The 230,686-nt window shown below is 66.9% G+C and carries 190 protein-coding genes, 1 tRNA gene and 1 pseudogene (1 of these 192 cut by a window edge); 85 read left to right on the forward strand and 107 right to left on the reverse strand.

Features of this window, described 5'->3' with window-relative positions; genetic code table 11:
- Positions 1–172 precede the first annotated feature (172 nt).
- Together RTY46_RS01540 and RTY46_RS01545 are read right to left on the reverse strand one after the other, a co-directional pair.
- Entirely contained in the window at positions 173–1,078 is a 906-nt protein-coding gene (locus RTY46_RS01540; protein ID WP_312706345.1) for an AEC family transporter, read from the reverse strand.
- A 50-nt stretch (positions 1,079–1,128) separates the two neighbouring features.
- Complete coding sequence (locus RTY46_RS01545) at positions 1,129–1,764, reverse strand: tetratricopeptide repeat protein (protein WP_312706346.1); 636 nt, start codon at positions 1,762–1,764, stop codon at positions 1,129–1,131.
- A 165-nt stretch (positions 1,765–1,929) separates the two neighbouring features.
- On the opposite strand from RTY46_RS01545, the gene RTY46_RS01550 reads away from it, so the two are divergent.
- From RTY46_RS01550 to RTY46_RS01560, 3 genes are all read left to right on the forward strand, one after another.
- Positions 1,930–5,616, forward strand: coding sequence for an indolepyruvate ferredoxin oxidoreductase family protein (locus RTY46_RS01550; protein WP_312706347.1), 3,687 nt, complete (start codon positions 1,930–1,932; stop codon positions 5,614–5,616).
- Positions 5,617–5,777: 161 nt separating this feature from the next.
- Entirely contained in the window at positions 5,778–6,035 is a 258-nt protein-coding gene (locus RTY46_RS01555) for a helix-turn-helix transcriptional regulator (RefSeq protein ID WP_312706348.1), read from the forward strand.
- A 3-nt stretch (positions 6,036–6,038) separates the two neighbouring features.
- Positions 6,039–7,361 (forward strand): type II toxin-antitoxin system HipA family toxin, encoded by a 1,323-nt coding sequence (locus tag RTY46_RS01560; RefSeq protein WP_312706349.1) that lies wholly within the window; start codon positions 6,039–6,041, stop codon positions 7,359–7,361.
- Here the strand turns inward: RTY46_RS01560 and RTY46_RS01565 are convergent, their stop codons facing one another.
- Positions 7,362–7,976: a DUF938 domain-containing protein gene (locus tag RTY46_RS01565; protein ID WP_312706350.1), complete on the reverse strand. Its 615-nt coding sequence runs from the start codon at positions 7,974–7,976 to the stop codon at positions 7,362–7,364.
- Positions 7,977–8,667: 691 nt separating this feature from the next.
- On the opposite strand from RTY46_RS01565, the gene RTY46_RS01570 reads away from it, so the two are divergent.
- The 9 genes from RTY46_RS01570 to RTY46_RS01610 are packed head-to-tail and all read left to right on the forward strand — an operon-like array spanning position 8,668 to position 21,011.
- The gene (locus RTY46_RS01570) at positions 8,668–10,299 is read left to right on the forward strand and encodes a TldD/PmbA family protein (RefSeq protein ID WP_312706351.1); all 1,632 of its coding nucleotides are present in this window, start codon (positions 8,668–8,670) and stop codon (positions 10,297–10,299) included.
- 31 nt (positions 10,300–10,330) lie between these two features.
- Positions 10,331–11,965: a TldD/PmbA family protein gene (locus RTY46_RS01575; RefSeq protein WP_312706352.1), complete on the forward strand. Its 1,635-nt coding sequence runs from the start codon at positions 10,331–10,333 to the stop codon at positions 11,963–11,965.
- A gap of 21 nt (positions 11,966–11,986) precedes the next feature.
- Positions 11,987–13,321: a TldD/PmbA family protein gene (locus RTY46_RS01580; protein ID WP_312706353.1), complete on the forward strand. Its 1,335-nt coding sequence runs from the start codon at positions 11,987–11,989 to the stop codon at positions 13,319–13,321.
- Positions 13,321–14,028 carry a DUF4159 domain-containing protein gene (locus RTY46_RS01585; RefSeq protein ID WP_312706354.1) on the forward strand — a complete coding sequence of 236 codons (708 nt, stop codon included), beginning with the start codon at positions 13,321–13,323 and terminating at the stop codon, positions 14,026–14,028. Before RTY46_RS01580 ends, RTY46_RS01585 begins: the two co-directional genes overlap by 1 nt.
- A 13-nt stretch (positions 14,029–14,041) precedes the next feature.
- Entirely contained in the window at positions 14,042–15,025 is a 984-nt protein-coding gene (locus RTY46_RS01590) for a MoxR family ATPase (RefSeq protein WP_312706355.1), read from the forward strand.
- 7 nt (positions 15,026–15,032) lie between these two features.
- Positions 15,033–15,929 (forward strand): DUF58 domain-containing protein, encoded by an 897-nt coding sequence (locus tag RTY46_RS01595; protein WP_312706356.1) that lies wholly within the window; start codon positions 15,033–15,035, stop codon positions 15,927–15,929.
- Positions 15,926–17,044 (forward strand): BatA domain-containing protein, encoded by a 1,119-nt coding sequence (locus RTY46_RS01600; protein WP_312706357.1) that lies wholly within the window; start codon positions 15,926–15,928, stop codon positions 17,042–17,044. The genes RTY46_RS01595 and RTY46_RS01600 overlap by 4 nt, the downstream gene beginning before the upstream one ends.
- Positions 17,041–19,206 (forward strand): hypothetical protein, encoded by a 2,166-nt coding sequence (locus RTY46_RS01605; RefSeq protein ID WP_312706358.1) that lies wholly within the window; start codon positions 17,041–17,043, stop codon positions 19,204–19,206. Before RTY46_RS01600 ends, RTY46_RS01605 begins: the two co-directional genes overlap by 4 nt.
- Positions 19,203–21,011, forward strand: coding sequence for a hypothetical protein (locus RTY46_RS01610; protein ID WP_312706359.1), 1,809 nt, complete (start codon positions 19,203–19,205; stop codon positions 21,009–21,011). The genes RTY46_RS01605 and RTY46_RS01610 overlap by 4 nt, the downstream gene beginning before the upstream one ends.
- Positions 21,012–21,152: 141 nt before the next feature.
- On the opposite strand, the gene RTY46_RS01615 is transcribed toward RTY46_RS01610, so the two are convergent.
- Positions 21,153–21,869, reverse strand: coding sequence for a hypothetical protein (locus RTY46_RS01615; RefSeq protein WP_312706360.1), 717 nt, complete (start codon positions 21,867–21,869; stop codon positions 21,153–21,155).
- 100 nt (positions 21,870–21,969) lie between these two features.
- Here RTY46_RS01615 and RTY46_RS01620 point away from each other — a divergent pair, with 100 nt between their 5' ends.
- The gene (locus RTY46_RS01620) at positions 21,970–23,874 is read left to right on the forward strand and encodes a hypothetical protein (RefSeq protein ID WP_312706361.1); all 1,905 of its coding nucleotides are present in this window, start codon (positions 21,970–21,972) and stop codon (positions 23,872–23,874) included.
- 15 nt (positions 23,875–23,889) lie between these two features.
- Here RTY46_RS01620 and RTY46_RS01625 read toward each other — a convergent pair whose 3' ends face one another.
- Positions 23,890–24,393 carry a hypothetical protein gene (locus RTY46_RS01625; protein ID WP_312706362.1) on the reverse strand — a complete coding sequence of 168 codons (504 nt, stop codon included), beginning with the start codon at positions 24,391–24,393 and terminating at the stop codon, positions 23,890–23,892.
- Positions 24,394–24,630: 237 nt separating this feature from the next.
- Here RTY46_RS01625 and RTY46_RS01630 point away from each other — a divergent pair, with 237 nt between their 5' ends.
- The 4 genes from RTY46_RS01630 (at position 24,631) to RTY46_RS01645 (ending at position 29,702) form a co-directional block, all read left to right on the forward strand.
- Positions 24,631–25,692, forward strand: coding sequence for a hypothetical protein (locus RTY46_RS01630; protein ID WP_312706363.1), 1,062 nt, complete (start codon positions 24,631–24,633; stop codon positions 25,690–25,692).
- A 93-nt stretch (positions 25,693–25,785) separates the two neighbouring features.
- The gene (locus RTY46_RS01635; RefSeq protein ID WP_312706364.1) at positions 25,786–28,275 is read left to right on the forward strand and encodes a DEAD/DEAH box helicase; all 2,490 of its coding nucleotides are present in this window, start codon (positions 25,786–25,788) and stop codon (positions 28,273–28,275) included.
- Positions 28,272–29,294, forward strand: coding sequence for a ribonuclease H-like domain-containing protein (locus RTY46_RS01640; protein ID WP_312706365.1), 1,023 nt, complete (start codon positions 28,272–28,274; stop codon positions 29,292–29,294). Before RTY46_RS01635 ends, RTY46_RS01640 begins: the two co-directional genes overlap by 4 nt.
- 84 nt (positions 29,295–29,378) lie before the next feature.
- On the forward strand, positions 29,379–29,702 hold the full coding sequence (locus RTY46_RS01645; protein ID WP_312706366.1) for an I78 family peptidase inhibitor: 324 nt from the start codon (positions 29,379–29,381) through the stop codon (positions 29,700–29,702).
- A gap of 70 nt (positions 29,703–29,772) precedes the next feature.
- On the opposite strand, the gene RTY46_RS01650 is transcribed toward RTY46_RS01645, so the two are convergent.
- The 3 genes from RTY46_RS01650 to RTY46_RS01660 form a co-directional block, all read right to left on the reverse strand.
- Positions 29,773–31,674, reverse strand: coding sequence for a M56 family metallopeptidase (locus RTY46_RS01650; RefSeq protein ID WP_312706367.1), 1,902 nt, complete (start codon positions 31,672–31,674; stop codon positions 29,773–29,775).
- 3 nt (positions 31,675–31,677) lie between these two features.
- On the reverse strand, positions 31,678–32,064 hold the full coding sequence (locus tag RTY46_RS01655) for a BlaI/MecI/CopY family transcriptional regulator (RefSeq protein ID WP_108751749.1): 387 nt from the start codon (positions 32,062–32,064) through the stop codon (positions 31,678–31,680).
- Positions 32,065–32,226: 162 nt separating this feature from the next.
- The gene (locus RTY46_RS01660) at positions 32,227–33,333 is read right to left on the reverse strand and encodes an SDR family oxidoreductase (protein ID WP_312706368.1); all 1,107 of its coding nucleotides are present in this window, start codon (positions 33,331–33,333) and stop codon (positions 32,227–32,229) included.
- 197 nt (positions 33,334–33,530) lie between these two features.
- Here RTY46_RS01660 and RTY46_RS01665 point away from each other — a divergent pair, with 197 nt between their 5' ends.
- Positions 33,531–33,875: a hypothetical protein gene (locus RTY46_RS01665; RefSeq protein WP_312706369.1), complete on the forward strand. Its 345-nt coding sequence runs from the start codon at positions 33,531–33,533 to the stop codon at positions 33,873–33,875.
- A 35-nt stretch (positions 33,876–33,910) separates the two neighbouring features.
- Here the strand turns inward: RTY46_RS01665 and RTY46_RS01670 are convergent, their stop codons facing one another.
- From RTY46_RS01670 to RTY46_RS01695, 6 genes are all read right to left on the reverse strand, one after another.
- Complete coding sequence (locus RTY46_RS01670; protein WP_312706370.1) at positions 33,911–34,690, reverse strand: hypothetical protein; 780 nt, start codon at positions 34,688–34,690, stop codon at positions 33,911–33,913.
- Between the two features lie 3 nt (positions 34,691–34,693).
- Complete coding sequence (locus tag RTY46_RS01675) at positions 34,694–35,467, reverse strand: hypothetical protein (protein ID WP_312706371.1); 774 nt, start codon at positions 35,465–35,467, stop codon at positions 34,694–34,696.
- Positions 35,468–35,515: 48 nt separating this feature from the next.
- Positions 35,516–36,337: a hypothetical protein gene (locus RTY46_RS01680; protein ID WP_312706372.1), complete on the reverse strand. Its 822-nt coding sequence runs from the start codon at positions 36,335–36,337 to the stop codon at positions 35,516–35,518.
- A 3-nt stretch (positions 36,338–36,340) separates the two neighbouring features.
- Positions 36,341–36,823 carry a hypothetical protein gene (locus tag RTY46_RS01685; RefSeq protein WP_312706373.1) on the reverse strand — a complete coding sequence of 161 codons (483 nt, stop codon included), beginning with the start codon at positions 36,821–36,823 and terminating at the stop codon, positions 36,341–36,343.
- A 321-nt stretch (positions 36,824–37,144) separates the two neighbouring features.
- Entirely contained in the window at positions 37,145–38,572 is a 1,428-nt protein-coding gene (locus RTY46_RS01690; RefSeq protein ID WP_312706374.1) for an XVIPCD domain-containing protein, read from the reverse strand.
- 123 nt (positions 38,573–38,695) lie between these two features.
- Positions 38,696–39,760 (reverse strand): DNA topoisomerase IB, encoded by a 1,065-nt coding sequence (locus RTY46_RS01695; protein ID WP_312706375.1) that lies wholly within the window; start codon positions 39,758–39,760, stop codon positions 38,696–38,698.
- 118 nt (positions 39,761–39,878) lie between these two features.
- Between RTY46_RS01695 and RTY46_RS01700 the strand changes: the two genes are divergently transcribed.
- From RTY46_RS01700 to RTY46_RS01710, 3 genes are all read left to right on the forward strand, one after another.
- Positions 39,879–40,268 (forward strand): I78 family peptidase inhibitor, encoded by a 390-nt coding sequence (locus RTY46_RS01700; protein WP_312706376.1) that lies wholly within the window; start codon positions 39,879–39,881, stop codon positions 40,266–40,268.
- A gap of 172 nt (positions 40,269–40,440) precedes the next feature.
- Positions 40,441–44,895 (forward strand): glutamate synthase large subunit, encoded by a 4,455-nt coding sequence (gene gltB / locus RTY46_RS01705; RefSeq protein ID WP_312706377.1) that lies wholly within the window; start codon positions 40,441–40,443, stop codon positions 44,893–44,895.
- A gap of 28 nt (positions 44,896–44,923) precedes the next feature.
- A complete protein-coding gene (locus RTY46_RS01710) occupies positions 44,924–46,369 on the forward strand; it encodes an FAD-dependent oxidoreductase (protein ID WP_312706378.1) in 1,446 nt (481 codons plus the stop codon).
- On the opposite strand, the gene RTY46_RS01715 is transcribed toward RTY46_RS01710, so the two are convergent.
- The gene (locus RTY46_RS01715) at positions 46,355–48,814 is read right to left on the reverse strand and encodes a response regulator (protein WP_312706379.1); all 2,460 of its coding nucleotides are present in this window, start codon (positions 48,812–48,814) and stop codon (positions 46,355–46,357) included. The two genes, RTY46_RS01710 and RTY46_RS01715, sit on opposite strands and share 15 nt — an antisense overlap.
- A 169-nt stretch (positions 48,815–48,983) precedes the next feature.
- Between RTY46_RS01715 and RTY46_RS01720 the strand changes: the two genes are divergently transcribed.
- Positions 48,984–49,850 (forward strand): methylglyoxal synthase, encoded by an 867-nt coding sequence (locus RTY46_RS01720; RefSeq protein ID WP_312706380.1) that lies wholly within the window; start codon positions 48,984–48,986, stop codon positions 49,848–49,850.
- Positions 49,851–50,245: 395 nt separating this feature from the next.
- On the opposite strand, the gene RTY46_RS01725 is transcribed toward RTY46_RS01720, so the two are convergent.
- The 4 genes from RTY46_RS01725 to ttcA form a co-directional block, all read right to left on the reverse strand.
- Entirely contained in the window at positions 50,246–50,542 is a 297-nt protein-coding gene (locus RTY46_RS01725) for a hypothetical protein (RefSeq protein WP_312706381.1), read from the reverse strand.
- A 134-nt stretch (positions 50,543–50,676) separates the two neighbouring features.
- Positions 50,677–51,456 (reverse strand): SprT family zinc-dependent metalloprotease, encoded by a 780-nt coding sequence (locus tag RTY46_RS01730; RefSeq protein WP_312706382.1) that lies wholly within the window; start codon positions 51,454–51,456, stop codon positions 50,677–50,679.
- Positions 51,457–51,515: 59 nt separating this feature from the next.
- Positions 51,516–52,421 carry a recombination-associated protein RdgC gene (locus RTY46_RS01735; protein WP_312706383.1) on the reverse strand — a complete coding sequence of 302 codons (906 nt, stop codon included), beginning with the start codon at positions 52,419–52,421 and terminating at the stop codon, positions 51,516–51,518.
- Positions 52,422–52,459: 38 nt separating this feature from the next.
- The gene (gene ttcA / locus RTY46_RS01740) at positions 52,460–53,347 is read right to left on the reverse strand and encodes a tRNA 2-thiocytidine(32) synthetase TtcA (RefSeq protein WP_312706384.1); all 888 of its coding nucleotides are present in this window, start codon (positions 53,345–53,347) and stop codon (positions 52,460–52,462) included.
- 91 nt (positions 53,348–53,438) lie between these two features.
- Between ttcA and RTY46_RS01745 the strand changes: the two genes are divergently transcribed.
- Entirely contained in the window at positions 53,439–53,642 is a 204-nt protein-coding gene (locus RTY46_RS01745; RefSeq protein WP_079224582.1) for a YdcH family protein, read from the forward strand.
- A gap of 82 nt (positions 53,643–53,724) precedes the next feature.
- On the opposite strand, the gene plsB is transcribed toward RTY46_RS01745, so the two are convergent.
- The 5 genes from plsB to RTY46_RS01770 all read right to left on the reverse strand — a co-directional run bounded on the left by plsB (position 53,725) and on the right by RTY46_RS01770 (position 60,325).
- Entirely contained in the window at positions 53,725–56,361 is a 2,637-nt protein-coding gene (gene plsB, locus RTY46_RS01750; RefSeq protein WP_312706385.1) for a glycerol-3-phosphate 1-O-acyltransferase PlsB, read from the reverse strand.
- A complete protein-coding gene (locus RTY46_RS01755; protein WP_312706386.1) occupies positions 56,361–57,320 on the reverse strand; it encodes a hypothetical protein in 960 nt (319 codons plus the stop codon). Before RTY46_RS01755 ends, plsB begins: the two co-directional genes overlap by 1 nt.
- Positions 57,321–57,636: 316 nt before the next feature.
- Positions 57,637–58,545 (reverse strand): serine protease, encoded by a 909-nt coding sequence (locus RTY46_RS01760; RefSeq protein ID WP_312706387.1) that lies wholly within the window; start codon positions 58,543–58,545, stop codon positions 57,637–57,639.
- A 134-nt stretch (positions 58,546–58,679) separates the two neighbouring features.
- On the reverse strand, positions 58,680–59,405 hold the full coding sequence (pyrF, locus tag RTY46_RS01765; RefSeq protein ID WP_312706388.1) for an orotidine-5'-phosphate decarboxylase: 726 nt from the start codon (positions 59,403–59,405) through the stop codon (positions 58,680–58,682).
- A complete protein-coding gene (locus RTY46_RS01770; protein WP_312706389.1) occupies positions 59,402–60,325 on the reverse strand; it encodes a 5'-nucleotidase, lipoprotein e(P4) family in 924 nt (307 codons plus the stop codon). The genes pyrF and RTY46_RS01770 overlap by 4 nt, the downstream gene beginning before the upstream one ends.
- Positions 60,326–60,455: 130 nt before the next feature.
- Between RTY46_RS01770 and RTY46_RS01775 the strand changes: the two genes are divergently transcribed.
- A complete protein-coding gene (locus RTY46_RS01775) occupies positions 60,456–61,112 on the forward strand; it encodes a DUF480 domain-containing protein (protein WP_312706390.1) in 657 nt (218 codons plus the stop codon).
- A gap of 76 nt (positions 61,113–61,188) precedes the next feature.
- Here RTY46_RS01775 and RTY46_RS01780 read toward each other — a convergent pair whose 3' ends face one another.
- The 3 genes from RTY46_RS01780 to RTY46_RS01790 form a co-directional block, all read right to left on the reverse strand.
- Entirely contained in the window at positions 61,189–62,196 is a 1,008-nt protein-coding gene (locus tag RTY46_RS01780) for a DUF4272 domain-containing protein (protein WP_312706391.1), read from the reverse strand.
- Positions 62,197–62,242: 46 nt separating this feature from the next.
- On the reverse strand, positions 62,243–62,779 hold the full coding sequence (locus tag RTY46_RS01785; RefSeq protein WP_312706392.1) for a GNAT family N-acetyltransferase: 537 nt from the start codon (positions 62,777–62,779) through the stop codon (positions 62,243–62,245).
- Between the two features lie 141 nt (positions 62,780–62,920).
- The gene (locus RTY46_RS01790) at positions 62,921–64,897 is read right to left on the reverse strand and encodes a UvrD-helicase domain-containing protein (protein ID WP_312706393.1); all 1,977 of its coding nucleotides are present in this window, start codon (positions 64,895–64,897) and stop codon (positions 62,921–62,923) included.
- 101 nt (positions 64,898–64,998) lie between these two features.
- Here RTY46_RS01790 and RTY46_RS01795 point away from each other — a divergent pair, with 101 nt between their 5' ends.
- Together RTY46_RS01795 and RTY46_RS01800 are read left to right on the forward strand one after the other, a co-directional pair.
- Entirely contained in the window at positions 64,999–65,619 is a 621-nt protein-coding gene (locus RTY46_RS01795) for a thymidine kinase (RefSeq protein WP_312706394.1), read from the forward strand.
- Positions 65,620–65,745: 126 nt separating this feature from the next.
- Positions 65,746–66,483, forward strand: a complete 738-nt coding sequence (locus RTY46_RS01800) for a sel1 repeat family protein (protein ID WP_312706395.1) — start codon at positions 65,746–65,748, stop codon at positions 66,481–66,483.
- A gap of 41 nt (positions 66,484–66,524) precedes the next feature.
- Here the strand turns inward: RTY46_RS01800 and RTY46_RS01805 are convergent, their stop codons facing one another.
- The 7 genes from RTY46_RS01805 to RTY46_RS01835 form a co-directional block, all read right to left on the reverse strand.
- Positions 66,525–68,129, reverse strand: a complete 1,605-nt coding sequence (locus RTY46_RS01805; protein ID WP_312706396.1) for a glucan biosynthesis protein D — start codon at positions 68,127–68,129, stop codon at positions 66,525–66,527.
- A 48-nt stretch (positions 68,130–68,177) separates the two neighbouring features.
- Positions 68,178–70,643 (reverse strand): serine/threonine-protein kinase, encoded by a 2,466-nt coding sequence (locus RTY46_RS01810; protein ID WP_312706397.1) that lies wholly within the window; start codon positions 70,641–70,643, stop codon positions 68,178–68,180.
- A gap of 22 nt (positions 70,644–70,665) precedes the next feature.
- Entirely contained in the window at positions 70,666–71,232 is a 567-nt protein-coding gene (locus RTY46_RS01815; protein WP_312706398.1) for an ECF-type sigma factor, read from the reverse strand.
- A gap of 68 nt (positions 71,233–71,300) precedes the next feature.
- Positions 71,301–72,113 (reverse strand): bifunctional DNA-formamidopyrimidine glycosylase/DNA-(apurinic or apyrimidinic site) lyase, encoded by an 813-nt coding sequence (gene mutM / locus RTY46_RS01820; protein WP_312706399.1) that lies wholly within the window; start codon positions 72,111–72,113, stop codon positions 71,301–71,303.
- Positions 72,114–72,178: 65 nt separating this feature from the next.
- A complete protein-coding gene (locus RTY46_RS01825) occupies positions 72,179–72,829 on the reverse strand; it encodes a hypothetical protein (RefSeq protein ID WP_312706400.1) in 651 nt (216 codons plus the stop codon).
- Positions 72,830–72,872: 43 nt separating this feature from the next.
- Entirely contained in the window at positions 72,873–73,205 is a 333-nt protein-coding gene (locus tag RTY46_RS01830; protein WP_312706401.1) for an EF-hand domain-containing protein, read from the reverse strand.
- Positions 73,202–74,404, reverse strand: a complete 1,203-nt coding sequence (locus tag RTY46_RS01835; RefSeq protein WP_312706402.1) for a fatty acid desaturase — start codon at positions 74,402–74,404, stop codon at positions 73,202–73,204. Before RTY46_RS01835 ends, RTY46_RS01830 begins: the two co-directional genes overlap by 4 nt.
- A 215-nt stretch (positions 74,405–74,619) precedes the next feature.
- Here RTY46_RS01835 and RTY46_RS01840 point away from each other — a divergent pair, with 215 nt between their 5' ends.
- Positions 74,620–75,378, forward strand: a complete 759-nt coding sequence (locus RTY46_RS01840) for an ATP-binding cassette domain-containing protein (RefSeq protein ID WP_312706565.1) — start codon at positions 74,620–74,622, stop codon at positions 75,376–75,378.
- 42 nt (positions 75,379–75,420) lie between these two features.
- Here RTY46_RS01840 and RTY46_RS01845 read toward each other — a convergent pair whose 3' ends face one another.
- Together RTY46_RS01845 and RTY46_RS01850 are read right to left on the reverse strand one after the other, a co-directional pair.
- The gene (locus tag RTY46_RS01845) at positions 75,421–76,623 is read right to left on the reverse strand and encodes a DUF4785 domain-containing protein (RefSeq protein ID WP_312706403.1); all 1,203 of its coding nucleotides are present in this window, start codon (positions 76,621–76,623) and stop codon (positions 75,421–75,423) included.
- 11 nt (positions 76,624–76,634) lie between these two features.
- Positions 76,635–77,513: a hypothetical protein gene (locus RTY46_RS01850; protein ID WP_312706404.1), complete on the reverse strand. Its 879-nt coding sequence runs from the start codon at positions 77,511–77,513 to the stop codon at positions 76,635–76,637.
- A 260-nt stretch (positions 77,514–77,773) separates the two neighbouring features.
- On the opposite strand from RTY46_RS01850, the gene RTY46_RS01855 reads away from it, so the two are divergent.
- A complete protein-coding gene (locus tag RTY46_RS01855) occupies positions 77,774–78,562 on the forward strand; it encodes a phosphatase PAP2 family protein (protein WP_345785122.1) in 789 nt (262 codons plus the stop codon).
- A gap of 124 nt (positions 78,563–78,686) precedes the next feature.
- Here RTY46_RS01855 and RTY46_RS01860 read toward each other — a convergent pair whose 3' ends face one another.
- Positions 78,687–80,954, reverse strand: a complete 2,268-nt coding sequence (locus RTY46_RS01860; RefSeq protein ID WP_312706406.1) for a TonB-dependent receptor — start codon at positions 80,952–80,954, stop codon at positions 78,687–78,689.
- A gap of 159 nt (positions 80,955–81,113) precedes the next feature.
- Between RTY46_RS01860 and RTY46_RS01865 the strand changes: the two genes are divergently transcribed.
- Entirely contained in the window at positions 81,114–82,166 is a 1,053-nt protein-coding gene (locus RTY46_RS01865; RefSeq protein ID WP_312706407.1) for a TIGR00266 family protein, read from the forward strand.
- A 145-nt stretch (positions 82,167–82,311) separates the two neighbouring features.
- On the forward strand, positions 82,312–83,304 hold the full coding sequence (locus tag RTY46_RS01870) for a patatin-like phospholipase family protein (protein ID WP_312706566.1): 993 nt from the start codon (positions 82,312–82,314) through the stop codon (positions 83,302–83,304).
- A 44-nt stretch (positions 83,305–83,348) separates the two neighbouring features.
- On the opposite strand, the gene RTY46_RS01875 is transcribed toward RTY46_RS01870, so the two are convergent.
- The 6 genes from RTY46_RS01875 to RTY46_RS01900 form a co-directional block, all read right to left on the reverse strand.
- On the reverse strand, positions 83,349–84,338 hold the full coding sequence (locus RTY46_RS01875) for a hypothetical protein (RefSeq protein ID WP_312706408.1): 990 nt from the start codon (positions 84,336–84,338) through the stop codon (positions 83,349–83,351).
- 4 nt (positions 84,339–84,342) lie between these two features.
- On the reverse strand, positions 84,343–84,705 hold the full coding sequence (locus RTY46_RS01880) for a hypothetical protein (protein WP_312706409.1): 363 nt from the start codon (positions 84,703–84,705) through the stop codon (positions 84,343–84,345).
- Between the two features lie 132 nt (positions 84,706–84,837).
- Positions 84,838–85,200, reverse strand: coding sequence for a hypothetical protein (locus RTY46_RS01885; RefSeq protein WP_312706410.1), 363 nt, complete (start codon positions 85,198–85,200; stop codon positions 84,838–84,840).
- Between the two features lie 114 nt (positions 85,201–85,314).
- Positions 85,315–86,175, reverse strand: coding sequence for a hypothetical protein (locus RTY46_RS01890; RefSeq protein WP_312706411.1), 861 nt, complete (start codon positions 86,173–86,175; stop codon positions 85,315–85,317).
- A 127-nt stretch (positions 86,176–86,302) separates the two neighbouring features.
- Complete coding sequence (locus tag RTY46_RS01895) at positions 86,303–88,312, reverse strand: hypothetical protein (protein ID WP_312706412.1); 2,010 nt, start codon at positions 88,310–88,312, stop codon at positions 86,303–86,305.
- 86 nt (positions 88,313–88,398) lie between these two features.
- Positions 88,399–88,881 carry an Lrp/AsnC family transcriptional regulator gene (locus RTY46_RS01900; protein ID WP_312706413.1) on the reverse strand — a complete coding sequence of 161 codons (483 nt, stop codon included), beginning with the start codon at positions 88,879–88,881 and terminating at the stop codon, positions 88,399–88,401.
- A gap of 125 nt (positions 88,882–89,006) precedes the next feature.
- Between RTY46_RS01900 and phhA the strand changes: the two genes are divergently transcribed.
- The gene (gene phhA / locus RTY46_RS01905; protein ID WP_312706414.1) at positions 89,007–89,900 is read left to right on the forward strand and encodes a phenylalanine 4-monooxygenase; all 894 of its coding nucleotides are present in this window, start codon (positions 89,007–89,009) and stop codon (positions 89,898–89,900) included.
- A 68-nt stretch (positions 89,901–89,968) separates the two neighbouring features.
- Here phhA and RTY46_RS01910 read toward each other — a convergent pair whose 3' ends face one another.
- Positions 89,969–91,171 carry a Fic/DOC family N-terminal domain-containing protein gene (locus RTY46_RS01910; RefSeq protein ID WP_312706415.1) on the reverse strand — a complete coding sequence of 401 codons (1,203 nt, stop codon included), beginning with the start codon at positions 91,169–91,171 and terminating at the stop codon, positions 89,969–89,971.
- Positions 91,172–91,306: 135 nt separating this feature from the next.
- On the opposite strand from RTY46_RS01910, the gene RTY46_RS01915 reads away from it, so the two are divergent.
- Positions 91,307–91,966 carry a DUF4375 domain-containing protein gene (locus RTY46_RS01915; protein WP_312706416.1) on the forward strand — a complete coding sequence of 220 codons (660 nt, stop codon included), beginning with the start codon at positions 91,307–91,309 and terminating at the stop codon, positions 91,964–91,966.
- A gap of 55 nt (positions 91,967–92,021) precedes the next feature.
- Here the strand turns inward: RTY46_RS01915 and RTY46_RS01920 are convergent, their stop codons facing one another.
- From RTY46_RS01920 to RTY46_RS01965, 10 genes are all read right to left on the reverse strand, one after another.
- Positions 92,022–93,122: a GDSL-type esterase/lipase family protein gene (locus RTY46_RS01920; protein ID WP_312706567.1), complete on the reverse strand. Its 1,101-nt coding sequence runs from the start codon at positions 93,120–93,122 to the stop codon at positions 92,022–92,024.
- 92 nt (positions 93,123–93,214) lie between these two features.
- On the reverse strand, positions 93,215–93,970 hold the full coding sequence (gene kduD, locus RTY46_RS01925; RefSeq protein ID WP_312706417.1) for a 2-dehydro-3-deoxy-D-gluconate 5-dehydrogenase KduD: 756 nt from the start codon (positions 93,968–93,970) through the stop codon (positions 93,215–93,217).
- 81 nt (positions 93,971–94,051) lie between these two features.
- Complete coding sequence (kduI, locus tag RTY46_RS01930) at positions 94,052–94,900, reverse strand: 5-dehydro-4-deoxy-D-glucuronate isomerase (RefSeq protein ID WP_312706418.1); 849 nt, start codon at positions 94,898–94,900, stop codon at positions 94,052–94,054.
- Positions 94,901–95,065: 165 nt separating this feature from the next.
- A complete protein-coding gene (locus RTY46_RS01935) occupies positions 95,066–96,124 on the reverse strand; it encodes a LacI family DNA-binding transcriptional regulator (RefSeq protein WP_108751712.1) in 1,059 nt (352 codons plus the stop codon).
- Between the two features lie 38 nt (positions 96,125–96,162).
- Positions 96,163–97,749 (reverse strand): family 43 glycosylhydrolase, encoded by a 1,587-nt coding sequence (locus RTY46_RS01940; RefSeq protein WP_312706419.1) that lies wholly within the window; start codon positions 97,747–97,749, stop codon positions 96,163–96,165.
- Positions 97,750–97,777: 28 nt separating this feature from the next.
- Positions 97,778–98,926, reverse strand: coding sequence for a pectate lyase (gene pelA / locus RTY46_RS01945; RefSeq protein ID WP_312706420.1), 1,149 nt, complete (start codon positions 98,924–98,926; stop codon positions 97,778–97,780).
- Positions 98,923–100,206: a TRAP transporter large permease gene (locus RTY46_RS01950; RefSeq protein WP_312706421.1), complete on the reverse strand. Its 1,284-nt coding sequence runs from the start codon at positions 100,204–100,206 to the stop codon at positions 98,923–98,925. The genes pelA and RTY46_RS01950 overlap by 4 nt, the downstream gene beginning before the upstream one ends.
- Before the next feature lie 3 nt (positions 100,207–100,209).
- On the reverse strand, positions 100,210–100,746 hold the full coding sequence (locus RTY46_RS01955) for a TRAP transporter small permease (protein WP_312706422.1): 537 nt from the start codon (positions 100,744–100,746) through the stop codon (positions 100,210–100,212).
- A 10-nt stretch (positions 100,747–100,756) separates the two neighbouring features.
- Complete coding sequence (locus RTY46_RS01960; protein ID WP_312706423.1) at positions 100,757–101,758, reverse strand: TRAP transporter substrate-binding protein; 1,002 nt, start codon at positions 101,756–101,758, stop codon at positions 100,757–100,759.
- 40 nt (positions 101,759–101,798) lie between these two features.
- Positions 101,799–102,626, reverse strand: coding sequence for a 2-keto-4-pentenoate hydratase (locus tag RTY46_RS01965; RefSeq protein WP_312706424.1), 828 nt, complete (start codon positions 102,624–102,626; stop codon positions 101,799–101,801).
- Between the two features lie 156 nt (positions 102,627–102,782).
- Between RTY46_RS01965 and RTY46_RS01970 the strand changes: the two genes are divergently transcribed.
- The 4 genes from RTY46_RS01970 (at position 102,783) to RTY46_RS01985 (ending at position 107,005) form a co-directional block, all read left to right on the forward strand.
- Positions 102,783–103,817, forward strand: coding sequence for an alpha/beta hydrolase (locus RTY46_RS01970; protein ID WP_312706425.1), 1,035 nt, complete (start codon positions 102,783–102,785; stop codon positions 103,815–103,817).
- Positions 103,814–105,439, forward strand: coding sequence for a carboxylesterase family protein (locus RTY46_RS01975; RefSeq protein WP_312706426.1), 1,626 nt, complete (start codon positions 103,814–103,816; stop codon positions 105,437–105,439). Before RTY46_RS01970 ends, RTY46_RS01975 begins: the two co-directional genes overlap by 4 nt.
- A 1-nt stretch (position 105,440) precedes the next feature.
- Positions 105,441–106,298, forward strand: coding sequence for a rhamnogalacturonan acetylesterase (locus tag RTY46_RS01980; RefSeq protein ID WP_312706427.1), 858 nt, complete (start codon positions 105,441–105,443; stop codon positions 106,296–106,298).
- Between the two features lie 119 nt (positions 106,299–106,417).
- Positions 106,418–107,005, forward strand: a complete 588-nt coding sequence (locus RTY46_RS01985; protein WP_312706428.1) for a cysteine dioxygenase family protein — start codon at positions 106,418–106,420, stop codon at positions 107,003–107,005.
- Between the two features lie 51 nt (positions 107,006–107,056).
- Here the strand turns inward: RTY46_RS01985 and RTY46_RS01990 are convergent, their stop codons facing one another.
- From RTY46_RS01990 to RTY46_RS02000, 3 genes are all read right to left on the reverse strand, one after another.
- Positions 107,057–110,875, reverse strand: coding sequence for a LamG-like jellyroll fold domain-containing protein (locus RTY46_RS01990; RefSeq protein WP_312706429.1), 3,819 nt, complete (start codon positions 110,873–110,875; stop codon positions 107,057–107,059).
- Positions 110,876–110,933: 58 nt separating this feature from the next.
- Positions 110,934–114,116: a TonB-dependent receptor gene (locus RTY46_RS01995; protein ID WP_312706430.1), complete on the reverse strand. Its 3,183-nt coding sequence runs from the start codon at positions 114,114–114,116 to the stop codon at positions 110,934–110,936.
- Between the two features lie 223 nt (positions 114,117–114,339).
- Entirely contained in the window at positions 114,340–117,120 is a 2,781-nt protein-coding gene (locus RTY46_RS02000) for a TonB-dependent receptor (protein WP_312706431.1), read from the reverse strand.
- 285 nt (positions 117,121–117,405) lie between these two features.
- On the opposite strand from RTY46_RS02000, the gene RTY46_RS02005 reads away from it, so the two are divergent.
- Together RTY46_RS02005 and eda are read left to right on the forward strand one after the other, a co-directional pair.
- Positions 117,406–118,425: a sugar kinase gene (locus RTY46_RS02005; RefSeq protein WP_312706432.1), complete on the forward strand. Its 1,020-nt coding sequence runs from the start codon at positions 117,406–117,408 to the stop codon at positions 118,423–118,425.
- Positions 118,412–119,050: a bifunctional 4-hydroxy-2-oxoglutarate aldolase/2-dehydro-3-deoxy-phosphogluconate aldolase gene (gene eda / locus RTY46_RS02010; RefSeq protein WP_108751699.1), complete on the forward strand. Its 639-nt coding sequence runs from the start codon at positions 118,412–118,414 to the stop codon at positions 119,048–119,050. The genes RTY46_RS02005 and eda overlap by 14 nt, the downstream gene beginning before the upstream one ends.
- Before the next feature lie 145 nt (positions 119,051–119,195).
- Here the strand turns inward: eda and RTY46_RS02015 are convergent, their stop codons facing one another.
- Positions 119,196–121,028: a sigma-54-dependent Fis family transcriptional regulator gene (locus RTY46_RS02015; protein WP_312706433.1), complete on the reverse strand. Its 1,833-nt coding sequence runs from the start codon at positions 121,026–121,028 to the stop codon at positions 119,196–119,198.
- Between the two features lie 225 nt (positions 121,029–121,253).
- Here RTY46_RS02015 and adh point away from each other — a divergent pair, with 225 nt between their 5' ends.
- The 5 genes from adh to RTY46_RS02040 all read left to right on the forward strand — a co-directional run bounded on the left by adh (position 121,254) and on the right by RTY46_RS02040 (position 127,722).
- On the forward strand, positions 121,254–122,783 hold the full coding sequence (gene adh, locus RTY46_RS02020; RefSeq protein ID WP_312706434.1) for an aldehyde dehydrogenase: 1,530 nt from the start codon (positions 121,254–121,256) through the stop codon (positions 122,781–122,783).
- A gap of 74 nt (positions 122,784–122,857) precedes the next feature.
- Entirely contained in the window at positions 122,858–123,886 is a 1,029-nt protein-coding gene (gene adhP, locus RTY46_RS02025; RefSeq protein ID WP_312706435.1) for an alcohol dehydrogenase AdhP, read from the forward strand.
- A gap of 115 nt (positions 123,887–124,001) precedes the next feature.
- Positions 124,002–124,379, forward strand: coding sequence for a DUF779 domain-containing protein (locus RTY46_RS02030; protein ID WP_312706436.1), 378 nt, complete (start codon positions 124,002–124,004; stop codon positions 124,377–124,379).
- Positions 124,380–124,403: 24 nt separating this feature from the next.
- Positions 124,404–124,799: a hypothetical protein gene (locus RTY46_RS02035; RefSeq protein WP_312706437.1), complete on the forward strand. Its 396-nt coding sequence runs from the start codon at positions 124,404–124,406 to the stop codon at positions 124,797–124,799.
- A 169-nt stretch (positions 124,800–124,968) separates the two neighbouring features.
- Complete coding sequence (locus tag RTY46_RS02040; RefSeq protein WP_312706438.1) at positions 124,969–127,722, forward strand: TonB-dependent receptor; 2,754 nt, start codon at positions 124,969–124,971, stop codon at positions 127,720–127,722.
- Positions 127,723–127,764: 42 nt separating this feature from the next.
- Here the strand turns inward: RTY46_RS02040 and ligD are convergent, their stop codons facing one another.
- The 3 genes from ligD to RTY46_RS02055 all read right to left on the reverse strand — a co-directional run bounded on the left by ligD (position 127,765) and on the right by RTY46_RS02055 (position 131,650).
- The gene (ligD, locus tag RTY46_RS02045) at positions 127,765–130,227 is read right to left on the reverse strand and encodes a DNA ligase D (protein ID WP_312706439.1); all 2,463 of its coding nucleotides are present in this window, start codon (positions 130,225–130,227) and stop codon (positions 127,765–127,767) included.
- Between the two features lie 3 nt (positions 130,228–130,230).
- Positions 130,231–131,160 (reverse strand): Ku protein, encoded by a 930-nt coding sequence (locus RTY46_RS02050; protein WP_312706440.1) that lies wholly within the window; start codon positions 131,158–131,160, stop codon positions 130,231–130,233.
- Between the two features lie 91 nt (positions 131,161–131,251).
- On the reverse strand, positions 131,252–131,650 hold the full coding sequence (locus RTY46_RS02055; RefSeq protein WP_312706441.1) for a hypothetical protein: 399 nt from the start codon (positions 131,648–131,650) through the stop codon (positions 131,252–131,254).
- 149 nt (positions 131,651–131,799) lie between these two features.
- Here RTY46_RS02055 and RTY46_RS02060 point away from each other — a divergent pair, with 149 nt between their 5' ends.
- The gene (locus RTY46_RS02060) at positions 131,800–132,189 is read left to right on the forward strand and encodes a hypothetical protein (protein ID WP_312706442.1); all 390 of its coding nucleotides are present in this window, start codon (positions 131,800–131,802) and stop codon (positions 132,187–132,189) included.
- 62 nt (positions 132,190–132,251) lie between these two features.
- On the opposite strand, the gene RTY46_RS02065 is transcribed toward RTY46_RS02060, so the two are convergent.
- Complete coding sequence (locus tag RTY46_RS02065) at positions 132,252–134,366, reverse strand: TonB-dependent receptor (protein WP_312706443.1); 2,115 nt, start codon at positions 134,364–134,366, stop codon at positions 132,252–132,254.
- 167 nt (positions 134,367–134,533) lie between these two features.
- Between RTY46_RS02065 and RTY46_RS02070 the strand changes: the two genes are divergently transcribed.
- From RTY46_RS02070 to RTY46_RS02080, 3 genes are all read left to right on the forward strand, one after another.
- Positions 134,534–135,736, forward strand: coding sequence for an amino acid aminotransferase (locus RTY46_RS02070; RefSeq protein WP_108751687.1), 1,203 nt, complete (start codon positions 134,534–134,536; stop codon positions 135,734–135,736).
- 345 nt (positions 135,737–136,081) lie between these two features.
- Complete coding sequence (locus tag RTY46_RS02075) at positions 136,082–137,098, forward strand: class 1 fructose-bisphosphatase (RefSeq protein WP_312706444.1); 1,017 nt, start codon at positions 136,082–136,084, stop codon at positions 137,096–137,098.
- A gap of 108 nt (positions 137,099–137,206) precedes the next feature.
- Positions 137,207–137,914, forward strand: coding sequence for a 2OG-Fe(II) oxygenase (locus tag RTY46_RS02080; protein WP_312706445.1), 708 nt, complete (start codon positions 137,207–137,209; stop codon positions 137,912–137,914).
- A 65-nt stretch (positions 137,915–137,979) separates the two neighbouring features.
- On the opposite strand, the gene RTY46_RS02085 is transcribed toward RTY46_RS02080, so the two are convergent.
- Together RTY46_RS02085 and RTY46_RS02090 are read right to left on the reverse strand one after the other, a co-directional pair.
- On the reverse strand, positions 137,980–138,114 hold the full coding sequence (locus tag RTY46_RS02085) for a hypothetical protein (RefSeq protein ID WP_312706446.1): 135 nt from the start codon (positions 138,112–138,114) through the stop codon (positions 137,980–137,982).
- Positions 138,115–138,171: 57 nt separating this feature from the next.
- Entirely contained in the window at positions 138,172–138,621 is a 450-nt protein-coding gene (locus RTY46_RS02090; protein WP_312706447.1) for a hypothetical protein, read from the reverse strand.
- Positions 138,622–138,636: 15 nt separating this feature from the next.
- Here RTY46_RS02090 and RTY46_RS02095 point away from each other — a divergent pair.
- A pseudogene (locus tag RTY46_RS02095) lies at positions 138,637–138,735 on the forward strand (2OG-Fe(II) oxygenase); the annotation flags it as partial.
- 65 nt (positions 138,736–138,800) lie between these two features.
- Here the strand turns inward: RTY46_RS02095 and RTY46_RS02100 are convergent.
- From RTY46_RS02100 to dnaA, 19 genes are all read right to left on the reverse strand, one after another.
- Positions 138,801–138,983 (reverse strand): hypothetical protein, encoded by a 183-nt coding sequence (locus RTY46_RS02100; protein WP_312706448.1) that lies wholly within the window; start codon positions 138,981–138,983, stop codon positions 138,801–138,803.
- A 156-nt stretch (positions 138,984–139,139) separates the two neighbouring features.
- Positions 139,140–139,733, reverse strand: coding sequence for a hypothetical protein (locus tag RTY46_RS02105; protein WP_312706449.1), 594 nt, complete (start codon positions 139,731–139,733; stop codon positions 139,140–139,142).
- Positions 139,730–141,880, reverse strand: coding sequence for an RHS repeat-associated core domain-containing protein (locus tag RTY46_RS02110; protein ID WP_312706450.1), 2,151 nt, complete (start codon positions 141,878–141,880; stop codon positions 139,730–139,732). The genes RTY46_RS02105 and RTY46_RS02110 overlap by 4 nt, the downstream gene beginning before the upstream one ends.
- Positions 141,881–141,895: 15 nt before the next feature.
- Positions 141,896–145,099 carry a DUF6531 domain-containing protein gene (locus RTY46_RS02115; RefSeq protein WP_312706451.1) on the reverse strand — a complete coding sequence of 1,068 codons (3,204 nt, stop codon included), beginning with the start codon at positions 145,097–145,099 and terminating at the stop codon, positions 141,896–141,898.
- 144 nt (positions 145,100–145,243) lie between these two features.
- On the reverse strand, positions 145,244–146,356 hold the full coding sequence (locus RTY46_RS02120) for a PA0069 family radical SAM protein (RefSeq protein WP_312706452.1): 1,113 nt from the start codon (positions 146,354–146,356) through the stop codon (positions 145,244–145,246).
- 209 nt (positions 146,357–146,565) lie between these two features.
- Complete coding sequence (locus tag RTY46_RS02125) at positions 146,566–147,309, reverse strand: pyridoxine 5'-phosphate synthase (protein ID WP_312706453.1); 744 nt, start codon at positions 147,307–147,309, stop codon at positions 146,566–146,568.
- 9 nt (positions 147,310–147,318) lie between these two features.
- Positions 147,319–147,585 carry a hypothetical protein gene (locus tag RTY46_RS02130; protein WP_312706454.1) on the reverse strand — a complete coding sequence of 89 codons (267 nt, stop codon included), beginning with the start codon at positions 147,583–147,585 and terminating at the stop codon, positions 147,319–147,321.
- A 40-nt stretch (positions 147,586–147,625) separates the two neighbouring features.
- Complete coding sequence (cls, locus tag RTY46_RS02135) at positions 147,626–149,086, reverse strand: cardiolipin synthase (RefSeq protein WP_312706455.1); 1,461 nt, start codon at positions 149,084–149,086, stop codon at positions 147,626–147,628.
- Positions 149,087–149,233: 147 nt separating this feature from the next.
- A complete protein-coding gene (locus RTY46_RS02140; protein ID WP_312706456.1) occupies positions 149,234–149,647 on the reverse strand; it encodes a biopolymer transporter ExbD in 414 nt (137 codons plus the stop codon).
- A 3-nt stretch (positions 149,648–149,650) separates the two neighbouring features.
- Positions 149,651–150,076, reverse strand: coding sequence for a biopolymer transporter ExbD (locus RTY46_RS02145; protein ID WP_312706457.1), 426 nt, complete (start codon positions 150,074–150,076; stop codon positions 149,651–149,653).
- 57 nt (positions 150,077–150,133) lie between these two features.
- Positions 150,134–150,895, reverse strand: coding sequence for a TonB-system energizer ExbB (exbB, locus tag RTY46_RS02150; RefSeq protein ID WP_108747910.1), 762 nt, complete (start codon positions 150,893–150,895; stop codon positions 150,134–150,136).
- A 92-nt stretch (positions 150,896–150,987) separates the two neighbouring features.
- Entirely contained in the window at positions 150,988–151,545 is a 558-nt protein-coding gene (locus RTY46_RS02155; protein WP_312706568.1) for a TonB family protein, read from the reverse strand.
- 255 nt (positions 151,546–151,800) lie between these two features.
- Entirely contained in the window at positions 151,801–152,988 is a 1,188-nt protein-coding gene (locus RTY46_RS02160; RefSeq protein WP_312706458.1) for a tetratricopeptide repeat protein, read from the reverse strand.
- 131 nt (positions 152,989–153,119) lie between these two features.
- Positions 153,120–153,926 carry a M48 family metallopeptidase gene (locus RTY46_RS02165; RefSeq protein WP_312706459.1) on the reverse strand — a complete coding sequence of 269 codons (807 nt, stop codon included), beginning with the start codon at positions 153,924–153,926 and terminating at the stop codon, positions 153,120–153,122.
- A 69-nt stretch (positions 153,927–153,995) separates the two neighbouring features.
- Complete coding sequence (locus RTY46_RS02170; RefSeq protein WP_312706460.1) at positions 153,996–154,841, reverse strand: CPBP family intramembrane glutamic endopeptidase; 846 nt, start codon at positions 154,839–154,841, stop codon at positions 153,996–153,998.
- A gap of 67 nt (positions 154,842–154,908) precedes the next feature.
- Positions 154,909–157,368 carry a DNA topoisomerase (ATP-hydrolyzing) subunit B gene (gene gyrB / locus RTY46_RS02175; protein WP_312706461.1) on the reverse strand — a complete coding sequence of 820 codons (2,460 nt, stop codon included), beginning with the start codon at positions 157,366–157,368 and terminating at the stop codon, positions 154,909–154,911.
- A 112-nt stretch (positions 157,369–157,480) separates the two neighbouring features.
- A complete protein-coding gene (gene recF, locus RTY46_RS02180; RefSeq protein WP_312706462.1) occupies positions 157,481–158,575 on the reverse strand; it encodes a DNA replication/repair protein RecF in 1,095 nt (364 codons plus the stop codon).
- A gap of 800 nt (positions 158,576–159,375) precedes the next feature.
- Positions 159,376–160,476, reverse strand: coding sequence for a DNA polymerase III subunit beta (gene dnaN / locus RTY46_RS02185; RefSeq protein WP_005411731.1), 1,101 nt, complete (start codon positions 160,474–160,476; stop codon positions 159,376–159,378).
- Between the two features lie 276 nt (positions 160,477–160,752).
- Positions 160,753–162,084, reverse strand: a complete 1,332-nt coding sequence (gene dnaA / locus RTY46_RS02190; RefSeq protein ID WP_312706463.1) for a chromosomal replication initiator protein DnaA — start codon at positions 162,082–162,084, stop codon at positions 160,753–160,755.
- A 254-nt stretch (positions 162,085–162,338) separates the two neighbouring features.
- Between dnaA and rpmH the strand changes: the two genes are divergently transcribed.
- The 6 genes from rpmH to RTY46_RS02220 all read left to right on the forward strand — a co-directional run bounded on the left by rpmH (position 162,339) and on the right by RTY46_RS02220 (position 170,091).
- Positions 162,339–162,479 carry a 50S ribosomal protein L34 gene (gene rpmH / locus RTY46_RS02195; RefSeq protein ID WP_005411729.1) on the forward strand — a complete coding sequence of 47 codons (141 nt, stop codon included), beginning with the start codon at positions 162,339–162,341 and terminating at the stop codon, positions 162,477–162,479.
- A 5-nt stretch (positions 162,480–162,484) separates the two neighbouring features.
- A complete protein-coding gene (gene rnpA, locus RTY46_RS02200) occupies positions 162,485–162,979 on the forward strand; it encodes a ribonuclease P protein component (protein WP_312706464.1) in 495 nt (164 codons plus the stop codon).
- Positions 162,979–164,694, forward strand: a complete 1,716-nt coding sequence (gene yidC / locus RTY46_RS02205) for a membrane protein insertase YidC (RefSeq protein WP_312706465.1) — start codon at positions 162,979–162,981, stop codon at positions 164,692–164,694. The genes rnpA and yidC overlap by 1 nt, the downstream gene beginning before the upstream one ends.
- Before the next feature lie 103 nt (positions 164,695–164,797).
- Complete coding sequence (locus tag RTY46_RS02210) at positions 164,798–167,470, forward strand: polysaccharide deacetylase family protein (RefSeq protein ID WP_312706466.1); 2,673 nt, start codon at positions 164,798–164,800, stop codon at positions 167,468–167,470.
- A gap of 3 nt (positions 167,471–167,473) precedes the next feature.
- Positions 167,474–168,823, forward strand: coding sequence for a tRNA uridine-5-carboxymethylaminomethyl(34) synthesis GTPase MnmE (mnmE, locus tag RTY46_RS02215; RefSeq protein ID WP_312706467.1), 1,350 nt, complete (start codon positions 167,474–167,476; stop codon positions 168,821–168,823).
- 155 nt (positions 168,824–168,978) lie between these two features.
- Positions 168,979–170,091, forward strand: coding sequence for a glycerophosphodiester phosphodiesterase (locus RTY46_RS02220; RefSeq protein ID WP_312706468.1), 1,113 nt, complete (start codon positions 168,979–168,981; stop codon positions 170,089–170,091).
- A 50-nt stretch (positions 170,092–170,141) separates the two neighbouring features.
- Here the strand turns inward: RTY46_RS02220 and RTY46_RS02225 are convergent, their stop codons facing one another.
- Positions 170,142–170,912: a rhomboid family intramembrane serine protease gene (locus RTY46_RS02225; protein ID WP_312706469.1), complete on the reverse strand. Its 771-nt coding sequence runs from the start codon at positions 170,910–170,912 to the stop codon at positions 170,142–170,144.
- 107 nt (positions 170,913–171,019) lie between these two features.
- Positions 171,020–171,982: a TerC family protein gene (locus RTY46_RS02230; protein ID WP_312706470.1), complete on the reverse strand. Its 963-nt coding sequence runs from the start codon at positions 171,980–171,982 to the stop codon at positions 171,020–171,022.
- A gap of 304 nt (positions 171,983–172,286) precedes the next feature.
- Here RTY46_RS02230 and RTY46_RS02235 point away from each other — a divergent pair, with 304 nt between their 5' ends.
- Positions 172,287–173,456 carry a class I SAM-dependent rRNA methyltransferase gene (locus tag RTY46_RS02235; RefSeq protein ID WP_312706471.1) on the forward strand — a complete coding sequence of 390 codons (1,170 nt, stop codon included), beginning with the start codon at positions 172,287–172,289 and terminating at the stop codon, positions 173,454–173,456.
- Between the two features lie 44 nt (positions 173,457–173,500).
- On the opposite strand, the gene RTY46_RS02240 is transcribed toward RTY46_RS02235, so the two are convergent.
- Together RTY46_RS02240 and RTY46_RS02245 are read right to left on the reverse strand one after the other, a co-directional pair.
- Positions 173,501–174,403 carry a hypothetical protein gene (locus RTY46_RS02240; RefSeq protein WP_312706472.1) on the reverse strand — a complete coding sequence of 301 codons (903 nt, stop codon included), beginning with the start codon at positions 174,401–174,403 and terminating at the stop codon, positions 173,501–173,503.
- Positions 174,400–175,215: a protein klaA gene (locus RTY46_RS02245; protein WP_312706473.1), complete on the reverse strand. Its 816-nt coding sequence runs from the start codon at positions 175,213–175,215 to the stop codon at positions 174,400–174,402. Before RTY46_RS02245 ends, RTY46_RS02240 begins: the two co-directional genes overlap by 4 nt.
- Before the next feature lie 154 nt (positions 175,216–175,369).
- Here RTY46_RS02245 and RTY46_RS02250 point away from each other — a divergent pair, with 154 nt between their 5' ends.
- Positions 175,370–176,602 (forward strand): dipeptidase, encoded by a 1,233-nt coding sequence (locus RTY46_RS02250; protein WP_312706474.1) that lies wholly within the window; start codon positions 175,370–175,372, stop codon positions 176,600–176,602.
- Positions 176,603–176,693: 91 nt separating this feature from the next.
- On the opposite strand, the gene RTY46_RS02255 is transcribed toward RTY46_RS02250, so the two are convergent.
- Positions 176,694–178,121, reverse strand: coding sequence for an amino acid permease (locus tag RTY46_RS02255; protein WP_312706475.1), 1,428 nt, complete (start codon positions 178,119–178,121; stop codon positions 176,694–176,696).
- A gap of 220 nt (positions 178,122–178,341) precedes the next feature.
- Positions 178,342–179,244 (reverse strand): LysR family transcriptional regulator, encoded by a 903-nt coding sequence (locus RTY46_RS02260; RefSeq protein WP_312706476.1) that lies wholly within the window; start codon positions 179,242–179,244, stop codon positions 178,342–178,344.
- Positions 179,245–179,355: 111 nt separating this feature from the next.
- Between RTY46_RS02260 and RTY46_RS02265 the strand changes: the two genes are divergently transcribed.
- The 3 genes from RTY46_RS02265 (at position 179,356) to RTY46_RS02275 (ending at position 182,180) form a co-directional block, all read left to right on the forward strand.
- On the forward strand, positions 179,356–180,423 hold the full coding sequence (locus RTY46_RS02265) for an aldo/keto reductase (RefSeq protein ID WP_312706477.1): 1,068 nt from the start codon (positions 179,356–179,358) through the stop codon (positions 180,421–180,423).
- A 37-nt stretch (positions 180,424–180,460) separates the two neighbouring features.
- Positions 180,461–181,456, forward strand: a complete 996-nt coding sequence (locus RTY46_RS02270) for an aldo/keto reductase (protein ID WP_312706569.1) — start codon at positions 180,461–180,463, stop codon at positions 181,454–181,456.
- Positions 181,457–181,523: 67 nt separating this feature from the next.
- Positions 181,524–182,180 carry a suppressor of fused domain protein gene (locus RTY46_RS02275; protein WP_312706478.1) on the forward strand — a complete coding sequence of 219 codons (657 nt, stop codon included), beginning with the start codon at positions 181,524–181,526 and terminating at the stop codon, positions 182,178–182,180.
- A gap of 93 nt (positions 182,181–182,273) precedes the next feature.
- Here RTY46_RS02275 and RTY46_RS02280 read toward each other — a convergent pair whose 3' ends face one another.
- Genes RTY46_RS02280 through RTY46_RS02290 form a run of 3 tightly spaced genes read right to left on the reverse strand, consistent with a single transcriptional unit; the run spans position 182,274 to position 184,338 of the window.
- Positions 182,274–182,723 (reverse strand): hypothetical protein, encoded by a 450-nt coding sequence (locus RTY46_RS02280; protein WP_312706479.1) that lies wholly within the window; start codon positions 182,721–182,723, stop codon positions 182,274–182,276.
- The gene (gene leuE, locus RTY46_RS02285) at positions 182,720–183,349 is read right to left on the reverse strand and encodes a leucine efflux protein LeuE (protein ID WP_312706570.1); all 630 of its coding nucleotides are present in this window, start codon (positions 183,347–183,349) and stop codon (positions 182,720–182,722) included. Before leuE ends, RTY46_RS02280 begins: the two co-directional genes overlap by 4 nt.
- 8 nt (positions 183,350–183,357) lie before the next feature.
- Positions 183,358–184,338 carry a LysR family transcriptional regulator gene (locus RTY46_RS02290; RefSeq protein ID WP_312706480.1) on the reverse strand — a complete coding sequence of 327 codons (981 nt, stop codon included), beginning with the start codon at positions 184,336–184,338 and terminating at the stop codon, positions 183,358–183,360.
- 92 nt (positions 184,339–184,430) lie between these two features.
- Between RTY46_RS02290 and RTY46_RS02295 the strand changes: the two genes are divergently transcribed.
- The 10 genes from RTY46_RS02295 (at position 184,431) to RTY46_RS02340 (ending at position 198,927) form a co-directional block, all read left to right on the forward strand.
- A complete protein-coding gene (locus RTY46_RS02295; protein ID WP_312706481.1) occupies positions 184,431–185,438 on the forward strand; it encodes a zinc-binding alcohol dehydrogenase family protein in 1,008 nt (335 codons plus the stop codon).
- 581 nt (positions 185,439–186,019) lie between these two features.
- The gene (locus RTY46_RS02300) at positions 186,020–186,457 is read left to right on the forward strand and encodes a DUF2946 family protein (RefSeq protein ID WP_312706482.1); all 438 of its coding nucleotides are present in this window, start codon (positions 186,020–186,022) and stop codon (positions 186,455–186,457) included.
- A gap of 72 nt (positions 186,458–186,529) precedes the next feature.
- Entirely contained in the window at positions 186,530–188,596 is a 2,067-nt protein-coding gene (locus RTY46_RS02305; protein ID WP_312706483.1) for a TonB-dependent copper receptor, read from the forward strand.
- A 301-nt stretch (positions 188,597–188,897) separates the two neighbouring features.
- Positions 188,898–190,004, forward strand: coding sequence for an efflux RND transporter periplasmic adaptor subunit (locus RTY46_RS02310; RefSeq protein WP_312706484.1), 1,107 nt, complete (start codon positions 188,898–188,900; stop codon positions 190,002–190,004).
- Complete coding sequence (locus RTY46_RS02315; RefSeq protein WP_312706485.1) at positions 190,001–193,126, forward strand: efflux RND transporter permease subunit; 3,126 nt, start codon at positions 190,001–190,003, stop codon at positions 193,124–193,126. The genes RTY46_RS02310 and RTY46_RS02315 overlap by 4 nt, the downstream gene beginning before the upstream one ends.
- A complete protein-coding gene (locus tag RTY46_RS02320) occupies positions 193,119–193,715 on the forward strand; it encodes a GNAT family protein (RefSeq protein ID WP_312706486.1) in 597 nt (198 codons plus the stop codon). Before RTY46_RS02315 ends, RTY46_RS02320 begins: the two co-directional genes overlap by 8 nt.
- Before the next feature lie 234 nt (positions 193,716–193,949).
- A complete protein-coding gene (locus tag RTY46_RS02325; RefSeq protein WP_312706487.1) occupies positions 193,950–195,458 on the forward strand; it encodes an alanine/glycine:cation symporter family protein in 1,509 nt (502 codons plus the stop codon).
- Positions 195,459–196,301 carry a TrmH family RNA methyltransferase gene (locus RTY46_RS02330; RefSeq protein ID WP_312706488.1) on the forward strand — a complete coding sequence of 281 codons (843 nt, stop codon included), beginning with the start codon at positions 195,459–195,461 and terminating at the stop codon, positions 196,299–196,301. It begins immediately after the preceding gene.
- 177 nt (positions 196,302–196,478) lie between these two features.
- Positions 196,479–197,465: a hypothetical protein gene (locus RTY46_RS02335; RefSeq protein WP_312706489.1), complete on the forward strand. Its 987-nt coding sequence runs from the start codon at positions 196,479–196,481 to the stop codon at positions 197,463–197,465.
- A 10-nt stretch (positions 197,466–197,475) separates the two neighbouring features.
- A complete protein-coding gene (locus RTY46_RS02340; protein ID WP_312706490.1) occupies positions 197,476–198,927 on the forward strand; it encodes an alanine/glycine:cation symporter family protein in 1,452 nt (483 codons plus the stop codon).
- 115 nt (positions 198,928–199,042) lie between these two features.
- Here RTY46_RS02340 and RTY46_RS02345 read toward each other — a convergent pair whose 3' ends face one another.
- From RTY46_RS02345 to RTY46_RS02360, 4 genes are all read right to left on the reverse strand, one after another.
- Positions 199,043–200,464, reverse strand: a complete 1,422-nt coding sequence (locus RTY46_RS02345) for a M28 family peptidase (RefSeq protein WP_312706491.1) — start codon at positions 200,462–200,464, stop codon at positions 199,043–199,045.
- 252 nt (positions 200,465–200,716) lie between these two features.
- Positions 200,717–201,121: a large-conductance mechanosensitive channel protein MscL gene (gene mscL / locus RTY46_RS02350; protein ID WP_312706492.1), complete on the reverse strand. Its 405-nt coding sequence runs from the start codon at positions 201,119–201,121 to the stop codon at positions 200,717–200,719.
- Between the two features lie 54 nt (positions 201,122–201,175).
- Positions 201,176–201,892 (reverse strand): fumarylacetoacetate hydrolase family protein, encoded by a 717-nt coding sequence (locus RTY46_RS02355; RefSeq protein WP_312706493.1) that lies wholly within the window; start codon positions 201,890–201,892, stop codon positions 201,176–201,178.
- Between the two features lie 78 nt (positions 201,893–201,970).
- Positions 201,971–202,255, reverse strand: a complete 285-nt coding sequence (locus RTY46_RS02360) for a hypothetical protein (RefSeq protein WP_312706494.1) — start codon at positions 202,253–202,255, stop codon at positions 201,971–201,973.
- Positions 202,256–202,432: 177 nt separating this feature from the next.
- Here RTY46_RS02360 and RTY46_RS02365 point away from each other — a divergent pair, with 177 nt between their 5' ends.
- The gene (locus tag RTY46_RS02365) at positions 202,433–202,771 is read left to right on the forward strand and encodes a Rieske (2Fe-2S) protein (RefSeq protein ID WP_312706495.1); all 339 of its coding nucleotides are present in this window, start codon (positions 202,433–202,435) and stop codon (positions 202,769–202,771) included.
- 329 nt (positions 202,772–203,100) lie between these two features.
- On the opposite strand, the gene RTY46_RS02370 is transcribed toward RTY46_RS02365, so the two are convergent.
- The 4 genes from RTY46_RS02370 to thiS form a co-directional block, all read right to left on the reverse strand.
- A complete protein-coding gene (locus RTY46_RS02370; protein ID WP_312706496.1) occupies positions 203,101–204,948 on the reverse strand; it encodes an SLC13 family permease in 1,848 nt (615 codons plus the stop codon).
- A gap of 27 nt (positions 204,949–204,975) precedes the next feature.
- A complete protein-coding gene (trmB, locus tag RTY46_RS02375) occupies positions 204,976–205,710 on the reverse strand; it encodes a tRNA (guanosine(46)-N7)-methyltransferase TrmB (RefSeq protein WP_200732119.1) in 735 nt (244 codons plus the stop codon).
- Positions 205,710–206,504: a thiazole synthase gene (locus RTY46_RS02380; protein ID WP_312706497.1), complete on the reverse strand. Its 795-nt coding sequence runs from the start codon at positions 206,502–206,504 to the stop codon at positions 205,710–205,712. Before RTY46_RS02380 ends, trmB begins: the two co-directional genes overlap by 1 nt.
- Before the next feature lie 147 nt (positions 206,505–206,651).
- On the reverse strand, positions 206,652–206,852 hold the full coding sequence (thiS, locus tag RTY46_RS02385; RefSeq protein ID WP_312706498.1) for a sulfur carrier protein ThiS: 201 nt from the start codon (positions 206,850–206,852) through the stop codon (positions 206,652–206,654).
- Between the two features lie 205 nt (positions 206,853–207,057).
- On the opposite strand from thiS, the gene RTY46_RS02390 reads away from it, so the two are divergent.
- The 7 genes from RTY46_RS02390 (at position 207,058) to RTY46_RS02420 (ending at position 213,448) form a co-directional block, all read left to right on the forward strand.
- A complete protein-coding gene (locus tag RTY46_RS02390) occupies positions 207,058–208,890 on the forward strand; it encodes an autotransporter domain-containing protein (protein ID WP_312706499.1) in 1,833 nt (610 codons plus the stop codon).
- 157 nt (positions 208,891–209,047) lie between these two features.
- A tRNA-Gly gene (locus tag RTY46_RS02395) sits at positions 209,048–209,121 on the forward strand.
- Between the two features lie 142 nt (positions 209,122–209,263).
- A complete protein-coding gene (rimK, locus tag RTY46_RS02400) occupies positions 209,264–210,142 on the forward strand; it encodes a 30S ribosomal protein S6--L-glutamate ligase (RefSeq protein WP_108757016.1) in 879 nt (292 codons plus the stop codon).
- A gap of 256 nt (positions 210,143–210,398) precedes the next feature.
- Positions 210,399–210,875: a hypothetical protein gene (locus tag RTY46_RS02405; RefSeq protein WP_312706500.1), complete on the forward strand. Its 477-nt coding sequence runs from the start codon at positions 210,399–210,401 to the stop codon at positions 210,873–210,875.
- Between the two features lie 86 nt (positions 210,876–210,961).
- Complete coding sequence (locus tag RTY46_RS02410; RefSeq protein ID WP_312706501.1) at positions 210,962–211,429, forward strand: hypothetical protein; 468 nt, start codon at positions 210,962–210,964, stop codon at positions 211,427–211,429.
- Positions 211,430–211,437: 8 nt separating this feature from the next.
- The gene (locus RTY46_RS02415) at positions 211,438–212,115 is read left to right on the forward strand and encodes a response regulator transcription factor (RefSeq protein WP_005410804.1); all 678 of its coding nucleotides are present in this window, start codon (positions 211,438–211,440) and stop codon (positions 212,113–212,115) included.
- Positions 212,078–213,448 (forward strand): HAMP domain-containing sensor histidine kinase, encoded by a 1,371-nt coding sequence (locus RTY46_RS02420; RefSeq protein ID WP_312706502.1) that lies wholly within the window; start codon positions 212,078–212,080, stop codon positions 213,446–213,448. The genes RTY46_RS02415 and RTY46_RS02420 overlap by 38 nt, the downstream gene beginning before the upstream one ends.
- A 75-nt stretch (positions 213,449–213,523) precedes the next feature.
- Here the strand turns inward: RTY46_RS02420 and coaE are convergent, their stop codons facing one another.
- From coaE to RTY46_RS02435, 3 genes are read right to left on the reverse strand one after another with little or no spacing between them, the layout of a single operon-like run.
- Positions 213,524–214,135, reverse strand: a complete 612-nt coding sequence (gene coaE, locus RTY46_RS02425; protein WP_312706503.1) for a dephospho-CoA kinase — start codon at positions 214,133–214,135, stop codon at positions 213,524–213,526.
- A gap of 10 nt (positions 214,136–214,145) precedes the next feature.
- Positions 214,146–215,009: an A24 family peptidase gene (locus RTY46_RS02430; RefSeq protein ID WP_312706504.1), complete on the reverse strand. Its 864-nt coding sequence runs from the start codon at positions 215,007–215,009 to the stop codon at positions 214,146–214,148.
- 8 nt (positions 215,010–215,017) lie between these two features.
- A complete protein-coding gene (locus RTY46_RS02435) occupies positions 215,018–216,277 on the reverse strand; it encodes a type II secretion system F family protein (protein WP_312706505.1) in 1,260 nt (419 codons plus the stop codon).
- A gap of 353 nt (positions 216,278–216,630) precedes the next feature.
- On the opposite strand from RTY46_RS02435, the gene RTY46_RS02440 reads away from it, so the two are divergent.
- Positions 216,631–217,035, forward strand: a complete 405-nt coding sequence (locus RTY46_RS02440) for a prepilin-type N-terminal cleavage/methylation domain-containing protein (protein WP_312706506.1) — start codon at positions 216,631–216,633, stop codon at positions 217,033–217,035.
- 130 nt (positions 217,036–217,165) lie between these two features.
- Complete coding sequence (gene pilB / locus RTY46_RS02445; protein ID WP_312706507.1) at positions 217,166–218,893, forward strand: type IV-A pilus assembly ATPase PilB; 1,728 nt, start codon at positions 217,166–217,168, stop codon at positions 218,891–218,893.
- A 111-nt stretch (positions 218,894–219,004) separates the two neighbouring features.
- Here pilB and RTY46_RS02450 read toward each other — a convergent pair whose 3' ends face one another.
- Together RTY46_RS02450 and RTY46_RS02455 are read right to left on the reverse strand one after the other, a co-directional pair.
- A complete protein-coding gene (locus RTY46_RS02450; RefSeq protein WP_312706508.1) occupies positions 219,005–220,387 on the reverse strand; it encodes a sigma-54 dependent transcriptional regulator in 1,383 nt (460 codons plus the stop codon).
- A 53-nt stretch (positions 220,388–220,440) separates the two neighbouring features.
- Positions 220,441–222,054: an ATP-binding protein gene (locus RTY46_RS02455; protein WP_312706509.1), complete on the reverse strand. Its 1,614-nt coding sequence runs from the start codon at positions 222,052–222,054 to the stop codon at positions 220,441–220,443.
- Between the two features lie 437 nt (positions 222,055–222,491).
- Between RTY46_RS02455 and sucC the strand changes: the two genes are divergently transcribed.
- The 3 genes from sucC (at position 222,492) to RTY46_RS02470 (ending at position 226,381) form a co-directional block, all read left to right on the forward strand.
- The gene (gene sucC / locus RTY46_RS02460; protein WP_004154430.1) at positions 222,492–223,661 is read left to right on the forward strand and encodes an ADP-forming succinate--CoA ligase subunit beta; all 1,170 of its coding nucleotides are present in this window, start codon (positions 222,492–222,494) and stop codon (positions 223,659–223,661) included.
- A gap of 21 nt (positions 223,662–223,682) precedes the next feature.
- Positions 223,683–224,558 carry a succinate--CoA ligase subunit alpha gene (sucD, locus tag RTY46_RS02465; RefSeq protein ID WP_005410793.1) on the forward strand — a complete coding sequence of 292 codons (876 nt, stop codon included), beginning with the start codon at positions 223,683–223,685 and terminating at the stop codon, positions 224,556–224,558.
- 188 nt (positions 224,559–224,746) lie between these two features.
- Complete coding sequence (locus RTY46_RS02470; protein ID WP_312706510.1) at positions 224,747–226,381, forward strand: NAD+ synthase; 1,635 nt, start codon at positions 224,747–224,749, stop codon at positions 226,379–226,381.
- Positions 226,382–226,540: 159 nt separating this feature from the next.
- Here the strand turns inward: RTY46_RS02470 and RTY46_RS02475 are convergent, their stop codons facing one another.
- Positions 226,541–227,425, reverse strand: coding sequence for an outer membrane protein assembly factor BamD (locus RTY46_RS02475; protein WP_312706511.1), 885 nt, complete (start codon positions 227,423–227,425; stop codon positions 226,541–226,543).
- Between the two features lie 113 nt (positions 227,426–227,538).
- On the opposite strand from RTY46_RS02475, the gene rluD reads away from it, so the two are divergent.
- Genes rluD through RTY46_RS02490 form a run of 3 tightly spaced genes read left to right on the forward strand, consistent with a single transcriptional unit; the run spans position 227,539 to position 229,804 of the window.
- A complete protein-coding gene (rluD, locus tag RTY46_RS02480) occupies positions 227,539–228,528 on the forward strand; it encodes a 23S rRNA pseudouridine(1911/1915/1917) synthase RluD (RefSeq protein ID WP_312706512.1) in 990 nt (329 codons plus the stop codon).
- The gene (gene pgeF / locus RTY46_RS02485) at positions 228,528–229,295 is read left to right on the forward strand and encodes a peptidoglycan editing factor PgeF (RefSeq protein WP_312706513.1); all 768 of its coding nucleotides are present in this window, start codon (positions 228,528–228,530) and stop codon (positions 229,293–229,295) included. Before rluD ends, pgeF begins: the two co-directional genes overlap by 1 nt.
- 59 nt (positions 229,296–229,354) lie before the next feature.
- Entirely contained in the window at positions 229,355–229,804 is a 450-nt protein-coding gene (locus RTY46_RS02490; protein ID WP_312706571.1) for a thiol-disulfide oxidoreductase DCC family protein, read from the forward strand.
- A gap of 53 nt (positions 229,805–229,857) precedes the next feature.
- On the opposite strand, the gene otsA is transcribed toward RTY46_RS02490, so the two are convergent.
- Positions 229,858–230,686, reverse strand: the 3' portion of a protein-coding gene (gene otsA / locus RTY46_RS02495) for an alpha,alpha-trehalose-phosphate synthase (UDP-forming) (RefSeq protein WP_312706514.1). The gene runs 536 nt beyond the window's last position; the window shows 829 of its 1,365 coding nt (coding positions 537–1,365); its start codon lies off the right edge, out of view; its stop codon occupies positions 229,858–229,860.

Genomic DNA, 230,686 nt, shown 5'->3' on the forward strand with positions numbered 1-230,686 from the left:
TGATCCCCCACCTGTCCAACTTCAGGGGGTCACTTCATGGAAGGGTTTACGGCGTGTCCCGCCTACCCACACCGCCCCGCCATCCGACGGAATGCCGGCTGTTGACGTTGCTTCAGTCGAGCATGGCTCGACTCTACAGCAGGTGCAGGGCTGCAAGCCCTGCCGCACAACCTCACCCCAGTACCCACATCCAGGCCGGCAGCGTGAACAGCGACAGCACGATGCCGTACCCCACCAGCGCGGCCGCCAGGCGCGGTGCCAGCCGGTGCGAGATCGCCAGCGCCGCCGCAGTGATCATCGTCGGCATCGCCGATTCCAGTACATTGGCCTGCAGCATCAGACCCTGCATGCCCAGCAGCCAGGACAGCGGCAGGGCCAGCGCCGGCAGCACCAGCAGCTTCAGCAGCAGCCCCACGGCCAGCGGCTTCAGCTCCTCGCGGCGCAGGCGCAGCTGGATCGACAGGCCCACCGCCAGCATCACCAGCGGCAGCATGGCGTCGGCCAACTGCTTCAGTGCGGTGCCGATCCAGGCCGGCGGCTGCGCCGGCATCAGCAACACCGCAAACAGCAAGGCCCACAACGGCGGGAAGCGCGCGATCCGCGCCAGGACCTGGCGCGCCGCAGGCGGGCGGTCGCCGCTGTAGCGGGCCAGCACCAGCAGACCGAATGTCGACAGCAGCAGGAACGTGCCGAACTGGTCGTACACCACCGCATAGGGCAGCGCCGCGTCACCCAGCAGGGCGCGCACCATCGGATAGCCGATGAAACTGGAATTGGCCAGCGCCACGCAGATCAGCAGCACGGCGTGCACATCGCGGGCGAAGCCGAACACCCGCGTGGCCAGGCTCACCAACGCCCAGGTGGCCAGCATCAACAACCAGGGCGTGGCCATCAGCCCCAGCAGGCTGCTGTCCAACTGCAGGCGCGGCACGTAGGTCAGCACCGCGGCGGGCAGGCAGACGTACAGCACCACCTTGTTCAGCGTTTCCGGTGCGCTTTCCGGCAAGGCGCGCAGGCGTGCGAACAGCATGCCCAAGCCCAGCATGGCCAGGATCAGCACGAATGCATCAACGGCCATCAGCGTGCTGCGCCAGAACGCAGGCTGGCAGGGTCAGCCATACCGGCCGATCAGGGCCAGGCCGGCGGCGCGGCGGCCCACGCCTGCTGCACTTCGGCCAGGCTGCTGCGCTCGTCGTCATGCCAGTTCGGCAGCAGTTCGGCAAAGCGGGTGCTGTCGCTCCACTGGGTCGGCTCGGTGCGTACTGCCGCGGCATACCACTTCACCGCTTCCTGCTGCTGGCCGGCACGCCACAGCGCCAGGGCGAAGGTCGGCGGCACCCAGCTTGGGTTGGTGCGCAGGTTGCTGGTGGCCGCCATCCACTGTTCCAGCGCGCCCAGCGGCTGCCCCTGGCGCATCAGGTCCCAACCGTAGTTCCAGCGCACCCCGCGACCGGCAACGCTCTGGGTGGTGGTTTCGGCCAAAGCCTCGCGGTAGAGCTGGTCGCCCAGCTCGGTGCGGCCCAGGCCGATGGCCACCGAAGCGAGCTGCACGCTGGCCTCCAGCGCCTTGCGACCGCGCTCGCGCTGCTTCATCAGCTGCGGCACCAGATCTTCACCGCCCCCCTGCACCACCACCATTGGCGCGGCGGCGGCGTCACTGTCGAAATAGAACTCCTGCGGTGCCGGCAGTGCCGGCGCGGCCCACGCGTTGGCCGCACCCAGGGCCAGCATCGCGCTGGCCAGGACCCTTATTGAAACGGACATCAAACTTCCCCCTGGTTGAAACAACAACCCCCCACCCCCCGATCCTAACCGCAGCGCGGCCACCGATGCGAGTGCCGGGCCACCACGCCCCCACTGTTACAATCCGCGCCTTTCCCGCCCTGCCCCGCGCAGGGCCGGTGCCAGCCGATCCTCACCGGGCCAGCCATGACCAGTACCGCGCAACTCACCTCACCGTCTTCCGCCGACCTGATCGACCGTGATTACACGCTCGACCACAAGTACACCCGCAACGAGGGGCGGATCTACCTGAGTGGCGTGCAGGCGCTGGTACGGCTGCCGCTGATGCAGCGCCTGCGCGATGCTGCCCAAGGCATCGACAGCGCCGGCTTCGTCAGTGGCTACCGCGGCAGCCCGCTGGGCGGCTTCGATCTGGAACTATGGCGCGCGCGCAAGCACCTGGAAGCGGCCAAGGTGAAGTTCACCCCCGGCCTGAACGAGGACCTGGGCGCCACCATGGTGTGGGGCACGCAGCAGACCAATCTGTTCCCCGGCGCCAACGTGCAGGGCGTGTTCGGCATGTGGTACGGCAAGGGCCCGGGCGTGGACCGCTGCGGCGACGTGTTCAAGCACGCCAACGCAGCCGGTACCTCGCGCCATGGCGGCGTGCTGGCCTTGGCCGCCGATGACCATGCCTGCCGCAGCTCGACCCTGCCGCATGGCAGCGAAGACGAATTCGTCAGCGCGATGATGCCGGTGCTGAACCCGGCCGGCGTGCAGGACATCCTGGACATGGGCCTGCTGGGCTGGGCCATGAGCCGCTATACCGGCCGCTGGGTCGGCTTCAAGACCATCGCAGAGACGGTGGAATCGTCGGCGTCGGTCGAGGTCGACCCGCTGGCGCGACGCATCGTGCTGCCGGAAGATTTCGACATGCCCAGCGGCGGCCTCAACATCCGCTGGCCAGACCCGCCGCTGGACCAGGAAATGCGCCTGCACCGCTATGCGGTGAAGGCCGCGCAGGCCTTCGCCCGTGCTAATGGCATCGACAAGGTGGTGATGGATGCGCCGCGCGCGCGGCTGGGCATCGTCACTACCGGCAAAAGCTACCTGGACGTGCTGCAGGCGCTGGAATACCTGGGCCTGGACGAAGCCGCGTGCGCCGACATCGGCATCCGCGTGTACAAGGTCGGCATGACCTGGCCGCTGGAGCCGCAGGGCATCGCCCGCTTCGCGCAGGGCCTGGAAGACATCATCGTGGTGGAGGAGAAGCGTGCCTTCATCGAGCGCCAGATGAAGGAGCAGTTCTTCAACTGGCCGGCCAGCTGGGGCCAGCGCCCGTCCATCGTCGGCAAGTACGACGAGAGCGGCGAATGGATCCTGCCGTCCACCGGCGAACTGACCCCGGCCACCATCGCCGGCGTGATCGGCCGCCGCATCCAGAAGTTCTTCAACAACGAATCGATCGAACAGCGCCTGCAGTGGATGCAGGAGAAGGAAGCCGAGCTTGCGTTGCCGCGCGCCAGCTTCCCGCGCGTGCCGCACTACTGCTCGGGCTGCCCGCACAACACCTCCACCCAGGTGCCGGACGGTTCGCGTGCGCTGGCCGGTATCGGTTGCCATTACATGGTGACCTGGATGGACCGCAGCACCGACACCTTCACCCACATGGGCGGCGAAGGCGTGACTTGGGCCGGGCAGGCGCCGTTCACCGATACACCGCACGTGTTCCAGAACCTGGGCGACGGCACCTACTTCCACAGTGGCTCGCTGGCGATCCGCCAGGCGGTGGCTGCCGGGGTGAACATCACCTACAAGATCCTCTACAACGATGCGGTGGCGATGACCGGCGGCCAGCCGGTGGACGGCCCGTTGAGCGTGCCCGACATCGCCAGGCAGATGCGCGCCGAAGGCATCCACACCATCGTGGTGCTGTCGGACAACATCGGCAAGTGGACCGGCCAGCGCGAACATTTCCCCAGCGACGTGGAGTTCCACGACCGCAGCGAGCTGGATGCCGTGCAGAAGCGCCTGCGCGAAGTGAAGGGTGTTTCGATCCTGATCTACGAACAGACCTGCGCCACTGAAAAGCGCCGCCGCCGCAAGCGCGGCAAGCTGGAGGACCCGCAGAAGCGCGTGCTGATCAATTCGCTGGTCTGCGAAGGCTGCGGCGACTGCGGCAAGAAGAGCTTCTGCGTGTCGGTGCTGCCGAAGGACACCGAGTTCGGGCGCAAGCGCGAGATCGACCAGTCCAACTGCAACAAGGACTATTCGTGCGTGAACGGCTTCTGCCCCAGCTTCGTCACCGTGCACGGTGGCCAGCCGCGCAAGGGCAGCAAGCGCGATGCCTCCACGCTGCTGGACAACCTGCCGGCGCCGACGGTGCTCGGCACGCTGGAAAAGCCCTGGAACATCCTGATCACCGGCGTGGGCGGCACCGGCGTGGTGACCATCGGCGCGCTGCTGGGCATGGCCGGCCACCTTGAAGGCAAGGGCGCAAGCGTGCTCGACCAGACCGGCCTGGCGCAGAAGGGCGGCGCAGTAACCACGCATATCCGCATCGCGCAGCGCCCCGATGACATCCATGCCGTGCGCATTGCCGCGGGCGAGGCCGACCTGGTGCTGGGCTGCGACATGGTGGTGGTGAATGACTACTGGGCACTGTCGAAGGTGCGCGCCGGTCGTTCGCAGGTGGTGCTGAACACTTACGAGGCGATGCCTGGCACCTTCACCACGCGCCCGGACATGCAGTTCCCGGCGGCCGACATCATCGCCGGCGTGCGCGTGGCGCTGGGCGGCCAGGAGCCGCTGCTGCTCGACGCCACCCAGCTGGCTACCGCGCTGCTGGGCGATGCCATCGCCGCCAACCTGTTCATCCTCGGCTACGCGTGGCAGCACGGCCTGGTGCCGCTGTCGTTCGACTCGCTGATGCGTGCGATTGAACTGAACGGCGCGGCCGTGGCGATGAACCAGCAGGCCTTCGCCTGGGGCCGCCTGGCCGTGGTCGACCCGCAGGCCGTGCAGCAGGCCGCTGGCCTGGTGCGCAACCGCCACACCGATACCGAATCCACCCCGGGCCCGCTGCACGCGCTGCCGCCGGGCGAGTGGGAAGGCAACGAATGGGGCGCCACCGCCGCACCGCGCAACACCACCGACGAACGCGAACTGCGCGGCCTGCCCTCGCATGGTGGCGAGGTGGCCTTCCTGCCGCTGGACGACGCGCGGCTGTCGCGTTCGCTGGATGAAATGATCGAGCGCCGCGCTACGTTCCTGGTCGAGTACCAGGACGCCGCCTACGCCAACCGCTACCGCAGCCTGGTCGAGCGCGTGCGCGCGGCCGAAGCCGAGCGCATCGGTGGTTCCACCGCGCTGACCGAGACCGTGGCCCGCTACCTGTTCAAGCTGATGGCGTACAAGGACGAGTACGAAGTGGCCCGCCTGTACACCAGCGGCGATTTCCAGCGGCGCCTGCAGCAGCAGTTCGACGGCGACTACCAACTGCGCTTCCACCTGGCGCCGCCGCTGTTCGCGAAGAAGGATGAGCAGGGCCGCCTGCTGAAGAAGGAGTACGGCCCGTGGATGTTCAAGGCCTTCGGCCTGCTGGCCAGGCTGAAGTTCCTGCGTGGCGGCCGCTTCGATGTGTTCGGCCGCACCGAAGAGCGCCGCATGGAACGCCAGCTGATTGCAGATTACGAGGCGACGGTGCAGATGCTGCTGGACGGGCTGGAAGACGACCGCCTGTCACTGGCGGTGGAGATTGCCAGCGTGCCCGAGCACATCCGCGGCTTCGGCCACGTCAAGGAAGCCCATTTCGCACAGGCCAAGGCGCGGGAAGCGGCGCTGCTGGCGCAGTGGCGCAACCCGAAGGCGCTGCATATCGTGCAGGTGGCCTGACGCGGCAGTTCGTATAGTAAAGACAACCTATAGGTTGCATAACGAGATTGCAATCGATAGGTTGCCTCCCCGGCGAGAAAGCGATAGGTTGCTTATCGTAAAGCAACCTATCCTTTGCGTACGCGTTGGCGTACGGTCATCTTTCCTGAGGGACTGCCGGTATGGACAGGCCGCTGCACACAGTGAGGACAGCCCAACAACTTGCGCCCCTGATGCGTGCTTTCCGGCGTCAAGCCGGCCTGAGCCAGGCTCAATTGGCGGAGCAACTTGGGATCAGCCGCCAGGCAGTGGGCGCGCTGGAACGCGACCCTGCATCGGCAAGCTTTGAACGCCTGATGCGGGTCTGGGCGGTGCTGGGTCTGGAGGTCAGCCTCCAGCAACGAAGTCCCCTGGAGAACACGTCGTCATTGGAGTGGTGAGCCATGGGTACGCTGCAGGTCTGGATGAATGGTGTAGAGGTCGCACTATGGGATGACGTCCGGAACGGGTCATCCCGGTTGTCGTATGTCAGCCAGTGGATCAGCTCGCCCCAGTCCCGACCGTTGTCGCTCTCTCTACCTCTGCTCCCGGATGGCGAGAGCCACCGGGGCAACGTCGTCAACGACTACTTCGATAACCTTCTTCCCGATAATGTCGCCATACGCAACCGGATCCGCGACCGGTTCGCCACGCGCGGCAGCGATACGTTCGATCTTCTTGAAGCCATTGGGCGGGATTGTGTTGGCGCAGTGCAGCTGTTGCCGCCTGCGCATCCACCCGAAGACATCCAGCAGATCACGGGTGAGGTGTTGGACGAAGCAGGTGTCGCTACGATCCTGCGTCAGGTGACGACAGGGAACCTGCCTGGCGCACCCAGCCGTGATGACGCGTTCCGCATTTCCATCGCCGGTGCGCAGGAAAAGACCGGTCTTCTGCTGCATGCTGGCCAATGGTGCATTCCTACCGGCAGCACACCGTCCACGCACATCTTCAAGCTGCCGCTTGGCTTCGTTGGCAACATGCGCGCAGACATGCATCAGTCCGTGGAGAATGAATGGCTGTGCATGCATCTGCTTTCCGCCTTTGATATCCCGGTGGCCGAGACGCAGATGGGTCGCTTCGACGACCAGCGTGCCCTCATTGTCGAGCGGTTTGACCGTCGTCTGTCTGCCGACCGCCGGTGGTGGCTGCGACTGCCACAGGAAGACATGTGCCAGGTCTTTGGTCTGCCCGCTGGCAGAAAGTATGAATCCGATGGCGGCCCCGGCATCGTTCCGATCATGGATCTGCTTCGACAGTCCGAGCACCCCGAGGATCGCGCGATCTTCTTCAAGACGCAGATTCTTTTCTGGATGCTGGCCGCAACCGACGGCCATGCCAAGAATTTCAGTGTCCACCTGGAAGCCGGTGGACGCTTCCGCCTGACGCCCGTCTACGACGTACTGTCGGTATATCCCATCCTCGGCAGGGGACCCAATCAACTCGATCCACGAAACGCACAGCTCGCCATGGCCGTACATGGCAGGAACCGCCACCGGAAACTGCACCTTGTGCGACGCCGGCACTGGAACGAAACCGCGCGCGCCTGCGGTGTTGCCGATGGTGCAGAGCCGTGGATAGAAGCTCTGATTGCAGCCGTCGAACCCGCCATCGAGCGCGTCACCCATCAGCTACCAAGTGATTTCCCAGCGAACGTTTCCGAACCCATTTTCAACGGACTGCGTGCTGCAGCATCTCGACTTTCCAGCATGGCACCCGACGCCTGACTACCCCAACCGCCACAGCAGCAGGCGGTTGTTGGCCGGCATCGCCACCTCGCGCACGCGGGTGAACCCGTTGTCCTCGGCCAGCGTCTGCACGGCTTCCGCGTCGCGGATGCCGCTGTGCGGGTCACGTGCCTTCAGCCAGGCATCGAACTGCGCGTTGCTGTCGCTGGTGTAGCGGCCGCCGTAGTTGAACGGGCCGTAGACCGCCAGCAGCGCACCGTGGCGCAACAGCTGCGGCACTGCGGCGAACAGCGCCTGCACGTGCTCCCAGCCCATGATGTGCAGGGTATTGGCAGTGAATGCCGCATCGAACGTGCTGCCCTCGGGCAGCGTCAGGCCCGGTGCCGGTGGCAGTTCCACCTGCAGCGCCACGGGCGGCAGCAGATTGAGCAGCGCCGCCTCGGCGCGCCAGGCCTCGATGCCGGGCAGGTGGTCCGGGTGGTCGCTCGGCTGCCAGCGCAGCCACGGCCAGCGCTCGGCGAAGAAGGCCGCGTGCTGGCCGGTGCCGCTGCCGATCTCCAGCACCCGATGCCGGTCGCCCATCCATGGGTCGAGCGCGGCCGCGATCGGTTCGCGGTTGCGTTCGCAGGCTTCTGAATACGGCTTGCTCGACATCGGGGCGGGGTCCAGGCGGAGTCGGCCCATTGTGCACGAGGGGGGATTATTGGGCAGGGCTTGCAGCCCTGCACCTGCTCAATGCAACAGCAACAGCAACAGCCTGCATTCCTTGGGTTGGCGGGGTGGGTCCGGTTGAGGGGGACGCTGCAAGTACGTCCATGTAAGCTCGGTCGCCGCATCCATGCGGCTCACGCCCCCTCAACCGGACCCACCCCGCCTTCGACAGTTGACCGCGATCTGTCGGAACGGCACGGGGTCAGATCCGTTGCTACGCAAGGGGATCTGACCCCAGATTTATTTCGATATCTGACAGATGTGTCGACCAAGGTCGACACCTACCCACAGCCGCGTGAACCTGTCGAAGGCGGGGTGGTGTCGGATTGCGGGGTGTCCGCGGCATGGATGCCGCGGCCAAGCCTACAAGGACGTACTTGCGGCGTCCCCGCAATCCGACACCGCCCCGCCCACCCACGGAATGCCGCTCTGGCTCTGGCTCTGGCCGTTGACGTTGACGTTGACGTTGACGTTGCCGTTGCCCCAAGCAGGTGCAGGGCTGCAAGCCCTGCCGAAACCCGCCCCACCCATGACTGCAGTCACTTGCCGCAATGCCCCGCGCTGGCGAAAGTCGGGGAGTGGACGTGATCGGCCTGGCCCGTTGCCAGCCGCACGGAAGTGAGAGAGAGACGCTGTGCAACGACGTGAGTTCCTGGCTTTTTCCGGTCTGGGCCTGGCGGGCCTGGTGCTGCCGCATTCGCGGCTGATCGCGGCCGAGCAGCTGCTCGCACCGGTGGACACCGCCCAGCGCCGGCGCCTGGCCGAGGTCGCCCTCGCCGCCGCGCGTGCGGCCAAGGCCAGCTACTGCGACGTGCGCATCGGTCGCTACCTCAACCAGTCGGTGGTCACCCGCGAACACCAGGTCGGCAACGTGACCAACCGCGAGTCCTCCGGCGTGGGCGTGCGCGTCCTGGTCAACGGCGCTTGGGGCTTTGCCGCCACCCACCAGCAGACCGAGGCGGCCGTGCGCGGCGCGGTCGAGCAGGCCACGGCCATCGCCCGTGCCAACGCCAGCATCCAGACCCGTCCGGTGCAGCTGGCACCGGCGCCGGCGGTCGGTGAGGTGCGCTGGCAGACCCCGGTGCGGAAGAACGCCATGGAAGTGCCGATCCAGGACAAGGTCGAGCTGCTGCTGGCGCTCAACGGTGCCGCGCTCGATGCAGGCGCCGACTTCATCAATTCCACCCTGTTCCTGGTCAACGAGCAGAAGTACTTCGCCTCCAGCGACGGCTCGTTCATCGACCAGGACATCCACCGCATCTGGCTGCCCTTCACCGCCACTGCGATCGACAAGGCCAGCGGCAAGTTCCGCACCCGTGCCGGGTTGTCCTCGCCGATGGGCATGGGCTACGAGTTCCTCGATGGCGATGCGCGCGGCAAGGTGCAGCTGCCCGGCGGCATCACCGCCTACCGCGATTCCTATGACCCGGTGGAGGACGCCATCGCCGCCGCCCGACATGCGCGCGAGAAGCTGAAGGCGCCTTCGGTGAAGCCCGGCAAGTACGACCTGGTGCTGGACCCGTCCAACCTGTTCCTGACCATCCACGAGAACGTCGGCCACCCGCTGGAACTGGACCGCGTGCTGGGCTACGAGGCCAACTACGCCGGCACCAGCTTCGCCACCCTGGACAAGCGCGATGCCGGTTTCCGCTGGGGCAGCGACCTCGTCACCTTCTTCGCCGACAAGACCCAGCCGGGCAGCCTCGGTGCGGTCGGCTACGACGACGAAGGAGTGAAGACCCAGCGCTGGGACCTGGTGCGCGATGGCGTGCTGGTCGACTACCAGGCCACCCGCGACGAAGCCCACATTCTGGGCCGCGACGCCTCGCATGGCTGCAGCTATGCCGATTCGTGGTCCAGCGTGCAGTTCCAGCGCATGGCCAACGTCTCGCTGGCGCCGGGCAAGGCGCCGCTGAGCGTGGACGACATGATCAAGGACGTGGAGAACGGCATCTGGATCCACGGCCGCGGCTCCTATTCCATCGACCAACAGCGCTACAACGCGCAGTTCGGCGGCCAGCTGTACTACCAGATCAAGGACGGCAGGATCGCCGGCATGGTCGAGGATGCGGCCTACCAGATCCGCACACCGGAATTCTGGAACGCCTGCACCGCCATCTGCGATGAACGCGATTTCCGCCTTGGCGGTTCCTTCTTCGACGGCAAGGGCCAGCCCGCGCAGGTTTCGGCGGTCTCGCACGGGTCGTCCACCACCCGCTTCAACGGCATCAACATCATCAACACCGCGCGCAGTCTCGGCGCCTGAGTCGTCCCATCCTTCGACGTGGAGAGCTGCCTTGCAGAGACGTGACTTCCTCGCCCTGACCGGGCTTACCGCGGGCGGCCTGATCGTGCCGTCGTTCTTCGGCAAGGCGATCGCCGCCGAGCAGCTGCAGTCCAGCCTCGACCTGGGGCTGAAGAAACGCCTGGCCGATGCCGCACTGCAGGCCGCCCGCAGCGCCGGCGCCACCTACTGCGATGTGCGCATCGGCCGCTACCTGCGGCAGTTCGTGATCACCCGCGAGGACAAGGTGCAGAACGTGGTGAACACCGAGTCCACCGGTGTGGGCATCCGCGTGATCGTCAACGGCGCCTGGGGCTTCGCCGCCACCAATGCGCTGGGTACCGCCGACGTGGCCCGCGCCGCGCAGCAGGCCGCTGCCATCGCCAAGGCCAACGCCGGCGTGCAGACCGCGCCGGTGCAGCTGGCCAAGGCGCCGGGCGTGGGTGAAGTGAGCTGGCGCACGCCGATCCGCAAGAACGCCATGGACGTGCCGATCAAGGAAAAGGTCGACCTGCTGCTGGACGTCAACGCGGCCGCGATGGGCGCCGGTGCCAGCTTCGTCAACTCGATGCTGTTCCTGGTCAACGAGCAGAAGTACTTCGCCTCCACCGATGGTTCCTACATCGACCAGGACGTGCACCGCATCTGGGCACCGATGACGGTCACCGCCATCGACAAGGCCAGCGGCAAGTTCCGCACCCGCGAAGGCCTGTCCGCGCCGATGGGCCTGGGCTACGAGTATCTGGACGGCGCCGCCGCCGGCAAGGTGCTCACCCCCAACGGCGTGGTGAACTACGGCTCCTCCTACGACATGAAGGAAGACGCCATCGCTGCGGCCAGGCAGGCGCAGGAGAAGCTGAAGGCACCGTCGGTGAAGCCCGGCAAGTACGACCTGATCCTCGATCCGTCGCACACCTGGCTGACCATCCACGAGTCGATCGGCCATCCGCTCGAACTCGACCGCGTACTTGGCTACGAAGCCAACTACGCCGGCACCAGCTTCGCCACCCTGGACAAGCGCGAACAGCACTTCCAGTACGGCAGCGAGCAGGTGAACATCTTCGCCGACAAGACCCAGCCGGGCAGCCTCGGCGCCGTGGCGTACGACGATGAAGGCGTGAAGTGCAAGCGCTGGGACCTGATCAGCAACGGCAAGCTGGTGGACTACCAGACCATCCGCGACCAGGCCCACATCCTCGGCAAAACCGAGTCCGATGGCTGCTGCTACGCCGATTCCTGGTCCAGCGTGCAGTTCCAGCGCATGGCCAACGTGTCGATGGCGCCGGGCAAGACCCCGCTCAGCGTTCCGGACATGATCAAGGACGTCGAGAACGGCATCTACATCATCGGCGACGGCTCGTTCTCCATCGACCAGCAGCGCTACAACGCGCAGTTCGGTGGCCAGCTGTTCTACGAGATCAAGAACGGGCAGATCACCCGCATGCTGGAAGACGTGGCGTACCAGATCCGCACGCCGGAGTTCTGGAACGCCTGCACCGCCGTGGCCGACGAACGCGACTACCGTCTGGGCGGTTCGTTCTTCGACGGCAAGGGCCAGCCCGGCCAGGTTTCGGCGGTCTCGCACGGGTCGTCCACCGCGCGCTTCAACGGCATCAACGTCATCAACACCGCACGCAGCCTCGGCTGACCGGTCAGGAGCCCTTACACCATGAGTATCTTCACCGAAGCCCAGGCCAAGGCCATCCTCGACAAGGTCATCGCCCTGTCCAAGGCCGATGAGTGCAGCGCCGTACTGGTTGGTTCGCTCAACGGCAACATCCGTTTCGCACTGAACAACGTGTCCACCAGCGGCATTGTCGACAACACCGAACTGGCCGTCACCGTGGCCTTCGGCAAGCGCGTGGGCACCGCTTCGATCAACGAGTTCGACGATGCCGCGCTGGAACGGGTGGTGCGCCGCGCCGAAGACCTGGCCCGCCTGGCCCCGGAAAACCCGGAATTCATGCCCGCCATCGGCAAGCAGAGCTATCGCCCCAGCCCGACCTTCAGCGAATCCACCGCAGCCATCGACCCGGCATTCCGGGCCAAGGTCGCGGCCGATTCGATCGCCCCGTGCCGCGGCAACGGCCTGATCGCCGCCGGCTTCCTGGAAGATGGCCAGGGCTTCTATGCCACCGCCAACAGCAATGGCAACTTCGGCTACCAGCGCACCACCAGCTTCGACTACACCTGCACCGTGCGCACTGAAGACGGCCGCGGTTCGGGCTGGGTCGGCCGCAACCTGAAGGACGCCGCCGACTTCAAGGCCGAGCAGGACATCCGCATCGCCATGCGCAAGGCCACCGAATCGGCCGAGGCCAAGGCGCTGGAACCGGGCAAGTACACGGTCATCCTGGAACCAGCCGCCGCTGCGGGCCTGATCAGCTTCATGATGAATTTCTTCAGCGCCCGCTCGGCCGACGAAGGCCGCAGCTTCCTGTCCAGGAAGGGCGGCGGCAACAAGCTGGGCGAGCAGGTGTACGACCCGCGCGTGAGCATGTACGCCGACCCGTGGCACCCGGAAGCGCCGGTGCTGCCGTGGGATGGCGAAGGCATGCCGCGCGAGCGCATGGCCATCATCGAGAACGGCAAGGTGGCCAACCTGGACTACTCGCGCTTCTGGGCACAGAAGCAGGGCAAGACCGCCAAGGCCACGCCGGGCAACCTGCTGATGAGCGGTGGCGACAAGAGCACCGCCGATCTGGTGCGCGGCACCCAGAAGGGCATCCTGGTCACCCGCACCTGGTACATCCGCATGGTCGATCCGCAGACCGTGCTGCTGACCGGCCTGACCCGCGACGGCACCTTCTACATCGAGAACGGCCAGATCAAGCACCCGGTGAAGAACTTCCGCTTCAACGAATCGCCGGTGATCATGCTCAACAACATCGAAGAGCTGGGCAAGCCGGTGCGCGTGGCCGGTGATGAATCCAGCTACGTGATGATGATCCCGCCGATGAAGCTGCGCGATTTCACCTTCACCTCGCTGTCCGACGCGGTCTGATGGATCGGCGGGCCTGCCTGCGCTGGTTGGCCGCTGCCGCTTCGGCGGCGGCGCTGCCGGCCTTCGCGCAGGCAGGCCCGCGCAGTTCGCGCTACGACTTCTGGTTCACCCGCCTGCAGTACGACTCCGGCGATTGGGACGTGGACGCGCGCATGCCGTCCAACCTCATCACCTCGCTGATCGACTACACCTCGCTGCGCGTGGACCCCCAGGAACACGTGGTGGCCCTGGCCGATCCGCGCATGCTGGAAGCCCCCTTCTGCTACCTGGCCGGGCACACGCTGGTCGAGTTCAACGCCGCCGAGCGGCAGAACTTCGTGCGCTACGTGCGCAACGGCGGCTTCGTCTTCGTCGATGACTGCAACCATGACATCGACGGCCTGTTCGCCACCTCGTTCGAGGCGCAGATGGGTCGCCTGTTCGGGCCGAAAGCACTGCAGAAGCTTCCCAACAGCCACGCCCTGTACCGCAGTTTCTTCCGCTTTCCCGAAGGCCCGCCCGCGACCAGTTTCGAACTGAACGGCTGGGGCGACGACCTGGTGCATGACTACCTGAAGGGCATCGAGGTCGATGGCCGCCTGGGCCTGCTCTACAGCAACAAGGATTACGGCTGCGAGTGGGACTACGACTGGCGCAACAAGCGCTTCCTGGCCGAAGACAACACCCGCTTCGGCGTCAACATCGTGATGTACGCGCTGAACAACTGAACGGACCACCGCCATGACCTCCCTCGATCTCGATTCCCTGCTGCCGCGCCTGGATGGGCTGCGCAGCGCCCTGGCCCGCGCCGTGGTCGGCCAGCACACGGTGGTCGAGCAGCTGCTGATCGGCCTGCTGGCCGGTGGCCACTGCCTGCTGGAAGGTGCGCCCGGCCTGGGCAAGACCCTGCTGGTGCGTTCGCTGGGGCAGGCACTGGAGCTGCAGTTCCGGCGCGTGCAGTTCACCCCCGACCTGATGCCCAGCGACATCCTCGGCACCGAGCTGCTGGAAGAAGACCACGGCACCGGCCATCGTCATTTCCGCTTCCAGCAGGGCCCAGTCTTCACGAATCTGCTGCTGGCCGACGAGCTCAACCGCACCCCGCCCAAGACCCAGGCCGCGCTGCTGGAAGCCATGCAGGAACGCACGGTCAGTTACGCGGGAACGACCTATGCGCTGCCCGCGCCGTTCTTCGTGCTGGCCACGCAGAACCCGATCGAGCAGGCCGGCACCTACCCGCTGCCCGAAGCACAGCTGGACCGCTTCCTGCTGCACGTGCTGGTGGACTACCCCAGCGAAGACGAAGAGCGCCGCATCATCGAACAGACCACCGGCGGTGCCACTGAAGCGGTGCCGAAGGTGATGGACGCCGAAGCGGTGATCGCCCTGCAGGCTGCGGTGCGCCAGGTGCATGTCAGCCCCGATGTGCTGGCCTGGATCACCCGCTTGGTGCGCGCCAGCCGCCCTGGCGAAGACGCACCGACCGCCATCAACCAGTGGGTGAAGTGGGGCGCCGGCCCGCGTGCCGGGCAGTCGCTGGTGCTGGCCGCCAAGGCGCGCGCACTGCTGCAGGGCCGCTTCGCCGCGACCCGCGAGGATGTGCAGGCGCTGGCCGCGCCGGTGATGCGCCATCGCCTGCTGCTGTCCTTCGCCGCCGAAGCCGAACAGAAGCGCGCCGACGACGTGGTCGCGGCGCTGCTGCAGACCGTGCCCTTCCCGGGTTGAAGCACGCGTGAGCACCGGTACACCGCTGACCCTGCCACCGGAACTGCGTGCGCGCCTGCGCACGCTGCGCCTGCGGCCGCGCCTGGCCAGTGGCGCCAGCGGCATCGGCCAGCACGCCAGCCGCAGCCGCGGTGCCGGCCTGGAATTCGCCCAGTACCGCGCCTACGAGCCCGGCGACGAACTGCGCCAGATCGACTGGAAGCTGTACGCGCGCTCGGACCGCTTCTTCGTGCGCGAATCCGAGCGCGAAAGCCCGATCACCATCTGGCTGCTGCTCGATGCCACCGCCTCGGCCAGCCAGGCCGACCGCGCCGCGCCGCAGCGCACGCGCTTGGACCACATGCGCGGGCTGGCCGCCTGCGTCGTCGAACTGGCCCTGCAGCAGGGCGATCGTTTCGGCCTGCTGGCGATCAACGGCGATGGCATGCAGCTGGTACCGGCCGGCAACGGCGCGCGCCAGCGTGACCGCGTACACCTGCAGCTGCATGCTCTGCAGGCGCGCGGTGGCTGGCCAGCCGCCGACCGCCTGCGCCCGCTGTGGGAACGCGTGCGCCCGGGCGATCTGCTGCTGGCCCTCGGCGATGGCTTCGATGAAGCCGGCATCGTGCTGCTGGAACACCTGGCCAGCGCGCGCCGCGAGGTGATGCTGCTGCAGGTACTGACCGCCGACGAGCGCGATTTTCCGTTCGATGCGGGGCATCGCTTCCGCGATCCGGAGACCGGCGAGGAACTGCTGGGCGATGGTGCCGCGATCCGCGCCGACTACCTGCAGCGCTTCGCCGCCGCACACAGCGCGCTGCAGGCACGCCTGCAGGCCAGCGGCATCGCCAGCGCCACCGGTTGGCTCGACCAGCCGCTGGACCAACCGTTGCAGGCGCTGTTCGGCCGCGGGGGCGGCGCATGAACCTGCTGTTCCCACTGGGCCTGGCCGCACTGGCCGCGTGGCTGCTGCCACTTCTGATCCACCTGGCCCGGCGCCATCCATACACGCCGCTGGATTTCGCCGCACTGCGCTGGCTGCGCGCACAGATCCGCCCACGCCAGCGCATCCGCTTCGATGATTGGCCACTACTGCTGGTGCGCCTGCTGCTGCTGGCCGCACTGGCGCTGCTGCTGGCGCGCCCAGCGCTGACCGGCAGCGCAGCACCGCCCAGCGCGTGGACCGTGGTCGCGCCCGGACTGGACGCCCGCGCACTGCGCGGAACCGGCGAAAAGGGCAACTGGCACTGGCTGGCGCCCGGCTTCCCGACCGTCGAGCAACCCGCACCCACGACATCTGCACCGCTTGCGAGCCTGCTGCGCGAACTTGATGCGCAGCTGCCCGCCGGCACCGCGCTGACCGTGCATGTGCCCGACCCGCTGCCTGGCCTCGATGGCGCACGCCTGCAGCTGTCGCGTCCTGTGCAGTGGCAGGCGCATGCGATGACCCTCGCCAGCGCGCAGGCCACAGTGGCCCCGCCACGCCTGCGCGTGCAGGCCGAGGCACCGGCCAGCGCGCGGCACTGGATCGGCGCCCTGCAGCGTGCGTGGAGCGCCCAGCCCGCCGCCGCCGACCTGCCTGCCGACGCGCTCCCCGCACGCGGCGAGATTGGGGTGTGGGGCCGTAGCGATGCACTGCCGGCCGCATGGCAGGCCTGGCTGCGCGACGGTGGCAGCGTGATGACGGCGGCCAAGCCTGATACTGCCGCCCGTGTGGTGCTGCGCAGTGCCGAAGGCGCACCGCTGCTGTGGCAGCAGCGCGTCGGCCAGGGCCGCCTGCTGTCACTGCCTGGCGAATGGAACGCCACCCACAACGGCGCGCTGCGTGATGCCCGCTTGCCGCAGGCCCTGCTGCTGGCCCTGCAACCGCCAGCGGCACCGCGCCTGGGCGATGCGCGGGATCAGGCGCCGCAGCAGGCGATGCTGCCCGTGACCGTCGCCGCGCCACGCGAGCTGACACCGTGGCTGCTGCTGGCCATCGTGCTGCTGTTCGCGCTGGAACGCGGGATGGCCAGCCGCGCAGCGCGGAGGCCGGCATGAACGCCTTGCAGCGCAGCTGGCAGCGCGCACGTCGCCGCCGCGCCGGCATCACCGTGCTGCTTGGCCTGCCGTGGGCGCTGGCCGCCACCGCGCTGACCCTGCGCCTGGCCGGCTTCGATGCCGCCTGCGTGGTCGGCACGCTGGCCCTGCTTGCCTGCGCCGGCGTGGCTGTCGCGCGGGCAAGGCAGTTGGACCGGCGCTGGCTGCAGCGCCAGCTCGATGGCAGCGGCCGCAGCGAGGACAGCGCCGATCTGCTGTTCGCCGATGTCGCCCGCCTCAACCCGTTGCAGCAGCGCCAGCGCGCGCATGTGCTGGCCACGCTGGAACGCACGATGCCGGACCTGCGCCCGCGATGGCCGCGCGCCGCACTGGCGCTGTGCTGGATCGGCGGTCTGGCCATCGCCCTGCTCGCGCTGGGCTGGCCACGCGGCGCGGGCGTCGCCGCAGGCATAGCTGCCACGGCAACGGCGCCCACGGCGGCGGTCGGTCCGCTGCAGCTGCAGTCCAGCCGCCTGCAGATCGATGCACCGGCATACACAGGCCAGGCCACGCTCACCCAGAACGCACTGGACGCCAAGGTGGCCGCCGGCAGCCGGCTGTCGTGGTCGCTGCGTTTTGACCGCACGCCCAGCAAGGCATGGCTGCAGTTCCACGACGGGCGACGGCTGCCGCTGCGCGAACACAGTGGCCAATGGCAGGCGCAGGACGTAGCCCGCGCGCCGGTGCTGTACCGCGTGGTCAGCGAGCCCGCCCTGGCCAGCACCCGCCTGTACCGGCTGGATGTGGTGGCCGACCGCGCACCCAGCGTGCGCGTGCTGGAACCGGCCGCGAGCCTGGTGCTGGGCACGCCGGGACAGCGGCAGTGGGCGCTGCGCTTCGAGGCCAGCGATGACTACGGCGTGGCCGCGCAGGCAACGCTGTCGATCACCACCACCCAGGGCAGCGGCGAGAACATCACCTTCGTCCAGCGCAGCGTCACCCTCACCGGCAGCGGCGAACCCACCGCGCGACGCTTCGCCCACACGCTCGATCTGGCGGCACTTGGCGCGCAGCCCGGCAACGATGTGATCGCCCAGCTGGAAGTACGCGACAACCATGCCCCCAGCGCGCAGACCGGGCGCAGCAACAGCGTGATCCTGCGCCTCCCCACCACTGAAGTCGCGCTCGGTGCCGAACTGGAAGGCCGCATCAAGAAGACCCTGCCGGCGTATTTCCGCAGCCAGCGGCAGATCATCATCGACGCCGAAGCGCTGATCCGCCAACGCCGCAGCCTGGCCGCCGATGACTTCATCAAGCGCAGCGATGCCATCGGCGTCGACCAGCGCATCCTGCGCCTGCGCTACGGCCAGTTCCTCGGCGAGGAAAGCGAAGGTGGAGCGAAGCCGCCGCCGACCAGCGACCTGCCCACCAGCGATGCACCCACGGCGGACACGCACGATCACGACGACGACCACGGACGTGCGCAGGCAGGCGCGCATGATGACCACGATCATGATCACGGCGGTACCGCCGCCGGCGCCGACATGCCACCGGTGTTCGGCAGCGCCACCGATGTGCTGTCCGAGTACGGCCACACCCACGACCACGCCGAGGCCGCCACCCTGCTCGACCCACAGACCCGCGCCACGCTGAAGGCCGCGCTGGACCAGATGTGGTCGTCCGAGGGTGAGCTGCGCCAGGGCCGCCCGCAGCAGGCGCTGCCGTTCGCCTACAAGGCGCTGGCCTTCATCAAGCAGGTACAGCAGGCCGAGCGCATCTACCTGGCCCGCGTCGGCCCGGAACTGCCGCCGATCGACGAGGGCCGACGCCTGGGCGGCGACCGCGCCGGACTGGCCAGCCGCGAGCTGCCGCTGGCCGCACGCACGCCGCCGGACCCGGCCATCGTCGAAGCCTGGCAGCGGCTGGGCGACGGTGATGGCAGGCCTGACCTGGACGCTTTGGCCACGTGGCAGCAGCGCAACGCCGCCTTCCTGCCCGACGCCCTCGATCTGGCCGCCGCCATTGAGCAGCTACGCATCGAACCGGACTGCAGCGACTGCCGCCAGCGCCTGCGCGCACAGCTGTGGCGCGCCCTGCAACGTCCGTTGCCGCAGGTGATGCGGCGCACGGCCACCGATGCGATGGGCCAGCGTTACCTCGATGCGCTGGAGGGGCAACCATGAATGCCACTGCACTGAACCTGTGGCTGGCCGTGGCCCTGGCGGTCATCGTCATCCTCGCCAGCGTCGTGCAACTGCGTGCGCCGACCGCCCATCGCGGCCGGCGCGCGGCACGGCTGGCGCTGCAGGCCATCGCCGCCGTGCTGCTGTACTTCTACCTGCTGCCACCCAGCCAGCAGCTGCCTGCGGGCGGCCTGGTCGTGCTCACTGCCGATGCGGCCACGGCCGGTGCGTTGCCGGCCAGCGAAGGCCCGCTGCTGCTGTTGCCAGAGGCGGCGGATGTGCCAGGCGGCCAGCGCGTGCCTGATCTGACCACGGCGCTGCGCCAGCACCCGGCCTCCACGTTGACCCTGGTCGGCGCCGGCCTGGCCGCGCGTGACCGCGACGCCGAGTTGCCGGCGAACCTGCGCTGGCAGTCGTCGCCCGCGCCGCGTGGCTGGATCGCGCTGCAGCCACCGGCTGACGCCGCACCCGGTGCGCGCTTCGAGGTGCGTGCGCAGACACACGGTGTCACCGCGGGCCGCGCCGAACTGCTGGACCCGGCCGACACCGTGGTTGATCGCGTGGACGTGGCCGCCGATGGCCGCGTGCAGCTCAGCGGCATCGCCCGCGCACCGGGCCGCAGCGTGTTCCAGCTGCGCCTGCTCGATGCCGACGGCCATGTGGTGGACAGCGTCCCGGTGCCGCAGCAGACCCTGCCGGCCGCACCGCTGCGCTTGCTGGTGCGTGCCAGCGCGCCCGGGCCGGAACTGAAGTACCTGCGGCGCTGGGCCACTGACGCCGGCCTGCGCGTGCAGGTGCAGGCCGACACCGGCGCCGGGCTCAGCGTGGGCGATGGCGCGGTTGCGCTGGATGCGGCCGCACTGGCGCGCAGCGACGTGCTGGTGCTGGACGAACGCAGTGTGGCGGCGTTGAGCGCGGGGCAACTGGCAGCGGTGCGCCAGGCACTGCGCGATGGCCTCGGCGTGCTCGTGCGCAGCGCGGGCGCTCCATCGGCCAGCGCGCGGCAGCGCCTGCGTGATCTCGGCCTGCCGCTGCAGGGCGATGGCAGCAGCCATGCCATCGAACTGCCTGGCGACGGCGAGAGCGCGATGCTCGCGGCACGGCGCGGCCCGCTGGACTCGGCCACCCTGCCCACCGCCGATGGCGAAGCGGCGGACCGCAGCTCGCACAGCGCCTCCCTGCCCTCGCTGGAGGCGCTGGCGCTGCAGGTCAATGACGGCAGCGCCCTGCTGCACGACACCGCAGGCCAGGCCCTCGGTGGCTGGCGCAGCGTCGGCAAGGGCCGCATCGGTCTGCTGCCGGTCACCGACAGCTGGCGATGGGTGCTGGCCGGCCGCGATGATCGCCACGGCGAACTGTGGAGCGGTGTGGTCGGTACGCTGGCACGCGCGCAGGCCGGCACGGACACGCTGTGGTCACCGCAGGCGCAGGCCTGGCTGGGCGAGCGTGTCGCGCTGTGTGGCGTGCAGGCGCCGCTGCAGTCATTCGACGCGAAAGGCAGAAGCGTGCCGCTGGTGATCGATGCCACGACCTCCTCGATGCGCTGCGCCGGCTGGTGGCCGCAGGCCGCTGGCTGGCAGCGGCTGCAGCATGGCGACACCACCGTCTGGCGCTACGTGTTCGATGCGAAAGAGACCGCACCTCTGCACCGCCACGCGATGATCGACGCAACGACGCAGGCATTGGCAGCGGCTACGCCTGCGAGTGCCGCAGCGATGCAACCGGTGCCTGGTACGCGCTGGCCTTGGTGGCTGGCGTTCGTGCTGTGCGCATCACTGTTGTGGTGGCTTGAACGGCGGCGCTGAGCGCGGGGTCGGATCCCTTTCGCTCGCGAAAGGGCTCTGACCCCATCCATGAAGCATCCACGCATGGCGTGGATCTACTGCCCCGCGCGGATCACCGGGGTCGGATCCCTTTCGCCTGCGAAAGGGCTCTGACCCCATCCCTCAGCGCGCACCGGTGCGCCGGTACACCCCGTTGAACCGCACGTTCATGCCACCGCACTCGCTGTTGTCCGACACCACCAGCACGTCGCCCAGCAACTGCGCGTGTACCGTGCAGCTGTCCTCGATGAAATCCACCTGGCTGCCGCGCGGCGTGGCCGAGGCGTTCACCGCACCGATGTGCGGACCGCCCGGCCGCTCTTCCAGCGACGGGTTGGCCGAGGGCCAGTAGGCATCGCCCTCGACCTGCAGCTGGTTGCCACGCACGCGGATACTCAACCCGTTGTCGCCATCCTTCCAGTCACCGGCCCAGCCCTGCAGCGTCGGCGTCACCCGCGCCACCGGCTGCAGCTTGCTGCGCTCGACCCAACCGGCACTGCCGCCCACCTTGTTGGGGAAGAATGCACAGCGGTACGGCCCCAGGTCACGACCGGTTACCAGGGTATCGCCGCTCACCACGTAGCTGCGCTGGCGGCATGCGGGCTCGCCCTTCGCTGGGCAGCCGTCCATGTCACCCAGCAGATACAGGCGCTGCGTGCCGACCACCTTGGCCAGTGCGAAATCCGATTGCGCGGAAGGGAAGGCGCCGTTGCGGCAGGAGCCGTCATCGGCCAGATCGCTGGCCAGCGCGGACACCGGCAGGAGCAGGGCAAGCAGGAGGATTTTCGACACCACGGCAGCAACCAGGAGGGGGGACGACAGAATCGTACGCTCCTGCATGTCACTGGCACCACCTTCTGCAACAAATTGCATTTCCCGGCCTGTCGCTGCCGCGCAGACTGTCCAGTCGCCGTCCAGCACCGCATCACCGCCTGCGCACATGAAACTTGTTGGTGTACTTCTCGCCCTGCTTGCCGCACTTCCCGTACTGCTTGATTACCTGGCCCGCTGGGAAGCACGCCGGCCGTTCAAGTCACTCGCAGAACAAGCGCCGGTGCGTCTGCTCAGCGAAGACGAGGACGCCGCACTGCAGCCATTTCGCAGCGTACTGGATCTGGGCCGTGATTGCGGCGTACGCATTATTGAGGGGCCCTGCGTCGAGCATCGCCTATGGATGCGGGGAGGCGCCAACTCAGCCTGGCGCAGCCTCGGCGGAGTCAAGGTGCTGCTGCCCTTCAACGCGCTGGAGCACATCGGTACCCACAACCGTGCCGAAGTGGTACTCGGTCGCCACTTTGTGGTCATCGTCCGCATGGGGGGGTTCGATATCGCGACGGCCGGCACGCGTACGCTGCGCACGGCAGCGGCACAGATCAGCCAACGCCACGAGACCGCAGATGAGCGGACACAGCGCCGACGGCCGGCCATTCCATGGTGGCCCACTGGGCTGGCGCTGGCGGCCGGCATCTGCGGCGCACTGCCACAGCTGGGCCTGGGCCAATGGAGCTGGATGGCCGTGGCAGTGGGGCTGGTACTGGCGTCTACTGCGTTCGGGCTGTACCTGCGCCGGCACGTGGGAACGAAGGTGCTGCAGCCCGTGGTACGCGTGCGAGGTCGGCTCAGCGAGCTGCAGTTCGCCGATCCGCACGAGAGTACCTTCAGCCACACGGTGATGCTGCTGGGCAACGACCAGCGGCTGGTCATCGACCCGGCCTGGATGGCGTCCGGCGCCATCACCCCGGGGCGCTGGCTGGAGGCCGAGGTCCGCCCGCACGACCGGCGCCTGTTGTCGTTGGGCCCGGACTGGTCACTGAGTGCCGACGAGAGGCGGTTTCCACCGGTGCCGGTCGCCCGGCACCTGCTGATGTTCCTGGTGGCGGTGCTGTCACTGCTGCTGATGCTCTGGTCGGGCGACGGTCCGCGCATCGAGGCAGCGCGTGCCGCTGAGTTGCTCGGACCTGCCACGCTGCGGACGGATACGCAGCCCGGAACGCTGCTGGGGCATCCTCCCGCACCCGGCGATGGGGTGCACATCACGGTCGACGCCACCTGCGAACTGGTCACCCGACAGCATGCAGGACATGTACTGGCAGTGCCCGACTGCAGCCGGCTTCGCTGGGGTGGCGCTCCGCTCGAGATTCCTCCGCTGGCCATTGCCGAGTCCGTCCTGCGCCTGGGCGCCGGGGACACCCTGCGCGTCCATTGGGAGCCCGCCGACGGCATCTTCCCTGCTTACCAGCGGGTGTCGGGGCTGGATGCGCTGCGCCGCGAACTGGACGCTGCCTGCACAGAGGGTCTACGCGGCTGCGACGATCTTCGCGCACAGCTTGCGGGGCTCTCCCCGGACGACAGCGCAGTACTTCCCCGTTGGACAATCATGAACATCAAGGACGCCCTGGAAGAGGCCGCGCATGCACCTGTTCTTGCTGCATGGGCTGCATCCACGCCCGCGCTTCTGGCCGCACAGAACGGTGGCGTCGTGCTGATCGATGCCGAGGCCAATCGGGAATCGGACACCGCAGCATTCGCGTATGGCGATGCCGGCGCGGCGTGGAACAGAATGCGCGATGCCGCCACTCACGCGCAGCGGAGCGCCTGGTCCGGTACCGTGCAGTCCCACAGCACGGATGGTCGGACGCTGTGGCTGGAGGTGGACCGCACACGCCCTGCCCATGGCGCCATCGCGGGGATGGCCTATTGCATCTGGCTGATCGGCGCATCGGTGCTGGCCTTGGTCCAGGGCATCTTCCTGGTCCGCGCCGTGACCCGGGCACTCTCGCGGTCCGCCGCCTTCGCCGAGGACCTCAAGCAGCGCCCGGCACCGCGCGCCTGCTGGCCGGCATGATGCGCGGTGCCGCGCCTACTTCCCGACCGAGGGATCGCAGCCGTCCTGCTGCTCGCAGAACTGTTGTGCCCGGCGTCGCTGTTCGGGCGTCAGCTCCGGCGGCGGCCGTGCGATGGCGGCCTGGATCTGGTCGGGGCCACCGGTGAGCTTGTTCAGACCGCGGCCCGCCGCCAGTACGCCCTTCACCACGCCCATCATGATGTAGCCACCCCCCATGCTCACCTGCTCGGGCGATGGCGGCTCGCTCCAGTCGCGGCTGAAACGGTTGTCGCCGAACTTCACCGGGTTCTTGAAGCGGTACAGATCAAGCGCCTCATCCTCGGGCTTGATCGCGCGCACCTCACCCAGGGTGGTGACATCGCCCTGCGGTGGCGCGGCGGCGTCGGCAGCATCGGCGGCCGGCACCTCGCTCGCGGCGGGCGGGTCGATCACGGGCTCAACCTGCTGCGCGTGCGCAGTGGCGGCCAGCATCATGCCGGCCAGAAGTGCTCCCTGCAGTTCCCGTCGTGCCACAGCCATCGCCCTGTCTGGTGCGTCCAATCCCCGAGGATACGCATCACGGCTTCAGATTTCGTTGGGCGCGGCGTGAACGTTCAGGGTGCATCCGATCTTGCGTCGTGCGGCACGCAACCTGCGATTTGCAACAATCGTCATTCCCCTCGGTGCACCAGGCCGCCACGCTGCCGGGTTTCCCACGCACGCGAGCACCATGGCATACGTTCCGACATTGCTTCCGCCACAGGCGCGCTGCGGCTGATGCCGCGCGTGGCATTGCTGGTCGGGATGGCCTTGCTGGTGGCGATGGTCACGACGGCCCTGCTTGAGTGGACGTCGCGCGTCCGCGACAGAATGAACGTGCTGCGGCGGAGCCGCGCGCTGCGCATGCTGGATGATCGGGAACGCGCCGCGTTGGCGACGCTGCGCGTGTTGAGCGGCTGCCTCCACGACGACCAGGTACACGTGCTGACCGGCGAGTTCACCGCAGGCGCACGCAGCGCCAACTACCCGGTCTGCGACGGTCAGCTGGCCGGCATTCCCGTGCTGATGCCCCGCCAGGCCTGGCCGCACCTCGCCGACCACAATGACGCCGAGGTAGTGATGGCCAGGCACTGGGCCGTCGTCGTGCGCCTCAACGGTTTCGATGTGGCATCCCTCCGCCGTCCCGCCGCCGCGCGCATCCGCGGCGAGCGGCGGGAAACACCCGCCGAAGTCGCGATGCGTCGCGGCCCCGGGTTGCGGCCCGCCGCACTGCCGATCACCGCTCTGGCACTGTGCGCAGCCGTGGACGTGTCCGGCGTTCCAGCGTTGCTCATGCTGGTGATTGCCGCAGGTGCAGCGTGGCTGGCGTGGCCACGACGCCGCGGTCCGGCAACCGCCCAGCGCGTGCTGCAGCTGCAGGGGCAGCTGCAGGCGTACCGGAAGCGTCCCGATGTCGGGCCGGTGTGGCTGCTGGGCGCCGACCGGCGCGTGCAGCTCCCGTGGGAATGGGCTGACGCCCGCGCGTTTGCCCAGCGGCGGTCGATGCGGCTGGAGGTCCGCGTCGATGATGGCGCGGTGCTGGGCGCAGGGCCGGGCTGGTGCCTGGCCCGCGATCGGCAGCGCTTTCCATCCAGTGGCGGGTTCTGGCAGCTGACTTGGCTGGGCCTGCTGCTGTTGCTGTTGCTTGCCGGCTGGCTGGGCGATCTGCGATGGCTGCCGGTTGCGGCGGTGCTGGCAGCGTGGCATGCGCTGCGATGCATCCTGGCCATCCGCCAGTCCCTCCGCCGCAACGCTGCACGGACCGCCGACATCGCGCAGCGCCCCGCCCCCGGGCACTGAATGGTTCACTGCATCCCGGCACGCGGTCTCACACCCTGAGACCCATCTGTGGTGCCATGTGACCCCTCGCAAACCGTCCCGGCTCCCTCATCCATGGCCTACGAACTCGCCAAGCGCACGGCCGACGCCGAGCAGAAGCTCGCCACCCGCGACGGCCTGCCCGCACGCGATGGCGCCCTGCTCAGTGCGCGACTGCAGCGCCGCTACCACGACCGCATCACCGGCAGCTTCGCCATTCCCGGCCGCGAGGGCCGCTACGCGCCCATCCCCGATGCGGTGCCGCCGGCCCTTGCCGCCGCCCTGAAGGCACGCGGCATCGAGCAGCTCTACAGCCACCAGGCCGAAGCGTGGGAGGCCAGCCAGCGCGGCGAACACGTAGCCATCGTCACCCCCACCGCCAGCGGCAAGTCGCTGTGCTACACCCTGCCGGTGGTCAGCGCGGCCATGCAGGACAAGGCCAAGGCGCTGTACCTGTTCCCGACCAAGGCGCTGGCCCAGGACCAGGTGGCCGAGCTGCTCGAACTCAACCGCGCCGGCGACCTCGGCGTGAAGGCCTTCACCTTCGATGGCGACACGCCCGGCGATGCGCGCCAGGCCATCCGCCTGCACGGCGACATCGTGGTGTCCAACCCGGACATGCTGCACCAGGCCATCCTGCCCCACCACACCAAGTGGGCGCAGTTCTTCGAGAACCTGCGCTACATCGTCATCGACGAGGTGCACACCTACCGCGGCGTGTTCGGCAGCCACGTCACCAACGTGCTGCGCCGGCTCAAGCGCATCTGCGCGTTCTATGGCGTGCAACCGCAGTTCATCCTGTGCTCGGCCACCATCGGCAACCCGCAGGCGCATGCCGAAGCGCTGATCGAGGCACCGGTCAGCGCCATCACCGAATCCGGCGCGCCCAGCGGTCCCAAGCAGGTGCTGCTGTGGAACCCGCCGGTGATCAATCCAGACCTGGGCCTGCGCGCCTCGGCGCGTTCGCAGAGCAACCGCATCGCCCGCATCGCGATCAAATCCGGGCTGAAGACCCTGGTGTTCGCGCAGACGCGGCTGATGGTGGAAGTGCTGACCAAGTACCTGAAGGACATCTTCGACCATGACCCGCGCAAGCCGCCGCGCATCCGCGCCTACCGCGGTGGCTACCTGCCCACCGAACGTCGCGAGACCGAGCGTGCGATGCGTGCGGGCAACATCGACGGCATCGTCAGCACCTCGGCGCTGGAGCTGGGCGTGGATATCGGCAGCCTCGACGTGGTCATCCTCAATGGCTACCCCGGCAGCGTGGCCGCCACCTGGCAGCGCTTCGGCCGCGCCGGTCGCCGCCAGCAGCCCGCGCTGGGCGTGATGGTGGCCAGCTCGCAACCGCTGGACCAGTACGTGGTGCGGCATCCGGATTTCTTCGCCGAGGCCTCGCCCGAACACGCGCGCATCGCCCCGGACCAGCCGCTGATCCTGTTCGACCACATCCGCTGTGCGGCCTTCGAACTGCCGTTCCGGGTCGGCGATGGCTTCGGCCCGATCGATCCGGAAGTGTTCCTGGAAGCGCTGGCCGAAACCGAAGTCATCCACCGCGAAGGCGAGCGCTGGGAATGGATCGCCGACAGCTATCCGGCCAACGCGGTCAGCCTGCGTGCGGTGGCCGATGGCAACTTCGTAGTGGTCGACCGCAGCGATGGCCGCCAGCAGATCATCGCCGAGGTCGACTATTCCGCGGCCGCGCTCACCTTGTACGAAGGCGCGATCCACATGGTGCAGTCGACTCCCTACCAGGTGGAAACGCTGGACTGGGAAGGCCGCAAGGCCTACGTCACGCGAACCCACGTGGACTACTACACCGACAGCATCGACTTCACCAAGCTCAAGGTGCTGGACCGTTTCGATGGCGGCGTGGCCGGCCGTGGCGATTCGCACCATGGCGAAGTGCACGTGGTGCGCCGCGTGGCCGGCTACAAGAAGATCCGCTACTACACGCACGAGAACATCGGCTACGGCCCGGTGAACCTGCCCGACCAGGAACTGCATACCACCGCGGTGTGGTGGCAGCTGCCGCAGGCGCTGCTGCTGCGCGCGTTCGCCAGCAAGCAGGATGCGCTGGATGGCTTCCTCGGTGCCGCCTACGCACTGCACATCGTCGCCACCGTGGCGGTGATGGCCGATGCGCGCGACCTGCAGAAGTCGGTCGGCAACGGCGACGGTTCCTGGTTCGCGATCGCCGACCAGACCGGCCGTGGCCAGCTGCGCAGCGGCGAGGGTGATCCTGGCATCGTCGAGCTGCTGCAGGAGTTCGTGCCCACCGTCTATCTGTATGACAACTTCCCCGGTGGCGTTGGCCTCAGCGAGCCGCTGTGGCAGCGCCAGGCCGAACTGGTGCAGCGCGCGCGCGAACTGGTGCAGCGCTGCGACTGCAAGGCCGGTTGCCCGGCCTGCGTGGGCCCGGTGCTGGCCGCGCAGGAAGAGGACGAAACCTCGCCGCGTGCGCTGGCACTGCGCGTGCTGGACCTGTTCGATGCCGAGGCCTGCCAGCACGTGCGCGACGTGGTGGTGACCCCGCGCGACCCGATGGAGCTGCTGGCGCCGTGAGCCTGAGCCTGGACAAGCTGCGCCTGCTGCGGAAGCAGGCCGGCGACCCGAAGGCGAGCACGCCCGCTACGCCCGAGCCGGCGGCGACAGCACCGGCCCCGGTGGCTGCCAACGATGCGCGGCAGCCTGCGGCCGAGCGCTCGGTGTTTGCCTGGGTCGAACAGGAGATCCGCCACAAGCCGACCGGCGCGGCGGCACCTGCCACAGCGCCGGCACCGCTGCGGCGGCCGGAAGTGGGTGGCCTGCATCGCCTGCTCGGCCTGCGCACGCGCGGCACCGCCGCCCCGGTGCGTGCCAGCGCGCAGGATCGGCAACTGCCCGGCGAGGAAATCGCGCCGGGCCTGTTCCTGATCGAATCGCTGCAGCCACAGCCGATTCCGGCGCAGCCGCTGTCCTTGGACTTCGCCCGCCGCGATGGCCAGCACGTGGCCGCACGCGACCTGCTGTTCTTCGATACCGAAACCACCGGCCTGGCCGGCGGCACCGGCACCCGCGCCTTCATGATCGGCGCCGCCGACTGGCATGCCTGCCCGCAGCGCGGCGAAGGCCTGCGCATCCGCCAGCTGCTGATGTCCACCATGGCCGCCGAGGACGCGATGCTGGCCACCTTCGCAAGCTGGCTGCAGCCTTCCACCGTGTTCTGCAGCTATAACGGCCGCAGCTACGATGCGCCGCTGCTGAAGGCCCGCTACCGGCTGGCACGACAGCGCGATCCGATCACCGCGCTGGACCATGTGGACCTGCTCTACCCCACGCGCCGCCGTTATCGCGGCAGCTGGGAGAACTGCAAGCTGTCCACCATCGAACGCCAGCTGCTGCGCGTGGTGCGCGAGGATGACCTGCCCGGTTCGGAAGCGCCTGCGGCATGGCTGCGTTACCTGCGCGGCGGCGATGCCGTGAATCTGCGCCGCGTGGCCGACCACAACCACCAGGACGTGGTGACCCTGGCCCTGCTGCTGCAGCGGCTGATCCGCGAAGAACAGCGCGAGCGCGAAACGCTGGCGCTGGTGCAGCCCTGAGCGCGCGCGGGTTCAGGTGGCGTTGACACCGCTGACACGCACAGCAGCGACACTGCCCGCTGTCCCTTCACCGGAGCCGTGCCCATGCGCCCTACAACCCTGTTGCTGCTGGCCAGCATCCTGCCGCTCGCGGCCTGCAGCCATGCCGGTGCCAACAGCACCGCTGACAGCGGCAGCCTGCCAGCAAAGGTCTCCGATGGCCCGCAGGAATGCCGTCCGGAAGCGCTGGAAGCCTTCACCGGCAAGACCGCTGATGAGGCCACCATCAAGAAGCTGGTGGCCGACAGCGGTGCGCGCAACGCACGCGTGGTGAAGCCGGGCATGGCCGTGACGATGGATTTCCGCCAGGACCGCGTGACCGTGCACGTGGACGAGCAGAACCGGATCGAACGCGCCAGCTGCGGTTGATGTAACCGCGCCGTACCGCGGACGCGATCGATCCGGTAGCGCCGGGCCATGCCCGGCGAGCGAAGCGGTCCTACAGCTGCTGGGCCTTGCCGCTGGCCATGGCGCGGGCGATCACCTGCTTCACCTGCGCCGACGCCTGCGCCTGCAACCTGGCCTGGCGCTCGCCCAGTTCCGCCTGCTGGCTGCCCAGCGCGGACTGGCGCAGGCCCAGCTGGGCCTGCTGGTCGGCCAGCGCACTGATATCGCGGCTGTGTGTGTCCTGCAGGTCCTGCATTGCACGACGCACTTCGGCGTCAGCCGCGCGGGCAATCGCGGCATCGTCGGTCACACCACGCGTAGCCCGTGCCGCCTCGGCCGCAGCCTCACGGTTGATGTCGGTGGCGCGCACGGCCTTGCTGGCCGCCTGCGTCGCCACGCGGGCAATTTCCCGCGCATGCACGGCCTGCCTGCGGCCCAGCTCCCCCTGCTGGCGCCCCAGTGCGCCCTGCTCGCGGCCCAGTTCACCCTGCTGCCTGCCCACTTCCGCCGACTGCGCGTAGACGCGCTGCAGCGGCTGGATCAGCGCCAGGTCACGCACGGCGTAGCGCTTGTTGCCTTCGCGGAACCACAGCACCGGCCCCTCGCGGCCGACATCACGGCGCGCCTGCTTGATGTCTTCGATGGTGGCGTTGGCGTAGCTGCCGCCATGGTCGATCAGCACGTGGCCACGTTCCAGGTCGTTGCCCAGGTGCAGCTGGCCTTCGGTAATGAACGCGGCAGATTCCTGCACCGCTGGCACTGCGGGCACGGCAGGCACGCGCGGGACACGCGGCACGCGGGGCACGGCCGGGGCTGCAGGAACGCTGCTGGAGGGTGCCGGGGGTGCCGGGGGCGCCGGAGGAGCAGGCGGCGCTGCAGGCGGTGCCGGGGGTGCGGGCGGCGCCGGCGGTGCCGGGGCGGCCACCAGCTGCATCGGCGCCACGCTCAGCGCCAGTACCAGCGCGGTCAGCCCGGCCGCCAACAGGCGCGGACACGCACGGCGCGGCTGCAGGCTCAACAGGCGGCGCTTCAGGCTGGTGGTGCTGGGCGCGGCACTGGCCACGCCCAGGTGCGGCTGCGGTGCCACACCCAGCTGCAGCAGCAGGCGGCCGTAGGCGTGGCGGCTGGCACCGTGCTGGCCGACCACCGCGGCATCCACCGCTTCTTCGCGGGCCTGGGCGTATTCGCGCACGGCCAGGCGCAGCAGCGGATGGAAGAAGAACAGGTGCTGGGCCAGCGCAGGCATCAGGCCCCACTGCAGGTCACGACGCTGCATGTGCTGCAGCTCGTGGGTCAGCGCCAGATCCAGTGCATCGCCCTGCAGGGCATTGGCACCGGCCGGCAGCAGCAGTACCGGGCGCAGCGGGCCGACCAGCTGCGGTGCGTCCACCTGCGCGCTCATCCACAGGCGCGGCGCACGGCGCAGGCCATGCGCATCGGCTGCCAGTTGCAGTGCCTGCACCAGGGCGGCGTCTTCGCAGGGGTGCGAGGCGGCCAGCAGCGCGCGGCACTGCCGCCATTCGCCGAAGGTACGCCATGCCATCAGCAGCACGCCGGACAGCCACAGCGCAGCCAGCGCCAGTGCCCACACGGCCAGCGGCGATGCGCCCGTACCGATGGAGGCGACGATGTCGTGGGTCTGGTCGATCGGTACGGCCGCCAACAGCTGCGTCGATGTTTCCGGCGCGACCGGGTAGATCGCATCGGCGGCCAGATCGGTGGTGGTCATCGCCACCTCGGCCGGAGCCGGCAGCCAGGCCAGCTGCAGCGGTTGGCTCCAGGCCAGTCCGAACACGGCCTGCAGCGACACCAGCCACCACAGGCGGCAGCGCGTGGCCGCCGACAGCGACGGCAGCTGCTTGCACACCAGGTACACCAGCCCCACCAGCAGGGCAGTCTGCAGGCTGGTCCAGCCCAGCCGTTCCAGCAACGCGATCAGCATCGTGGTGTCCATGGCTCAGCCCTCGTGGCGACGCGATTGAAGTTCGGCGACCAGCGCTTCCAGCTCCGCCAGTTCGTTGTCACTGACCTGCTGGCGCTGCGACAGATAGGCCACGAACGGCGACACCGAGCCCTGCAGGGTGTTGTCGACGAACTGGGCCACCGCGCCCTGCAGCACGCTTTCCGGGCCACGGGTGGCCTGGTAGCGGTAGACACCGTCCTGCTGCTGCCGCTGAAGATACCCCTTCGCCCGCAGGCGCTCCATCATGGTCAGCACGGTGGAACGGGCCAGCCCGCGGGCCTCGCCGTAGCCACTGGCGACCTCACCGACACTGGCCGGCGCATGTTCATCGATGTACTGCAGCAGGGCCAGCTCCTGGTCCCCGATGGTCTTGCCGCGCATGACACCACTCCATTGACTACACGTGTAGTTACTGTCGGCATGACGACACGTGTAGTCAACCCCCCGGAAGTCATGGGCCGACGAACGGTAGGGGAGTGAGCGGGGTCAGATCCCTTTCACTTGCGAAAGGGATCTGACCCCATGCCTCAACGTTGGTCTTCGCTAGCCCCGTGGCCCGCCCATCACCGGCAGGATCGCGCCGCTGATGTAGCTGGCACACGCCGGCGAAGCCAGGAACACATAGGCGGGTGACAGCTCTTCCGGCTGTGCGGGGCGGCCCATGTCGCTGTCCTTGCCGAACTCGGCCACGTCCTGCGCCTGCTTGTCGGCGGGGTTCAGCGGTGTCCACACCGGCCCCGGCGCCACACAGTTCACCCGGATGCCGCGCGGCAGCAGTTGGCTGGCCAGCGCCTTGGTGAAGGCATGGATCGCGCCCTTGGTGGCCGAATAGTCGATCAAGGCCTTGCTGCCGAAGATGCCCGTTTCAGAGCCGGTGTTGATGATGCTGGCGCCTTCGCCCAGATGCGGGAGCACCGCGCGCGCCATCTGGATGTAACCGCCGATGTTGGTCTGCAGGGTTTCCTGCAGGTGGTCGTCTTCCAGATCTTCCAGACGCTGGCAATGCAGCTGGAAGGCGGCATTGTTGACCAGGATATCGATTCCGCCAAAGGCCTTGGCCACCTGCTTCACCGCCTTGTTGCAGAAACGCGGATCGCGCACATCGCCAGCGATCACCACACAGCGACCGCCCTCGCGTTCCACATGCTGGCGGGTCACGTCCGCGTCCTCGGCCTCGTCCAGATGCAGCACCGCCACGTCGGCGCCTTCGCGGGCGAACAGCACCGCCACCGCGCGTCCGATGCCGGAATCACCCCCGGTGATGATCGCGCGCATGCCCTGCAGCTTGCCGCTGCCCACGTAATCGGGGGCGAGGAAGCGCGGCGCCAGTTCCAGCGCGTGTTCGTGGCCGGGCTTGGGCAGATGCTGGGCGGGCATGGTTTCCGGTTGCCGGCGCGTGCCGGCCTGGGTGGCGGCCTTCTTCGCCGCCTTCTTGGTGGCACGCGCATCCTTGGCCTTCTCCTGGTCCTGCAGTCGCCGCTGCCGCGAGGCCACGCGTGCCGCGCGCGGATCACTCGACGCGGCCTTGCGGGTGGCGGTCTTCACCACGCGCGGGCGATCGGTGTCGGCAACCGGCTTCGTCGCGGTGCTGCCTTTGCGCACCTTGGGCGATGCCTTGCGGCGGGCGGGCAATGTCTTGGTCGTGGCCATGCAGGTCTCCTCGGGAGGGGGAAGGGGCTGCCGGCCGAGGGCCGGCGCTACCGGGGGCGGCGGGAGCCGCTCGTGCAGTCTCCCTACCCTGGCTGTTGCTCGCAGTGAGCGCGTTGTATCCATCGCGTGCACGGCTTCATTCCGCCACCACGCGCGTCGTCGCACCCTGCAGCAACGACACCCATCAGGAACGCCCCATGAAGCACGCCATTGCCACCGCCGCCGTCTGCTTCACCCTGGCCGCCTGCAGCAGCAGCCCGGTGGCCCAGATCCAGCCCATCGACGGCGTGATTTCCGGCCAGTGCCACACCGACATGGTGCGCGGCGCAGTCGGGCTGGCCGCCTCCGACATGACCGTCGAGCGCGCACGCGTGGACAGCGACAGCCTGAACGTGCAGGTCACCCGTGGCAGCCGCGAGCACAGCGGCAACACGGCCAGTGGCAATGCCGATCCGGCGGCGGGTGCGGCAAGCGAAGGCGGTGATCGCCTGACCATCGAGACCGGGCGCACCAACAACATCACCGCCATCTACTGCGGCTGACAGCCGTCGAGCAAGCTCGACGCTACGGAGTACCTCTATGGCCCCTTCACGAAGGGGTCATGGCTGCAGGGAACGGTCGGGTAGCGGCGACATGGCCACATCGCAGTCGGGATCGTCCAGTGGAACGTGAAGCGATCCCCTTCCCATAGCAGGAAGCCGCCATGCACGAAGTTGCCGCGGTCAATCGTGCGGGCGTCTTCTTCAATGGGGCGATCAGGGTCCGGTTCGGCAATCCAGCGCAGCACTGGAACTGTGCCCAGCTGCTCGATCAGAGCGAACATCTCGCTCACCCCTGTCGTGGCGTACGTGGCCATCGCGGCCGCGTCGGGAAGCCCACTCTGTGCCAGAACCGCTGCAGTCACGTCCTGCGGCGCGGCGCCGCCCCTGGCGATGTAGGCGCGCATGCCGACCGTGGAGGCAGGACAGCCTTTGAGTTGCAGCAGGTAGCCGGTGCTGCCGCCATTGCCAGAGAATGATCGGAGCCAGTAGTGGTAAGCCGATCCACTGTTGTCTGTCACCATCACGTCCTGACGCCCACCCGCACCGGGTATATGGAGCACCCGCGCCTTGGCCGTGTCGTCCAGACGGCACCCGAGCCCTGTCAGGACCTGCCTGGCTTGAAGTGGCAGGGGACCGTACTCGCCTTGGGTGCCCGAGCTGCCGCTGGCGGCGGGCAATCCAGGCAGCCCGACCCCAGGGTCCATGGCGGACGCGCTGCAAGCCAGCAGCGATAGCAGAAACGCCGACCCGGCCGAAGCGGCGTACTGCATCGGCTGTCTGGTCCTGATCGTCTGCATGTCCGCGTCCTTGTCCATCCGCTACCACCCTTTCAGGAAAGGATCCTCACTGCAGGAAAGGGCCTCCCATTTGTTGCAGGGCCAGAGCGCTGCGGGAACTGATTTGTGGAAGGTGAAGCGATCCTTCTCCCACACCAGAAAGCCCGCGTGCACCATGTTGCCCCGGTCGAAAGTTCGGCCATCCAATGCGATGGGCCGATCCACGTCGGGCTCGGCCACCCAGCGCACCACCGGAACCTTATCCAACTTCCAGGTGAGGGCGAACAGATCGCTCACACCGGCCTCAGCGTAGGCGGCCATGGTGGCGGCGTCGGGCAGCGCACTGTTCGCAAGAACAGACGCCGTCACGTCCTGCGGCGCGGCTGCGCCGCGGGCAATGTATGCCCGCATGCCGACCGTAGAGACGGGGCATCCGTTCAGCTGCACCAGATAGCCGGTAGTGTCGCCACTGCCGGAGAATGATCGGAGCCAGTACCGGTAGCGCGTGCCGATATCGTTGGACACCATCACATCGCGGCGTCCATCCTCACCCATTACCTCGGTCAGCAGCACCTTGGCACTACCGTCCAGAACGCAGCCCAACCCCGTCAGTATTCGCGTGGCGTCGGGAGGCAGCGAGCCCACTCTGCCAGGAAGGTCGGGGGCGCCGCTCACATCGGGCAACCCCGGCAAACCGACACCGCCGTCCATGGCGAACGCGCTGCAAGCCAGCAGCGATAAGAGGAACGCCGGCCACGTCAGGCCACGGTGAAGCTTGCTTCGGTTTTCCTTACCGGTCGAAGTGGCAAGCTGCATCCGCTGTCCGCTCCTTGTCATTTGCATGTCCGCGTCCTTTTGCATTCACTACGGCCCCTTTACGAAGGGATCATCGCTGCAGGAAATAGTCTGCGACCCGCTGCATGGCCACAGCGATGCGGGAATCTTCCAATGGAACGTGAAGCGATCCTTTTCCCAGACAAGAAAGCCGGCGTGCACCAGGCTGGTGTGGTCGAAGGTGCGGGCATCCTTCGCGATGGGACGATCCACGTCGGGCTCGGCCACCCAGCGCACTACCGGCACCGTATCCAATTGCCCCGTGAGGGCTGCCAGATCGCTTACTCCAGCCTCCGTGTAGGAGGCCATGGTGAATGCATCGGGAAGCGAGCTCTGCGCGAGCACCGATGCCGTCACATCCTGCGGTGCAGCGCTTCCTCGGGCGATGTAGGCACGCATGCCGTCCGTCGATACAGGACAACCGTTCAGTTGCAGCAGGTAGCCGACTGTGCCGTCACTGCCAGAGAATGATCGGAGCCAATAGCGGTAATTCGTCCCTCTCGTGTCGGTCACCATGACATCGCGGTTTCCGGCCTCACCAGGCACGTAGGCCACCAGTACCTTGGCCGTATCGTCCAGACTGCAGCCGAGTCCCGCCAGTACGCGCTTGGCTTCTGCTGGAAGAGGGCCATAGCTGCCGTGCATGTCCGCGCTGCCACTGACACGGGGAAGTCCCGGCAACCCGACATCGGCGTCCATGGCGGAGGCACTGCACGCCAGCAGCGGAACGAGAAGCACAGGCAACGTCAGGCCTCGGTGAAACCTGCTCCGGTGTTCCTTCTTGGTTGGGACAGCGCGCTGCATACGCAGGCTGATCCTTACCTTCTTCATGTGCGCGTCGTTGTCGTCCATTCACTACGGCCCCTTTACGAAGGGATCATCGCTGCAGGAAATTGTCTGCGACCCGCTGCATGGCCACAGCGATGCGGGAATCGTCCAGCGGAAAGTGAAGCGATCCTTTTCCCACACGAGAAAGCCGGCATGCACCAGACTGGCGTGGTCAAAGGTACGGACGTCTTTCGCAATGGGGCGATCGACGTCGGGTTCAGCTACCCAGCGCACCACCGGTACTGTGTCCAACTGCTCTGTAAGTGCGAACAGATCGCTCACGCCCGCCTCGGCGTAGGCGGCCATGGCAGCGGCGTCCGGAAGCGAGCTATTCGCCAACACTGATGCGGTTACGTCCTGCGGGGCATCGCCGCCATGGGCGATAAGGGCGCGCATGCCGACCGTGGAGGCAGGACATTTGTTCAACTGCAGCAGATAGCCAGTGGTGTCTCCACTGCCAGAGAAGGAACGAAGCCAATAGCGATAGCGCGTGCCAGAATGGTCGGACACCATTACATCTTGGCGCCCATCCTCGCCCCTCACCTCGGTTAGCAGCACCTTCGCACTATCGTCCAGTACGCAGCCCAGCCCCGTCAGTACTCGCTTGGCGTCGGGAGGCAACAAGCCCACTCTGGCAGGAACATCTGGGGCGCCACTCACATTAGTCAACCCCGGCAACCCTTCGTCGCTCACTGCGACAACGTATGAAGAATCCCCAGCGGGCGGGATCGCGTGAGATACCAGGGGCCCTTCAAGGGCGGGGGTGCAGCCGCTGCAGATTCCCAGCGAAAGCAGGACAACCGATGAAGTCAGGTAGCGGTGTTGCATGGCTCAGCGTCCCCCCATGACAGGTGCTTCCTGCTGCTGTGCGGGTGTCAGTTGCAGGGGCATATGCGACTGCTGCTCCTGCGATTGCCGCTGAAGCTCCTGGAGACTGGCCTCTACGCTGGTCTCTGCAACCTTGGCCGCGTTTGTTCCGACGCGCTGTGCAGCTGGATCGGTCAGGCTGCCTTGAACCAGGAACAGCGTCTCGCCGGCCGCCCCACCCCGCACGGGATTACTTGCCACCACTTGGTCTACTCGGGTCAGGCCCGCGGCCTTCGCTTCAAGCAACATCACCAAGCTGTACTCGTCTGCGTGCTCTGCATAGGCACCGCCCATTGCGCGCAAGCCTTGGCTGATCTGCTGCTGTAGGGGATGGTCACGATGTGACGGCAGACGCGGATCATCTGTTGCTGCTGGGGAAACTTCCCGACCACCGCGCTCGCGAACCTGTCCAGGTGCGACCGAGGTCAAGACATACTGCCAACTGTTCTGTCCAGGCGTACCGCGCACGACCTCGATGAAGTCGTCGTACTTCCCACCATCGATGGTCTGGCAACCGGCTGAATCGGTGTTGCGCGAGCTTCCACGATGGATCTTGAAGGTCGAATTGAGGTCCTGCATTCCTTGGGTATCCCGCGCGTCAAACCAACCATCGCCATTACTGTCACGCTCGACGCGCCCCCCACCAGCCGCGACTGCTGCCGGAGTGGGCCGGAGTGCGAACTCTGCGGGACGGTCGCGGCGGGGGTGAGTAGTGGCCTGCATCGCCGTGGTTCCCTCAGTCAATCTGCCAAGATCCCTGACACCATCGCCGTTGACATCTTCTCCTTCGGTCTTCTTCTTCCGAATCACGTCTTCAAATACTGGACTCGGCTGCCTGCTCGCCGCATGGGCGTCATACTGAGCAGTGGGCTCGGTTGTTGCCTTGTTGAATTCACGGGCGTGCCGCCCACCTTCAACGTCTTTCCAGAGCACGACGATGCGGTCGTTGTAATCACCTTGGCCGCGCGCCGTGGTAGTGCGGTCCTCCTGACGCAATCCCAGAATGACGCGGTCCTGAGTGCGCATCGCATCATGCGCGGCGGCACTGCCCCGCACTTCTATCATGCTGCCATAGACATCGTACTGTTGGGCCTGGCTCAAATTTTCCGTTTCCGTTTCAACTGGCATCCGCGGCGGCCGCGACGCCTCGCGCAGTCGATCCAGCATCGGGCTGACAATAGCCCTGTCCCCGGCGGCAACACCCCCAGCAGCCCGCAACGCTCCCAGCTCCGCAGCCCCGCGAACCGAGACGTACCGGTCCAGTGACTCCTGGATGACCGCTGCCTGGCCATCTCGCAGCGCTTCCAGTCGTTCGGCCGCAGCGCGTGCGTGATTCTGCTGCAGCAATCGCACGACTTCGTCGGCTGCAGCGCTGATATCCATCTCGGGCATGTCCAGGTCCGTGTGATCCGCAAGGTACCCAGCCTATCCAACGCCCGAAGGCCCATTCTTGACCTACCGCACACACCGGCATCGGGGAATTCTGAATTGAACGGCCGTCGAGCAAGCTCGACGCTACGGGGCCGTTGCCCCGCTGCGCCTGGCCAGCCGCCGCGCCCGGCGCAGCACTTTAAGCGTGGCCTGTTCCCACTGCCTTGGCCCGCGCAGGCCCGCCAGCGAGGCCAGCTCACCGCGCTCCCAGCCAGCAAACACGCACGGGTCGATATAGGCCTTGCGGCAGACCGCCGGCGTATTGCCCAGCCGCGCGGCCACCTGGCACACCACCTCGCGCTGCGCCTTGGCCAGCGCACGCGGGCTGGCCGGTTCGGGCAGCTCGGTGGCGGCGAACGCTTGCACCGCCGCCAGGGTGCCGCCCCAGGTGCGGAAATCCTTGGCAGTGAAGTCTTCGCCCATCACGTCGCGCAGGTAGTCATTAACCGCCCCGGAATCGACCGGCTGCACGACACCGTCGTCGTCGCGGTACTGGAACAGCGCCTGCCCCGGCAACTGCTGGATGCCGCGCACCAGCGTGCCCAGACGGCGGTCACCCACCACCACCTCATGCAACTGCCCGGATTTGCCCCGGAAGCGCATGCGTACGCGGCCACCGCGCAGCAGGTCCAGATGCCGGTTGCGCAACGTGGTCAGCCCGTAGGATTTGTTCTCCTGCGCATAGCTTTCGTTGCCTACCCGCACCAGGGTGTCGGCCAGCAGCGCCACCACCACCGCCAGCACCTTGTCGCGCGGGAAGCCGGGATGCTTCAGGTCGCGCGCCAGGCGCCGGCGCAGCGCAGGCAGCGCTTCACCAAAGGCGATCACCCGGTCGAACTTGCCGGCATCGCGCACGGCGGCCCAGTCGGCGTGGTAACGGTACTGCTTGCGCCCGCGCGCATCGCGGCCGGTCGCCTGCAGGTGGCCATTGGCGTGGGCACAGATCCACACGGCGGTGTAGGCCGGCGGAATGGCCAGCGCGCGGATGCGCTGCAGGGTGGCGGCATCGCGCAGCGCGTGGCCGTCGGCATCGCGGTAACTGAAACCCTTGCCTGCGCGACGGCGGCTGATGCCGGGCTGGGTGTCATCGACATAGCGCAGGCCGGCGGCGCGTGCGGCCTGGCGTTCGGGGGTGGCGGTGGTGGGCATGGCTGGCAGCATGGCCAGCGCCGTGCAGCCAGCGCGTCAATAACGCAAGACAAACACGTGAGGGTGGGTTCGCGGCTATGCTCGGGGCATACCCTTCCATCTCTATCTGGAGTCCTTGATGTCGTTTCCGATCCGTGCCCGATCCCTGTCCGCCCTGCTGCTGCCGGCCGTGCTGGCCTTGACCGCCTGCCAGGCGCCGTCGATGGACGAGCAGGATGCGGCCACTGCCAACGCCCAGCAGGCCGCCGAAGCGGCCAAGGCCCCGGCCGATGAAGCCGGCAAGGCCACCGAAGCACCGCCGGCCGGCACCTGCGATGCCAGCCAGGTGCAGAGCCTGGTCGGCCAGGCCTACACCGATGCGGTGGGCAAGCAGGCCCAGGAAGATGCCGGTGCCAGCCAGGTGCGCGTGCTCAAGCCCAACGACGTGGCCACCATGGAATTCCTGGGTGACCGCCTGAATGTGGAAGTGGACGCCAAGGATGTGGTGAGCGGCGTTCGCTGCGGCTGAAAAACCCCTGCGCTGGCAGGCACTTGCCAGCGCTTTGGTTGCACGCGCAACCGTGTGTTGCGGCGTTGCAGCAACTGTGATCTAGTCGAGGCATCCGGTGGCCTCACGATGCGCTCCAGGGAATGAGCGGGCACGAGTGTCCCCGCTCATTTCATTTCGCATCGAGGTAGAGATGGCCCCCCGCAACCGCCAAGGGCTTTACGACCCGCGCTCCGAGCGCGATGCCTGTGGATTCGGCATGGTCGCCCAGCTCGACGACCAGCCTTCGCGTCTGCTGGTCGACACCGCCATTGCCGCGCTGTCGCGCATGACCCACCGCGGCGGTGTCGCCGCCGATGGCCTGACCGGCGACGGCTGCGGCCTGCTGCTGCGCCGCCCCGATGCCTTCCTGAAACTGCTGGCCAGCGAGGCTGGCATCGCCATCGGCGCGCGCTTCACCGCCGGCCTGGTGTTCCTGCCGCACGATGAAGCGGCCGCCCACGCCTGCCGCGCGCAGCTGCAGCAGCAGATCGAAGCGGTGGGCTGCAAGGTGGCCGGCTGGCGCCTGGTGCCGACCGACGACAGCGTGTGCGGCCAGCTTGCGCGCGACACGCTGCCGCGCATCGAACAGGTGTTCGTCGATGCCGGTGTCGGCCAGGACGATGCCGGCTTCGCGCTGGCCCTGTTCCTGGCCCGCCGCCGCAGCGAACAGCAGCTGCGCGAGCACGCCGATTTCTACGTCACCACGCTCACCCCGAACGCGATCAGCTACAAGGGCATGGTGCTGCCGGACAAGCTCAGCCGCTTCTACACCGATCTGCAGCGGCGCGAACTGGCCTCCAGCGCCATCGTGTTCCACCAGCGCTTTTCCACCAATACGCTGCCGCGCTGGCCGCTGGCCCACCCGTTCCGCATGCTTGCCCACAACGGCGAGATCAACACCATCGAGGGCAACCGCCGCTGGGCGCAGGCGCGCAGCAAGGTGTGGAAGACCCCGCGCTTCGACATCGCCGAGTTCGATCCGGTCATCTCCATGCACGGCTCGGATTCGCAGAGCCTGGACAACATGCTGGAACTGATGGTGTCCGGTGGCATGGAACTGATCCAGGCGCTGCGCATCCTGGTACCGCCGGCCACCCAGTCGCTGGAATTCAAGGATCCGGACCTGGCCGCGTTCTACGAGTTCTACGGCTTGAACAGCGAGCCGTGGGACGGCCCGGCCGGCATCGTCGCCTGCGACAGCCGCTACGCGGTCTGTACCCTGGACCGCAACGGCCTGCGCCCGGCGCGCTGGATGCTGACCGCCGACCGCCACTTCCTGGTCGCCTCCGAAGCCGGTGTGTGGGAAGTGCCCACCGAGCGCGTGGTGCGCAAGGGCAAGCTGGGGCCCGGCGAAATGATCGCCATCGACCTCAAGCGCGGCGACCTGCTCGATTCGGAGGCCATCGACCGCATCAACCGCGGCCGCGCGCCGTACAAGCAGTGGCTGCAGCAGGGCGTGACCTACCTGCAGACCGAACTGATCGATCCGTCGCTGGTGGAGGAACCCTTCGACGAGGGCACCCTGCGCAGCTACCACAAGCTGTACCAGCTCAGCAGCGAAGAAGTGGAGCAGGTGCTGCGGCCGCTGGCCGAGACCGAGCAGGAAGCCACCGGCTCGATGGGTGATGACACGCCGATGGCCGTGCTGAGCCAGCGCAGCCGTCCGCTCTTCGACTACTTCCGCCAGGCCTTCGCGCAGGTCACCAACCCGCCCATCGATCCGCTGCGCGAAGACTGCGCGATGTCCCTGTCCACCCAGCTCGGCAAGGAGACCAACATCTTCCATGCCGGGCCGGAGACGGTGAACCACGTCATCCTGAACTCGCCGGTGCTGAGCCAGCGCAAGCTGCGCCAGCTGCTGAAGATGGACCAGTACGTGCAGGCCAACCGCCTGCTGGACCTGTCCTACAGCGAAGACGAAGGCCTGCACGCCGGCATCGAGCGCATCTGCGCCGAGGCCGAACAGGCCGCCCGCGAGGGCATGGTGATGCTGCTGCTGTCCGACCGCTACCCGGTGGCCGGTCGGCCGATGGTGCATGCCCTGCTGGCCACCAGTGCCATCCACCACCACCTCTCGCGCCTGGGCCTGCGCTGCGACGTCAACCTGATCGTCGAGACCGGCACCGCGCGCGACCCGCACCACATGGCCTGCCTGCTCGGCTTCGGTGCCACCGCCGTCTACCCGTACCTGGCCTACCAGACCCTGTTCGACCTGGGCCGGCGCGGCATCCTCAAGCTCAGCAAGGGCGGCGAGCAGTCGCAGATCGGCCGCCGCTACCGCAAGGGCGTCTACAAGGGCCTGTCGAAGATCATCTCGAAGATGGGCATCTGTACCGTGGCCAGTTACCGCGGCGCGCAGCTGTTCGAGATCATCGGCCTGGAACCGGAGGTGGTCGAGCTGTGCTTCCCCGATACGGCTTCGCGCATCGGCGGGGCCGGTTTCGCGCGCCTGGATGCCGACGCGCGCGAGCTGTGCGCGCAGGCCTGGGATGCGCAGCAGGGCGTGGATGTCGGCGGCCTGCTGAAGTACGTGCACGGTGGCGAATACCACATGTACAACCCGGACGTGGTGACCACCCTGCAGCGCGCGGCGCGCAGCGGTGACCCGCGTGCGTGGCAGCAGTACTGCGATGCGGTGCATGCACGGCCGCCGTCGGCGCTGCGTGACCTGCTGGAACTGGTACCGGCCGCCACGCCGACGCCGTTGGACGAGGTCGCCCCGGCCAGCGAACTGTTCCCGCGCTTCGATACCGCCGCCATCAGCCTGGGGGCGCTCTCGCCCGAAGCACACGAAGCACTGGCCATTGCCATGAACCGCCTCGGCGGCCGTAGCAATTCCGGCGAAGGTGGCGAAGACCCGGCGCGCTACGGCACGCAGCGGCGCAGCAAGATCAAGCAGGTGGCCTCGGGCCGCTTCGGTGTCACCGCCGAATACCTGGTCAATGCCGAGGTGCTGCAGATCAAGGTCGCGCAGGGTGCCAAGCCCGGCGAAGGCGGCCAGTTGCCCGGCCACAAGGTCAATGAACTGATCGCACGGCTGCGCTATGCCAAGCCGGGCATTGGCCTGATCTCGCCGCCGCCGCACCACGACATCTATTCGATCGAAGACCTGGCCCAGCTGATCTACGACCTGAAGCAGGTGAACCCCACCGCGCTGGTGTCGGTGAAGCTGGTCAGCCACGCCGGCGTGGGCACGATTGCCGCTGGCGTGGTCAAGGCCGGCGCCGACCTGATCACCATCTCCGGCCATGACGGCGGCACCGGTGCATCGCCGGTCAGCTCGATCCGCTATGCCGGCGTGCCGTGGGAGCTGGGCGTGGCTGAGGCGCACCAGGCGCTGCTGGCCAACGACCTGCGCGGGCGCACCCTGCTGCAGACCGACGGTGGCCTGAAGACCGGCCTGGACGTGGTGAAGGCAGCACTGCTGGGTGCGGACAGCTTCGGCTTCGGCACCGCACCGATGATCGTGCTGGGCTGCAAGTACCTGCGCATCTGCCACCTGAACAACTGCGCCACCGGTGTGGCTACCCAGGACGATCGCCTGCGCGAGAACCACTTCACCGGCCAGCCCGAGCGCGTGGAGAACTTCTTCCGTCTGCTGGCCGAGGAAGTGCGTGGCTGGTTGTCCTATCTGGGCGCACGTTCGCTGAAAGAGATCGTCGGCCGCACCGACCTGCTGCGGCAGATCGAGGCCGCGCCGCGCGACGGCGTGCGCGTGGACCTGTCGCGCCTGCTGGCCGATGCCCGTTACGAAGGCAGCCACTGCGCTGCGCAGCGCCTGTACGAATCGCCGGACAGCCTGGCTACGCAGATGGACGGCCTGCTGGCGCCGGCCATCGAGCACAAGCAGGGGGGCGAGCACCGCTTCCTGATCCACAACACCGACCGCAGCATCGGCACCCGCCTGGCCGGCGCTGTGGCCCGCGCGCACGGCAACCAGGGCATGGCCGAATCACCGCTGGAACTGCGCTTCCGCGGCAGTGCCGGGCAGAGCTTCGGCGCGTTCAACGTCGGCGGCCTGCACCTGGAAGTGGAAGGCGAAGCCAACGATTACGTCGGCAAGGGCATGGCCGGTGGCCGCCTGGTGGTGCGTCCGCCGCGCGGCGCGCGCTTCGAGGCGCGCAGTACCGCCATCATCGGCAACACCTGCCTGTACGGCGCCACCGGTGGCGAGCTGTTTGCCGCCGGCCGCGCGGGCGAACGCTTCGCGGTGCGCAATTCCGGCGCGCTGGCGGTGGTGGAAGGTGCCGGTGACCACTGCTGTGAATACATGACCGACGGCGTGGTGCTGGTGCTGGGCAAGGTCGGCCTGAACTTCGGTGCCGGCTTCACCGGCGGCCTGGCCTACGTGCTGGACGTGGACCGCGATTTCGTTGACCGCTACAACCACGAGCTGATCGACATCCACCGCGTGTCCGCCGAGGGTTTCGAGAACTACCGCCAGCACCTGCACCGCCTGATCGGCCGCCACCGCGAGCTGACCGGCAGTATCTGGGCGCAGCAGATCATGGACGAGTTCCGCGATTACATCGGCAAGTTCTGGCTGGTCAAACCCAAGGCCGCCAGCATCGAGTCGCTGACCGAAACCCTGCGCCGCGCCGCCTGAGCGCGCGCACTGCACTGCCGAGACGATCATGAGCCGCAAGCACGCTTTCCAGTTCCTCGACCTGCCCCGCACCATGCCGCAGCGCATCCCGGTGGAGCTGCGCACCTCCGGCGACTGGGGTGAGCTGTACGGAAAATTCGGCAAGGAAGATGCCCAGTACCAGGCCGGCCGCTGCCTGGACTGCGGCAACCCCTACTGCAGCTGGAAGTGCCCGGTGCACAACGCCATTCCGCAGTGGCTGCAGCTGGTGCAGGAGAACCGGATCCACGAAGCGGCCACGCTGTGCCACAGCACCAATCCGCTGCCGGAAGTGTGTGGCCGGGTGTGCCCGCAGGACCGCCTGTGCGAAGGCAGCTGCACGCTGGAAGAGTTCGGTGCGGTCACCATCGGCGCGGTCGAGAAGTACATCGTCGATACCGCGCTGGCCACCGGCTGGCGCCCCGACCTGGAAGCGGTGCAGCCCACCGGGCACAGCGTGGCGGTGATCGGGGCCGGCCCGGCCGGCCTGGCCTGCGCCGACCGCCTGGCGCGCGCCGGCATTGCCGCGGTGGTCTATGACCGCTACGAGCAGATCGGTGGCCTGCTGCAGTTCGGCATTCCCAGCTTCAAGCTGGACAAGGACGTGATCCATCGCCGCCGCGAAGTGCTGGAGGGCATGGGCGTGCAGTTCCGGCTGGGCGTGGAGATCGGGCGCGATATCAGCGTGCAGCAGCTGCTGGACACCCATGACGCGGTGTTCGTCGGCACCGGCGCATACCGCTACACCGACGGCGGGCTGGTGGGCCAGGACCTGAAGGGCGTGCTGCCGGCGCTGCCTTTCCTGGTGCAGAACAGCCGCATTGTCAGTGGCGACGATCCGAAGGGGCGCCCGATCGCCGGCTGGGAAGACACCATTGCCCTGCCCGATCTGAACGGCAAGCGCGTGGTCGTGCTGGGCGGTGGCGATACCGGCATGGACTGCGTGCGCAGTGCCGTGCGCCTGGGCGCGGCCAAGGTCACCTGCGCCTACCGCCGCGATGAAGCGAACATGCCCGGCAGCGCGCGCGAAGTGGCCAATGCGCGCGAGGAGGGCGTGCGCTTCCTGTTCAACCGCCAGCCGCTGTCGATCGAAGCCGGTGCCGACGATGAAGTGATCGGCGTGACCGTGGTCGAAACCCGCCTGGGCGAACCCGATGCCAATGGCCGCCAGAACGCGGTGCCGATCGACGGCAGCGAATCGCTGCTGGAGGCCGACGTGGTGATCATCGCGTTCGGCTTCTCGCCCACGCTGCCGTCGTGGCTGGCCGAACACGGCGTGGAAAGCCAGGGCAATGGCCGCATTGTCGCCGGTGGCAAGCAGCGCCTGCCGTACCAGACCGCCCACCCGCGCCTGTTCGCCGGTGGCGACGCGGTGCGCGGTGCCGACCTGGTGGTGACGGCCGTGGCCGAAGGTCGCGATGCGGCTGCCAGCATTGTGCGGCTATTGGCCAGCTGAGTCCGTCGCGGCCGAACGCAGCAGCGGCGCCAGCAGTTCGACCACCGCCGCGTGCAGTTCATGGGCCGCCACGGGTTTGGCCAGGAAGCGGTTGATGCCGGCGTCGTGGCAGGCCTGCCGTGTGCTGTCCAGCACACTGGCGCTGAGCGCGATGATCGGTACCCGCGCCGCCGCAGGGCGCGGGTCGGCACGGATCGCCCGGGCCAGGGCCACGCCATCCATGCCCGGCATCTGGCAGTCGGTGACCACCAGCCCGAAGGACTGCGCCTGCCAGGCCGCCCACGCCTGCCCACCGTCGGCCACCGCCAGCACCCGCAGCCCGTGCGCGCGCAGCCGGTTGACCAACAGTTGGCGGTTGGTGGGGTGATCCTCGGCCACCAGCACATCCACACGCGGCAACGCGCCTTCCGGCACCGAAGCGGCCGGCAGATCCGCCGGGGGGGCACAGGCGGGCAGCCGCAGGTCCAGCCAGACGCGGGTGCCCTGCCCCACCGCGCTGCGCAGCTGCAGCTGGCTGCCCATGGATGCGGCCAGATCGTGGCAGATCGCCAGCCCCAGCCCGCTGCCGCCAAAGCGCCGTGTGGTGGACGCGTCCGCCTGGGTGTAGGCACTGAATACAGCCCGTTGCCGTGCGGGGCTGATACCCACGCCGGTATCGGTCACCTGCAGCCGTAACGTCTGCCCCTCGTACGGCTGCGGTGACGCCTGCGGCAACACCTGTACGCGCAGTTCCACGCCGCCGTGCAGGGTGAATTTGAGCGCGTTGCCGACCAGGTTCATCAGGATCTGCCGCAGGCGCAGCGCATCCACCCACGAACCGGGCTGCAGCCGTGGGTCTACGTCGCAGCGCAGGTACAGTCCCTTGCTGGTCGCCAGCGGCGCCAGCAGCCGCTGCACGCCCAGCAGCAGCGCCCGCAGGTCGGTGGGCTGCGGGGCCAGCGCTGCCGCTTCCGGCTGCAGGCGTTGGCTGTCCAGCACGTCATCGAGGATCTGCCGCAGCAGGGTGGCAGCCTCGTCCAGGCTGCACAGCGACTGCTGCTGGCGGACATCCAGAGCGGTGCCGCCAAGCGCTTCCAGCAACCCCAGCAGGGTGCTCATCGGCGTACGGATCTGGTGGCTCATCGTGGCCAGGAAGTGGGTCTTGGCCAGTGCGGCCTGCTCGGCCTCCTGGCGCGCCGCTTCAAGCGCCTGTGCGCGGTGGTGGGCATCGGTCACATCCATCCAGTAACCGGTCCATTCCATGCTGCCCGGATCGCCGCTGCTGTCAGCGGTGGGCTGCGCGCGCGAACGCACCCAGCGCCAGCCCCGCCGGCCGCGGCTGCGGAAGCGGACATCGATCGGGCCCCGTGCAAGCGCGGCGGCGTCGACGTGGGCGAGCACGCGCACGCGGTCGTCGGGGTGGACGGCCGCCATCAACTGCGTGTAGTCGATGCGCGCCGTGTCCACGCTGACCCCGAACAGCGCATGCACATCGCCGGCGATGTGCGGCACGCTGTAGATGCCGCAACTGCTGCGCCGGGCACGGAACACCACCGCAGGCAGACTGGCGGTGACCTCCTGCAGACGCTGTTCCAGCCGATGCCGGTGCATGCCCTCACGGTGCAGGCGCCAGAACCCGTAGGCATGCACCAGCGCCAGGGCCAGCGCCGCCAGCAGGGTGGGCACCAGCCAGCGCAGCGCGCGCTGCTGCGGGCCGGGCCGCACCTCGGCCTGCAGCGGCATCCATTTCGCCAGTGCGCGGGCTGGCGGGGTCTGCGACACGTCGTGCAGCAGCGGGGTGTAGCGGGCCAGGCGCGTCGCACATTCGGGCACCGTGGCCAACACCAGCGCATCGCTGAAGCCCGCCGGCGCAGCCACCTGCAGCACGTCACCGTAGTGGCGCAGGGCAGCGCTGGCTTCAGCGAGGTTCCCTACAACGGCATCGACACGGCCTTCCACCAACAGCTCAATGGCTTTGGCCATGGGTGCGGGCGGCAGCAGCAAGGCGTCGGGGGCTTCTTCACGCAGGCGACTGGCCAGTGGCTGCCTGTCGGGGCTGGCGACGGTCGCGCCCTGCAGGTCACCCAGCCCCCACACCGGCCGCGCGCCGCGCTGGCGCACGATCACCTGCGGCACCTGCAGCACGCTGGGGCTGCTGGCCCACCCGGCGGGCACCTGTGCCTTCGGCCACCCCAGAATGGCCTGGGTTCCCGGCGGAAGGTGCTGCTCAGACACTGCGGCGGCCGGCACCGGGGTAGCGTTGACGCTGGGGTCGTGGGCCTGCAGCAGGGACAGATGGTCAGCGAGCACACCTGCCGGCTGGCCCTGATGCACCATCGACAGCGGCGGCTGATCGGCCGGATAGGCCAGCGAAAGTGGGCCTGTGCACGCGTCCTGTGCGGACGCGGCAGGCGCGGCTGCAAGCAGGGCCAGCAAACGTCGCAGGGCACGACCGGCGACGATCACGTTGGCATCCTCTCTGTCGCGGGCAGGTGGGCAGCGAACCCCAGTGATTCGATGCCCTCGGTAACGCTAGCGATTCCGGACCACATAACAATGAGGAAAATTGCAAAAGCCGCACTGCCGAGCTGATAGCGACTTACACTGCCGCTTCTACCCGATATCGGAGCCCACGATGCGCATCGGCCTGGCCGCCAACCGCCTGCACCACCATGATCCGCGTGCCGCACTGTTCCGCTGGTTGCGCGCCAGTGAAGCCGGTCTGCGCCAGCTGGGCGTGTCGCTGCATGCGGTGGGCCGCACCCACGACGCGATCGAGCGCAACGGCTTCCTGTCCGGTTATGCGGGCCTGCATCGCTATCCCTACGGCCGCCAGGGCGGCCTGATGAAGCTGGTGGCCGAAGTGGTCGGCATGGGACCGGAGCGCACCCTCGATGGCGCGATCTACCTGATCGATCCAGTCGACCCGTCGTCGGTGTTTCCCGAGGCGACCGCGCTCAAGCGTCAATGCGTGATCCACGGCAAGCCGTTCATTTCGACGGTGGCCACCGCGCGCGACTGGATCGAGATCGAACGCGTCCACGCCGGGTTGGCCGCCGATGCCGGTGCTGATGACCTGCATGCGTTCGAAGGACAGACCCTGGCGCTGATCGCCCACGATGCGATGAAGCCGGCGATGCTGGCCTTCGCCGACGAGCATTTCGACGTGCTGGCCCGCTTCGGTGAGCGCGTGGCCACCGGCACCACCGGCCAGCGCCTCAACGAGCTGGCGTGGAGCCGCGGCTGGCCCACCGATACGCCGTGGGTGACGCGCTACCAGAGCGGCCCGATGGGCGGCGATGCGCAGATTGCCGACCGCGTGCTGGAGGGGCGCTGTCAGCGCGCGATCTTCTTCGAGGACCCGCACGTGGCACGCCAGCACGAAGCCGACATCCAGCTGCTGGAGCGGGCGGTGACGACGGTGACCGACCAGGCGGTGTGCATCACCGCACCGCGGGTGGCGGCACGCTGGGCGGCGGCGGCGGCGCTGCGCGCGGGTTGATGGGGGGGTATCGGCCAACGGCTGAGACCCTCGTGGTGGTGCGGGTCGGCGGGTTGCTGGGCTTGCCCGGGTGGTATGGGCTACGCAGGACACGCCGTAAACCCGTCCATGGGGGCTCGTAGGCGCCATCCATGGCGCCCGCGGTCCTGCGCAGCCCATACCACCCGGCCACGGACAGCTTCCGGTGTGCCCACCACGGAAGAAAGAAAGAAGAGCAGGAGCGGGTCGCGTGCTGCGCACGCTTCTGCAGAGCAGGGCCATGCTCACTGTACCGTAGGGGCGTTTATCCAAGCTCGGTACGAAAAGCTCTGTGCGGGCGCCGCTGCGCCGCTCCCACCACGATGGATGACCATGCGTTTCGTAAAGAACCAGGCAAGCCGTAGGCTCGCTACCGATCAGCGCGCGAGCCTGTTGATGTGGAAGTCACACCCTTGCGCCTGGCCCCAGAAGGTAATGGCGACAACCCCCGCCATCACTACTGCCCCCCCGTAGGTGGTGGACAGCATCAGTATCGACAGAGGTTTGTTCTCGAATCTGAAAACCCGCCGGTACATCTCGAACATGCCCTCGAAGGTATTCATGTTGATCCCGTTCTTTTTGCAGTACGCGTTTGCAGAAAGTACGGCAGCCAACCCCGCAACCACACAGAGTGCAAAGCCGGCGATCCTGATGATTTGAAGCAACTCGCACATAACCTCTCCTGGAGCGATGCTGCGCACGCTCGGATGCGGGCCATTGTCGGATGGAAAACCCCTTCTGTTGAAGGGGCGCGCCGTAGGCGGGGGTAGAGGAAGAATGCGGGGGCGACTGCGGTAGCGCTGGCGCGCTACAGCAGCTGGCGCAGCATGGCCTTCAGTCGGCGGCCTTCCAGCTGGAAGTAATCGCGCTGCTCGCGCCAGGCGGGGAAGCGCTGTTCCACTTCCTGCCAGAACGCGGGTGAGTGGTTGGCCTGGATCAGGTGGCAGAGCTCGTGCACCAGCACGTATTCGAAGGCCGCCGGGCGGCCCAGCACCAGCGCCAGGTCCAGCGCCATGCTGCCGTCGGGGGCCAGCGAGCCCCATTGCGAGGACATCACCTTCAGACGTACGCGGCTGGGCGCACGCGGCAGGCTCGGCAGGTACTTCGGCAGCCAGCGGCCGACGTCGACGCGGGTCTGTGCTTCGTAGAACTCACGCAGCAGGCGGCGCAGGGTGGCGTCGCCGGCACGGGTCGGCCACTGCACGCAGGCGCCGTGTTCGTCGATCTCCAGCCGGGCGTAGCGGCCTTCCTGCCAACGCACCGGCAGCAGCTCGCCACGCAGCGGCAGCATGCCCGCCTCGCCCGGCTGCAGCGGTGCCGGCAGGCCGTTGTCCTGGTAGGCGCGCAGCTGCAGCGCCAGCCAGTCGCGGTGCTGTTCGAGGAAACGCTCGCCCATCACCAGGCTGGCACGCGATGGCAGGGTCAGCCGCGCACCGCGCTCGTCCACGCTCAGCTTGATGCGCCGCGCGCGCGGATCGCGCACGCGCAACACCTCGATCTCGGCATCTTCCAGGCGCAGGCGCACGGTGTCGCGCTGCACGGTGGCGGGCGGGGTCGTGCCGATCAGGCGGCGCAGCAGGCGGCTCATGTGCCCAGCATAGCGCTGCGCGGGGCCGCTGGATGACCGGCGGCCCGCGCAGTGCCTGTTCAGTCAGCCTTGCTGAGCTTGAAGGCTTCTTCCAGCAGCAGGAACAGGCGACGGATCTCGGCGCTCTGCAGGGCGAAACGGGCGTCGAACTCGGCACGGCGGCCGTCTTCGTCGGCATGTTCCAGCTGGTCCAGGGCGCCATCGAGGAACTTCAGCTTGCGCACGATCAGGTCGTCACCGATCACGAAGGACAGGTTGTCCTCGAAGACCAGCGCCAGCTTGGTCACCTGCTTGCCGGCGTCCAGATGCTTGTCGATCTCGTCGCAGCGCAGTTCCTGATGCTGGCATTTCACCACGGCGCCGCCTTCCACCGGGTCCTTCATCTCGCACTCTTCGCCCAGGCTCAGGCCGGTCGGCAGCGGTTCGCCGGCGATCCAACCGGTCAGGATCGAGCGCGGCGCGACTTCGGCGTTCAGCGGCATGGCCGGGAAGCTGCCCAGCAGGCCGCGGATGTCGGACATGAAGTATTCGCCGGTCTTGCGGCTGGACGTATCCACGACCACGTAGCCATGCTGCAGGTCGATGAACGCGTCGTTGCGCGAGGACTTCACGAAGGCGCGCGGCAGCAGTTCGTGCAGCAGGTCGTCCTTCATGCGCTTGCGCTCGCGGCCACCGGGGCGGCGGCCTTCCTTTTCCTCGATCTCTTCCAGCTTGCGCTCCAGCAGATCGTTCACCACCGCTGCCGGCAGGATCTTGTCCTCGCCGCCCACGGTCAGCCACAGGTGATCGGCGATGCGGTGCGACAGCTGCTCTTTTTCCTCGCGGCCGAACGGCGAGATGAAGCCGCGCGAGTTCATTTCCAGCGCACCCACCGGCTTGAGCAGGGCGTGCGGCAACAGGGTGTCGACTTCGGAAAAATCGGTGGCGGTCGGGAAGCGGAAGAACGTCAGGTTGCGAAAGAACATGGAATTCCGGAAGGCAAAGGGAGAAAAGGTGGACCCGCTCAGGCGGCGGAGGTCGGTGCAGTTGCGTGGTCCTCGGGCGGTGGCATGTCAGTGCCACGGCCCAGGGCCATGAAATCAAACAGGGTGGTATCGGCCAGCTGCGAGGGATGCACCTGGCCCATGGCGCGGGCGATCTGGTCCACGCGGCCGGGGTGGTCGATGTCCCACTGCTTCAGCATCAGGCCGACCTGGCGGCGCTGCAGGTTTTCCTGGCTGCCGCACAGGTTGCAGGGAATGATCGGGAACTGGCGTGCCTGCGCGTAGGCGGCGATGTCGTGCTCGCGCACGTAGGCCAGCGGGCGGATCACCACGTGGCGGCCATCGTCGCTGCGCAGCTTCGGCGGCATGCCGGACAGCTTGGCGTGGTGGAACAGGTTCATGAAGAAGGTGGCCACCATGTCATCGCGGTGGTGGCCCAGCGCGATGCGGGTGAAGCCGTGCCGTTCGGCATGCGCATACAGCGCGCCGCGGCGCAGGCGCGAGCACAGCGAACACATCGTGCGGCCTTCGGGAATGACCCGGCTGACCACCGAATAGGTGTCCTGTTCGATGATCTGGTACGCCACCCCCAGGCGGGCCAGGTACTCCGGCAGCACGTGTTCGGGGAATCCCGGCTGCTTCTGGTCCAGGTTCACCGCCACCAGCTCGAACGGTACCGGTGCCTTCTTCTGCAGCTGCAGCAGCATGTCCAGCAGGGTGTAGCTGTCCTTGCCGCCAGACAGGCAGACCATGACCTTGTCGCCGGCACCGATCATGCCGAAATCGGCGATGGCCTGGCCAACCTGGCGGCGCAGGCGCTGGCCCAGCGCGTCCTGCCCACGCCCGGCCACGCGCGGCTCGCGCACTGCGCGCGGCACCGGGTCGGGAAGGGAGATCACAGCACTCATGTGCTCCATTCTAACGGCTTGCGGCTGCCCCGAAGCGGGGGCGGAATTCCCCTCTCCCGGTCGTCATCGTCGCTGTGTATGCTCGCAGACTGTGGACACCTACAGCCCCGCCGAGATCGTTGAACGCCTGGTCGCCCTGCGCGCCGAACACCGCGTGCTGGATGAACAGATCACCCGCATGGCGGCCAACGGCGAGGATGAACTGGAATCCAAGCGCCTGAAGCGGCGCAAGCTGCAGTTGAAGGACTGCATCGCCAAGCTGGAAAGCCTGCAGATTCCCGACGAACCGGCGTAACGGCCCGTTCGGGTAGGTGCCAACCTTGGTTGGCACGGTACCCCTGCGGTTTCCATTCGCCGGGCATGGCCCGGCGCTACCTTCAGGCCTGCGGGGTCGGCTCGTCCGGGCGCGCCGCTTCCGGGCTGACCCGTTCAATGGTGTGCCGCAGCTCGCGGCCCAGAATGAACTTGGCGTCCTTGGCCCAGGCGTCCAGCCGCTGGTCGAACACCAGCTTGCTGTTTTCATCGGGCCAGACCAGGCGCAGCTCGCGCAGCTTCTGGATGAAGCCGCGGAACAGCGTCTTGTCGAAGAATTCGGGCGCGGCCGGGGCGTACAGCAGGCTCAGGCGCTGCGCCGCCTGCTGGCACAGGCTTTCCAGTTCCGCAGTGCCCAACACGCCCGGGCCGTTCTTCACCAGCACCGAAATGGTGATGTAGTAGCGCTCGAACGCCTGCTGCAGGGAATGGCCGATCGCGCGCAGACGGAAGACTTCGTCGGTCTGCCCGGTATTGCGCGCCAGGATGCCGCCGTCATCATCGTTGATGTTCTGCAGCAGGCCTTCGCGCACGAACACGTCGATGGTCTGTTCGATGCGCTGGGCGAATTCATCTTCGCTCCAGGGCAGGAACAGCTCGGCCTGCAGGAACGGGTACACCGTGCGGCCCAGCTGCACCAGGCCGGTGCGGCTCATGCGGCGGTTGTTCTGGAAGCAGCAGGCCACCCAGGACGATGCGGTGAACAGGTGCAGCACGTTGTTGCGGAAGTAGCTGAGCAGCACCGCGGTGTCGCCACTGACACTGAGCACGTCACCCAGCGGGTGCTTGATGCGGGTGAGGACGTTGATTTCCTCGGCGTGGGCGATGATGCGCTCCGGCGAGTGCGGGGTCACCGTCACCCGGTCCGAATAGGGCATCTCGACCAGCAGGGTCTTGCACAGCTCGATCTGCGCGATCAGGTCGGCCTCGCCCATCGCGTGCTTGGGCGTGGACAGCAGGGCCAGCGCCAGCAGATTGATCGGGTTGACGTCGGCGGCGCCGTTGATGCGCACCTGGATGCGCTCGGCCAGGGTGTCGACGGTGCTGGACAGCCAGCTGGGCTTCTCGTCTTCCGAGACCGCCTCGCCGTTCCATTCCGGTGCCTTCTCGGCCAGCACGTCGTTCAACGCGATGGGTTCACCGAAGTTCACCACCACCTGGCCGTAGTTCTGCTTCAGCACCTTGGGGATGCCCCACAGCAGCTGCCAGATCGATTCCTTTTCCTTCGGCCGCCCGGACAGTTCATCCAGGTAGCTGCCGCCCTCCATCAGCTTTTCATAGCCGATGTACACCGGCTGGAACAGCACCGGCTTGCGCGGCTGGCGCAGGAACGCGCGCAGGGTCATCGAAATCATGCCGCCCTTGGGCTGCAGCAGGCGTCCGGTACGCGAACGACCACCTTCGACGAAGTATTCGATGGAATAGCCACCGGCCACCAGCTGCGCCACGTATTCACTCAGCACCGCCGAGTACAGCGCGTTGCCGCGGATCGAACGGCGGATGAAGAATGCACCGCCCTTGCGCAGCAGGGTGCCGACCACCGGCAGGTTCAGGTTGATGCCGGCCACGATGTGCGGCGGCACGATGCCACGGTCGTACAGCAGGTAGGACAGCAGCAGGTAGTCCATGTGGCTGCGGTGGCTGGGCACGTACACCACTTCGTGGCCCGGCGCGGCCGCCTTGAACTTGTCCAGGTGGTGCACCAGCACGCCCGCATAGATGCGGTTCCACACGTGGCTGAGCATGAAGCTGGCCGAGCGCACCACCGGGCTGGAATAGTCGGCGGCGATTTCCCAGGCGTAGGCATGCGCCTTCTTCCACGCCTCTGCAGGCTTGGAGTTGTCGCGCTTGGCCTGGGCGGCAATGGCTTCGCGCACCGTTTCGGCGGCCAGCACCTGGTCCACCAGCAGGCGGCGGGTGGACAGGTCGGGACCGATCACCGATTCACGGATGCGGCGGAAGTGGGTACGCAGCACGCGCTGCAGCTTGCGCACCGTGCGCTCGGGCTCCAGGCCCTCGTCCACGGTGCTGCGCAGCGAGATCGGCGGGGCGAAGCGCACGATGGTGCTGCGGCCGTTCAGCAGCAGGCCCAGCAGACGGCGGAAGCGGCCCACCAGTGCCCAGTTTTCCGAGAACAGCACCGCGAACCAGCCGCTCTGCTTGTCAGGCGCGCGGCCCACGAAGATCGAGACCGGCACCAGGTGCACGTCCAGATCATCGCGCACGCGATGCGCCTGCAGCACCTTGGCCAGCGAATCGGAATGGGTCTTGGCCCCGCGCTGCTCGGGAATGAGCGAATTGCTGGAGCTGCGTCGCGACAGCGCCAGGTAGGCGCGCTTGCGGCCGGTCGGGTCACCGGCCAGCGGCACCAGCGGCGACGGCAGACCGGCCTGGCGGCAGGCCTTGTCCAGGATCAGCGCATTGGACAGGCCGTAGTCTTCCAGCACGTAGACCACCGGGCGGCCATCGTTGTACTGGCCCGGGTCTTCCGGCTCGATCTTCAGCGACAACCACGGTTCCACCAGCCGGCCCAGCAGACGGGCCCACAGCGGGCGGCGGCCTGCCGGACGCGCAGCCACGGGCGGCGGCACCGGGTTGGGGCCGGTGCCGGTCGAGGGGGACGCCAGCACAGCATCGGCGGGCGTCGTCTGGGATTCTTCGCCGGGGAACGGCAGCGGGTTCTGTTTCGACATCGGCGCCATTATGGCTTAGGCGGCGGTGTTGCCGCCTCCCCGGCCGCGTCCGGGGCCGCGGCGGGCGCGGGTGCGGCGGCCGCGCGCGCGGCATCGGCCTGGCGCAGCAGGGCATCGGTGTCGGCCAGGGTACGGGTCAGGTACCAGTGGCCTTCGCGCCGGCTGAGGGGCAACTGCAGGGTCAGGGTGCTGCCCGCCAGCTCGTAGGTCATGCGGACGAGGGCGTTGTCGCCCTGCACCGACAGCAGCTCGCCCTGCACGCTGCGCAGCGCCTCGTCCACGCCCAACCCATAGCTGGCCAGCACGGCCTTCAGAGTGTGGATGAACGGCGCCAGCTGCTGCAGGCTGCCTTCCATGCCGGCCGCACGCAGGCCCTCTTCGTCGCCGAAGCCGACCTTGCCGGCGGCACCGACCAGCGCGCTGATGGTGCTGCGCGCGCGCGCGCGATCGCTGATCGGTGCGCCCTGCGCCCACACGGCCAGAGTCTGCACCAGCTGCACGTAGTGCGCCTGCTGGCTGGGCGTGTAGCCCTTCTGGTGCTGCAGGTACTGCACCCCGAAGTTGCCCATCGACTGCGCCGCCTGGCGCACCGCGCTGGCCTGGCCGGCCAGCTGGCGGTCGAAGCTGCGCTGCAGGCGAGGGCCGGCATCGGGTTCGCGCAGCGCCGACAGCATCGGCAGCAACTGGTCGCCCAACGGCAGTTCGGTCAGCGGCCACTGGCTGTGGCCTTCGTCCCAGGCCTGCTGCAGCCGCTGGTGCTGGCTGGGGGGTACGGCCAGTTCGGCGTAACCCACCAGGTCGTCCTCGGCCAGGCGCTGCGCCATGGCCTGTACCGCAGCGACCGGCTCAGCGGCAGGCGCGACGGCGTCCGGGCTGGATTGGCGGCACGCGGCCACCGCCAGCAGCAGCACCGCCAACAGCCCCCCGTAACGCGCAGACCTTGTTTGCACTGCCCTTGCCACGCTCATGCATTCGGACTCCCCGGACCGGTCCGCATCTTGCGGCCTGCAAGGTGACAGCGGCAAGCCGCGCGGTCACGGTTTCCCGCGCCGCCTTGGCCCGGATCCCGTCGGCGGCCTGGACGAAGGGCGCTGCCGCCGTTGCGCTGGCGCACAAAAAAAGAGCCCGGATCACGGGGATCGCAGGCTCTTCAAACCGGCACGGGGCCGGAGGACAAGGTGTCGCACGGTTCCGGCACGAAGCCGGATGGCGGCGATGCTACGCCGACCCTCAAGTTCAGGCAATACTTCATGTAACACAAGTTAAATAATTGATTTTATTGACTCAATCCTTCTGCCACACGGCTTCAATGAAATCCACGGCATGTTTTTCGGCGATTCGGGCATAAACGCCGGGATAGCCGGCCAGCGCGCAACCCTCGCCCCAGCTGACAACGCCGAACTGGGTCCAGCCTTCGCGCAGCTTCAGCAGCAGTGGGCCGCCGGAATCGCCTTGGCAGCTGTCCATGCCTTCGCGGCCGGCACAGATGACCTTGCCGCGCGACAGCTCGCCGGCGTAGGCCTGCTGGCATTCGGCGAAGGGCACGAACGGCACCTGCACGGTCTGCAGATGGGTGGGATAGCGCCGGTCCTCAGTGATGTCAGTATCCCCCCACCCAATCACGGTGAAATCACGGCCGGGCTTGAGGTAGCTGGCATCGGGCCGAAGCCGCAGGTTGACCGGCTTTACGTCCGCCAGTGGCGCAATCAGCTGGATCAGGGCCACGTCGTGCTCCAGCGAATTGCCGCTGTTGAACGCCGGATGCATGTGGATGGCCTTGACATTGGAGGCACGCGGCGAAGGCTCTGTGGACAAGATGACGGCGTCGCCCAGCACCGCCAGGTCGCCCGGCCGGTCGCCCTGCACACAGTGCGACGCGGTCAATACCCACGACGGGGAAATCAGGGTTGCACCGCACCAGTGGCGCCCGTGGTCGCTGTCGCCCGCCGACAGGCGCTGGATGCTGACCATGAAGGGATATTCGCCCACCTGGGCGGATACGCCACCAATGATGCGCGGGGCCTCGCGCGGCACCGGTGCCGCGGTGGCAACGGGGGTGCCGGACGCGACGAGCAAGCCGGCAAGCAACAACAACGTGCTGCGATCCATGTACATGTACTCCTTGTTCGATGGTTGGAACCGGACAGCCGCGGGCCGTGCCGGTGATTCGATTGGGAGCCCGGAGTGCCACACGGCGGTGCCAACGGAGACACAGTTTTCGCCGCTGGGGATGGTTGCGACAGGATCATCCGCACAAATGCGAACGCCATCCCACGGCAGGTGGGATGGCGTTCGGGGTACAGCCGTGCATTACGTCGCCGACAGGCTCAGCGGGCAGCCAGAGCCGCCACGATTTCCTGCTGGATGGCACGTGCGGCGGCCTGCGGATCGGCCGCCAGCCGGATCGGGCGGCCGACCACGATGGCGTCAGCGCCGTCGGCGAAGGCCTGGGCCACGCCCACCGTGCGCTTCTGGTCATCGCCGACCGGGCCACCGGGGCGGATGCCCGGGCAGACGATCGAGAACCCGGCACCGGTGGCGGCGCGGATCGGACCGGCTTCCTGGCCCGAGGCGATCACCCCGTCGATGCCGGCCGCCTGGGCGGCCAGCGCGCGCTCGACCACCACGTCGACCGGTTCGCGGTCGATGCCCATCTGGGCCAGGTCCGGGCGCCCCATCGAGGTCAGCACGGTCACCGCCAGCAGGCGCATGTCGCTGCTGTTGGCGGCCGCGCAGGCTTCCATCATGGCCGGGTGCCAGCCGTGGATGGTGGCGTAGCTGACCGGCCACTGCGACAGGCGCTTGATCACGGCGGCGGCGGTGGCCGGGATGTCGAAGAACTTCAGGTCGACGAACACGCGCTTGTCGCGGCGGGCCAGCTCATCGAGCACCTGGAAGTACTCGCCGGACGCCAGCAGTTCCATGCCGATCTTGTAGAACGCCACGCTGTCGCCCAGGCGGTCCACCCACTCCAGCGCCTGCGCGCGGTCGGGCACGTCCAGGGCGAAGATCAGGCGCTCGTCATCGCGCAGCGGCAGCGGCGCGCGGCTCACGGTGCGTAGTCCAGCGCGGCGCGCTTGGCATCGTGGCGGGCCTGGCGTGACTGGCTGTAGTCGTTGTTGAACTGGGCCGGCTCGAAACCGCCGTAGGTCGGGTTCGGCAGCATCCACCAGCGCTCGCCGAACCAGTCATGGTACTGCTGCAGCAGCGCGTCACGGCCTTCGTTGGTGTTGGCGGTCACTTCGACGAAATCGCCCAGCTGGTCGCCGAACTGCATCAGCACGCGGTACTTCTGCCCGGCCAGGCGGCGGCGGCAGTTCTTCTCGCTGCCGGCCTGCTCGCAGCCTTCCACCACGGTGCCCAGGCCCAGGAACACGCTGTCATCGGCCACCGGCAGGCCCTGCTCGCGCAGGTTGGCCAGGGTCGCGTCCTTCAGGTGCACGGCGCGGTTGGAGATGTACAGCAGGGTCACGCCCTTGGCGTTGGCAGCCTTGGCGAAATCGACCACGCCGGGAATGGCCTTGGCCTTCTTTTCGGCCACCCACTGGTCCCAGCTCAGCTCGTCGTATTCCTTGCCATCGCGCACCAGGCGCGCCTGGTAGGGCGAGTTGTCCAGCACGGTTTCATCCAGATCGAGCACCACCGCCGGCTTCAGGCCCTTGGCATCGTTGCCGCGCTCTTCCGGCACCAGCGCATCCCAGTGGGCTTCCTTCAGCGCCACGTCCAGGTGGTCGGCGGCGGCGCGGTAGGTCTGCTCGGTGATCGCCTTGTATTCCTGCGCGCGCTGCATCCACAACACCGCATTGAGGTTGTCGTTGGCGGTGGCGTCGCCACCGGCATCGGCCTTGGCGGCAGCGGCCGCAGCCTGCGGGGCAGCGGCTTCAGCGGCAGGCGCATCCACGCGCTTGCAGGCAGACAGGCCCAGCACCGCGGTGGCGAGCAGGGTCACAGACAGGGAAACAGGACGACGCATGGATTCACCGGCAATCAGATATACCGGCGCATTTTACCGGCAATCAGATATACCGGCGCATTTTACCGGCAAAGGCGGCCTTGGGACGGCTATGCTTGGTGGTTGACCCGTTGCCCCTCCGGAGGCCGCCATGACCGATTCCGTCCAGACCCCCGACGTCCCCCTGCTCGACGCCGTGCAGGCCCGCCTGCTGGGCTGCCTGGTGGAAAAGGAGGCGACCACCCCGGACACCTACCCGCTGACAGTGAACGCTGCGCAGTCGGCCGCCAACCAGAAGACCGCCCGCGAGCCGGTGATGAACGTCGATGCCGGCAGCGTGCAGCACGCCCTGCGCCAGCTGGAGACGCTGGGCCTGGCCCGCCAGCACTTCTCTTCGCGCGCCGACCGCTACGAGCACCGCCTGCAGGCCGCGCTGGACCTGACCCGGCAGCAGACCGTGCTGCTGGCCCTGCTGCTGCTGCGTGGGCCGCAGACCCTGGGTGAACTGGTGACGCGCAGCGAGCGCCTGCACCGTTTCGCCGACACCGACGAGGCCCGCCACGCGATCGAACGCCTGCAGCAGCGTGGCCTGCTGCTGGTGCTGCCGCGCGCCAGCGGCCAGCGTGAAGACCGCTACATGCACCTGCTGTGCGGGGAAGTGGATGGCGCGGCACTGGCGGCGAAGTACGCCGGCAGCGGCGGTGGCAGCAGTCACGCCGGCGCCGACCCGGACCTGCTGGCCCGGGTGGAGCAGCTGGAAGCCACCGTGGCAGAACTGCAGGCCCAGCTGGCGGAACTGCGCGGCTGAGGGGGTGGGTGTCGACCGTTGGTCGGCACGGTGCCCATACCTGCGAGGGCAGCCTGACCGCCCTCGCCGTGCAGACTCAGGTCGGCGTATCGACGTCGTCCCAGTCGGCCTGTTCAAAGCAGAACAACCAGTTCAGCGCGTAGTGGCGCTCGTAGATCACACCGCCCACCAGCGCACCCGGCATCGGTGCACCTTGGCGCTGGGCCTCACGCGCAGCCCAGTGCAGGCGGTAGTGCAGATCCAGCGCGTCCAGCAGCTCGGCGGTATCGCGCAGGGTCGCAGGCTCGCTGCCACTGTCAGTCTTCTGCAGCAAGGCGCCCACCACATCCGGCACGGCACAGGTCGCCTGCGGCCACGGCAGCGCCTCGGACACGCCCAGCGCCCACAACAGCACGGCCAGGCTCTCGTAGCGCCAGCCGAACGGCAGAGCCGCCTCGGCGTCCCCGTGCTCGATGAAGGCGGCCTCGGCCGGGCTCAGGGCCTCGGGCAGGGCGGGCAGGCGCTCGGCCAGCTCGGCCAGGCTCAACGGTGGGTCACCGGCCTGCAGCGCCTCGGCGCGCAGCGCACATGCCAGCAGTGCCTGCGCTCTGGCCCAGACCTGGGCAGGCGCGCGCAGCTGTGCCTCGGCCGCCCCCACCACAGGTGGCAATGACGGCGGGGCATGCACCGCGTGGGCCTGCAGCTGCTGTTGGCTGCGCGCCCGGCGCTGCTCGGCGTCGACGGGATAGGGCACCTGCGCCTGCGGATCGAGCGCTTCACCCAACAGCACCTTGCCGGCCGGATCGCGGACGCTGCCATCTTCCAGGAAGCACACCGCGTTGGCCTGGAGCAGCCAAGGCTGCAGCGCCTCAAGATCGGCCTCGGCCAGCTCGAACAGATAATGCTGGCGCACGCGCTGCACGTGCCGCATCAGGTGATAGCGCGCGGCGGTCATCTGCCCGTCGCCGTGGCCCAGCACGTAGTTGACGAAGCCGCCCAGGTGCGGGGCCAGTGCGGGGTCATCAAGACCACGGACGTTGGCAGCGTCGGCCTGTGGTGGCGGTGCCAGTACGTGGCCGAGGGTGGAATACGCGTTGATCAGCATCGGAGCATCCGTGCAGGAAAACAGACCTGCACCTTACTCCACTGGCTCATGCTGGCTGTTGAACCGCCGCAGCGCCCGGTGTGGCGTACAACCGGCTCGCGCTGTCCACGTTCGGCAGCTGGATCACGCCGCGTTCGTGCATGCCCAGCCCCAGCAGGATCCGCCCGGAGGCCACGTTGTCCACGTCAGTGATGCCATACAGATCCTCGATGTCCAGCTGCGCGCGCGCATGCGCGAACACAGCCCGCGCCGCCTCGCTGGCATAGCCCTGCCCCGCGAATTCCGACAGCACCGCATAGCCGATATCCGGCCCCGGCAGGCCATCGCGCCGCACCAGGCCGGCATTGCCCAGCCAGGCGCCATCGGACAGGCGCTCGATCGCGTACAAGCCAAACCCGTTCAACGCATAGCTGTGCAGCACCCGCAGCGCGATGTATTCCCGCGCCTGCTCCTCGCTGCGCACGTTGCGGTCACCGATGAAGCGCAGGAAGCCGGGATCATTGAGCAGCGCCAGCATTGGCAGCGCATCGCGTTCAGGCTCCAGGGCCCGCAGACGCAGGCGGTCGCTTTCGATGGGATGCATGCGCAAGCCTGTTGAGGGAGAGGCCTGATTGTAGGGCGATGTGCCGGGGTCGGATCCCTTCGCGGAGCGAAGGGCTCTGCCCCCTGCCAGGAGGGTGCTGGGGTCAGAGCCCTTCCCTGCGGGAAGGGATCCGACCCCGGGTCAGTCGAACAGCGCTTCGATCGCGGCCAACCCCGCCGTCGCGCGTTCCTTCTTGCGCGCCGCATCGGCCACCGGGTCGGCGCCATCGCGCTGGATCTCCTCGGCCGGAATCTCCTCGAAGAACCGGCTCGGCTTCAGGCGCACATGCTCGCCGAACTTGCGGGTCAGCTTGCTGTAGCTCATCCACAGCTGGATCTTGGCGCGGGTGATGCCCACGTACAGCAGGCGCCGTTCTTCCTGCAGGTTGCCTTCGTCCAGGCTGACCTGGTGCGGCAGCACGCCGTCCTCGCAGCCGACGATGAACACGTACGGGAACTCCAGGCCCTTGGAGGCGTGCATGGTCATCATGCGCACCTGGTTGCCGCCTTCGTCCTTGTCACTGCGCGACAGCAGCGCCAGCTGACCGGCCAGATCGGCGGCGGTGGCACCGCGCGGGCCGCCCTCGAACCACTGCGCCAGTTCCTCGATGTTGTTGGCGCGGCGCTGGTAGCTGGCCTCTTCCTTGGCCTGCTGGCGCAGCTCGCTGAGCAAGCCCGATTCCTTGGCGACCTTGCGGATCATGTCGCCGGAGCTGATCTGCCGCGTCTGCGCGCGCAGGTCGCGCAGGATGTCGGTGAAGCGTGCCAGGCTGTTGGCAGCGCGCGGCGGCAGCTGCTGCAGCGCGCCGATCGACTCGGCGGCATGCGCCATCGGCATGTCCTTTTCCTGCGCCAGCTCGGCCAGCTTGGCCAGCGTGCCGGCGCCCACATCGCGCTTGGGCGACTGCACCGCACGCATGAACGCGGTGTCGTCGTCGGGGTTCACCAGCAGCCGCAGCCAGGCCAGCGTGTCCTTCACTTCCTGGCGCTCCAGGAACATGGTGCCGCCGGTCAGGTGGTAGGGAATGCGCAGCAGCTGCATCGCCTTTTCCAGCGGGCGCGACTGGAAGTTGCCACGGAACAGGATGCAGAAATCGCTCCACGGCACCTGTCGCGCCTGCGCCACGAAGGCGATCTCGGCGGCGACCTTTTCTGCTTCGTGTTCGCTGTTGCGGCATTCCCACACGCGGATGCGCTCGCCGTCGGCCTGGTCGCTCCACAGCTTCTTCAGGTGTTCGTGCGGGTTGTTGGCGATCAGCGCGTTGGCCGCGCGCAGCACGCGGTTGGAGCAGCGGTAGTTCTGCTCCAGCTTGATGATTTCCAGCGCGGGATAATCGCGCCCCATCTGCTGCAGGTTCTCCGGGTTGGCGCCGCGCCAGGCGTAGATCGACTGGTCATCGTCACCCACGCAGGTGAAGTTGCCCTTCTCGCCGGCCAGCTGCTTGAGCAGCCGGTACTGCGCGTCGTTGGTGTCCTGGCATTCGTCCACCAGCAGGTAGCCGATGCGCTCGCGCCAGGCCACGGCGATGTCCGGGTTCTCTTCCAGCACCTGCACCGGCAGGCGGATCAGGTCGTCGAAGTCCACGGCGTTGAATGCGGTCAGACGCAGCTGGTAGCGCTCGTAGACGCTGGCCGCTTCCTTCTCGCGGTTGCTGCGCGCGGCGGCCATCGCCTGTTCGGGCGACAGGCCGGCGTTCTTCGCGCGCGACACCAAGTTCTTCATGTCCTCGATGTCGTCAGGCTTGGCGCCGGACATCAGGTCCTTGATCTGTGCGGCGGCATCGTCGGCATCGAAGATGGAGAAACCGCGCTTCAGGCCGACGGCCGCATGCTCGATCTGCAGGAACTTCAGGCCCAGGGCGTGGAAGGTGCAGATGGTCACCTCGTCGGCATCCTGCTCGCGCAGGCGCTTGGCCACGCGCTCGCGCATTTCCTTGGCCGACTTGTTGGTGAAGGTGATCGCCGCGATGCGGCGCGCGGGGTAACGCCCGCAGCCGATCAGGTGGGCGATCTTCTCCACGATCACGCGCGTCTTGCCACTGCCCGCACCGGCCAGCACCAGCAATGGGCCTTCGATGTGCAGGACGGCGGCGGCTTGGGGGGGATTGAGACCGTGCATTGGAGGGGGATTGTAGCGGTCCCGGGTGACGGCCACAGCCGCCGCCCGGCAGGGATGCTGAACGGCTTCGGCCGACGCGGGCTGCGGCGTACAATCGGCCGATGGCCAAGCTCTATTTCTACTATTCGGCGATGAACGCCGGCAAGACCACCACCCTGCTGCAGAGCGCGCACAACTACCGCGAGCTCGGCATGCGGGTGGCGATCCTGACCCCGCGCCTGGACGATCGCGCCGGCGCCGGCGTGGTGGCCTCGCGCATCGGCCTGCGTGCCGAGGGCATGGCCTTCGAGCGCGATTCCGACCTGCAGCAGTGGGTGCAGCAGGATCTGGCCGAGCACGGGCCGCTGGGCTGCGTACTGGTGGACGAGGCGCAGTTCCTCAGCCGCGCCCAGGTCTGGCAGTTGAGCGAAGTGGTCGACCAGCTGCGCATTCCCGTGCTGTGCTACGGCCTGCGCACCGATTTCCGCGGCGAACTGTTCGAGGGCAGCCAATACCTGCTGGCCTGGGCCGACGAGATGCAGGAGATCAAAACCATCTGCCACAGCGGCAAGAAGGCCACCATGACCGTGCGCGTGGACGAGCACGGGCACGCCGTACAGGACGGGCCGCAGGTGGAGATCGGCGGCAACGACCGCTATGTATCGGTCAGCCGTGCGGAATTCAAGAAGATCACCCGCGGCGAGGGCCGCATCGAGCCGATGCAGGCACCGTTGCCGCTGTAATGTGGCACGCGGCCCGGCGCGGTGGCCGGCGCTGCAGCGGGTTCCGCCTGCGTTAAGGGGTTTTCTGATTTACAGCGACGGGCGCTCCACTTACGCTGTGTCTTTGCTCTGCACACGGTTCCGGCCATGCGTCCTTTCGCTCTGTCGTTTTCGCTGCTGCTTTCCCTGCTGGTCCCGTTGCACGCACAGGCGGTCGGCCAGAGCGATGGCCCTGAGGCAGATTCCACCCTGGTCGGCGCCGGGTTCATGGACAGCCATCCGGACATCATGTACCGGCAATGGGCGGTGGCTGCCCTGCACCGCGGTGATGCCAGCGACGCAATGAAGAATTTCCGCCTGTCCGCGCGCTATGCCGACAAGCCTTCACAGGGTTACATCGGCGAGATGTACTGGTTCGGAGTAAACATGCCAGCCGATCCGGTGCTGGCCTTCGCCTGGATGGATGTGGCCGCCGAGCGTGGCTATCCGCTGTTTGTCGACCTGCGTGACCAGTACTGGGCCAGCCTGCCGCTGGAGCGCCAGCAGGACGCGCGATCGCAGGCCCAGGCGCTGCGTGCCGAGTTCGGCGATGCCGTGGCCAAGCCGCGCATCGCCGAAGTACTGCGCCGCGGCATGCGGCAGATGACCGGCAGCCGCACCGGTTCGATGAGCAACAACGTCGATATCGTGTTCAGCGAGGGCGGGATCAACCGCACGATCAAGGCCGACAGACTGTACGACCCGAAGTACTGGGATCCGGTGCTGTACCAGAAGTGGCAGGACGATACCTGGATGAAGATCCGCCGTGGCAGCGTCCAGGTGGGATATCCGACCCAGGCCGGCGCCGTCCCGGCACCGGCCGAACAGGAACAGGAAAAGCCGTGATCGCCGCGCCGGGTCTGGCCCGGCACAGCGCGCGGGTTTGATCAATACAGGGTGCGCTCCGGCGCACCGGCCGGCGGCGGGGTGTACTGGTACAGCCAGGTTTCGGTCAGGGTCTTGCCACCGCTGCGCAGGTACAGGCGGATGTCGATCTGCTCGGTGCTGCCCTCCGGCGGTACCAGGTCGAACATGGCGCGGTAACCCTTGATCTCGCGCAGCGGGCGCGCCGAGACAATCTCGACCCGGCCACGGCTGGTTTCCACCACCGCTTCCACGTCGGCCTTGTCGATCAGACCGGCCAGTTCGCCGCCTTCGAAATCGACCGCGAAGCGCCAGCTGAAGTACTCACGCTTCTTGCCGATGATGCCGCCCAGGCCGGTGCGGCTGGCCACGCAATGTGCCAGCGACGGGCGTGCAGGCGGTTCGGCGCCCCAGTACAGGCGGTAACCGATCAGCAGTTCCTGGCCCGCCTGCGGCTTTTCCTTCGGGTTCCAGAACGCCACGATGTTGTCGAAGGTTTCGTCCACGGTGGGAATCTCCACCAGCTGCACCGAGCCTTCGCCCCACTCACCCTTCGGTTCCACCCACAGGCACGGGCGCTTCTCATAGAACACGCCGTCATCCTGGTAATGATCGAAATTGCGGTCGCGCTGCAGCAGGCCGAAGCCGCGCGGGTTGCGGTCCACGAACATGTTGAAGCGCAGGTTGCGCGGGTTCAGCAGCGGCCGCCAGATCCATTCGCCCGACCCGGTCCACAGTGACAGGCCATCGGTATCGTGGATCTCCGGCCGCCAGTCCCAGCCCATGCGGCGGTCGTTCTCGCCCACCTGGTACATGCTGGTGCAGGGCGCGATGCCCAGCCGCTCGATCGCCTTGCGCGGGTAAAGGGCGCTGTCGATATCCATCAGCAGCACGTCGCCATTGGTGATCGCAAAGCGGTAGGCGCCGGTCACGCTGGGCGAATCGAGCAGGCCGTACACCACCAGGGTGTTGGAATCGGCCGCCGGCTGTTCCAGGTAGTAGGCGATGAAGTCGGGAAATTCTTCCGGCTTGCCCATGCCGGTGTCGATGGCCAGGCCACGCGCAGACTGGCCGTACTGGCCTTCCTTGCCGACGGCGCGGAAGTAGCTGGCGCCGAGGAAGGCGGCGAAATCGCGGTCGGTGTCGGTGCGGGTGTTCAGGCGGAACCCGGCGAACCCCAGGTCGGCCGGCAGTTCCCCGTTCTTGATGCCGCTCTTGCCGTAGTTGAACGCGGCGCCGTCATAGGCCAGTTCCTGCGCCCTGCCGTCGACCACGTCGAACATGCGCACCGGCGAATGGAAGTACAGGCCCAGGTGGAAGAACTTGGCCTGGAAACGGCCCGGCTGGTCGGCCCACAGGGCGTGGTCCTGGCGGTAGCCGATCGACTGGTACTGGTCCCAGTCCAGTCCTTCCAGCCGGCCCGGCAGCACGCGCTTGTGGCTCTTGTAGGGCGCCTGGGCCAGGGCACGGGCCTGGCCCTTCAGGGTGGCGAAATCGAACGGCTGCGGCTGGCCCAGGCGACGCAGGCCCAGCTGGCCGCTCTTGCCGGCCGCACAGGCAGGCAGCGCGGGCAGGCCGAACGCAGCCAGGGCAAGGGAGGCATTGCGGAGGAAATCGCGACGTTGCATGCAGGCGCGGGAGCAAGGGAAAGGTCGGCCATCATAGGCAGACAAACGTTAACGGGCAGCGGAGGTGGCCGGCTGCGGTTCAGTCTGCGCCAGCGCGGCGATGCGGGCCTCCAGCCCGCGCAGGCCCGGCGCCTGCGGGCCGCGCTGGGCCAGCAGCAGCTGCCGCGCTTCGGCCAGCACCTCGCGTGCCTGCGCGGGCTGGCCGGCCTGCTGCAGCGCCTGCCCCTGCGCCAGCAGCGCCTGTGGCAGCAACGCGGTGTGGTCGGGCTGCCGCCACAGCGTGGCCGCGCGCGCGTAGTGGCCGGCCGCGGTAGCCGCATCGCCACTGGCGCTGGCCCACTGGCCCAGGGCGAATTCACCGTGGCCGATCTCGCGATGGCTCGGCCCCAGCGCGGTCATCAGCTGCGCCTGCACGGTCCGCAGCTCCTCGCCGGCCAGCGCCAGTTCGCCCCGCCGCAATGCCAGCAGCGCGCGCGCCCGGCGCACCACCAGCGCCTCCGGGTGGCGCGGGCCCCAAGCCTCCTGGGCGGCTGTCCAGGCCAGTTCAAGCTCGCTGGCGGCGGCAGCCGCCTGCCCCTGCCGCGCCAGAACATCGCCCAGCTGGCGGTGCAGGGTGATCACCTGCGGGCTGCTGGCATCGTTGGGCTGCTGCAACAGCGCCAGCGCCTGGCGGTAACCTGCCAGCGCCGCCGGCAGGTCCCCCGCGGCGGCGTCCAGACCGGCCAGGTCGGCCAGCGATTCGGCACGCCCGAAGCGCTCGCCGATGCCCTGGTGGCGCAGTGCCAGGGCCTGGGTGAAGGATCGCCGTGCCGCCTCGGCATCGCCCAGTTCGGCCTGGCAGCGGCCCAACTGGCTGTGGAATTCAGCCACCGACGCCGGAAGCGCGCTGGCTTCGGTGGCGGCCAGGGACTGCAGCGGCTGCAGATGGGCCAGGCATTCGCGGTCGCGGCCCAGCATGCGCAGCGCGCGCCCGCGCTGGGTCACCGCCTCCAGCTGCAACGCAGGCGGCACATCGTCCACCCGCTGCAGCAGCTGGCGCTGCCGGTCCAGCGTCTGCAGGGCCAACTGGTAGTCGCCCAGACCGATCCGCAGTCGCCCGATCACGCCCTCCAGCTCGGCCAGGGCCAGCGGCTGGTCGGCCAGCTCGGCTTCGCCACGCTGCTGCCCGGCAGCCAGCAGTTGTGGCACGTCGAAATGCCCGTGGCGCTGGCTGGCCGCCTTGTCGAACAGACCCACGGTGAAATCCTGCATGGCCTGCGCGCGGGCCATTTCCAGCCGCGCCTGCCGCGCCTGCCACAACGCCATGGACATGGTGCCCAGCAAGCCCAGCACGGCCACCGACGCCAGCGCGACGCCCCACCGGTGCCGGCCCACGTATTTGCGCACGCGGTAGCCCACGCCGGGCGGACGTGCCTGGATGGGCTGACCCTGCAGAAAGCGCCGCAGGTCACCGGCCATCGCCTCGGCCGAGGCGTAGCGCTGCGCAGGGTCCTTCTGCAGCGCTTTTTCCAGGACGACGTCCAGATCGCCGCGCAGGCGCCGGGCCTGCCGCTGCAGCGCGCGGCGCGGCGCGCCAGGCTGGTCGGCCAGCCGCTGCAGCAGCACCGACGCGCGTGGCGCCTGCACGTCCAGGATCGAACGTTCCCATTCGGCATCACTGTGCCGGCGCAGCCGGTAGGGCTTGTGCCCGGTCACCACCTCGAACAGCACCACGCCCAGCGAATAGACGTCGGTGAGCGTGGTGACCAGTTCACCGCGCACCTGCTCCGGGGCCGCGTAGTGCAGGGTGAACGCGCGGATCTCGGTGGCCGGGTGCGGACTGCTGGTGTCGTCGTGGTCCAGCAGTTTGGCAATGCCGAAATCCAGCAGCTTCACCGTGCCATCGTCGCGCACCAGGATGTTGGACGGCTTCAGGTCGCGGTGCACCACCAGGTTGGCGTGGGCATGGCTGACCACCGCGCAGACCTGCAGCATCAACTGCAGCCGGGCTTCCAGCGGCGGCTGCACCCTGCGGCAGTAGTCGCTGATCGGCTCGCCTTCCACGTAGTCCAGCGCCAGGTAGGGCTGCCCGTGCAGATCCACGCCGGCATCCAGCAGCTGCGCCAGGTGCGGGTGCTGCAGCCGGGCCAGGATCTGCCGCTCGCGGCCGAAGCGCTGCCGCAGGCCGGGATCGGCCACGCCGCTGCGCAGCAGCTTCAGCGCCACCTGGCGCTGGTACAGGCCATCGCAGCGCTCGGCCAGCCAGACCTCGCCCATGCCACCTTCGCCCAGCGGACGCAGCAGCCGGTACGGCCCGACTTCACTGCCCGCGCGGCCGGGCGCCGGCGCCGTCCACAGAGGCTGCGCCATGAAGTCCTGGCTGTCCGGCTCCTGTTGCAGAAGCCGCTGCAGTTCGCGGCCCAACTCCGCATCATGCTCGGCCAGGCGCTGCAGGCGCTGCTGCCGCGCCTGCGGGTCCAGTTCCAGCAACTGGTCCAGCCAGGATGAAAGTTCCTGCCAGCGCGCGCTGTCCATCGGCCGGGTCGCGTTGCGGTGCTCAGTCGTCGCGCATGGCGGCCAGCAGGAACAGGCGCGCCTTCTGCCAGTCGCGGCGGATGCTGCGTTCGGAACGTTGGCTCAGTTCGGCGATCTCCTGTTCGGACAGGCCGGCGAAGTAACGCAGTTCCACCACCCGCCCCAGGTGCGCATCCACGGCCTGCAGGCGCTCCAGCGCCACGTCCAGGGCCAGCAGGTCTTCGTCCAGGCGCACGCCACTGCTGCTGTTCTCGGGAATCTCGGCCACCCGTTTCAGGTCACCGCCGCGCTTGCGCGCCAGGCGGTTGCGCGCGTAGTCCACCACCACGCTGCGCATGGCCGAGGCCGCATAGGCGAAGAAGTGCGCGCGATCCTCGAAGCGGGCGGCGCCGCGGCTGCCCAGCAGCTTCAGGTACGACTCGTGCACCAGCGACGTCGCATCCAGGGTGCGCCCCTGCTGGCCGGCCAACTGGCGCCGGGCCATGGTGTGCAGCTCCTGGTAGAGCGTGGTCAGCACACGGTCCAGCGCGGTGCGATCTCCGCCACGCGCCGCGTCCAGCCATACGGTGATGTCCGGTCCCTCATCCATCGCCAACGTTCCCCCCGCCGGATGTTGGCTGGACTATAGCGCTGCCGGTGTGCAGCGCATGAAGACGTTCAGCGCTGGCAGCGGCCGCACCAGACGCTGGCGCGCTGGCCGATCATGGCGTGCTTCAACGGGCGCCCGCACTGCGGGCACGGCAGGCCATCGCGGCCGTACACCAGCAGTTCCTGCTCGAAGTACCCCGGGGCGCCGTCGGGACTGATGAAATCGCGCAGGGTGGTGCCGCCGCGGGTGATCGCATAGCCCAGCGTGTCCTTCACTTCGCGCGCCAGCCGCTGGTAGCGCGCGCGGGAGACCTTGCCGGCCTCGCGCAACGGGCTGATGCCGGCCTTGAACAGGCTTTCGGCGGCGTAGATGTTGCCCACCCCCACCACCACCGCCTGGTCCATCAGGAAGGTCTTCACCGGCGCGCTCCGGCCGCGGCTGCGCTCGAACAGATAGTCGCCGTCGAAGATCTCGTCCAAGGGCTCCGGGCCCAACCCCTGCAGCAGCGGGTGCACTTCGCCCGCCGGCTGCCACAGCAGGCTGCCGAAGCGGCGCGGATCGTTGAAGCGCAGCAGGCGGCCGTTGTCCAGGCTGACATCCACGTGGTCATGCGCACGCAGCGGCGTGTCGCCGGGCAGCACGCGCAGGCTGCCGGACATGCCCAGGTGCAGCACGGCGCTGCCCACGGCGGTATCCAGCAGCAGGTATTTGGCGCGGCGGCGCACGCTGTCGATACGCTGCCCCGGCAGCTGCTCGGCCACGTCCGGCGGAATGGGCCAGCGCAGGTCGGCGCGGCGCAGGATCACCCCGTGCACGCGGCGGCCTTCCAGGTGCGGCGCCAGGCCACGGCGGGTGGTTTCGACTTCGGGCAGTTCAGGCATGGGCGGATTCTACGCCGGCCCATGCGAAGCCGCCGGCAGGGTCCGGCGCTACCGGGCGCGGCGCCCTACGCATCCGCGGCGGGCGCTTCGACCAGGAAGGCACCGTCCACCAGCGCTCCGCGGCCACCCAGGCGCCAGAACGCCAGATACGGCGCGAAGTCGATCGAGGCCGGGGCCAGCGGCTGGGTGATGTACCAGCCCAGGTAGAGATCGGAGGCCAGGTGGTACAGCGCCTCGTCCAGTGCGTTCATCTGCGGGCTGTCGAGGGTACGCGCCCGGCGCACTTCATCGCAGATGGCGTCATGCAGGTAGGCCGCGGGGCCCGAACCGCTCCAGGCCGACTGCAGACATGCGGGGGATGCTTCGACCACCGGTACCTCACGCAGCGTCGCCTGCAGCGCGGGCTCGCCGGCGGCACCCGCCACCCGTGCCAGTTCATCCAACCAGAGGCGGGCGGCACGCGCCAATGCCTGTGGATCAGCAGGGCCTGCCGGCTGCAGGTACAGGTGATCGCCCCAATGGCCGGCAGCCAGCACGTCCAGCGCGCGCGCACGCAGTTCATCGGCATGCGGAAAGGTGGCGAACACCGCGTCCAGCGTGTCCGGCCCGGTCACGCCCTGCAGCAGGCCGGAAAAATACCAGTCCTCCTGCTCGCTGTGTCCGGCACAGAATGCCGTCCACTCCTGCATCAGTTCATCGTCGATGCGGTCATCCATGGCGGCCTTCTCCGTGCGGCGGTACGGCCGTCATGATCGCGCATCAGCGCGGCGGTGCGGACAGTTCACGCGCATCCAGATAGCCATCGCGGTTGGCATCCTGTTTGTGGAAGCGCTGGATGAGGGCCTGCCGTTGCTGCTCGCGTGTGATCGGTCGACCCTTGCCGCCGGGCAGTTCGTCGGCGGTCAGCACGCCATCGCCGTTGCGGTCCATCCGGTCGAAGGCATACAGCATCCAGTGCACGTACTCCCCTTCGCTCACGCGGCCGTCGCCATCGCTGTCCATGCGCTGCAGGTAGGTGGTGGTATCGCTCACCTGGGCATGCGCGCATAGCGGCGCCAGCACGGCCAGCAACGCCCCTGCAATGCGCCTCATGCGCCCACCAGGGTGTAGCCCTTCAGGCGCGCGGCGTAGGCCTGCAGCGTGGCAATGCCGCTCTCTTCGGCTTCGCGGCACCAGGCCTGCAGCTGGCGCAGGCGCTCGGCCGCATCATGGCCGCGGGCTTCCAGCAGCGTGGCCAGGCGTGCGCGGAACTCGACCAGTACGCCGATGCGCGGACGCTGCGCGACCCAGGCGCGCAACTGCGCGCGGCTGTCCGGGTGCAGCCAGCGACCGTCATTCACCAGACCGCGGCGCAACGGTCGCGGCAGCAGCCGGCGCAGCTTGGCCCCGGCGTGGGCGGCCTCCTCGCGCAGTGCCGGCACGAAGACGTTGCGCTGGTAGTCGGTCATGGCCTGGAAGCGGTGCGACAGCAACGCCTTGAGGGTGTCCGCGTCAGGTACGGCGATGTTCGGGCGCACGTCCATGGCCGGCGCGACGCGCAGCACCGTGGCCAGGCGCAGCGCCTGCAGCAGGCGGATCGCGCTCCAGCCGATGTCGAATTCCCAGCGCCGCATTGCAAATCGTGCCGAACTGGGGAACGCATGGTGGTTGTTGTGCAGTTCTTCACCGCCAATCCAGAACGCCCACGGTGTCAGGTTGGTGGAGGTGTCGGCCGATTCATAGTTGCGGTAGCCCCACCAGTGGCCCAGACCATTGACCACGCCCGCTGCCCAGAACGGAATCCAGGCCATCTGGATCGCCCACAGGGCAACGCCGGGCAGGCCGAACAGCACACTGTTGAGGGCCAGCAGCAGCACCGGGCCCAGATTTGCGCGCGGGGTGTACAGATGGCGCTCGATGGCGTCGTCCGGGGTGCCGCGCCCGTACTGTTCGATGTCCGCGCGCTGGCCGCGTGCCTGGCGGTACAGCTCCACGCCATGCCAGAACACCTGGCCAATGCCACGCGTGAGCGGGCTGTGCGGGTCGTCTTCGGTTTCCACCTTGGCGTGGTGCTTGCGGTGGATGGCCACCCATTCGCGGGTGATCATCGAGGTGGTCAGCCACAGCCAGAAACGGAACAGGTGGGCCAGCGCGGGATGGAAATCCACGCCTCGATGGGCTTGGCTGCGATGCAGGTACAGGGTGACCGAGAAGATGGTCAGCTGGGTGAAGACCAGCAGCACCAGCAGCAGCTCCCACCACGTCGGGCCAAGCAGGCCATCGGCCAGCAGGGAGATCAGGGCATCGGGCATGGCGGCTCTCCAGATCGACGCGGGGGTGGCAGACATGATGGGCGCTTGCGTTGCAAACTGCACCCTGCGACGGTGATCTTCACCGTCATTCCGTGGCACCGTTCACACGTTGGGGAACCCCGTTGTCGAGTCCTGAACCACGCACCCCCGCCCCGTCACCGGCCGCCGCCGGCGAGGCCCTTCCGCCGCTGATCGAACTGGACCATGCCAGCGTGATGCGTGGCCAGGTGAAGGTGCTGCACGCGCTCAGCCTGCGCATCGCCCAGGGCCAGCACACCGCGCTGCTGGGCCCAAATGGCTGTGGCAAATCCACCTTCATCAAGCTGATTACCCGCGAGCTGTACCCGCTGGCCCAGGCCGATGGCCGGGTGGCGGTGAAAGTGCTGGGGCAGAACCGCTGGCAGGTGGACCGGCTGCGCTCGCAGCTGGGCATCGTCACCGGCGACCTGAGCAGCAACCTGGCCGACATGCCCGGGCTGACGGTGGAGCAGGCGGTGCTGTCGGGCTTCTTCGCCAGCTATGTGGTGCCCGCCTTCCGTGAAGTGACCGCCGACATGCGCGAGCGGGTGGGCCAGACCCTGGCCATGACCGGTGCGCTGGGCCTGCGCGAACGCGCGTATGCCGAGCTGTCGGCCGGCGAGACCCGCCGCGTGCTGATCGCCCGCGCGCTGGTGAACCGGCCGCAGGCGCTGCTGCTGGATGAACCGTCCACCGGGCTGGACCTGGTGGCGCGGCAGCAGCTGATCGCCACCATGCGCACCCTGGCCCAGCAGGGCATCACCCTGGTGCTGGTGACCCACCATATTGAAGAAGTGATTCCCGAGATCGAGCGGGTGGTGCTGCTGCGCGACGGCCGCGTGCTGGCCGATGGCGCGCGCGATGACCTGCTGCGTGATGAGCCGCTGTCGGCGGTATTCGGCGGCGCGATCCATGTGGTGGAGCACGACGGACGGCTGACCGCATACGCGGGGTAGGCCGCAGGCGGCGGGCCGGGATGGCCGGCCCACCGCCGTTGCTCAGAACCGCAGGGCCAGCGCGCGCGATTCGATCGGCGCCATCCGGCTCTGGTCCTGCAGCTGCAGATCGCGCAGTTCATACGGTGCGCCGAAGCCAGCAGGCAACGGTGCCTGGTCGAAGGGCAGCACCAGCGCACCACGTCCGGCGTGGTCGAACCAGGCCGCTGCGTGGGCCTGCGCCACCGGCTTCAACTGGCCATCGGTGCCGGTGGCGTACAGCGTGCCACGCGCTTCATAGCGCCCTGCCGCAGCCACCTGCAGCGGCAGACTGACCCGCCGGCTGGCTGGATCCGGACTGGCCTGGCCGGTGAAGCGCGCGGTAGGCTGGGCCACGGCGAACGCCACCTTGCCGTCGCGCAGCACACCATCGGCCTGGGCAAATACCTGCAGCTCCCACAGGCCCTGCACGGTACTGGCCTGGGCAGGAATGCGAACCTGCGCGCGCAGGCTGCCATCGGTGGTGCGCAGCAGGCGCTGCGGCCAACTGCGGCCATCGGGGGCCACCAGCAGGGCCTCACCGCCCAGCGTGCCGCGCCGTGCTGCCAACCGAGTGGCCGTGGCGCCGTCTTCCAGCAGACGCGCCTGCAGTTGCACGCTGCCACCGGCCAGCACCTGCGCCTGGCTCGCCTGCACTTCCAGCCGCAGGGGACTATTGGGTTCCAGCACCTGCACCACGTAGCGACCCTGCGCCTGCGCGCTCTGCAGGCGGTAGTTGCCCACCGCGCTGCTGGCGCCGGTGCGCAGCATGCTGCTGCCATCGGTTACCGCCATGCCAGTGGCCTGCAGCTGCCGGGCATCGACGCTGCGGGCCACGCTGGTACGGCCAGCCGCATCACGCACCTGCAGCGCCTCGGCGGGCAGCGCGCGTGCGCCGGCACCCGGGCTGACCTGGATCACCGCATCGGGGGCGGTCAACGGCAGCTCCAGGCCACGTTGCAGTTCACCTGCATCGACCTGCTGCCAGTAACTGCGGCTGATGGCGGCATACGCTCCCGGCGCCTGCAGCGACTGTGCCGGATCGAGCGCCCAGGCGAAGGCCAACGGTACGCGCTCGCTGTCTTCGGCGGGCACGGGCGCCGCCACCAGCGCGGCTGGCACCTGGTCGGTGGCCAGGGCGGCACGCAGCGGTTGTGCGGCCAGGGCGGGCCCGGCGGCAAGTGCGGTCAGCACGGCAGCGGCCAGGAAGGTGGAATGGATCTTCATGGTCATCTCCCTCACTGGGTCAGGTCGTTGCGCAGGATGGTGCCCAGGCCGAAGCATTCGCGCCGGCTCTGGTTGTGGCTCAACGGCTCGGCCCCCTGCGTGCGCGCCTTGTCGGTGAACCACAGGCTGCCGGCCGCCCTCTGGCTGCTGCATTCCAGGAAACCGTCCGAACAGGACGACAGCCAGTTCTGGGTGAATTCCAGGCCGACATTGGCCGCATAGCCGCCGCAGTAGCTGTTGCTGTCCCAGACCGCCGATTCGACATCGCTGCCGACCACCGCGCGGAACGGCTTGGGCAACGCCGGGCGCCCGGCCGTGCCATACAGGTTCTGCGCGTTGTAGGTGGCCATGTGACCGACCTGCTGCATGCGCACGGCATCGTTCTTGTAGCCCAGCAGCCAGCCCAGCGAGGTCTCGAACGTGTTGCCGTTCAGCACGGCATCGGCCAGCGGGGTGCCGGCCGACGACGGCGCCAGTGCGGTGACCTTGCGGGTGCGGCTGATGATCTTCGGGTAGCGGCTGTCGTAGGTGGGGTTGGACAGGATCCAGCGCATCACGTTGCCGCCGTTGGAATGGGTGATGACCACCAGCTGGGTGATGCCGCGGCTGTCGATGAAGCCGGTGAGCTGATCGGCCAGGCAGCCGGCCGCTTCCGGCTTCCACATGTACTGGGTGAAGTCGCAGTTGATGACCACGTAATTGCTGCTGTTCGGCAGCCCCTGGCGCACGGTATCGATGATGGCTGGCTGCCAGTAGTCCTGGGTGGCGTTGGTCTGCGCGCCAGTGCCATGCACGAAGGCCACGCCGTAGACGTCGGCGGCCTTTGCCGGAGCCGCGGAAAGGCCCATCAGCAGGGCCAGGACGGTACTTCCTGTTGCGGTGCTGCGCATCGCATCTCTCCCTTGTCAGCGGATCCCCCCGGCCCGGCTGTGGGCAGATGCTGGTGCTGAAGACGTGTGAAAGTCCGTGCGCTGCGGCGGGAATCGGGACATTGGCCACGCGCAGACCGTGCCGGGTCTGGCCATATGACCGATGGGCGCTGCGGCACCCGGCAGCGGCTGCCATCATGGTGCCTGTGTTTACAGCCCCGAGTCTGCCCATGTCCCTGATCGCCCGCCCTGTCCGCCCGTTGCTGGGTCTTGCCATTGCCATGACGCTGGCCAGCTGCGCCGCCACCGCCAGCAAGCCCACGGCCGTGGAGGCCAACGTCACCACCAAGGCAGTGGGCTATCTGGACGCAACGGCCGTGCCCGCCAGCATCCAGCTGGTGCCCGCCCCGCCCGCCGCCGGCTCGGCAGGGTTCGCGCTGGATGAACAGGTCAGCCGTGAAGCCCGCGCCCTTCGAGGCACGCCGCGCTTCGCCCAGGCCACGCGCGATGCCGAGCTGGGCTTCCCGGAAGGCGCCAACCAGTTCTCGTGTGCGATCGACGTGGACGTGGATGCGGTGAAGACCCCCGCGTTGTATCGCCTGCTGGAGCGCAGCCGGATCGACGCCAGCGCCGCCACCCGGGCCGCCAAGCACCAGTACCAGCGCCCGCGCCCGTTCATGGTCAATGGCGAGCCCACCTGCACCCCGGACGATGAAGCCGGGCTGCGCAAGAACGGCTCCTACCCCTCCGGCCACACCTCGATCGGCTGGGCCTGGGCGCTGATTCTTTCCGAGATTGCCCCCGACCGTGCGGATGCCATCCAGGCACGCGGCCGCAATTACGGGGAAAGCCGACTGGTGTGCAACGTGCATTGGCAGAGCGACATTCTGGAAGGGCGCTTCATGGGCGCGGCCGCAGTGGCGCGCCTGCATGACAACGCAGCGTTCAACAAGGATCTGCTGGCGGCACGCAGGGAAATCGCCACGGCACGCAAGGCGGGGCAGCATTCGGCCCGCGACTGTGCCGCAGAGGAAGCCGTGCTGAAGGTGCGCCCGCAGAGCGCGCTGTAAGGCACGTCTGCGTAGAGCCGAGCCATGCTCGGCTCACGGCAGTCGAGCATGGCTCGACTCTACAGAAAGCAGAAGGGCCGGCATTTCGCCGGCCCTTCTTCATTGCATCACGCGATCAACCGCCTCAGAACTTCGCGGTGAATTCCACGCCGTACGTACGCGGCTCGTTGAGGAAGCCGGTGAGGTTGTTGAAGTCGATCGCACCGACCACGCGGGTCTGGTTGGTCAGGTTGCGGCCGAACACGGCCACGTCGTACTGACCGTAATCCCAGTTGTAGCCCACGCGCAGGCCACCTTCCAACGAGCTGCGGCTGCGGAACTCCGGCGACTCGTACAGGAAGAAGTTCACCGGGCTCTTGTACGCCCAGTCGGTGTAGACGTAGATCTCGCTGGCGTCGTTCACCGGGAAGCCGGCACGCAGGGTCAGGTTGTGGATCCACTTCGGCGCCTGCGGCAGCGGATTGCCGTTCACCAGCGCGTAGGTGCCGCCGTTGATGACCGTGGTCGGGTCGGTAATGGTGCAGCCGCCGCCACAGATCGCCACCGCCAGATCGCGGTCCTTGATCTCGGTGTCGTTGTAGCTGCTGCCCAGGGTCATCAGCACGTTGTCGGTCAGGTACGCCTCGAAGTCCAGCTCGAAGCCCTGGCCGATGGTCTTGTCGGCGTTGAGCAGGGTGGCGGTGTTGTTGGTGCCGCCCACCGCGATCAACTGCTGGCCGTCCACGTTGTAGCGGAACACGTTGAAGCCCAGGCGTGCGCGACGGTTGAACAGGTCGGCCTTGATGCCGGCCTCATACGAGATCACCTTCTCCGAATCGGCCTGGGTGACGCCGCCGAAGGCCAAGCGGCCCTGGATGGACGGTGCGCGGAAGCCCTTGGCCACGCGCGCATAGGCGTTGATGTTGTCGGTGATCTGGTAGACGCCGCTCAGGTCCCAGCTGACATCGTCCACATCGCTGTTGGCCAGGTACGGGCCGCTGACCGGCGTGCCATCGCGCACGGCCTGCAGCACGCTGGCGGTGAAGTCCTTCTTGTCCTGGGTGTAACGCACGCCAGCACGCAGCTTGAAGCGGTCGGTCACGTCCAGGTCACCCGAGGCGAACGCGGCCCAGGCCTTGTTGCGCTGGCTCTGCACGGCGTGGCCGGTCTGCGGGTTGCCCGGGGTCAGCGAGTCGTAGTTGAAGCTGTCGATGGTGACGTCTTCATCGAAGTAGAACACGCCGGCCTGCCAGTCGAAGCGGCCCCACTCGTTGGATTCGACGCGGAATTCCTGCGTCCACTGGCGGTGGTGCGGCAGGCCGTCGGCCGATTCGGACGGGAACGGAATCAGGCCCGGGCCGTAGTTGCCTGCGCCCAGGAACGAGGCACCGTAGCCGCCGTCCACGTCGCCGTGGTTCAGCGACTCGGCCGTTTCATAGCCAGTGATCGAATGCAGGGTGACCCGGCCCAGGTCCCACTTGATGCGTGCGCTGCCGCCCCAGGTTTCCAGGTTGGAGAAGTTCAGGCCGTCGGTGGAGACCTTGTCGCGGTCGAAGTTCTCGACCAGCGCGTTGCTGCCCTTCTGGATGATGTTGGCGCGGAACAGACGGGCGGTGCCGTTGAGCTTGCGCTTGTGCAGGTTGAACAGCGCTTCCACGTCGTCGCCTTCGTACAGGAACTGCACGCGGCCGGCGGCTTCGTCATAGCCTTCGAAGCCCGAGCTGGGGGCGTTGGCGACGGTGTTGTCGACGTAGTTGTCGCGGCGCTGGTACAACGCGGACACGCGGGCCGACCAGCGGCTGGTGAGCGGGCCGCCGTAGGCACCCTGCACGTTCCAGGTGTCATAGCTGCCGTAGGAGACCTTCACGTAGCCATCGGCGTCCTGCGAGGGACGGGCCGAATCGAACTTCACCACGCCGGCCGGGGTGTTGCGGCCGAACAGGGTGCCCTGCGGGCCGCGCAGCACTTCCACGCCGGCCAGGTCGAACAGCGGGAAGCCCTTCAGCAGCGGGCTTTCCTGCACCACGTCGTCGTACACCAGCGACACCGGCTGCGAGGCATTGAGGTCGAAATCGGTGTTGCCCAGGCCGCGGATGTAGAAGCGCGGGAAGGCACGGCCGTAGGACGACTCGATGTTCAGGCTGGGCACGCGCGCGGACAGGAAGCGGATGTCATCGCCGGCCGAGCCGAGCACATCCAGCTTTTCGCCCTGGATGGCGGTGATTGCCACCGGCACGTCCTTGGCATTCTCCACGCGCCGCTGCGCGGTCACCTGCAGGGCGTCGAGGGCAACCGGGTCCTTGGCGGCAGGGGTTTCCTGGGCGGCTGCTACCAGCGGCAACAGGGCGGAAAGAGCGGCAACGAGGGGGCGCGCGACCGGAAGGCGGCCACGGGAAGTGCGGGTCGGAGACATGGCGGTAGGCTGTGTTTGGAGGGGTGGTAAAACGGCGCTACCAGATAATTGTTGCAATACAGCACCCGCGCCGCAAATGCCGATCGTTCATGGCCCTACCATTCGCCCCCGTGTGCTGCGGCTAGACTCGTGGCTTGTTCCCGCAACGGACCTGCTGCCATGACCCACTGGTACTTCCATGCCGCCGGCCAGGCCGATCGTATCGGCCCGCTCGACGAAGACGCTGCGCGCGCCCATGCGCAGGCCCATCCGCACGCACTGGCCTGGTGCCAGGGCATGTCCGGGTGGACAGCCGTGTCCGACATTCCCGCGCTGCGCCAGACCGGCACGCCGCCGCGCACACCGCCCGCCAGTGCCGCCGCGCCCCCGGCCGCCCGCCACAGCGTGGTACCCCACGTCAGCAACAGCGGCGGACAGGGCGACCCGATCGATTTCCGCATCGTGGGTCATGAGATGCAGTTCGTGGAAATCGGCCTGGACCCTGGCGAGAGCGCGATTGCCGAGGCCGGCGCGCTGATGTTCAAGGACGCCTCGGTGCAGATGGACACCGTGTTCGGCGACGGTTCGCAGGCCAGCAGCGGCTTCATGGGCAAGGTGATGGCCGCCGGCCGCCGGGTGGTCACTGGCGAAAGCCTGTTCGCCACGGTCTACACCCAGACCGGCAGCGGGCGCGGCACCGTGGCCTTCGCCGCGCCCTACCCCGGCACCGTGCTGCCGATGAAGCTGGACCAGCATGGCGGCCGCCTGATCTGCCAGAAGGACAGCTTCCTGGCCGGCGCCCGCGGGGTGCAGATCGGCGTGCAGTTCCAGCGCCGGATCATGACCGGCCTGTTCGGCGGCGAGGGCTTCATCATGCAGAAGCTGGAAGGCGATGGCTGGGTGTTCATCCATGCCGGCGGCTGCGTGGTCGAGCGCGAGCTGGCCGCCGGCGAGCGCCTGGACGTGGATACCGGCTGCGTGGTGGCCTACCACCCCACGGTGGACATGGACGTGCGCCGGGTCAGCGGCATCAAGAGCATGCTGTTCGGCGGCGAGGGCGTGTTCCTGGCCACCCTCACCGGGCCGGGCAAGGTCTGGCTGCAGTCGCTGCCGTTCTCGCGCCTGGCCGGGCGCATGTTGATGGCCGCGCCGCAGGGCGGTGGCAAGAACCGCGGCGAAGGCTCGGTGCTGGGTGGGCTGGGCCGCATGCTGGACGGCGACAACCGGTTCTGACCCTGCTCGGTAGCGCCGGGCCACGCCCGGCGAGCGCAGCGGCAGCTGAACCATCCGCCCGGCAGCGCCCGGCGCTACCCACGCAAATTGCAGCTTCGGTATGCTGGCGCCCTTTCCTGAACCCGCGCCCCGTGCGCCGCTGCCGATGACCGTGTTCCGCCCCCGCGTGCTGCTCTCCGTCGCCCTGCTCGGCCTGCTGGCCGGTTGCGGTGGCGAAGAGGTGCGGCCCACCCCGCCCCCGCCGCCGACCGTGGTGCCGCAGGCCAAGCCGGTGAAGATCGGCATCGCCCTGGGCGGCGGCGCGGCCAAGGGCTTTGCCCATATCGGCGTGATCAAGATGCTGGAAGCCAACGGCTTCGAACCGGTGGTGGTGTCTGGCACCAGCGCCGGCAGCGTGGTCGGTGCGCTGTATGCCAGCGGCATGGACGCGTTCCAGATGCAGAGCAAGGCGGTGGCGCTGGATGAAGCCAGCATCCGCGACGTGCGCCTGTTCTCCGGCGGCCTGGTGCAGGGCCAGAAGCTGCAGGACTACGTCAACGAACAGGTGGCCAACCGCCCCGCAGAGAAGCTGAAGAAGCCCTTCGCCGCCGTCGCCACCCAACTGGAAACCGGCGAGCGTTCAATCTTCGTGCGCGGCAATGTCGGCCAGGCCGTGCGCGCGTCCAGCAGCATTCCCGGTGTCTTCGAGCCGGTGAAGATCGGTGGGCGCAACTACATCGACGGCGGCGTGGTCAGCCCGGTGCCGGTGGACGCCGCGCGCCAGCTCGGCGCCGAGTTCGTGATCGCCGTGGATATTTCCAGCAAGGCCAGCGGCAAGGCGCCGACCGGCATGTTGGGCATCGTCAACCAGTCGATCGCGATCATGGGCCAGCGCCTGGGCGAGCAGGAACTGGCCCGCGCCGACATCGTGATCCGACCGAAGGTGCTGGATATCGGCGCGGCCGATTTCAGCCAGCGCGGCACCGCCATTCTGGAAGGTGAGAAGGCGGCCATGGCGGCCATGCCGCAGATCCGCGCCAAGCTGCAGCAGATGCAGAAGGCACGCGGCGCGGCCCTGGCACCGCCCCCGGTCGTGGCACCCAAGTGCGAAGAACCGTCGCGCCTGGGCAAGCTGATGGGCCGCAAGGAAAAGTGTTGAGCTGACAGGAGCGGCAGGCGTGGCCCGCAGGCCGCGCCGACCGCCTACGACGATGCGCCGCGACCGGTCAGGCCATGACCGGCGCGCTGCGGGTCGGCGCCTGTTGGCAGCGTGGTGATGTTGTCGATCAGCAGCGCGCGCGCACGCGTTGCAATCCGCTTCCATTGCGGCAGACCCTCACGGGGATACTGGATGTCAACGAGGGTGTTCAGTTCCTCGATGACGAACGTCTGCTGGCATTCGGCGAATCCAACAACGCGCTTCTTCACCATCTTTCCATCACGGTACTCCACGCCCGACTCGGTGATCTCGCGCGGCGTACAGCGAACCAGCTGGTCAACGCGCCCCATCCTGTCGCGCGACACATACCAATCGTAGTGGTATTCCGGCTTCATTACCGGTGCGGTATCAGGCAATCCTCTCGCACGGTGATAAGCACGCACGTTATCCATGTCCACGTAGTACGGAACCAGACCATGGCGTGCGTCGCCCTGGACGCGCCCTTCCAGTGATGCAGCTGGGTCATCAATCCGGCTTGGTCGGGGGGTGTATCTGCGCTGCATCACGTCCCAGACGTCTGCCTGGCCGATGTACATGTAACTGAGCCTTACCGTGCGGATGGATACATCGACCGTGAGGTTCATCCGCTCGCCGGGCTTGAACGGCTGCAGCGATGGGTACTCCAATGCGAGTGAGAAGCTTCCATCGTGCTCGGGCCCCATCTGTGTGCTGAAGTAATTCTGCGCCAACTCCAGCTGATAGGGCCCCACGCAGGCCCGCTCGATGGGTGAGGGAACCTGGTAGGGATTGATCGGCTGGTTGTCGATTGGGATCGAACACCCCTGCTCATTCGTCAGAAGGCGCGGCGGTATACGCGGCGTTTCAGCCTGCGCGCATGCACCCAGCAAGAGCGTGATCAACAGGCCAGCCTTGGGCGACTTCAGCGAGTGCACTCCGATCCTTGCGAAGAGACATACGTCGACAGCGAAACCCGCGATGCTGCTACCCGCTTTCATGTTCAGGAGATCCTTCACAGGCCTAACGCCTTTCTACAGCGGAAAGGTTGTCAGTCAGGAGCGACGCTGCGCGCTTGCCGATCTCTTTCCACTTCGGCAGACCTTCACGGGGATACTGGATGTCAACGAGGGTGTTCAGTTCCTCGATGACGAATGTCTGCTGGCATTCGGCGAATCCAACAACGCGCTTCTTCACCATCTTTCCATCACGGTACTCCACGCCCGACTCGGTGATCTCGCGCGGCGTACAGCGAACCAGCTGGTCAACGCGCCCCATCCTGTCGCGCGACACATACCAATCGTAGTGGTATTCCGGCTTCATTACCGGTGCGGTATCAGGCAATCCTCTCGCACGGTGATAAGCACGCACGTTATCCATGTCCACGTAGTACGGAACCAGACCATGGCGTGCGTCGCCCTGGACGCGCCCTTCCAGTGATGCAGCTGGGTCATCAATCCGGCTTGGTCGGGGGGTGTATCTGCGCTGCATCACGTCCCAGACGTCTGCCTGGCCGATCTACATGTAACTGAGCCTTACCGTGCGGATGGATACATCGACCGTCAGGTTCATCCGCTCGCCGGGCTTGAACGGCTGCAGCGCTGGATACTCCAGTGCCAGCGAGAAGCTGCCATCGTGCTCGGTGCCCATCTGGTTGCTGAAGTAGTTCTGCGGCAGCTCCAGCAGGTACGGGCCCACGCAGGCCTGCTTGATGGGAGCAGGATCGGCGTAAGCGTTCTGCGGACCCAGGCTGCGCTTGCGCGTGCAGCCTTCCTCGTTGGTCTGCGTCGGCGACATATTGCGCGGCGTTTCAGCCTGCGCGCACGCCCCCAGCAGCAGCGTGATCAACAGGCCAGCCACGGGCAACTTCAACGGTTGCATTGCGATCCTTGCGATGAGACACGGGCAAGCATACGACGACACGTCTGCCGTTCGTTTATGTTGCGACCATCGTTGGTAGTCCGCTTGTTCGTCCCCAGGGCGGTATTCACATGACTACCGGGTTCTTTCCGCAGCACTGTTGTCGATCAGCAGCGCACGGGTGCGCTCCCTGATCGTCTTCCAGTCCGCAATGCCTTCCCGCGGATAGCGCACTTCGGCAATGACACTCAGTTCCTCGATGACAAACCGCTGGTTGCACTCGGCAAAGCCAAAGACCGGCTTCTTGACCATCTTTCCATCACGGTACATGACACCCGATTCCGCGACATCCCGGGTGGTGCACTTGATCACCTGGTCGATCTGGTCCGTTGCATTGCGGGAAACGAACCAGTCGTACTGCCAGTAAATGTGCTGGATGATCGGTGCGCGTTCATCGAAGCCCTGCTTCCGGTAGAACTCCTGAACCTTTGCCACATCGACGTAGTAAGGCACCAGGCCATGCACTGGATCACCTTTGATGCGCTCTTCCAGGGTCTCGGACGGATCGCCTTGCTGGTATTCCTTGCGCGTATAGCTCTTGCGCATTACGTCCCACAGGTTGACGCGATCAATGTAGGTATAGTCGATTCTGACGGTGCGAATGGAGACATCCGCACTCAGGTTCATCCGCTCGCCGGGCTTGAACGGCTGCAGCGATGGATACTCCAGTGCCAGCGAGAAGCTGCCATCGTGCTCGGGCCCCATCTGTGTGCTGAAGTAATTCTGCGGCAACTCCAGCTGATAGGGCCCCACGCAGGCCCGCTCGATGGGTGAGGGCACCTGGTAGGCATTGATCGGCTGGTTGTCGATTGTGATCGAGCACCCCTGCTCATTCGTCAGGAGGCGCGGCGGTTTGCGCGGCGTTTCAGCCTGCGCGCACGCCCCCAGCAAAGGCACGATCAGCAGGCAGGCAACCGGCAGTTTCAGCAGGTACATTGCAATCCTTGCGGTAAGACACGGCGCAGCATACGTCGCGCCATGACGGTGCGGCGTGGTCATCGCCCCGTTGTGCGCCCCCGGTCACAGCGCGAACCACCGTCCCGGTGACCCATCCGCGCGGGTATCAGCGCACGGGCCGATAGCCGCTGGCGTGCTGCCGCTCGCGCTTGCGTGCCTGCCGTGCCTGTTCCTGCAGGGCGGCCGTGTGCTGCAGGTGTTCCATGCCATCGGCAGGCACATGCAGCTGGCGCCGCGCACGGGTCATGGCCAGATAGGCCGCGCGCACCGGGTTGTGCCAGATGCGGCTGCCCTGCCCGGCACTGAAGCAGCTGGGCGACAGTGCAACCACGTCGAACTGCAGGTTCTTCGCATGCTCGGCCAGGCACAGCACCACGCCGCCATCGCTGGCCGCTTCCTGCGCGTCCAGCACCTGCAGCAGCGCCTGCACCTGTTCGTTGGATGCCAGCAGTTCCACCAGTGCGCCCTGCCCGTCGTCGGCCAGCGCCGCCAGCACGCGCTGCCACTCCTGGCTGGACCCGTTGTCGCCGCGCCGACGCCAGGCGTCCAGCGCGCGCTGCAGTTCGCTGCGCAGCACGCGCAGTGATGCCGGGTGCAGGTAGGGCCTCACGCCGCGCAGCTGCAGCTGGGCGGCATCATGGGCCAGAGGCGCCGCGCTGCCGTGGATGCGCAGGCCGGCGATCGGCACCTGCGTCCAGTCGCGGTACTGCAGCACGCCGGTGGCACGGTCGGTGGCGCCGACGAAGGGCCCGCTGTCCTGGCCCAGCCCGTCCAGCGCCAGGGTCTGGTTCACCAGGTCGTCCACCTGGTTGCCCTGCCGCACCGACTGGTGCATTTCCAGCACCTTCGATGCAGCCCAGCGCGGCACGGTGCCGGTCAGGCACTGGTGCGGGTCGCCCAGGCTGACCACGCCCGGCGCGTGGGTGGCAAGCAGCTGCTTCCACGACGGGCTGAGATCGTGCGCCTCGTCGATCAGCAGCATGCCCAGCTCCAACGGCGGACGCACCCCGCGCAGGGCCAGCCACTTGCCGATGTGCAGCGGGCTCAGGCTCAACAGCGTGCCGCGCTGCAGCTCGGCGTCGAACATGCAGCGCCAGACATGTTCGGCCGCCTGCAGATAGGGCCCCACGTCCAGCATGGCCGCCGGCACCGAGCGGTCGAAATGCTGGAAGGCCATGCGCGGCGCCGCCGAGGCACACCAGCGGTTGATTGCCTCGAAGGCGGTCATCAGCACCTGTTCCGGCGTGCGCGCGCCGATGCCCTGCAGGCCGATGCGCCCGGCAATCTCGCGCGGGGTACGCGTGCTGCGCCGGTAGCTGGCCACGAAGCCGTTGCTCAGGCCGCTGCGCGCGGCGTGCTGGGCCAGGCGGTTGGCGAATTCGATCTGGGTCAGAAGGCGCGCCGCGGTGCTACCCGGCACGCGGCTGCGGAATGCTTCCACCTGCGCACGCGACGGCGCCACGTAGGTGTAGCGGCCAGGGCGCGCATCCATCAATGCCAGCACCAGATGGCCCTTGCCGGTACCCGCATAGCCGTCCAGATCGATCAGTTCATCGGGATTGGCGGCGATGGCACGCAGCACGCGCGCCTGTTCGCTGGTGTACAGGCCGTGGTGTTCGACGGCGCGCGCGTCTTCGGCGCCGGCATCGTCCTGTGCAGCATCGTCGTCATCGACATCGCTGGCGAAGGTGGCAGGGAAGCGGATGGCATGTTCGGCCAGCGTCTGCTGGCAGGCCTGCTGCAGGGCCAGACCCGGATAGGCGCGGGGCGACTGCACGATGAAATCCTGCAGGATCTCCGCCGGTGCCAGCAGCACGCCGTGCGCCGCCAGGGCCGACAGCCAGGCATCCAGTTCCGGCTGCGCACCGCCGCCCTGCCCGGCCAGCTGCGCGGCGGCGGCGGCACCGTCGGCTGCAAACAGCGCGCAGGCATCGTGCAGCAGCCGCTCGATCTCCGCCGGTGCGTGCAGGCGTGCGCGGCACAACTGCGCGGCCATCAGCCCGGCCTGTTCCAGCGCGGTCTGCGGCGGCGTGCCGTGGGCGATGAAGCGTGCCAGCGATTTGCGCTGCAGCGGCAGGAAGGTGGTGGCAAGCACCGGGGGCTGGATATCGGACATGCCTGTTACCGGAAAGGAACGCTGCGGCGGGCGCAGGGCGGTGATGCTCGGCTACCCGCCCGGCGCCGTCAAATCGCAGCGGCCGTTCATTCCAGCTGCGACAGCGGCAGTGCCTGAAAGCCCTTCACCGTGCGCAGCACGAAGCTGGAATTGGCATCGGCCACGCCGCCGGCGTTCAGCAGCTTGTCCAGCAGGAAGCGCGAGAAGTGCTCCAGATCACGCACGTAGACGTGCAGCAGGTAGTCCATGTCACCGGTCAGGGCGTGGCAGGCCACCACTTCATCCCAGCCCTGCACGCTGTCCACGAAATGGCCGATCGCGGCCTGGTCGTGCTTTTCCAGCTGCACCCGCACGAAGGCCTGCAGGCCCAGGCGCAGCTGGCGCGGCTCAAGCCGTGCGCCATAGCCCACGACCACGCCCTCGCTTTCCAGCCGCTGCAGGCGGCGCAGGCAGGCAGACGGGGAAAGGTTCACCCGCGCCGCCAGCTCGGCGTTGGTGGCGCGGCCATCACGCTGGATCTCGGCCAACAAGCGTATATCCGTGCGATCGAACTGGACTTCTCCGGCCATTGCTGCTCCGCAACACGGTGAGTACGCAAGGATATTGCGCCAACAAGGCCAATCGGCGCAACTTTTGCAACCCTGTTGCGCGCGCCCTGCCCTAGCATCACCGGTATCCCTTCAAGGAGTGCCCCATGGACCTCGCCCAGCCCCGCCGCGTCGAACACCAGCAGACCGACAAGGGCTACGTGCCGGTGTACACCACCGCGCTGGTCGAGCAACCGTGGGACACCTACAGCTCCGACGACCACGCCACCTGGAGCACGCTGTACCAGCGCCAGCGCGAGCTGCTGGTGGGCCGCGCATGCCAGGAATTCCTGGACGCGCAGGACGAGATGGGCATGAACGCGCACATGATTCCGCGCTTCGACCAGCTGAACGAAGTGCTGGGCGCCGCCACCGGCTGGACCCTGGTCGGCGTGGAAGGCCTGCTGCCGGAACTGGATTTCTTCGACCACCTGGCCAACCGCCGTTTCCCGGTGACCTGGTGGATCCGCCGCCCGGACCAGATCGACTACATCGCCGAACCGGACCTGTTCCACGACCTGTTCGGCCACGTGCCGCTGCTGATGAACCCGGTGTTCGCCGACTACATGGAGGCCTACGGCCGGGGTGGCGTGAAGGCCCACGCCATCGGCCCGGAGGCGCTGCAGAACCTCACCCGGCTGTACTGGTACACGGTGGAATTCGGCCTGATCGACACGGCCGAGGGCCTGCGCATCTACGGCGCCGGCATCGTCTCGTCCAAGGGCGAATCGCTGTACTCGCTGGAATCGGCCGCGCCCAACCGCATCGGCTTCGACCTGCAGCGGATCATGCGCACCCGCTACCGCATCGACACGTTCCAGAAGACCTACTTCGTCATCGACAGTTTCGAACAGCTGATGCAGGCGACCTCGCCGGACTTCACCCCGATCTACGCCGCACTGGCCGCGCAGGCGCACCTGCCGGCCGGCGATGTGCAGGATGGCGACCGCGTGTTCCAGGCGGGTACCGGCGAGGGCTGGGCAGACGGCGGGGATGTCTGAGGCCACCGCTTGGCCATTGGGGTCAGATCCCTTTTGCACGAAAGGGCTCTGACCCCGAAGACTGCGGGTCAGCGCGGTCGGTCGTGAAGCGGAGTGGGCAGTTGATTGAGCCGCTGCAGCACGGCGTGCGCGTGATAGGTGCGCCCCCAGCGGCGATCACTACCAGGGACGAGGATGCCTTCTGCCTCAAGCGCGTAGATCCCTGTCAGGGCTGAGCGATCAGAGACCCCCAGCAAGGCAGCCACCTGGCCCGCAGTGACTACCGGGTGGCCGATCAGCAACGGCGGAAGCCTGCGCGCCACCGAGTCGCGACGATAGCCTTGAAGTTCAATCTCCCACGCTGCAGTGAGCCGTGACATGTCATCGGCGATGGATATCGCGTCGTGCGCAGACTCGACCACGGCCTGGCACAGCATATCCATCCATGGCCCCCACTCACCGCGAATCTGCACTTGGTTGAGCGCGTCGTAGTAGGCGCTTTTGTTGCGCAACAAGGCGCCTGACAGATAGAGCGGCGGGTGGCCTTCGGCGGCGAGGATCAACGGCAGCAGCAGCCTTCCCGTGCGCCCATTGCCGTCCTTGTAGGGATGGATGGTTTCAAACTGGGCGTGGGCAATCGCGAGCTGCGCGATGATGTTGAGTTCGAACTGCTCTTCCTCGGCGGGCTCGTACTTCAACATGGCGCGCTCGAGTTCACGCATCGCTGCGTCGATGCGGTCGGGCGGCGAAGGAATGAAACGGGCATCCTCTGGTCGTCCCCCCAGCGGACCGATGGTGGCCTGCTCCTGGCGGTACCGTCCCTTGGGAAAATCGTCCGGGGCATCCTGCATCAACACCGCGTGGAGCTGATTCACCAAGGCGAGATCGAGCGCCTCGCGACCGCTGGCACGCACGGCATCAAGGCCCTCTTGCAGTGCCTGCACGTAGCGCTCGGTCACCACGACATCGGCAGGCAGACCATCCAGGCCGAGCGTGGCCTCAAACACCAGCAGTTCGTCCAGGTTGGTCTGGGTACCCTCGATCTGGGAGCTCTGGACGGCTTCGCGTCGCGCGAGCGTCCGGGTCACCATGTCAGGGGCTGGCCATTGCCGCATCGCCTGATCCAGACGGTCCAGCGATGCATTTGCAGCGATGAGGCGCTGCCGCGAGCCCGTATGCCCTTCAGGCAACCGACGAGGCGTCGGAGGAGGCGTCATGGCCAGCAGATTGGGCCGACCTTCCACGGGAACGAGGTAGGCCTGCAACGGCCCTGCAATGTCTGCGCGACGCATCGGTAATCTCCGCTGGGATCACCCCTATCCTTCAAAAGCCTCCCATGCTTTTGAAGTTTATGCAACTAAACTTCAAAAGCGTTCGGGTGTTTTGAAGTTTCCGGGTAGGCTGGCAGCGCCGCTATCCTGCACGGCATGACTGAAGAATTTGCCGGCCTGCGCGTTACCGACGTCGCCTTCAACGACGACTTCATCCTGCTGACCCTGGCCGATGGCCGCCGCACCCGCCAGCCGCTGCGCTGGGCGCCTGCGCTGTTCGAGGCCACGCCCGAACAGCGCGCGCACTGGGTTGCCACGCCCAACGGCCTGGGGGTGAACTGGCCTGCGCTGTTGCCGCCGCGCGAGGACGGCGTGGTCGATATCCCCAACCAGGTCTGGGACGACCGCTACGAGGCGGCGCTGGCGCGGCTGAAGGCAGCGGCGTGGACGCTGGATGCACTGTCGGATGAAGACCAGCAGCTGGTGGCGCTGTGGCGCATGGAAGCGGACATCAACAACGGCGGCTTCATGCAGTTCCTGTGCAACTGGGGTGACCCCACCTGCCAGTTGGCGCTGCGTGCCCTGCAGTCGATGGGTGCGGTGCAGACCCACGCGATCCTGGCCGGCATGCGCGGGCTGCTGGACCGGCTGGAAGATGACCCGGCGATCGAGCAACTGACCGACCTGTATGGCGCAATGACCGAACAGGAACAGGAGGCGCTGCATGCGTTCGACGAAGCCTATTTCGAGCGGCCGGAAGACCTGGCCCGGCTGGGGTTGAGGCACTTCGGCCCCGAGCCGGTTGAACAACGATGATCCATGCCCCTGTAGAGTCGAGCTTGCTCGACTGACGCGGTGTCGGGATCCCGGTTCAGCGCGGGTACGCCAACAGCACCACCAGATCCTCGTCGCCCACCTGTTGCAGCGCGTGGCTGCTGCCGGTTCGGGTCAGCAGCGCATGGCCGGCACGCACGTCGTGCTGCCTGCCATCGAGCACGTAGCTGCCCTGCCCGCTCACGATGTAATAGATCTCGTCCTTGTGCTGCGGGTGCAGGCCGATGCCGGCGCCCTTGTGCAGCACCCGCTTGCGCAGCACGAACGGCAGATCCGCTGCATCGGCGAAGAACGGATACGCGGTGGTCGGTCCGGCACCGCCATGCGGGCCAGGCTGGGTACGCTTCACGGCATCTTCGTGCACCACCTGCGAGGCCCGCGCCGCATCGCTGCCCTGCGCAGATGCCATCACATCGCAGTCGATATCGCGCACCAGCGCCGGTTGCAGATCCGCAAGCAACGGTACCGCCTCGCGCAGCACCAGGCAGGCCACCGCATTGGCGCCGGCCACGCTGAAATGGGTTCCGTCGGCCTTGCCCTGCTCGGGCACGAACAGGAAGTACGGCTGGGCGCCCTGCTCGCCCAGCGCGCGGATCCAGCGCGTGCTGCGGTCGTTCAGATCGATCAACGCGATCTGCTCGCGCGCGGCCAAGGCCTTCATCGACTGCGTATAGCGGCCATGGGTGTCCAGCAGCGATCCGAAGTCGTACAGCAGGCGCGCCACCGGGGTGATCAACACCGGCGTCGCGCCGCGCTCGCGCGCCACCTGCACGTAGCGCATCAGCAGGCGCGGGTAATCGCTGTCCGGGTCGGTGTAGCGGCTGGCGTCTTCAAACTTCGCGTCGTTGTGGCCGAACTGGACCAGCAGCACATCGCCACGCCGTAGCTCGGCAGCGATCGCATCCAGGCGTCCTTCATCGATGAAGCTGCGCGTGCTGCGCCCGCCCTTGGCGTGGTTGTGTACTTCGAAGCGTGCCGGGTCCAGGTAGCTCTGCAGCGCCTGGCCCCAGCCGGCCTGCGGTGCGCGCTCGGGCCCGTACTCGGCGGCGGTGGAATCGCCGGCAATGAACACGCGTACCGGGGCCGCCTGCACGGTGGTGCATGTCAACAGCAACAACAACAGCAACAGGGTGCGCATGGCCAGGCCCTTGTAGAGCCGAGCCATGCTCGGCTGCTTTTCGATCACCGCGCGGCAGCCGAGCACGGCTCGGCTCTACAGAACAGCACGCGTCAGCGCGCCAACCAGCCACCATCGACCGGCAGCACCGCGCCGTTCACATAGTCCGACGCCGACGACGCCAGGAACACCGCCGCACCGGCCAGGTCATCCGGCGTGCCCCAGCGACCGGCCGGAATGCGGTCCAGGATCGACTGGTTGCGCGCTTCGTCGGCACGCAGCTGGGCGGTGTTGTCGGTGGCCATGTAGCCCGGCGCGATGGCGTTGATGTTCACGCCCTTGCCCGCCCACTCGTTGGCCAGCAGGCGGGTGATGCCGGCGATGCCGCTCTTGCTGGCGGTGTACGACGGCACGCGGATGCCGCCTTGGAAGGACAGCATCGAGGCGATGTTGATGATCTTGCCGCGGCCCTGTTCGATGAAGTGGCGGCCGGCGGCCTGCGAGATGAAGAACGCAGACTTGATGTTGACGTTCATCACGTCGTCCCAGTCCTGCTCGCTGAAGTCCACCGCATCGGCGCGACGGATCAGGCCGGCGTTGTTGACCAGGATATCCAGGCCACCCAGGCCCTCGAGGGTTTCGCGCACCACGCGCTCGACCGGTTCGATGCTGATCAGGTTGGCTTCGATGGCCAGGCAGCGACGGCCCAGCGCGGTGATCTTTTCGATGGTTTCGGTGGGCGGGGCGATGCCGGCCACGGCGACGTCGGCGCCAGCGGCAGCCAGTGCCACGGCGATGCCCTGGCCCAGGCCGGTATTACCACCGGTTACCAGAGCGACTTTGCCTTCCAGGCTGAAGGGATTGGCCATTGCGTATGCGTTCCTTGGTAGAGGCGAGCGGGAAGTGCGGCGACGGCCGCCGGCACACAGTGCGCGGCGGCCGGGCAGGGCTTACTTGAGCTGGCAGATGTCCAGCACGTGCATGTCGGTGTAATCCAGGTTTTCGCCACCCATCGCCCAGATGAAGGCGTAGTTGCTGGTGCCGGCACCCATATGGATCGACCACGGCGGCGACACCACCGCTTCGTTGTTCTGCATGACGATGTGGCGCTGCGCGTCCGGTTCGCCCATGAAGTGGTACACGCGGTCGTTCTGGCCCAGATCGAAGTAGAAGTAGACCTCGCTGCGGCGGTCGTGCAGGTGCGGCGGCATGGTGTTCCACACGCTGCCCGGCTTCAGCACGGTCAGGCCCAGCAGCAGCTGCGAGGACTGGCAGGTGGCCGGCACGATGTACTGGTAGATGGTGCGTTCGTTGCTGGTTTCCAGCGCGCCGCGATCCAGCGCCACCGCGTCCTTGATCGACAGCTGCTTGGTTTCAAAACGCGCGTGGGCCGGGGTCGAGGCCAGGTAGAACTGCGCCGGGTTGGCGGCGTCCTGCGAGGCGAACACCACGTCCTTGCTGCCCATGGCCACGTACAGGCCATCCTTCGGGCCCAGCGTGTACACGGTGCCATCGACGGTGACGGTGCCAGTGCCGCTGCCCACGTTGATCACGCCCAGCTCGCGGCGCTCCAGGAACGGATGGCCGGCGGCCGAGGCCGGTTCGGTCTGCGTCGGCAGCGCCAGCGGGGCATCCACCGGGGCGGCACCGCCCAGCACGAAGCGCTCGTAGTGGGTGTACTTCAGGGTGATCTGGCCGGCGTTGAACAGGCCGTCGAGCAGGTACAGCTCGCGCAGCTGGTCGTTGCTGGCGCCCTTGATGGCGTCGGGATGGGTGGCGTAGTGGGTCTTGCAGTACATGGCTTCTCCAGAGCAGGGGGCGGGCCGAAGGGTTCGGCCCCGGCGCGGTTCGTGGTCGATTCTAGCGACGCTGGTAACCGGTGTCATTTTGCGTCGCACGATAGGGAGGGGCAGGTAAGGTGTCACCACCAACGGTGGTGACCTACCGGACTGAGGCCTGCGGCCTCAATCCTCGGGCGGTTGGCAGGAGTCGCGGACGATCAGGTGCGGGCGCACGCTGGCAATCTGCAGCGCGGCCTGGCCTTCGGGCTGGATCAGCATGGCCGCGGCGGTGCGCCCGGTGTCGCGGGTATGGCGGCGCACCGAGGTCAGCGACGGCCACAGCCGCGAGGCCAGCGGGCTGTCGTCGTAGCCGACGATGGACAGCTGGCGCGGAATGTTGATGCCCGCCCGCAGCGCCACCTTGTAGATACCGGCGGCCATTTCATCGTTGCCGGTGAAGATGGCGGTCGGCCGGCGCTTGCCCAGCAGCAGTTTCTCGGCCGCGGCCACACCCGATTCGAAGGTGTAGCCGGCCTCGATGATGCGGTCCTTCGGCAGCTCGATGCCACGCTGGGACAGCGCGTCGATGAAACCGGCGGTGCGTTCATGGGCCGAGCGGTAGGCGCTGGGGCCGGTCACCAGGGCAATCTCGCGGTGGCCCAGCGACAGCAGGTAATCGGCCGCTTCAGCGGCGCCGTCGCGGTCATGGGTCACCACCATCTGCGAACTGTCATCCAGCGGCAGCGCGGCCACGCGGGTGAAGCGGCAGCCGATCTCGTCCAGCATGTCGGCCAGCGCCTGGTCTTCGGACGCACGCGGCACCAGGATCACCCCGTGCAGCTTCTGCTGCTGCACGAAGCGGCGCACGCCATCGATGTAGCCCGGGCTGCGGCTGTCGCAGGGGTGCACCACCAGTTCGAAGCTGGAGCCGCGCAGCGCGTCCAGCGCGCCGTACTGCATGTCCACGATGTACTGCGCGGTGGGGTTGTCGTAGACCATGCCGATCAGGAAGGAGCGGCGGAAGGCCAGGCCACGGGCCAGCGGATCGGGCGTGTAGCCGACCTCGCGCATCAGCGCCTCGACCTTGTCACGCGTGTCCTTGCGCACCAGCGGCGAGTTGTTGATGATCCGTGAAACCGTTTTCTTCGATACTCCCGACAGTCGCGCGATGTCGTTGATCGTGGCGGCCTTGCCCTTCGCCAATGCCGGCGTGGCGGCATCGTTCTTGTTGCGCACTGACATGTAGTGAACCCGGTAAGTCTGGGGATTCCAGCGCGCGCTCAGTCCAGCGCGCGATAGCGGAAGCTGCGGAAGGTTACCGCACCGTCGCCGGCCGCATACAGCGCCGGTTTCAGTGCCAGGAACTTGCCCGCCACATTGTGATGGTAACCGGACACTTCCATCTGAACCGGGTACTTCTGCCAGCGCTGGCCATCGGTGCTGGAGTGGATGGTGACGATGTGGCGGTTGTTGGTCACCCGCAGCCACAGCTTGCCGCCCTTTGCGCTGGGCGCCAAGCGGGTGGGGCGCTCTTCGCCGTAGCGGTGCATGATGAACTTCTCGCCGTTGCTGCCCACGCCCACGTACAGGCGGTCGCTGTAGAACAGCAGGGCGCCGCCCACCGCGCCCGGGGCGATGTCCATCTCCACCTCGAACTGGTAGGCCTTGTCGCCGGCGATGGCGGTCAGCGGCGAGCTGTCGCGCGGGGTCTGGCCCTTGCCCTGCAGTACCAGGCCCTGGCCGCTGAAGCCCAGCCGCCGGTACTCGTCCTGGGCCGGGTTGAAGAACGACCACTGCGGGCCGAGCGCCTTGCCGCGGAAATCATCGGACAGGGCCATGCCGTGGCGGCCCACCGATTCCCCGGAAGGCTTGCGCAGCGGCTGCCCCAAGTCGCCGCCCTTGGCCACGAACCAGCCATCGTCAGTCCACTCGATCGGTTCCAGCAGGGCCTGCCGGCCCAGGGTCCAATAACCGTTCTCGTAGCCGTGGTACATCATCCACCAGCGCCCGTCGGTGCCTTCGATCACCGTGGCATGGCCGCGCGACCACCAGGGTTCGGCGGCCGACTGCGTGCGCATGATCGGGTTGTTCGGTGCGTTCACCCACGGCCCATGGATCGAGCGCGAGCGCGCAGTGATCACCATGTGCCCGGTGGGCGGGCCGGCGGTGCCGCCCACGGCGGTGGTCATGTAGTACCAGCCATCGCGGAAGTGGATCTTCGGGCCTTCCTGCGCATACGCCTCCACGTCCCAGCTTTCCGGGTATTTCCAGCCGTCGTAGACGTGCTTCGGCGTGCCGACCACGCTCAGGCCGTCGTCGGCCAGCTGCACGTAGTCGCCGCCGCTCAGGAACAGGTACCGCTTGCCATCTTCGCCCACGGCATGGCCGGGATCGATGTAGCCGCCCAGGCCGATGTCGATCGGCTCGCTCCACGGTCCCTTGATGCTGTCGGCCCAGACCACGAAGTTGCTGCGGTGTTCACCGGTACGGGCCGGGAAATAGATGTAGTAGCGGCCTTCATGCTTGACGATGTCCGGCGCCCAGATCGCGCCCACGTTCTTCGTGATCGCATGGCCCAGCGGCTGCCAGTTCACCAGGTCGCGCGAATGCCAGATCGGCAGGCCGGGGTAGGCATCGAACGAGGACAAGGTGAGGTAGTAGTCCTGGCCGTCCTTCAGCACCGACGGGTCGGGGCGGTCGCCGGCGAACACCGGGTTCAGGAAGGTGCCATCGCCCAGATCGGCCTGGCGCTGGTTCTCGATGCCGCGCTTCCATGCCGTGGATGCAGGCTGGGCCTGCGCCAGCACAGGCGCGGCCAGCAGCAGGGTGGCGGCCAACAGGGATTTCAGGGCGGTGCTGGACAGCATCGGGTTCCTCCGTGGTGCGGATGCGGGTTCAGGGGGCGCGGTGCCCGGTTCGCGCGCGCCAGGCCGGCGCATCGCGGTCAAGCAGGGCCTGCGGCCAGGTGCCGTACCAGTGGTAGCCGGTGCGGCGTTCGCGGCCCACCTGCGCATAGGTCTGCAGGCGCTGGCCCTGGCGGTCGGCCAGCACCACCGTGTTGTCGGCCAGGTCGTGGAAGCGGCCCCACAGCGGCGGCGCGCCGGGGTCGGCCAGCAACTGCCGGTCCTGCGTGCTGCGGTGGTGGGCGAACTGTTCGGCCGGGGCATCCACGGTCTGCAGGCGCAGCCCGTGCAGGGCATTGGCCTGGAACCAGGCCAGTGCGCCTTCGATGGCCTGCACGGTGTCCGGCGACGGATCGGGAATGGACATCAGGTAGCGCACCACGCCCACGCTTTCGTCGGTGACCAGTGCGGCCAGCTCGAACTTCCGCCCCGGTGCGGGCTGCAACGTGGCGGCATCGTATTGGCCCGCCCAGATCGTGGGCCGCCCTTTCTGCCGCACCTGCAACTGCAGCAGGCAGGCGTCGCCACGCTGCACGGCGCTGGCCACCCGCGCACGCCGCGCGGCATCGACGAAGGCGAAGCGCGGCGCCGTCTGCACCTGCCGCAGGGTGGTCAGCACGCCACTGGTCACGTCGTCGGCGAAGGTAATGCGGTCGTGGTAATCGGTGCGCGCCGGCACCGAATGCGGCCAACCGCCACAGCTGCGGATCTGCTGGTCGAGGATGAAATCCAGACCGCGCAGGGCCGCATCGCGATAGCGGGTGTCAGCGCTGCGGGCGAAGGCCTCAGCCAGGTAGTCCACTTGGGTGTAGGTGGTGCGGTTGTCGAAGCTGCCGCCGGGTTCATCCTGGGCCTTGCGTGCGGCCTCCCGGGCTGCGGCATCCAGGACCCGCAGCGGGTTCTGGTTCACCGGCCAGCCGCCGGAGCGGCGCTGCAGCAGCAGCAGGTTGTCGGCGATCTGCCGGTACTGCTGCGGTTGCAGCCGCGCGTAGCCTTCGGCGTGCCCGCTGCGCCAGTGGTTCACCCCATCGTTGAAGCTGGCCACCGGAATCGCCTGCGATGCCGGCGGCGGCCCGGCCTGGGCGGCGGTGGCCGCCACGCACAGGCCCAGCAGCCACGGCAACGTGTGCCCGCGCATCATGCGCGCAACGCGGCCGGCAGCCACAGCGACAGCTGCGGGAAGAAGGTGACGATCAGCAGCACCGCCAACGCAGCGAACCAGAACGGCCAGATGGTGCGCATGCTCTGGCCCACCGTGATCTTGCCGATGGAGGTACCAATGAACAGCACCGAGCCCACCGGCGGGGTTACCAGGCCCAGACCACCGGTCAGCACCAGCACCAGGCCGAAGTGGATCGGGTCGATGCCATAGGCCTTGGCCACCGGCAGGAAGATCGGCGTGCAGATCAGGATCATCGGCGCCAGGTCCATGAAGGTACCCAGCAGCAACAACATCACCACGATCATCAGCAGCACCATGAACTGGCTGTGCGCGAACGACTGCAGGAAGTCCACGGCCGCAGTCGGCACCTGCAGGTAGGCCAGCAGCCAGCCGAACACAGCGGCGGTGGCGATCACGAACAGGATGACGCCGGTGCTGCGCGCGGCGTGGATCACCGTTTCGAAGAACTCGCGCCAGCGCAGCTGCCGGTACAGCACGGTGGTCACCAGCAGGGCGTAGACCACGGCAATGGCCGCGCTTTCCACTGCAGTGAAGATGCCCGCGCGGATACCGACGAAGATCAGTGCCACCAGGCCCAGGCCGGGCAGGGCGGAAACGATGCGCAGCAGCACCGCGCGCCAGCCGGGGAAAGCTTCCACGCCATAGCCACGGCGGCGTGCCACGGCGTAGCCGGTCAGCATCAGCGCCAGGGTCATCAGCAGCGCGGGAACGATGCCGGCGGCGAACAGATCGGCGATGGACAACCCGCCGCCCGCCGCAGCCGAGAACAGGATCAGGTTGTGCGACGGCGGTACCAGCAGTGCCACCAGCGCCGCGGTGATGCTGACGTTCACCGCGAAATCGCGGTCATAGCCGCGCTTGACCATCTGCGGAATCATGGTGCCGCCAACTGCCGAGACATCGGCGATGGCCGAGCCGGATACGCCGCCGAAGAACAGCGAGGACAGGATCGACACCTGGCCCAGGCCGCCGCGCAGCCGGCCGACCAGTGACGAGGCCAGCGCGATCAGGCGTTCGGAGATGCCGCCGCGCATCATGATTTCGCCGGCGAAGATGAACAGGGGAATGGCGATCAGCGACGCCGAGCCGGTGCCGGCCGAGATCTGCTGCACCAGCACGATGGTCGGAATATCCAGGTACAGCAGCGTGGCCAGCGCCGCGGCCGCCAGCGCATAGGCCACCGGCACGCCCAGCAGCAGCAGCACGCCGAACACGGAGAACAGAATGGTGATGCCCATGGATCAACGATCTCCTTCAGCGTCATCGGCGCCGGTATCGGCCGCCGTCTCGTGCAGTGCCTTCCACGCACGGTTCAGTGCGAACAGCACCATCAGCGCCCCGCCCACGGCCAGCGGCAGGTAGTTGATGCTCTGCGGCAGGTTGGCGCCGGCGGCCTTGATGTCCAGGCCGTCCAGCAGCAGGTCGGCCGACCAGAACGCGATGAAGCCCCCCAGCACCGCTACCACCAGCTGGATCAGCACATCGACGGCACGGCGCAGGCCGGCGCCCATGTACGCGTGCAGCAGGAAGAAGCCGAAATGGCGGTTGGTATGCACGCCACAGGCAGCACCCAGGCTCATGGCGGTGGCCAGCAGCAGCAGGGTGACCGGTTCGGTCCAGCTGGGCGAATCGTTGATCACGTAGCGGGCAAACACCTGCCAGCCCTGCACCACCACCAGCCCCAGCAGGGCGGCCACGGCGCAGTAGATGGCGATGTCGGCAATGCGGTCCAGCAGGCGCTGTCCAGGCCCCGCGGCGGGCGTCGTCGTCTCGGTCATGGCAGGGTCCTCAGGCAGCGCGCATGCGATCAACCAGCGCGGCGATATCCGGCTGTTGCAGGTAGTGCTTCAGCAGTGGCTGTGCGGCCGCGCGGAAGGCCGGCATGTCCACGTCGTTGGCTTTCACGCCGTAATCGAGCACGGCGCGGCGTGCGGCGCTTTCAGAGGCATCCCACTGCTCGCGCATCACCGCCACCGAAGCGCGTGCGGTGTGCAGCAGCAGTTGCCGGTCATCGGGCTGCAGCCGCTCGAAGCTGGCCCGCGACATCAGCAGCACGTCCGGCGCATACGAGTGATCGCTCTGCGACCAGTAGTGCGCGGCCTCGAAGTGACGGCTGGAATGGAAGCTGCGCATGTTGTTCTCGGCACCATCGATCATGTGCGTTTCCATGCCAGAGAAGGTGTCGCCCAGCGACATCGGCGTGGGGTTGGCACCGAGCAGGCGCATCAGCTGGATGAAGATGTCAGACGAGGCCACGCGCAGCTTCAGGCCGTGCAGATCCTTGGGCGCCACGATCGGGTGCTTGGTGTTGTAGAAGCAGCGCGCGCCGGAATCGTAGATCGCCAGGCCCACCAGGTCGCGACTTTCGAAGCCGCGCAGCACTGCATCGGCCAAGCCATCGTCCAGCGCGGCACGCTGGTGCGCCACCGACTTGAACACGTAGGGCAGGCACAGCGCCTGGGTCAGCGGAAACGCGTTGTTCAACGCGCCGGCATACACGCGGGTGATGTCGATGGCGCCGAAGCGGGCCATGTCGATCGCTTCCGATTCGCGGCCGAGCTGGCCCGAGTGGTACTGGCGCAGGCGCAGGCGACCGTTGGTTTCGCGCTGCAGCGTCTCACCGATCCACTTCACCGCGGTCACGGTGGGGTAGTCGGCCACATGCACATCGGTGGCGGTCAGCAGGGCACCGCCGTCCACGCTGCCCGCCGGCCCACGGCCGCAGGCCGCGAGCATCGGCGTGGCCAGGGCAGCAGCGCCACCGGCCAGGAAATTACGTCGTGTGATCATCTGCGCCCTCCCGCGCGTGTTCACTGGGGCATGCCGGCGGTTACCCGGCCGGCACGGCCCTGCAGGCAATGTCGCCGAAGCCGGCGAAACGCACCAGCGCGGTCTGCCCGGCGGTGATGTCATGGATGCCAGTCGCGTTGCCGGTGGCGATCAGATCGCCCTTGCGCAGCGGACGGCCACGCAGCGCCGAACGGGACAGAGCGAACGCGTAAGCGGCGCGCAATCCACCCGGCAGGCGCGTGGCGCCCCCGGTGCCGACCACTTCACCTTCGATCAGCGTCTCGGCACGCAGCGCGGTTTCATCGCGCGTGGTCCAGTCCACGATTTCCGGGCCCAGCACCAGTCCGTTGTTGTTGCCGAAGTCGGATACCACCACGCGCGGGCCCAGTTCGTTGATCGTGGCCAACGGGCTGCTGGCCACTTCCACGCCGATGTACAGGCGGGCGGGCAGGGCTTCGGCCTGCTCGGGGGTCCACTGCACCTGTCCGGCCGGAGCGTCCTCCAACAGCTCCAGCACGTACTCGGCTTCGACTGCAGCGAAGCCGCCGACGAAGATCGGAATATCGGTTGTTCCACCGGTAGCATTTTTCAGCTGACGGGAAAAAACCGGGCCCAGCAGGCGCTCGTCCCCGGACCCATCGCGGCGCTCGGCGGCGATGTAGCCCACTTTCCAGCCCACCACCTGGTCATCCCAGGCGGCAATGGCCAGGTCCTGTACCTGGTAGGCACTGACCAGGTCGGCGGGGATATTGCCCGGGAAGGCAGGCAGGGCATGCCCTGCGCGGCGCGCCGTGGTGAAGGCGTGGGCGATCGCGGCCGCATCGTCCGGCGGCGGCGTCTGCCCGTGTGTGCCGTGTTCGTTGCTCAAGAACGGTCTCCCTGTGTTTGTTGCACTGCCCATCGACAGCGTCTGCAGGAGGTGTATATGGTAAACCGGTGTCATCGTGCAAGCCGCAGCGCATCAAGTGCCACCGGACCTTGCCTTGGGGCACGCTGTTCCCTGCCTTCGGAGCCTATGCCTGCCATGCGTCTGCGTCCTCTGGTGCTGTTGTTGTGCGGCCTGCTGCTGGCCGCACCGTTGGTCGGTGGCGCCACGCCACTGCGCGAAGGCGAGCGGCCCGGCCAGGAGCTGGCGGGCGAGCAGATCGCGCTGTGGCCAGCCGGGCAGGTGCCCGGCGAACACGGGAAGCCCAGGCCGCCACGGGTGGTCGAGCGCAGCCGCGATCCGGCGCAGCCTGACCGCTACGTCGACCAGGTGGACGCGCCGTACCTGCTGGTGCACACCCCTGCGCGCGGCAATGGCCGGGCCCTGCTGGTGATTCCCGGCGGCGGCTACCAGCGCGTGGTGATCGACAAAGAAGACAGCGCCTTGCTGCCGGAGTGGGTGGACCGCGCCGGCTACACGCTGTTCGTGTTGCGTTACCGGCTGCCGCAACCGGGCCGCGATCGCCAGGCCGCGCTGGCCGATGCACAGCGTGCGATGCGCGTGGTGCGTGCGCAGGCAACCCAGCGTGGGCTGGATGCGCAGCGCGTTTCGGTGATGGGCTTCTCCGCGGGCGGCCATGTGGCGGCACGGCTGGCCACAGGCTTCGATGTTCCGGCCTACCCGGCGCGCGATGCGATCGACCAGCTGAGCGCGCGCCCGGCACGGGCGGTGCTGGTGTATCCGGTCATCGACATGGGTGCGCATGCACACAGCGGTTCGCGCAAGCGCCTGCTGGGCGAACAACCGGATCCGGGGCTGGCAGCGCAGTATTCGATGCAGCAGCAGGTGCGCGCGGACATGCCGCCGGCCCTGCTGGTGCATGCCAATGACGATGCCGTGGTGAGCGCGCACAACAGCGAGCTGATGGCGCAGGCGCTGGCGGAAGCCGGGGTGGACCACGAACTGCACCTGTTCGCGCATGGCGGGCATGGATTCGGCATGCGCGTTGCGCCCGGTTCCACGCTGGCGCTGTGGCCGGCGCTGGCACAGGCGTGGCTGGCGGGGGGTGAGACGGGGGTGGGGTCAGAGCCCCACTCCGGTGAAGAGGGGATCCTACCCCGGGGTAGCCGATGAACACCGCGCCGAGCGATCTGCAGCGCCGCCGTTTCCTGCGCGACAGTGCGCGCTGGGCATTGGCCACGGCCACGGTGGCAGCGCTACCTGTCGCGCTGGCAGTGCCTGGCCCGCGCGCCGACACGCAGGTCGTGGCACGGGTGCGTGGCGGGCGGGTACGCGGCCAGCGCGAGCACGGCGTGCACGTGTTCCGTGGCCTGCGCTACGGCGCCGACACCGGCACCTACCGCTTCCAGCCGCCCCGCCCCGAAGCACCATGGCGCGGCATTGCCGATGCACTGGAGTACGGCGCGGCGGCACCGCAGGGCGGTGGCGAAGGTCCGGGCAGCGAAGACTGCCTGTTCCTCAACGTATGGACCCCGGCACTGAACGACGGCGCGCGCCGCCCGGTGCTGGTCTACATCCACGGCGGCGGCTTCAACAACGGCTCGGGAAGTGACCCGCTGTATGACGGCAGCGCGCTGTGCCGGCGCGGCGATGTAGTGGTGGTCACCCTCAACCACCGTTTGAACACCTTCGGTTACCTGTACCTGGGCGCGCTGGGCGACCCGCGCTACGCGATGTCCGGCAACGTGGGCCAGCTGGATCTGGTGCAGGCCCTGCACTGGGTACGCGCGCATGCGGCCGTGTTCGGCGGCGACGCCGACAACATCACCGTGTTCGGCCAGTCCGGCGGTGGCGCCAAGATCGCCACGCTGATGGCCATGCCGGCCGCGCGCGGCCTGTTCCAGCGCGCGTGGACCATGAGCGGCCAGCAGGTGACCGCGGCCGGTCCGCGTGCAGCGGCGCAGCGCGCGGCGCTGGCCATGCAGACCGTAGGGGCGGCGGACATCACCGCGCTGCTGCGCCTGCCGACGGCCGACCTGCTGGCCGCCACCCGTGCCCGCGATCCATCGCGGGTGGAAGACATCGCGCTGTATTTCGGCCCGGTGCTGGACGAGGTGGTACTGCCGGTGCATCCGTTCTGGCCGCAGGCGCCGGCTCAATCGGCGGCCATCCCGATGGTGATCGGCAACACCCGCGATGAGACCCGCGCGTTCCTGGGCAATGACCCGGCCAACTTCACGCTGGATTGGGACACCCTGCCGGCGCAACTGGAAAAGCAGCAGTTCGTGGACCTGCTGCCGTCAGTGGTGATCGAGGCGTACCGGCGCATGTACCCGCACTACACGGCGTCGGAGGTGTTCTTCGCCGCCACCACCGCCGGCCGTTCGTGGCGCGGCGCGGTGGAAGAACTGGAGGCGCGTGCACGGCAACCGGCTGGCGCCGCGCCCACCTGGGCCTACCAGCTGGACTGGCCTTCGCCGGTGGAAGACGGCCGCCTGCGCGCCTTCCACACCCTGGATATCCCGCTGGTGTTCGACAACGCCGGGCTGCCCAGTGCACGCACCGGCGGCGGCAGCGAGGCGCGCGCGCTGGCGGCGCGCATGAGCAATGCGCTGATCGCCTTCGCCCGCCACGGCGATCCCAACCACGGCGGTCTGCCGGAATGGGCGCCATACAGCCTGCCGCAGCGGCGCACGATGCTGTTCGACGTGCACAGCCGCGGCGCCGATGACCCGCGTGGTGGCGAGCGCGAGCTCTACCAGCGCGTGCCTTTCCTGCAACGAGGAACTGCCTGAGATGCGCTTTCTGACTGTCCTGCTGGCCTTGCTGGCGGCCGGCACCGCCCACGCCGCGGTCGATCCATCGATCAGTGATCGTCCGCCGCCCACGCCGATCCGCGCCAGCAAGATCGTGCTGGTGGGGGATTCCACCACCGCCGTGCAGGGCGGCTGGGGGCCGCGCTTCTGCGCCGACCATGTGACCTCGTTCGCGGCCTGCCTGAACCTGGCCCGCGGCGGCCGCAGCACGTACAACTACCGCGCCGAAGGTTCGTGGGCGCTGGTCGAGGCGGAAATGCGCACGCCGGGCTACGCCGCCACTTGGGTGTTGATCCAGTTCGGCCACAACGACCAGCCGGGCAAGCCGGGGCGGTCCACCGATCTGCAGCACGAGTTCCCCGACAACCTGCGCCGCTACGTGCAGCAGGTGCGTGCCGCCGGTGCGCAGCCGGTGCTGCTGACCCCGCTTACCCGCCGCCAGTTCGTTGATGGCGTGCTGGTGGATGATCTGTCGCCCTGGGCCGACAGCGTGCGTTCGGTAGCGCGCGAACTGCACGTGCCGCTGGTGGACCTGCATGCGCGCAGCCGCGCCCTGGCGCAGGCGCTGGGGCCGGTGCCGGCCATGCAGTTGGCGCAGGCACCGGCCAGCCAGGCGCAGGTGGCCAGTGCCCTTGACGGCACCACGGTCGGCGCCAGTCCCGCCATGGCCGGTGCACCGGCGGCCGCGCAGAACGCCGCGCTGGAGCCGATGGGGCAGGCCAAGCGGGCCTTCGATTACACCCATCTTGGCGACGACGGCGCACGGGTGTTCGCCACCCTGGTGACCACGGAACTGGCGCGCGAAGTCCCGGAACTGCGCGCACTGCTGCTGCCATGACGGCGGAAATATCGCTTAATTGCGCGCAATTGCGCCTAACGTTGTCGCAATAAGCACCATCTAGACACGATGAAGGTCTGACAACATTCTGTTAACCCCGCTCGCCTAGACTGGCCGACATGGGAGCGACACTCACACCACTGCCGTTCACAGGCCGGGATCGCCTGCTGGCGGCGATCGACGGCGCGGTCTGCCTTGCGGATCCGGCGCTGATCACCCAGGCCCTGCAGAAGGTGCTGCGCGAGGCGATCATCGATCCGCTCATCGAACTGCCGCCCTGTGTTCGCCGTCCGGTGGACGGTCACTACGCCCGGCGCGAGCTGCACCGCAGCCCGACCTTGGGCTACAGCGTCATTGCCATGTGCTGGGGTCCGGGGCAGGGCACGCCGCTGCACGACCACGATGCGATGTGGTGCGTGGAAGGTGTGTGGCAGGGCGAACTGATCGTCACCCCCTATGCCCTGCTGGAGCGGCAGGGCGACCGTCACCGCTTCGCCGCGCAGGAATCCCTGTACGGCTACCGCGGCAGCGCCGGCAGCCTGATTCCGCCGCACGAGTACCACACGCTGCGCAACGCCAGCGATACCGACGTGGCGGTGTCGGTGCATGTGTACCAGGGCGTGATGGAACGCAGCGCGGTGTTCGATCCACTGGGCGACGGCTGGTACCAGCGCCGGGTGAAGATGATGGAGACCGACGCGGCGTGACCGCGTCAGGCCCCAGGTAGCGCCGGGCCATGCCCGGCGTCGCCGCTGTCCTCAACGCGGCACGTCGGCCACGTTGTTCAACCGGGTCACTTCCTCGCCACCATCGGCCAGCGCCACGCGCACCCGCAGGCCACTGCGGTCACCCGCCGGTAGGGGCAGCGACACCACCACGGTCTTCGGCTGCAGGTCAGTGGGTGCAGCCATGGCCGGCACCTCGGTGCGTGCGATCTCGCGACCACGCGCATCCTCCAGCACTGCCACGCCCACGCCGCTGCCGACGTGGCCCAGGCTGTGCACGGTCACATGGACCTGGCGGCCGTCCACGCGCACATCGCCGCGGCCGATGCCCAGGTCCGGGCGGGTTTCCACCGGCGTGCCCGCGCTCACCCGCTCGAACTCGAAGACTTCGGTACGGCCCGGGCGGAACTGCATCGGCACCGCGGTGCTGGTTTCCAGCTGCACCGTGCGTTCGCGCGGCGTACCGTCGATGCGCCCATCGCCGTCGGCATCCACGCCGCTGCGGATGCGCCAGGTGCCGCTGGCTACGTTCCAACCGGTCATGTCGGCGCCGATGGTGCGGTTGCCCAGGGTGTAGCTGGTCACCGTGAAGCGCTCGCGGGACGGCGCATGCACCAGCAGCGCGACCTGCTCGGCGGCGCCGTCGCGGTCGAATCGCCAGCTGACCGTGTGCCCCGGCCAGCTCTGGTTGCGCTTCAGCGCGATGCCGCCCAGGCGGGCGCGCTGCAGGAATTCGCTGGGTGCTTCCACCCGATCGGACCACCAGTGGCCTTCGGTGTTCATGTACGCACGCTGCGCCTTGGCCTGCAGGCCATCGGCATGCAGCGCATCGATGTACTGCAGGTCGCCGGTGGCCTGCCAGGCCATCAGGCTGGCGAAGCCGGTCTTGCCGGCCTTCGCATCGGCGGTCAGCTGCGGGTACCAGTCCTGCTGGCGGCCCAGCACCTCCACGTAGTTCTCGCCCAGGTTGGCCAGCGCGCCCGGGCCGCCACGGGCCACGCGGTAATCCAGCGCCTGCAGGTACTTCGCATCGCCGGTCCAGCGCCACGCCGCCCAGAACGTATGCATGATGTCGCCGCTGCCCGAACCGTTGTTCAGTTCGCCGCCGCGGGTGGCACCGGTGGCCCAGTTGATCTCGTTGGGCAGGGTGAAGCGGCCCTTGTCGTCGCGGCCGGCGTGGGCCAGGTAGCCGTCGGCCAGGCCGATCACCAGCTTGCGGCCGGTCGGATCGGCGTTGTACTGGCCCAGCAGGAACGCCGGGTGCAGCACCGGGAACGAGTACGGCTTCTGCCACTGCCAGTTCGGCTCGCGGTAGACCTTGTTGCCACCGAACCAGTTGCTGGAGAACAGCAGGTTGCCCTGTGGGTTGCGCAGGATGATGCGTTCATCGAACGCCTTCACCGTTTCCATCAGCCGCTCCACCGTCAGCGGGTCGCCCCAGTTGAGGTAGAGCATGGCGCTGTTGGTGTTGATGCCTTCCTCGTAGGAATGCAGCTCGTCGGTCTCGATCGTGCTCAGCCCGTTGCTGAACATGCCATTGCGGTACACCGCATCGGACAGCGCGGTGAGCGAGGCGTTCAGGCGGTCCGGCTGCACGCCCATCAGGGCCAGGCCCGGCCACTGCTGGGTCAGGTCGGAATCATCGGAGATGCCGCCGCCGAAATCGCCGTAGGCCACCTGCCGCTCATCGATCCACCAGTCGACAAACTGCCGCACCTGCGCCAGGTCCTGCAGCTGGTGGAAGGCCCAGGCGGGCACGCCCTTGGGCACCTGCGGTGCATCGAAGGGCGGGCGCCCCTGGCTGTTGTAGCTGATGTAGTTCCAGTACAGCCGGCCCAGCTCGTGGTCGGGGTCGACCCGCAGCAGGTCGCTCAGGTCGGCGTACACGCGCGCGTACAGGCGCTGGCGCTTGGACGTGGTGTGTTCTTCCACCAGGAAGCCCCAGTTGTCGCGCACCTGGTTGAAGCGGTCGGCCACGTGTTCCTTCAGCGCTTCGGCACGCGGCTTGAACACCAGCCGCACCTGCGCACCATCCAGCGCAGCGGCGTCGAAGCCCGGTGCCGCCGAGGCGATGCTCAGCCACAGGCTGTCGGGGGTCAGGATGCGGTCGCGCAGGTCCAGCCACAGCGTGCGCTTCTGCCCGGGCTGCACCGACACCGAGACATCGATCATGTCGCGCGCCGGCCAGATCGGGTCCTTGATGCGGATGTTCAGTGGAATCAGGCCGTCCTGCGTGGCCGGAAGATCCAGCGCGGGCAGATCGATGGCCACGCCATCCAGTCCGTCGTGCATGTTTTCCCAGCTGTAGGCCCAGCTGCGGATCAACGGCTGGTTGGCCGGCGCATCGCCCACGCCGGAGGGAATGAGCACGTGCACGATCGGGCGCGGCTGCGCCGGCAGCGTATCGGCGCTGCGACGGCGTGAACCGGCACCCTTCGGCAGGGCCATCACCGTGCTGCGTTCGGCGGCCGGATAGCGGCCATCGATGTAGCGGCGCAGGGCGTCCAGGTTGGTGTAGTCGGGCAGGGCCTGGCTGTCGATGATGTAGGTCTGCTTCACCGTGCCTTCGGGCTCGGCGCCCTCGCTCACGTTGTAAGCCCAGATTTCCTGGATCGGGGTCTCCTGTTCCACGTTGCTGAAGCGCAGCACGCCGCCGGACTGCGCGGGAATGTCCTGCACGCTGCGCACCACGCCCTGTGCGCGCGTGGCCAGCACCTGCGTGGCATGCGCGGCGTCGGCGCCGTGAGTCAGGGTGCCGAAGGCCGCGCCGCGGATCTCCACCCGGTTCACCGTTTCGCCCGCCGGCAGGGTCAGGTCCAGGTGCTGGCCGCTTTCAACGTAGGTGTTCCAGTCCGGCAACTGGAAGTAGTCATTTCGGCCGGGCAGGCGCGAGCGGTTGTAGACCCCGGGCCAGGTGGTTTCGGCAATGCCATCGGTGGCCTTCCACATCCACGCTTTCAGGTCGCGGGTGTCGGCGAACTCGATCTTGCGGATGCGGGTGCCCGCGGCCGACAGCGCAGGCGGTGCGGCGCCTTCCCAGCCGAAGCGATGGCGCCAGGCGCGTTCGTCGCTGGCCGACGCCACCGCGCTGGCCGGCGCCTGGCCGCGTGCCAGCGTGGCAACGGCGGGGCCGTCCAGCATGCGGTCGTATACCCGGATATGCTGGAAGTCGCTGCCGCGCAGGAAGTTGTAGCGGCTCTGCACCTGGTAGGGCGCCATCACCCGCCCGGCCAGACCCAACTGGTCCAGCGCGGCGTCGAAATCGCCGGTGGCCTGCGTGCGCGCCACTTCGCGCCCGTCCACGAACAGGCGCACGCCCAGGTCCTCGTCCCACGCGAACGCCAGGTGCAGCCACTGGTCGGGCCGCGGCGGCGTGTCCATGCGGAACGACACGCGGCTGCGTGCCAGGTTGGCATCGGTCACGAACGCATCGAAGCCGTGGCCGTTCCAGTCGATGCGCAGCCAGGCCATGTCCCAGCTGCTGTGGTCGGCATAGCCCACGCGGAAGATCACGAACGGTGCTTCGCCCACCGCATAGCGCGGGCGCCAGTCGAAGGCCAGGGTGCCGCGCTGGGCCTGGATGTTGCCGGGCGCATCCCAGGCCAGCACGCCGTCATCTTCCCACTGGATCGCCTTGCCGCGTGCACCATCGTCCACCACGGCGGCCTTGTCGCGGAAGTTCGGCACCGCCTCGCCCTGCGCCGTCACGGCCGTCAGTCCCTGGTTGGCGTCCACGTGGAACAGCAGCGTGGGCGGTGCAGCGGCCGCCACAGGCAGGGCGCTGGCCAGCAGCAGCGCGGCCACCAGCAGGCGGCGGCGCGGACGGGACGAAGCAGAAGCAGTGCGGTGCATGGAACCTTCCTTTCAGCAGCATTCGACGGTGCAGCGGTACGGCAGGGCAGGCGGGGGCTCAGAACTTGTAGCGCAGCCCCAGGTAGTACTGGCGACCGGTATGGGTGTAGCGGTCGGGCAGGGACAGCGCCGAGTCCACGTAACGCTCATCGGCGCTGTCCAGCAGGTTGATCGCCTCGAAGCTGACGGTCAGCCGCTTGTTGAACTTCCAGGACATGTTGAAATCCACGTTCTCCACGCTGTACTTGCCGGTCACGTCGGCGGTGGCGTACTGGTTGCCGTCCAGGTCCCAGACGTTTTCCTGGGTCAGGATCTGGTTGATGTAGGCGTCGCGGTAGCTGGTGGAAACACGCGCACTGAAGCGCCCGTCGTCGTAGTACAGGGTGGCGTTGTACGAATTCGGCGACAAGTTCAGCAGGTCGTTCTCGGTGTAGGTGGTGACGATGGTGTCGCCGCTGCCGGAACTGAAGAGGTACTTGATCTTCGAATCCACGTGGGTGTAGTTCAGCTGGATGCCGAAGTTCTTCCAGAAGCCCGGCAGGAAGCTGAAGGGCTGCTGGTAGGTCAGCTCGTAGCCCTTCAGCGGGCCGCCCGGCGTGTTGAAGTAACTCTGCACGTTGAACAGCGAGTTCGGGCTGAAACCGGCCGGCAGCAGGTCCAGCGAATAGCCCATGTCCTGCCAGGTGGTCAGCAGGCGGGTGCGCTGCACGTAGGTCTCGATGTCCTTGTAGAACACCGCCGCCGACAGCAGTGCGCCTTCCTGGAAATACCACTCCGCGCTCAGGTCGTAGTTGGTGGAGCGGAATGGATCGAGCTTGGGGTTGCCCAGGTTGATCGAATAGTAGCGGTCTTCATCGACGAAGGCGGTCGGGCCGCCACTGACGCTGGGCGACAGGTTGGACAGGGTGGGGCGGGCCATGGTCTTGGCCGCGCCGAAGCGCAGCACGAAGGTGTCGGTCAGGTCCCACGCCAGGTTCAGCGACGGCAGCCAGTCGTCGTAGCGGTGGGCGACGGTGGTGCCGACCAGCAGGCGCTCACCGGCATCGGCCGTAGCGCTGGCCACGCCCAGGAACGGTTCGCAGGCCGACGACAGATCCGAGCTGCTGGCGGCCTGGCACGGCGCATAGCCGCTGGCATCGATCTGCGTGCGCACGTAGCGCAGGCCCAGGTTGCCGCGGAACGGGCGATCCCACAGCTCGGTGTTGAAATCCAGCTGCAGATAGCTGGCGTAGCTCTTCTCGGTCACGTCGAAGTTGTTGTTCGATGCGCCGTAGTGGCCCACGCCGGCCAGCCGATAGTCGCCGCCCAGGGTGCCGGTGTTGCAGTTGCAGTAGATGTCCAGCAGTTCGGCGATGCGGCTGAAATCGGGAATCAACCAGCCATTGGGCGTGTTGCCGTCCAGGCCCTTGCCGAAGCCGTCCAGGGTGGTGGACAGGTCAGCCACGCCCACCCCGCTGGGCAGCGCCTGCGACATGCGCCCGTAGCTGATGTTGCGGTACTCCTGCGTGCTCATGCCGTAGTCCTTGTAGGCCAGGCCGCCGCGCAGGGTGAAGGTGGGCGAGAGGTTGAAGGTCAGGTCGACCTTGGCGGTGTCGAAGCTGTTGTCGACGTACTGCGGGTTCAACCGCACTTCGCTGATGTTGCCGCCGCGCGCGGTGCCGTTGGCATTCACCGGCGCGGTGCCATAGCCCAGCCACTGCCATGAAGCGGCATCGCCCAGCGCGAACGGGAAGGTCATCGAGGGCATGCTGGCGCCGTTGCGCATGTCCAGCACGAACCCGTCCAGGTTGCTGTTGTCGAAGCTGACCATGGAAAACACGGGGCGTTCGAAGCTGGACGAGGAATGGCCGACCAGCGCATCCAGGCGCACCGCATCGTTGAAGCGGTGTTCGAAGTTCAGGCTGGCCTGCTTGAACTCGGTGGTCTCTTCGATCGAAGTCGATTCGGTACGGAAATCCACGTTGTCGAACACGCCGTAGACCAGGCGGTTCTGCGCATCCACCTGCGCTTCGCGCACGGCGATCTGGGTCTTGCCGCCGTACTGCGCGGTGCGGTGCAGGTTGGCGCCCAGCGAATCTTCGCGCTGGTCCTTGTCCAACCGCGAGTACATCAGGTCCAGGTTCAGCAGGCTGTCGGGGCTGAAGCGGAACTGCAGCGCGCCGGTCACACCCAGTCGTTCGATCTCGTGCTCGGTGCGCACGTAGCGCGGGTAGCGCGGGATCCACGCGTTGGTGGCGGTCTCGTAGGCGGCGATGTTTTCTGCCGTGGCCGCTGGCCGGTCGATGCCGGTGCCGCAGTGGGTGGCATCGATGCCGTAGCTGCCCCAGCCGTTGTTGCGCGCCTGGTTGGCGGCGCTGCCCACGCCCTGCGCGGTTTCATTGCTGGCCGGGTTGCGCGGCGTCTGTGGGTTGTAGCCCACCGGGCTGCAGAAGCCGTAGGTGCCGTTGTTGGCGGCGGTGGACTGGTTGGAGTTGCGGTAGTTGCCGTGCTCCCAACGAACCGGGTTGTAGCCTTCCTCGAAGATGGTGCGCTTGCTCCACGCCACCGACATCAGCGCGCCGAAGCGGCCATCGGCCCAGGTGTTGCTCAGCAGCGCCGATACGCGCGGATCCTTGCTGCGCGACAGTTCGTTGAAGCCGTACTGGCCGTTGAGCGAGGCCTGGAAACCGTCGTAGTCGAACGGGCGCGACGCGCGCAGATCGACGGTGGCGCCCAGTGACCCCTCATCCATCTGCGCCGACTGGGTCTTGTTCACCTTGACCCGGCTGAACAGTTCCGAGGCGAAGGTGTTGAAGTCGAAGCCACGGCTGCGGTTGACGCCGGTGGTGCCGCTGCCGGCGGTGGACAGGGCTTCCAGGCCATTGATGCGCACGCGGGTGAAGTCCGAGCCCAGGCCACGCACGGAAATCTGCTGGCCTTCGCCGCCTTCGCGGTCGATCGATACGCCGGCAATGCGCTGCATCGATTCGGCCAGGTTCAGATCGGGAAACTTGCCGATGTCCTCGGCGTAGATCGCATCGACCTGCTCGACGCTGTAGCGCTTCTCGTCCAGCGACTGCTGCAGGCTTTCGCGGTAGGTGGCTTTCACCACTACCTTGTCCAGGTCCACCGCATCGGGCGCGGATGCGGCCGCTTCCGGCGTCTGCTGTGCATGGGCGGTCTGGCACAGCACCAGGCCGATCGACAGGGCAAGCACGGTGAGCGGCGCGCGGCCGCGGTGAAGCGCGAGCGACGAATCCATCTGAAATCCCCTCCCAGGGTGTCCTCAAGCGTTGCAGGTGCGTTGCTGCGTCGTGCCGGCCTCCTCCGGCACGACGCGGGTGCAACGACGTGCTGACACCGCGGGTCATGCGTGAACGTAACAAAGCACATGGGACGCGGCATCTTGCGCCGCAGCAGTGCGCCGCAGCGGTGTGTCGTTGCACGGGAATGCGGCGGCGTGCGCACACGCCGCCGCGGCTGGATCAGAACTTGTAGCGCACGCCCAGCAGGTACTGGCGGCCGGTTTCGGTGTACTGCAGCGGCAGCTGGCCGGTGGTGGGGGAGTACACCCACTCGTCAGATGCTTCGTTGGTCAGGTTGATGCCTTCCAGGCTCAGTTCCAGCTGGTCGCTGATGCGGTAGCGGATCGAAGCGTCCAGCACGGTGGTGCCGGTCATGCCGTGGTAGCCATCCAGGTTGAAGCCGGTTTCCTGGCCCGGTGCCTGGGTCAGGTAATCGCTGCGGTTGGTGGCCGACACGCGCCCCGACCAGACCTCGCCTTCGTAGAACAGCGTGGCGTTCCAGGCGTTCTTCGACGTGCCGGTCAGCTGGTTCTTCATCACCGCCACGCCGTTGCCGTTGACGTACTGGATGCTGGTGTCGACCCAGGTGTAGTTCAACTGTATGCCCAGGTTCGACCACTTGCCGGGCAGGAAGGTGAAGGGCTGGGTGTAGTTGGCTTCCACGCCGTACAGCTCGCCACCGGGGGTGTTCAGCGGAATGCTGAAGGTGAAGTCATCGTTCACCGATGCACCGGTGCCTTCCAGCAGGCTGGCCGGCAGGCCACTGGTGGAGTACGGGCGCACTTCGCGGGTGGTCTGCACGAACGATTCGATGTCCTTGTAGAACAGGCCGATGCCGGCCATCGCGCCTTCGTTGAAGTACCACTCGAAGCTCATGTCCACGTTGGTGGCGCGGAACGGATCCAGGTTCGGGTTGCCGCCTGCCACGGTGCGCGCGCCGCCGGCCACGGCCACGGTCACGCCGGGGGTCAGGTTGCCCAGGCCCGGTCGGCTCATCACCTTGGCCGCGCCCAGGCGGATCAGGAAGTCCGGGGTGATCTCGGCCACCAGGTTGAACGAGGGCAGGGTGTCGTTGTACTTGCGGTTGGTGGTGGCCGGCACCAGCACGCCGCCCACGGTGGCCGCGCCACTGGAGGTCTGTTCGGTCTGCACGTAGCGCACGCCGAAGTTGCCCGACAGCGGAATGCTGCCCAGATCGGTGGAGAACTCACCCATCAGCCAGACGCCTCGGTCTTTCTCTTCCACGCTGCGGCTGTTGTTGGCACGCGGTGCCAGTGCGAACGTGCCGGTGTTGCTGTAGATGTCCAGCGCGTCGGCCACGGCATCCAGGTTCGGCACCACCCAGCTCGACGGCGAACCGGAGATGCCTTTCAGGCCGGCCTGGCTGGTCAGGTCCACCGGCACGATGCGCGAACCGTTGGCGAACGCCGGTACCGCGCCTTCGCTGTTGCGACGCAGTTCCAGCGTGTCGAAGGTGTAGTTCTTGGCCAGCACGCCGCCCTTCAGGCGGAAGCCGGGGCTGATGTTCCAGTTGAAGTTGACTTCGGCGGTGTCGAAGTCATTGTCCACGTACTGCGGTCGCAGGCGGATCTCGGCCAGCTCCCAGCCATTGGGGTTGGTCGGGTCGATGCCGTAGTTCAGTACCGGCGCACGGCGGTTGCCACGGTAGTCGTAGCTATAACCATCCACATCGTACTTGTCCATGATGATGGTGGTCTGCACCGGGTTCTCGTGCCTGGAACGCGAGACGCCCAGCTTGCCGTTCAGCGAGAACGCATCGTTGAAGCGATGATCGAAGTTCAGGCTGGCCTGCTTGAACTCGGTGCTCCATTCGTCGTGGCGGTTCTCGCTGCGGATGTCGACGTTGTCGAATTCGCCGTAGACCAGCGCGTTGTTGCGGATCTCGCCGTTGCGCACCACCATCACCGGCTTGCCGTCGCGGTCGGGGCGGCGGTTGGCGCCGGTGGCGGCATCGCGGTTGCGGCTGAACGAGATCGCTTCGATGTAGTGTTCGTCGCGCGTGGCGTCGATCTTCGAGTACAGCGTATCCAGCGAGATTTCGGTGCGATCGGTCGGTTTCCACTGCAGCGAACCGGTCACGCCCAGGCGCTTCTGCTCGTGTTCCATCTGCACATAGCGCGGGAAGCGCGGGTGGTACACATCGGCGCTGCGTGCGGCCGGGAACAGCGGGCTGGCGGCAAAACCACCGTTGCTGGTGCCGTTGGCCCAGCGCCCGGTGTTGGAGCCTTCTTCCAGCGCCTGGCGTTCGGAATAGGCCACCGACAGCAATGCGCCGAAGGTGCCATCGGCGAAGGTGTTGGCGATCAGCGCGGCCATGCGCGGGTCGGCCTTTTCAGCCATCGCATTGAAGCCGGCCTGGCCACTGGCAGCGAAGGTGAAGCCGTCGTAGTCGAACGGGCGCGCGGTACGCAGGTCCACCGTGGCGCCCAGCGACCCTTCCTCGACATCGGCCGAGGCGGTCTTGCGCACGATCATCTGCGAGAACAGATCCGAGGCGAACACGTTGAAGTCGAAGCCACGGCCGCGGTTGGTGCCGCCGCTCTGGTCGCCGGCGCCCACCGTGGTCAGCGCTTCCATGCCGTTCAAGCGCACGCGGGTGAAATCCGGGCCCAGGCCGCGCACCGAGATGTTGCGGCCTTCGCCCGCTTCGCGGGTGATGACCACGCCGGGAATGCGCTGCAGCGATTCGGCCAGGTTCAGGTCGGGGAACTTGCCCACGTCCTCGGCCACGATGGCGTCGACCACGCCTGATTCGCTGCGCTTGATGTCCAGCGCCTTTTCCACGCTGGCGCGGTAGCCGGTGACGTTCACCGTGTCCAGGTTGGTCGCGGTGGGCGCTTCACCCTGCTGCTGCGCCGCGGCGTTTACCGACAGCGCCAGGCCGACGGCCATGGCGAGCAAGGTAACCGGTGTCTTTTTTGCGTGGTTCCGAGAATGCATGCCTTTCCCCTCTCCCAAAGGTCTGGTCTCGCGAGTGTTTCAGCGGAATGACACCGCTGGTCAAGGCGGACGGTAACAGCACGTCCCGGTTCCGGCATCTTGCACCGCAACAGACCTGCAATGTCTCCAAGATGCTTGCGGGACAATGCTTCCGACAGTTTGCTAGGCTGTGCCAACGGTCGGTCGGATTTAGAATGACACCGATAGTCAACCGCCACGCGGGTGCGTGGTGCGATTCCACGCCGTGCGGCAGTGTCTGCTGGCGGCCAGCGTAAGGGAGCGGAAATGGGTCGTGTCGTGTGTTTCGGGGAACTGCTGCTGCGGATGGGCGCGCCGGGGCGCGAGCTGCTGCTGCAGTCGCCGCAGTTGCAGGTGCACGTGGGCGGTGCGGAAGCCAACGTGGGTGTCTCGTTGTCCTGCTTCGGACATGAGGTGGCCATGGTCAGCACCGTGGCCGGCAATGCGCTGGGCGCGCATGTACTGGGTGAACTGCGCCGCCATCGCGTGGACACGCGCGGTGTGCGCCAGGACCCGGACGGCCGCATGGGCCTGTACTTCCTGACCACCGGCGCGGTGCAGCGGGCCAGTGATGTGGTCTACGACCGCGCCGATTCGGCGTTCGCCCGCAGTACCGCCGCCGACTACGACTGGCCGGCACTGCTGCAGGGCGCACAGTGGCTGCACCTGTCCGGGGTCAGCCCGGCACTGGGCCCGGACGTGGCGCAGGCCACGCTGGAAGCAGCGCGTGCAGCGCGCGCACAGGGTGTGCGCGTGTCCTTCGATGGCAACTTCCGGCCCAAGCTGTGGCAGCGCTGGGGCGGCGATGCACAGGCGATCCTGCACCAGCTGTTCGCGCAGGCCGACATCGTGTTCGCCGACTACCGCGATATCGAGGTGATCCTCGGCCAGCGGTTCGAACAAGCCGATGTGGTGGCCAAGGTGGACGCCGCAGCGGCGGCCGCCTTCGCCGCCTTCCCCCAGCTGCAGTGGATGGCCTGCACCCAGCGCCAGGCGCTCAGCGTGGACCACCATGCAGTGGGCGCCCTGCTGCTGGGCCGCGACGGCACCCGTGCACAGGCGCCGGTGCGCCAGCTGCAGGGCATTGTTGACCGCATCGGCGGTGGCGACGCCTTCGCGGCCGGCATCCTGCATGGCATCCTGTCCGGCTTCGATGCCGAGGCCACCGTGCGCTTCGGCCTGGCCGCCGGCGGACTGAAGCATTCGATCCCCGGCGACTTCAACCCTGTCAGCGAAGCTGACGTGCTGGCCCTGGTGGGCGAGGAGCGATTCGATGTCCGGCGCTGATCCGCGCGTACGTGCGGTACTGAAACTGGCCCCGGTGATCCCGGTGTTCACCCCCGATGACGTGGACGATGCGGTGCAGGTGGCACAGGCCCTGTTCCGCGGCGGCCTGCCGGTTATCGAGGTGACCCTGCGCACGCCGCGCGCGCTGGAAGCGATCAAGGCGATGGTCGAAGCCGTGCCCGATGCCGTGGTCGGCGCCGGCACGGTGATGACGCCGGCGCAGATGCAGGCGGCGAAGGCAGCCGGTGCGCGCTTCGCGGTGTCGCCCGGCGCAACGCCCACCCTGTATGCCGCCGCCCGCGACGCGGACCTGCCGTACCTGCCGGGCGTGGCCACTGGGTCCGAACTGATCGTGGGCCTGGAGCACGGCTTGGACACCTTCAAGTTCTTCCCGGCGGTACAGGCCGGGGGCGCGGCATTGTTGTCGGCCTGGCACGGCCCGTTCGCCGATGTGCGCTTCTGCCCGACCGGCGGCATCAGCGTGCAGACCGCCCCGCAGTTCCTGCACCTGCCCAACGTGCTGTGCGTAGGCGGTTCCTGGCTGACCACCGCCGCGCTGGTGCAGGCACGCGACTGGCAGGGCATCGAAGACCTGGCGCGCCAGGCCTCGGTACTGGCCAGCTGAAGAACGCTATGCCAGTAGAGTCGAGCTTGCTCGACTGGCATTTCGCGTAGAGCAGTCGAGCAAGCTCGACTCTACGGGGCGGGTTGCTCGAGCAAGCCCGCCATTGCCAGCGGGTTGGTCGGGCAAACCCGGCATTGCCCCGCGTTCAACCGCCGCGCGGTGCGCCCAGCCGCCGGTACAGCGTGCTGCGGCTGATGCCCAGCCGCTTGGCGGCCGCACTCACGTTGCCCTCGCACGCGGCCAGCGCCTGGCGCATGGCCGCTTCGGCAATCTCCCCCAGCGCCGCATGGGACGCCACCACGGGCGGCAGCGCGTCGGCCACACCGTTGCGTACGACCTCAGGCAACAGCTCCGGGCCCGGCGACTGGCCCGGCCCCGCCAAGGCCACCAGCGTGCGCAGGCAGGCACTGAGCTGGCGCAGGTTACCCGGCCAGGCACAGGCCACCAGCGCGGCACGGGTGGCGCCGGGCAGTGCGTGGTCGTTGCCCAGCTGCTGCCACAGCGCATCGACCACGGCACCGCGATCAGCATGCTGGCGCAGCGGTGCCAGGGTCACCACGTGGTCGGCGATGCGGTAGTACAGATCTGCGCGGAAGCGGCCGGCCGCTACCGCCTGCGGCAGGTCGCAATGGCTGGCGCAGACCAGGGCAAAATCCAGCTTCACCGGCTTGCCGCCGCCCAGCGGCGACAGCTCGCGCTCCTGCAGCACGCGGAGCAACCGTGGCTGCAGCGCCAATGGCATGTCGCCTATCTCGTCCAGAAACAGCACACCGCCCTCGGCCTGGCGCAGCAGCCCGGTGCTGCCGTGGCGGCGCGCACCCGTGAAGGCGCCTTCCTCGTAGCCGAACAGCTCCGATTCGATCAGGCCTTCGGGCAATGCAGCGCAGTTCACCGCAACGAAGGGCCTGCCCGCGCGTGCGCTGCGCGCATGCAGTTCACGTGCGAATACTTCCTTGCCGGTTCCGGTTTCACCCTGCAGCAGTACTGGCAGGCCCGCCTGAAGGACCCGCCCGGCCGCGTCGAGCTGCGCCTGCTGGGCGGCATCGAACAACGGCCCGCGCGGAACCGCTGCGCCACACGGCGGCGCCTGCGGCAGGCGCTGCGCGGGGGCGCCGTGCGCGCGCCGCGTGCCGCGCGGCTGGCGCAGCCCGTAGAGTCTGCGGCCTTGGCGATCCAGCAGCACGCCATCGTCGGCCAGGCGTGACAAGGGCTGTTCGAACAAGGCTTCATACGGGGTACGCCCGATGTCGTGGCGCTCCAGCCCGAACAGCGCGAGGCCAGCGCGATTGGCCGCCACCAGACGCCCGCCGCGGAAGCCCAGCACGCCCTCCCGCGCACTGCCCAGCAGCACCGGCTGGTGGTGCAGGCGCAACAACTCGCAGTCGGGCAGCCCGTCGGCAAAGCCTCGGTGCTCGATCTGGGCCACCGCTTGGCGTACCAGGGCCAGCGCGTGCAGGTGCGGCAGGCGCGCGTCGCCGGATACGTCCAGCACCCCCAGGCATTGGCCGTGCGGCGCGAAGTAGTGTTCGCCACCGCGTACCTGCAGCGCACGGCCTTCCACCAGCGCGGTGCCGATCGCGTTGGTGCCCACGCTGGTTTCGTCCCAGCGCACGCCCGGCATCAGCGCCACGCGGCCGGCCTTGTCCAGGAAGCCGGTGCTGCCTTCGGCATCCAGGATCCAGCCGTCTTCATCGGTCAGCAGCACGATGCTGCCGCTGTGGGTCATCTCCGCCGCCAAGCCTTCCAGTTCGGGCCGGGCCTGCCGCCACAACCGTTCGCGGCGCTGCCGCAGCTCGCGCAGGCGGCCATCGGTCAGCGGTTCGGCATTGGGTTGCGCGTCCACCAGCAGGCCATGGCGCTGGCAGCGCTGCCACGAGTGCAGGATGGCATCGGGCACCGCGCCCACCGGCGCCGCACCGCGTTCGAAGAAACTGCGCCGGGCACTGCCCAGGCGTGGGTCGGGAGCAAGCGGGGACACCGACAGCCTCCTGTGTCGCATTCTGCGACAGTTGTTTCAGGACCTGTTCCGATTAACAGCACATCGCGTGCTTGCCCGCAAGGAAGGGGCCTGCTGCAGCGCCGCAACCGCGCGCGTGACGCGCAGGCGTGGCAGCGCCGGACCTCGTGACGCACCGCAGCACGCCAGCGTTGGCACCGTCCTTGCGCCAGTACGGGCACTACGCCAACCCGTTGGGAGCCCCGCATGAACGCTGTACCGTCCACCCGCCCGCATGCCACCGACCCGCGTTCGATCTTCAAGCCGCGCTACGGCAATTACATCGGCGGCGACTGGGTCGCGCCGCGCAGCGGCCAGTACTTCGACAACACCTCGCCGGTGAACGGGCAGGTCTTCACCGAAGTGTCCCGCTCCAATGCCGAGGACGTCGAAGCGGCGCTGGATGCAGCCCACGCCGCCCGGGAGGGCTGGGGCCGCACGCCGGTCGCCCAGCGCGCACTGGTGCTGAACCGCATTGCCGACCGCATCGAGCAGAACCTGGAACTGCTGGCCCACGCTGAAACCTGGGACAACGGCAAGCCGATCCGCGAAACGCTCAATGCCGACCTGCCGTTGATGGTCGACCACTTCCGCTACTTCGCCGGTGCCCTGCGCGCGCAGGAAGGCAGCCTGTCCGAGATCGATGCGGACACGGTGGCCTACCACTTCCACGAACCGCTCGGCGTGGTCGGGCAGATCATTCCGTGGAACTTCCCGCTGCTGATGGCGGCGTGGAAGCTGGCCCCGGCGCTGGCCGCCGGCAACTGCGTGGTGCTCAAGCCCGCCGAGCAGACCCCGGCCTCGATCCTGGTGCTGATGGAAGTGATCGGCGATCTGTTGCCGCCGGGCGTGCTGAACGTGGTCAACGGCTTCGGCCTGGAAGCGGGCAAGCCGCTGGCCAGCAACCCGCGCATCGCCAAGATCGCCTTCACCGGTGAAACCACCACCGGCCGCCTGATCATGCAGTACGCCAGCCAGAACCTGATTCCCGTCACCCTGGAGCTGGGCGGCAAGTCGCCCAACATCTTCTTCGCCGATGTGATGGCCGAAGACGATGATTTCCTCGACAAGGCGGTGGAAGGCTTCGTGATGTTCGCGCTCAACCAGGGCGAGGTCTGTACCTGCCCCTCGCGTGCGCTGGTGCAGGAATCGATCTACGAGAAGTTCATCGAACGCGTGCTGGCGCGGGTGGCGGCGATCGTGCAGGGTGACCCGCTGGACCCGAACACGATGATCGGCGCGCAGGCATCGAGCGAGCAGCTGGAAAAGATCCTGTCCTACATCGATATCGGCCGCCAGGAGGGTGCCGAAGTGCTGATCGGCGGCGAGCGCAACACGCTGCAGGGTGACCTGGCCGGCGGCTTCTACGTGAAGCCCACCGTGTTCAAGGGCCACAACCGCATGCGCATCTTCCAGGAAGAAATCTTCGGGCCGGTGGTGGCGGTGACCACCTTCAAGACCGAAGAAGAGGCCCTGCAGATCGCCAACGACACGCTGTACGGCCTGGGTGCGGGCGTGTGGAGCCGCGATGCGGCGCGCCTGTACCGGGTCGGGCGCGCGATCCAGGCTGGGCGGGTGTGGACCAACTGCTACCACGCCTATCCCGCGCACGCGGCCTTCGGCGGCTACAAGCAGTCGGGCATCGGCCGCGAAAACCACAAGATGATGCTCGACCACTACCAGCAGACCAAGAACCTGCTGGTGAGCTACGCGCCGAAGAAGCTGGGTTTCTTCTGAAGTTTGATCGTGATCAAGGCGCCGGGTCCGCGCCGGCGCCATCCTGTCCGCAAGCGCACTACGGAGATCCATGCATGAACAGAACCATGAAGGCTGCCGTCGTCCGTGAGTTCGGCAAGCCACTGGTCATCGAAGAAGTGGTGGTACCGCGCCCGGGGGCGGGCGAGGTACTGGTCAAGATCGAGGCCTGTGGCGTCTGCCATACCGACCTGCACGCCGCCGAGGGCGACTGGCCGGTGAAACCGAACCCGCCGTTCATCCCCGGCCACGAGGGCGTGGGGCACGTCGTGGCCGTGGGTGGCGGGGTCGGCCACATCAAGGAAGGTGACCGGGTCGGCATCCCCTGGTTGTACTCGGCGTGTGGCCATTGCGAACACTGCCTGGGCGGCTGGGAAACGCTGTGCGAAACACAGCGCAACACCGGCTACTCGGTCAACGGCGGCTTCGCCGAGTACGCACTGGCCGATGCCAACTATGTCGGCCTGCTTCCCAAGGGAGTGGGCTTCGTGGAGATCGCACCGGTGCTGTGCGCCGGGGTGACCGTCTACAAGGGCCTGAAGGTGACCGACACCAAGCCCGGCGACTGGGTAGTGATTTCCGGCGTCGGCGGCTTGGGCCACATGGCCGTGCAGTACGCACGCGCCATGGGCCTGAACGTGGCGGCGGTGGACGTGGACGATGCCAAGCTGAAGCTTGCGCAGCGCCTCGGCGCGCAGGTGATAGTGAATGCGCGCACCACCGATCCGGCTGCGTTCCTGAAGAAGGAAATCGGCGGCGCGCATGGCGCACTGGTCACCGCGGTGTCGCCCAAGGCGTTCGAGCAGGCACTGGGCATGGTCCGCCGTGGCGGCACCGTGTCGTTGAACGGGTTGCCGCCGGGCAACTTCCCGCTGGATATCTTCGGCATGGTGCTCAACGGCGTGACCGTGCGCGGTTCGATTGTCGGCACCCGCCTGGACCTGCAGGAATCACTGCTGTTCGCCGCCGAGGGCAAGGTGGCGGCAACGGTCAGCACCGACCGCCTGGAGAACGTCAACGACGTGTTCGCGCGCATGCATGCGGGCACCATTGAAGGCCGCGTGGTGCTGGACTTCGCCGCCTGACCCTCCCGCGCACGACTGCCGCGCCCGTCCCCCTCTCCCACGGGCGCGGCAGCTGTGCAAGGGGTCGGATCCCTCTGTCACTGGCAGAGGGGTCTGACCCTCGAACGAGGCCACCATGAACGACCTTCCGCCACAGGTCACCGCCACTCTGGCTGCCCTGCAGCTGATCGACAGGCTGCGCGCACGCCATGGCCCGCTGCTGTTCCATCAATCCGGTGGCTGCTGTGATGGGTCCTCGCCGATGTGTTTCGCACAGGGCGATTTCATCGTCGGCGACCGTGACGTCTGCCTGGGCGAGATCGGCGGCGCGCCGTTCCACATCAGCCCCTCGCAGTTCGAATACTGGAAGCACACGCAGCTGATCATCGACGTGGCGCCCGGCCGCGGCGGTATGTTCTCGCTGGAGAACGGCGAGGGCGTGCGCTTCCTGGTGCGCTCGCGCTTGTTCAGCGATGAAGAGTTCGCCGCCTTGCAGGCCGCCGGCAAGGCATGACCCGGCACGCCGTACAATGCGTGCATGCCTGCCCTGCTCAAAACCACTTTCCTGTCCATCGTCGCCCTGATCGGTGCGCTGCTTGCCCTGGCCCTGGTCAGCAGCGCAGGTGGCTGGCTGCCATCGTTGTTCGGCCTGCACCCGGGCAGTGAAGCGCAGCTGGGCTGGGACCTGGCCTTCAGCGTGCTGGGCGGCATCGCCGCCATCGCCTTTGCCACCTACTACGCGCCGTGCTGGCCGCGCGCGCATGGCACCTCGGTCTGGCTGCTGCTGGTGCTGGGCGCGGGTTACGGTCTGTGGCTGATGGGCGGCGATTTCCCGCGCTGGTTCGCGGTTTCCCTGCTGGTGTCGCTGCCGGTGCAGCTGCTGGTGGGCTGGCGGTTCGGGCGCCGCCCCTCGCGCAGCGCAACACAGGCTTAACAATTCCCCCCTAGGCTCGGTGCCCGCCGAACGTCGGCAACGCGGCGCAGGGGCCTGCACCCACGGATAAAGGGGCAGGCGCGGCGTAAGACACCACAGGGAACCGGGAAATCATCCGATGCGTTACCAGAACCGGGAGGCCGCCGCTGCGGCTCCCCATGCGAAGCTTTTGTCCCGCGCTGTGCATGCGGTGCTGATCGGCGGCCTCGCCGTACTGCCCATCGATGCAATGGCTGAAGAAGCCGCCGATGGCGATACCCGCGAACAGCTGCAGCAGCTGGACACCGTCACCGTCTCCGGCAGCTATGCCAAGAGCCTGGAACGCGCGGTCGACCTCAAGCGCGCCAACATCGGTTTCTCCGATTCGATCGTCGCCACCGACGTGGCCGATTTCCCCGAACAGAACCTGGCCGAAGCGCTGCAGCGCATGCCCGGTGTCACCATCGAGCGCAACAAGGGCCTGGGCAGCAAGGTCAGCGTGCGCGGCCTGCCCAGCGAATTTACCCTGGTGTCGATCAACAACCTGGCCACCGCCTCGGGCAGCGGTGGGCGTGATGTGCAGTTCGACATCTTCGCCGCCGACGTGGTGCAGACGGTGACCGTGCAGAAGTCGCCGACCGCGGCCGACGAGGAAGGGGGCATCGCCGGTTCGGTCTATATCGAAACCGCCAAGCCCTTCGACTATGCCGAGCCGAAGTTCAGTGCCTCCGCCGAAGCCTCGCACAACTCGATCAATGGCAAGATCGATCCGAAGATCTCGTTCCTGGCCAGCGACACCTGGGGCGACTGGGGTGGCCTGGTGTCGTTCTCCAAGGCCAAGCGCAGCAACCGTACCGATTCCAACTCGGGCATCAACTTCCGGCCGATGGGACGCTTCCTGGAGGCGTCAGGCACGCGTGGCGCGCAGGCCGCGGCGGTGCTGGCGCGCGATGCGGGCATCATCGTGCAGGATCGCATGGACAAGGATGAAACCAGCCGCATCATCTTCCAGGACAAGGTCGGCGACCGCGTCTATCTGAACGAGCAGGACCAGTGGGGCGCCACCGCGTCGCTGCAGTTCAAGCCCAGCGATACGCTCTCGCTCAGCTTCGATGCCATGTTCGGTGGCTACGACACGCATGAGGACGAGTACGATGCGGCCGCCTATTCGGCCTCCAGCCGCAGCACGCTCGACACCATCCACGACTACGACAGCGACACCCTGTCGGCCTATGGCATCACCGTGCTGAAGGATGTGTCCTACACCGCCACCCAGCACGAGATCCTCAGCAAGGAACGCAGCGCCAACACCGACTATCGCCAGTTCAGCAGCAAGCTGGACTGGAAGGTGGGCGGCTGGGATATCGACGCGCTGGTCGGCTATTCGGGTGCGCGCAAGGATTCGGACTACGCCAACCTGAAGCATGTGGCCTATGCGCCCTCGCGCACGCGCTGGACCGCCAACGGCGGCGAGACCGTGCCCAGTGCAGCCTCCAACGGTTTCAACATGTATGCCTCGCCGGAAAAGTACCTGTTCGAGGCCTACGAAACCGAAGTAGAGAACGTCAAGGATGACAAGTACGCCGCGCAGCTCGACCTGCGCCGGCAGCTGGAGCTGGCCTTCTTCCCCGCGCTCAATGCCGTGCAGTTCGGCGCGCGCTACACCGACAAGACCAAGGAACGCGCGTTCGGCAGCGGCAAGATCCAGGGCCCCGGCGCCGGCAGCGTGGCCTGGGTGAACACCCGCACCCTGGCCGACAGCAACCCGACCTGGATCAGCCAGCTGGCGCCGGGCGGCGGCTACCGCCCCAGCGACCTGGATTGGCAACAGGTGTCCAATGCCTACGCGCGCGCGACGTTCCGCTACCCCGGCTACAGCACGCCGATCGATCCGGGCCAGTACTACGAGGTAAAGGAGAAGACCCTGGCGCTGTATGCCATGGCCGACTTCTACTTCGACATCGGCACCGTGCCGGTCTACGCCAACCTGGGCGTGCGCTCGATCGACACCGATGTCGACTCCGCCGGCTTCCACCCGGTGCAGAACGCCGATGGCAGCAACGGCTACACGCCCACGCCGATTTCCAGCAGTGGCGATTACAGCGACGTGCTGCCCAGCTTCAACATGACCGCCGAGATCGCCGACGGCCTGGTGCTGCGCGGTGCTGCATCGGAAACGCTGATGCGCCCGTCGCTGACCGACATTGCCTACCGCCGCACGGTCAGCTGGAGCAGCTTCCGCTTCATGGATGGCAACCCGGCGCTGAAGCCGACCACGGCCAAGCAGTGGGAAGTCGGCCTTGAGAAGTACCTGCAGAACGGCGGCCTGCTGGCCGCATCGTATTTCTCCAAGAAGATCGATGGCGTGGTGCGGCAGTCGCTGACCGGCATCGTGCCGAACGTGGAGAAGCTCAACGCCAACGGTTCGCTGGACGGCTACTACGACTTCGAGGTCTACCAGCCCGTCAATGCAGACGGTTCCTACAAGGTGACCGGTGTGGAACTGGTTGCACAGCTGCCGTTGTCGATGCTGCATCCCGCGCTGGAAGGCTGGGGCATCAATGCCAACTACACGCAGCTGGACAACTCGTTGACCGGCGCGTCGGACCTGGACATTCCCACGCCGCCGGAAGGCCTGGCCGAGAAGGCGTACAACTTCACCCTGTACTACGAGAACGATCGTTTCAGCGCGCGCGCCTCGTACAACTACAAGGACAAGTACGTCGAGTACATCCACCTGAACATGTACCCGGTCTACCGCGATGCCTATGGCCAGCTGGATGCGTCCATCGGCCTGCGCCTGAACGACACCTGGAAGGTGAATCTGGAAGCGATCAACCTGCTGGATGAAAAGACCAGCGGCTACACGATCGACAAGGCCTTCCCGACCCAGTACGAGTTCTCCGGGCGGCGGGTAACCTTCGGCATCCGCGCGGACTTCTGATCGACGCCGCATTGATCTGGTAGCGCCGGGCGTGGCCCGGCGCTACCGATTACCGCGCGGCAATACCTGCTGCAGCCGTTCGATACCCTGCCAGGGGTCGGCCTTCAGCCGTTTCGCCCGCGCCAAGGCCTTGGCCATCGGGAAGGCATCGGCAGCACTTACCCGCGCCAGTTCGTCCCAGCGCAGCGGCACCGCGACCCCGGCGCTCTCGCGTGCGCGCAGGGACCACGAACATACACTGGTGGCACCGCGCGTGTTGCGCAGCCAGTCAATGAAGATCACGCCGCTGCGCTTGGCCTTGCTCATCGTCGCCACGTAGCGCTCAGGCTGTTCCAGCGCCATCGCCTGCGCGAAGGCCTCGCAGAATGCCTTGGCCTGTTCCCAATCGGCTTTTGGCTGCAATGGCACCACCACGTGCACGCCCTTGCCACCGGACAATCGCACGAAGCTCTGCAGGCCGACCTGCAGCAAGCGGTCGCGCACATCGCGGGCACCGGCCTTCACCTGCGCCCAGGACACGCCTTCGCCGGGGTCCAGGTCGAACACCAGCCGGTCCGGATGCTCGGGATCGTCCACCGTCGCGCCCCACGGATGCAGCTCCAACGTGTTCATCTGCACCAGCTGCAGCAGACCGCGCGCATCATCGATGTAAACGTAGTCCTCGCGCCCGCTCTTCTGCTGCAGCGGCACGGCATGCACGGCATCGCCCAGGCCAGGACCGTGGTGCTTCTGGAAGAAGCAGGCCTTGCCGACGCCGTCCGGGCAGCGCAGCAGTGACAGCGGGCGACCGGCAATCTCCGGCAGGATCCAGCGCGCCATCTGCCGGTAGTAGTCGGCCACATCCCCCTTGCGCAGCTTCTGTTTCGGATAGACCACCCGTTCGGGATGGCTGATGGCCACCGCCGCATCCTCCTGCCCGGCGTCCACGGGTGCCACGCCCAGGTCCTGCTTCCGCTTGTCGCTGCGCAGCCGCTTGAAACTGGCCTGGCGCAGCAGGCCTTCCTTGCCCCAGCCACGGAAGGCCACTTCAGCCACCACCTGCGGCTTGACCCAGCGCACGCTGGCGGCGCGGAACGGAACATGTGCCGGCAGTTCCAGCACTGGCGTCTTCACCGCCAGGGGCGCCAACACGGCGCTCAGGGCCTTCAGCGCGTCATCGTCGAAGCCGGTGCCGACCCGCCCCACGTAGCGCAGACCCCCGCCATCGGGCGTGGCCAGCAGCAGCGAGCCGAAGCCTGCACGGCTGCCCTTGGGTGCGGTGTGGCCGACGATGACGAACTCGTCGGTGTCCTCATGCTTCACCTTCACCCAGCTGCGCGCGCGGGTGTTCACGTAGGGCGCGTCCACCTGCTTGCTGACGATGCCTTCGAAACCGGCTTCGCCACTGGCGGCGAACACCGCAGGACCATGGTCGATCACGTGCTCGCTGAAGGCGATCGTGCCGGGCTCCGGTCCGATCAGCGCCTTCAGCAGGGCTTTGCGTTCAATCAGTGGCGCGCGACTGATGTCCACGCCAGCCACACCAGGCAGGTCGAACACGATGTAGCGCAGCGGCTGCCTCGAACTGCCATCGATCACCCGCTGCAGGGCAGCGAAATCGCTGCGTCCCTGTGCATCCAGCACCACCAGCTCGCCATCCAGGCGCGCGTCGCGCAGCGGCAGGGCTCTCACGGCGTGCGCGACCTCGGGGAAGTCGGTGGTCCAGTCCAGGCCGTTGCGCGATCGTAGCTTCACCTCGCCGTCAAGCAGATCGGCCAACAGCCGATAGCCGTCCCATTTGATCTCATGCAGCCAGCCTTCGCCATCCGGCGCGCTGTCGCGGTGGTCGGTGAGTTGTGGCTTGAAGCCACGCGGATACGCGTGGTCACGTGCACCGGTCAATTTCAGTGCACGTGCATGCCAGCGTGCATCGACCTTGCGTGGTGCAGCGCGTGGCTTCTTTGCGCGCGTGCGCGTGGCCGCGCGCGATGGCGTGGAATCCTGCAGCAGGTCATCGGCCTCGGCATCGCGCGCCTGCGCATCATCGCGCTTGATCAGCAGCCACTGCGCCTGGCGTCCCTTCATGGCGGTGCGGACCAGCTTCCAGCCTCCGCTCAGGCGCTGCCCCTGCAGTACGAAGTCGATCTTGCCGTCGGCCAGCGCCTGCAGCGGATCGCCTTCACAGGCCCAGCTGCCGTGGTCGAACACCTGCACATGGCCGGCACCGTAGTGGCCTTCGGGAATGTCGCCCTCGAAACCCGCATAGGACAGCGGATGATCTTCCACTTCCACTGCCAGGCGCTTCTCGCCCACGCGCAGCGAGGGTCCCTTCGGCACTGCCCAACTCTTCAGCACGCCGTCCATCTCCAGACGGAAGTCGTAGTGGCGTGAGCTGGCATGGTGCAGTTGGATGACGAACTGCGGGCGCCGCTTCGGATTGCCTGCCGAGGCGATGTCGTCGGGCTCGGGGGTCTGCCCGTTGCCCCCGCCGAGGCGGCGCTTGCGGCGGTACTGGTGCAGCGACATGGTTCAACCCGCCTTGCGTCGCGGCGCGGCTTTCTTCGTTGCCTTCGCGGCCTTGCCGGTGGTCTTCTTCGTGGCCTTCGTGGCAGCCTTCTTGGCTGGGGTCTTGCGCGTGCCGGCCTTCTTCGCCGGCGTGCGCTTGTTGGCATCCAGGCTCTTCTGCAGCAGCGCCATGAAGTCCACCACGTTGGTGGTGGCATCTTCGCGGGGTGCGGGCTCGTCCTCCACCTTGGCGGTGCCGCCTTTGGATCTGATGCGCTTGTTCAATACCTGTTGAAGGCGCTCGCGGAACTCATCGTGGTATTGCGTGGGATCCCAGTCACCGGCCATCGATTCGATCAACTGCTCGGCCATCGCTGTTTCCCTGCTGGATATCCTGTAGTCGGAAACGCTGCCCGTGGGCAGCTTGTAGTCCTCCGGGTCCACCAGCTCCTGCGGGTAGCGCAGGATCATCAGTACCAGCGCGTCCGCATTGGGCATCACTGCACACAGGTATTCCCGCGTACGCACCACCACCCGGGCGATGCCCACCTTGCCGGTACTGCGCAGGGTTTCGCGCAGAAGCACATAGCCCTTCTCGGCCTTCTTGCCCGGCACCAGCAGGTAGGGCTTTTCGAAATAGCGCGGGTCGATCTGCGCGGCATCGACGAAGGTTTCCACCTCCACCGTTTCGTGGCTCTCCGGCGCGGCCGAGCGGATATCGCCTTCTTCCAGCACGACATAGCTGCCCTTGTCGTACTCGTAGGCCTTGACGATGTCCTTCCACGGCACTTCTTCGCCCGTATCGGCGTTGACCCGCTCGAAGCGGATCGGCTTGCGGTCGCGCGAATCGAGCATGCGGAACTGCAGGTCGACCTTGCGTTCGCCGGACATCAACGAGACAGGCACGTTCAGCAGGCCGAAGGAGAGGGTACCGGTCCAGATCGGGCGGGCCATGGGCATACCTGGGCAGTCAGCATGGGCACCCAGCTTCGGTGGCCCGCCGTGAAACGACCGTGTCGGGCGCGTGGAGGCGGGATGGCCGCTACTACTGCAGCAGAGGCCTCACGGCGGTGACTGGAATGTGGTCCAAGGCGCGCCAGGCATCCTCCACCACGGGCCACGCCTGCGCCCAATCCAGGCGTGACTGCCCTCGCATCTGATCCCAGTGCGCGGCCAGCTCCTCGCAGGTGTCCACATCGCCTCCGCGGGGCCAGTCGGCCGCATGGGTGGTCAGGGCAAAGGCGTAGACCGGGCACAGGTCACGCCAGTTGCGCTGGCCGTGGCCGCGGCGTCCTTCGTAATCCGTCAGCATGTATTGCAGATAGTCCTGCGCCACCGCTTGCGGATCCGGGTGACGGCGGGTTCCCCGTTTCGGGCTGCGCGCAGACAACGGGTCCAGCAGCGCGTTGAAGACGGACGGTGCGGGTCGTTCCAGGCGGGCCATGGGGGGGTCCTGCATCAGTGTCTGGGCTGGCAGGGATACGCTCCGCGCTGTTATGCACTGGTGACAGAGGTGTTCATGACGCCGGGTTCGCGGTGGCTTTACCTCCACAGGAGTTAAGTGGACTTCCCGCCCAGCGAGAAATGACCGCCATGAACCGAGATACCTCCCGCGACCCGCTGCGCGAGACGACAGCACCCGTGGCTGGCGAGCAGCGCGCCAAGCACGACAATGATGAAGCCGATTTCCGCGGCACCGGCGCCCCCTTCGTCGATGCCGGAAATCACCCGGTGCATCCCGACCCGCGTAGCCCGCAGGCCGCGCAGCAGGACGACCCGGGTCTGCCAGTGAAACGCGAGGTTGAACAGGCGGCACTGGACAGAAAGGACTGTGGCGACCGGAACCGCGGCGGCCAGGAAAGCCCGCTAAAGCGCCGCGAGCGCAAGCAGCACGCCAGTGACAACCAGGACCAGGCCTTGGAAGAGACGTTTCCGGCCAGTGACCCGACCTCACCCTTCGTACCGGCCAAGGCACCGGATTGAGGCCGCTGGCGCCAGTGCCGCCAGCGTAGCGCTGGCTCCACTGGCGCCGCCGACCAGGCGCATCAGCGCCACGACCATTGCAGGCCCACGCTGGCGCGCCGGTCCGGACCCGGTTCGTAGAAGCGGCCGTTGCCATCGTTGACGATCACCGAGCCGATGTAGGCCTGGTCCAGCAGGTTGTCGAGCCGCGCGAAGGCACGCAGGTCACCGCCGGGCAGGGTCCAGCGGCGGCCCGCTTCCAGGTTCAGCACGGTGTATCCGGGCGCGCGCTCGGTGGCCAGGTCGTTCACCACCGTGTCGCTGCTGGCATTGGCCTCCAGCGCCCACTGCCAGTCGCCGGGCGACCACTGCAGGCGGGCGAAGGCCTGCTGCCGCGGCACGCCGGGCAGGCGGCTGCCGGCCGCCACAATCGTGTCGGGCACGCGGCAACCACTGCCACCGCAGGTCAGGTATGGCGAACGCACCTGCGCCTGCAGCCAGGTCCAGGCCAGCTGCAGTTCCCACTGCTCGGCCAGCGGCTGCTGGTACTGCAGTTCCACGCCTTGTCGGCGGGTGCGGCCGATGTTGCGGTAGGTGCTGCGGCCATTGGTGTTGCTGGAAACGGCCAGCTCATCGTCGGTAACGGCGCGGAACACGCTGACATCGAGCTGGGTTCCGTTCTGCGCGTGCCACTTGCTGCCGACTTCAACGTTCCGGCTGCGCGCGGCCGACAGGTCCAGCGCCAGGCCGGCCTGGCCATCGCTGCGGTAGCCCAGTTCGTTGAAGGTGGGAGTCTCGAAGCCACGTCCGACCGCCGCATGCAGGCGCCACTGCGGGGTGGCCTCGAAGCTGACCCCGGCCACCGGCGTGGTCGCTTGGTAACGGCGGCGGCCGCTGTCGTCGGGGTTGCTGCCGGTGATGTAGCGGTCGTCCGACTCGAAGCGCACGGCACTGTGGCGCACGCCCGCCAGCAGCGACCAGCGCGGGCTCCACTGCCACCACGCCTGGGCGAACTGGTCCACGTTCTGCACGGTGTCGATCTGGTCGCGGCGCAGGCGGCCGCGCACGCCCAGGGTGCTGCCGACGAAGTTCTCGTAGCCGGTGCGGTGCTGGCGCTGGCGGTCGGCACTGATGCCCGCCACCACATCCAGCGGGCGCCCGGCCAGGTCGCCCTCCCAGCCCCAGCGCGCGTCCATGCCGCCATAGCCGCCGTCCAGGTCGATCACGCCGCCGGCATGCAGCGGGTTGGCCTGCGCGGTGGGCGGAATCGGCAGGAACTGGGTCACCGCGCGCTGCCCGGCGTAGCCCATCAGCTGCCAGCGCTGGGCGCCGGTCTCACGGGTCCAGCGCAGCCCGGCCTGCTGCTGGCTGACCGATTTGCGGGTGTTGTACTGGGTGGCCACCGCGGTGGCCTGGCGGGGATTGGCAGCCACCTGGGCGCGGGTCAGGCCCAGCGGGTCCTGCGCATCGGGCGCGTCCAGCGCGTTCAGCAGCAGCTCCAGACGGCCACCGGCCAATTCGCCGCCGATGCGCGCGTTCAACGATTCGCGCCGGGCCCGGCTGTGGTCGCGCCAACCGTCGGTGCGGAAATGGTTGGCGGCGATGTTGTAGTCGATGCCGGCACCGGCACCGCGCAGCTGCGCGCCCACGCTCAGTGTGTTGTCCGCCCCGGCATTGACCCGCAGCCGCCACGGATCACCGGCCTGGCCCTGCGCGCTCCAGACCTGCAGCACGCCACCGGACGAATTGCCGTACAGCGCCGAAAACGGCCCACGCAGCACCTCGATGCGCTCGGCACCCAGCAGGCTGGCATGCGACAGCTGGCCCTGGCCGTCGGGCATGGTAGCGGGCACGCCATCCACCACCACGCGCACGCCGCGCACGCCAAAAGTGGAACGGGCCCCAAAGCCACGGATCGACAGCTGGGTGTCCTGGGCGAAGTTCTGCCGGTCCCGTGCCAGCAACCCCGGTACGCCGGCCAGCGCCTCGGAAAGCTGGGCACTGGCGCCGCTGCGGTCGTCATCCACCCAGACCGTGTCCTGGCTGGCCGGCAGCGCGAACGGGTCGATGCCCTGTACCCGTGCGGCCTGCACCTCCACCGTGGGCAGCGCGGTGGTGGTCTGGGCCTGCGCCACGGCGGCAGCCGGCAGCAGGGCGATCAGCAGGGGCAGGCGGCGACGCGCCACGGGCTCGTTCATTGTTCAGCTTCAACCACGGGGGGAAAACAACACGGGATGGTACGGGCTGCAGCGTGACGATGAGCGCCGCGGCGGTGGCACGCTTTGTTACGATGGAAGGGTTGCGGCCCAGCGCTGCAACCACGCGACCCGCGCTTCTTCTCCCCTTATATCGAACGAGTACCGCCGTGTCCTTCTTTGCAAACGTGGAACTGGTCCCGGGCGACCCGATCCTGGGCCTGACCGAGGCGTACAACGCCGACAGCCGCCCGACCAAGGTCAACCTGGGTGTAGGCATCTACTACGACGAAAGCGGCCGCATTCCGCTGCTGCGTGCCGTCAAGCAGATCGAGCAGCAGCTCGCCACCGAAGCAAAACCGCGCGGCTACCTGCCGATCGATGGCCTGCCGGCATACACCCAGGCCACCCGTGAGCTGGTGTTCGGCAAGGACTCGCCGCTGCTGGACGCCGGCCGCGTCGCCACCACCCAGACCGTGGGCGGCAGCGGTGCGCTGCGCGTCGGCGCTGACCTGCTGAAGAAGCTGCTGCCGCACGCCACCATCGCCATCAGCAACCCCAGCTGGGAAAACCACCGCGCCGTGTTCGGTGCGGCCGGTTTCGAGGTGGTGGAATACACCTACTTCGACGCCGCTACCCATGGCGTGAACTTCGACGGCATGCTGGCCGACCTGCAGACGCTGCAGCCGGGCACCGTGGTGCTGCTGCACGCCTGCTGCCACAACCCCACCGGCGCCGACCTCACCGTCAGCCAGTGGAAGCAGGTGGCGCAGCTGCTGAAGGACCGCCAGCTGTTCCCCTTCATCGACATGGCCTACCAGGGCTTCGACAAGGGCATCGAGCAGGACGGCGCGGCCGTGCGCATCATTGCCGAGGCCGGCATCGACAGCTTCATCGTCGCCAACTCGTACTCCAAGTCGTTCTCGCTGTATGGCGAACGCGTGGGCGCGCTGTCGGTGGTCGCACCGACCGCCAACGACGCCAAGGCCGTGCAGTCGCAGATCAAGCGCATCATCCGCACCATCTACTCCAGCCCGTCCACCCACGGTGCGGCGCTGGTGGCCGGTGTGCTCAACAGCCCGGAACTGCGCGCGCTGTGGGAACAGGAACTGACCGAGATGCGCGAGCGCATCCACGCCCTGCGTGGCGGTCTGGTGGAAAAGCTGGCCGCCGCCGGTGCACCGCAGTTCGGTTTCATCAACCAGCAGGCCGGCATGTTCTCCTACTCCGGCCTCAGCCGCGTGCAGGTCGAGCGTCTGCGTGACGAGTTCGGCATCTACGCCGTCGGCACCGGCCGCATCTGCGTGGCCGCGCTCAGCCAGAACAACCTGGAATACGTCGCCAAGGCCGTGGCCACCGTCGCCAAGGGCTGAAGCACCGCTGCACATGCTTGAAAACAAAGGCGCCGAAAGGCGCCTTTGTTTTTGCTCCTGCCTTTGCTCCTGCTTTTGCCACACCCTCCGCGCTCGCGGCGAACCCTGAAGCCCGCGGGAGGGACAGGCTGCGCGGGACCGCAGGCGCCAAGGATGGCGCCTACGAGCCCCCATGGATGGGTTAACGGCGTGTCCCGCGCAGCCTGTCCCTCCCGCGGGCCTCGATGGAAAGACGGCGCCGCACAGCGCAACGCTCCTGTAATCGATTTCCCCTCAAACCAATCACGCACGCACCGCGCGCAGCAGCGACAATAGCCGTTTCCCCGCTGCCAAGGCCCGCCCGCCATGTCCCGTACTTCGCTGACCCGGTACCTGATTCAAGAACAGCATGCCGGCCGCATCAACGCCGACCTGCGCCAGCTGATCGCCGTGGTCGCCCGCGCCTGCACCAGCATCTCCATCGCCGTCAGCAAGGGCGCCCTGGGCGGCGTACTCGGCGATGCCGGCACCGGCAACGTGCAGGGCGAAGCGCAGAAGAAGCTGGACGTCATCAGCAACGAGATCCTGCTGGAAGCCAATGCCTGGGGCGGCCACCTCGCCGCCTGCGCGTCGGAAGAAATGGACCACAGCCAGCCGGTGCCGGACATCTACCCGCGTGGCGATTTCCTGCTGCTGTTCGATCCCCTCGACGGCAGCTCCAACATCGACGTCAACGTCTCGGTCGGCACCATCTTCTCGGTGCTGCGCTGCCCCACCAACGTCGAGCTGCCGGGCGACGAAGCCTTCCTGCAGCCGGGCAGCAGGCAGATTGCCGCCGGCTACTGCATCTACGGGCCCAGCACCCAGCTGGTGCTGACCGTCGGCCATGGCACGCACGCCTTCACCCTGGATCGCGAAACCGGTGAGTTCGTGTTGACCACCGCCAACATGCAGATTCCCGCCGCCACCCAGGAGTTTGCCATCAACATGTCCAACCAGCGCCACTGGGAAGCACCCATGCAGGCCTACGTGGGCGATCTGCTGGCCGGCAAGGAAGGCGCGCGCGGCAAGAACTTCAACATGCGCTGGATCGCCAGCATGGTGGCCGACGTGCATCGCATCCTGACCCGCGGCGGCATCTTCATCTACCCGTGGGACAAGAAGGAACCGGGCAAGGCCGGCAAGCTGCGCCTGATGTACGAAGCCAACCCGATGGGCCTGCTGGTGGAACAGGCCGGTGGCGCCGCGTGGACCGGCCGCGAACGCATCGTCGACATCCAGCCAGAGCATCTGCACCAGCGCGTGCCGGTGTTCCTGGGCTCGCGCGAGGAAGTGGCCGAAGCCGTGCGTTATCACCAGGAGCATGACGCGAAGAGCGTCTGACGGCGGCCATCCCTACAGCGCTCATGGCACAACGATGACATGACCGCAGGGTGACAGCAGCGGCGGCAAACGGCACCATCAGGCCCTTGCCGCCGAAGGAATGTACGCATGCACGAGCCGGGTCCGGTCGATTTCATCGAAGTCATCCACAACGCCGTCCCCAGCGACGTCTGCGCCGCCATCGTTGCCCGCATGCGTGCCAGCCAGCACCTGAAACCCGGCGCAGTGGGCAGTGGCGTGTTCCCGGAACTCAAGCGCAGCAAGGATCTGCGCATCAGTGGCGCGGAGGGCTGGAAGGATGTGGACAGCGCGCTGCAGCAGGCGGTTTTCGCCGGACTGTTGACTTATCTACGCCGTTATCCACAGGCGTTGATCGCGCCGTTGATGTTGCAGATCCAGGACAGCAACGGCCAGCCACGCCGACTGTCGGCCGAGGATTTCCCCGACATGGCGCAGGAACAGCTGGCCGACCTGGCCCGCACCTGCCTGCGCCCGGGCGCCATCAACCTGCAGTGGTACGCGGCGGGCGAGGGCGGTTACCCGTACTGGCACTGCGAGCTGTACCCGAAGGACCCGCAGGCCGAAACCCTGCACCGGCACGTGCTGTGGACGCTGTACCTCAACGATGAGTTCGAGGAAGGCGAAACCGAATTCCTGTTCCAGGGCCGCAAGATCGCACCGCGCACCGGCAGCCTGCTGATCGCACCGACAGCGTTTACCCATACCCATCGTGGCAACCGGCCGCAGGGTGGCGACAAGTTCATCGCGACCAGTTGGATCCTGTTCCAGAGCGCGCAGAAGTTGTTTGGTGGGTGACCTCGAGCGGCTCGACGATATCGCTTGCTCGACTGAACCTGGAGCGACGTCGAGCAGGCTCGACGCTACCGAGGACGGCGGCGATAGAGAATCCCGCCCGCCACAGCGCCGAACACCGCCACACCCAAGCCAACGAGCTCTTCTTCTCCGAGCGCTTCGCCCGACATCAGCTTGCCGGTCGTCAGCAGCAGGACGTTCAATGGGAGCATCCACAGGAACGTGATGCCGAGCCAGTGGATAGTCCTCATTTTATAGGCTTACTGGTCCGGATACATCGACTTGAACCAGTAGGCGGATCTATTCCGCATCCATGAGCTGAATTCTTCCGTCTCCAGTTCCCGCAGCTGGCGCATGTCTATCCCATAGCGTTGGAACAACGAAATCAGCTCTCTCATAGCGTCCTCATCCACAGCCGACGGATCAACAGATACGTTGATCATTCTGAGAAACCCCTCAACAGACACCACGCCCGATGTCTTACTCAATCTGGAGAAGAAAGCGTCCTCGTCCAGTCGTGAATAGAACCTCAAAGATTCAACTTCCAGCTTCAGCATAGAATTAGCGCCTTCTTCCACCAGGATAGACATTAATGTAGTCGCCATTTGGGGATTGAACGTCCCAATGAGGTCCACCGTGGGCTCCCCCTCCTTGACCAGAGGGAACCCAGACATCTCCGGATTTGTCCAGCCATCCACTCCCTCTGCCATTCGGGCTCTTAACCCACTGATACCCATCGGGGCAACCGACCGCAGGGCGGCGACAAGTTCATCGCGACCAGTTGGATCCTGTTCCAGAGCGCGCAGAAGCTGTTCGGCGGCTGACGTATTGGTAGAGTCGAGCTTGCTCGACTGCTCTTTGCTGCGCGCTCAGTCGAGCAAGCTCGCCGCTACCCTGGGCGGCGGCGATAGAGAATCCCGCCTGCCGCGGAACCGAACACCGCTACACCGAAACCAACGAGCTCTTCTTCTCCCAGCGCGTCGCCTGACATCAGCTTACCGGCCGTCAGCAGTAGAACGTTCAACGGAAGCATCCACAGGAACGCAATGCCCAGCCAGTAGATGATCTTCATGTCATGTGCTCACGGGTTCGGATACATCGACTTGAACCAGTAGGCGGATCTGTTCTGCATCCATGATGCTGAACTCTCCTCTCTCCATTCCACGCAGCTAGCGCTTGTCTGTTCCTAGCCTGTAGTGGTTGCTAGGTATGGATTGATGCCGCTCAGTTATCTGGCGGGTCCAAAGGATCCCCAAAGATTGTCGTTGCCTCCTTGCCAAGCACTAAGCTTCTCGACAGGAATTTCCTTCAGTTGACAGGTGAACTGAAGATAAAAGGAGCGGTCTTCTTTTCGATAACTGTTCCATCCGACAGCAGTCACTTTGACTTCCATCCGACCATCGCGCTCGTGTGGCTTATGTAGTTCGACGTCCACCGAATCGGACAACCAGTAGTCTCCCTTGTGCGCGAAGCCCGAGCCACCACTTGTCAAACGCGCTTCCACTACCTCCGGCGTCCCTCCCGGCGAAGATGTGTCTCGCTTCAGGCTGCCGGTGATCTTTATGTACTGCTGGGAATCGATCACGCCCGGCGACTCCGAGAAGAGGCGCAGCAGAAGAAGGGTATCCGTGCCCTTGCGCACCCTCTGACCTGTGTTCGCCACCCACAGTCGCTGTTCGAACTCGTCCAGGCCAGCAGGCATGTCAGTGACGATCGCGGCCTGCGGAACGACGATACATTCGTGCAATTTACGTGCGTGGACCCGCTGCGCTCCGAGCGCAAGAAGGAGACAGGAACAGGCCACATGGATAAAGAGCTTCATTGTGTGCACTCACAAGCGGCCTTGCGGGCCTTGTCATAGTTGTTGACCTGCTCTCGTGCTCGCTTGGTTGCCTCCTGCGAAACGTAGCCATGATCCCAGTTGCTTTCTTCGGTTTGCAGACTCCTGGGACGCGTGAAGTGGAGACCTTCGTGAATAATGGTGTCCAGGACGTTGTAGATACCCGCCCAATCAAGCACGTCCAAGTACTTCTTGTTCAGATGAATGCGTCCATCGCCATATAGATCTGATCGTCCCTCGACTCCTGAGCGTGGAATATCCACCCTCGGGGCACCATTGCCGAACTTGATGTCTGCGTTGTTCTGCTTTGCAAAAGAGAACGCCACATCGATGTCGCACTGGGTAAGGCCCCAAGGATCGGTTCTTGATACTGGATTTCCCGAGACGTACGCGTACGTATTCATTCCCCCCGCCAACCCAATCGGATCACTCTGCACATACCGGCCAATGCTCGCGTCATAGTCGCGGAAACCGTTGTACCAAAGCCCGCTTTCTGCATCGTAGTACTGGCCTGGGAAGCCAATGTTCAACCCGCCGATCTCATCCTTCTGGACACTACGTCCGTAGGCGTAGTTGTACGCCTTCCAGACGGTCTGCTGGCTTGGGCTGGTGACGAACTCCGGGCGTCCAAGATGATCGGTATGCACGTAATTGTGCTGCCCGCTGCGGGCCAGCCCCACCAGTTCGCCTTCGAACCAGAAGTAGTTGGTCCACGCGCCATGGTTCAGCTCGGTCATGAGCTGGTTCTGACCGGCGTAGAAGTAGCGACTATTGGTGGTCTGATTGATCTTCGCAACGCGCTGCCCCTGCGCATTCAACACGTAGTCGGTCGCTGCGCCCCCGATGTTGCTGCGGCTCATGCGATTGAAGGCGTCGTATTCGAAGGTGCTGATCCGGCTGCCCGCAGTCTCGCTGATACGATTTCCCAATGCGTCGTACTGATACTGGCGGCTACCGTCCTGGTTGGTGTAGTTCAGCACCCGGTTGCTCCCCGGGTCGATGCTGTACTGGGTCAACTGATTGCCGGCCTGATAGCGGTCGTGATTGCCGCCGGCATCGTAGGAAAGCGTGTTGGTGACCCCAAAGCGTGTCAGCTGGGTCAGGCGACTCAGCGAGTCGTAACCGATCATCTGGGTCATGTTCGGATCGACAGCGTCGACGATGGCGGTGATTTCTCCATCACTACTGTACTGGTACTCCCAATAGCTGACCTTGCTGCTGTTGGGTCCCCAGACCGACATTGCCGTCAGCCGTCCCTCCTGATCGTGGTTGTAGCCCCGACCGAGACCATTGCCATATGCCAGCCACCCGCGCGCTCCCGTGGCCTTCCAGCTGGCCTGTGAAATGATCGAACGCTGTGTGCCGTCTACTGTTGCCATCAACGCGCTTGGCTTCCCGTGGGAACCATAGGAGTAGGTCGCCTTGTCACCATTGGGATAGGTGATCTCGCTCAGGCGATTGATGCCGTCGTAGCCATACGTCGTGCTGTAATCCGTCTTCTGACCAGACAGATCTGTGAAGTCGCGGCGTATCTGCAGCGATCCGTTCGGGGTATAGGCGAAATGTGTTGCTGTTCCCGGCCCCGAGGTGCCGCACAAATGTCCTTTGCCATTGCCGCACCAATCGTAGGTGTAGCCCAACGTCCGGCCTTCGGCGCTAGCAGAAGTCATGCGCCCCAGGCCGTCATAGCCGAAGGAAACGACACTTCCATCCGCCCTGGTCGTCGATGTCCGTAGACCTGCAGCGTCGTACTGATGCTGTGTCGTTCCCGTATCCGGGCTCACCTGCTTCCACATCTGGCCGAAGCCATCGAACTCATAGGTGGTGACCAGAGTGCGCGGATCGCTCACCCGGATCGGACGATCTGCGAGATCGTACGCAATCTGCGTCGTCCCTCCGGCAGCATCGATTGATTGAATCAGGCGACCGCGAGCGTCGTAGCTCATCCGGGTAACCCGATTCTGCGAATCGGTGACCTGAGTGACGCGTCCCTCCGCGTCATAGGCATAGCGCACGTTCTGTACGCCGTTGCCGCGCTCGACAATCACGCGGCCCAATTCGTCGTACTCATAGGTGTTGACGGAGACAACAGCGTTCAGCCCGATCAGGGCAAGCGTCAGTGCTGGCATATGAATAGTCCTTTCTTACCGAGGGCGTTCGCAGACGACGCGACCGCAACTTCCCTTGTTGTTCTCAACCGACAGGAAGACGTTTGCTTCCGCGCCCCAGGCCACGCCACCGGACGCCATTCTCGCCACGTACGAGAACGTTCGGTTCCCGCTGCCAGGGTTATTCGGTCCCACGCTGCGGCTGAACCTGGCCACGCCCCCGGGCGGCACCGGCGCGGAGAGTGCGATGTTTTCGTTGGGCTGATTGAGGCCGAACGCGAGGTAGGTATCGCCTGGATTCCAGACCACATTGCTTGAATTGCGGAACTCGAAAATCAACGTTGAGGAGCCGCCATTGAAGATCTGGTACGGATAGGCCGACGCGCCAACGACTTCGGCATTGCGCACTACTGCGGGAACCGTGAACGTACCCGAGCGATTGAGCAGCAGATGAGCCTGGCCCGAGGGCGAGATGCCATGGACGTAGATGGGCTTTCCGCCATGTGCACTGCGCATATTGGAGTCCAACGCAAAGCCAAACCAATACGCCCCTTGTGATTGGCATGCGGCCTTTACGTCGTCGTTGGGAACCAGTGTGCCAGTGACACTCCCAAGGTACGTACCAGCGCCTGCCGGCCCTCCCGCATAGATGTGTACGGTAGTGGCCGCGTTGACGCCCACGGAGCATGCCCATCCTTGCACGGAGAAGTTCCAGTTCGCGTCGTTGGTAACCCCTGCGACGTCTCCGATGATCGTTGCCGTGGGAATGGCGAAGTTGCCAGAGTTGCCCAGCGCTTGGTTGTGCTGTGCTCCCTTCGGAGATGCACCGTAGATGGAGAACTTGCGACCGCCCAGCTGCTGCCTCTGGGCAAGCGATATCGGCAGCTGGTATCTGTATGCACTGCCTGAGGCTTGGCAGGCGGCAGCTACCCCTGGCTCGCTGGCAAGGTTTGCCTGGGTGCTTCCCAGGTAGACGTTGCCTTCGGCGTAGCCATCCACCTGGATGGATCCGGCCGATCCGGTGGAGCAGGCCCAGCCTCGAGCAAACCAGTTCCACTGCCCGTCATGGGTGATTTCGTCAATCATTCCCTTGACCAGCGTATCGATCGGATAGTCGGTCTGTGAAACCTCGGTACGCGTACGATTGGAAGCGTTGTTGTAGCTATGACGGGTCCACGCCCACGTACCGTCTCCCAGCGAGCGGACTTCCTGCATAAGGCGGCGTCCTGCATCGTAGCCGTAGCGTACTGTCACGCCGTCGGGCTGGGTGAGCGAGGCAATGTCTCCTGCAGGATTGTATCCAATGGCCGTGGTCGCCCAGCCGGTTCCCGAACTGGTTCTGTCGGACACGACGCGGCCACGACCGTCATACGTCAGCTCCCGCACGCCACCGTTCGCAGTGACGACGCGCCCCGGCAAGCCCAATCCGTTGTAGTTGGAATAGGTGATCGTGTGACCGAGTGCGTTGGTGACGCTGGTCAGATCGCCCTGATTATTGAAGACAGAGGTAACGTCATCCTGCGCAAGTGGACCGTCTACCTTGATCGAGGCCTTCAATCCATTGGCGTGATAGGTATAGGTGGTGCGGGTTACCCGCGTCTGGCTAGGCACCCCACGTGTCGTCAGATTGCGCTCGGTTGCGCTGGCCACGTTTCCGCGATCGTCATAGGTGTAGGCAATTTCAAGATCACCCACCACCGTTGTCTTGAGCAGTCGGTTCCGCGTGGTATCCCATTCCTGCAGGGTCGTGCGTTCAGCCGAGCTACCCACAGCTTCCACCCGCTTCAGCAGGTAGCCCTGCGCGCTGTAGTCGAAGTTGGTCAGGTTGTCCTGGAAATCATGGACCAGATCAGGGTATCCGTTGGCGTCATAGCTCTGCTCCTTGTAGCTGGCAGGGCAGTTCGGCGACGGATCGCCCTTGGTCGACACCATCTTTCCGTCCTTGAACGTATAGGTGGTGCTACGACCAAGGGGATTGATCACAGTGACATCAATGTCGACGGGGCGCGTAGGTCCCGGCGCAGCGGCGGCCGTCATGCCGAGGGCACTCTCCATCGGCAACGAGTCGACAGGCAGCGAGCGCGGCTGGTAGCAGACGCGCGAACCGCCGGGACGCTGTTCGCACCATCCCCGCTCTTCATCGGCACGGACACCGCCCGGACGAGTTGGCGCGGGGGGCGGAAGCACCGGCTCGGTGCTGCGCACGGCATAGCTGAAGCGGAATCGCTCAATGCCGCCATTGTGTTCCGTGCTGACGGCGCGCCGCTCAGCGTCGTACGCAAAAGTGGAATAGCGCACGCCGTCAAAGGACTTGCCGGTCAGGGCGCCCGGGAAGCGGGCATCTTCGTAGTGGTAGCTGATCGTCGTTGCGGGTGTGCCTGGCAGCGTCGTGCTGGCAAGCCGGCCACGGCCGTTCCCGAACACATTGGGCGTATAGGTGTAGCGATAGATGTTGCCGGCCGGATCGGTCACCTGGGTAACCTGTCCGTTGGCCCAGCCAAAGTTGATGCTGCGTCCCGAGGAGTGGGTCACCTTCTGCAGGTAGCGGTCAGCATAGGAGAACGTCCAGCTCACGCCCTGCTCATTGCTGAGGCGGGTGATATAGCCTTCCGCGTTGTAGGTCTCCGTGCCGTTGTTTTCGTTTCGAAGCGCAAACGTGCCATCGCCGTTAGCGGAGAGATACGCGATGGGCTGGGCCTTGTCCTCATACCAGCGACCGCTGGTCGGATCCTTGAGGTACTTGATGCGGCGACCGTCGGGCCGTTGCACCCACGCCAGCTGATTTGCATCGGTGAACGCGAGTGAATAGTCAAAGTTGCTCAGCCAGTGATTGCCGAACAGTCCGGTTGCGCTCCAGTAGTGATTGTAGTTGCGCTGCAGAAACAGGCCCATTTCGCCCTGACTGGCGAAATCAAGTTCTGGTTCAACCTTGTTGCCGCTGTAAAGCACGACGGGATTGCCCTTGCGGCCATTGCAGTCCTTCTCCTTGTCATCGGTCGGCTGCTCCTTCGCGGTTTCGGTCGGAAATGAACCGCCGCCCCCGCCCATGCCGTCATCGAAGCCGCCTTGCATGCCTCCATCGATCGACCACCACAGGGGGTATTCAAAGTCCGCGACTGGCGGCTTGACCGTGATTCGCTCCAAGTCCGTCGGCGGCGTCTTGGCGCCGGCACCGAACAAGGACAAGTGGGTGAGAAGCAAAGCAAGGGACAGCGACATACGTGTCTTCAGGAGCGTCATGCTCTTCCATTTCCGTGGTATTCGTTGCAGGCTAGACAACGTGTGAACCGTTAACAATTGGTTCATTTTAACTAAATGTAACGGTTCTTTCACGTGTTGCAATTGGCCTCAACGCGGCGTCATCTCCATACGCCCCGTAGCTTCCTAGAACAACGACCCCTGCAGCGAATCCTTGTGCGGCGGCAGCGGGCGTAGGAACCGGCTGCAATCCAGCTTCGGCCAATGGCTGTTCTCCGCGTTGAAGCCCAGGCGTTTGCGCGCCAGCTTGAAGCGATTGCTCAGCAGCTCTGCGTACACACCTTGGCCGCGCATACGCGTGCCGAACTGACTGTCGTAATCCTTGCCGCCGCGCAGCTGCTGGATGGTGCTCATCACATGCGCGGCGCGATCGGGATGATGGGTGTCCAGCCAATCGCGGAACAGCGGTGCAACTTCCAGCGGCAGGCGCAGCAGCACGTAGCCTGCAGTGCTGGCGCCGGCATCATGCGCAGCCTCCAGCACCGCCTCCAGCTCGCTGTCGTTGATCCACGGGATCACCGGCGCCACCATCACGCCCACTGGAATGCCGGCCTCGTGCAGCCGCTTCATCGCACGCAGGCGTGCATGCGGTGCCGATGCGCGCGGTTCCAGCTTCGCCGAAAGGTGCGGGTCCAGCGAGGTCACCGAGAAATGCACGCTGACCAGGTTTTCCGTCGCCAGCGGTGCCAGCAGATCGATGTCGCGCTCCACCAGCGCGTTCTTGGTGATCAGCGAAAACGGATGCTTCGTTTCCAGCATCACCTCGATCAGCTGGCGGGTCAGTTTCAACTTGCGTTCGATCGGCTGGTACGCATCGGTGTTGATGCCCAGCGCGATCGGCTGCGGTACGTAGCCCGGTTTCGCCAGCTCCTTGCGCAGCAGCTGCGGCGCGTTGGTCTTGGCGAACAGCTTGGTTTCGAAGTCCAGGCCCGGCGAGAGGTTCAGATAGGCATGCGAGGGCCGCGCGAAACAGTACGAGCAACCGTGCTCGCAGCCGCGGTAGGGGTTCACCGACTGGCTGAAGCCTACATCGGGGGAGGTGTTGCGGCTGATGATGCTGCGCGCAGTCTCCGCACGCACTTCGGTGCGCAGGCGGGGTGCGCTGAATTCGTCACTCTGGTCTGGCGCCCAGCCGTCATCGATGGCCTCGCTGACCGTGCTTTCAAAGCGGCCGACCAGGTGCGAGGTGGAGCCACGGCCCTTGATGGCGGCGTGGGCCTTGAGAGGCAGGTGTTGCATGTCGCCCTCCGGCCGTTGCTGGGAAGTTAGTATTATTGCTAACCACAGGCGGCGCAAGCGGCGGGAATTCACGTCGCTGTAGGCGTACAGGCGAATCCGGATGCAGGTTGACCCCAAGGTTATCCACAGGTTCCACGGGACAGGCGCAGCCCAACGCCGTGGCGATCCAGAAGCCTGAGCCACGGCGGTCTCAACAACTGCGACGGCGGTTACAGCAGGGCCAGATAACCCTTCACGGTGGCGTCCAGACCGTCGTACAGCGCCTCGCCGATCAACGCATGGCCAATGGACACTTCCAGCACCTGCGGCACCGCGGCCAGGAAGTCGCGCAGGTTGTCCTGCGACAGGTCATGGCCGGCGTTCACGCCCAGGCCGACCGCCTGGGCGCGGCGTGCGGCGCTGGCGAACAGCTCCAGCATGGCGCGGGCGTCACCGGCGGCGTGGGCTTCGGCATAGGGGCCGGTGTACAGCTCGATGCGATCAGCCCCCACGGCGGCGGCCTGTTCCAGCAAGGGGTTGCCGGCATCCACGAACAGGCTGACCCGGCAGCCCATCGCCTTCAGCTCGGCCACCAGCGGGCGCAGCCGTTCGCCGTCGCGTTCGAAGTCGAACCCGTGATCCGAGGTGATCTGGCCATCACCATCGGGTACCAGGGTGGCCTGTGCCGGCCGGGTCTGGGCGCACAGCGGCAACAGACCGGGATAGCCCTCACGCGGCGGGGCGAAGGGATTGCCTTCGATGTTGAATTCCACGCCGCGGGCACGGGTCAGCGTGGACAGCGCCAGTACGTCCTCGGCGGTGATGTGGCGGCGGTCCGGGCGCGGGTGCACGGTAATGCCGTGTGCACCGGCATCCAGGCAGGCCTGGGCGGCGCGCACCACGTCCGGTTCGGCACCGCCACGCGAGTTGCGCAGGACGGCGATCTTGTTGACGTTGACGCTGAGCTGGGTCATGGAACGGAACTACGGGGTCGGGGAAGGGGGATCGTGCGGGTCGCGCGGGGCGTGCCCCTGTGGAGCCTGCTCGCGCAGCCGACGCACCTGGTCGGCGTCGACCAAGGTGGACGGGTCGCGCTGCAGATCGCCGAAGCGGGCCACGTAGCGTCCCCGTACCCAGGCCAGCAGCAGGGCCAGTGCCGCCAGCAGGGCCAGCGACATCAGCCCCATGTGCGGGGTCTTCAGGGCGAAGGCGAAACAGCCTAGCGCCAGCAGCAGGTACAACCAGTACATGTGCGATCTCCCGCAGGTTACGCGGCAGTGTAGCGCCGCGTTACAGCAGCGGCGAGGCCAGCCGCGCGAACGCCTCGGGCAGGCGGTGCAGCCAGAGCGAACGGCCCTCCTGATTCTGCACACGGCACGCGCGGTTGAATTCGGCCTGCAGGAGCTGCGCCAGCTCAGCCACCCGGTCGCTGTCGCTGATCATCATCGACAGCTCGAAGTTCAGGCGGAAGCTGCGGTGGTCGAAGTTGGCGCTGCCGACGATGCAGACATCGTCGTCGGCAATGAAGGCCTTGGTATGCAGCATGCGCGGCCCGTATTCGTAGATCTTCACCCCGGCATGCAGCAGTTCGTCGAAGTATGAGCGCGCGGCCTGGGTGACGAACCAGGAGTCGCTCATCTTCGGCACCAGCAGGCGCACGTCCAGCCCGCCCAGCGCGGCCGAGGTCAGCGCCATGCGTGCGGCCTCACCGGGCACGAAGTAGGGGGTGACCAGCCACACCCGCTCGCGCGCTTCCTGGATGGCCGCTACATGCAGGCGATGGATGGTCTCCCAGCCCGAATCGGGGCCGGACACCAGCACCTGGGCATCGATGCTGCCGTCGCCCCGCAATGGCATGTCGGCCGGCCACAGCCGTGCGATATCGAAGCGCGAGGGTTCCTGGCCGCTGGCATACAGCCAGTCTTCGACGAACACCAGCTGCAGACTGCGCACCACGTGGCCGGCAATACGCATGTGCAGATCGCGGTAGGCGTTGGGGTTGCGGCTTTCGTCTTCTTCGTCGGTGATGTTGATGCCGCCGGTGAACGCCAGGCGGCCATCCACCAGCACCAGCTTGCGGTGGGTGCGCAGGTTCAACCACGGCCGTTTGAACGGCTTGAGCAGCTGCCGCGGATGGAACCAGATGGCCTCGCCACCGGCATCCAGCAGTGGCTGCAGGAAGCGCCGCGGCAACGACGAGGAGCCCACCGCGTCGAGCAGCAGGCGCACCTGCACGCCGGCCTGCGCACGCTCGACCAGGGCATCGCGCAGCGCGGTACCGGCATGGTCGGGGCTGAAGATGTAGTACTCCAGATGCACGTGGTCGCGGGCTTGGGCGATGGCCTCAAGCAGGGCCGCATAGGTGGCCGCGCCATCCACCAGCCAGGTCACTTCGGTGGCGGTGCTGGGCGCCAGGCCCGTAGTGGCCTGGGCCACCTTGGCCAGTTCGGTGCAGCCGGCATCGGGCGGGCAGACATCGCTGTAGTGCTCCATGCCCGAGCGCGCGCGGCCACGGCGCAGGCGCTGCCGCTTCACCTTCTGCGGGCCCAGCAGGTAGTAGATGAAGAGGCCAAGGTAGGGCAGCAGGGCCAGCGACAGGATCCAGCTCAGCGTGGCGACCGGCTCACGCTTCTGCAGCATGATCCAGCCGGCCAGCGCCAGCAGGTAGAGCAGATAGGCCACGGCCAGGATCGTGCCGAGGTGGGCGATGCCATCCAGCCAGACGCGCAGGGAATCGAAGAGGGCGAGCATGCGCCGATCATAGCGGGCGGGCGCGTGGTGATGGGGTCAGAGGCCTTTCTGCAGGAAAGGGCTCTGACCCCCGGGCACAAAAAAGACGCCCCTGTCTCCAGGGGCGTCTGCAGTCGCGTCATGACTGTTGTGCTGCGGTATTGCGTATTACTGCTGCACGAAGCCGATCTTCTTCATCTGAGCATTCTTCGCGGCGGCCAGAACCTTGGCCATCACGTCGTACTCGGAATCCGGGCTTGCGTCGATACGCAGTTCGGGCTGGTTGGTCGGGTCACGCTGGACCTCCTGTTCCATCCGCTGCTGCAGATCGTGCGTGCTGATCGGGCTGTTGTTCCACGAGACCTGGTTGCTGGCGTCGATCTTCAGTTCGATCGGCGGCGGCGGTTCGACCAGCTGCGGCGGTGGGTTGAGCACGCGCTGCGGCAGGTCCACGGCGATCGGATAGGTCATGATCGGCGCGGTCACGATGAAGATGATCAGCAGAACCAACATCACGTCCACCAGGGGCGTCACGTTGATGTCAGCCATGGGGCCTTTGCCACCACCACTACTGAATGCCATGGCTTATTGCCCCTTTTCTTTGGTCGCGACGAAGCCGACGTCCAGCATGCCCTGTTCCTGCGCGACCTTGGTCAGGTCGTTGATGACGCGCATCTTGGTGGTGCGGTCACCACGCAGGTTCAGCGGCGGCTGCGGGGTCTGCTGGGCGGCGGTCGCCAGGCGCGACTCGAGAGTCTGCTTGGTGATTTCCTCGTCGTTCCAGTAGATCGAACCGTCTTCCTTGACTGCCAAGGTGATGGGGCCCTTGCGGTCGTTGGTGTCGTCCGGCTTCTGGACCAGATTGGCCTCCGGCAGATCCACCTTGACCTTGTGGGACATCAGGGGCGCCGTGATGATGAAGATGATCAGCAGCACCAGCATCACGTCCACGAGGGGCGTAACGTTGATGTCGGCCATGGGGCCGCCGCTGTTACCACTACTGAAAGCCATAACGGGCTCCGTCTAGATCGTGTTGACTACGTTCTCGCTGGGTACAGCGCGTCGCAATTAGCGGACGCGCGAACCGGTGGCGAAGAAGTCGTGCAGGTCGTGCGCGAAGGTATCGAACTTGCTGATGGTCGCGCTGTTGATCTTGCTGAAGAAGTTGAAGGCGAACACGGCCGGGATTGCGACGAACAGACCGATCGCGGTCATGATCAGCGCTTCACCCACCGGGCCGGCAACGGCGTCGATCGAAGCGGAGCCGGTGGCACCGATCTTGATCAGCGCGCCGTAGATGCCCCACACGGTACCCAGCAGACCGACGAACGGAGCGGTTGCACCGACGGTGGCCAGCAGGGTCATACCCGACTGCAGCTTGTTGCTTTCGCGGGTGACGGCCTGGCGCAGGGCGCGGTCGACGAACTCCGAACGGCTCAGGTTTTCACCCAGGCCACCGGTGGCGCCGCCTTCAGCGCGCTGGTGGTGGGCAGCCGCCTGCGCAGCGTCCAGGGCGATCTTCGAGAACGGCTCCGAAGCCGGCTGTTCTTCCATCGCACGGATGGCGTCCTGCGCGTTCGGGGTATCCCAGAACAGGCTGACGACGCGGTCAGCAGCGCTCTTCAGGCGGGTAGCGCGGAAGATGTTGATGACGGTCCAGTACCAGGACATGGCCGACATGACGACCAGGGTCAGCAGCACGACCCAGGAAACGGCGAAATCACCCGGCTTGGTGGTCATTTCGTGGATCAGGTGCTCGAAGCCCATCTGCGACAGGGCGTTGGACGGATTGCCCCCGGCAGCAGCGGCGATGAAAATTTCCTGCAGCATGACGCTTACCTTTGTTGTGTGTGGTGATAAAGGGTGTAGCTAAGCTAGACAATCGAACCGGAGGAGGGGGTGGCCGCAGCCACCCGCTCGCATCAGTTCAGCGCAAAGTTGACCGGGACGCGGACGCGACCAGCAGCCTTCTTACCGCCAGATTCAGCGGCGTTGAAACGCCACTTGCGCGCGGCTTCCATCGCAGCACGGTCCAGGTCGCGGTTACGGCTGGACTTTTCCACCGTGACATTGGTGACGTTGCCGTTGGCATCGACATCAATGATCAGGATCACTTCGCCCTGGATACCAGCGCGGAAAGCGGCCGGCGGGTAGCGCGGCGGATTCATGGCCTTCGACGAGATGTCGACGCTGGCCTCGATCGTCGTCGGCGGTGCCGGCGGCGCCGGAGGCGACGGCGGGGTGACGATATCGCTCGGGCGCGGCTCCGGCACATCGACGACCGGCGCCTGCGGCGGCGGCGGGACGGGCGAGGGCTTCGGCGGCGACAGATTCTTCACCGGCGGCGGCGGAGTATCCTGCGGCGGCGGCGGCGGCGGCGGCGGCGGCGGTGGCGGCGGCGCGTCGACGATGGTCACCATGACGTTGCGCTCCTTCTCGGCCACGGCCTTGGGGGCCACAGCGGGGATCAGGAGCATCATGAAGGCGGCCAGATGCAGGGCGATTACAAACGCGATACCGACGATGCGAGGCCAGCTCAGCCCCTTGTCATCGGGTTGTTCGTACCGGTGAACGACTAGTTGTTCCGTCATGCGCCAAGAGCTCAATAGTGGGGCCGGAGTCCCGGGGGGCGGGATCCCTGATCAGCGGTGCATGACACCGCAGGAACCTCCAAGCTTATACCAATCCTGAGCGCCTGCGCATTAATCTCGCAGGCATTCAGGCGTTATTCCTACTTACTTCAGGTTGATGATTTTCTTGGCATCAGCCTGGTTCTTCACACCCTTCGCCAGCGCCTGCTGGGCGGCCTGCTTGGCCTCCGGAATGCGACCTTCGGCATGCAGGACACGTGCCAGGTTCAGGTAGGTCTCACCGTCCTTGGACAGCGGGGCAGCCTTCTGCCACGCCTCGATCGCCTGCGGGACCTGGTCGGAGTAGTAGTAGGACTGGGCCAGCGCCAGGTAAACCTGGTAGTCCGGCTTCAGGATGCCCTTCTGCAACCCTTCGTTGATGACCGCGATGACGTCCTTTTCCTTGTTCTCGGTGTTGGCATAGATCGAGTACAGCTGCTTGTACTCGCGCTCTTCGGTGAGCTGGCCGCTGCTGCGCAGCTTGTCCATCACCGCGGCGGCCTTGGGCATCTGGTCGGCCTGCATGTACATGTTGGCCAGGTTCAGCTGCGCCTTCTTGTCGTTCGGATTCTTCGCCGCCAGCGCTTCAGCGGTCTTCACCGCTTCGCCGGTCTGGCCGGCTTCGGCCAGGGAGGCCATCAGCAGCTGGTTCCAGTTGTCCTTCGGCTCAGGCGAAGCGGCAATGGCCTGCTGCAGAACCGGAATCGCTTCCTGGTAACGCTCCAGCTGGTACAGCGCCTGGCCCTTGGCGATCAGCTCTTCCGGCTTGGTCGACTTGCTCTCGGCGAAGTACTTGTCCAGGGTGGCCAGGCCTTCAGCGGTCTGGTCTTCCTGCAGCTGCAGCTGGCCCAGCATCAGCATGGACTGGAAGTGGCCGTTGTTGTCCAGGCCGTTGAGCTCCAGCGCCTGCTTCAGGTAGCCGACGGCAGCGGGGGTGTCATCGCTCTGGTAGGCGGCCTGCGACGCCAGCTGCGCAGCCAACGACTTGTCGTAGTTGTTCGACGCGCTGTTGCCCAAGATCTCGCCGGCAACCTGCAGGGTCTCCGGGAACTTCTGATCGTTGTAGCTGTCAATCAGCTTCTGCAGCTGCTTGCCCATCTTCGCCGACGCCTTTTCCTTCGGCTCCTCACGGGTGGCGTTCGGGTACAGGACTTCGGCCTTGGCCTGCTTGCCGCCGCGGTTGCCACGCTCGGACGAACGCGAGGACTGCGCGAACGCATCGGTGACCACAGCGCCGGTCAGGGCAGTGGCGATCAGGACGGAAAGCACAGCTTTGTGGTTACGGAAAATCATCGTTCACCTCGATCGAACCGCCCGGAGCGGCAAAGTCGGACTGTCAGAAAAATCTGAGCCGCCAAACGTATCAGAAACGGATGGCATGAGAAATCGTTTTATGTGCTGCAGTACAGCATGAATCTGCGCACTCACCCACACTTTGGCCGGCGTCCAGCGGCTTGGGCCTGCTGGTAAACCGGCGCCAGGGCGGGGGCATCACGCTGCAGTTCACGAATACGGTTGGCCGGGTCGGGGTGGGTCGACAGCCATTGCGGGCTGCGTCCGCCACTGGCGGCCATCATGTTCTGCCACAGATCCACGGCCTGGGCGGGGTTGAAGCCGGCTTGGGCCATCAATCGCTGGCCGATCACGTCGGCCTCGCTTTCCTGGGTGCGCGAACCCGGCAGCAGAAATGCTGCCTGCGCGCCCATGCCACCCAGCTGGTTCACGGTGCTGGCGGCGCCGTCGCCACCGTAAGCGCCAGCCAGAGCCCCCAGCACGGCCAAGCCGGTCTGCGCGCCCATCTGCCGGGTGATGCGCTCTTCGTGGTGGCGGGCGATCACGTGGCCGATCTCATGGCCAATGACGGCGGCCAGCTGATCCTGGTTCTTGGCTACGGTGAAAATGCCCGAGTTCACACCCACCTTGCCGCCGGGCAGGGCAAAGGCGTTGGGTTCCTTGTCGACGAACACGGCCGTCTCCCACCGTACGCCACGGTATTGATCGGGCAGCTGGGCGACCAGCGCATTGACCACGCACTGCACGTAGCCGTTCTGGCGACCGTCGGTGCTGATCTTTTCCTTCTGCTTGGTTTCGGCGAACGCCTGCGCGCCCAGCTGATCGAGCTGGGCCTGCGAAACGCCCCCCACCATCTGTCGACGGCCGGTGGGCGAGGTGGTGGTTGCGCAGGACGCAACCAGCAACGTGATGAGCAGGGCGAGCAGCAGTGATTTCATGGAATCCCCCGTGTTCATGCAGGCAGTGTGTACCGGGCCTGCTTAATCTTTCGTCAAGCGGGCGCGGCGTTACGTCGCGCCGAAAAACACCAGCGCAGCCAGCGCCACAGCGTTGTTCAGGCCGTGCGCCGCAATGGCCGCCCACAGCGTCCCGGTGCGCTTGTACAGCCAGCAGAACGCAGCGCCCATGCCGCCATAGACCAACCACAGCTGAGCGATTTCGGCCGGCCCATTGTCGCTGGTGCCAGGGACTTCATGGATCAGGGCAAAGGCCAGGCTGCTCAGCAGGATGCCCAACCCGGGGCGGCCGGCCTGCCACAGGCGCCCGAACAGGACGCGGCGGAACAGCAGTTCTTCATAGGCCGGGGCCAGCACCACCGCAAACAAGGTCAGGAATACCGGGAACTGGGCCACCGCGGTCTGCATCAGGTGCAGGTTGGTGGGCACCGGTTCCACACCCAGCTGCTTGGCGAGGAAGGCGATGCCATTGCTGCCGATCACGATCGCCGTCGCCACCAGCAGGGTCCAGCCCCAGGTGGCGGGACGACGCAGGGCCTGCAGCGATTGTTGACGTTCAGCCGCATGGGCGGGCCGCCGCCAGAAATACAGCAGCAGGGCAGCGCCGCCGGTGGCCACCAGCGCTATCAGCACCTGCGCCAACGCACCGGGCTGGCCGAGCTGGGCAGCCAGCGCACCGGCGTCGGCGGCTTCGCCACCGGCTTTGGCATTGGCAACGCTGATCGACACGGTGCGTACCAGCCCCCAGACCATGCCACTGATCAGGCTGAGCCCGAACAGCACGACCGCGGCAATGCCCACATCGATGAAGAAGCCGGCCAGCGGCGAGGAGGCGCGGGGTGCGGCAGACGCCGGGGGAACCGGCGGCGGTGCGGAAACCGGAGCGGAAGCGGACATCGGGTACCTGTGGTCAAGGGGCGATGGCCGGCGCGCCTCCCCGCGCACCGGCCAGTGGTCGAGTGTGTCAGATATCCAGGTTGGCGACCTTCAACGCGTTGTCTTCGATGAAGTCACGACGCGGCTCAACGACATCGCCCATCAGGGTGCTGAAGATCTGGTCAGCAGCGACCGCGTCCTCGATACGCACCTGCAGCAGGCGACGGGTGTCCGGATTCACTGTGGTATCCCACAGCTGTTCCGGGTTCATTTCACCCAGGCCCTTGAAGCGCTGGATCTGGCGGCCACGCTTGGCCTCATCCAGCAGCCAGTTCTGTGCCTTGGCGAAGCTGTCCACTTCGATGGACTTGGCGCCGCGGGCAATGGTGGCGCCTTCGCGCACCAGGCCATGCAGCAGCTTGGCGGCCTGATGGATGGCGCGCAGTTCGCCGCTTTCGAAGGCCGACAGCGGCAGCACCTGGAGGTGTTCCTCGCCCATGTGGCGGCGGGTGACCAGCACAGCGGCAGAGCGCTCTTCGGTGGCGTCCTGCAGTTCCAGGGTGAACCGCGGGCTGCCCAGGCTGCCCTGGTTGAGCTGCTTGGCCAGTGTGTCCAGACCTTCGCCGGCCGGCGCATTGCGCAGGCTTTCCAGATCCATCGGCACGAAATCGACCAGTGCTTCCAGCAGCAGGCGATCGTAGCGGTGCGCGTTGCGGGCGATGGCATCCTGCGCACCGGCGTAGGCCAGCAGCAGCTTCTCCAGCGCAACACCCTCGATACCGGGTTCGCCGGACGCCGGCACCAGCGAGGCGTTTTCCACCGCGCTGCTGGCCAGGTAGCTGTCCAGTGCCGGATCGTCCTTCAGGTACAGCTCGGTCTTGCCCTGCTTGATCTTGTACAGCGGCGGCAGGCCGATGTAGACGTAACCGCGCTCGATCAGCTCCGGCATCTGGCGGTAGAAGAACGTCAGCAGCAGGGTGCGGATGTGCGCGCCGTCGACGTCGGCGTCGGTCATGATGATGATCTTGTGGTAACGCAGCTTGTCCGGGTTGTACTCGTCGCGGCCGATGCCGGTGCCCAGCGCGGTGATCAGCGTACCGACCTGGTCGGACGACAGCATGCGGTCGAAACGCGCGCGTTCCACGTTGAGGATCTTGCCGCGCAGCGGCAGCACGGCCTGGTTCTTGCGGTTGCGGCCCTGCTTGGCCGAACCACCTGCCGAGTCACCCTCGACGATGAACAGTTCGGACAGCGCCGGATCCTTTTCCTGGCAGTCGGCCAGCTTGCCCGGCAGGCCAGCGATATCCAGCGCGCCCTTGCGACGGGTCAGGTCGCGGGCCTTGCGCGCTGCTTCACGTGCACGCGCGGCATCGACGATCTTGCCGGCGATGGCCTTGGCTTCGTTCGGGTTTTCCTGCAGGAACTCTTCCAGGCGCGCACCGAAGGCGTTTTCCACGGCCGGGCGCACGTCTGAGCTGACCAGCTTTTCCTTGGTCTGGCTGGAGAAGCTCGGGTCGGGCACCTTCACCGACAGCACCGCGATCATGCCTTCGCGCATGTCATCGCCGGTCAGGTTGATCTTGGCCTGCTTGGCGATGCCGTTCTGCTCGATGTAGTTGTTGAGCACACGGGTCAACGCGCCACGGAAGCCGGCCAGGTGGGTGCCGCCATCCTTCTGCGGGATGTTGTTGGTGAAGCAGTACATCGTCTCCTGGTAGGAGTCGGTCCACTGCAGCGCCACGTCCACCACGATGTTGTTGTGCTCGCCGGTCACGGCGATGACGTTCGGGTGCAGCGGGGTCTTCAGCTGCGCCAGATGCTCCACGAAGCTGCGGATGCCGCCTTCGTAGTGGAAATCGTCGCGACGGCCATCGCCGCGCTCATCGGCCAGCACGATCTTGACGCCGGAGTTGAGGAACGACAGTTCGCGCAGACGGCGGGCCAGGATGTCGTAGTGGAATTCCACGTTGTTGTGGAACGCCACCACCGACGGCCAGAAGCGCACGGTGGTGCCGCGCTTGGTGGTCGCACCCAGCTGCTTCAGTGCCGTCACCGCGGCGCCATCGCTGAATTCCTGCTGGTAATGGAACCCGTTCTGGAACACGTCCACCAGCAGCTTCTGCGACAGCGCGTTGACCACGCTGACGCCGACGCCGTGCAGACCACCGGAAACCTTGTAGCTGTTGTCGTCGAACTTGCCGCCGGCGTGCAGCACGGTCATCACCACTTCCGCGGCCGACACCTCGCGGCCAAGCTTGGCGCTCATCTGCTCGTGCTTACCCGTGGGAATGCCGCGGCCGTTGTCCGAGACCGACACAGAACCGTCGGCGTGGATCGTCACCGCCACGTGGTCGGCATGGCCGGCCAGCGCTTCGTCGATGGAGTTGTCGACAACCTCGAACACCATGTGGTGCAGACCGGTGCCGTCATGGACGTCACCGATGTACATGCCAGGACGCTTGCGGACAGCCTCGAGCCCTTCCAGGGCGGTGATGCTGTTGGCGTCGTAGTTGCCGTTGTTTACCGGGGTGTTCTGTTCGTCGGTCATTGCGCTTGCCGTAGGCTCCGCAGGTCGGGCACCACGTGGAGCGGTGCGCCGGGAAAGTAGGGGTACAGCATGAATTATACCAGCCGGGCCTTTGCGGGCCCTGATGTTGCCACTATGGCACAGCCACGATCCGTGCATGTTCCACGTGGAACCGGGTGATCTCGGGCAGATCCACCAGGGCCGCCGGCGTTTCGGTGGCCGTGACAAAGATCTGCGCCGGTCCAGCCAGCAGCCGCTGCAGCACACGGGCCTGATGGGTGCGATCCAGCTCTGAGGCCAGATCATCCAGCGCGATCACCGGCCACTCGCCGCGTTGCTCGGCATAGTCCTCGGCCTGGGCCAACAGGCAGGCCAGCGCCGTCAGCTTGGCCTGGCCACGGGACAGCGCGTCACGACCAGGAATACTGTGGAAATCCACGCTCCAGTCGGCCCGGTGCGGGCCCACCGAGGTGTAACCGGCCTGGCGGTCGCGTTCGCGGGCCAGCAGAAGGGCATCGGCCAGCGGCAGTTCGTGCCGGCGCCAGCCGGGGCTGAGATTCAGGCCCTGGATGCCCAGTTGCGGCGCCAGCTCGGACGCCAGGGCAATTGTCCGCTCCTGCAGCCGCTCCAGGTAGTGCTGGCGTCGGCTGGTCAGGGGTTCACCGGCTTCGGCCAGCTCGTGGTCCCATGTATCCAGCATTCGCGAGGGCCCGCCCTGCTTCAGCAACGCATTACGCTGCTTCAGTGCACGGGAATAGCGGCGCCACAGTGAAAGAAAGTCTGGTTCCACGTGGAACAGGCCCCAATCCAGGAAGCGACGGCGCGGTTCGCCGCCACCACTGACCAACGCGTGGCTGCCGGGCTCAAACGTCACTACCGCCAACGCTGCACAGAGATTGCCCAGCTGGGCAACGTCCTCGCCATCCAATCGGCCCTTCCATTCCTGCCCACTGTGGCGCAGACCGGCCTTTCGCCGGTGAGGCGGGTGGTTGGATCGCTGTTCGTCCCATTCGACGAAGATCTCCAGCGCGTCCTGCCCTTGCTGCACCAGCCCATCGCGCACCCGCCCGCGGAAACTACGGCCATAGGCCATCAGATGCAGTGCCTCCAGCACACTGGTCTTGCCTGCACCGTTGTCGCCGGTCAGCAGGTTCAATCCCGGCAGCGGCGACAGGTCCACCGCACTGAAGCGGCGCAGTTGGTTCAGGGCAAGACGGCGGATCAACATGGGAAGCGGGGGACCATCCGCGCAGGGCGGAAGCAGGGCAGGGAATCCATCAGCTTACTGTATCGGTCAAGAGCGCCGCCGCCAGGCATGGGAGGTGTCTGAACCCCGCGAATTTCTTGAAATCTGCAGCACCTGCCTGGCCTGGCGTGCGCAGAATCCAACGAATCGAGGCCGATCCAGCGCTTCAGAAAGCCTTGCAGGCCTGCCCCCAGCCAACGTGACCTGCCCATTGCTTGAAATCTGAAGGGCAGGGCAGCGGAGCGTTTCACAGATTTCAAGAAATTCACGCAATCAGTTCCACGCTGTCCACAGCGGGACTGTATGACTTATGCACAAGGCATGGGCAATCTGTGGATAAAAAAGCCGGTTTCGGCCACTGGTAAAACTATCCACAGCTTCCCCCCCAGCCCCAGAGCCCGATATACAGGGGGTTTCAGGTGCATAAACCTCTTTTAAAACAAATAGATAAGCTTGTTTTCCACGAAATCTGGCTCTACCAGCACCACCATGCTTTAGATTTATACCCAGATTTAAAAGCTTGGGACGCCCTCAAACGCAGGAAACCGGGCCTGTGGACACTAGCGTCAGCAGATGCCGCTTCTCCTCGCCGAACATGACCAGCGAAGTCAGGGCAGACCTGTGGTCGAAGGATTGACTCCCGATCACCTGGGCCATGTGCGTATCTCATCAACGAAGTGCACACCGTCATCCGTCTGTTCTCGGCAATGCTCCACGTGGAACAAAAAAAAACGCCCGGATCATCCGGGCGTCTTCTTGTTTCACGTGGAACAGGCGCCAGGTCAGAGACGCAGCGGCATCACCACATGGCGCGACTTCTCACTGCTGGACTCACGCACCAGCGCCGAGGAGTTGGAATCGCGCAGCTGGATGATGACCTCTTCGTCGCGCAGCGCGGACAGGGCATCCAGCAGATAGTTCACGTTGAAGCCGATGGCCAGATCGCTGACGGTGGTGTCGGCTTCGATCTCTTCCTGGGCTTCTTCCTGCTCCGGGTTGTGCGCGCTGATCTTCAGGTTGCCCGGCGAGACCTCCACGCGGATACCGCGGTACTTCTCGTTGGACAGGATCGCGGCACGCTGCAGCGAGGCACGCAGCGCTTCGCGGTCCACCTTCACTTCGCGGTCGGCGCCAATCGGAATCACAGCTTCGTAATCCGGGAAGCGGCCATCGATCAGCTTCGAGGTGAAGGTGACATCGTCGCGCTTCACGCGCACGTGGCTGCGGCCGACTTCCAGCTCGATCTCGCGATCGCCGCTTTCCAGCAGACGCTGCAGTTCGGTCACACCCTTGCGCGGCACGATGATCTGGCGCTTGGAACCGCTGGGCTTGGCCAGATCGGTTTCACACAGGGCCAGGCGGTGGCCGTCGGTGGCCACGGTACGCAGGGCATCGCCGCGCAGATCGAACAGCAGGCCGTTGAGGTAGTAGCGCACGTCCTGCTGGGCCATCGCGAACGCGGTGCGTTCGATCAGTTCCTTCAGCGTCGCTTCGCCAATGGCCACGCGCTCGGTGGCTTCCACTTCGTCCACCGACGGGAAGTCGTTGGAGGGCAGGGTGGCCAGGGTGAAGCGGCTGCGGCCGGCCTGCACGGTGATCTTGTCACCGGTCTGCGAGACGGTGATCCGGCTGCCGTCGGGCAGGGCGCGGATGATCTCGAACAGCTTGCGGGCGGGAATGGTGGTTTCGCCGTCCTGGGCATCTTCAACCGCGATCCGCGACACCATCTCCACTTCCAGGTCGGTACCGGTCAGCGACAGCTGGCCGTTCTGCACCTGGACCAGGAAATTGGCCAGAACCGGAAGGGTCTGGCGGCGTTCGACCACGTTGACGACCTGTGCCAACGGCTTGAGAAAGGCTTCGCGCTGCAGTGTGAAACGCATGTGGTTCCGTGCCCCTATGCTTTAAAAAAATGTGGAATAAATCAAAAGCTTGGTGGTGCTGGTAGAGACAGAATTGCTGGAAAACAACCCTAAGTCTTTGTAATAAAAGGATTTTTATACCGCGAAACCCTCTGCATTACCGACCCCCAAGGGGTGGGGAAAGCTGTGGATAAATCTGCCGCGATTTCAAACCGCTTTTTTATCCACAACTCATCCCGCGCTTGCTACCGGATTCTGCACCGTTTTGTGCGATGACGCCTTATCGGCGTCGGTGCATCATTCGCTCAGCTTCCGGATCAGCTTGTCCCAGTCCTCGCGGAGCTTGCCGTCGGTTTCCATCAGGGTGCGGATCTGACGGCAGGCATGCAGCACCGTGGTGTGATCGCGACCGGCAAACGCGTCGCCGATCTCGGGCAGGCTGTGTTCGGTCAGCTCCTTGGTCAGGGCCATGGCGACCTGACGGGGGCGGGCCAGCGAACGGGTCCGACGCTTGGACAGCAGATCCTTGATCTGCAGCCCGTAGTAGTCGGCCACGGTTTTCTGGATGTTGGGAATGCTGATCGCCTGCTGCTGGGCGCGCAGCAGATCGCGCAGGGTTTCCTGGGCGAATTCAGTGGTGATCGCGCGGCCGGTGAAATTGGCGCGGGCGGTCAGGGTATTGAGCGCACCTTCCAGGTCGCGCACGTTGGAGCGCATCTTCTTGGCAATCAGGAACGCAACATCATCGGGAATCTCCGCGCCGCGCTCGCGTGCCTTGGCCAGCACGATCGCTGCGCGCGTCTCGAAGTCCGGCGGTTCGATCGCGACGGACAGGCCCCAGGCAAGCCGCGACTTCAGGCGCGCTTCCAGGCCTTCCACTTCGCGCGGGTACCGGTCGCAGGTCAGGATGATCTGCTGCTTGCCGTCGAACAGCGCGTTGAAGGTGTGGAAGAACTCTTCCTGGGTGCGGTCCTTGCCGGCGAAGAACTGGATGTCATCGATCAGCAGCGCGTCCACCTGCTGGAACTGGCGCTTGAACTGATCCATGGTCTTTTCCTGCAGGGCCCGGATCATCGCGCTGAAGAACTGTTCCGAACGCAGATAGAGCACCTTCGCACCCGGATTGGCCTGGCGCATGGCATTGCCGGCGGCAAACATCAGGTGGGTCTTGCCCAGGCCGGTGCCCCCGTACAGCAGCAGCGGATTGTGCGCGCGGTCGCCCGGCTTCTGCGCCGCCTGGAACGCCGCGGCCAGACCCAGCTGGTTGCTGCGGCCTTCCACGAAGTTGGCAAACGTGTAGTGGTTGTCCAGGTTGCCGGCGAACGGCACCTGCGGTTCTGCTGCCACGGCCGCTGCCGGGCTCGAAACCGGCGCGTTCTGCGTGTCCGAGGGCCGCGGGCGCGAGCCGATTTCAAGAAAAACGTCGCTGAAACCGGCGAAATGGGCCAGCAGCTCGCGGATGCGCGCCAGGTACAGTTCGCGTACCTGGTCGACGATGAAGGCGTTCGGTGCATACAGCACCAGGCTGTCCACGCGCAGATCGGCCTGCAGCGGCTTCAACCAGGTGTGAACGTCTTCCGGCGGGAACTCCGCTTCAAGGCGTTCGAGACTTCGGGTCCAGGCATCCATCGGCAATAATCGTCCGGTGGCCGGTGGATAGGCGCGACAACGCGCCCAGACACAGGCCGGAAAGGGGGAAATGGATGGCTCAGACTACCACCGCGCGCGCGCCTTCGGAATGGTTGTCCCCCACTTATTCACAAAAACATCCACAGCTATTGCACAGGCCGGTGAATTCGCGTAGTCAACAGGGGTTGACGGGAGGGGGGCGACCTCTCTAGAATTTCCGGTTCTTTCCCGTCCCATTCATACGAGAGGCCCACATGGCCACCAAGCGCACCTACCAGCCCAGCAACCTCAAGCGTAAGCGCGACCACGGCTTCCGTGCCCGTATGAAGACCGCTGACGGCCGCAAGATCCTGTCGCGTCGCCGCGCCAAGGGCCGCAAAGTCCTGAGCGCCTGATTGACATGCCGCTCACCGCGGCAGACGCAATCCCTTCGACAGTGAATACTGCAGACCCGCGCAAGCGATTCCCTCGCTCTGCGCGGGTTCGCACGCGTGCCGAATATTCAACGGTCTTCAACGGCGCCCGCCGTGTGTCCGATCCGCTGATGACCCTGCACTGGCTGCCGGCTGACCGGCCGGCCAGGCTGGGTCTGGCGGTTTCCCGCAAGGTCGATCCGAACGCCGTGGGGCGTAACCGGATCAAGCGCGTCCTGCGCGACATCCTGCGTCAGACACGTACCGATATCCAGCCAGGCGACTTCGTCGTCGTGGCCCGTAATGCTGCGCGTTCTGCCAGCAACGACGACATCCGCCAGGCCTTCCTGCGCCTGCTGCGGCGCCTGCGCGCATTGCCCGCGCCGGGCGTGGACGGCACAATGCCGCCGCCTGATGGCATCGCAACTCCCTCTTTGACCGAGCCGGCATCGCGTTCCGGCCCCGCTGAGCCTGCCCGCTGATGAACCAGACCCGCGTATTCCTCATTTTTGCCTGGCTGATGGTGGCCGTGCTGCTGTGGATGGAGTGGAGCCGTGAAACGGCCGCCCCGACCCCGGCCCCGACCAGCAGCTCGGCCCCGGCCGCTGCACAGAGCGTTCCGGGCGCGACCCCGGGCAGCATTCCCAGTGCACAGGTTCCCGGCGCACCGGGCCAGGCTGCCGCGACCCAGGCCCAGGCCAGCGCGACCCCGGCTGCCCAGCGCGTCACCGTCACCACCGACGTGCTGCGCCTGGTGCTCGACGGCGGCCGCGTGCTGGACGCCGAGCTGCTGCAGTTCCCGCAGAGCAAGGATGAAGGCAGCCCGCCGGTTCGCCTGCTGACCGAAGACCCCGCGCACCCCTACAGCGCGATCAGTGGCTGGGCCAGCGAAGACAAAAGCACCCCGGTGCCCGGCGCCGACGGCTTCAAGCTGGTCGGTGATACCCGCGACTTCGTGCTGGCCGACGGCCAGAACGAACTGCAGATCCCGTTCGAATGGACCGCCAACGGCGTGACCATCAAGCGCACCCTGACCGTCTCGCGCAACGAGTACGCCGTGCGCTTCAAGGATGAAGTGGTCAATGCCGGCGCCGCGCCGTGGAACGGCTACGTCTACCGCACCCTGGACCGCACGCCGACCATCCTGTCGCGCAGCATGACCAACCCGGACTCGTTCAGCTTCAATGGCGCGACCTGGTATGACAACGACAAGAAGTACCAGCGCCGTGCGTTCAAGGACTACCTGGAAGATGGTGCGCTGAACCAGAACATCACCGGCGGCTGGCTGGCGATGCTGCAGCACCACTTCTTCACCGCGTGGATTCCGCAGAAGGACCAGACCGCCCACTACGTGCTGTCGCAGGTGGCCGGTCGTGATCTGATCGAAGCGCGTGGCCCGGCCTTCACCGTGGCCCCGGGCCAGTCCACCAGCACCGAGGCCCGCCTGTGGGTGGGCCCGAAGCTGGTGAACCAGATCGCCAAGGAAGACGTGCCGGGCCTGGACCGCGTGGTCGACTACAGCCGCTTCTCGATGATGGCGGTGATCGGCCAGGGCCTGTTCTGGGTGCTGAACCAGGTGCACAAGCTGGTGGGCAACTGGGGCTGGGCGATTGTGGGTCTGGTAGTGCTGCTGAAGCTGGTGCTGTACCCGCTGTCGGCCACCCAGTACAAGAGCGGTGCGAAGATGCGCCGCTTCCAGCCGCGCATCGCGCAGCTGAAGGAACGCTATGGCGATGACCGCCAGAAGTTCCAGACCGCGATGATGGAGCTGTACAAGAAGGAAAAGATCAATCCGATGGGCGGCTGCCTGCCGATCCTGATCCAGATGCCGATCTTCTTCGCCCTGTACTGGGTGCTGGTGGAATCGGTCGAACTGCGCCAGGCACCCTGGTTCGGCTGGATCCAGGATCTGACCGCACGCGACCCGTACTTCATCCTGCCGGTCATCAACGTGGCGGTGATGTGGTTCACCCAGAAGCTGACCCCGGCACCGGGCATGGACCCGATGCAGCAGAAGATGATGCAGTTCATGCCGCTGGTGTTCGGCGTCATGATGGCCTTCATGCCGTCCGGCCTGGTGCTGTACTGGGTGGTGAACGGCGGGCTGGGCCTGCTGCAGCAGTGGTGGATGACCAAGCGCCACGGCAGCGAGCCGGTGGCCGCCAGCACCGCCCCGGCCCCGGTCAAGAAGAAATAATCCGACCCGGCCCAAACGACGCAGAAGCCCGCCGCAAGGCGGGCTTCTCGCATGCGGGGCGTAGAATCGCCCGCACACCGCTTTTCTCCCCTTCGAGTCCGCCATGCCGCGAGTGTCGTCGTTCCGCCTGTTCCTGCCCTCGCTGTTGCTGACCCTGGTCGTTGCCGGCTGCGGCGACAAGGACGCGAAGGCGCCGGTGAGCGCGGTGACCCAGCCCAGCGCGCAGGCCGCCGCCGCCGCCGATCCGGCCGCCGCGCCGCTGCTGGCCGCGCTGCAGAAGCAGCTCGATGGCTACCGCCGCATCGTGGTGCTGCTGGCCGACGAAGAGCAGCAGAGCGCCGCCGACCGTGGTACCTCCACGCGTATCGGCCAGCAGTTGTTCCACCATGGCCTGGAGCAGCGCAGCGCCATCGCCGCGCAGTTCGACAGCCTGCTGCGCAGTGGCAGCCCGCAGCGCTTCGCCACCCTGGGCACGGTGCTGGACTACATCGAATCGGCGCCGGAACTGTTCGACGCCGACCGCCTGGCGTTCCGCGAAGTGCTGCGTGACCTGCATGACCGTGTCGGTGCCGATTCCTCGCTGCCGGCGGTGAAGCTGCACCAGCGCATCGGCGAAGACCTGGACGCGCTGGACGAGATCGAGCGCAACTACAACCAGGAACTGACCCGCATCTTCAGCCGCTTCGAGCGCACCCGCGCCATCGACCTGAAGCGCGAGAAGTGGGACGACTACATCGCCCACCTGCACAAGGATTACAGCCGCGAGGCGATCCTGCGCGACTACGGGGTGATCGAGCCGTACCCGATGTCGATGAAGGACAGCGACCGCGAGATCTTCGGCCGCGACCTGCCGCCGAAGACCGTGGTGCTGACCTTCGATGACGGCCCGCACAAGGCCTATACCGATGAAGTGGTGGCCATCCTCAAGCGCTACGACGTGCCGGGCGTGTTCTTCGAAGTGGGCCGCAACCTGGGCAAGGTGGAAGCCGACGGCAAGGTCACGCTGGGCCCGATGGCGAAGATCAGCCGCAGCCTGATGGAAGAGGGCTATGCGGTAGGCAACCACAGCCTGACCCACGCCCAGCTCTCGCGCACGACCGGCGATGCGCTGCGCCAGCAGGTGCTGGACACCGATACGCTGCTGAAGGACGTGGACAGCAAGCGCGCGCCGCTGTTCCGCTTCCCCTACGGTGCACGCAATGCCGAAGGCCTGCAGCTGCTGAACGAAGCGGGCCTGAAGTCGATCATGTGGAACATCGATTCCATGGATTGGGCCGACCCGGTGCCGGAATCGATCGTGCAGCGCGTGCTGGGCCAGGTGAACAAGGAACAGCGCGGCATCATCCTGTTCCACGATATCCACGACCGCGCGGTGAAGGCGCTGCCGCAGATCCTCGATCGCCTGATCGCCGAGGGTTACCAGTTCGCTGGCTGGAACGGCCGCGAATTCACCGTTGCGCGTCCGCGCAAGGGCGCCAGCAACGATGCCACCGTCACCACCGGCTACGAGAAATCGTGGGCGATCGTGGTCGGCATCGACAACTACGCCAAGTGGCCGAAGCTGGAATACGCCAGCCACGATGCGCAGGCGGTGGCCGATACGCTCACCGGGCAGTTCGGCTTCCCGTCTTCGCAGGTGATCGTGCTGAAGAACGAACAGGCCACCCGCAACAACATCCTGGCCGCCTTCCACGACCGCCTGGCCGACGACCGCACCGGAAAGAACGACCGCGTGTTCGTGTTCTTCGCCGGCCACGGCGCCACCCGCCAGCTCGCCTCGGGTCGCGACCTTGGCTACATCATTCCCGTCGATTCGGACCCGAAGGAATTCGCCACTGACGCCATCGCGATGACCGACATCCAGAACATCGCCGAGAGCATGCAGGCCAAGCACGTGATGTTCGTGATGGATGCCTGCTACAGCGGCCTGGGGCTGACCCGTGGTGGTCCGTCGTCATCGTCGTTCCTGCGTGAGAACGCGCGTCGCAGCGCGCGGCAGATGCTGACTGCCGGCGGCGCTGACCAGCAGGTGGCCGATGCCGGCCCGAACGGCCACTCGGTGTTTACCTGGGTGCTGCTGCAGGCATTGGCCGGCAAGGGCGATCTGAACGGCGATGGCCTGATCACCGGTACCGAGCTGGCCGCCTACGTGGCGCCGGCCGTCTCAGCGGTTTCGCAGCAGACCCCGGCCTTCGGCAGCCTGCCCGGTTCGCAGGGCGGCGAGTTCGTGTTCCAGGTGCCGGACAGCCAGGAATACCTCAACGCCGATACCCGCCAGCTGACCGCCGATGCGATCGCGCTGAACAACAAGGTGGACGCCGCGCAGGACGCCAAGAACACCCAGGCGCCGGTGACCGTGGCCGACCTGCAGGGCGGCAAGGCAAGGCTGGTGGTACCCAGCGCCGGCCCGGCCTCGGACCGCCAGCGCGCGCAGCAGGCCAACGACCGCGGCCTGCAGCTGTACCGCGAGAAGCAGTATGACGAAGCCGCCGCACAGTTCGCCGAAGCACTGAAGCTGCGTCCGGACTTCGCCCAGGCCGCCAACAACCTCGGTTTCGTCTACTACCGCCAGCAGCGCTACGCCGAAGCGGCGCGCTGGCTGGAAAACACCTTGAAGATCGATCCGTCGCGCGCGGTCGCCCATCTCAACCTGGGCGATGCCTACTTCAATGCCGGCGACAAGGCCAAGGCGAAGCAGGCCTACACCACCTACCTGGCGCTGCAGCCGCAGGGCAGTGGTGCCGCACAGGCGCGCGCACAGCTGGAGAAGCTCTGAGCCATGAACGATGTGACCCGCACCGATACCATCGTCGCCATTGCCAGCGCACCCGGCGCGGGTGGTGTCGGCCTGCTGCGTTTGTCCGGTCCGCGTGCGGCCGCCATCGCCAACGCACTGGGCGCGCCGACGCTGCGCCCGCGCCACGCCCACTACGCGCGCCTGCGCGATGCCGACGGCGAGGTGATCGACGACGGCATCGTGCTGTGGTTCCCGGCGCCGAACAGCTTCACCGGCGAAGAAGTGGTGGAGCTGCAGGGCCATGGCAGCCCGGTGCTGCTGCAGCAACTGGTGGCGCGCTGCATCGCCCTCGGCGCGCGCCAGGCGCGGCCGGGTGAGTTCAGCGAACGCGCCTTCCTCAACGGCAAACTGGATCTGGCCCAGGCCGAAGCCATCGCCGACCTGATTGCCGCCGGTGACAACCGTGCCGCGCGTGCTGCACGGCGTTCACTGGACGGCGTGTTCTCGCGCCGCATCGATGCGGTGGTGGAACAACTGGTGCTGCTGCGCATCCACGTGGAAGCGGCCATCGACTTCGCCGACGAACCGCTGGATACCCTGGGCGGCGCGCAGGTGCGGCGTGGACTGGAACAGGCGCGCGCTGATCTTGCCCTGCTGCGTCGTGATGCCGAGCGCGGCCGTCGTCTGCGCGATGGCCTGCATGCCGTGCTGATCGGCCCGCCGAATGCCGGCAAGAGCTCGCTGCTGAATGCCCTGGCCGGCAGCGAACGCGCCATCGTCACCGACATCGCCGGGACCACGCGCGACACGTTGCGCGAGACCATCCGCCTGGACGGGCTGGAGCTGACCCTGGTCGACACCGCCGGCCTGCGCGACGGCGGCGATGCCATCGAACGCGAAGGCATGCGCCGCGCGCATGTGGAAATCGAGCGCACCGACCTGGCCCTGATCGTGCTGGACGCGAGCGACCCGGCCGCCGGCGAAGCCGCGTTGGGGCTGGCGGTGGCCGACGTGCCGCACAAGATCTACATCCACAACAAGTCGGACCTGCTGGACGCGCTGCCAACGCTGGACGATCCGGACCGTGTGTTCGTCTCGGCCGCCACCGGTGCCGGTCTGGAGGACCTGCACACGCGCCTGCGCTCGATTGCCTCGTCCGGGGCAGGCGAGCAGGTGGATGGCGAGTTCTCCGCCCGCACCCGCCATGTGGATGCGATCGAGCGCGCGCAGGAGCATGCGCAGCGCGCCGATGGCGAGCTGGCCCACGAACACCTGGAACTGGCCGCCGAAGAACTGCGGCTGGCGCACGACGCGCTGGGCGAGATCACCGGGCAGATGAGCGCCGATGACCTGCTGGGCAGGATCTTCTCCAGCTTCTGCATCGGCAAATAGGCTCTGCCTCTGGTAGATGCCAACCTTGGTTGGCATATGGCCCAGGCCAGAAGCCAGGGTCGGAGCCCCTGCGGGGATCCGACCCCGTGCTTCCCCCACCTGTCACATTCCCGCCGCATACTGACGGCCATCACAGACCGTTTGGGGACGTCGCAGTGAAGTCGTGGGGTTGTGCGTTGCTGTTGTCGCTGGCCGTGGCACCATCGGTGGCCATGAGTGCTGAATCGTCCACCCCGACCGCGCCCAAGGCGCTGGTCTACGGCCACCGCGGCGCCAGTGCGCTGCTGCCCGAACACACCCTGGCCGCGTATGCCCAGGCGATTGCCGATGGCGCCGATTACATCGAACCGGACCTGGTGATGACCAAGGACGGGGTGATGGTGGCCCGCCACGAGAACGAGATCGGGGGCACCACCGACGTGGCCGAGCACGAGGAATTCGCCAAGCGGAAGACCACCAAGGTGATCGACGGCCAGCGCGTGACCGGCTGGTTCACCGAAGACTTCACCCTGGCCGAGCTGAAGACCCTGTACACCCGCGAGCGCCTGCCCGAGCTGCGCAGCACCGCCTTCGATGGCCAGTTCCGCATCGCTACCCTGGACGAGATCCTGGCCTTCCTGGTGCAGCAGGCCGGGCGTGCCAACCGCGGCATCGGCCTGGTGCCGGAGATCAAGCACCCGACCTACTTCCAGTCCATCGGCCTGCCGATGGAAGACGCACTGCTGGCCGCGCTGCGTGGCAATGCGTATACCAACGTCGGCCCGGTCACCATCCAGTCGTTCGAGACCGCCAACCTGCGCTACCTGCGCGGCAAGCTGGGGCGCGGCAGCAACATCCGCCTTCTGCAGCTGATGTGGAAGGGGGAGGTGAAGCCGGCGGACATCGCCAAGGCCGGCGGCAGCCTGACCTATGCGCAGATGATGACACCCGCCGGTCTAGAGCAGGTGGCCACCTATGCCGATGGCATCGGGCCGGAGCTGCGCTCGATCATCCCGCTGCAGGCCGATGGCGCGCTGGGCACGCCCACGACCCTGGTACGCGATGCGCATGCGGCGGGTCTGATGGTCATTCCCTACACCTTCCGCCCGGAAAACCACTTTCAGGCCAGCAACCTGCGCAAGGGCGCGGACAACGCGCGCAACCCGGAAGGTTCGATTGCGGAAATACGCGCCTACCTGGCGACGGGCATCGATGCGTTCTTCACCGACGACCCGGCGCTGGGCCGGCAGGCGGTGGATGGCACGGGCGCGGCGGCTGCCGGGCAATGACGCGTGCGGGTGGGGTCAGAGCCCCTTCGGGGATCTGACCCCGCCACCGGTCAACCGCGCGGGTCTTCCGGCCGGCGGAACGGAATCACCACGTAATCCTGCCCTTCGCGCGGTTGCCAGAGCACCGGCGCGCGCTGCGGCGACGGCGGCTCCAGCTCGTCGTCGGCCAGCGGCTCCACCTCGTCCTCTTCGTCTTCCCAGCTGTAGCGCTGGCGCGGCGGCAGCGGGTCGGCGTTGCGGAACAGCAGCGCGGCGATGATGCCGGCGAAGGCGCCGCCCATGTGCGACTGCCAGGACACACCGTCGGCATGCGGCAGGATGGTCATCAGCATGCCGCCGTAGAACAGCATGCCGATCAGGCCGGTGGCGATGGCCGCGCGGTCGCGGCGCAGCAGGCCCAGGCTGGCCAGCAGGAACATCAGGCCATGGGTCACGCCACTGGCACCCAGGTGCACGCTGCCCGGGTTGCCCAGCATCCATGCCCCTACGCCCGAGCCCAGCCACAGCAGGGGCAGGGCGCGCAGGGTCGCCTTCGGGTACACGCTGCCGGCCAGGGTGCCCAGGATCAGGATCGCGATGCTGTTGGCGGCGATGTGCTCCACCGACGCATGCAGCATGGGGCCGCCGACCAGGCCCAGCAGGCCCTTGGCTTCCAGCGGTGCCACCGCCCACGGCCGCCAGTCGAAACTGCCCTGCAGGGCGAACACGACCACCAGTACCAGCACGGCGGCCAGGCTGGTGTTGAACGCCCGCACGATGCGTTGGCGGTCAGTGCGGGGGGCCGGCACGTCGCCGGCGGGCAGGGGCGCGTTGTTGTCCATGCTTCAGCAATGGCGGTGGCTGGCGCGAAACCAAGGCCACCGCGGCGGGAGAGTGGGCGCGGCCGGCGGGACAATCCCGCCGGCCGCGCGTTGCAGGCCGGTCAGGCTCAGGCCTGGCCGGCGTCTTCCTTCGGCGGGTACTTCAGGCTGAGTACCACGGTGGCGGCGATGATGACCGCGACCACGCCCAGCGACACCGGGGTGGGGATCTTGAACAGGTCGATGATCATCATCTTGATGCCGATGAAGCCCAGCACCAAGGCCAGACCGTACGGCAGCAGGTGGAAGCGGTCGGCCATGCCGGCCAGCAGGAAGAACATGGCGCGCAGGCCCAGCACCGCGAACACGTTGGAAGTGAGCACGATGAACGGGTCGGTGGTGATGGCGAAGATGGCCGGGATGCTGTCCACGGCGAAGATCACGTCAGTCACCGCGATCAGGATCAGCACCGCGAACAGCGGGGTGAACCAGCGCACGCCGTCGCGCTTCACGCTCAGCGCATTGCCTTCATAGCCCGGCAGCAGGCGCAGGTGCTTGCGCATCCAGCGCAGCGCGGGGTTGGTTTCCAGATCCGGTTCCTGGCCGGCGGCGAACCACATCTTCCAGCCGGTGAACAGCAGGAAGGCGCCGAACACGTACAGCAGCCAATGGAACTGGCTGATCAGCACGCTACCGGCGAAGATCATGATGGTACGCAGCACGATCGCGCCCAGGATGCCGATGATCAGCACCTTCTGGCGCTGTTCCTCCGGCACCGCGAAGTAGCTCATGATCATCAGGAAGACAAAGATGTTGTCCACCGCCAGGGCTTTTTCGACCAGGTAACCGGTCAGGAACTCCAGGCCCACCTTGTTGGCCACCACCTGGCCGGCGGTTTCACTGAGGTAGAACCACAGCCCCGCGTTGAACAGCAGGGCCAGGGCGACCCAGCCGATGGACCACCACAGGGCCTCCTTGAAGGTGACCTTGTGCGGTCCGCCGTGTCGCATCAACACCAGGTCGACCAGCAGGGCGATGATCACCACCGCCACGAAGCCGCCCCACATCCACACATTACCGATCGTCTGCATTGGGAATATCCGTTGGAAAGATGAATGCCAGGCCGGACGGCGAGGATCTGCAACGGAGGATCGGGAGGGGGATCCAGGGACAGAGCTTCGCCAGTACGGCGAAGGTCTCGCTCGCAACCCCACGCGGGTGGGATTGCCGTTGCACCGGAGCCTGCGGGCTCGAATTGACGGCGACAACGTCTGGGAGCTACTCCCCTTCTGGCGCCGATTCTGCGGCCTGGCCGGCCCGCCGTCAAATGGCCGGCCCGACGGGGTCAGATCCCCGTTGGGGATCCGATCCTGGCTGCCGGTTTACAATAGGCCGATGAATACCCCCTTGCCCGTTGTCCGCCTGAAGAATGCGTGGCGTTCCAGCCACCCGTGGATCTTCCAGAAGCTGGTCGAAAAGCCGACCGTCCGCCCCAAGCCCGGTTCCATCGTCGACGTGGTCGGCATTGATGGCGAATTCATCGGCCGCGGGTTCTACAACGGGCATTCGCGCATTGCCGTGCGCATCCTTGAAGCCGATCAGAACGTGCCGGTCGATGCCGGCTGGTTCTCGCGCAAGATCGCCCAGGCGGTGTCGCTGCGCCGTGAGGTGCTGAAGCTCGACACGGTGTCCGACGCCTGGCGCGTGGTGCACAGCGAAGGCGACGGCCTGTCCGGCCTGGTGGTCGACCGCTACAACGACCTGGTAGTGGTCGAATTCTTCGCTGCCGGCATGTTCCGCCACCGCGAATGGATCTACGACGCGCTGCGCGAGCAGTTCCCGGGCTGCCGTTTCCACAGCTTCGCCGACGAACACGTGCAGAAGCAGGAAAGCTTCGACTTCCACGGCAACACCACCACCGAAGCGTCGGTGATCACCGAGTACGGCATCAAGTTCCGCGCCGACCCGGCCGGTGCCCACAAGACCGGTTTCTTCGCCGACCAGCGCGAGAACCGGCAGTGGTTGAGCCAGCAGGTGGAAGGCAAGCGCGTGCTGGACCTGTGCTGCAACACCGGTGGCTTTGCCGTTTACGCGGCCGCGCGTGGTGCTTCGGAGGTGGTCGGCATCGACATCGATGAAGACGTGATCCAGATCGCCAAGGGCAATTCGCGCCTGAACAACGTGCGCCCGAAGTTCGTCCAGTCCGACATCTTCCCGTGGCTGCGCGACGCCGCCAACCGCGGCGAGCAGTACGACGTGGTGATCCTGGACCCGGCGAAGATGACCCGCGACCGCGACCAGGTCATCACCGCGCTGAAGAAGTACCTGGACATGAACAAGCTGGCGCTGGGCGTGGTCAAGCCGGGCGGCCTGTTCGCCACGTTCTCCTGCACCGGCCTGGTGGCCGAGGACCAGTTCCTCGACATGCTGCGCCGCGCGGCCTACTTCTCCGGCCGCACGATCCAGATCCTGAAGGTGGCCGGCGCCGGTCCGGACCACCCGTTCATGGCCCATGTGCAGGAATCGCGTTACCTGAAGGCCGTGTTCTGCCGCGTGGTCGACTGATTCCGACCTGTAGAGTCGAGCCATGCTCGACTCTCGGTGCCTGATCAATTCAGTCGAGCATGGCTAGCCGCGACAGGTGCCACACCCGGTGACGGCGGCACCTGCAACTGCAGCAGCAGGCCGTTGATCACCCGTGCCCGGCCGCGCACGTGGTAGCCCAGGGTGGTCAGGCCGATGCCGGCGATGATCAGCAGCAGCAGGGACCAGGCGATCACCATGCCAACGACATGCTGCACGCGGTTACGCAGCCAGTGGTCGCGCAGCCACGCCTGGCTGCCCGCCGAATAGGGAAGCCGGGCCTTGGCTTCAAAACGCGCGCGGATCACCGCCGGTACCGCGATGCCGATGTCCTCGCCGCGGGCAATGGCCAGGCCGGTGTTGTTCAAGGGCGTGGAGTCCCGTGCCAGCGAACGCTGCGCCTGCAGGTAGCCCTGCCACTGCGGGCTGAGCGCGGTGAACCCCGGGCTGTCGATGAGCGCGGGCAACTGCGTGCTGTCGAGCTTGGTGCCATCGCCGGCTTCTGACCGGCTGAAGTCGGGACTGACGATGCCCTTGCCCGCCAACAGGGCGACCAGCACCGACCCACCGATCACGAACGAGAAGGTGAAGTGGCGCACGCCACGGTTGAGCAGCACCCTGCGCAGGCCGAAGCCCATCCACACCAGCAGGCCACCCACGATGCTGAGGTTGGCAAATGCCAGCAGGGCGAGCGACGAGGGCGCATTGCCGTAGCCAGCCGGTACGTGCGCCGAGGGCGGACTGCCGGTCAGGCCCTGCAGCAGCATCATCGACAGCAGCGCCGTGGCTGGCAGCACCGCGAAACACGCCAGCCCCAGGGTGCGTGCGAACGAACCCCGCCGGTACAGCGCGCGCAGGCCGGGGACCGCTTCAACACGCTGCTGCAGCTCTGCCGGCACCTGCAGGGGGTCGGGCCTGGACGGGGTCATGCCGGTGCTCCGGAGGTACGCAGCAGCTGCTGCAGGGCCTGCTTCAATTGGTCCTGGGCCTGTGCCGCACGCGCCACCATCTGCGGGCTGGCGTTGTCGCTGTTCTGCAGGGCCTGAATGGTCTGCCGCCAGATGGGCAGCAGGATCTGCACGGTTTCGCAGTAGCGGTCGAGCAGTTCAATGGCGTGGTTGCGCGCCAGCTGCACCTGGATACGGCTCATCGAATGGCTGGCCAGCAGCGCGGTCAGATTCGCTACCCGTCGCTGCAGGCGTTCCACGGGGCGGTCCAGCACCAGCGGGTCGTCGCTGACGCCGCTGTCCGCCGGCAGTTCCTGCAGGAACTGCACGCCCGCGTCGATGTAGATCTGCAGGCGTGCGCCCTGCACATCGTGCGCATCCAGCTGTGCGTTCAAGCGGTCGACGCTGCCGCGCACCGCGGCGGCCTGGTGCTCCACTTCCGACAGCATGTCACCATTGCCGCCCAGCGCGATGCGCCGGCGCAGCCGCCGTTCGATATCGGCACCGGTGAACCGCTCCCACCAGGTAGCGCGTTCCAGCAGCGCATTGGGGTCGTGTGCGGAAAGGCGGCTGACCAGATCGGCCAATGCCTGGGCCAGCGCGTGGGCACTGGCTTCCTGCCAGGCCGGCTCGGCACTGGCGCTGGCCAGGTCGGCCGGCCCGTAGCGACCGATGTCGATGCGCCCAGCGAACAACGCCGGCAGCACATCACGCTTGAGTTGCTCGACGCTGAGCGGCGCACTGTCAGGTACAGGCTGTGCCGTGGGAAGCGGGGGTGGGGCGGGATGGGACATCGGGATTCCGTTCCAGGGATGACGCGGCGTAGCGACTGCCGTTGTCGATAGCGGCTGTTGCCGAGTGTAATGGAGTGCGCGCGCCCACTTGGCACTACCGGTAGTGGCTGACCCGGCGCTATGGTCGTGTTCTTCCCGTTGCTGGTGAGAGCCCATGCCATCGTTGCGCCGTCTGTCCCTGCTGCTTGCCCTGGCGCTGAGCGCGCCACTGTCCGCTCACGCCATCGAGTTCAGCGCGCAGGAACTGGCCCGCGCCAAGGCCCTGCAGCAACGCCTGCTGACCCTGGACAGCCACCTGGATACCCCGGCCAACTTCGGCCGCAGCGGGTTCGACATCGAGCAGCGCCACGACCACAACGCGCTCTCGCAGGTGGATTACCCGCGGATGGTCGAGGGCGCGCTGGACGGCGGCTTCTGGGCGATCTACACCGACCAGGGCGACCGCAGCGCCGCCGCCCATCTGGCCGAGCGCGACCATGGCCTGCAGCGGCTGCTGGAGATCCGGCAGATGCTGGCGGCCAACCCTGAGCGCTTCGAACTGGCGCTGACCGCCGATGACGCTGCGCGGATCAAGGCCGCCGGCAAGCGCGTGGTCTACATCAGCATGGAAAACGCCAGCCCGCTGGTGGAAGACCCCAGCCTGCTCTCGTTCTACCACCGCGCCGGCCTGCGCCTGCTGAGCACGGTGCACTTCGCCAACAACGAGTTCGCCGATTCGGCCACCGACCCCAAGGGTGCGGAGTGGAAGGGCCTGAGTCCGGCCGGCAAGGACCTGGTGCGCGCCGCGGTGAAGCTGGGCATCGTCATTGACCAGTCGCACGCCTCAGATGCCGTGTTCGATGATCTGCTGGCGATGATGCCGGTGCCGTTCGTGCTGTCGCACAGCTCGGCCAAGGCGGTCTACAACCATCCGCGCAATCTTGACGATGCGCGCCTGCGCAAGCTGGCCAAGGCCGGCGGCGTGATCCAGGTGAACGCCTATGGCGGTTACCTGATCGATACCGGCAAGACGCCCGAACGCAAGCGGGCCGAGGAAGCGCTGAGCAAGCAGATGGGGGGCTGGGAAGGCATGACCATCGCACAGGGCGTAGCCCTGCAGCAGGCCGAGCAGGCGTTGGACCATGAACATCCGGTACGCCACGCCAGCCTGGATGACTTCTTCGCCCACTTCGAGCACATCCTGAACGTGGTCGGCCCCGACCATGTGGGCATCGGCCTGGACTGGGATGGCGGTGGCGGCCTGACCGATCTGCCCGATGTCAGCCAACTGCCGAAGATCACCGCCTGGCTGCTGCGCAAGGGCTACACCGAACAGCAGATTGCCGGCATCTGGGGCGGCAACCTGCTGCGGGTGATGCGCCAGGCGCAGGCTTACGCGTCTCCGTAGCGTCGAGCCATGCTCGACTGCGCTTTTGTAGAGTCGAGCCGTGCTCGACTGCTTCTGCCAACAGCAGTCGAGCATGGCTCGACTCTACAGATCAGCGCGCGATCACCGCATTGCGGCGGCTGTACAGGAAGTACAGCACCAGGCCGACCACGTTCCACACAAGGAAGTACAGCTGGGTGGTGTGCGGAAGGCTGATGAACAGGTAGATGCAGCCCAGCGCGGCCAGCGGCCCGACCACGAAGGCCAGCGGCGTGCGGAAGGTGCGCGCGCGGTCCGGCTCGCGCAGCCGCAGCACCACCAGGCAGATGCCCACCGCGGTGAACGCGGCCAGGGTACCGGCGTTGGCCAGTGCCGCGATCTCGTCCAGGCGTGCCACGCCGGCCAGCGCCGACACCACCACGGCAGTGAACAGCGTGGTCGCCACCGGCGTGCCGGTGCGTGCGTTGACCTTGGACAGGCCACGCGGCAGCAGGCCGTCGCGGCTCATCACGAAGAAGATGCGGCTCTGCCCGTACAGGAAGGCCAGCAGCACGGTCGGCAGGGCGATGATCGCGATCACGCCGATCACCATGGCCGCGGTCGGATGGCCGAGCTGGCGCATGATCAGGGCGAGCGGCTCGGCGCTGTGGCCGAACACCGCGTAGCTCATCGCACCCACCGCAGCCAGCGCCACCAGCACGTAGACGATGGTGCAGCCGATCATCGAACCGATGATGCCGATGGACAGGTCGCGGCCGGGATTCTTGGTTTCTTCGGCCGCAGTGGAGATTGCATCGAAGCCGTAGAAGGCGAAGAAGATGATCGCTGCCGCCGCCATCACGCCATGCTCGACGCCATCGGGGCCCATCGATTTGGCAAACCCGTACGGCATGAACGGCTGCAGGTTGGCGCTGTCGAAGGCGGGCAGGGCGACGGCCACGAAGATCGCCAGCGCGATCAGCTTGAACACCACCAGGATGGCGTTGAGCGTGGCGCTTTCCTTGGTGCCGGCCATCAGCATCAGTGCGACCAGCCAGGTGATGACGATTGCCGGCAGGTTGATGACGCCACCGGCGACATGCGGGCCCGCAGCGAGTGCGGCCGGCAGGGTGATGTTCCAGCCGAACTGCGTATGCGCCCATTCGAGGAAGCCGACGAAGTAGCCGGACCAGCCGACCGCCACCGTACTGACCACCAGCGAGTATTCGAGGATCAGGCTCCAGCCCACCACCCAGGCGAATACCTCGCCCAGCGCGCTGTAGCTGTAGGTGTAGGCGCTGCCGGCGGCCGGCATCATCGTGGACAGCTCGGCATAGGACAGCGCCGCGCAGGCGCAGACCGCACCGGCGATGGCGAAGGAGATCAGCACCGCAGGACCGGCCAGGTTGGCGCCCACGCCGATGAGCGTGTAGATGCCGGTGCCGACGATGGCACCGATGCCCAGAGCGATCAGGTGCGGCCAGCTGAGGGTCGGGACCAGCCGCCGGCCGGCTTCATGCTGGGTGACGGAATCTAGGGTCTTGCGCCGGAGCAGGGACATGCAGGCCTCGGAAGGGGATGACTTGGAACGACAAGTTCCCGAGTGTGACCCAACGCAGCGCAGCATTACCACTGACGGGGGTCATACCCGCCATGCCGCGCGCTGTGGCCCGATCAGGGTGCCGGAATCGGCATAAACGGTCACCCGGTCACGCCCGATGGCTTCGGGTGGGTAGCGTCGAGCTTGCTCGACTGTGCAGAACAGTCGAGCAAGCTCGACGCTACCGGTCATCCATGGCCGCGCGCAGGTGGTCGATGAACACCCGCAGCTTGGGCGGCATCTGTTCGCGCGCCGGGTAGTACAGGTGGAAGCCGGGGAATGGTGGCTGCCAGTCCTGCAGCACGCTGCGCAGGCGGCCGGCGGCAATGTCGTCGGCCACCAGCGAGGCGAAGCCCTGGGCCATGCCCAGACCATCCAGCACGGCGCGATGGGCGACGCCGGCATCGTTGAACACCAGCCGCCCGGTCACTTCCACCTCCAGGTCGTGGCCCTCGCGGCTGAATTCCCAGGGCATCAACCGGCCGTTGGCCAGCCGGTGCACGATGCAGACATGGTCCTGCAGGTCGTGCGGCGTCTGCGGCACACCGTGGCGTTCGAAGTAGGCCGGCGTGGCCACCACCACCTGTCGCTCGGGCGGTCCAACCGGCACCGCGATCATGCCCTGCGCCAGTGATTCGCCCAGGCGGATGCCAGCGTCGAAGCCCTCGGCGACCAGATCGGTCAGCGCCGGGTCCACGCACAGTTCCACCTGCACCTGCGGGTAGCGGGCGAGGAAATCGGGCAGCCGCGGCAGCACCATGCGATCGGCGACGATGCGCGGCAAGGTCACCCGCAGCAGCCCGGCCGGCACCGAGCGCGCGCTGTCCAGCTCGGCGAAGGCCTGGTCGATCTGCTCCAGGCCGCCGCGCACGCGCTGCAGGAAGCGTGCGCCGTGTTCGGTCAGGCCCACCCGCCGCGTGGTCCGCTGCAGCAGGCGCACGCCCATCCGTGCTTCCAGCGCGCGCACGCTCTGCGACAGCGCCGAGGTCGACACCCCCAGAGCGTCGGCGGCGCGGGTGAAACTGGCATGGTCGGCCACGCGAACGAAGGCGACCACGGCGGTAAGTGGCGCAGAGGCGTCCATTGTGAAGCCATCCTTCAAGGTGAGTCCGGTTGTACGCAGTTTATCCACATGATCGAGAGGAGGAAGCTGGCTTCCCCGGCGGATGCACCGCCTGCGTGATGGAGATCTGCAATGTCGCTCGACCACTACCGCCTGCTGGGCCGCTCCGGCCTGCGGGTCAGCCCGATGGCCCTGGGCACGATGACCTTCGGCGCCGACTGGGGCTGGGGCGCGGATGAAGCCGAGGCCCGTCGCATCTTCGACGCCTACGTCGAACGTGGCGGCAATTTCGTCGATACGGCGAACAACTACACCAACGGCAGCGCCGAGACCCTGCTCGGCCGTTTCGCCAAGGGCCGGCGCGAGCGGCTGGTCATCGCCAGCAAATACACCCTGGCCACCGTGCCGGGCGACCCCAACAACGCCGGCAACCACCGCAAGAGCATGCTGCGCTCGGTGGAGGACAGCCTGCGCCGGCTGGGTACTGATTACCTGGACGTGCTGTACCTGCACGCCTGGGACGGCACCACCGGCGTGGACGAGGTGATGCGTGGCTTCGACGATCTGGTGCGCAGCGGCAAGGTGCTGTACGCCGGCATTTCCGATACACCGGCCTGGCAGATCGCACGCATGCAGACCCTGGCCGACCTGCGCGGCTGGGCGCCGCTGGTGGCGCTGCAGATCGAATACAGCCTGATCCAGCGCAGCGTGGAACACGAACTGCTGCCGATGGCGCAGGCGCTGGGCCTGGGCGTGGTGGCCTGGTCGCCGCTGGGCAGCGGCGTGCTGACAGGCAAGTACAGCGCCGCCGATCTGGCCCAGACCGATGCACTGGAGGCCACGCCGGGTGGATCACGCCGCAACGTCGCCCTGATCAACGGTGCGTTGACCCCACGTTCGCTGCAGATCGCCGATGAAGTCCGGCAGATCGCCCAGGAACTGACGCACTCCCCGGCCCAGGTTGCCCTGGCCTGGCTGTTGCAGCGCCCCGCAGCCGGTGCCCTGCCCATTGTCGGCGCCCGCACGCTGGCCCAGTTCGAGCACAACCTGGACGCCCTGCAGCTGCAGTTGCCGGTCGAGGTGATCGCACGACTGGACGCGATCAGCGCCGTTGCACCGTCCTTCCCGCACGACTTCCTGCAGATGCCACTGCCACGCATGTTGATGAGCGGCGGCACCCGCCTGCAGACGCGCGCCTGATCTTTCCGACGGAGACTTGCCGATGAACCCCGCACCGATGACCACCCGCACCCTCGGCCCCGCCGGCCCCACCGTGTCCGCCCTGGGCCTGGGCTGCATGGGCATGAGCGCCTTCTACGGCGGGCGCGGCAGCGAAGACGCGGCCATCGCCCTGATCCATCAGGCGCTGGACCGTGGCGTGACCCTGCTCGACACCGCCGATGTATACGGCCCGCACAGCAATGAACGCCTGCTCGGCCGCGCCATAGCCGGAAGCCGCAACGAGGTGTTCCTGGCCAGCAAGTTCGGCCTGAAGCTGGACCCGGGCAACCCGCAGGCACGCGGCATCGACGGCCGCCCGGAATACGTGCAGGCCGCCTGCGAGGACAGCCTGCGCCGGCTGGGCGTGGACCACATCGACCTGTACTACCAGCACCGCGTCGACCCGACGGTGCCGATCGAAGACACCGTAGGTGCGATGGCGCGGCTGGTGGAACAGGGCAAGGTGCGTTGGCTGGGCTTGTCCGAGACCTCCGCAGCTACGGTCCGCCGCGCCCACGCGGTGCACCCGATCACCGCGGTGCAGAGCGAGTACTCACTGTGGTCGCGCGAACCGGAACAGAACGGGGTGCTGGCCACCACCGCCGAACTGGGCATCGGCTTCGTGCCGTATTCGCCGCTGGGCCGGGGCTTCCTGACCGGTGCCATCCGCAGCCCGGATGACTTCGAGGCCGACGACTACCGCCGCAGTTCGCCGCGCTTCCAGGGCGACAACTTCGCCCGCAACCTGGCGCTGGTGGCACAGGTGCAGGGGTTGGCCGCCGAGCTGGAGATCACCCCGGCACAGCTGGCCCTGGCCTGGGTACTGGCGCAGGGTCCGCACCTGGTGCCGATTCCGGGCACCACGCGCCTGCCACGGCTGCAGGAGAACCTGGGCGCGCTGCAGGTGCAGCTGGGCGCGGACGTGCTTGCTCGACTGGATGCGGTGTTCCCGCTGCATGCGGCGGCCGGGGAACGCTACTCGCAGGCCGTGCTGGCCACGGTGGACCGCTGAAACGACGGGCGGGGCCGCGCTATCCTGCCGCCCCGCCCGCAACCGCCAAGGACGCACGATGCCCCCCATGGACGACGACACCCTGCTCGAACGCAGCTGGGAAATCCGCGAGGAGACCCTGTACAAGCAGCACTTCGGTGATACCGGTCCGGGCATCTACCCGCTGGACATGGACCTGCTGCGCGGGGTGTTCCAGCAGGAGGACATTGATCCGCGCTGGCTGCACGTGGGCGTGTTTGCCTGCCCTCCACATGGCGAGCGCCGGCACTGGGTGTATGTCAGCTCGGGCCTGTCCAACGCCTGGGAAGGTGCGCACGAGGACGGCGATTCGGGCTTTGGTGTCGAACTGCTGCTGGAGACGCGCGACGAAGCGCCATGGGCACTGACCACCCTGCGCTGGTTCACCGCCTACCAGCTGCTGCTGTGCCATTCGCGCATGCCGGGCGGGCCGCTGGCGCCGTGGCACCGGTTGAAGCTGGGCATGCCGGTGGACCGTGCCGACAGCGAACTGCAGGCGATGGTGTTCATTCCCTCGCCGCATTTCCCCGGCCCACAGCAGCTGCCCTCCGGCCGCTTCGATTTCCTGCAGCTGCTGCCGCTGACCCTGGATGAACATGCTTTCGGCCGCGAACACGACTTTGAAACGGTGCTGGCGCAGCTGACCGCGGCTGGCGCCGCGCCGGTGGTCGACCCGCAGCGTGGCGGAATCGACCTGGCACCGTAGCGTCGAGCTTGCTCGACTGAAGGAGTCGTAGAGTCGAGCTTGCTCGACTGGCACGGAAAATAAGTCGAGCAAGCTCGACGCTACCGCGACGGATCAGTCCAGCAAGCTCGACGCTACGGTCAACGGCTCGATCCCCGGCCAGTGGCAGCCGTCTTCCTGCCACGCATCAACATCCTCGGTGAAGGCCGTGCGTCGCCCGTCGCTCGCGCGCTCGTAGCTGAAACTGTAGACGCGCGCACCCTGTGTGCTCAGGTAATAGCGCCCGTTCCGGTGGCCATTGACGTCTTCCTGCCACACGCTATCGAACTGATAGGGCCGGTCCCCGTCCAGCACCGTGGTCTCCTGCGCTATCCGGCGCACCGGCAGGCGCCCGCGCTGCCCGGCGTACTGCACATCGGCGCTGCCATCGTCGAGCCAGCGCCACAGCAGGTGCAGGCTGTTGTCGCGCCCACCCGTCAGGCAGCGATGGTCCTGCGCAGTCGCCGCCGCCGCTGGATCAGCCAGCAGCGCGGTCACCACCAGCAGCATCAGCAGCCGGATCACCCGTTCAGCCCCAGGCGGATGCCGAAGCCGACCAGGAACAGGCCGGCCACGCGGCGCAACGCCGTACTCACCCGCGGGTGCTGGATCAACCGGCGCCGTGCCAGGTTGCCTGCGCCGATCAGCAGCGAGCAGTAGGCCACGCTGACCACGAAGATGATGCCGGCCAGCGCCGCGAACGTGGCGATGCCATGGTGCGCCTTCGGATCGATGAACAGCGGCAGGAACGCCATGTAGAAAAGAATGGCCTTGGGATTGAGCAGGCTGACCAGGATCGCCTGCTGGAAATAGCGGCCGGGCTGCATGCGGATCGGGCCGGCATCACCGCCCTCGGTCTTCGGCGTGCGCAGCAGGCTGATGCCAACCCACACCAGGTAGGCCGCGCCCAGGTACTGCACCGCGTGGAAGACCGGCGGGTTGGCTTTCAGCAGCGCGGCCACGCCGGCCAGCGCCAGCCACATCAGGATCTGATCGCCCAGCAGCAGCCCGGCCAGCGCGGTGTAGCCGCCGCGCACGCCGCCACGGCCAGTGGCCGTGAGCAGGGTGAAGGTGCCGGGCCCGGGCAGGGCAAGGAACACCAGTACGGCGAGCAGGAACGTCCACAGGTCCTGGATGCCCATCCACGGCATGGCTTGGCTCATTGTTGTTGCGGGGGGCCGTTATTGTCGGCCAGAGCCGCAGTGGGGGACAGGGGCACGCCGTCGCCGCCGGGCAGCCCGGACAGCAGCGGTTGCAGGTGCTGGCGCAGCTGCGCGTGCAATTGCCGCACCGCCGGCGAGAACTGCTTGCGGTGCGGGCACACCAGCTGCAGCGGAACAGGGCTGCCAACGCCGTCCAGCAGCACCTGCAGGCGACGTTGCAGCACGTCCTCGCGCAGGTCCAGCCACGACTTGTAGGTGATGCCTTCACCAGCCACCGCCCAACGCCGCACCACGTCGGCATCGTCGCAGACCAGCGGGCCGCGCACCGGCACCACCACCCGCCGTCCCTCGACCTCGAACGCCCAGCGATCGTAGGTGCGGCCACCCAGCTGGTAGGCCAGGCAGTCGTGCTCGCGCAGATCCTCCAGCCGCGCCGGCACCCCGCGCCGCTGCAGATAGGCGGGTGAGGCGGCCAGCACGCGGCGGTTGCCCTCCAGCAGGGGCAGGGCCACGTAGTTGGCATCGTCGAACTGGCCCAGACGGATCGCCACGTCCACCGGGTCGCGGAATACATCGGCAACCTCGTCGGACAGCCGCAGGTGCAGGCGCAGCTTCGGATGGGCGGCGCGGAAGGTCGCAAGCCACGGCAGCAGCAGGTTGCGGCCGAAATCCGAAGGCGCCGACAGCTGCAGGGTGCCGTGCAGTTCGGCCGCGTCGCCCTGTACCCGTGCCTGACCCTCGCGCAGGGTGGTCAGCACCTCCTGCGCATAGGGCAGGTACAGCGCACCTTCGCCAGTCAGGCGCAGGCTGCGGGTGGTGCGCACGAACAGGCGCAGGTCCAGCTCACGCTCCAGCCGTGCCACCGCGGCGGCCACCTGGCCGGGCAGCAGGTCGGCCTCGCGTGCGGCCTGCGAGAAGCTGCCCAGCGCGGCGGTGCGGACGAACAGCTGCAGATCGTCGAAACGGATCATTTTCATTGTCGGAGTGAAAGTGCTGACCGATTCTGCGCCTTTCCGGGGAGCCGCGCGCGGCGCACGCTGTGGATTCCTTTCCCCCCTGGACCGCTGCCATGCGCGCCATTGCCTACACCCACGCCGGCCTGCCGATCGATGACCCGCAGGCCCTGATCGACATCGACTTGGACCTGCCGCAGCCGGGCCCCCGCGACCTGCGGGTGGCGGTGCGCGCCGTGGCGGTGAACCCGGTGGATACCAAGGTGCGCCGCAACGCCGCCACCGAAGGCCCGCGCGTGCTGGGCTGGGACGCCGTGGGCGTGGTCGATGCGGTGGGCAGCGAAGTGACCCTGTTCCAGCCCGGCGACGCGGTCTACTACGCCGGCGTGATCGACCGCCCGGGCAGCAATGCCGAATACCAGCTGGTGGACGAGCGCAGCGTCGGCCGCAAGCCCGCCCGTCTGGACGACGCGGCGGCGGCGGCCCTGCCGCTGACCGCGATCACCGCCTGGGAGCTGCTGTTCGACCGCCTGCGCGTTGCCGAGGGCGGCGGTGAAGGGCAGACCCTGCTGGTGATCGGTGCCGCGGGCGGTGTCGGCTCGATCCTGGTGCAGCTGGCACGGCAGCTGACCCAGCTGACGGTGATCGGCACCGCCTCGCGTCCCGACACCCAGGACTGGGTGTACGCCATGGGTGCGCACCACGTGATCGACCACAGCCTGCCGCTGGCCGAAGGTCTGGCACGACTGGGCATCGCCCAGGTGGAGCACGTGGCCAGCCTGACCCACACCGACCAGCACTATGGGCAGATCGTGGAGGTGCTGGCACCGCAGGGCCAGCTGGGGCTGATCGATGACCCGGGCCAACTGGACGTGATGGCGCTCAAGCGCAAGGCGCTGTCGCTGCACTGGGAACTGATGTTCACCCGCCCGCTGTTCAAGACGGCGGACATGCAGAAGCAGCACGATCTGTTGAACCGCGTGGCCGAGCTGATCGATGCCGGCGTGCTGCAGACCACGCTGGGCGAGAACTTCGGGCGCATCAATGCCGCCAACCTGCGCCGCGCGCACGCAGTGCTGGAAAGCCACCGCGCCAAGGGCAAGATCGTGCTGGAAGGCTGGTAAGGATTCCAGCCAACGGCTGAGCCCCTCGCGGCTGTGGGTTGGTCGCGGAAAGCGAAACCCTGCGCTGGGTCGGGCGGGTGGGTTGCGCGGGGGACGCCGTGAATCCATCCATGGAGGCTTGTCAGCCGCATCCATGCGGCCGACACCCCCGCGCAACCCACCCGCCCGACCTCTGACAGTTCCCGTGTGCGGTCAGCCACGGAGAAGAAAAAAGAAGATCAAGATCAAGAGCAAGATCAAGAGCAGAACCGGGGTCAGAGCCCGTTGCGATGCAACGGGATCTGACCCCGTGCCGTTCCGACAGATCGCGGAAGTCTGTCGAAGGCGGGGTGGGTCCGGTTGCGGGGGTATCCGCGCCATGGATGGCGCGGATAAGCCCCCATGGACGGGTTTACGGCGTCCCCCGCAACCGGACCCACCCCGCCAACCCACGGATAGCCGCTTTTGACGTTGACGTTGACGTTGCTGTTGCCGTTGCCGTTGCATCGAGCAGGTGCAGGGCGCAGCCCTGCCGAAAAGCCCCCAACACCTGCGACGGTTCGTCGCACGGCCAACCCTGGAGCGGGCTCTACACTAGCGCGGTGAACCGTCTGTCCCGCCCGCAGCGCCTCCTGCTGCAGCTTGCCTTCGTGGCAACGCTGCTGATGGTGCTTGCGCCGCTGGTCAGCCGCGCGCTGCAGGCGCCCGAGCATCGCCCTCCTGCGCATGCGCAGATGGATCAGATGTCGCCAGCCATGCACGCCCACATGCATCACGGCAGCATGGCTGAAGAACACGGCACGTTGCATGCGCAACGGGATTCAACCCCACCGGCCGATCCGCATGCCATGCACGGCGAAGCCTGCGAGTACTGCGTGCTGGCCATGCGCCTGCTGCCGTGGCTGGCCGTGGCGCTGCTGCTGGTGCCGCTGCTGTGGCGGCCGCGTGTGCTGTTCGCCCCGCTGCTGCCGCCGCTGCCACCGCAACACTGGCCCGCGCATGCCGCGCGAGGCCCACCGCTGCGCTCCATCGTCCGCTGAATTTCCCATTCAATCCGCCGCACGATGCCTGACCGGGCGCCGTGCGCGCGTGCGTACCCTGGAGTTGTCTGCATGAAAAGCCTGTCCCGCCCCGCGGGCGCATCCGCGCGCCTGCCAGTTGCCCTCGGCCTCGCGGTGGCCGCCTCGCTGGCCCACGCTGCGCCCGCTGATGAAGCGCGCACCCTCGATACCCTGGTGGTGACCGCCGCCGCACCCTCTTCGCCACTGCACTGGGTGACCGACCCGCGGCTGCCGCGGCAGCCGGTGCCGGCCAGCGATGGCGCCGATTACCTGAAGACCGTTCCCGGTTTTTCCGCCATCCGCAACGGCGGCACCAATGGCGACCCGGTGCTGCGCGGCATGTTCGGTTCGCGCCTGAACATCCTCAGCAACGATGGCAACCTGATCGGCGCGTGTCCTTCGCGCATGGACAATCCGCTGTCCTACATCGCGCCGGAGAGCTTCGACCGGCTGACCATCATCAAGGGCCCACAGAGCGTGCGCTGGGGTGCGGGGGCCTCGGCCGGCACCATCCGTTTCGAACGTGATACGCCGCGCTTCGAGGCGCCGGGCGTGCGCGCCGATGCAAGTACCCTGGTCGGTTCGCGCAACCGCAACGACCAGGTGCTGGACCTGACGCTGGGCAATCCCGCCGGCTACGTACGCGCCAGCGGCAACCGTTCCGAAGCGGATGACTACAAGGACGGCCACGGCGATGTCGTGCCTTCGAAGTGGCGCAAGTGGAACGGCGATGTGGCGCTGGGCTGGACGCCCGATGCCGATACGCTGCTGGAAGTGTCGGCCGGTGCCGGCGACGCGATCGCGCGCTATGCCGGCCGTGGCATGGACGGTGCGGCCTTCGAACGCACCACCTTCGGTGCGCGCTTCGAGAAGCGAAACCTGCCCGGTGCATGGGACACGCTGCAGGCCAACGTGTACTACAACGAAGCCGACCACGTGATGGACAACTACACGCTGCGCACGCCCAACCCGGACAGCAGCATGCCCATGCCGATGGCCTCCAATGTCGATCGGCGTACCCAGGGCGGGCGGATCAGTTCAGAGTGGCGCTGGCAGGACGTGCAGCTGGTGGCCGGCGTGGATGCCGAGGACAGCCGCCACCGTGGGCGCGTGGGCATGGGCCGCAACACCTACCAGAACGCGGCCTGGAGCCGTGATGCCGACTTCGAGCGGCAGGGCGTGTTCACTGAACTGACCCTGGGCGCGGACACCGCGCAGCGCTGGATCAGCGGACTGCGCATCGACCGTGCCCGGGTTCGAGATACGCGCGCGCAGATCAGCGGGATGATGATGGACATGCCCAACCCCACCGCTGGCCAGCAGCGCCGGCAGTGGTTGGGCAGCGGCTTCCTGCGCTACGAACAGGAGCTGGCCCAGGGCCTGACCGCCTACGCCGGGCTGGGCCACAGCGAGCGCATGCCGGATTACTGGGAACTGTTCTCGCCCGATGCCGGACCGGCCGGCAGCGTGAATGCTTTTGCCGGCATCCAGCCCGAACGCACCACCCAGCTCGACGTAGGCGTGCAGTACAACGGGCCGCGCGTGCAGGCCTGGGTGTCTGCCTACGCCGGGCAGATCCAGGACTACATCCTGTTCACCTATCGAAGCGGCGGCATGATCGGCAGCAGCAGCCAGGCCGACAACATCGACGCGCGCATCGCTGGCGCCGAAGCCGGAGTGAAACTGCAACTGGACCCGCAGTGGTCGCTGGGCAGTACCGTTGCATATGCCTGGGGCGAGAACGGCGATGCGCACCGCCCGTTGCCGCAGATGCCGCCGCTGGAAGCGCGCCTGAGCGCCGACTGGCAGGGCCAGCGCTGGAGTGCCGGTGCGTTGCTGCGGGCCGTGGCCGCCCAGCACCGGGTCGCCACCGGGCAGGGCAATGTGGTGGCGCAGGATCTTGGGCCCAGCGCAGGGTTTGCCACCTTCGCGCTCAATGCGGCGTTCCGCTTCAGCCCGCAACTGCAGGTCAGCGCGGGCGTGGACAACCTGTTCGACCGCGCCTACAGCGAGCACCTGAACCTGGCCGGCAGCGCCGACTTTGGTTTCCCGGCCGATCCGGTGCGCATCAACGAGCCCGGGCGCAGCCTGTGGCTGAAGGTGAACTACCGGTATTGATCCGCCGCGCATGGCCCGGCGCTACCCATGCGCCGGGTAAAAAAAAACGGGGTCGGACCCCGCCAGGGCCGACCCCTGCCTGGCGCCCTCAGCCAGGCAGGTTTGACTGTACGATGGCATCGGCGCGCGCGGGGGCGCTGGATACATCCCGACATACGCCGACACCACGGCGGCAACCCTTGCATGGAACGGGTTCCCGGCGCTATCGCAGTGGCGGTTTCACGGCGGTAAACGCTTGGCACATACCGATTTCATGGGGGGGTGCCTACACTCGGCGGCCGTGGATCAATCAGGACTGTGCATGTTGGCTCGTATCGCTTCCCCGCTGGCCCTTGGCCTCGGCCTGGCCCTCCTGGCCGGCTGTGCAGGCAAGCCGGAGGCTGCCGCACGCCGGCAGGGTGAAGCCGTACCGGTCACCGCGCAGGTGGTGCAGCCCACGCAGTGGAATGACACCCTGCAGGCGTTGGGCACGGCCAAGGCACGTGAATCGATCAGTGTGACTGCCAAGGTCAGCGAAATCGTGGACCGGGTCCATTTCGAAAGCGGCCAGCAGGTGGCCGCCGGTGCCCCCATCGTGACCCTGCGCGGCCAGGCCCAGCAGGCTGCGCTCAGCCAGGCCCAGGCCACGTTTGCCGAAGCCGACCAGCTGTACAAGCGCCAGCGCGAACTGGCCACCCAGCGCCTGGTGTCCAGCGCCACGCTGGATACGCAGAAAGCGATCCGCGATTCGGCTGAAGCGCGCGTGGCGGAAATGCAGTCGGAAATCGGCGATCGCCGCGTGCGCGCGCCGTTCGCCGGCGTGCTCGGCATCCGCCAGGTCAGCCCCGGCTCGCTGGTCACCCCCACCACGGTGATCGCCACGCTGGATGACATCGAGCGCATGCACGTCGATTTCCAGGTGCCGGAAGTGGAACTGGCTGCGTTGTCCACGGGTGACAAGGTCAGTGCCACCAGCGTGGCCTGGCCCGGCCGCACCTTCGAAGGCGAGGTGAGCACCATCGATGCCCGCATCGATCCAGCCACCCGTGCGGTGACCGTGCGCGCCGACTTCGCCAACGCCGACCACGCGTTGCGCCCCGGCATGTTGCTGGACGTGCGCTTGTTCCGTCCCGAGCGCCCAGCGCTGGTGGTGCCGGAAATCGCCGTGGTGCAGGTCGGGCGCGACTCGTATGTGTACCGGCTGAAGAACGACGACACAGTGGAACGTGCCGACGTGGTGATCGGCGCGCGGCGCTCGGGCGTGGTGGAAATCCGCCAGGGCCTGCAGGCCGGGCAGCGCATCGTGGTTGATGGTACCGGCAAGCTGCGCCCCGGCTTGAAGGTGGCGGCCACCGATGCGGCCCCCGCCAACGGAACGCCCGCGCCGGCTGAAGCCACCCCGGCCGCGGCCGAGGGCCAGGGCGGATGAAGCTTTCGGACATCTCCATCCAGCGGCCGGTGTTTGCCGTGGTGATGAGCCTGCTGCTGCTGGTGCTGGGCATCATGTCCTTCACCCGCCTGACGTTGCGCGAACTGCCGGCCATCGATCCGCCCATCGTCTCGGTGTCGGTCGATTACACCGGCGCCTCGGCGGCGGTGATTGAAAGCCGCATCACCCAGGTGCTGGAAGACGCGCTGGCCGGTATCGAAGGCATCGACACCATCAACGCGCGCAGTACCAACGGGCGTTCGCAGGTCAGCATCGAATTCACCTCCAACCGCGATATCGAAGCGGCCGCCAACGATGTGCGCGATGCCGTCAGCCGCGTGGCCGACCGCATGCCCGAAGAGGCGCGTCCGCCGGAAATCGCCAAGGTGGAAAGCGATGCCGACCCGATCATCTGGTTCAACATGTCCTCCACCACCATGGACACGCTGGAACTGAGCGACTACGCCGACCGCTACGTGGTCGATCGCTTTTCCAGCCTGGATGGCGTGGCCCAGGTGCGCATCGGCGGCCGCCAGCGCTACGCCATGCGCATCTGGCTGGACCGCGACCAGTTGGCCGCGCGCGGGCTGACCACCGGCGATGTGGAAACCGCCCTGCGCAACGAGAACGTGGAACTGCCGGCCGGCCGCATCGAATCGGCCGACCGCGATTTCACCCTGCGCGTGGAGCGCAACTACGTCAAACCCGAAGACTTCGCCACCATTCCACTGGGCAAGGGCGCCGACGGCTACGTGGTGCGCATGGGCGACGTGGCGAAGATCGAACTGGCCTCGGCTGAACGCCGTGCCTACTTCCGCAGCAACGGTGAACCGGGCGTGGGCCTGGGCATCGTCAAGACCTCCACCGCCAACTCGCTGGACGTGGCCCGCGCCGCGCGCGCGGAAGCAGAAAAGGTCGCCGCCACGCTGCCCGAAGGCACGCAGATCGTGGTCACCTTCGACAACACCACCTTCATCGAAGCGGCGGTGGACCGCGTCTACGCCACCCTGGTGGAGGCGATGCTGCTGGTGCTGGCAGTCATCTGGCTGTTCCTGGGCAGCTTCCGTGCCGCATTGATTCCGGCAGTGACGGTGCCGGTGTGCCTGGTGGCTGCGTTCATCGCGCTGTACGCGTTCGATTTCTCCATCAATCTGCTTACCTTGCTGGCGCTGGTGCTGTGTATCGGCCTGGTGGTGGACGATGCCATCGTGGTGGTGGAAAACGTGCAGCGCCGCATCGATCTGGGCGAACCGCCGCTGGTCGCGTCCAAGCGCGGCACCACCCAGGTCGCCTTCGCGGTGATCGCCACCACCGCGGTGCTGGTGGCGGTGTTCCTGCCGGTCGGTTTCCTGGAAGGCAATACCGGTCGCCTGTTCCGCGAACTGGCGGTGGCGCTGGCCGCAGCGGTGGCGCTGTCGGCGTTCGTGGCGCTCACGCTTACCCCGATGATGGCCTCCAAACTGCTGAAGCCGCATACCGGGCAGGCACCGCGCGGCCTGCATGGCTTCATCAACCGCAACCTGGATCGCCTGGCGGCTGGTTACGGCCGCGTGCTGGACCATCACGTTGATCGCACCTGGATCTACCTGGTGGTGATGGCCGCTGCGCTGCTGGCCACCTGGGGGCTGATGAAGATCCTGCCCTCCGAACTGGCCCCGGCCGAAGACCGCGGTTCGTTCCAGATCATGATCGATGGCCCCGAAGGCGCCGGCTATGACTACACCGTGCAGCAGGTGCAGCAGGTGGAAGCACTGCTGGCCCCGCACGTGGGCGCCGACAAGACCATCGCCCGTGCCAACCCGCGCGTGCCCGGCGGCTTCGGTGCCAGCGAGGAAATGCACACCGGCCGGGTGAGCGTGTTCCTGCAGCCGTGGCGCCAGCGCAGCGAAAACACCGTGGACGTGGCCAACGAACTGCAGAAGGAGCTGGACACCCTGCGTGGCGTGCGCGTGCGCACCCAGGTTGGTGGTGGCCTGGTGCGCAGTGGCGGGCAGCCGTTCCAAATCGTGCTGGGCGGGCCGGAGTACGCGGAAATCGCCCAGTGGCGCGACCGCATCCTGCTGCGCATGGCCGACAACCCGGGCCTGGTCGGCCCCGATTCGGACTACAAGGAAACGCGCCCGCAGATGCGGGTGAACATCGACCGCCAGCGTGCGGCCGACCTGGGCGTGCCGGTCACCGCGATTGGCTCTGCGCTGGAAACCATGATGGGTTCGCGCCGCGTCACCACCTTCGTCGACAACGGCGAAGAGTATGACGTGCTGGTGCAGGCCGGCCGCGATGGCCGCGCCAGCCCGGCCGACCTGGCCGCGATCCGCGTGCGCGCCAACTCCGGCGAACTGGTGCCGTTGTCCAACCTGGTCACGCTGAGCGAAGTGGCCGAGGCGGGCACGTTGAACCGCTTCAACCGCCTGCGCTCGATCACCATCAGCGCCGGCCTGGCGCCGGGCTACCCGTTGGGTGAAGCCATCGCCTGGGCGCAGCAGGTCAGCCGCGAGGAACTGCCGCAGTACGCGCAGATCAACTGGAAGGGCGAATCGCGCGAGTACCAGAGCGCCGGTGGCGCGGTGCTGCTGACCTTCGCCATGGCCCTGCTGGTGGTCTATCTGGTGTTGGCCGCGCAGTTCGAAAGCTTCATCCATCCGCTCACCATCATGCTGACCGTGCCACTGGGCGTGCTCGGCGCGCTGGTCGGCCTGTGGGTGAGTGGCGGAACGGTGAATCTGTTCAGTCAGATCGGTATCGTCATGCTGGTCGGCCTGGCCGCCAAGAACGGCATCCTGATCGTGGAATTCGCCAACCAGCTGCGCGACGACGGGCGCACCGTGCGCGAAGCCATCATCGAATCGGCGATGGTGCGCCTGCGCCCGATCCTGATGACTTCGATCGCCACGGTGGTCGGTGCCATTCCGCTGGTGGTGGCCGGTGGCCCCGGCTCGGCCAGCCGTGGCACCATCGGCATCGTCATCATCTTCGGCGTCACCCTGTCCACCTTCCTGTCGCTGTTCGTGGTGCCGGCCTTCTACGCGCGCCTGGCCCCCTACACCCGTTCGCCCGAAGCGGTGAAGCGCGAACTGGAAAAGCAGGAAGCCGAATCGCCCTCGGTCGGCGGCCATGCCTGACCGGCACACCGGCGGGGTGCCGGACGGGGTCGGATCCCTTTCCCAACGGGAAAGGGCTCTGACCCCCAGGCTGCAGGGCGAAGGCTTCATCCTTCGCCCCTGGCACCCCGAAGACCTCGAATCGCTGCTGCAGCACGCCAACGACCCCGAGGTATCGCGCGGCCTGCGCGATCGCTTCCCGTACCCGTACACCCGCGACGACGGCCTGGCCTTCCTGTCCGGCCGCGTGCTGGCGGCCAGCACGCTGAACCTGGCCATTGAAATCGACGGCCACGCCTGCGGCAGCATCGGCGCCCAGCCGGGCACCGCCGAGCGCGGGCACAGCGCCGAACTGGGTTATTGGCTGGGCCGGGCGCATTGGGGGCAGGGCGTGATGACCCGCGTTGTGGGCCTGTTCGCGCCTTGGGTGATGGATCAGCTGCGCCTGTTCAGGCTTCAGGCCGAGGTCCTGGATTTCAACCAAGGCTCGGCCCGGGTGCTGCTGGCCAACGGCTTCAGTGAAGAGGGCACGGCCCGCTGCGCGGTGTACAAGCGCGGCCAGCTGCACGACCTTCGCCGCTTCGCCCGGGTGCGCACCCAGCTGCCTTGAACAGCCAGAGTGCTGCGGCTACCGTCTGGTAGGTGCGAACCTTGGTTCGCACCGCTCGTGCCGCTGCGCTCGCCGGGCACGGCCCGGCGCTACCGATTCCGCCGCGGGTAGCGCCGGGCCATGCCCGGCGGATTGCTTCGGGCGCTATCGCACCGGTCCGCGATCAGGGAGAATCGGTGCCGTCCCTTCCAGCCGACGGGACGTCCCCCAACCCGCCGACTGGAGAGAGCGCGCGTGGAAGCAACCGTACATTTCATCAACAGCATCATCTGGAGCAAGGCACTCATCGTGGTGTGCCTGGGCGCCGGCCTGTTCTTCAGCCTGCGCACGCGCTTCATGCAGCTGCGCGGCTTCTTCGAGATGTGCCGCCTGACCGTGAAGGGCGAGAAGTCCGACGCCGGCGTGTCCTCGTTCCAGGCCCTGGCCATGTCCATGGCCGGCCGCATGGGCATCGGCAACATCGCCGGCGTGGCCACCGCCATCGCCTTCGGCGGCCCCGGCGCGATCTTCTGGATGTGGGTGATGGGCTTCCTCGGCGCGTCCACCTCGTACGTGGAATGCACCCTGGCGCAGATCTACAAGACCAAGGATGCCGAAGGCCGCTACCGCGGTGGCCCGGCCTACTACATCGAAAAGGCGATGGGCCTGAAGTGGTATGCGCTGGCCTTCGCCGTCGCCACGATCATCGCCGCCGGCTTCCTGATGCCCGGCGTGCAGGCCAATGCCATCGCTGACAGCGTCATCAACGCCTGCCGTGGCACCGCGCTGTGCGGCCCGCTGGATGGCCAGGCCTTCGGCATGGACCAGGTGCAGGCGCTGAAGCTGGGCATCGGCATCGTGGTGGCCCTGCTGCTGGGCGTGGTCATCTTCGGTGGCGTCAAGCGCATCGCCAACTTCGCCGAAGTGGTGGTGCCGTTCATGGCCGCTGGCTTCATCCTGATGGCCATCGTCATCATGATCATCAACGCCGACCGCGTACCGGAAATGTTCGGCATCATCTTCGACAGCGCTTTCGGGACCCACGCGGCGTTCGGCGCCATGATGGGCCTGGCCATCGAATGGGGCATCAAGCGCGGCATCTATGCCAACGAAGCCGGCCAGGGTTCGGGCCCGCACGCGGCGGCGGCCTCGGAAGTCTCGCACCCGGCCAAGCAGGGTTACGTGCAGGCCTTCGCCATCTACTTCGACACCATGATGGTGTGTACCGCCACGGCGTTCCTGATCCTGGCCAGCGGCACCTACAACGTGTATTCGCCGGTGGAAGGCGCCGCCCCGATCTTCCAGGGCCTGGCCGGTATTCCCGAAGGCGCAGGCTATGCGCAGGCGGGCGTGGAAGCGGTGCTGCCGGGCTGGGGGTCGGCGTTCGTATCCATCGCCATCTTCTTCTTCGCCTTCACCACCATCATGGCCTATTACTACATGGCCGAGACCAACCTCAGCTATGTGAACCACAACAAGAAGCGCCCGCTCACCGTGCAGGTGCTGCGCCTGGGCATCCTGGCCATGGTCGTGTTCGGTGCCTTCCACAACGCCACCCTGGCCTGGGCGCTGGGTGACATCGGCGTGGGCCTGATGGCCTGGCTGAACATCATCGCCATCCTCATCATCCAGAAGCCGGCGATGCTGGCCCTGCGTGACTACGAACGACAGAAGAAGCTGGGCCTGGACCCGGTGTTCGACCCTGATGCCCTGGGCATCAAGAACGCCGATTTCTGGCGCCAGCGCAAGCAGGAGACCGTGTAAGTGAACAACCCCTGGAACAACCGCCGCCCGTCCGCCCGTCCGCCGCGCGCCACACCGTTGCCGCGCCCGGAAGGGCAGGGCAGTGGCGGTGGTGCAGGCGCCGGTGGGCGTGGCAATGACGAACTGCGCCTGTATGGCCTGAACGCCGTGCTGGCCGCGTTCGAAGCCCGCCCGCAGGCATTGCGCAAGCTGTACCTGCTGGAGGCGCGCATTCCGCGCCTGCAGCCGCTGCTGAAGTGGTGCGTGGCCAACCGCGTGGGCTACCGCGTGGTGGAAGACGGCGATCTGAACAAGCTGGCCGGCACCACCCACCACGAAGGCGTGGTGGCCGACGTGCTGCGCGCGCCTGCGCTGGAACTGGTGCAGTGGCTGCAGCAGGTGGGCGATGGGCCCGCACTGGCGTTGTGGCTGGATGGCGTGGGCAACCCACACAACCTGGGCGCGATCCTGCGTTCGGCCGCACACTTTGGCGCGAAGGCCCTGCTGCTGCCGGCCGGCAGCACGCTGGCCCTGTCCGGTGCCGCCGCGCGCGTGGCCGAAGGCGGTGCCGAAGCGGTGCCGCTGGTGCAGCTGCCTGACGATGCGCAGGCCATGGCGCAGCTGCGTGCGGCCGGTTTCGGCCTGGCCGCCACCCTGGTGGACGGCGGCGAAGACGTGTTCCGCGCGACGTTGCCGGCACGCCTGGTGTACGTGATGGGCGCCGAGAGCGAAGGCATGGACCGCGAACTGGCCAGCCAGTGCGATCAGCAGGTCTCGATTCCCGGCAGCGGTGCGGTGGAAAGCCTCAACGTCGCATCCGCCACGGCGGTACTGCTGGCGCAGTGGGCCAGCCGCCGCGGCTGAGTTGCCGGGTCGGGGTCAGAGCCCTCGCCGTAGGCGAGGGATCCGACCCCAGGCAGTTGCCAAGCACGCTTTGCAATTCGCAATGCCTGCTGGTCATTTGAAACTTTCCTTATTGGTCTGCCATTTCTGGCGACGCAGGGTGGAACTCCATCCCACGTTGTTCCCGGAGTGGCTGTCATGTCCTACCTGCAACGCACCCTGTCCGTGTCCGTGATGCTGGTCTGTGCGCTGGCCTGCGCCCCTGCTGGGGCCAGCGAGCACAGCCTGGAGAACGTCAACTTCATGGGCCCGCTCATCACCCCCAATCCCGCCGGCCTGCCACAGGGCCGCTGGTTCCTCGAACCCTACCTGGTGCGTGTCGACAGCAACGCGCACTACGATGCGGACGGCAAGCGCCAGCGCAGCGCGCAGGACAGTGGCGCGTGGGCAGTGGTCCTGCCGGTCATGTACGGCTTCAGCGACCGCCTGATGGGCCAGGTCAACCTCAGCGCCTCACGCGCCGAATCCGGCAACGGGCACAGCAGCGGCTTCCGGGCTGGCGATACGACTGCCCGGCTGCAGTACCTGCTGCAGGCGCCGAACGCCGATGGCACCCGGCCCGCGGTATCGCTGGCGCTGACGCAGCGCTTCAGCACCGGCAGCCACGACCGCATCAGCGGCAATCCACTCGATGCGCAGGGAGATGGCGTGCAGCGCACCACCCTGGCGCTGGGCGTGCAGCAGGTGGTGTGGATGCCGAACGGGCGGCCGCTGCGCTGGCGTGGTCAGTTGATGGCCGGGCCTGCGCCCGCGCGCACGGCGCTGTCCGGCGCCAGCATCTACGGCACCGAAGCGGGCTTCCAGGGCCACATCGCACGTGGCTCGGTACTGGGGCTCTCGGTGGCCGGCGAATACAGCTTCAACGACCGCTGGGTCGGCGTGATGGAAGTCGCCGCCAGCCGCGAAACCGGCCAGCGCCTGATCGGCTTCACTCCCACTGCCGACGGCAGCGGGCGTCATATCAATGAACTTCGCCCGGCCAGTCGCTCGCTGTCCCTGGCGCCGGCGGTCGAGTACCACTTCAGCCCGTCGCTGGGCCTGATCGCCGGGGTGGAGTTCACCGTCGCTGGGCGCAACACCGGTCGCGTCATCAGCCCCCAGGTCGCCCTGGGCGTGTTCTTCTGAGGGGCGTGTCATGACTGTCGAATCCGTTGTGAACAGCGTGCTGGGCGTGGTCTGGAGCCCACTGCTCGTGGTGCTGTGCCTGCTGGCCGGCCTGTACTTCAGCATCCGTACCCGTTTCATCCAGCTGCGCGCACTGCCGGACATGCTGCGGCTGATGTTCCGCCACGAGCGCTCCTCCGCGGGCGTCTCACCGTTCCAGGCGTTGTCGTTGTCCCTGTCCAGCCGGGTCGGTGTCGGCAACATCGCCGGTGTCGCCATGGCCATCGCCTTCGGTGGACCCGGCGCCATCTTCTGGATGTGGATCGTTGCCTTCCTCGGCGCCTCCAGCGCCTTCATCGAATCGACGCTGGCACAGATCTACAAGGAGCGCGATGCCAGCGGCCAGTATCGCGGCGGTCCGGCGTACTACATCGAAAAAGGCTTGGGCCAGCGCTGGTATGCGGTGCTGTTCGCGCTGGTCACGGTGATGGCCGGGGCGATGCTGGCGGGCACGCAGTCCAACGCCATCACCAGCGCGGTGAACGAGGCCTGGGGCATTCCGGTGGCGGGTACCACGGCGGTGCTGCTGCTCATCCTGGCGGTCGTGCTGTACGGCGGCGTGCGCCGTATCGCGCGGGTAGCCGAGTGGGTGGTGCCGATCATGGCCGTGGCCTACCTGCTGGTTGCAGGCGTGGTGATGGTCATCAACGTGGACAAGGTCCCGGAGGTCTTCGCCCTGGTGCTGCGCAGCGCGTTCGGCGTGGATGCGGCGTTCGGCGCGATGATCGGTACCGCCATCCAGTGGGGCGTGCGTCGTGGCGTGCTGTCCAACGAGGCCGGCATGGGCAGTGGCGCGCATCCGGCCGCGGCGGCGGAAGTCTCGCACCCGGTCAAGCAGGGGCTTGTGCAGTCGTTCTCGGTCTACATCGACACCATGGTGGTGTGCAGCGCGACCGCTTTCCTGATCCTGTCGACGGGGCTGTACAACGTCTACGACCCGGCCGTGAATGGTGTGCCCGACGAGGCACGCCTGCTGTTCGCCAATCTGCCCGGTGTCGAGGCCGGGCCGCGCTTCGTGCAGCACGCGGTGGAATCGGCGTTGCCGGGCTTCGGTCGCTCGTTCGTAGCATTGGCGATCCTGCCGTTCGCCTTCACCACCATCCTGGCGCTGTACTACATGGCCGAAACCAACGTCAGCTACCTGTTCCGCGACCGTCCCAGTGCAGGGGTGGTGGTGGTGTTCCAGTTCCTGTTCCTGGCTGCCACCGGGTATTCGGCCATGAACAGCGCCACCGTGGCCTGGTCGCTGGGCGATATCGGCGTGGGCATGATGAGCTGGTTGAACATCATCGCCATCGTGCTGCTGCAGAAGCCTGCGCTGGCTGCACTGCGGGATTACGAGCAGCAGAAGCGCAGGCAGCGTGATCCGTTGTTCAATCCGCAGGCAATCGGCGTGCGCAACACTCGGGTCTGGGAGACCTGAACGAAAGCGGGGTCAGAGCCCTCGCCAAGGCGAGGGGTCTGACCCCGTGACTTCACTGCGACCGGGGTCGGATCCCTCGCGCATGCGAGGGCTCTGACCCCATCACATCACCGCATCACTCGCTCGGCGGCGTGGTTGCCTTGGCTTCACTGCCGAAGCTGCCATCGGCCTCGGCGGCCAGATAGGCGAACACCGTGTACGCGGCCACGTTCTGCGCCAGCGCCTTCGGGTCGATCTTGTCCAGCGTATCGTCGGCGGTGTGGTGCAGGTGGAAGTAGTCCGACCCATCCTGTGCCAGCCACGCCCACGCACCGCCCTTGGCCGCCAGCGGACCCACGTCCGGGCCCGGGCCGCCCTTGTCGGCCTGGTACTCGATGCCCAGCGGCTTCATTACCTCGGCAATCTGCCTGGTTGCTTCGCGCGAACCTTCCGGGTTCGGCGAGCCGGTGTTGAACGCATAGATGCGCCCAGCGCCGAAGTCGCTCTCCGCGGCCAGCTGGTGCAGGGCCACGTCCTTGGCATGCGCTTCTGCGTACGCCTTGCCACCGTACAGGCCTTGCTCCTCGTTGGCGAAGGCGATGACCCGGATCGTGCGCTTCGGCGCCTGCTTCAGCTGGCCGATCAGATGGCCGGCGGCCATGGTGATGCCCACGCCGGCGCCATCATCCACCGCGCCGGTTCCCAGGTCCCACGAATCCAGATGGCCGCCGATCACCACCACTTCCTTGGGCAGGCTGCGCCCGGTGATCTCACCGATCACGTTGTACGAGGTGGCCGTGCCATCCCAGCCGCAGTCCAGCGCTACCTTCACCGTGGTGCTGCCACGGGCCAGCAGGCGTGCCAGCTGGTCGGCGTCGGGCACCGACAGGGCGGCCGACGGCACCGGGGTCAGACCCTCGTCGAAGCGGGTGATGCCGGTGTGCGGCACGCGGTGCGAATCGGTACCGGCCGAGCGCATCAGGAAGCCAACCGCGCCCTTGCGGATGGCCTCGGACGGGCCCTTGCTGCGGATCGCACCGCCACGGCCATAATCGCGGCCATCGCGGAACGGCAGCATCTGGTAGTCAACGAAGGCGATCTTGCCCTTCAGCGAACCGGCCGGCGCAGCCTGCAGGGCGGCGAGGTCTGCAAAGCGCACCACCTCGGCTTCCACGGTGCCGCCGGGGCTGCCGCCCAGCGCGGTGATCTGCAGCGGCTGCGGATTCTTGCCGGTTACGGCAGCGTGTTCACTGCGGCGCTCCCACTTTGGGAAGGTCACCGGTTCCTTCCAGACCTTGTCAAAGCCCAGGGCCTTGAACTTGGCTTCGGCCCAGGCCACGGCGCGGGCATCGGCCTCGCTGCCGGCAATACGCGGGCCGATTTCGGTGGTCAGCGATTCGACCACCTTCCAGCCGGTGTCATCGGCCAGCGCCTGGTCGCGCAGCTGCGCGGCCGTGGCCAGCGAGGTGGGGGGGAGCGTGGTGGTGCGGGGCGCCGCGAAGGCCGGCGCGGCCAACAGGGCGAGGGACGATGCGATGGCAAGGACGCGGCGACGCATGGACAGCTCCGGGAAGGGAATCAGCCTTGGAGCTTAACAGTCGTTCAGTGCGGCGCATGGGTGGGAGGTCATGCCGGGGCTGAATGCTGTTTTCCGGCCATGTGCGGCAAAGCGGTAGCGCCGGGCCATGCCCGGCGGAGGTCCACGATCCGCTTCGCTCGCCGGGCATGGCCCGGCGCTACCTTGATTATCGTCCCGCCCAGTCGAGCATGGCTCGACTCTACAGACGGGCGAAGTCGAGCAAGGTCGACCTTACCGCTTCAGGCTGTCGCGGATCTCGCGCAGCAGCACCACTTCTTCCTTCGGTGCGGCCGGGGCGGCTTCCTTCTTGCGCGACAGGCGGTTGATCACCTTGATCACCAGGAAAATGGCGAATGCCACGATGATGAACTGCACCAGCGTGTTGAGGAAATCGCCGTAGCCGATCACCACGGCCGGAATCTCCTTGCCATCCGGGCCGATGCTGGCCGGTGACAGCACCCAGGCCAGGTCAGAGAAATCCACCTTGCCGATCAGCATGCCCAGCGGCGGCATGATGATCTTTTCGACCAGCGCGGTGACGATCTTGCCGAAGGCTGCGCCGATCACCACGCCTACGGCGAGGTCGATGACGTTGCCGCGCATCGCAAATTCCTTGAACTCGGTAAGCATTCCCATTGTTGTTCTTCTCCACAGGGCGAGGGGACAGGGCGCAGGGTAACGCAGCAGATGTCAGCCAGCGATGACGCCGTGGCGCTCGGCCACGTTTTCCAGGCGTGCGCTGAAACGGTCGCCCGGCTTCAACGCGGCCACGCCCGACGGCGTGCCCATGAACACCAGGTCGCCAGCACGCAGCTGCCACAGCTTGGACAGCTCGTGCAGGATTTCCGGTACGTTCCAGATCATCTGGTCCAGCAGCGATTGCTGGCGCACTTCACCATTCACTTCCAGCGACAGATTCAGTGCCGCCAGATCACCCACCTCGCCGGCATGCACGATTTCGCTGATCGGCGCAGAAGCATCAAAGCCCTTGGCCGAATCCCACGGGTGGCCCTTCTCCTTGGCGGCGGCCTGCAGGTCGCGGCGGGTCAGGTCCAGGCCCACGGCATAGCCGTACACCAGTGCTTCGGCATCGGCCACGGCCAGTTCACCGGCCGGTGCATCGCGGCCGATGGCCACCACCAGCTCCACCTCGTGGTGCAGGTTGGCAGTGGCGGGCGGGTAGGGAATCACATCGTCGTGGCCGACAACGATGGCGTCGGCTGGCTTGGTGAAGAACATCGGTCGGCCGCGATCGTCGGTGGCCGGAACGGCTGCGCCCATCTCACGCGCGTGGTCTGCGAAGTTGCGGCCCACGCAGTACACGCGGTGCACGGGGAAGCTGCCTCCGCCCACCACGGGAACCCGGGGCACGGCGGGGGCGGCAATCACATCGGAAACATCGGACATGCGGACATCCAGAAAGGGCGTGCCCGCAGTCTAGAACCTAACGCGGCCCGCCGTCAGCGGGTGCGTGTCTTCAGTGCTTCAGCGCGGCGACGACAGCGCCGACTTGCGCACCACGCGGTACTCGCCTTCCACCACATTGGGGTCGGCGGCACGGCCGACACTGGCCGGCTTGCGCGAGGCCAGCAGCTTCCACGCCAGGCCGATCAGGATCATCGCTGCGCCCACGAACACGCCCACGAACACCATGGCGGCCAGGATGGCCAGGCCCAGCAGGCCCACGGCGATGCGTACCAGCGGGTTGCGCGGTTTGCGCGGCGCGAACAGGGTACGGAACTGGTGGATGGCGGATGCGCGAGTAAACATGGCGGCTCGATAGGCTGAAATCAGCGAGCTGCCAGTATCCGGAGGCGCCACTGTCATTGAGTGAAAAAGTCGTTAAATATAGCCTCGGCTTATTACCAATCAATGACTTGTGTTCATGTGAGAGCCAGCGACCTGTGCGGGCGTGCGAGAATGGCGCTTTACGTTGGAGCTTTCGCTATGACCGCCACCGCCGCCGCCCTCATTGCACTGGATGCCTTGGCAGACGGGGCATTTGCCGAGGTCGAAGCGCTGCTGGAGGGGGATGCCGAATCGGTGGTGCTGTATCGCCACGGCAATGACGTGCGCGCCTTCCTGAACATCTGCCCGCATGCCGGCCGCCGCCTAGACTGGGCGCCGGGGCAGTTCCTGAAAAGCCGCGAAGGCCACCTGGTGTGTGCCGCGCACGGCGCTTCGTTCGCGCTGGACAGCGGCGACTGCGTGGCAGGCCCTTGCAAGGGCGATCGCCTGCGTGCGGTGCCGGTGGATGTGCGCGACGGGCAGGTCTACCTGGCCTGACCCCATCGGGCCGGAAGCAGTCGAGCATGGCTCGACTCTACAGAAGCATCCACGCACGGCGTGGATCTACCGTGTCGACCAAGGTCGACACCTACCGAAGCGGTGCACGATGCCGTTCTGGCAGATCGCAGAAATCTGTCGAAGGTGGGGTGGGTCCGGTTGCGGGGGCGTGAGCCGCATGGATGCGGCGACCGAGCTTACATGGACGTACTTGCAGCGGCCCCCGCAACCGGACCCACCCCGCCATCACCCAGTAAACCCGCTGTTGCTGTTGCTGTTGCTTCGGCTTCTGCGGGTGCAGGGCGCAGCCCTGCCCACAAACCCAACCATCAGAACATCAGGTTGATCATCAGCACCACCACGCAGGTGTAGATCAGCGACAGCGGCCCACCCACGCGCCACATCTCGCGCGGGGTGTAGTTGGCCGGGCCGGTGATCATCGAAATGACCGGGTTGGACGCGGTCATCAGGTTGTTGGACGCCGACAACGCCACGATCAGCGCGAACGCGGTCGGGTTACCGCCCGCCGCCAGCGCCAGGTTCACCGCAATGGGCACCATCACGATGGTCGCGCCCACATGGCTGATCACCAGCGAGAACGCGGTGGTCAGCAGTGCCAGGGCTACTTCCAGCACCCACAGCGGAATGCCGGTGGGCAGCTTGTCGATGGTATGCCCAGCCACCCAGGCCGCCGCACCACTGGAATCCATCGCCCAGCCGAGCGGGATCAGCCCGGCCATCATGAACACCGTCTTCCAGTTGATCGAGGCATAGGCCTCGTCCATGCGCAGCACGCCGGTCAGCAGCATGCCGGCCACGCCGGTCATCAGGGTCAGCGCCACCGGCAGCTTGCTGGTCAGCGCAATCAGGATGGTCAGGGCAAAGATCGCCATGGCGATCTTGAACTTGTGCGGGCGCTGCTCGCCGGTCGGGTAGTCGGTCACCACCACGAAGTCGCGGCTGCGTGCGGCCTGCGCAAGATCGGTCCAGATGCTGTGGAAGACCAGCATGTCGCCGGCGCGCAGCTGCACGTCACGCACGTCCTCGCGGATCACCTGCTTGTCGCGGTTGATCGCCAGCAGGCTGATGCCACGTTCCTTGCGCAGGCGCAGATCGGCCGCGCTCTTGCCGATCACGTTCGAGGTGGGCGGCACCACGGCCTCGGAAATGCCGGCGCGGCTGGGGTTGAACAGATCGCCCAGGTGCTTCAGGCGCGAGGACATGCGCAGGAACTGGTTCTGCGCGAAATCGCTGATCTGCTCGCGCGGGCCCATCGCCCCCAGCACGCTGCCCACCCAGATGCGCATTTCCGCCGGCGGCGCCAGCCGGGTGTCGTTGCCGGTTTTCAGCGCCAGCAGCAGCGGCGCATCGTGCAGGTTCTCGGCCTCGCCCAGGGTCATGCCCACCAGCGGGCTCTCGGCGGTCACCACCAGCTCGAAGACATCGCCTTCAATACCGTAGGTCTTGGCGAAGTAGCTTTCGGTGCGCGCCGGGGTCACCCCGTCGTTCGCCAGGTTCTCTTCCTCGATCAGCTTGCGGTCGCCGTAGTAGCGGAAGTACAGCAGCGAAGCGACCAGCAGTGCCAGGCCGATCGGCAGCGGCGCGAACATGCGCAGCGGCTCGATGGTGGCCAGGCCGGAGGGCAGGTTGTTGTTGGCCGAGGCCAGCAGATCGTTCAGCAGGATCAGCGGTGAATTGCCGACCATGGTCAACGCGCCGCCCATCACGATCGCCGCGGAAATGGGCAGCAGCAGGCGCTGCAGGGTCAGCCCGGTGCGCGCGGCCAGGCGCGACGCCACCGGCAGGTACAACGCCATCACCGAAGGGTTCTGCATGAACGAGGAGTTCAAGCCGGCAATGGCGGTGGTCATCATCAGCAGCCGCTGCTCGACGCCGTGGCCGCGCCGCAGCAACCACGCCGCCAATCGGTTCAGTGCGCCGGTGCGGTCCAGGCCCGCGCCCAGGATGGTGGTGGCGATGATGCTCATCACCGCGTTACCGGAAAAACCCCCGAAGATTTCCTCAGGGGCGATCAGGCCGGTCACGCCCAGCACCACCAGCACCACCAGCGCCACCACGTCGGCGCGGATGCGCTCGAACAGGAACATCGCCATCGTGAAGCCAACCAGCCCGAGCACGAGCTTCATGTCGTTGGTCAGCGTCAGCGCGGTATCCATGTGGGGCGCAGTGTCCTCGGTGGTGGGTCAGGTACGGTCGTACAGCAGATCCCAGACGCCGTGGCCCAGCTTCTGGCCGCGGGTCTCGAAATGGGTCTGCGGGCGCCAGTCCGGGCGCGGCACGCTGCCACGCGGGCCGGCGCGGTTGACCAGCCCGGCGGTGGCGTCCAGCACGTCCCACATCTGCTCGGCGTAGTCTTCCCAGTCGGTGGCGCAGTGCAGGCGGCCACCGGGGCGCAGCTTGCGCACGATCAGCTCCGCAAACGCCGGTTGCAGCAGGCGGCGCTTGTTGTGGCGCTTCTTGTGCCACGGGTCGGGGAAGTAGATGCGCACTTCATCCAGCGCACCGTCGGCGATCTCGTTCTGCAGCACTTCCACCGCATCGTGGTGGTACAGGCGCACGTGGTCGGCGTTGTCATCGGCCAGCGCGTTCAGCAGGCGCCCCACGCCGGGGGCGTGCACTTCAATGCCGATGTAATCGCGCGACGGGTCGTGCTGGGCGGCAAAGCGCAGGGCGGCACCATTGCCGAAGCCGATTTCCAGCACCTTGTGCGCCGGGCGGCCGAAGGTCGCGTCCAGGTCGCGCGGTTGGCCGTTGTAGTCGATGCCAAAGCGCGGCCAGCGTTCGTCGAAGGCGCGCTGCTGAGCGGGGGTGAAGCGGCCCTGGCGCAGCACGAAGCTGCGCACCTCGCGGCGGCCCTCGCTTACGGTGAAGGGCTTGGGCGGGGCCTTGGAACCGGCACTGTCGAAGGGATTGGTCATCAGCCGATCACCCCTTCCACCGGCGAAGACGCACTGGCATAGCGCTTGCGCGGAATGCGCCCGGCCAGGAAGGCCTCGCGGCCGGCTTCCACGGCCTTGCGCATGGCGCTGGCCATCAGCACCGGGTTGCGCGCACCGGCAATGGCGGTGTTCATCAGCACGCCGTCGCAGCCCAGCTCCATGGCAATGGCCGCATCCGATGCGGTGCCCACGCCGGCGTCGACGATGATCGGCACCTTGGCGTCTTCAATGATCTGCAGCAGGTTGTACTTGTTCTGGATGCCCAGGCCCGACCCGATCGGCGCGGCCAGCGGCATCACCGCCGCGCAGCCGATCTCTTCCAGGCGCTTGGCCAGGATCGGGTCGTCGGAGGTGTAGACCATCACCTCGAAGCCATCCTTCACCAGCTGTTCGGCGGCCTTCAGCGTCTGCACCACGTCCGGGTACAGGGTCTTCTGGTCGCCCAGCACTTCCAGCTTGGTCAGGTTGTGGCCGTCCAGCAGCTCGCGCGCCAGTCGGCAGGTGCGCACAGCATCTTCGGCGGTGTAGCAGCCGGCCGTGTTGGGCAGGATGGTGAAGCGGTCCGGCGGCAGCACGTCCAGCAGGTTCGGTTCGCCAGGGTTCTGGCCAATGTTGGTACGGCGGATGGCCACGGTGACGATCTGGGCGCCAGCCGCATCGGTGGCCAGGCGGGTTTCCTGCAGATCCTTGAACTTGCCGGTGCCGGTCAGCAGCCGCGAGCCGTAGGTCCTGCCGGCGATCACCAGCGAATCAGGGGAGACATGAACGTTCATGCCGCAATTATCGCCTATCCGCCTGAAGATGGGGTCACGCCGGAAGCAGGGTCGGATCCCTTTGCCAGCGGCAAAGGGCTCTGACCCGTGGCGTGATGCGTGGGGGTCAGAGCCCTTCGCTGTGCGAAGGGATCCGACCCCTTTGCCTCAACCGCCGCCCAGAGCGTGCACGATCTCCACCACATCGCCGTCGGCCAGCGCGTGCTCGCCATGCTGGCTGCGGCTGACGATCTGGCCGTTCACTTCCACGGCCACCCGCCGCTGCAGCAGGTGTTCGGCCGCCAACAGGTCGTGGACGGTGGCCGCGGCGGGCAGGGTGCGGGGTTCGCCATTGAGCTGGATGTTCATGGCCGCATTGTCGCCGATGGGCCGGTTGTATCGGAACCGTTGCAAATCCTCCGCAACGCCACCTCCGGCACAGCGATGGCGGCGCCATCCGGGCGACAATTCATGCGGCGGCGCAGCGTGAGCAATCGGCGGGACGGTGAAACCATTCACCGTGCGCCGGCGTACGTGCGCCGGGTCCTCAACATTTTCCCCCAGGAGTTTTTACATGCTGCTCAGCAAACGCCCGATCCGCTCCCTCATGGCGGCCGCGATCGCGCTGGCCGCGCTGCCGGCCATGGCAGGCGAATCCCCGTTCAACAGCACCGTCTTCTTCGGTGACAGCCTGACCGACGGTGGCTACTACCGCCCGCTGCTGCCGGCCGAAGTGCGCCCGGTGGTGGGCCAGTTCACCACCAACCCGGGTTGGGTGTGGTCGCAGTACGTGGCCGACTACTACGGCACCAATGCCACCCCGAACGGGCTGGGCCGCACCGGTGACAACTACGCCGTGGGTGGCGCCCGCGTGGGCACCGACCTGACCCAGCCGGCGTTCGGCAACGTGCCGGTGCCGTCGCTGAAGACGCAGACCGCCAACTACCTGGCCGCCAACGGTGGCAAGGCTGACCCGAATTCGCTGTACACCGTGTGGGGCGGCGCCAACGATCTGTTCGCCATCACCACCCCGGCGCAGGCGCCGGCCATCATCGGCGCGGCGGTGACCGACCAGATCGGCATCGTGTCGTCGCTGAAGCAGGCCGGTGCCCAGTACGTGATGGTGCCGAACCTGCCCGACGTGGGCATCACCCCGGGGTTCATCGACCGCGGCGCTGCGGGCCAGGCGCTGGGCACCTCGCTGTCCAATGCCTATAACAGCGCCCTGTACGGCGGCCTGAAGCAGGCCGGCATCGACTTCATTCCGCTCGATACCTACACCCTGCTGCACGAAATCATCGCCAGCCCGGGCATGTACGGTTTCAGCAATGTCACCGGCCGCGCCTGCCTGGTGGCCTCGTCGCTGACCTGCAGCCCGCTGGCGTATGCGAGCCCGGACGCGGCCAACACGTACCTGTTCGCCGATGACGTGCACCCGACTGCCGGCGCGCACCAGATGCTGGGCCAGTACGCGCTCTCCATCCTGGAAGGCCCGCGCCTGCAGCAGGTGCTGAGCCACTCGGCGCAGACCATCGGCCGTTCGCGCGCCGACCAGGTCAGCCTGCACCAGAGCGGTCGTCCGGCCGATGGGCTGTCCTGGTGGGGTGGCCTGCGCGGCGACATGCAGCGCTACGACCACGCCGATGTGTACGACGGCATGGCCCCGGCCGGCCTGGCCGGTATCGACTGGGCACGTGACGGCATGGTGGTGGGCGGTTTCGCCGGCTTCGGCCGCATGGACGCCGACTTCGGCAACAGCCGTGGCGACTTCACCCAGAAGGACACCACCGCCGGTCTGTTCGCAGGCTGGTACGGCGAGCGCGTGTGGGTGAACGGCCAGGTCAGCTACACCTGGCTGTCGTATGACGTGAACCGCAAGGTCCAGCTGGGCCCGGCCACCCGCGAACACGGCGGCTCGCCGGACGGCAGCAACCTGACCGCGGCACTGAACGCGGGCTACGAGTTCGGCACCGAAGGCGGCTTCCGCCACGGCCCGATCGCCTCGGTCATCTGGCAGAAGGTGAAGATCGACAGCTACACCGAAACCGCCGACGCCAACACCCTGGCCACCGGCCTGGGCTACGGCCAGCAGGATGTCGACTCCACCGTGGGCCGTATCGGCTGGCAGGCCCGCTTCGACGGCGGCGCCGTCAAGCCGTACGCGCAGCTGACCTACGACCACGAGTTCGAAGACACCCAGCAGGCCAGCGCCTGGGTGCAGAGCCTGCCGGACGTGGGCATGTACCGTGTGCCGGGCATGAACTTCGACAAGAACTATGCCACCGCCATCCTGGGCGCGCGCATGGAACTGTTCGGCCTGCAGAGCAACGTCGGCATCAGCGCCACCACGCTGCAGAAGCGTGCGATGGACGCCACCGTGTTCGCCAGCTTCAGCGGCAGCTTCTGATGCAAGGCGGGGTCAGAGCCCTTTCCGGTTGGAAAGGGATCTGACCCCAACACGCCCGGGGTCGGATCCGTTTCCGCCTGGAAACGGCTCTGACCCCACGGCGGCATGCCGCCATTGCGCAACACCGGCTGCTGCGCATAAGATTCCACCCTGCACTGCGGGCGTAGCTCAATGGTAGAGCTGTAGCTTCCCAAGCTACTGACGTGGGTTCGATTCCCATCGCCCGCTCCAGCATTCCAACCCCGGTTGTGGCCCTGCCACTGCCGGGGTTTTTTGTGGGTGCCGTAGCGCGTTGGCTTGCCGCGCACATCCGCATCATCGCGCCGCCACACGCCCGCGCTATGCTGCGCGCCTGCCGCCCGATGCCCCCGCGATGAAGCTTGCCATCCTGTCCCGCAACAGTTCGCTGTACTCCACCCGCCGGCTGGTCGAGGCTGCGCGCGCGCGCGGCCACACCGTGCGCGTGCTGGACCCGCTGCGCTGCTACATGCGCATTGCCGCCGACGGCTTCTCGATGCACTACAAGGGACGGCCAATGACGGGTGTGGACGCGGTCATTCCGCGCATCGGCGCCTCCATCACCCGCTACGGCACCGCTGTGCTGCGCCAGTTCGAGCTGATGGGCGCACGCACGCCCAATCCGTCAGACGCGATCCTGCGTTCGCGCGACAAGCTGCGCGCGCACCAGTTGCTGGCGGCCAAGGGCATCGACATGCCGGTAACCGTGTTCGGCGACAACCCCGACGACACCGTAGACCTGCTGTCCATGCTGGGCCCGGCGCCGCATGTGGTGAAGCTCAACGAGGGCACCCAGGGACGTGGCGTGATCCTGACCGAAAAGGCCAGTGCCTCGCGCGGCATCGTGGAGGCGCTGCGCGGTCTGTACGCCAACTTCCTCATGCAGGAATTCATTGGCGAGGCCAAAGGGGCCGACCTGCGCTGCTTCGTGGTGGGCGACCAGGTCGTGGCCTCCATGCAGCGGCAGGCGGCCGAGGGCGATTTCCGTTCCAACCTGCACGCCGGTGGCACGGCCCAGGCGGCCAAGGCCAGCCGCGCCGAGCAGCAGGTGGCGGTGCGCTCGGCCAAGGCACTGGGCCTGTCGGTGTGCGGGGTGGACCTGATCCGCTCCCAGCGCGGGCCGCTGGTGCTGGAAGTGAACTCGACCCCGGGCCTGGAAGGCATTGAGGCGGCCTGCGGCGTGGACGTGGCCGAACGCATCATCGTGCACGTGGAGAAGCTTAAAAAGCCTTGATTATCAGCTGTTTGCATTGGTGTTCAGGGTGTGGTCGGCGGTTTAACACGGCTTTAATCGGTCGGGGCGTAGGCTTCATCGAACCGCAGCTCTGCCTCTCAGCAGGATCGGTAATCGGGATACGACTTCAGGCCCAGACGGCTTACCGTCTGGGCCTTTTTTATGCGGCGGCCTGCAGCGGCGGCCCTCGCTTGTCCGGGGCGCGGTAGCCTCGTAAAGTGGCCCCTTCGTTCCAGGAAGGATCGGGAGGCTGGTGATGTACCGCATGACGACGATCGCAATGCTGCTGGGCCTGAGCGTGGTCGCACAGGCCCGACAGGAAAGCAGTGCCGTACAGATGGACCGCCAGGCCCCCGTGGCCGAGCAGGTGCGCCGGGTCGAAAAGGCCCTGGACAATGGCGATTACAGCGAGATCTCCGCCGACGACCGTGCCCAGGTGCGGCAGGCGCTGGCACGCATCACCCAGCACATGGGGGATCGGCAGACCCTGCAGGAGCTGCCACCGGCGGTCCAGAACGAGGTGTTCAACGATCAGGAACGGGTGAACACGCTGCTGACCCGGGCCCACGCCGACAGCCGGATGATCTGCCAGCACACCCGCACCACCGGCAGCAACATGCCCAAGAGCCGTTGCCTGACCGTGGCCGAGCGCAGGCGCATGGAAGAAAAGGGCAAGGCGTTGCTGAACGACCAGCGCTCCTACAGCAACTTGAACCCGAACGACCGCCGCTGACCGGGTTCAATGCGTTGCCTTGGGCACTTGATGGCCTTGAGCGCATGCGCATACAGTCAGCGTTCACATCAACAAGGACGGTACCCGTGAAGCATCCATTGATGGTTGCGCTGCTGGTTTCTGGCTTGGCACTTGCGGTGTCGGCCCATGCCAAGGAGGCCGCACTGCAGGCCGGCCAGCCGCTGCTGCCGCAGCTGGACAAGATCGACAAGGCATTGAACGACGGCGAAACCTATTCCGAGCTCAGCCCGCAGGACCGTGGTCGCCTGCGCGAAACCCTGGTGCGCCTGCGCCGGGTTGGGGAGGAGTACCGCGACGGAGCACCCATGCCTGAATCGGTTCGAACCCAGGTGTTCAACGACCAGGAGACTGTGAACGTAGTTTTGACACAGGCTCGTGAAGATAGTCGTCTAATATGCCGACGTGAAAAGGTCACCGGCTCCAACCGTGCGACCACGCAATGCCTGACGGCGGCCCAGCGCGATCGCATGCGTGACGACGCCAACCGCAACATGATTCGTGCGCAGGGCGGCGGCCCGGCCACAACCAATTAGAGGTGACAGTGAGAATCCTGGTAATCGAAGACAACAGCGACATTGCAGCCAATCTGGGTGACTACCTGGAGGACCGGGGCCACACGGTGGATTTCGCCGCCGACGGCGTGACCGGCCTGCATCTGGCTGTGGTGCACGAGTTCGACGCGATTGTCCTGGATCTCAACCTGCCCGGCATGGATGGCATCGAGGTCTGCCGCAAGCTTCGCAATGAAGCGCGCAAGCAGACCCCGGTGCTCATGCTGACCGCCCGCGATTCGCTCGACAACAAGCTGGCCGGCTTCGATTCGGGCGCCGACGATTACCTGATCAAGCCGTTCGCGCTGCAGGAAGTGGAAGTGCGCTTGAACGCACTGTCGCGCCGTGGCAAGGGCGTGCAGACCCGCGTGCTGGAGACCGGCGATCTGGAATACAACCTGGACACGCTGGAAGTGCGCCGGCAGGGCAAGCTGCTGCAGCTCAACCCCACGGCGTTGAAGATCCTGCAGGCCCTGATGGAGGCGGCCCCGGCCGTGGTGACCCGCCAGGAGCTGGAAACCCGCGTGTGGGGCGAGGAGCTGCCCGATTCCGATTCGCTGCGCGTGCACATCCACGGCCTGCGTGCGGTGGTGGACAAGCCGTTCGAAGTGCCGCTGATCCAGACCCGCCATGGCATCGGATACCGCATCGCCACACCGGAAGCCTGATTCGGTGGCGGCGAAAGGGGAGCGCCGGCGCACGCCTTATCGGCGGCGCCTGCGCAGCCGCATCATCGTGTCGTTCGTGTTGTTGGGCTTCTGCCTGACAACACTGTTCGCGTTCGCCACCAACTGGGCCCGCATGCGCGTGGAAAACCAGTTGGTGGAAGACGTGATGAACCGCAACATCAATGAGTATGCGCGGCGGTTCCATGAAAACCCGGAGCGCAATCCGGATCTGCCCGTGCAGCAGATGTACGCCCGCCTGATCAAGCCGGACAAGTTCGAAGCACTGCGGCAGGAAGAGCCGGACTGGTACGAATTCAAGGACGGCCTTTACAACATGGGCGGCATCGACGAGCGGGGCCAGCGCTATTCCTACAAGCTGGCCGTACGCAAGACGCCTGATGCCTGGGCCTTCCTCGCCTATGACATGACCGACAGCGTGCGCGGCGGCCAGCAGCTCAACCGCGCGCTGCTGATCTCGGTGCTGGTGTTCAGCCTGCTGTCGCTGGTGCTGGGGTGGTGGTCGGCGTCGAAGGTGATGAAGCCGGTGTCCGATCTTGCCGCGCGGCTGCGGGCCTACCGCGGTGGCACCAGCGATCCCGAGCCGTTGGCGCCGCGTTTCCCCGATGACGAGGTGGGGCAGCTGGCGCAGGCGCTGGATGACTACTCGTCGCGGCTGACCGAAGTGGTGCAGCGCGACCGCGAGTTCAATGCCGACGTCAGCCATGAGCTGCGCACCCCGCTGGCCGTGATTCGCGGTGCCACCGAACTGCTGCTGACCCGCCCGGGTCTGGACGACAAGGTCTTGCAGCGCCTGCAGCGCATCCAGCGCGCCGAACAGCAGTGCAGCGACCTGATTGGCGCGCTGCTGCTGCTGTCGCGCAACGAGCGCGGGCAGGGCACCAGCAACGTGGCCCGTGTGGCCGAGCAGCTGCTGGATGCCCACCGCGCACAGCTGGGTGGCAAACCGCTGGAGCTGGTGCTGGAAGGCGAGCGCGATCTGGTGATCGACGCGCCCGAGGCTGCGCTTTCCGTGGCGCTGGGCAACCTGATCGGCAATGCCGTGAAGTATTCCCAGGACGGCGACGTGCGCGTGCACGTGGGCAGCAACGCGGTGTCGGTCACCGACAGCGGCCCTGGCCTGAGCGAGGAAGATGCCGCCAAGCTGTTCCAGCGCGGTTATCGCGGTACCCACGCCGGTCATTCGCAGGGCGGTGGTATTGGCCTGTCGATCGTCAGCCGCCTGTGCGATCTGTATGGCTGGCAGGTGAGCGTGCGCCCGGGCGGGCAGCGCGGCGTGATCGCCACGCTGACCTTCTCGCCGAAGCCCCTGTAAGCGGGGCTCTACAGTAGATCCACGCCATGCGTGGATACGCGTTGGTCGTGCCGGCCGCTGGCCGGCAACCAGGCCTCAACCCCCGGCCAACCCAAGATACCGCGCATGCAGCTGCTCCACCTGCGCCTGCAGGTCCTGCGGCTTCCCGTCATTGGTCACCACGTCATCGGCCAGCGCCAACCGCTGTGCACGGCTGGCCTGGGCGGCCATCATCCGCTCAGCCAGCGCGGCGTCAATGCCGTCGCGCTGCATCAGCCGGGCATGCTGCACGGCCTCCGGCGCATCCACCACCAGCACGCGGTCCAGCCACGGATAGGCGGTGCGTCCGCCCACTTCGGTCAGCAGGGGGATGGCGGCGATGGCATAGGCGCTGGGTGCCTGCTCGCACTGCTGCTGCATCAGCAGGCGGATGGCCGGGTGGGTGATCGCTTCCAGCGCGGTGCGTTCGGCCGGGTCGGCGAAGACGTGGGCGCGCAGGCGCGCCCGGTCCAGGGTGCCGTCGGCCAGCAGCACGTCGGCGCCGAAGCGCTCGGCAATGCGCGCCAGTGCCGGTGCGCCAGGGGCCACCACGGCGCGGGCGGCCAGATCGGCGTCGGCCACCACGATGCCCAGCGCCTCGAAGCGCCGGGTCACTTCGCTCTTGCCGGCCGCAATGCCGCCGGTCAGGCCCACCACATAGCGGCTCATGGCGATGCCGTCAGCGCAGCCCGCTGATCGCCATGTACTGGTCCAGCAGCGTCTCGCCCCACATGAAGAAGATCCAGCCGGCCAGCGCCAGGTAGGGGCCGAACGGGATGGGGGTCGCTTTGTCGCGGCCGCGGGCATAAAGCCAGATCGAACCGATGATGGCACCCAGCACCGAGGACATCAGGATGATGGGCAGCACGCCCTTCATGCCGCACCAGGCGCCCAGCGCGGCCAGCAGCTTGAAATCGCCGTGGCCCATGCCTTCCTTGCCGGTCAGCTGCTTGAACAGCCACCACACCGACCACAGCGACAGGTACCCCAGCAGTGCGCCCAGCAGTGCGGGCTTGGCGGGCATGTACAGGTTGTCGACGCTGCCTATCAGACCCAGCCACATCAGCGGCAGGGTCAACTGGTCGGGCAGCAGCTGGGTGCGCAGGTCGATGCCCGACAGGGCGATCAGGAAGCAGGTCAGCACGATGGCACCGAAGCCCTGCCAGCCGAAGCCGAACTGCCAGACGCAGGCCAGCACCATCACCGCGGTCAGCGCTTCCACCAGCGGGTACTGGATGGAGATGGGCGCCTTGCAGTGGCGGCACTTGCCGCCCTGGATCAGCCAGCTGAACAGCGGGATGTTCTCGTACCAGGACAGCTTGTGCTTGCAGTGCGGGCAGTGCGAAGGCTCCACCACGATGCCCGGCGGTGCCGGTTCGTAATAGTCCGGTTCTTCCAGAACCTCGCGCGCGTCGCGCTTCCACTGCCATTCCAGCCGCTTGGGCAGGCGCAGGATGACAACGTTCAGGAAACTGCCCAGCAGCAGCCCCAGGCCGGCCGCGGCGGGGTAGCCGAGGCCGGGATGCTGGTCGAGAAATGCCATGTTTATTCTTATCCGACGACGGAAGCGAGCTTGAAGATGGGCAGGTACATGCCGACGACCATGCCGCCCACCACGACGCCGATGAATACCATGATCATCGGTTCCAGCAGGCTGCTCAGCGCGTCAACGGCATTGTTGACTTCCTGCTCATAATACTCGGCCACCTTGAACAGCATGGTATCCAGCGCACCGGCCTCTTCGCCGATACCGGTCATCTGGATGACCATGTGGGGGAACATGTTGGTCTGCTTCATGGCCATGTTCACCGGGTAGCCGACCGACACGTCATCGCGCATGCGCAGCACGGCCTCTTCGTAGACCTTGTTGCCGGTGGCGCCAGCCACGATGCCAAGCGCCTCCACCAGGGGCACGCCTGCCTTGAAGGTGACGGCCGTGGTACGGGAGAAGCGCGCGATCGAACTGTTGTGCATGATCTGGCCAACCACCGGCACCTTCAGGATGAACCGGTCCATGCCATGTTGCATCTTCGGTGAGCGCTTGTAGGCCATCACGAAGCCGACGATGCTGCCGATGACGATCGCCGCGATCAGCCACCACCAGGACACCATGAAGCGTGATGCGGCCACGATCAGCTGGGTGAAGGCGGGCAGATCGGCACCGAAGCTCTGGAACACATCCTCGAACTGCGGAACGACGAAGATCAGCAGGATGGCGCTGACCAGCAGCGCCACGGCAACCACCATGGCCGGATAGAACAGCGCCTTCTTGATCTTGCCCTTCAGGGCTTCGATGTTTTCCTTGTAGTTGGCCACGGTGTCCAGCACCGTTTCCAACACACCGGCGCCTTCGCCGGCGCGGACCAGGTTCCGGTACAACTCGTCGAACTGCACCGGGTGCTTGCTGATTGCCTCGTACAGCGACGAGCCGCCCTCGATATCGGTGCGGATGCTGTCGACCATCTTCTTCATGCGCACGTTCTTGTGCCCACTGCCAATGATCTCCAGCGCCGACACGATCGGTACGCCGGATTTCATCATCGTCGCCATCTGGCGGCTGAAGAAGGCAATGTCCTTGGTACTGATGGTCTTGCCGGAACCGCCGAACAGCGGCTTCGGCTTGACCTTCACCTGCCCGGGATTGATGCCCTGGCGGCGCAACTCGGCGCGCAGCAGGTTGGCGTTCTTCGCCAGCTGCTCGCCTTTCATCTTCACACCCCGCTTGTCGGTCCCCTCCCAGACAAACGGCTGCAGCTCCATCGTGGCGCGGGCCACGGGCTCTTTCTTGATCGCACTGCGACTGACAGACATGTAGGCTCCCCGGCCCGCCATCCCCAGGCGGGCATCCAAGGCTCGATGTTAGCGGGTTAAACGCCGTCTGGGCAGCGGGCAGACCGGCCGGAGTGTGATTTCGTGCCGGTCGCCGGCCAAAGGTGACGCACTGCGTCACATTGCCGCCTCCGTCGCATTTCCTGTTCAGGGGGCTTCACATACAAGAAATTGCTGCCATCATTGGCGCGGGGAAATCCAGGGGGAGGCGTGCCGGGGTTGGCACGCAACCTGCGTTGATCCACCCGCAGGGCACAGGACCCGCTCACCCGGCCGCCGGCCGGACCGCTCCTGGGCACTGACATCAACCACCACTATCTTGGGGATGTACGACTATGAAGAACCAGAAGGGCTTCACCCTGATCGAACTGATGATCGTCGTTGCGATCATCGCGATCCTGGCCGCCATCGCGCTGCCGCAGTACAAGAACTACACCGCTCGCGCCAAGATCACCCAGGCGATCGCCACCGTGGCCGGCGAAAAGATCAAGGTTGCCGAGAACTATGCTTCCGAAGCTACAAATCTCTGCGACGGCGTGTCGGGCTGCACCCCGGCAACCGGAAAGGTTCTGGCCAACGTGAAGCTGGACGGCGCTTCCAAGGATGGCACTGCAACCATCGAACTGGTGCCGAAAGCTCCGGCTGACGACAAGGCACCCATCGAGTGGACCTGCACCGTCAAGACCTCGTCGGGCCCCTACGCCAACAAGCCGTGCGATGACCTGAACAAGGCGTCCTAATCGCGATTGAAGTTTAGGGCCCAGTGTTGGCTGTGTACTACCGGATGCCCGCGAGAAATCGCGGGCATCTGCGTTTGTAATGTCTGCGCCGGGCGTCTATAACCTGATCACCCCTTCCAAAGTTTCCGCCATGAACGCAGTCACCACCGCCAATCTTGTCGGCATCACCGGCCTGGCCCGTCGCCTCGTGCAGGACGGCGCCTTGGATGAGGCCGGCGCCCGCGATGCCATGGCCAAGGCCACGGCTGCCAAACAGCCGCTGCCGACCTGGTTCGCACAGAACAAGGTGGTGGGGGCCGCCCAGCTGGCCGCCGCCAATTCGGTTGAATTCGGCATGCCGCTGTTCGACGTGTCCACGTTCGACAGCAGCCAGAACGCCATGAATCTGGTCAGCGAGGAACTGCTGCGCAAACACAACGTGCTGCCGCTGTTCAAGCGCGGCGGCAAGCTGTTCGTCGGCACCAGCAACCCCACCCATTCGCTGGATGAGATCAAGTTCCACACCAACCTGGTGGTGGAACCGATCCTGGTGGATGAGGACCAGATCCGCCGCACCCTGGAGCAGTGGCATTCCAGCCACGACACCCTGGGCGATTCCCTGGGGGGCGACGATGATGGCCTGGCCAACCTGGACATCAGCGGCGGCGAAGAAGATGCCGCAGGCAGTGACAGCGGCGTAGACGCCAAGGGCGACGACACCCCGGTGGTGAAGTTCGTCAACAAGGTGCTGGTCGATGCGATCCGCAAGGGCGCGTCGGACATCCACTTCGAGCCCTACGAAGACGACTACCGCGTGCGACTGCGCATCGATGGTCTGCTGAAGATGGTGGCGCGTGCGCCGGTGAAGTTGAACCAGCGTATCGCCGCGCGCCTGAAGGTGATGGCGCAGCTGGATATTGCGGAAAAGCGCGTGCCGCAGGACGGTCGCATCAAGCTGAACCTGTCCAAGAGCAAGCAGATCGATTTCCGTGTCAGCACCCTGCCCACGCTGTTTGGCGAAAAGGTGGTGCTGCGTATTCTGGACGGCAGTGCCGCCAAGCTGGGTATCGACAAGCTGGGCTACGAGCCGGACCAGCAGAAGCTGTTCCTGGAGGCCATCCACAAGCCCTACGGCATGGTGCTGGTGACCGGCCCGACCGGTTCGGGCAAGACGGTTTCGCTGTATACCGCGCTGGGCATCCTGAACGATGAGACGCGCAACATCTCCACCGCCGAAGATCCGGTGGAAATCCGCCTGCCCGGCGTCAACCAGGTGCAGCAGAACAACAAGCGCGGCATGACCTTCGCAGCGGCGCTGCGCTCGTTCCTGCGACAGGATCCGGACATCATCATGGTGGGCGAAATCCGCGATCTGGAAACGGCGGAAATCGCCATCAAGGCGGCGCAGACCGGTCACATGGTGCTGTCCACGCTGCATACCAACGATGCGCCGCAGACCATCGCGCGTCTGATGAACATGGGCATTGCCCCGTACAACATCACCAGCTCGGTCACCCTGGTGATCGCCCAGCGCCTGGCGCGCCGGCTGTGCAACAACTGCAAGCGGCCGGCTGAACTGCCGGCGCATGCGCTGCTGGCTGAAGGCTTCACCCAGGCACAGTTGGATGCGGGTATCCAGCTGCACGAAGCGGTGGGCTGCGATGAATGCACCGAGGGCTACAAGGGCCGTACCGGCCTGTACCAGGTGATGCCGATGACCGACGAGATTTCCACCATCGTGCTGGCCGGCGGCAATGCATTGCAGATTGCCGAAGCGGCGCAGGCGATCGGCGTGAACGATCTGCGCCAGTCGGCGCTGAAGAAGGTGGCGGCGGGCATCACCAGCCTGGCCGAGATCAACCGCGTGACCAAGGATTGATGCGGCCGGCGCGGCGGGGTCGGATTCCTTTCCCTGCGAAAGGGCTCTGACCCCAGTAGGCGAATCCAGCAAGGGGTCAGAGCCTTTTCCTGCGGAAAAGGATCTGACCCCTTATTCCATGCCCAGCTTTTTCAGCTTGTAGCGCAGCGCGCGGAAGGTAATGCCCAGCTGCGCGGCGGTGCGGGTCTTGTTCCAGCGGTTTTCTTCCAGCGCCCGCTGGATGGCGCTGCGTTCCAGCTGCTCGATGTAGGAGGGCAGGGCGGCGTTGCCGGGCTGCAGGTCGGCTACCGCTTCCACGGCCACGCTCGCGTGGACGCCGCCGGCGCTGCGCGGGGCGTGCTGCGGCAGGCGCAGGTCATCGGCGCCGATGCGGTCTTCTTCGGCCAGCGCCAGGGCACGCTCCAGGATGTTTTCCAGTTCGCGCACGTTGCCGGGGAAGCCGTACTGGGCCAGCGCGTCCAGCGCCGACGGTGCCAGCAGCGGGGTCGCGCGGCCGTGGCTGCGGGCCAGCCGGGCCAGGATGGAACCGGCCAGGTCCGGCAGGTCCTGGCGGCGCTCGCGCAGGGGCGGCACCTTCAGTTCGATCACGTTGATGCGGTAGTAAAGGTCGTGGCGGAAGCGGCCGTCCTCGACGAGTTCGGCCAGGTCCTTGTGGGTGGCCGACAGGATGCGCACGTCCACCGGTTCTTCATTGGCAGCACCGACCGCGCGCACCGATTTTTCCTGGATCGCGCGCAGCAGCTTCACCTGCATCTGCAGGGGAAGTTCAGCCACCTCATCCAGGAACAGGGTGCCGCCATGCGCGGCCTGGAACAGGCCCGGTTTGTCAGCGTGGGCGCCGCTGAAGCTGCCCTTGCGATGGCCGAAGAATTCACTCTCCATCAGTTCGCCGGGAATGGCACCGCAGTTCACCGGCACGAACGGGCCGGCCGCGCGCGCGCCCTGGGCGTGGATGGTGCGTGCCACCAGTTCTTTGCCCACGCCCGATTCGCCCAGGATGTACACCGGGGCCTGGCTGCGGGCCACTTTGCCGATGGTGGTGCGCAGCACGTCCATGGCCGGCGAACTGCCCAGCAGGCGTGCGGCCTGTTCGCTGGCCGGGCCAGTGGCGGGGCGCTCGGCGTTGTTCAGTTCCAGCGCGTGCTTCACCAGGCCGCGCAGCACGGAGATGTCCACCGGCTTGCTGACGAAATCGAAGGCCCCGGCCTTCAGCGCTTCCACCGCCAGATCCATGCTGCCGAAGGCGGTGATCATCGCCACCGGGGTGCGCGGGTAGTGGTGGGCGATCTCGCTCACCAGTTCGATGCCGTTGCCATCGGGCAGGCGCATGTCGGTGATGCACAGATCGTAGGGATTGCTGGCCAGCAGCTCGCGCGCTTCGGCAAGGTTGGCGGCGGTGCTGATGCGCAGGCCCATGCGGCCAAGGGTCAGCACCAGCAGTTCGCGGATGTCGCGTTCATCGTCGACGATGAGAGCGCTGCGGGTTTCGTTCATGGGCGGAAAGATAGCCGAGGGGGGCGGAAGCGACAAATCCTTGACGCGCAGGATCAGGTCGGGAGCAGGGTGTGCGGGCCCGGCAGGACCAGGCGGAAGCACGAGCCGCCGGCCGGTACCGGGATGTAGTCCAGCCGTGCCTGGTTGGCGCGGCACAGCTCGCGGGCGATGTACAGGCCCAGGCCGGTGCCGTGTTCGGACGTGGTGAAGAACGGGCGGAACAGCTGCGCGGCGACGGCTTCGGGAATACCCGGGCCGCGATCCATCACATCGATCACCGCATTGCGCTCGTGCTGGGCCACGCGCAGGCGCACGCGTGCCGGTTGCTGGCCCACGCGGCCGTACTTCAGGGCGTTGTGCACCAGCACGGTCAGCACCTGGTACAGGTGGCGGGTGTCCACCTGCGCCGGCACCGAAGTGTCGGTGATGATCGGTTCAATGCTGTCGGTTTCCAGCGTCTGCCCCTGCTTGTACTCCAGCACGAAGCGGCGCACGAAGGCGGCCAGGTCGACATTTTCCGGGGTGGCACGCTCGCGCCGGGCCAGGCCCAGCACGCTTTCCACGATGCTGTTGGTGCGCTGGCACTGCTGATGGATGATCTGCAGCAGGCGGCGGTCGCTTTCGTTGAATCCGGTGCCTTCTTCCAGCAACTGCACCGCGTAGTTGATGGCCGCCAGCGGGTTGCGGATCTCATGGGCCAGGCTGGCCGAGAAACGACCCATGGCCGACAGGGTGAGCGATTCGGCACGGCGCGAGACCACGCTGGAATCGTCCAGGAACACCAGGGCCAGCTCGCTGCCGGCGAGCAGCCGGGCAAAGCGCGGTTGCACTTCTGGCTGGTCGGGGTTGAGCTGCAGCGGCAGTTCGTCCTGGGTCCAGCCGTTGCGCCAGCGGTTCAAGCGCCGCGCCAGTTCCGGCGCGATGCTGCTCAGATCCAGGCGGCCGGTTTCGCCCACGCCATCGTTGTCGCCCAGCAGCAGTGACGCCGCCTCGTTGGCCAGGGTGATGCGGTTTTCACCGTCGACCACCAGCACGCCGGTGCGCATGCGGCGGATGATCAGTTCGTTGATCTGGAACAGGTTGGCCACTTCGTCGCCACGCTGGTTGGCCAGCTGCTGGTTGCGGCGGGCGCGGTTGCCCACCTGGTAGCTGATGAAGGCCAGGGCCAGGTAGCTGGTGGCGAACATGGCCAGTTCGGCCAGGGTGCGGGTGGGGTCGCCGCCTTCCAGCACCTTCCACAGATACTCGGCCGCGGTGGCCACGCTGGCGGCCAGTGCCAGGCACAGGCCCCAGCTGAGCGGCAGCAGGGTGGCGGCCGCGGCGATGTTGAACAGCAGCGACATGGAAATGCCGGCGCTGGCGCCGGGAAGGGCATGCGCCAGCAGGCTGGCGGCAATGATGTCCAGCAGCACGCCACCGACCACGATGGCGCGCAGCCAGCGCTCGCTGCGGCCGATCAGCAGCCACAGCAACGACAGGCCCAGGTAGGCCGCGCCCACGGCATAGGCCAGGCGCGGGTGGTGGGCCTCGCCGACCATGGCCGACAACGGGCTGTAGAGCAGGGCGGCGATGACCGATGCGATCAGCACCCGGTACAGGGCGAAGAAGTACAGCTCACGCCGGGGTATTGATTCGATGCGGTCGATCAATGAAGCACTGGGTGACACGCCGGAACTCCCCTTCTGGCTGCCTGGAACTGGGTTTGACGGCGGTGGCCTGCAGCGTAGCCGATGTTCCCCCGATCATCGGAACCGCGCTTTGTAGAGTCGAGCCATGCTCGACTGCCTTGCCCAAGCAGTCGAGCATGGCTCGACTCTACAGATCAGAAGCCGTCGAGCAAGCTCGACGCTACCGCCCCAAGTATAGGCCCGTGGAAGCGATTTCCTGCGCAATCGGCCTTGGGCCGGCGCCCGGTCGGGCCTGCCGGGCAGCCGCAACTGTCTGAATGGCGGCGGAAAACTGCCCGGGTCTGGCCATTTGTCCATACTTCTTTGCGCCCCGGCGCTGGCTCGGCCACAATAGTGGGCCCGCCGCGGTCCATGCCGGCGCCCCGCCGGGGCCCCTGAGGAATTGCGTGCGGTCGTTCCTATTCCCACGGTGACGCATGAATTTCCACGAATACCAGTCAAAACAACTGCTTGCCGAGTACGGCATCCCGGTCCCGGCCGGCAAGGTCGCTGCGACCCCGGACGAAGCGGTTGCCGCTGCCAACTCCCTGGGCCAGGGCCCCTGGATGGTCAAGGCGCAGATCCACGCTGGCGGCCGCGGCAAGGCTGGCGGCGTCAAGTTCTGCAAGACCACCGACGACGTGAAGGCCGCTGCGGCCAAGATGCTCGGCACCAAGATGGCCACCTACCAGACCGCTGGCGTTGAACTGCCGGTCAACCTGGTGCTGGTGACCACCGCTGGCGAGATCGTCAAGGAACTGTACCTGTCGGTGCTGGTTGACCGTGGCACCAAGACCATCACCTACATCGCCTCTTCGGAAGGCGGCGTGGAGATCGAGCAGGTCGCTGCTGAAACCCCGGAGCTGATCCACTCGCTGAACGTCGACTTCGTCGAAGGCGTGCAGGGTTACCACGGCCGTGATTTCGGCTTCAAGCTGGGCCTGACCGCCAAGCAGGCCGGCCAGTTCGCCAGCATCATGGTGAACCTGTACCGCCTGTTCAACGAAAAGGACCTGGCCCTGGTTGAAATCAACCCGCTGGCCATCCTGGACGACGGTAACCTGTACGCGCTGGACGGCAAATTCGACAGCGACGACAACGCCGCCTTCCGCCAGAAGGCCCTGGTCGCCATGCGCGACAAGACCCAGGAAGATCCGACCGAAGTGATCGCTTCGGAGCTGGACATCAACTACGTCACCATGGACGGCAACATCGGCTGCATGGTGAACGGTGCCGGCCTGGCCATGGCCACCATGGACGTCATCAAGCTCAACGGCGGCGAGCCGGCGAACTTCCTGGACGTGGGCGGCGGCGCCAACAAGCAGCGCGTCATCGAAGCCTTCAAGCTGATCCTGTCCTCGGACAAGGTCGAAGGCATCTTCGTCAACATCTTCGGCGGCATCGTCCGCTGCGACATGATTGCCGAAGGCATCATCGCCGCCGTGAAGGAAGTGGGCGTCAAGGTTCCGGTCGTGGTGCGCCTGGAAGGCACCAACGTGGAAGAAGGCAAGCAGCTGCTGCGTGACAGCGGCATGGCCATCATCCCGGCTGACAACATCAACGATGGCGCCAAGAAGATCGTTGAAGCTGTCAAGAACGCCGCCTGATACCGACACCAAGGAATTCCAATGTCTGTTTTGATCAACAAGAACACCAAGGTGATCGTGCAGGGCTTCACCGGCCAGCAGGGCACCTTCCACGCCACTCAGATGATCGAGTACGGCACCCAGGTTGTCGGCGGCGTGACCCCGGGCAAGGGTGGCACCACCCATATCGACCTGCCGGTCTTCAACACCGTGGCCGACGCCGTGCAGAGCACCGGCGCCAACGCGTCGGTCATCTACGTGCCGCCGCCGTACGCGGCTGACGCGATCCTGGAAGCCGCAGCTGCCGGCATCAAGGTCATCGTCTGCATCACCGAAGGCATCCCGGTGCTGGACATGCTGCGCGTGAAGAACGTGCTGACCCGTTCGCATCCGGACACCGTGCTGATCGGGCCGAACTGCCCGGGCGTCATCACCCCGGGTGAGTGCAAGATCGGCATCATGCCGGGCCACATCCACCAGCCGGGCAAGATCGGCATCGTGTCGCGTTCGGGCACCCTGACCTATGAAGCGGTCAAGCAGACCACCGAAGTCGGCCTGGGCCAGTCCACCTGCATCGGCATCGGTGGTGACCCGATCAACGGCCTGAACTTCGTCGACTGCCTGAAGCTGTTCAACGAAGATCCGCAGACCGAAGGCATCATCATGGTTGGCGAAATCGGCGGCGACGCTGAAGAAGCCGGTGCCGAGTACATCAAGAACCACGTGAAGAAGCCGGTCGTCGGCTTCATCGCCGGTGCGTCGGCTCCGGCCGGCAAGCGCATGGGCCACGCCGGTGCGATCGCCTCGGGCGGCAAGGGCACTGCCGAAGGCAAGTTCGCCGCCATGGAAGCTGCCGGTGTCGTCACCGTCCGCTCGCCGGGCGACCTGGGCGCCGCCATCGCCAAGCTGGTGAAATAAGATTGTTGCCGGCCTGCGGCCGGCACGATTTTGTAGAGTCGAGCCATGCTCGACTTGCTTGATACAAAGGCCGCCTCCGGGCGGCCTTTGTGCGTCTGGCGTGGCGTGGGGTCAGAGCCCCTTTGCTGCGCAAACGGGATCTGACCCCGGCGTTACAATGGGCCATTGCAACCACAGGCTGGATTCCCATGGCTTCGATCCGTATCGCGATGGCGCAGTTCGATTTTCCGGTCGGCGATGTTGCCGGCAACACCGAACGCATCATCGAGATGATCGGCCAGGCGCGCGAGGAGTACGGCGCCGAGCTGGTGATGTTCCCCGAGCTGGCAGTGAGCGGCTACCCGCCGGAAGACCTGCTGCTGCGCCCGGGCTTCCTGTATGAGTGCGAACAGGCGTTGGGGCGCATCGCCGCCGCCTGCCGCGGCATCACCGCCGTGGTCGGCTGGCCGCAGGCCGCCGGTGCGGTGGTCTACAACGCTGCCAGCGTGCTGCGTGACGGCCTGGTCGAGCGCACCTACCGCAAGCGCGAGCTGCCCAACTACGCCGTGTTCGACGAGCGCCGCTACTTCGACGTGGACCCGGACGGCGGCAGCTGCGTGTTCGAGGTCAACGGCGTGCCGGTCGGCCTGCTGATCTGCGAGGACCTGTGGTTCGCCGAGCCGCTGGCCGACACCGTGCGCGAGGGTGCGCAGCTGGTGGTGGTGCCCAACGCCTCGCCGTATGAACGCGGCAAGCATGCCCAGCGCGATGCCGTGCTGGCCGCGCGCACCCGCGAGAGCGGGGCGGCGATTGCCTACCTCAACGTGGTCGGTGGCCAGGATGCGCTGGTGTTCGACGGTGCCTCGGTCGTTGCCGATGGCGACGGCACCGTGCACCCGGCGGCGGCGGCCTTCGTCGACCAGTGGCTGGTGGTGGACTACGACGGCGAAACCCGCCGCTTCCTGCCGCACGTGTGGATGGACGATGGCGACGAGAGCATCGACGCGCTGGCCTGGCGTGCGGTGACCCGCGGTATCCAGGACTACTGCCGCAAGAACGGCTTCAAGAAGGTGTGGCTGGGTCTGTCCGGCGGCATCGATTCGGCCTTGGTGCTGGCCCTGGCCGTCGACGCGCTGGGTGCGGAGAACGTGACCGCCGTGCGCCTGCCGTCGCGTTACACCGCCGGCATGTCCAACGACCTGGCCGCCGAGCAGTGCGAGGCGCTGGGCGTGAAGCTGGAAGCGGTCTCGATCGAGCCGGCCTTCAAGGGCCTGATGGAAGCGCTGGCGCCGATGTTCGAAGGCACCACGCCGGACGTGACCGAAGAGAACCTGCAGTCGCGCAGCCGTGGCGTGATTCTGATGGCGCTGGCCAACAAGTTCGGCGGCCTGCTGCTGACCACCGGCAACAAGAGCGAGTATGCGGTGGGCTACGCCACCATCTACGGCGACATGTGCGGTGGCTACGCGCCGCTGAAGGACCTGTACAAGACGGAGGTGTTCGGCCTGTCCAAGTGGCGAAACACCGTGGGCGGGGCGCCGGTCATTCCGCCGGCGGTGATCAGCCGCCCGCCGTCGGCCGAGCTGCGCGACAACCAGCTGGACCAGGATTCGCTGCCGGCCTACGACGTGCTGGACGGCATTCTGTACCGCTACGTGGACCAGGAGCAGTCGCGCACGGAGATCGTGGGCGCCGGTTACGACGCTGCGGTGGTGGACCGCGTGCTGCGCCTGGTGCGCATCAGCGAGTGGAAGCGCCACCAGGCCGCACCGGGGCCGAAAGTGTCACGCCGCGCATTCGGGCGTGAGCGCCGGTACCCGATCAGCAATGGGTTCAAGGGCTGAAGGCGGCCCGGGCCACATCGCCCGGCGTCTGGTAGGTGCGGACCTTGGTCCGCACGGGGGGCGACCATCCACGCATGGCGTGGTCTTCCCCAAGAAGCGCAGTCGAGCATGGCTCGACGCTACAAAAAGAAAGGGCCCCTTGCGGGGCCCTTCGCTTTCTTATTTCTTTTCCAACCGCGCGTTGCGCTGGCCGGTGCTGGCAGACTTCTCGCCCGCGAACGGGTTCAGTTTGCGGATCATCCACGGGTACTTCGGCCAGTTGCCTTCCAGCCACGGGTGGTTGGGCTGGTTCAGGGTCAGCACGCGACGGGCGTCGTCCGCCAGGGTCTTGTTGCCCAGGTGGGTGTAGGCTTCGGCCAGCACCGCCACGGCGTCATACTGGAACGCGCTCTGCGGGTAGGTTTCCAGCAGGTAGTTGGCACGGCCGGCGGCGGACACATAGGCTTCGCGGCGCAGGTAGTACAGGGCGTTGTCCAGCTCGTGCTGGGCGAACACGTCACGCAGCTCGATCATGCGCTGGCGCGCATCGGCGGCGTAGCGGCTGTTCGGGTAGCGGTCGACCACGATGTTGAAGTCCGAGTACGCCTGGTGCGGCGTGGACAGATCGCGACGGCTGGGGTCTAGCGACCATACGCGACGCAGGAAAACCGTATTGCGGTTGGAGTTGGCCAGGCCGCGCAGGTAGTACATGTACGCAATGTTGCGGTGGGTCGGGTAGGTACGGATGAAGCGGTCGATGCTCGACACGGCGTCATCGTGCTTGCCGGCCTTGTACTGGGCGTAGGCGGTTTCAATCATCGCCTGCTCGGTGTACGGGCCGTACGGGTACTGGGCCACCAGGCGGCGGAAGCTGGCTTCGGCGCCACTCCAGTTGCCACCCTGCATCAGCTTGTGGCTCTTGTCGTACAGTTGTTCGACCGGCGTTCCTTCATCGGGGCGATCACCCTTGGCGCCGCGATGGCAACCAGTGGCGGCGATGACCAGCACCAGCAGCAGGGCGGTGAGGCGGACGGGCGCAGAGAGCATGGAGGAGCGTCGGATCATGGGGTCAAGGCGGGACGCGTCTGGAATACGAAGGGTCGATGATAGCCTAGTGTCCTGTCCAGCGACTGAAACCGGTCGACCGGACCCCAAAATTTCGAAGATACCCCCCTGCCATGTCTGAACAATCCTCCGAATCGGCCCGCCAGGCCATCGTCCCCGACACCTCCGCCGGCCGTCGTTTCGACGCGGTCGTGGCCGAGCTGTTCCCCGAATACTCGCGCTCGCGCCTGACCGAATGGATCAAATCCGGGGATGTGCTGCTGGACGGCGCCCAGGCCCGCCCGCGCGACCCGCTGCGCGGCGGCGAGGTGGTCAGCCTGACGGTGGTGCTGGACACCCAGACCGACGCCCAGCCCGAAGACATCCCGCTGGACGTGCTGTTCGAGGACGAGCACCTGCTGGTGATCAACAAGCCGGTGGGCCTGGTGGTGCACCCCGGCGCCGGCAACCACAGCGGCACCCTGGTGAACGCGCTGCTGTACCGCGATCCGTCGGTGGCGGTGCTGCCGCGTGCGGGCATCGTGCACCGGCTGGACAAGGACACCAGCGGCGTGATGGTGGTGGCCCGTACCCTGGAGGCGCAGACCGCGCTGGTGGAACAGCTGGCCGCGCGCGACGTGCATCGCCAGTACCTGGCCGTGGTGATGGGCGCACTGGTGGCCGGTGGTACCGCCGACGCCCCGATCGACCGCCACCCGCGCGACCGCCTGAAGATGGGCGTGCGCGAGGATGGCAAGGAAGCGGTGACCCATTACCGCCTGCGCGAACGCTTCCGCGCGCACACCGCGCTGGAATGCCGCCTGGAAACCGGCCGCACCCACCAGATCCGCGTGCATATGGCCCACCTGCGCCACCCCATCGTGGGTGACCCGCTGTACGGCGGCGCGTTGAAGTTGCCCAAGGGCGCCAGCGACGAGCTGGTCGCTGCACTGCGCGGCTTCAAGCGGCAGGCGCTGCATGCCGAAACCCTGGAGTTCGTGCACCCGATCACCGGTCAGCCGGTGCGCAACAGTGCGCCGGTGCCGGCCGACATGCTGCACCTGATGAAGGTGCTGCGCGAGGACAGCGAAGCCTTCGCGGCGCGCGAGCGGGACCGCTGGTGATGGCTGCCGCACTGCCGCTGCTGCAGGCTGACTGGCCGGCACCGCCGGGAGTGCGGTCGCTGACCACCCGCCGCCATGGTGCCGGTATTTCGCCGGCGCCGTTTGACCAGTTCAACCTGGGCAACCGGCATGCCGCCGATGGCGATACCCCGGCCAACGTGGAGCACAACCGGCATCTGCTGCAGCAGGGCCTGGGCCTGCCGTCGGCACCGCACTGGCTGCGCCAGGTGCACAGCAGCACCGTGCTGCGTTTCAAGGCGCCGCCGCAGCCCGGGGCCAGCGAGCCGGTGGCCGATGCGGCCGTGACGTCCGAGCGCGGCGTGGTGCTGGCCATCCTGACCGCCGATTGCCTGCCGGTGGTGTTTGCCGCGGCCGATGGCAGCGAAGTGGGTGCCGCGCACGCGGGCTGGCGCGGACTGGCCAACGGCATGCTGGAACACACGGTGACGGCGATGACCACCGCCCCGGCGCAGCTGCGCGCGTGGCTGGGACCGGCAGCCGGCCCGCAGGACTACGAGATCGGTGAAGAGGTGTACCACGCCTTCGTCGGCCACGATCCGGCGGCGGCTGCGGCGTTCGTGGCCACCCGCGAGGGGCACTGGAAGGTGGACCTGTTCGCGCTGGCGCGGCAGCGCCTGCAGGGGGCGGGCCTGGATCTGGCCAACATCCATGGCGGCAGCCTGTCGACGATGGCCGACCCGGATCTTTACTCGCACCGCCGCGATCGCCGAACCGGGCGCATGGCCACGCTGGTGTGGATGGAATGAAGCCGGTGGGTGATCCTGTAGGGTCAGAGCCCTTCCCTGGCGGGAAAGGATCCGACCCTTTGCTCGCGGAGGGGTCAGATCCCTTCTCGACAGAAAAGGGTTCTGACCCCAGCCACGCCGCCGTCATTGTCTTCGACGGCGTCTGCGCGCTGTGCAGCCGCTGGGTGCGCTTCCTGCTGCGTTTCGACCGCCAGGGCCGCTATCGCTTCGCTGCCATGCAGGGCGCGCACGGCAGCCACCTGCTGCGTGCGCACGGGCTGGACCCGAACGACCCGCTGTCCTTCCTGCTGGTGGACGCTCAGGGCGCCTGGACCGATACCAACGCGATCCTGCGGGTGTTGGCCGGCCTGGGCGGCGTCTGGCGGCTTGCGGGCGCGCTGGGGGTGCTGCCGCAAACCTGGCGCGACCGGGCGTACCGCGTGCTGGCGCGCAACCGCTACCGCTGGTTCGGGCGCCACGACACCTGCTACCTGCCCGATGCGGAACAGGTCGCGCGCTTCCTGGATTGACCGCGCATTCCCGTAGAGTCGAGCATGGCTCGACTCTACAAGATGCGGCGCGGTCACCCCTCCAGCGCTTCCAGGTAGCTGCGCCGCCAGTGGTTGATGTCGTAGGTGCGCAGATGGTCCATCATCGCGTGCCAGCGTTCCTTGCGCCGGCGCAGCGACATGGTGGCGGCGGTGGCGATGGCGTCGGCCATGCCATCCAGGTCGTAGGGGTTCACCAGCAGCGCCTGCTTCAGTTCATCGGCCGCACCGGCCAGCAGTGACAGCACCAGCACGCCAGGATCCTCCGGGTCCTGCGAAGCCACGTACTCCTTGGCCACCAGGTTCATGCCATCGCGCAGCGGTGTGACCAGGCCCACCGCCGCGGCGCGGTAGAAGCCGGTCAGGGTGGCATGAGTGAAGTTCTGGTTGACGTAGCGCAGTGGGGTCCAGTCCGGCGCGGCGTGGCCACCGTTGATGTGGCCGGCAATCTGCTCCAGCGTGCTGCGCAGCTGGCGGTACTCGGTGACATCGCCGCGCGATACCGGCGCGATCTGCAGATAGGTCAGCGAGCCGCGCTGGTCGGGGTGGCGTTGCAGGTAGCGTTCGAAGCCGCGGAAGCGCTCGGGCAGGCCCTTGGAGTAGTCCAGGCGGTCCACGCCAATGGCCAGTTGGCGGTCGCGCAGGCTGCTGCGCAGGTCCTTCACCGCGGCCTTGCTGGCGGCGGTGCCGGCCTGCCGGGCAATCAACGCGGTGTCGATGCCGATGGGGAAGGCGGCGGCGCGGAACCGGCGGCCGCCCGGCGCTTCAAGCCGTCCATCGTCCAGTACGCGGCCACCACCGAACAGGCGTAGGTAGGTCTGGAAGCGGTCAGCGTCGCGCTGGGTCTGGAAACCGACCAGATCG

Source organism: Stenotrophomonas sp., assembly GCF_032056425.1.
Taxonomy (GTDB): Bacteria; Pseudomonadota; Gammaproteobacteria; order Xanthomonadales; family Xanthomonadaceae; genus Stenotrophomonas.

Bases quoted from the DNA above. Each gene is read 5' to 3' on its own strand.
- RTY46_RS01940 (WP_312706419.1), bottom strand. From the start codon at position 97,749: ATGCTGTCCAGCACCGCCCTGAAATCCCTGTTGGCCGCCACCCTGCTG.
- RTY46_RS01770 (WP_312706389.1), bottom strand. From the start codon at position 60,325: ATGCGTCGTCCTGTTTCCCTGTCTGTGACCCTGCTCGCCACCGCGGTG.
- RTY46_RS02345 (WP_312706491.1), bottom strand. From the start codon at position 200,464: ATGCGTCGCCGCGTCCTTGCCATCGCATCGTCCCTCGCCCTGTTGGCC.
- leuE (WP_312706570.1), bottom strand. From the start codon at position 183,349: ATGCCGTGGATGGGCATCCAGGACCTGTGGACGTTCCTGCTCGCCGTA.
- RTY46_RS01885 (WP_312706410.1), bottom strand. From the start codon at position 85,200: ATGCAACCGTTGAAGTTGCCCGTGGCTGGCCTGTTGATCACGCTGCTG.
- RTY46_RS02165 (WP_312706459.1), bottom strand. From the start codon at position 153,926: ATGAAATCACTGCTGCTCGCCCTGCTCATCACGTTGCTGGTTGCGTCC.
- RTY46_RS02230 (WP_312706470.1), bottom strand. From the start codon at position 171,982: ATGCAGACGATCGGTAATGTGTGGATGTGGGGCGGCTTCGTGGCGGTG.
- RTY46_RS01995 (WP_312706430.1), bottom strand. From the start codon at position 114,116: ATGGATTCGTCGCTCGCGCTTCACCGCGGCCGCGCGCCGCTCACCGTG.
- RTY46_RS01565 (WP_312706350.1), bottom strand. From the start codon at position 7,976: ATGTCGAGCAAGCCGTATTCAGAAGCCTGCGAACGCAACCGCGAACCG.
- RTY46_RS01730 (WP_312706382.1), bottom strand. From the start codon at position 51,456: ATGAGCCGCCTGCTGCGCCGCCTGATCGGCACGACCCCGCCCGCCACC.
- RTY46_RS02000 (WP_312706431.1), bottom strand. From the start codon at position 117,120: ATGCATTCTCGGAACCACGCAAAAAAGACACCGGTTACCTTGCTCGCC.
- RTY46_RS01590 (WP_312706355.1), top strand. From the start codon at position 14,042: ATGACCTCCCTCGATCTCGATTCCCTGCTGCCGCGCCTGGATGGGCTG.
- RTY46_RS02065 (WP_312706443.1), bottom strand. From the start codon at position 134,366: ATGAACGAGCCCGTGGCGCGTCGCCGCCTGCCCCTGCTGATCGCCCTG.
- RTY46_RS01865 (WP_312706407.1), top strand. From the start codon at position 81,114: ATGACCCACTGGTACTTCCATGCCGCCGGCCAGGCCGATCGTATCGGC.
- RTY46_RS02450 (WP_312706508.1), bottom strand. From the start codon at position 220,387: ATGAACGAAACCCGCAGCGCTCTCATCGTCGACGATGAACGCGACATC.
- RTY46_RS02125 (WP_312706453.1), bottom strand. From the start codon at position 147,309: ATGACCCAGCTCAGCGTCAACGTCAACAAGATCGCCGTCCTGCGCAAC.
- RTY46_RS02260 (WP_312706476.1), bottom strand. From the start codon at position 179,244: ATGGACGCCTCTGCGCCACTTACCGCCGTGGTCGCCTTCGTTCGCGTG.
- adh (WP_312706434.1), top strand. From the start codon at position 121,254: ATGAACGCTGTACCGTCCACCCGCCCGCATGCCACCGACCCGCGTTCG.
- RTY46_RS02005 (WP_312706432.1), top strand. From the start codon at position 117,406: ATGGGTCGTGTCGTGTGTTTCGGGGAACTGCTGCTGCGGATGGGCGCG.
- rpmH (WP_005411729.1), top strand. From the start codon at position 162,339: ATGGCCACCAAGCGCACCTACCAGCCCAGCAACCTCAAGCGTAAGCGC.
- RTY46_RS01790 (WP_312706393.1), bottom strand. From the start codon at position 64,897: ATGCACGGTCTCAATCCCCCCCAAGCCGCCGCCGTCCTGCACATCGAA.
- plsB (WP_312706385.1), bottom strand. From the start codon at position 56,361: ATGGCGCCGATGTCGAAACAGAACCCGCTGCCGTTCCCCGGCGAAGAA.
- RTY46_RS01755 (WP_312706386.1), bottom strand. From the start codon at position 57,320: ATGAGCGTGGCAAGGGCAGTGCAAACAAGGTCTGCGCGTTACGGGGGG.
- RTY46_RS01605 (WP_312706358.1), top strand. From the start codon at position 17,041: ATGAACGCCTTGCAGCGCAGCTGGCAGCGCGCACGTCGCCGCCGCGCC.
- RTY46_RS02110 (WP_312706450.1), bottom strand. From the start codon at position 141,880: ATGCCAGCACTGACGCTTGCCCTGATCGGGCTGAACGCTGTTGTCTCC.
- recF (WP_312706462.1), bottom strand. From the start codon at position 158,575: ATGTTGATCCGCCGTCTTGCCCTGAACCAACTGCGCCGCTTCAGTGCG.
- RTY46_RS02310 (WP_312706484.1), top strand. From the start codon at position 188,898: ATGTTGGCTCGTATCGCTTCCCCGCTGGCCCTTGGCCTCGGCCTGGCC.
- RTY46_RS02055 (WP_312706441.1), bottom strand. From the start codon at position 131,650: ATGGCCCGCCTGGAACGACCCGCACCGTCCGTCTTCAACGCGCTGCTG.
- RTY46_RS01915 (WP_312706416.1), top strand. From the start codon at position 91,307: ATGACTGAAGAATTTGCCGGCCTGCGCGTTACCGACGTCGCCTTCAAC.
- RTY46_RS02210 (WP_312706466.1), top strand. From the start codon at position 164,798: ATGCCGCGAGTGTCGTCGTTCCGCCTGTTCCTGCCCTCGCTGTTGCTG.
- sucC (WP_004154430.1), top strand. From the start codon at position 222,492: ATGAATTTCCACGAATACCAGTCAAAACAACTGCTTGCCGAGTACGGC.
- RTY46_RS02060 (WP_312706442.1), top strand. From the start codon at position 131,800: ATGAACCGAGATACCTCCCGCGACCCGCTGCGCGAGACGACAGCACCC.
- RTY46_RS01870 (WP_312706566.1), top strand. From the start codon at position 82,312: ATGACCGTGTTCCGCCCCCGCGTGCTGCTCTCCGTCGCCCTGCTCGGC.
- RTY46_RS01895 (WP_312706412.1), bottom strand. From the start codon at position 88,312: ATGTCCGATATCCAGCCCCCGGTGCTTGCCACCACCTTCCTGCCGCTG.
- RTY46_RS02430 (WP_312706504.1), bottom strand. From the start codon at position 215,009: ATGGCATTTCTCGACCAGCATCCCGGCCTCGGCTACCCCGCCGCGGCC.
- trmB (WP_200732119.1), bottom strand. From the start codon at position 205,710: ATGACCAATCCCTTCGACAGTGCCGGTTCCAAGGCCCCGCCCAAGCCC.
- RTY46_RS02250 (WP_312706474.1), top strand. From the start codon at position 175,370: ATGCCATCGTTGCGCCGTCTGTCCCTGCTGCTTGCCCTGGCGCTGAGC.
- RTY46_RS01650 (WP_312706367.1), bottom strand. From the start codon at position 31,674: ATGGACACCACGATGCTGATCGCGTTGCTGGAACGGCTGGGCTGGACC.
- RTY46_RS01690 (WP_312706374.1), bottom strand. From the start codon at position 38,572: ATGCCCGAGATGGATATCAGCGCTGCAGCCGACGAAGTCGTGCGATTG.
- RTY46_RS02440 (WP_312706506.1), top strand. From the start codon at position 216,631: ATGAAGAACCAGAAGGGCTTCACCCTGATCGAACTGATGATCGTCGTT.
- RTY46_RS01675 (WP_312706371.1), bottom strand. From the start codon at position 35,467: ATGCAGCTTGCCACTTCGACCGGTAAGGAAAACCGAAGCAAGCTTCAC.
- kduD (WP_312706417.1), bottom strand. From the start codon at position 93,970: ATGGCCAATCCCTTCAGCCTGGAAGGCAAAGTCGCTCTGGTAACCGGT.
- RTY46_RS01585 (WP_312706354.1), top strand. From the start codon at position 13,321: ATGGATCGGCGGGCCTGCCTGCGCTGGTTGGCCGCTGCCGCTTCGGCG.
- RTY46_RS02365 (WP_312706495.1), top strand. From the start codon at position 202,433: ATGACCGCCACCGCCGCCGCCCTCATTGCACTGGATGCCTTGGCAGAC.
- eda (WP_108751699.1), top strand. From the start codon at position 118,412: ATGTCCGGCGCTGATCCGCGCGTACGTGCGGTACTGAAACTGGCCCCG.
- RTY46_RS02265 (WP_312706477.1), top strand. From the start codon at position 179,356: ATGTCGCTCGACCACTACCGCCTGCTGGGCCGCTCCGGCCTGCGGGTC.
- exbB (WP_108747910.1), bottom strand. From the start codon at position 150,895: ATGCTGCAGGAAATTTTCATCGCCGCTGCTGCCGGGGGCAATCCGTCC.
- ligD (WP_312706439.1), bottom strand. From the start codon at position 130,227: ATGTCGCTGCACCAGTACCGCCGCAAGCGCCGCCTCGGCGGGGGCAAC.
- RTY46_RS01960 (WP_312706423.1), bottom strand. From the start codon at position 101,758: ATGATCACACGACGTAATTTCCTGGCCGGTGGCGCTGCTGCCCTGGCC.
- RTY46_RS01975 (WP_312706426.1), top strand. From the start codon at position 103,814: ATGAACACCGCGCCGAGCGATCTGCAGCGCCGCCGTTTCCTGCGCGAC.
- RTY46_RS01615 (WP_312706360.1), bottom strand. From the start codon at position 21,869: ATGCAGGAGCGTACGATTCTGTCGTCCCCCCTCCTGGTTGCTGCCGTG.
- RTY46_RS01825 (WP_312706400.1), bottom strand. From the start codon at position 72,829: ATGGATGACCGCATCGACGATGAACTGATGCAGGAGTGGACGGCATTC.
- RTY46_RS02405 (WP_312706500.1), top strand. From the start codon at position 210,399: ATGTACCGCATGACGACGATCGCAATGCTGCTGGGCCTGAGCGTGGTC.
- RTY46_RS01580 (WP_312706353.1), top strand. From the start codon at position 11,987: ATGAGTATCTTCACCGAAGCCCAGGCCAAGGCCATCCTCGACAAGGTC.
- RTY46_RS02255 (WP_312706475.1), bottom strand. From the start codon at position 178,121: ATGTCCCTGCTCCGGCGCAAGACCCTAGATTCCGTCACCCAGCATGAA.
- RTY46_RS02100 (WP_312706448.1), bottom strand. From the start codon at position 138,983: ATGAAGATCATCTACTGGCTGGGCATTGCGTTCCTGTGGATGCTTCCG.
- RTY46_RS01910 (WP_312706415.1), bottom strand. From the start codon at position 91,171: ATGCGTCGCGCAGACATTGCAGGGCCGTTGCAGGCCTACCTCGTTCCC.
- RTY46_RS02380 (WP_312706497.1), bottom strand. From the start codon at position 206,504: ATGAACGTTCATGTCTCCCCTGATTCGCTGGTGATCGCCGGCAGGACC.
- RTY46_RS02245 (WP_312706473.1), bottom strand. From the start codon at position 175,215: ATGTCCCATCCCGCCCCACCCCCGCTTCCCACGGCACAGCCTGTACCT.
- RTY46_RS02240 (WP_312706472.1), bottom strand. From the start codon at position 174,403: ATGACCCCGTCCAGGCCCGACCCCCTGCAGGTGCCGGCAGAGCTGCAG.
- yidC (WP_312706465.1), top strand. From the start codon at position 162,979: ATGAACCAGACCCGCGTATTCCTCATTTTTGCCTGGCTGATGGTGGCC.
- RTY46_RS02475 (WP_312706511.1), bottom strand. From the start codon at position 227,425: ATGATCCGACGCTCCTCCATGCTCTCTGCGCCCGTCCGCCTCACCGCC.
- RTY46_RS01725 (WP_312706381.1), bottom strand. From the start codon at position 50,542: ATGTGCGAGTTGCTTCAAATCATCAGGATCGCCGGCTTTGCACTCTGT.
- RTY46_RS01775 (WP_312706390.1), top strand. From the start codon at position 60,456: ATGACCGATTCCGTCCAGACCCCCGACGTCCCCCTGCTCGACGCCGTG.
- RTY46_RS02030 (WP_312706436.1), top strand. From the start codon at position 124,002: ATGAACGACCTTCCGCCACAGGTCACCGCCACTCTGGCTGCCCTGCAG.
- RTY46_RS01700 (WP_312706376.1), top strand. From the start codon at position 39,879: ATGTCGTTTCCGATCCGTGCCCGATCCCTGTCCGCCCTGCTGCTGCCG.
- adhP (WP_312706435.1), top strand. From the start codon at position 122,858: ATGAACAGAACCATGAAGGCTGCCGTCGTCCGTGAGTTCGGCAAGCCA.
- mnmE (WP_312706467.1), top strand. From the start codon at position 167,474: ATGAACGATGTGACCCGCACCGATACCATCGTCGCCATTGCCAGCGCA.
- RTY46_RS01955 (WP_312706422.1), bottom strand. From the start codon at position 100,746: ATGACCGAGACGACGACGCCCGCCGCGGGGCCTGGACAGCGCCTGCTG.
- RTY46_RS01710 (WP_312706378.1), top strand. From the start codon at position 44,924: ATGAGCCGCAAGCACGCTTTCCAGTTCCTCGACCTGCCCCGCACCATG.
- cls (WP_312706455.1), bottom strand. From the start codon at position 149,086: ATGCTCGCCCTCTTCGATTCCCTGCGCGTCTGGCTGGATGGCATCGCC.
- RTY46_RS01920 (WP_312706567.1), bottom strand. From the start codon at position 93,122: ATGCGCACCCTGTTGCTGTTGTTGTTGCTGTTGACATGCACCACCGTG.
- RTY46_RS02275 (WP_312706478.1), top strand. From the start codon at position 181,524: ATGGACGACGACACCCTGCTCGAACGCAGCTGGGAAATCCGCGAGGAG.
- RTY46_RS02315 (WP_312706485.1), top strand. From the start codon at position 190,001: ATGAAGCTTTCGGACATCTCCATCCAGCGGCCGGTGTTTGCCGTGGTG.
- RTY46_RS02080 (WP_312706445.1), top strand. From the start codon at position 137,207: ATGCACGAGCCGGGTCCGGTCGATTTCATCGAAGTCATCCACAACGCC.
- RTY46_RS01540 (WP_312706345.1), bottom strand. From the start codon at position 1,078: ATGGCCGTTGATGCATTCGTGCTGATCCTGGCCATGCTGGGCTTGGGC.
- RTY46_RS01805 (WP_312706396.1), bottom strand. From the start codon at position 68,129: ATGCAACGTCGCGATTTCCTCCGCAATGCCTCCCTTGCCCTGGCTGCG.
- RTY46_RS01655 (WP_108751749.1), bottom strand. From the start codon at position 32,064: ATGCGCGGCAAGACCATCGGGGACCAGGAGCTGGCCCTGCTGCAGTAC.
- RTY46_RS01695 (WP_312706375.1), bottom strand. From the start codon at position 39,760: ATGCCCACCACCGCCACCCCCGAACGCCAGGCCGCACGCGCCGCCGGC.
- RTY46_RS02115 (WP_312706451.1), bottom strand. From the start codon at position 145,099: ATGACGCTCCTGAAGACACGTATGTCGCTGTCCCTTGCTTTGCTTCTC.
- sucD (WP_005410793.1), top strand. From the start codon at position 223,683: ATGTCTGTTTTGATCAACAAGAACACCAAGGTGATCGTGCAGGGCTTC.
- RTY46_RS02320 (WP_312706486.1), top strand. From the start codon at position 193,119: ATGCCTGACCGGCACACCGGCGGGGTGCCGGACGGGGTCGGATCCCTT.
- RTY46_RS01670 (WP_312706370.1), bottom strand. From the start codon at position 34,690: ATGGACAAGGACGCGGACATGCAGACGATCAGGACCAGACAGCCGATG.
- RTY46_RS01970 (WP_312706425.1), top strand. From the start codon at position 102,783: ATGCGTCTGCGTCCTCTGGTGCTGTTGTTGTGCGGCCTGCTGCTGGCC.
- RTY46_RS02120 (WP_312706452.1), bottom strand. From the start codon at position 146,356: ATGCAACACCTGCCTCTCAAGGCCCACGCCGCCATCAAGGGCCGTGGC.
- RTY46_RS02295 (WP_312706481.1), top strand. From the start codon at position 184,431: ATGCGCGCCATTGCCTACACCCACGCCGGCCTGCCGATCGATGACCCG.
- RTY46_RS02170 (WP_312706460.1), bottom strand. From the start codon at position 154,841: ATGTCCGCTTCCGCTCCGGTTTCCGCACCGCCGCCGGTTCCCCCGGCG.
- ttcA (WP_312706384.1), bottom strand. From the start codon at position 53,347: ATGAGTGCTGTGATCTCCCTTCCCGACCCGGTGCCGCGCGCAGTGCGC.
- RTY46_RS01950 (WP_312706421.1), bottom strand. From the start codon at position 100,206: ATGGGCATCACCATTCTGTTCTCCGTGTTCGGCGTGCTGCTGCTGCTG.
- RTY46_RS01830 (WP_312706401.1), bottom strand. From the start codon at position 73,205: ATGAGGCGCATTGCAGGGGCGTTGCTGGCCGTGCTGGCGCCGCTATGC.
- RTY46_RS01545 (WP_312706346.1), bottom strand. From the start codon at position 1,764: ATGTCCGTTTCAATAAGGGTCCTGGCCAGCGCGATGCTGGCCCTGGGT.
- coaE (WP_312706503.1), bottom strand. From the start codon at position 214,135: ATGAGCCGCTATGTGGTGGGCCTGACCGGCGGCATTGCGGCCGGCAAG.
- RTY46_RS01900 (WP_312706413.1), bottom strand. From the start codon at position 88,881: ATGGCCGGAGAAGTCCAGTTCGATCGCACGGATATACGCTTGTTGGCC.
- RTY46_RS01985 (WP_312706428.1), top strand. From the start codon at position 106,418: ATGGGAGCGACACTCACACCACTGCCGTTCACAGGCCGGGATCGCCTG.
- dnaA (WP_312706463.1), bottom strand. From the start codon at position 162,084: ATGGATGCCTGGACCCGAAGTCTCGAACGCCTTGAAGCGGAGTTCCCG.
- RTY46_RS02335 (WP_312706489.1), top strand. From the start codon at position 196,479: ATGTCCTACCTGCAACGCACCCTGTCCGTGTCCGTGATGCTGGTCTGT.
- RTY46_RS01560 (WP_312706349.1), top strand. From the start codon at position 6,039: ATGGGTACGCTGCAGGTCTGGATGAATGGTGTAGAGGTCGCACTATGG.
- dnaN (WP_005411731.1), bottom strand. From the start codon at position 160,476: ATGCGTTTCACACTGCAGCGCGAAGCCTTTCTCAAGCCGTTGGCACAG.
- RTY46_RS02145 (WP_312706457.1), bottom strand. From the start codon at position 150,076: ATGGCTTTCAGTAGTGGTAACAGCGGCGGCCCCATGGCCGACATCAAC.
- RTY46_RS01795 (WP_312706394.1), top strand. From the start codon at position 64,999: ATGGCCAAGCTCTATTTCTACTATTCGGCGATGAACGCCGGCAAGACC.
- RTY46_RS02470 (WP_312706510.1), top strand. From the start codon at position 224,747: ATGGCTTCGATCCGTATCGCGATGGCGCAGTTCGATTTTCCGGTCGGC.
- RTY46_RS01785 (WP_312706392.1), bottom strand. From the start codon at position 62,779: ATGCATCCCATCGAAAGCGACCGCCTGCGTCTGCGGGCCCTGGAGCCT.
- RTY46_RS02140 (WP_312706456.1), bottom strand. From the start codon at position 149,647: ATGGCATTCAGTAGTGGTGGTGGCAAAGGCCCCATGGCTGACATCAAC.
- RTY46_RS01800 (WP_312706395.1), top strand. From the start codon at position 65,746: ATGCGTCCTTTCGCTCTGTCGTTTTCGCTGCTGCTTTCCCTGCTGGTC.
- pgeF (WP_312706513.1), top strand. From the start codon at position 228,528: ATGGCTGCCGCACTGCCGCTGCTGCAGGCTGACTGGCCGGCACCGCCG.
- RTY46_RS02130 (WP_312706454.1), bottom strand. From the start codon at position 147,585: ATGTACTGGTTGTACCTGCTGCTGGCGCTAGGCTGTTTCGCCTTCGCC.
- RTY46_RS01645 (WP_312706366.1), top strand. From the start codon at position 29,379: ATGCGCCCTACAACCCTGTTGCTGCTGGCCAGCATCCTGCCGCTCGCG.
- RTY46_RS02235 (WP_312706471.1), top strand. From the start codon at position 172,287: ATGAATACCCCCTTGCCCGTTGTCCGCCTGAAGAATGCGTGGCGTTCC.
- RTY46_RS01665 (WP_312706369.1), top strand. From the start codon at position 33,531: ATGAAGCACGCCATTGCCACCGCCGCCGTCTGCTTCACCCTGGCCGCC.
- RTY46_RS02355 (WP_312706493.1), bottom strand. From the start codon at position 201,892: ATGTCCGATGTTTCCGATGTGATTGCCGCCCCCGCCGTGCCCCGGGTT.
- RTY46_RS02305 (WP_312706483.1), top strand. From the start codon at position 186,530: ATGAAAAGCCTGTCCCGCCCCGCGGGCGCATCCGCGCGCCTGCCAGTT.
- RTY46_RS01780 (WP_312706391.1), bottom strand. From the start codon at position 62,196: ATGCTGATCAACGCGTATTCCACCCTCGGCCACGTACTGGCACCGCCA.
- RTY46_RS01680 (WP_312706372.1), bottom strand. From the start codon at position 36,337: ATGGACGACAACGACGCGCACATGAAGAAGGTAAGGATCAGCCTGCGT.
- phhA (WP_312706414.1), top strand. From the start codon at position 89,007: ATGGACCTCGCCCAGCCCCGCCGCGTCGAACACCAGCAGACCGACAAG.
- RTY46_RS02160 (WP_312706458.1), bottom strand. From the start codon at position 152,988: ATGATTTTCCGTAACCACAAAGCTGTGCTTTCCGTCCTGATCGCCACT.
- RTY46_RS01815 (WP_312706398.1), bottom strand. From the start codon at position 71,232: ATGGATGAGGGACCGGACATCACCGTATGGCTGGACGCGGCGCGTGGC.
- RTY46_RS02360 (WP_312706494.1), bottom strand. From the start codon at position 202,255: ATGTTTACTCGCGCATCCGCCATCCACCAGTTCCGTACCCTGTTCGCG.
- rnpA (WP_312706464.1), top strand. From the start codon at position 162,485: ATGCCGCTCACCGCGGCAGACGCAATCCCTTCGACAGTGAATACTGCA.
- RTY46_RS01845 (WP_312706403.1), bottom strand. From the start codon at position 76,623: ATGAAGATCCATTCCACCTTCCTGGCCGCTGCCGTGCTGACCGCACTT.
- RTY46_RS02090 (WP_312706447.1), bottom strand. From the start codon at position 138,621: ATGGCAGAGGGAGTGGATGGCTGGACAAATCCGGAGATGTCTGGGTTC.
- RTY46_RS01860 (WP_312706406.1), bottom strand. From the start codon at position 80,954: ATGTCTCCGACCCGCACTTCCCGTGGCCGCCTTCCGGTCGCGCGCCCC.
- RTY46_RS01990 (WP_312706429.1), bottom strand. From the start codon at position 110,875: ATGCACCGCACTGCTTCTGCTTCGTCCCGTCCGCGCCGCCGCCTGCTG.
- RTY46_RS01720 (WP_312706380.1), top strand. From the start codon at position 48,984: ATGCGCATCGGCCTGGCCGCCAACCGCCTGCACCACCATGATCCGCGT.
- RTY46_RS02075 (WP_312706444.1), top strand. From the start codon at position 136,082: ATGTCCCGTACTTCGCTGACCCGGTACCTGATTCAAGAACAGCATGCC.
- RTY46_RS01980 (WP_312706427.1), top strand. From the start codon at position 105,441: ATGCGCTTTCTGACTGTCCTGCTGGCCTTGCTGGCGGCCGGCACCGCC.
- RTY46_RS01850 (WP_312706404.1), bottom strand. From the start codon at position 77,513: ATGCGCAGCACCGCAACAGGAAGTACCGTCCTGGCCCTGCTGATGGGC.
- RTY46_RS01840 (WP_312706565.1), top strand. From the start codon at position 74,620: ATGCGTGGCCAGGTGAAGGTGCTGCACGCGCTCAGCCTGCGCATCGCC.
- RTY46_RS01555 (WP_312706348.1), top strand. From the start codon at position 5,778: ATGGACAGGCCGCTGCACACAGTGAGGACAGCCCAACAACTTGCGCCC.
- RTY46_RS02290 (WP_312706480.1), bottom strand. From the start codon at position 184,338: ATGAAAATGATCCGTTTCGACGATCTGCAGCTGTTCGTCCGCACCGCC.
- rluD (WP_312706512.1), top strand. From the start codon at position 227,539: ATGTCTGAACAATCCTCCGAATCGGCCCGCCAGGCCATCGTCCCCGAC.
- RTY46_RS02270 (WP_312706569.1), top strand. From the start codon at position 180,461: ATGACCACCCGCACCCTCGGCCCCGCCGGCCCCACCGTGTCCGCCCTG.
- RTY46_RS01625 (WP_312706362.1), bottom strand. From the start codon at position 24,393: ATGGCTGTGGCACGACGGGAACTGCAGGGAGCACTTCTGGCCGGCATG.
- RTY46_RS02390 (WP_312706499.1), top strand. From the start codon at position 207,058: ATGCTGCTCAGCAAACGCCCGATCCGCTCCCTCATGGCGGCCGCGATC.
- RTY46_RS01935 (WP_108751712.1), bottom strand. From the start codon at position 96,124: ATGTCAGTGCGCAACAAGAACGATGCCGCCACGCCGGCATTGGCGAAG.
- RTY46_RS02340 (WP_312706490.1), top strand. From the start codon at position 197,476: ATGACTGTCGAATCCGTTGTGAACAGCGTGCTGGGCGTGGTCTGGAGC.
- RTY46_RS01550 (WP_312706347.1), top strand. From the start codon at position 1,930: ATGACCAGTACCGCGCAACTCACCTCACCGTCTTCCGCCGACCTGATC.
- RTY46_RS01835 (WP_312706402.1), bottom strand. From the start codon at position 74,404: ATGCCCGATGCCCTGATCTCCCTGCTGGCCGATGGCCTGCTTGGCCCG.
- pelA (WP_312706420.1), bottom strand. From the start codon at position 98,926: ATGATGCGCGGGCACACGTTGCCGTGGCTGCTGGGCCTGTGCGTGGCG.
- kduI (WP_312706418.1), bottom strand. From the start codon at position 94,900: ATGTACTGCAAGACCCACTACGCCACCCATCCCGACGCCATCAAGGGC.
- RTY46_RS01630 (WP_312706363.1), top strand. From the start codon at position 24,631: ATGCCGCGCGTGGCATTGCTGGTCGGGATGGCCTTGCTGGTGGCGATG.
- RTY46_RS01620 (WP_312706361.1), top strand. From the start codon at position 21,970: ATGAAACTTGTTGGTGTACTTCTCGCCCTGCTTGCCGCACTTCCCGTA.
- RTY46_RS01890 (WP_312706411.1), bottom strand. From the start codon at position 86,175: ATGTACCTGCTGAAACTGCCGGTTGCCTGCCTGCTGATCGTGCCTTTG.
- RTY46_RS02370 (WP_312706496.1), bottom strand. From the start codon at position 204,948: ATGGATACCGCGCTGACGCTGACCAACGACATGAAGCTCGTGCTCGGG.
- RTY46_RS01735 (WP_312706383.1), bottom strand. From the start codon at position 52,421: ATGTTCTTTCGCAACCTGACGTTCTTCCGCTTCCCGACCGCCACCGAT.
- gltB (WP_312706377.1), top strand. From the start codon at position 40,441: ATGGCCCCCCGCAACCGCCAAGGGCTTTACGACCCGCGCTCCGAGCGC.
- pilB (WP_312706507.1), top strand. From the start codon at position 217,166: ATGAACGCAGTCACCACCGCCAATCTTGTCGGCATCACCGGCCTGGCC.
- thiS (WP_312706498.1), bottom strand. From the start codon at position 206,852: ATGAACATCCAGCTCAATGGCGAACCCCGCACCCTGCCCGCCGCGGCC.
- RTY46_RS02035 (WP_312706437.1), top strand. From the start codon at position 124,404: ATGCCTGCCCTGCTCAAAACCACTTTCCTGTCCATCGTCGCCCTGATC.
- RTY46_RS01635 (WP_312706364.1), top strand. From the start codon at position 25,786: ATGGCCTACGAACTCGCCAAGCGCACGGCCGACGCCGAGCAGAAGCTC.
- RTY46_RS02435 (WP_312706505.1), bottom strand. From the start codon at position 216,277: ATGTCTGTCAGTCGCAGTGCGATCAAGAAAGAGCCCGTGGCCCGCGCC.
- mutM (WP_312706399.1), bottom strand. From the start codon at position 72,113: ATGCCTGAACTGCCCGAAGTCGAAACCACCCGCCGTGGCCTGGCGCCG.
- RTY46_RS01810 (WP_312706397.1), bottom strand. From the start codon at position 70,643: ATGGACAGCGCGCGCTGGCAGGAACTTTCATCCTGGCTGGACCAGTTG.
- RTY46_RS02155 (WP_312706568.1), bottom strand. From the start codon at position 151,545: ATGATGCTCCTGATCCCCGCTGTGGCCCCCAAGGCCGTGGCCGAGAAG.
- RTY46_RS01610 (WP_312706359.1), top strand. From the start codon at position 19,203: ATGAATGCCACTGCACTGAACCTGTGGCTGGCCGTGGCCCTGGCGGTC.
- rimK (WP_108757016.1), top strand. From the start codon at position 209,264: ATGAAGCTTGCCATCCTGTCCCGCAACAGTTCGCTGTACTCCACCCGC.
- gyrB (WP_312706461.1), bottom strand. From the start codon at position 157,368: ATGACCGACGAACAGAACACCCCGGTAAACAACGGCAACTACGACGCC.
- RTY46_RS01660 (WP_312706368.1), bottom strand. From the start codon at position 33,333: ATGGCCACGACCAAGACATTGCCCGCCCGCCGCAAGGCATCGCCCAAG.
- RTY46_RS02105 (WP_312706449.1), bottom strand. From the start codon at position 139,733: ATGAAGCTCTTTATCCATGTGGCCTGTTCCTGTCTCCTTCTTGCGCTC.
- RTY46_RS02050 (WP_312706440.1), bottom strand. From the start codon at position 131,160: ATGGCCCGCCCGATCTGGACCGGTACCCTCTCCTTCGGCCTGCTGAAC.
- RTY46_RS02225 (WP_312706469.1), bottom strand. From the start codon at position 170,912: ATGGACAACAACGCGCCCCTGCCCGCCGGCGACGTGCCGGCCCCCCGC.
- RTY46_RS01855 (WP_345785122.1), top strand. From the start codon at position 77,774: ATGACGCTGGCCAGCTGCGCCGCCACCGCCAGCAAGCCCACGGCCGTG.
- RTY46_RS02420 (WP_312706502.1), top strand. From the start codon at position 212,078: ATGGCATCGGATACCGCATCGCCACACCGGAAGCCTGATTCGGTGGCG.
- mscL (WP_312706492.1), bottom strand. From the start codon at position 201,121: ATGGGAATGCTTACCGAGTTCAAGGAATTTGCGATGCGCGGCAACGTC.
- RTY46_RS01600 (WP_312706357.1), top strand. From the start codon at position 15,926: ATGAACCTGCTGTTCCCACTGGGCCTGGCCGCACTGGCCGCGTGGCTG.